The organism is Dyadobacter fermentans DSM 18053 (genome assembly GCF_000023125.1).
In the GTDB taxonomy this organism is placed as follows: Bacteria; Bacteroidota; Bacteroidia; order Cytophagales; family Spirosomataceae; genus Dyadobacter; species Dyadobacter fermentans.
Map to the genome: position 1 here is coordinate 692059 of NC_013037.1, position 230686 is coordinate 922744.

Sequence of the window (230686 nt, forward strand, 5' to 3'; positions counted from 1 at the left end):
CAAAAACCGCGAAGTACCAGGTCTGGTACCAGAAGGGTTTCACAACGAAAGGCATGCTCAGCAGGCTGACATTATCCCGCCCGAAACCCGCTTTTTTGCGCACTTGAAGCACATATTTGCCATGTTCGAGGCGGTTGAGGATGATTGTCAGGTTACTGTTCAGTTCGTACCATTCGTGGTCAAGGCCTTTGATATTGTATTCCAGAAACTGATTTTCGGGCAGTCCGAAATAGGGCGACGCCAGCATGACCCCGATCCGGTTGAAAGACGGCGCGAGTTCCAGGCTGGTGCTGAATGGCTGCTCTTTGCCGTCGACGGTGAATTTGTCGATCAGGATGCGGGAATTGGGCAAAATGTCGGTGACACTGTCGGGATGAGCCTGTACCAGGCCGTCCATTGAGGGGAACGAAAACCGGCCGTCGGGCAGGACAATGGACGACGGATAGCAGCCGCCATTGAACTCGTTGTTCGCAAAGCCATTGCTTTTATCGTAATAATAGTAAAACACATGGCGGGTTTTCTGGTCGAGGTAATCGTAAAGGTCCTGGGTTTTACATTTAAAAAGTCCGTGGTTTGTGCTCATCCACATAAAGCCCTTTTTGTCTTCCAGAAAAGTGTGCACCACGAGCAGATAGCCGTTCCTATCGAGCGGCAATGCGGTGGCCTTCCCGTTCCGGATGGCATAGAAGCCCTGTCCGTAAGTGCCAGCCCACAGCGTGCCTTCCGGGTCGGAGTGGAATGCCCGCACCTCCCTGCCTTCGAGGCCCGCAACCTCTTTGAAGCTGTTTTTCCGTACATCCAGCAAATACACACCACGGCCATCGGCCGTCCAGAACTGCGAATTGTTGACAGGCATGAACGTCTTCACATCCTTTTCGAGACTCAGCCAGCGAATGGAATCGCTCTCGATTCGCCCGAATTTGCCCGACATGGCATTGAGCCAGATCGTTCCGTCGGGTGTTTGGGTGATGTGCGCAATCTCGCGATCGGCATGAAACCGGCGGATGGGTTTCAAATCGGACGTTCGTTGCTCTAAACTTTTGTAGCCCCGGTTCATCCATACATTCCCGTCCCGGTCGATCAGCGTCCCGCTCCGTGGGATAAGTGGAAACGGCTCACCGGTCATTTGCCCACCTTTTCCGACAGCTCCATGCTCCGTGAGGATGACATTTCCCGCAAATACGCGTTGGCTGTAAAAGTTGTTGCCCGTGCCCGGTATACGAACCGTTTTGAACTGCTTCTTCCTGAAAATATACAAGCCGCCCGTTTTGGTACCCAGCAAATGCACGCCCGATTCGGGAATATGGAGATAGCTATCCAGCCCGCCCAGGTCTGCGGTTTTCAGCACTGGCTTGCAAATCAGCGCGTCACCTGCGGCCGGTCCGAGCTGGTAAAACGTATTGGAATTGTGCAGAAACAGCCGCTCGCCCTGCTGGTAAAAATGGGTAGCCCCGCGGAGTGCATAGCCGCCAGGCAATTGCGGCGAAACAACCTGCTCCCGGCCCGACATATCGACACTTGCCAGTTGCTGCTGTTTGTTGAAATAATAAACTTTCTTATTCAAAAATCCGGCGTGCTCGAAAGACAGCGGCGTGCCATGATCGTAGGTTTTGAAGAATACGACCCTTTTCCGGTAAATGCCGATCAGCGCGGCGTCGCCGATTCTTAGAAACCCGTCGCCGCGCGCGCCTACCTGATGATAAATCACCTGTGACGCATACTGGTTGAAAAGTGAATCTACGCGCTGGCGGTCCTGTGGATGGAGATTGGCGAATACATCGAACTGGTCTGTACGGGAGCGCAGGATCACGGCCCGGTTCCGAACGTGCTGGTTGAGGACGAATGGCTGGTTGTTTTCGTCAAAAGAGAATACTTTGAAGCCCGTATCCTTGAAATAAATGGTGCTGTCGCCGGTGAGGCCAAGCTCGATAATGCGGTTCGAAGCAAGCTGCGGCACATTGCTGAGGTTGTACGTCACAAAGCGCGTGCCGTCGAAGCGCACCACGCCACCCTGTGTCGACATCCATATAAAGCCGTTTTTATCACGTTGAAGCTGCATCACGCTGTTCTGCGGCAGTCCGTTGTCGCTGGTATAATGCTGCTCCGTGAAGTCGGAAATTTCCTGGCCAGATGCTTGTGAAGCGGCCGCAAGAAGGGTGAGAAGGATGGCGATCCTTACAATATTCATAGCCGGGTTAAGAAAAGGTTTCGTCCCCGGACGACGGCGAGGCGTCCGAATCAAGGATACAATAATAGCTTAGTTTTGTAATAATTCTATGCGATGTAAAAACATTTCTAGGCGAAGCAGATGACTGCCGCTCCGTTAAGATAAAACGGACGCGTTTTAAGAGTAGTTGCGCGCCATGCTCGTCTTCCGGGTGTTGAACAGGTTTTTGGCGTTGGCATTATAAATATGAAGCATTCAGGACATTCCTTTTTTCTCTTTTTGATACTTACTTTTTGCGGCAGCACATTTTCTAACGGGCAGCCGCTGGACGCAGCGAGCCTTTCGTCGGTGCCCCGGGTGGCGGACGTGGGTGCTGCCAGGCTCCCGGCCGCTATTGCTCCGGTGAAGGCGCCATTCCCGATGCCCGCGTTTGCAAAGCCCGTTTTTCCCAAACTTACCATTCGCATTACCGATAAAGGCGCCCGCGCGGGTGCAATGGCGACAAAGGCGATCCAGTCGGCCATCGACGAGGTGAGTAAAAAGAAGGGCGGGACCGTGATAGTGCCCGCCGGGACCTGGAGAACCGGGCGAATCAGCCTGAAAAGCAATGTGAACCTGCATATCAGCGAAGGTGCCGAGCTGCGTTTCAGTCCTGAAATCGAGGATTACCTGCCGGCCGTGTTCACCCGGAACGAGGGCGTGGAACTGATGTCACTCGGCGCCTTGATATATGCGAACGGCCAGGAGAACATCGCCGTGACGGGCAAAGGGAAGCTGGTTGGCCCGCCCGACGGACCGGTGAGACAGCGTTATATGAATGTGAACGTGATCGAGAAAGTGGTGCCGGCCGACAAGCCCGTGAGCGAGCGGGTGTACGAAGGCAAAGACGGCGGCTTTATATTCCCGCCGATGTTTATTTCGCCCATTAATTGTAAGAAGGTTTATATCGAAGGCATTACGCTACATAATACGCCATTCTGGAACGTGGTGCCCGTTTACTGCGACAACGTGATTATCAGGGGCATTACCGTGCAATCTGTGGGTATTCCGCGTGGCGACGGCATCGATATCGAATCGTCGAGAAATGTCCTGATCGAATACTGCACGCTCAGCAGCGGCGACGACTGCTTCACGATCAAGGCGGGCAGGGGCGAGGACGGCATTCGGGTGAACAAGCCCACCGAGAATGTCGTGATCCGGCATTGCCTTGCGCGCGAGGGCCACGGAGGCATTACCTGCGGCAGCGAAACCGCCGGGATGATCCGCAACGTGTACGTGCGCGACTGCGTGTTCGACGATACCGATACCGGGCTGCGTTTCAAAACGCGGCGTTCGCGTGCGGGCGGCGGCGAAAACATCGTGTACGAAAACATCCGCATGAATCTCCGCGGCGACGCCGTGAAGTTCGATATGCTGGGAAGCCGGCAATATGTGGGCGAGCTCGCCGACCGCCTGCCGCCCCGCCCCGTGAATGACCTCACACCGGCCTACCGCAACATCACAGCCCGCAACATTGTCGTGGACAAAGCGCGCACATTCATCGACATTACCGGCATTCCCGAATCGCCGGCCGCCAACCTGCTGATCGAAAACGCCATCGTCAATGCCCGCACGGCATTCAAGGCGAGTGATGCAGAGCGGGTAACCGTTCGCGGTGCGACGCTCACCGTCACGGACACGCTCCTGCGTGCGCTGGATGTTCGGAATGTGCTGTTTGAAAAAGTGGAATTCAATACGCCGGGAAAAAAGCTGGCGATTGCGGTAGAAGGTGAAAATTCAAGTAATGTCCGGTTTGTGGATTGCACACCGGCGAAACCAGAAGGGCTCGACTAAGCCGCTCAGGTACATAGCGTTGGGGAGTATTCGCCACGGAATCGTTCGCGGTTGCGGCGCGCGCCGGAAGCCCGTTCTGCGCCGCCGGTCAATCCTGAAATTCGAGCAACGCCTTCAACGCCTTGAAACAGGCATAAGCGAGGTAGATCGGCACCAGCACTGGCAGAAAAACAGCCATTTTCAGGATATCGTCGTTTGTAAAATTTTTCATAGGAGACCTTATTGAATACAACTTATTCTACAAATAGATAAAAGTTGTACCACGAATATAAGGCAAGGAAATTTATCATCCGGCAAAAAAATAGCTGCTCCTTGTTAAGTGAGCAGCTATTCCAATATCCTTCGAAATTTTTACTTATTCCACCAAAGCGGCGTCGTAATATCGTCGTTGCCCTGGGCTTTTACGGCGTTCTGGTAATTGGCCAGGTTTACGCTCTGCTCTTTCGGCGGGTAGTACAAGCGCTCAGGGACGCCTTCGCCGAACAGCGGCTGGAACTTGTAGTCGGTCGTTTTGCCGTCCACGGTGCGGCTCCAAACGGTGTCGCCGGGCTTCACAAGGAAAGTCGGGTAGCCGGTGCGGCGGATCTCCGCCCAGGCTTCATCGCCCTGCGTGTATAGCGCCAGGTATTTCTGGTTCAGTACATTGGCTTTGTCGGCTTTGGGCAATGCGGCCAGGTAGGTAGTAATGTCGGCCTGGGCCACTCCCCATTTTTGCAATGAGGCGGTTACGCCATTAATGTATTCCTGCTGGTCCCAGTTTTTGTATTCCGAAATCAGGAACGCCACTTCGGCATATTCTTGCAAAACCTCCCCAAAGTTGGCGGCATTCACCGCTGTGCCCGGAAGGCTCACGTCGGTGGCGGTGAGCAAGCCGGCGGCTGCCACGGGCAATCCGTAGGGCTGGCCTACATAGTTACCGGCCGCATTTTTGGTGGCATAAATCGGCAGACGGGGGTCTTGCACTTTTACAGTTCCCAATTCTCCTTTCAACACATTGATAATCACATGCGAAACGGCGAAATCCTTGCGGTTGGCCGTCACCGTGGCGCGGTACAGCGGCGCCTCGTTCGGGGCCAGCAGCTGGTATTTAAACACCGCATTGTCCGCATTGGAAGTGAAAACGCCTTTGGTCAATGCGTCCTCGAAATGCGTGTTCGACTCGGCCGGCAGCTGTTTGCGGATGCGCGTCGCGATACGGAGGCGGAGCGAGTTGGCGAACTTAGCCCAGAGCTCGTTTTTGCCCTTATAAATTACATCGTAGTTGCCGAAAGTGGTGGCGCTTTTGTACTTGATCAGCGTGTCACCGGCAGCTTTCAGTTCATTGAGGATGTCGAGATAGATCTTCTGCTGACTTGCATAGGCCGGGCTCAGATTTTCCGGTTCTTGCTGTAATGCCTGGAACTCGGGGTCCTGGTTGCCGTACGACTGGTAAGGAATGTTCCCGAAAACGTCGGTCAGGTTCTGAAACGTGTAGGCTTTCAGAATGCGGGCGATCGCGATCTGGTTCGCATTGGTACCGGCCGTTCCGGCAGTAGCGATGTTCCTGGTCGCCGGGTCGGTATTGAGCTTGATGATCTCGTTCAGGTTGTTCAACGCCTTGTAAGCATTGCTCCAATACGTATCCGAATAAGAGCGCGGAATGTCGTAGCGTGATTGGTCGCTGTAAATATTCTGGCTGTAATACTGCGAAAAGAGCTGCGAGCCGCGCAGGGAGCTGTTTTCGTTGCGGATGTTGTCCATTACCTGCTTTTCGGCGGAGAGCAGGATGGTGGTCGTCGTTACATTGTCAGGACGGTTCGGGTCCTTGTTGATTTCCTCGAAATGACTGTCGGAGCAGGAGGCGAGCAATGCGCCGATGCCGAGGGCCAGAATGCTTTTGGGATATATGGACTTTTGCATGATATTCAATATTAATGTCTGCTTAGAACTTCACGTTTACATTCAGGCCGTAGGTCGCAGGAACCGGAATGTTACCGCCTTCGATACCCTGGATGTTGCCGCCGCTGTTGGCGAATTCGGGGTCGATGTATTTGCTGGCGGTGTAAATATTGGCCAGGTTACGTCCGTATACCCCGAAATAAACCTGCTTCACGGCCTTGCTGTTCAGCGCCAGGTTGTACCCGAATGTGATTTCACGCAGTTTCACGAACGTTGCGTCGAAGATCGTTTGCGGGGTAGGGCCGCTGTACTCGCCGCGGGCCCATGCCTGGGCGGTAATGCGCGTGTCGTTCGGAGTGGTGTTGGCCACCGAGTAAGTTCCGTCGGCATTGTAGGTAACGTTTCCTTTCACACCGTCGAGCACCACCCCGGTTTCGCGGATGTTGTTGGCGGCCGTTTTGTCCAGTACACCTGCGTACATCGCCACTTTGTAGGTTTGCGAGAAGAACTTGCCGCCTACGCGTCCGTCTACGAGGAAGCCCAGGTTGAAGTTTTTGTACGTGAAGTTGTTCTGGAAACCGAAGAGGTATTTCGGCAGCACGCTGCCCAGCGGGGTGAGCTGCTGCGAGCGCTCATAAGTTCCGTCGGCTTTGATCACCTTCTGTCCGTCGGCAGCATACACGAAGTCGTTGCCGAGGATTTGTCCGTAAGGCTGGCCTTCGCGTGCCACCAGGGTCACGAGGCTGTTGGCAAGCTGGAATGTGTTGATGCCCGGCGCGAGCTCGATCACCTTGTTGCGGTTTCTCGACCAATTGAGGCTCGAATTCCACTCAAATCCGTTGGAACGGACCGGCGTGCCGCTCAATGTCAGTTCAATACCCTTGTTATTAATCTTTCCTGCATTGATCACCTTCGAATCATATCCGAATGCCGACGATACCGGGATGTTGATGATCTGGTTGCGGCTCACGTTGTCATAATAGGTAATGTCGAGGCCCACGCGGTTTTTCAATGCCTGGATGTTCAACCCCGCTTCCCAGGAGCTGGTAATCTCCGGTTTGAGGAACTGGTTGTTCAGCTGCGCAGGCAGTTTGTAGGACGGCAGGCCGTCGAACGATTGGCTCGCTTCGTAGGCACGTTGCAGCTGGTAAGGGTCGGTGTCGTTACCCACCTGCGCCCAGCCGAGGCGTACTTTCGCAAAATCGAGCCAGCCGATGTCTTTCACGCCATTGAGTTCGCTGAGGATCAAACTCGTTGTTAGTGAAGGGTATGCGAATGAGTTGCGGTTCAATGGCAGGGTGGACGACCAGTCGTTACGCAGCGTACCATCGAGGAACAACAGGCTCTTCCAGCCCAGCGAGAAGCTACCAAAGATCGAGCTGATCTGCTTACGGTACGCATTCGAGTTCACAAGTACCGAGCTCGCATTCTTTAAGTTGTAATACTCCGGAATGATCAATCCGCCTTGGGTTACGGCGTCACTGATCCGGCGGCGCTGACTCATGATGTTACCACCCGCATTCACGTTCAAGGAAATGTCGCCCCAGCTCTTATTGGCTGATGCAAGCAATTCGTAGTTGAACTCGCTGAAATTGTTGTTATACTCCTGGTATTGCGATTGTGTCCGCGAATACACGGCAATGCGGTCCTGGTATTGGTATTGATAAACATCCGCATTCACTTTTCCGCTCACTTTCAGCCAGCTGTTCACATCGTAAACCACGCCTACGTTGCCGTAAAAGCGGTCGCGGTTCTCTTCGAGGTAGCTTTGGTACGCCGACCAGTACGGGTTATCGATGAACTTCGCCGCTTCACCCGCCGGGTTGTCCTGGTAGCCGCTGCGGTTCCAGAGGATCTGGCTGCCGTCGGCGCGCTTATAGTTTTTCAGCTTATCGTAATCCACCTGCACCTGTCCCCACTGGAATGCTTCGAGGATGATGTTCCGGTTGGTAGCACCCGTCCACGGCCGGCCGGTCGATTGGTTTTTGATATAATTAAAGTTGTTGTAAAACTTAAACTTGCCCGCCTGCGTCGAACCGGAAAAGTTGATCGAGTTACGTTTCAGGGATGAATTCGGGACCGTACCTTTTACATTTTTATTGGTAAATGAAATGCGGTAGGTCGAGTTGGCATTACCGCCGCTCACGGCCAGGCTGTTTGTATTCGCCACGCCTGTTTCAAAGAACGTGTGGACGTCGTTTTTAGGGTAAATCCACGGCTGCGGTTTCAGGTACTCCGCAGTATTTTCAGGATCGAGGTTATACCAATGCAATACCGGCGTACCGTCGAGCTTGGGCCCCCAGCTTTCATCCACTGCATATTCTACAATATTGTAATCGTTTCCGCCGATGTTGGCTTTCTGGAAAGTGCTCGAAAAGCCGCCTCCGTAGAGTTTCTGGCGTTTCGGCAGACGTACAATGTTCTCAAACTCCACGCCGGTATTCAGCGTCACGTTCACTTTGCTGTTTTCCTTGCCTTTTTTGGTGGTGATCAGGATCACGCCGTTGGCGGCACGGGTACCGTAAAGCGCCGCTGCGGATGGTCCTTTGAGCACCGAAATGTTCTCAATATCGTCCGGGTTAAGGTCCTGGATCATGTTACCCACGTCCTTGCCGCCGCTTCCCGCGCTCGTAGCCGCGCTGTTGAGGTCGGCATTGTCGATCGGCGTGCCGTCGATCACGTACAAAGGCTGGTTATTGCCCGAAATGGAGTTGATACCACGGAGGAGCACGCGCGACGATCCGCCCATGTTACCACCGGACGACACCACCTGCATACCCGCAACCCGGCCCGATAATGCGCTCAGCGCGTTGGTAGGGCGTGTTTGCAATGCTTCACCTTTTACTTCCTGCACGGCATAACCGAGCGCGCGCTTCTCGCGGGAAATGCCGAGGGCCGTTACCACCACTTCGTTCAGGATCTTGGCGTCTTGCTTCAAGGCCACATTGATTTTATCGCTGTTGCCTACTGCTATTTCCTGGTTGATGTAGCCAATGAAGGAAACCACCAGCACGGGCGATTCGCCGCTGACGTCCAGGCTGAAACCGCCGTTGGCGTCGGTGAGGGTGCCTGTGGAAGTCCCTTTAATGGTAACCGAGGCGCCGGGAAGTCCGCTCGCGTCGTTGGCGTCGGTAACCGTACCGGTAATGGTCCGCTGCTGTGCATGCACGAGCCCGGTCGCAAGTAAGGTCACCAGAATGAGGTACATAAATCTCGTTTTCATGAAATTGTATTTTGGTGAGGATTGAGTTGGATTGTTTTTGGAGGTTTTCTTTTGTTTATGAATTGATCGATGTGAAAATGGTTTCCTGTAAACTCGTTTTGTTGAAATTAAATTCCGCTAAACCCACTTAAAATGAACTTATTGTAAAGATTGTGTTAAAAAATATTTTGTAAATGTATTAAAATAAAATTAAGACTCTTATTATCTATCGGATTAATAGATTAAAAAGTTCAAAAAATCCAGAATAGGATTGTTCCAAGTTGAGCGGTTCCCTGTGTGTGAGCGGGTTGTGCTTGTCGGTCCGGTGTCATCGCGACTGACGGTTCGTGTCCGTGGGAGGGAAGCGAAAGGAGGGAGCGCGGCGGATTCTGCATTGGAGGCCAGTGGTAACATTAATTTAACAGAAAAGATCGGTTTTGCGATAGCCCGTTCGGTAAGTGGTAACGTATCCAGTACGTATCGAGCGAGTCACGCAGCATGTCGGTTCCAAGAGCTAAAATATTGATCGAAAAGCTGATCAGCAACCGCCTGTCGGCGGAGGAGCTGTCCGAACTGCTGGCCGGCGCCCACGACGAGGCCGTACAGCAGGCATATTCGGATGCGCTGGAAGTTTATTTCAATCAATTGTTGGCCGAAGAGTTCGATAAACGGCGAAAGCTGCTCGACTAGCCCGATACAGGAACTGTATTTAATCACCTACTCGCCTAATACTAATACTATGAGACCAAAAGCTACCCTGAAAATGGCGGCGCGATGTATGTTGGCCGCAATCTGTCTTTCCGGCCCGGATATATCCGCCCGGGCTGCCGGGCCGAACAACAGCCAGCTGCTCCCTGTGGCCGACAGGATTAAAGGAAAAGTAACTTCCGCCGTCGACGGAGCGCCGATCCCGGGCGTAAACGTGCTCGTGAAAGGCACGCAGCTGGGTACCACCACCGATGCCGACGGCGCTTACACGCTCGACGTGGATTCCAAAAACGCCGTGCTCGTATTTTCCTACATCGGCTTCAATACCGCTGAAATGACGGTAGGCGGCAAAAGCGTTGTGGATGTAGTGCTCGAAGAAAGCGTGGCAACCTTGCAGGAAGCGGTTGTGACCGCACTCGGTATCAAACGCGAAACGCGTTCGCTGGGTTATAATGTAGGCAAAGTGGAAGGCCGCGATGTGGCTAATGTCGCGAACGAAAACGTGCTTACCTCCCTCTCCGGTCGCGTATCGGGGGTTTCGATCAACCAAACGAGCGGCGTCGGCTCTTCCATCAGCATCGTGATCCGCGGTGCGGCTTCGCTGAAAAACAACCAGCCGCTGTTCGTCGTGGACGGTGTGCCGCTGGCCAACAGCCTTGCCAACGTGAGCGAAAAAGGAAGCGGCAACAAGGTCGATTACGGTAATGCGATTTCCGATATCAACCCGGACGACATCGAAAGTATGTCGGTCCTGAAAGGCCCTTCGGCGGCTGCATTGTACGGCTCGCGCGCGGGTAATGGCGTGATCCTGATCACGACCAAGTCGGGCAAGAAAGGTAAAGGCCTCGGGGTATCGTTCTCGACATCCAATGTTTTCGAAAAGCCTTACCGCTACCTCGATTTCCATTACAAATATGCGAACGGCGAGCGTCCGTTCCAGCTCGATGAGGCCTCGGCTTACTGGGGCGGTCTGCCGCTCGATGCAGGCAACAAGGCCGTGCAATGGAACTCGCCCCTCGATGCGAACGGGCAGCCTGTTGAGACGGAGTTGAAGTCGTATAAGAATAATATGAAGAACTTCCTGCAAACGGGGATCACTTCGACCAATAACCTGACTGTCTCAGGCTCAACCGACAAGGCTACTTACCGGGTTTCGTATAACAATATGAGTAACCGCGGTTTGATTCCCAATTCGGACCTGTACCGCAACTCGCTTAGCTCGGCGCTGACATTCGATATGTCGAAAAACGTGAAACTGAGCACCAACATCAACTTCGTTCGTTCGAACTCGAACAGCCGCCCGCAGACGTCGGAGCGCGACGGTAACCCGTTGCAGGCCGTTTACTACTCGCCGAGCTACGATGTGCGTGACCTGAAAGGCGTTTGGAAGCCGGGCTTGGAAGAAATCGAGCAGCTCACCGTGGCGCCCGGCGAAACAGATAACCCTTATTTTCTGGCCAAACACCTTACCAACGCCTACGTCCGCGACCGCCTGTACGGAAACCTGAAACTCGACTGGACCATCGCACCAGGTCTGACGGCATTCATCCGCTATTCGCATGATATGTACGATGAAGACCGCGAAACCAAAATTCCATGGAGCTACAAAAGCATGGCCAAAGGCGGTTATTACCTCGAAAACGTAGGCCGCAACGAAGGTAACGCCGACTTCCTCGTGACGAAAAGCATCAAAGCAGGGGCATTCGATATCAATATCTCCGGTGGTGGTAACATCATGAGACAAAAAGGCAACAGCTCCAACCTGGGCGGACGTGACCTTTCGGTGCCGGGTTTGTACAACATCTCCAACATCCCCGTTGCCAACCGCGTAGTGGGCAACGGCAGCTACAAAAAAGCGATTTACAGCTTGTACGCATTGGGTTCTTTTGGTTTCAAAAATCAGCTTTACCTCGATGTGACGGCCCGCAACGACTGGTCGAGTACCTTGCCGGAAGCGAACCGCTCGTATTTCTATCCATCGGCGTCGCTGAGCTGGCTGGCCAGTACTACATTCAATATGCCTACGAGTATCTCCCTCCTGAAATTCCGCGGAGGCTGGGCGCAGGTGGGTAACGACACCGACCCTTATCAGCTCTATCCCAACCTGGGAACCGGCAACTGGGGTAACCTCGTAACCGCCAACCTGGGCGAAACATTGCTTAACCCGACCCTGCTTCCTGAAATCGCAACTTCTACCGAAGGAGGTGTGGATCTGAATATGTTCAACAACCGCCTGCGTTTTGACCTGACTTATTACGACCGCACGAACACCAACCAGATTTTCAACGTGCCCATGGCGCCTTCCACCGGGTATGCGAGCAAGAACATCAATGCCGGTAAGCTCGTGAGCCGCGGCTGGGAAATAGGGATCGGGGGTACGCCTATCGACAACCGCAACGGCTGGACGTTGGATGTGAATGCGAATTTCAGCCGCAACCGTGTGACGGTGAAAGAGCTGGCCCCCAATTTCCCTTATTTCGAACAATGGAGTGAAAACGGCGCGGGTGCCTACACGTTTGTAGGCGAGCAGATCGGTAATATTTACAGCCGCGGATTCGCCACCGTAACCGACCCGAATTCTCCTTACTATCGCTGGCCGATTATCGCTTACGATGGCGAAACCGGTGATATGGACTGGCAGCAGCTCGGTGGCCGCGACAATAACGTGAAGGTAGGTAACTATAATCCCGACTTCATGGTAGGTGGCCAGGTGAACCTCTCTTACAAACGCTTCTCGCTCGGATTGAGCCTCGACTGGCGCCAGGGCGGTGAGTTCATGTCGTTCACTTACCGTTACGGCGAGTCGGACTGGAAATCGCAGCGCCAGCTGGATAACCTGATCCCGGGAAGCCTCTACTCGCCTGACGAGCTGGTGGCATTGCTGAAATCGGACCCTGAAAAATACATTATCCCTAAAAACGGCAACTTCCCACGCGTAGGCGGCCACACGGCGGCGACGGGCGGTTTCGGAGCCGATGGTGACGGTGCATTCATCCCGGGCGTTTGGGAAGATAAGGACGGAAACTACCACGAATGGCTGGGCGGCCCTGGAACCAAGTATCTGCCTATTACAGCTATGTATCCTTGGAGTTACAACCAGCAGGTTACTTTCGATGCGTCGTTCGTGAAGTTGCGCGAGATCACATTGACCTACAAAATTCCCGTGCTGTTCAACTCGGTGCGTAACGCGAGCCTGTCGGTCTATACCCGTAACATCATGCTCTGGAACGCGGCGAAAATCGGGATCGATCCTGAGCGTGCATTCTGGGCAGATCCGGGCAGAGGCGGTTTCCGCCAGGGTATCGAGCGTCAGAACGTGATGCCGTGGACCATTCCATTCGGATTCAAGCTCAACTTCGATTTCTGATCAACTTTTGCAAAATTCAAAGCGATGAAAATTTTAAAACATATTCCCAAAATCGTTTTCGTATTTGCCGTGCTGATAGCGTCGTCCTGTAAGGATAACCTCACGGAAATCAATGAAAACCCGAATGGCGTCGATCCCAACAGCGCCAATCCGAACCTGCTCCTGCCGACCGTTATGACCGGCGTGGGTAACCAGTACCTCAAACTCGGCTACGGCCGCATTGCAGGCGTGATCCAGCATACGCAGGAAGACGCGTGGAAGAACGGCTTCAACGATTACGACTGGACCGAGGAGGACGACGAATGGAAAGCATGGTACGGCTTCCTGCGTAACAACAACCTGCTTTACAACCGTTCCGTGGAAATGGGCTTTACATTCCACCAGGCTGTGGCGCTTACGATGAAGGCATTCATTTTCGGAACGATCACCGACCTCTGGGGCGACGCGCCATACACCAATGCGCTTAAAGGCGACGAGGGTGAATTGCTGCCCGTATTCGATAGCCAGGAGGTGATTTACAAAGGCATTATCGAAGACCTGAAACAGGCGTCGGCGCTCTTTGCCACCGCGGACGTTGCCACTTATGCGCCCGGTTATGATGTGTATTACAATGGCGACAAGCTGAAATGGCAGAAATTCACCAACTCACTGCTGCTGCGCTATTACATGCGGGTGTCGTCCAAGCTGCCCGACGTGGCGAAGGCGGGAATCGAGCAGATCTACACCTCGGGCATTTACCTGAAAGAAGCGTCCGACGACGCGGTGATGGAATACATCGGCGCTGCATCCGGCGACTCGTGGCCAACTGCCATCGCATTCGACGTGAGCCAGTCGAACTGGCGGAGAAGACGTCCGGCCGCTACGCTGCTGAACAACCTGGTAGCGAATAACGATCCGCGTCTGAAAGTATGGTTCCAGCCGGTGCACGTGCGCTGGGTATCCGACGCGACATTGAAAACGGGCGTGGACGAATTCATCCGCAAGGACGGTGTGATCCAGAACGGCGTGAAATCGCTGACGGAGCAGGAGCTGCGTGAGGAGATCGCGGCCGGGCACAAATTTACCCGCCATTTCAACCCGGCAATGTACAAGCCGGAACGTCCGGACCTTTTCAACGGACCACTGAACACCGGTGAATATGTAGGTATCCCCGCCGGGATGATCGACCCTACCTATTATAATGAGAACCCTACCACCGGCCAGCAAGTGCAGAACCAGCACGCATCGCAGCTGAGCTACGAGTACCAGGGTTCAAAAGGCGGCTTGCTGAAAGCACGTCTGGCATCCGCTGCCGAAACTTCCTTCATTCTGGCGGAAGCCGCCCAGAAAGGATGGGCAACGGGCGGCGCCGAGGTTAATTACAACAACGGCATTAAGCAATCGCTCCAAACCTGGGGTGTGGCTGACAAATATGATGCTTACGTGAAAACGGTTGCCTACAAAGGCACATTGGCGCAGATCATCGAGCAGAAATGGATCGCCAGCTGGACAGCTTCTACCGAAGCTTGGTTCGACTATCGCCGCACCGGTCTGCCTGTACTGGTGGCAGGCCAGGCGCCGGCTTCACGCGCGCTGCCGCTGCGTTTCATTTACAGCAATAACGAGCTGAACAACAATGGCGCTAATGTACGCGGTGCGATCGACAAGCTGGAAGAGACCAATTTCTCCGGTCCACGCAAGAAAAACAGCCAATGGTCGAAGCCGTGGCTGGTGCAGGGAACGGGCAAGCCGTGGTAGAATGAATTCCGGCCCCGGTAAAAAGGCTTTTGTCCCAGGTTTCCGGATGTTTGCCCCATGGTTAATCGGCTTTGCCACATACCATCGAATTAATTGTGGCGAATTGCCGGAGTTTAGCGTACTTGCCGGGGACAATGAATAATCCAGCACCCGTTTTTGAGAGCGGCCCTTTTCGGAGGGTCGCTTTCTTTTTTTTGTATAAAACTAAGAATTGTGCTCGCGGGATTATCTTCCGATGGGGCTTCGATATGCAGATGGGAGCAGGGACGGATCGCCATTATTCGACCTTCATTGTGGCGATATTTCGCCTGTTAAAAAGACCAATCTGAACCGATATTCCTGCCCATGACTGGTTCTGTCAACCGGATACTTCGCTACGCTTTTTGCAGGCAAAATTTCCCTTAAATGGCCCTGGAATACCGTCTGGTGCAGCTTATCGGTGAAGGTCGTTGTCAGTGGCCATTCTTAATAATTTTTAGCGCTTTACAAACTGTTTTTAATTGTAAAACAAATAGTTACAAATTGTTAGGAATTTATTGAAAACAGTTACTTTGGACGTTAGAAAGCGGATAATATCCTTTTTAACCTCCTCTATTTATGAACCTGTGGAAGTATCGCTGTGCCCTCGTAGTAATATTACTGGCATCGCAACCAAGTAAAGTTACGGCCCAAACAAACGGGTCTTACAACGTATATCTCAGAACTGGTACAGTCGTTCCGGAGCCCTCGTTAAAGCCCGGTCTGGACAAGACTATGTCCACTCCTTTTGCCCGAAAAAACGCAGGCGAGCAATTTGTAATAATCCAATTTTTCGGCATTCCGGACGAAGCGGCGATTTCATCATTGAAGAGCGCCGGCATCACCCTGCTCGACTACATTCCTGAAAACGCCTATACCGCCGTCGCTACAAGCGGGCTCGATGAGCTTGCCCTGCAAATGGCCGGTGCCCGGGCGGTACTCGAATTGCAGCCGGAACAGAAAATCCAGCCCGGGCTGCCGGAGGGTAACATCCCGGCCCACGCGCTGAAAGAGCACGGAAAGGTGGACGTCCGGATCAGCTATGTGAAAACGGCGTCGTACGACGACATTGTGAACGAGCTGGACGCCCGGCGCATCCAGCTGCTATCCGGCGATTTGCGTGATTACCAGGTCGTGGAAGCGCGGGTAGATGTGGGTGGGCTGCTCGCACTGGCTGCAATGCCCTGGGTGCAATATATCGAAGCAGTACCGCCGCCCCGCGACCTGCTGAACGACAAAAGCGAAGCCGCCACACGTGCGAATGTGCTGGCATCGGGCCTGCCCGGCCAACGCCAGCTGACCGGCGACGGAGTAGTGATCGGCATTGGCGACATTGGCAGCCTGCTGGACCATGCCGATGTCCGCAGCAAGCTCATCAATATGGACGACCAGGGCACCTACTGGCACGCTTTGCACGTGGCCGGCACCGCAGCCGGAGCGGGCATTATCAATGAAAAATACCGGGGATACGCGCCCGCGGCACGGCTGCTGATGCGCGCGACGTCCGACATTTGGCGACAAGCCCCCGCGCTCGTGACGAACTACGGGATGGTGGTGACCAACAACTCCTATGGCGGAAGCGTGTGCCAGGACTTTGGAGCCTATAATTCCGATTCTTACATCCTCGACCGGCAGGCATCGGAGCTTCCGCATTTGCAGCACGTGTTTGCGGCGGGGAACAGCGGCCAGGAGCCGCCGTGCGGCGGCCTGCCAGCCGGGTTCGGGACTGTGCTGGGAGGAAGTGCTTCTTCCAAAAGCGTTATCACTACGGGGCGGACCATTCCCAGCGGGGCCATTTCCAGCGCGTCAAGCCGCGGTCCGGTAAAGGACGGGCGCATCAAGCCGGAGATCATCGCGCCGGGCGGAAGTATTTTCTCAACCATGCCCGGAAATGCCTACCAGGCAGCGTCGGGTACCAGCATGGCAGCCCCGGCCGTGACCGGTGCGGCGGCATTGCTTTACCAGCGTTACAGGCAGTTGAACAACGGCGCCAATCCGAAGAATATGCTCGTGAAGGCGCTCCTCTGCAACGGCGCCACCGACAGAGGACTTGACGGCCCGGATTTTACCTTCGGGTTCGGAGTGATGAACCTGCTGCGTTCGGTTACGATGATGGAAAAAGGGCATTATTTCAATGGCACGGTGGCACATGAGGGGCTCAACGGGTTTGAAATTCAGGTTCCTTCCAATACGGCATTGGTCAAAATTATGCTCTATTGGAACGATCCGGCGCCTTCGATGCTCACGGGTGCCAAAGCGCTCGTCAACGACCTCGATTTGAAATTGGTCAGGTCTGGCGGGGATTTGCTGCCTTCGTTCCCCAGGAAAAGCAACCCGCAGGCAGCCGCGGTAGCTGGCGTGGACACGGTCAACAATGTGGAACAGATTGTCTTGAAAAGCCCGGCTGCGGGTACCTACGTCGTGAATGTGTCAGGGACGAAGGTGCCCAGCGGGCCGCAGGAGTTTTTTCTGGTGTACGACATTATCGAAAACTCGACGGTGCTCACGCACCCCGTCGGCGGCGAGCGCTTCACAAAAGGCGATGCGATAGACATTGGGTGGGATAGCTACGGAGCCGATGAAAGCACTTTTTCAGTGGCCTATTCGCTCAATGATGGTGCTTCGTGGACTAATCTCAGCACCGCCGTGCCGGCGGGGACAAATCAGCTCACCTGGAACATTCCCGACGCATCCACTGCCACCGCGAAGGTCCGCATTACGCAAAATAGCACCGGGATAGTGAAGGAAAGTGCCCCGTTCACCATTATGGGCGTGCCGGTGATCACGCTGTCGGCAAACCAATGCGAGAGCTATGCTGCCGTGCAATGGACGGCCGTGCCCGGTGCCACCGACTACGAGGTCATGCGGATGCAGGGCAGTGAAATGTGCCCTGTGGCGGTGACGAGCGCATTGACCTACGTGATGAGCGGCCTCTCGCGCGACTCTACCTATTATATTTCCGTGCGGGCGCGAAAAAACGGCACGCCGGGGCGCAGGGCCGTGGCGATCAGCCATCAACCGAACTTCGGGACGTGCCAGGGCATTATTTCCGATGGCGACCTGGCCGTGGATGCTATTTTGTCGCCCACGCGCTCGGGCAGGCTACACACTTCGACCAGCCTGAACGACCCCCAGATCGTAAAAGTAAGGCTCAGGAATCTGGACGATCAGCCGGTTGTTCAATCCTTCCAGGTCGGCTATGCGGTAGGGGCCGATGCGGCGGTGCATTGGGAAACGGTCCATTCGGATATCGATGCGAATGGCTCTTTGGATTACACCTTTACCCAGCCGGTAGATATGCGCAATGCGGGAAGCTATTCGCTCACGGTAACGGTGAAGCTCGAAGGAGACCAGGTTGCTTCCAATAATCAGAAGTCTTTGGTTATAAAACAATTGAACAATACGCCCATAAGCCTGCCATTCACCGATGACCTCGAATCGGCTGTGGCGCAGGAAGCGTCTGCCAATACCATGGGAGTGGGAGGGACAGACCGCTGTGATTTCTCGCAGGAGCTCAACCTCGGCCGCCTCCGGACTTCCACCGACCCCGTGCTCGCTTATTCCGGTTCCAAGGGATTGACGGTCGACGCAAACAGCCTCGGCAATACGCCCTATCCGACATTCCTGGACGCAACCTTCAATTTAGCCGCCTATCATGCCGACCGGGACGAAGTCCGCCTAGCATTCCGCTACCGGCATTACCAGCCGCCCGGCAAGGACTGGCCGCTGCGCATGTACGTGCGTGCCCAGGACACCGACGCCTGGATTCCGGCGCTGGAAAGCAGCCTCGTTCCGTATTTTACCCGTGACAGACAGTACATGCAGATCGTGGTCGATGTGAGCGACCTGCTCAGGCGGAACAACAAGGAATTTACGACCAGTTTTCAGGTAAGATGGGAGCAAAGTTTCAGGAATGCAGCTCAAACGGATGGCGCTACCATCGACGATATCCGTTTGTTCACAACGCGCAGCGACGTGGAAATGGTGAGGATCAATGCCTCCGAAACCCAATACTGCGGGAGCGACGGTTATCAGGAATTTACTTTTCTGGTCAAAAACAATGGCTCCGAGGATTGCTACGGTGTGCCTTTTGAAACATCTTTGAATGGTGAGGTGATTCACACAGGCCAGGTGCCGGTGGTGCGTGCGGGGCGTGATACGCTTTTTGCCTTCCATTTCGCGTCCGCCCGTTTGCTCGGCACCGATCAAACCGTAAAGTTTCAGCTCAAAAAACCGTATGATCAGAACACAGGCAACGATTTTGGCACAACACTTGCCAGAGCGGCCCGCGTGATTTCCAGCTTCCCTTATCTGGAAGATTTTGAAAACGGGCAGGGCGGCTGGTACACGACCGAAAGCAATCCGCTCTGGACATTCGGCACACCCGGCAATGCTAAATTGCAGCAGGCAGCCAGCGGCACGCAGGCCTGGACGACCAATCTGAGCACCCCGTTTTCGAAAGAAACCACTTCCTATCTCTACTCACCTTGCTTTGCGGTGACCGGCATGGCGCGGCCGGCGCTCAGTTTCAGCACTTCGCTCGATCTGTCGGCTTGCGCGGGCGGCGCGTGTGATGCGGCGTACATTGAATACAGCGTCAGCGGAAATACGTGGATGCGGCTGGGCGAAGTGAATAGCGGCACCAACTGGTACAATGCCCGGCATAGCAATGCGGATGTATGGAACGTGCAGGATTACACCCGGTGGCACGTGGCTACGGTTTCCATTCCCAACTATTTTCCCGGCGGCTATGTCCGTTTCCGCTTTGTGATCAAAGCCAAATCGGCTAGCGGCAGGGTGGGATTCGGGGTGGACGATATTCACATGTACGACGCGCAGTCGATGGTGTATTTCAATGCATTACCCGACAATTCCGCTGCTAATGCACAGGTGAGCGGCAATGAATGGGTGCCATTGAAGCTCCACAATTCACTGGTGGCGGCGATCAATCCCAACGGTCAATCGCTGGGGCAGGTGTCGGTGAAAAGTTATTTCGACCACGGAGCAATGCGGATCCGGAATGCGCAGTATTATCTGGGAAGAAGTTTTACGATCGATGCCGACGGTCCGGGGTTTTCGAAGCCGGTTAGCGTAAGGCTTTATATAACGGATGAAGAGACGGAAAGGCTTATCCAGTCGCCCAGAAAAGCCGGCATTTCGCAGCCTTCCTCCGCTTATGAACTTGCCATTACCCAGTATACGGGAAGCAATGAGGACGGCGATATTTCCAACAATGGCAATGCTACCTGGGCTTTTCACCCGGGTACGACTGTGCGTAAAGTACCATATGCGCAGGGCTATTACCTCGAATTTTCAGTGCGAACCTTCTCCGAATTCTGGTTTGCCAAAGAATTCATTGGTACGGGCACACCGTTGCCCGTGAAGCTCGCGGTATTTTCGGCCACGGCCGCCGAGCAGGCCACGCGCCTCGAATGGCTCACGGAATTGGAAGAGAACGCAAGCCATTTTGAAGTACAGCGAAGTGCCGACGCCCGCACATGGACTGCGCTTGCCGCCCGCATTCCCGCGCAAGGCGAGGGAGGGCACCGCTACGAGGCCACAGACCCATCGCCGCTGCCGGGCCTGAACTATTACCGGCTGAAAATGGTGGACCTTGACGAAAGTTATGCATTCAGTCAAATCGTTTCCGTGGATTTTGCCGCTGGTGATACGCAGGTGACCGTTTTTCCGAATCCGGTTTCCGGTAAACTGTTCGTCAGGGCGGGGAGAAAGCGATTGGCGAGCATGGAGGTGCACGCCGTTTCGGGAACGCGGCTGCTCGTGTCCAACTCGGACCAGCCGGTAGTGGATGTTTCGCATGTGGTACCCGGCATGCATTGGCTCACGGTCCATTATACCGATGGCTCCCGCAGCCATCACAAAATCGTGGTGGTGCATTGATGGAAATAGAAAAAATGTGACGATCGGTTACGTTCGATTCGGGTTATATGGCTTACTTGCAGAAAAAGACCATATCCTCCATGAAACGCCTTTTATCGCTGATCGTCGCATTATTTTCCGTTTTTTCCGTAGCTGCCCAGCAGATCAATACAGCCGATCTCGACCGGCTCCTGGATTCACTCACGGTCCACAATCAGTCGATGGCCAGCGTGGCGATGCTGCACAAGGGCGTGAAGATCTACGAGCGGGCCATTGGCTATGCCGTGATCGACAGTACGCAACAGGTGAAAGCGACCCCCGCGACCAAATACCGCATCGGTTCCATTACCAAGACTTTCACGGCTACGATGATCATGCAGCTGGTGGAGGAGCAGAAACTCACGCTGGACACCCGTTTGGACAAATATTTCCCTTCAATACCCGAAGCGTCGCAAATTACGATCGAGATGATGCTCCGGCATCGCAGCGGCATCCACAATTTTACCGACGACGCGGCATATTGGGAAACGATGACCCAACCGAAGACGAGAGCTCAGATGCTCGCCGCTTTTGAGAAAAGCAAATCCGATTTCACGCCCGGAACGACGGCCCAGTACAGCAATACCGGCTATGTTCTGCTTGGCTACGTGATTGAGGACATTACCCAGAAATCTTACGAGAAGAATTTGCAGGAACGCATTCTTTCACCTTTGGGCCTGAAAAACACGCGGTTCGGTGGCAAAATCGACCCGGCCGCCGGCGATGCGCATTCCTATACATTCTCAAAACAATGGGACAAGCGTGAGGAGACCAGCCTGACCCAGCCATTGGCGGCCGGTGCCATCGTATCAACCGCCGCGGATGTGGCGACGTTTTATGAAGGGCTGTTTTCAGGTAAGTTGGTATCAAAAGAAAGCCTCACTAAAATGACCACCCTGACGGACATGCAAGGGCTGGGCCTTGCGCGCACGCCTTTTTATCAGCGCATGGGCTACGGGCATTCGGGCGGTTTGGATGGTTTCCATTCCGTTGCCGCTTATTATCCCGCCGATAGCCTTTCCGCGGTGGTTCTTTCCAACGGCGTCGATTACGGGTCGAACGACATTCTCATTGCAACGCTAAGCACCTTTTACAAGGCGCCTGTCACCATCCCCGATTTCAGGGCGATGGATTTGAAACCGGAGGAGCTGGATGCCTATGTGGGCGAGTATGCAAGTCAGCAGATTCCTCAAAAAGTAACCATCTCGCGCGAAAACAGACGGTTGTTTATGCATGTTGCCGGTCAGCCCGCATTACGCCTCACACCGGTCAAAAAGGACGTTTTCAAATTCGATTCCGCCGCGCTTACCATCGAATTCCGGTCGAAGGATGGGGAATTTACGCTTACGCAGGGCGGCGCGGTGTACGTCTTCAAAAAGTAATTCAGGCCCGCACTGCATTAAAGAAGCCGACCCGGATTACCCGGGCCGGCCATTATCATAGGTGAATAATTAGCAGCTTATCAGACCAGGTCGAAACGGTCGAGGTTCATGACCTTGGTCCAGGCGGCAACGAAGTCCTTCGCGAACTTCGCACCGGAATCGGCGCTCGCGTAGATTTCGGCGATCGCCCGGAGCTCCGCGTGCGAGCCAAACACGAGGTCGGCGCGTGAGGCGGTCCATTTGGGCTGGCCGCTGGCGCGGTCGCTTCCGAGGTACGTTTCACGGTCATCGCCCATTGCTTTCCATGCTGTGTTCATATCCAGCAGGTTTACAAAGAAATCGTTCGTGAGCACGCCCGGGCGCTGTGTGAATACGCCGTGTTTCGATCCGTCGAAGTTGATATTCAAAACACGCAGGCCGCCGAGTAATACCGTCATTTCAGGTGCGCTGAGCGTCAGTAACTGCGCTTTGTCGATCAGCAGTTCCTCGGTGGATACTTTGAATTTCGTGCCGCGGTAGTTGCGGAAACCATCGGCGATCGGTTCGAGGTGGCCAACGGATTCCACGTCGGTTTGCTCCTGCGATGCGTCGGTCCGGCCGGGTGTGAACGGAACGGTGACGGCGTGCCCCGCGTCCTGAGCAGCCTTTTCCACAGCCGCACTGCCCGCCAGCACGATCAGGTCGGCGAGGGAGATTTTGCGTCCGCCCGTGGTTGCATTAAACTCCTGCTGAATGCTTTCCAGCGTGCGAAGTACTTTTTGCAGCTGTGCCGGATTGTTCACTTTCCAGTCCTTCTGAGGCGCCAGACGAATGCGGGCACCGTTTGCGCCGCCGCGCTTATCCGAACCACGGAATGTCGACGCCGAGGCCCATGCCGTTGCCACCAGCTCCGGCACGGTCAGTCCCGATGCAAGGATATTCGCTTTCAAGCCTGCAATATCGCTGTCAGTCACCAGGTCATGGTCCACAGCCGGAACGGGATCTTGCCAGATCAGCACTTCCTGAGGCACGTCCGCACCCAGGTAGCGGGCACGCGGGCCCATATCGCGGTGCGTCAGCTTGAACCACGCGCGGGCGAATGCGTCGGCGAATGCATCCGGGTTTTCCAGGAAATGCCGCGAGATTTTCTCATATGCAGGGTCGAAACGCAGCGAAAGGTCGGTGGTAAGCATGGTAGGACGGTGTTTTTTGCTGCCGTCGTACGCGTCGGGGATGATTTCACCTGCATCTTTGGCTACCCATTGATGCGCTCCGCCGGGGCTTTTAGTAAGCTCCCATTCGAATGCGAAGAGGTTTTCGAAAAAGTTGTTGCTCCATTGGGTGGGCGTCGTGGTCCAGGTCACTTCCAGGCCGCTGGTAATGGTGTGTGCGCCCTTCCCAGTCCCGAAGCTGTTGCTCCATCCCAGGCCCTGGTTTTCCAGGTCGGCACCTTCGGGTTCCGCACCAACATGGTCCGAAGACGCCGCTCCGTGCGTTTTACCGAAGCTATGGCCGCCGGCAATGAGCGCCACGGTTTCTTCGTCATTCATCGCCATCCGGCCGAACGTATCACGAATGTCTTTTGCGGCTGCGATCGGGTCGGGGTTGCCGTCTGGTCCTTCGGGATTTACATAAATAAGGCCCATGTGTGCCGCCGCGAGCGGTTCTTCCAGGTTGCGGGAATGCGTCGTTCCACCGGCATCTTCGTCGGAAACGAGCACGCCGGGTTCGGCAAGGCCCGGCTGGCCGTGGGCATAGCGGCGGTCGTTACCCAGCCAGGTGTTTTCAGAGCCCCAGTATACATCTTCGTCGGCTTCCCACACATCCGCGCGCCCGCCGGCAAACCCGAATGTCTTGAAACCCATCGATTCCAATGCGATGTTCCCGGCCAGGATCAGTAAGTCGGCCCAGGAGATTTTATTGCCATATTTTTGTTTGATAGGCCAAAGCAGGCGACGGGCCTTGTCGAGGCTCACGTTATCGGGCCAGCTGTTGAGCGGCGCAAACCGCTGCTGTCCCGAGCCACCGCCACCCCGGCCGTCGAACACGCGGTAAGTACCCGCGCTATGCCAGGCCATACGAATGAATAATGGCCCGTAATGTCCGAAATCTGCCGGCCACCAGTCCTGCGAATCCGTCATCAGGGCATGGAGGTCTGTTTTCACTGCTTCCAGATCGAGGCTTTTAAACGCTTCGGCGTAATTGAAATCTTCGCCCATCGGGCTGGATAGGGATGAATGCTGGCGCAGAATATTCAGTTTCAGCTGGTTGGGCCACCAGTCGCGGTTCCTGGTACCGCCGCCGCCTACATTGTGATTCATTGTCCCATTGTGAAAAGGGCACTTGCTGATGTCGTTTGATCCGTTTTCCATTATGATTAGTTCATGTTTAAACTACTTCGCTGCATCTGGTATTTGTGCAGCGGGATAAAGGTATAATACCGAATTTGATTGTCAAAATCAATTAATTCTATGATTCGATAACAAAAATCTATTTCGCCAATAACCCAGTGCGTTATCGTCGGTGTGGTGGTTGCACCAGGCTGCAAACAAACAAAACCCCGGGCGCTGCATGCACCGGGGTTTTTACATATTGCGTTTGCCGCGTCCTATTCGCTGGATGGAATCCGGCTGGTTTGCGTCGCCAGATTGCGGTAGTTGCCGGTTGTGCCGGTATGGTTTTTCGTATTTCTGGGCGCCGAGCCGCTGCCTTCCTTCACTACCGTGTCCGGCTCGGTGAGGTTTTTGCGGCGGGTGGCTATCGCTTCTTTGGAGAACAGCATGGACTTGTTGTCTTCGTTATCCGAATACCGTCCCACGTCATTCGCATTCTCATTGGTAGCGGCGCCGGGGCGGTTGCTGCCGTCGTTTTCATTGCTTTTCTGCGCAACCTGGTCGGTTGGGTTAGGCTTGCTGGTGCTGGTTTGCTGCGCCTGCTTGTTCTGGTCCTTCACCTCGTCGGCCTGCTGCTTCTCGTTTTTAGGTGAAGGTGTTTGCACGCCTTGGCCGCTGGCCTTGGTAGTCCGTTCTTTATTGGTCGAGCTCGTATTGGTTTGCGCGTAGGATGCTGTTGTTAGGCAGAGCATCGCCATCACTGCGGTGATCATGAGTTTTTTCATAACACTTCAATTATTCGTTGGTCCTGATAGCATTTTATGGTTAAAAACTATGCCAGCGATGCAGGAACAGGCATTCGCCGGGTGCCTCTCACGGGGTTTGACCAATGAATCGCGTTTTCGCCTTCATATCGGTCCGAAGGACGCTCTGCTGACGGAAAGTGCGCCGGTAGCTTTGGGCAATGGTGTCGAGTGCGGCGTTTCGCTGCCTGGTTTTTTTACCTAAAAAAGTGACGACTTTGGTCGGTTCGGTGATCGTTTCCCTCGTCTTCGTGTCTTTCCAGCGGCCGCTGGCGTCCCATTCGGTGTAACCTTCGGGGAAATAGGCGCTGATGACGCTGTCGCTGAATTGCTTCCATTGCTGCTCGCTCACAGTGCCGCCGTCGGGAATATTGCGGCCAAAATACAGATCGCTGCGCTGGTAGGAGGCACAGGATGTCAGGCAGAGGCAGGTCACTGCGGCCAGGCTAAGCAGTTGTTTCATCGGTCAGGTTGGTTTGGCAAAAGGAAGTGTTCGCATGCCTATGTAAACTTAATGGAAGTTACCATATATTTATCACCCCTTCCCTCAGTGCATTCATGAGAAATTGTTCACCAAAATCGAAATGATCATGCAAAAAGTAGTTCCACATTTATGGTTTGACAAGGAAGCCGGCGAAGCGGCGGAGTTCTACACCGCTATATTCCCCGAATCCAGCATTACCGGCGACAGCACGATGCCAGGCTCGCCGTCAGGCGACGGACGGATGCTCACTTTCGAGCTTTGGAACCAGAAGTTCTGGGCGGTTAACGCCGGGCCGCTGTTCAAAATCAACCCATCCATATGTTTATGGTGAATTTCGACCCGCTTTTCTTCGGTGCGTCGGACGATCCCGCTGCGGCCGCCCGCGAAAAGCTCGATGAAGTGTGGAACAAGCTGGTCGAAGGAGGCTCGGTGCTGATGCCGATTGATCAGTATCCATTTAGCCAGCGGTATGGATGGGTGATGGACAGGTTTAGTGTTTCCTGGCAGCTCATTCTCACCAATCCCGAAGGTGAACCCCGGCCGTCCATTCTGCCGTCGCTCATGTTTGTCGGCGATCAGTGCGGTAATGCGGAGGAAGCAATCCGCTTCTACTGCTCGGTCTTCCCGGATTCGCGGATCGGCGGCATACACCATTACCCCGAAACCCCCGGTCCCGACAAGGAGGGTACGGTCATGTTTGCCGATTTTCAATTGTCCGACTCATGGTTTGCCGCAATGGACAGCGCACAGGCGCATCAGTTTGGGTTTAATGAGGCAGTTTCCCTGCTGATCAACTGCGAGGATCAGGCCGAAATGGATTATTTTACCCAACAAATGTCGGCCGTTCCCGAGGCCGAGCAATGCGGGTGGATCAAGGACAAATTCGGCGTATCGTGGCAGATTTCGCCCATTGCATTGGAAGAAATGCTGATCCGCGGCTCGCGCGGGCAGATCGACCGCGTATCCCAGGCATTGTTTCCGATGAAGCGTATCGATCTGGCTGCTTTGGAAGAGGTTTTCAACTCAGCAAAGGCAGGGGATTGACATTCAGAAATGCCCCGCAGGCACTGGCATAGTTTTCGCCTTTTGAGAAAAAAAATTTAAATACGGTCAGCCATGTCCAGGTCAAAACACAGCTATTTTTATCGGAACAGTTTATCCATTGTTTTTATCACACTATTCCTTGTGGCGCTTGTAGCCCAGGCAGTTTTCGGGTGGCACCTGCACAACGACGAGCTCACCAAGCTGGGCGCCGCCGCCATTGGTTTCACGGAATACCTGTCGAGCGGGCACTTCTTTTCGGCCACATTCGAGAATTTTCAGAGTGAATTCCTGCAAATGGCTATGTATGTGATGCTTACCATCTCGCTCAGGCAGATCGGCTCGGCGGAATCCAAAGACCTGGAAAAGCCCGAGGTGGTGGACCGCGAGCCCGATCCGTCGAAGGAAGATGCGCCCGGCCCCGTCAAACGCGGCGGATGGCGGCTGACGCTTTACAAAAATTCCCTTTCACTCAGCTTCCTTATCCTGTTTCTCGTGAGCTGGGTAGGGCATCTCTACGGCAGTTTTATCGATCACAACGAGCAGCAGGTGCTGCAAGGCGAAGCCCCGCAAACCCTGGCCGCGTACCTGGGTGAACCGGATTTCTGGTTCGAAACTTTCCAGAACTGGCAGAGTGAGTTTTTGTCGGTGGCGTCAATCGTCATTCTCTCCATATTTCTGCGGCAGCAGGGGTCGCCGGAATCCAAGCCGGTGGACGCGGCGCATATGGAAACGGGCAAATAGGCGGCCGGTCCGGTCAGGGGAGAACCTGGCCGGACCGGTACCAGCTGTAACCGTAAGCTGGCAATTCTACCGCCAGACGTCCGTTAGCTGCATCGTAATCGCCCGTGCTGTTCCAGAGATTGTACCATTTGGTTTTCCCCACCGTCAAATCGGCCTTTCGCGGTGCATTGGTGAAGTTGTGCAGCACTAGCATCGACCTGCCTTCATAGTCATAACGGATCGCAAGGATATCTTTCGAGCCGGCGTCGACGATCGTAGAAGTGCCCAGCCCGATTTCCGGGCATGCTTTCCGCATTTTCATAATGGCCGCCACCCGGTGGAGCAGCGAAGTGCTGTCGCGCCACTGGCTTTCGGCATTAATGGTCCGGAAACCGTATTCACCCTCATTGATCACCGGGCGGAATGCCGTGTCGGCCGTGGTGAAACCTGCGTTTTTAGCGGCGCTCCATTGCATGGGCGTCCGTACCGAGAGGCGTTCTTTGAGCCGGAGATCGTCGCCCATCCCGATTTCTTCCCCGTAACGGATCACCGTTGCGCCGGGCAGTGAGAACAGCAGGCTGTAAGCCATTTCAAGCCGGCGGCGATCGTTGTTCATCATTGGGGCAAGGCGCCGGCGAATGCCGCGTTCGTACAATTGCATATTGGTGTCGGGGCCCATTGCGGCGTAAATGCGCTCGCGTTGGCGGTCGGTGAGCCGCCCGAGGTCTATTTCGTCATGATTTCGCAGGAAATAGGCCCATTGCGAGCTCTCGCTGATTTCGGAAGTGGCCTCCATCGCCGACCTGAACGGTGCCAGGTCGCCGGTAGCGAATGCATAAAACAAATGCTGGTTTGCAAAGAAATTGAACATCAGCTGGATACCCTCGCCGTTTTCGCCGAAATAGTTGACGCTTTCTTTAGGTTCCACATTCGCTTCGCCGAGTATGGCGGCATCGGCTTGACGCGACTGCGTGAACTGGCGGATGTCTTTCAGGAAATCGAAGTCGAGCTTAGGCTTTTCGGGGTTCGAATGCGGTACTTCGATAATGAATGGCACGGCGTCGAGCCGGAAGCCCGAAATGCCCTGATTGAGCCAGTACCCGATGATCCGCTGCGTCTCCTGCATCACTTCCGGGTTCATGAAATTGAGATCGGGCTGAAATTTGTAGAAACGATGATAGTAGTATTCGTTGCTGGCACTATCCAGCGTCCACACGCTTTTTTGAACACCCGGAAATACCATTCCCTTATCGGCATTGCGCGGCTTGGTGGGCGACCAAACGTACCAGTCGCGGTAGCGGGAGTTGCGTGCGCTGCGGGCGTTTTTGAACCACGGATGTTGGTCGGACGTGTGGTTGATCACCAGGTCCATGATGATCCGCATGCCCCGTTTTCGTGCCTGATGCATGAGCTCGGCGAAATCGCCGCTGGTGCCCAATTTGGGATCTACGCCGTAATAATCGGCCACGTCGTAGCCGTCGTCGGCGCCGGGCGACGGCTGGAACGGCGCGAGCCAGATCACGTCCACGCCCAGCATTTTGAGGTAATCGAGCTGCTGGATCACGCCATTGATATCGCCCCGGCCATCGCCGTCGCTGTCTTTGAATACCCCTATTTCGAGATTGTAGATAATGCTGTTTTTATACCAAAAATTCTCCTTGAACTTCCGTGGTGCCACTTTGTCCTGCGCACAGGCAAGCATAGGCACACACACGAGGAGCAGGAGGCGGATGAGCAATTTGTTCATAGTTTGAGATACATTAACATCGTGTTACATAAAGGCATTGACCTGCTCGTCGCCGCCGCAATTATCACAGGGAGTAACGCCCTCCGCAAGCTCCCGGCCGCAGCGATTGCAGACGATCACTTCCGTAGGGCGGCAAACCTGCTTCACAAATTCGGCGTCGATGCCGGGAATAATGCTCAGGCCGGAGCGGATTTCGGCATGGCGGATCAGGGTGAACGACCCGTCGGCCTCGAAATACAGCCGCTTTACCTCGCCCAAATGCCGGATTCCGTGGTTTCTGAGCTGTGAATAGGCTTTTTCACGGGTAATGCCGCTCACTTTCATTTTTTGTAAATCGAGTGTGCCGTCACTGACCAGTATCGACATATCGCCCTGCGTGACGGACTCGAACCGCTGGTTGCGTGAGGCGAAGTAGGCCAGCGTTTGCTGAACGGCCACCACCACCACGCCAATCATGACCGCCGCCAGAATGCCCCGGTCGGGAGCCTGCAACGGCACCCCGATCGCCGCCGCGAGCGATACCATCGCAAGCATTTCGTTCCGGCTCAGCTGCGACGCCATTCTTTTCCCCATAAGCCGCATGGACACCATGAGTACCAGGTAAATCACCGCGATCCGCAGCACCACCTCCCAATAAAACCCGCCCGGAACGTCGCCGATAAACATCCGCTGCCAGTCCCCGAAATGAATATCTTCCTTTTTCATGCGGCGTGGCTGGGTTGGTTGGAAATGGAAATGCTGGCCTGACCCCATTGCGTAGCGTTGCAAACGGGGCAATGCTGCTGCCGGTCTTGACTTTCAGGCACTTTTCCGCAGTTGGCGCAAACGAGCGTATTTTCCACGGATGTTTGTCCAAAACCGGAAATAGCCTCGTCGCCGGGTGGAAATAAGGGCAGGCCGGCACCTGCTTCGGGATGCCGGTAGATGGTGATCAGCCCGCAGGATTCCAGGTACACGCGGGCTACGTCGCCGAGATTATAGATTTGGTTGTTGCGCAGCGCCGAGAAAATCTGCTGGCGCGAGACCTTGGTACGGTGCATTTCTTCGAGCTGCATTACGCCGTTTTTGACGAGAACGCTTAGTTTCCCCTGCGTTGCCTGCTCGAAACGCTCACTTTTAAATTCGAAAAAATTAAGTCCGCGTTGGAACAGGAGCGCACACACGAGGATCATCCCGCACAGCAGGAGGCCGGTTTGCGGCATTTGCATACCCGGCGACACAATTGCCCCGAGGGTGATCATCACGGCCAGGTCCGAAATGGTGAGCTGGCCACCCATTCGCTTGCCCATCATCCGCACGATAATGAGAAGAATGGCGTACATGAGAATGGTCCTGAGGAGAATTTCAACTAAAAATACGACCGGCGTTTCCCCGAACAGAATGCGGTACCAGTCGCCGGGAACTATGTCTTCCTTTTTCATTCAGATGTGGGATAGGAGTGTAAACGGTTACAGATCAAGGATGAGAAACCCGGTACACCACGCCATTGGTATCATCCGAAAAGAGCAGTGAGCCATCGCTATGAACGGCCAGCCCCACCAGTCGCCCGAAATGCGCTTTGTTGTTGTTCACAATGAAGCCCGTTACGAAATCTTCGAAGCGCACCGGCTTTCCGTTTTCAAAATGCATCCGCACGATCTTATAGCCTACGGGCGAACTCCGGTTCCACGAGCCGCGCATCGCCACGAAGGCATCGTTGCGGTAATCCTCGGGAAACTGTGCGCCGGAGTAGAAGGTCATCGCCATCGGTGCCGAATGCGCCTGGTAGGTGAGCGACGGCAGCTTGGTTTTTTGGAGATATTGCTGGTAAGTGGTATCGCCTTTGGGACGGTCGCCCGGGTTGTATTTGCCCTCGCCGTAAATGTAAGGCCAGCCGTAGTCCGCTCCCTGGCTGATCTGGTTCAGCTCTTCTTTTTGCTCGTCGTCACCAAGCCAGTCGATCCCGTGGTCCATTCCCCAAAGCTCCTTCGTTTCGGGATGCCAGCCGAAGCCGATCGTGTTGCGCAGGCCTTTGGCGAAGATCTTGCGGTTTGAGCCGTCCTCTTCTGCGCGGAGCAATGTCGCATTTTCGGGATTGGATTCCGGGCATGCATTGCAGGTGCTACCCACGCTGATGTACATTTTCTGATCCGGCCCGAATGCCAGCGTGCGGTTGGGGTGCTGGCCGCCGTCGGGCAGGTCGCTGATGAGCATGCGTGGTTGGCCGAGCGTGCCATCCGGGTTGATATCCGCCACAAATACCTCTTTCACGGCAGCCATATACATTTTGCCATTGTAAATATGCAGGCCGTGCACCTGCTTGATATTTGCAACCGTCTTTTTGTCGTCGGCCATGCCGTCGCCGTCTGTGTCGGTGAGCATCATTACAATGCCTGCCTCGCGGTCCGACGCGTACACGTGGCCTTTTTCGCTCGTGGCAAGCATACGCGGTTTGCCGAGGCCTTCCGCGAATTTGTTCACTTGAAACCCGGCCGGGACTTTCAGCTGTCCCACGTTTTGGTCGGAGGCTGGTTGCAGGGCCGGATAAAAAACATATCCCTGGATTTGCGCCGAGGTCGCTTCTTTGTCTGTTTCTGGAATGAATGCGTCCCAGAAGTCGTCGTCATCGTCGCAGCTGACCGCCACGCCCGCCAGCAGCGCACATGCCATCACGGCCGAAGCCGGTTTTCGGAAATAAGAAGGTAGTTTCATGTTGATGATTTGCGTTTTTAGAAATTACTCCGACTGGCTTTCTGGTTCATACTCCCAATGCGCGATGTCGTCTTCCGGGAAGAAAAACTCCTCTTTCTTTGGTAATTCGGTCTCGGCGATCTCCTGAAAGCCTTGGTCCCTGCGGTAAATACCCCTGCGCCTGATGCCTTGCAGGTCGGTGAAAATGACGTGTGATTCGTCGTCGGGAAATGTGCCGTTGCTCATGGGATTTGTGGTTTAAATGTTTGTAATATTCCACAGGATGGCCGCCGCTTACGGGCGTTCATCTGCGGTATTTTCATTGAAATCGTCGTTGCGGTTTCGTTCCTTGCCGTGCTGGCCTGCGCCGCCTTTGATTTCATCGCGTTCGATAACCTCTTCCGCGCCTTCGGTGCCGTAGTCGTCCACTTCCCCTTCCTGAAAATTGTCGTTGGCATTTCGTCCGCTTTCCAGGGCCTTTTTTACAGCCTCATCCGGGGTTTTGTCCTCTTTGTTTTCCATGATTTCCTGATTTTTTGACGGGCGGGCTATACAAAATCCGTTCCCAGCCCCCAACCGGCCCATCGGCCCCGGCCAGGGCAGGGGTAGCCTGGTGTGCGGCCTACCCATTCGCGCATATCGGGAAGGGGCTTTAAGAAAAATTATCAGCAGCCGCCGGGGCAAAGCGTTTTGGCATGGTTTTAACATTTAACCCGCCTTTCATTTCAAGGCACCGGGCCGTCGGGACGCATTCCAGTCCATGCACAGCAGCTTGCTTACGGCGGCAGGTGTGGGTTTTATTTATTTCAAAAACAGGTTATTATGGAAAACATCCTTCAAAGAAGACGGTTTCTGCAACAGGCGGCACTGGCTGTTCCTGCACTCGGGCTGGTGAGCCTCGACGACGTGGCGGCTCCATATGCGCCGGAAAACGGGCAACCCTGGGCGCAGGATAAAAAGTTAGGAATCGCTTTGCTGGGATTGGGCAAATACAGCGAGGAGCAACTCGCACCGGCGCTGGAAAAAACGCAGCGGTGCAGGCTGGCGGGTATTATCACCGGAACACCCGAGAAGGTCGGGAAGTGGAAAGAACGGTACAAAATCCCCGACAAGAATATCTACAACTACCAGAACATGGATTCGATACGCGACAATCCCGACATCGACATTGTGTACGTGGTTACGCCCAATGCGCTGCACGCCGAGCACACGATCCGCGCCGCGAAAGCCGGTAAGCATGTGATCTGCGAAAAGCCGATGGCTACGAGCGTGGAGGACTGCGAAGCGATGATCGCCGCTTGTAAGAATGCCGGCAAAATGCTTTCCATTGGTTACCGGCTGCATTTCGAGCCGCACCACCAGACATTTATGCAGTTTGGAAAAAAGAAATTGTACGGCGACGTGCAAAAGATCGTGGCCGAGAACAGCCAGGAAATGGAAAAAGGCGTGTGGCGCCTGGACCGCGAGCGCTCAGGCGGCGGGCCGCTGATGGACCTCGGCATTTACTGCGTGCAGGGCGCCCTTTACTCGGCTGGCGCAAATCCCGTGAAAGTGGCAGCCAAAGAAGGCCCGAAAACCGACGTCGAAAAATTTGCCGAAGTCGAACAATCAATTGATTTCCAGCTGGAATTTCCCGGCGGCGCCGTGGCGAACTGCCGGACGGCCTACGTGGGCAGCGGCAACCGGCTGCGCGTGGAAGGGAAAAAAGGCTGGTACGAGCTCGAACCTGCCTACGAATACAAGGGCATTAAAGGTAAAACTTCCCAGGGGCCGATGGGTTTGGAGAATGTAAACCAGCAGGCACTTCAGATGGACGATTTTGCGAACTGTGTTCTCAACAACAAACCCACCCGCGTGCCGGGCGAAATGGGCCTCCGCGATGTGAAAATCCTGATGGCGATTTACGAAGCGGCCCGCACGGCCCAGCCCGTGACCCTGAAATGGTAACGGAATGCTTCATCCACCAAAATTCATGAAATCATGTATGTACCCATCATCGTCGCTGCGGTAGTGATTATCATTATCGCAGTCATGTACTACCGTAAAAAGGCCGAATAAAGGGCGTAGCGGTACAAATAGGGCGGGAATGGTCTGTTCCCGCCCTGTTATTTCCTTAGCCGGCCGGTATCGGCCTAAACGACAAACTCGAACGACGGACCGATCGTGTAGCCGTCTTTCCCTGGGAATGGCGTGGCGCAGAGTTTCTGAGCGGTCAGTTTCAGGTCGTACATCACGCCGATTGTATTGTTGAGCATTTCCGGGTGCCCGTTGAAAGTGTGATGGAGCCCTGCCAGCAGCGAATAGTAGCTCGCATTGAACTCGTTCATCTGCTTCAATTCCTCGCTGCCTGACGGCAGCATGGCGGTTTTCGTGTTCGGGAACAATGGGTACACGTCGTTCGGGTCAAACGGGATGGCCGGGCCGGTGTAGGAAACGCCATATTGGGCGCTTTCGTCCTTGACCAGCTCCCTACCGAGATACAATTCCTGAAACCGATAGTAATGCGCCGCTTCACCTTCTTCGTCCAGCGGCGACGATGAGGTCCCTTCGCCTTGCTCGATGATGATATTGATGGCGTCGTGGGCGTTTTGTTTGGTATAAATCGGGAAAAGCTCGTCGGCACCGAAAAATGGCGATGTTACCTGCCTGTTTTTGTCTCCGGGCAGTTCGTCGGGTGCGAGCTCGTCGATCTTGTGCTGAACGGCCAGGTAAAACTGCCCGATCGTGCTGAATGCAGGCATGGCCGCCAGGCTTAGCTTTTTGATGTCCAGCGGATGTTCCGGTTCTTCGATTTCCATAAAAACGTCCTTAACGAGCTGTACCGAGTATTTTTCCAATCCCACGATCAGTCCGTGGCCGATCCCCATCGGCAGCGGGCCGGGGTATTCGGGTACGAACCGGCTGTTGTCGATGGCCGGGCTGCCGCCGAGGGCATTCAGGATGTTGGCCGCAATGGTCATATGCAGCATTTCCTCGATCACGATCGAATGGATGATCTGCCGTTGCGCCTGGCTGGTGCCGGGTTTGAGGGAAAACATGGCCGTGAGGTAGGGTGGGATCGTGGAATGTTCCAGTTCGATGGCCCGTTGCACCAGCGGGTAAAGTTCCGACAACGAGTTGGCTGATAATGCCTTGTGGATGTATGTTGAATCTATTTTTAACATTACAGGGGAAATTTTAGCCTTGGATCAAAGATTTTCAAACAAATTCTCGGTAGCCGTGAAGCCTGTGAAAGAGCCGTTCTTGGCCTTTACCGCCTCGCGGTATCTGATCTGCCGTTCGGTTAATTCAGTCCCCGGCGATACCGGGTTTTCCGCGCGTGCAAGCCTTGCCTGGCTTTTCAAAACGGCTTTCGGGCCGGTGCGGGGATTTTTCAGCCAGTTCAGGATGGTTTTCCGCTTGGTGTCCGAAAGGTCGCGCGTGACGGGCATGTGCATCGTGTCGTTGATGTCGAGCGAGAATGCGAAAATGAGGATATTGCGTTTCTCCGCCAGCGCCGCGGGATCGGCCAGGTCGACCACATATTTGCTCATGATCGGGTATAAATTGCTGTACTGGATCATCATTTCCGAAATATCATCCCAAACCGGTTCGGCGATTTCTTCGAAATAGTCGCGCAGGTGCACGACCAGCTGTTCCGGGCCGAATGCCGGGTCAATTGTGTCGGATTGGTAGGTGAGGGTGTAAATCTGCCCGTCGATGTACACGCGGGGGCTGTGAATGGCGTTTCCGGTCAGCCGCATTTGCGCTTTGCCTTCCGCATTCGTTTGGAAGCTGCCATTGAAAGTGAGGCCCTCGGCGGGGTAATTGTTGCCGTACAGTTCCGAGATCGGATTTTGCGGTCCCACAGGCGTGTCGGGCGTCGGCGGATCGATGCTGATCGTCACGTTCGCATTCGGAAGCGGCTTGCCCCATTGATAGGCATAAAAGTCGACATCGACGGACTGCCCGTCGTCCAGGCGGAGTACAAAATTATCCGCCCTGGCCACGAGCCCGTCCACCGCCTCGCGCGCCAGGATGGCATATTGCCCGGGATTGGCGGCAGAGGGTGTGATAAGGATCAGCTGGTGGTTGCGCAGCGCGTCCACCGTTTCGTCGGACAGGTTTCCGAAACTCACGATCCCCCCCGTACGGAGCAGCCATTCGGGGTCCGATTGGTACGGTATCGCGCCGATTTCGATAAAATCACCGGGGGCGATGTACGACGTTGGCGTTTGAGCACTCGCGGCACCAGTCTGCGGGATTTTGCTCACAGCAAGGCGCAAATCCTGCTGAAAATTGATCGTACCCATTGAGTTGGCAACAGGAAAACTCGCGCCAAAATCAGCGGTAACCCTTTTTTGAGCTTCTTCAAATATAAAATTCGTCGTAGAAAAATACATCCCGCGGACATTGGGCGTCACGCTGATGCCATACATTCGGCGCGCCGCCGCGAATGTAACCGGCTCGTTTTCAAAGTACGGTCCGATCGAGCCGATGATGCGCCCCAGCGAAAACCTGCCGTCGTTGTGCGAATAATAATATCCGAACGGGTTCATATTGATAGCCAGCGTATTCCGCTGGGTCGTGGCACGCAGCGTGCGCAGGAATGCGGAATCGTCCGCGTGCGGGCCCCATTCGATATTCGTGATGGTGGAAGTCCAGGTGGCGCCCAGGGGCTGGCCGTTGCTTTTGCCGCCGTCGAGCTGGCGGCGCTGAATGTCTCGGAAGCTGGTCGTGTTGATATCGCCTTTGAAAAGCAGTTTTCCTTCGGCATTGCAGATCCTGAGCTGGACACACCAGAGCGCGGAGAACATTTGCGCGTCCGGGTCCAGGTCGACCATCTTGCCGGTAGGCCTGCCTTCCGCGCCCACAACCGCCTGGCCGATGATCATGTCGTCGGAAGGATTGTGCTGCATAGTGCCGTCGGGCAGGAAAATCTGCTGCACCGAGCAATTGCGGAAGTCGAAAACCGCGCCTCCCTCGGGGTTCCACCAGCCGTTGGTCGAGCCCTGGCCGGGTTCCTGGAAGTTGGGTTTGAAAGTGGCGTTGTTGTAATGTGCCGTGTCGTTGTTTACTGTGCTGACATCGGAGAGGAAGTCGCCCGTAAACACGAGCCGGGGGGCATGTAGGTAAGACATGGTGAAAATTGGTTGTTTGGGGAGAGAGAGTAACCAATTGGTTATTTTTTACTTACTAATTCTATATTCTTGTAGAATTAATTATTAAACGGTCGTAAGTGCTTTCAGTCAAAGCCAAAATGAATAGCGGACAGCCACTAGGAAGCTGCCGCGAAAACCATTTATTTCGCTTCGGCAAGTAACCTCTCTTCGATGTGATGGATAACTGGAAAGCAATTGCGTATCTTCTGGCGTTCGGGCAGGGGTTTGTCCTCTGTTTGTCGCTCATTGCACGCAGCTTCGGCGGGCGGCGCGCCGGCTTGTTCCTGGGGCTGATATTGCTCGTGCTGTGCCAGGAACTGCTGAATGCCTGGGGCATGCAGGTGCATTATCACAGCCGGCCCGACGCCATTCCGTTCTGGAATTGGCAAAGCTATCTCGTACTTCCGCTTGCCACCTGGTTTTTCATGCGGCTCACCACGGAGCCGGGCTACGTTTTTAAGCCGAAGTACGGCTCGTTTTTCCTGCCTGTGGCCGTGGAAATCGCCATTCGGTGTGCGTGGAGTTTTTACAGGAACACGCTGGGTGTGGAAATACCGTCGCTGCTCGACAATGCTCCGTGGTTTTTCGTGACCGAAATCCTGCCCATTATGGGAATGGTAGCGGTTTTGGGCATTTACGGTCGACGGTTATCCCGCATTCATTCCGGCTTAAAAACGCATGGCGGTGAACGGAGCGCCCGTACCTGGTTCCGCTTCTACGGCCTTTTCTCGTTCCTAAGCCTGCTCACAATTTTATGGATCGCCGGGGTGATTTTCGAATGGCCTGTATTTTCGGGTATAGAACTGTTGCTCGCCCTGTGCCTTTCAGGCCTCGGGTACATCGGCTACATTTCCCCTGACTTCTTCACGTTGCCCGCATTGCCCAAACCCAAACAACCCGAAAAGCCGGATTTCGCCCGGTTCGACGATCGGGCGGAGTTTCAGCGGCTGCGCGACGTCTTCCTGCGCGACCAGCTGCACACGCGTTCGGGCCTTACGCTGGACGAGGTGGCCGGGCACCTGCAACTACCGCCCCGCTACATTTCCTATCTGATCAACGCACATTCCAACACGAATTTCAATGGTTTCGTGAACGGTTTCAGGGTAGAAGAGGTGATACGCAAGCTGGCCGACCCCGGCGAGCAGCATAAAACAATCCTCGCGCTCGCATTCGAATCGGGGTTCAATTCCAAATCCACATTCAACCAGGTTTTTAAGCAGCATACGGGCAAGTCGCCGTCGGAGTTTATGCTGGTTCAAAAATGACGTGTACGGAGGCCGAAATGGCCGGAAGTAAGTCCGGAATCGTGATTCCGGACGTCCGGGAAAGTGTTCCGGGGCGACGGGTATGCGTTTCAGGGCTTGTTTTGGGATAAAATCATTAAACCTGTCCGTTGTATGTTCAAACCACTTTTGCTTCTGTTAGCCATTTGTTTCCCGCCATTAGTATCAATCGCAAACCCGTTCCATCGCCATGTACATGTCGCCTTTGCAGATTCCACTGATGGTCAGTTTGTGGTAAAGGTTAATGCCAATATAGAGTTGCTGGGGTTCGTCTATTTTCTGGGCTACGAGGGCGCGCAATCGGAAACGCCTTCCTATCCCGACAAAGACCGCAAACGCTACGCGTACGGGCTTAGCCTTTACCAGCAGTACAAATCTTTTGCAGGCAGTCAAAACCTGGCCGTCGCCATCGGCTTCGCGCAGGACATCTGGCTCGATTACTTCATTAACCTGCTCATCCAGCTGGAAGATTTCCCGAATGCGAAGCTGACCGAAGACATCGATCCGGCCTACTACCTGCGTTTTTCACCAAAAGGAGATCTGGAAGAGGCGAAAAAGAATGCTGCGGCGTTCATCCGCGCGATGAACGGCCTGTACACGGAAGTAGATTTCAGTTTCTATTTATCCAAAAGCAAAACCCTGTACGCCAATGCACTCGCCCAGGTGCAGGCCGGGCTGCCGGACAAGCGCATCCTGCCCGCCATGGAGGGCTTTTACCAGGGGCATTTCGATAGCTACAATCTCATTCCCAGCCTCACGATACCGGCCGGAATGGGTTTCGGAGCAAAGTATCAGAAGGCAAACCGGCACCACGCATTCCACGTTTTCGGCACATTCGCCATCCAGCAATGGACCGATCCCGCCCGGCTCGACATGGGTTTTGCCGACAAAAAGCATTTGCTCGAACTGAGCACCCACGAATTCGGGCATTCATTTGCCAATCCTGCCGTAGACCGCCTGCCCGAAACCCTCATTCAGGAAACCCAGCCGCTTTTTGAGCCGATCAAAGAGGCCATGAGCCCGCAGGGGTACCCCGTTTGGAAAACCTGCCTTTACGAACATTTCGTGCGCGCCGGCGAGGTGGTCATCGCCCGCAAAATGGGCAACCCGGAAGACGCCAAACGTCTCCGGGATCACTACGTTTTCAACCGGAAATTCATTTACCTCGACACGCTGGTCACTGTACTCGACCAGTACAGCGCATCCGGCAACGGCACTTACCAGCAAGCAGTTACCAACGCCATGCTGCGGCTGAGGGGGCAGGTAACCAGGTAGAATGGCAAGGCCGCTATTCCGCTAACCTGATATTCTTAATCTTCACCGGCAGCCACACCTGCATCGGCCCGCGGCCGCGGTTCGCCCAGGTGTAGTAGGGAATAGCGGTCACCGTTTGCGGTTCCGTGCGGATGTTCAGGCCGTCGGGTGCTGCTTTTACGACTTGCAGGCCAGCCTGAATAGCCACAATCGGCTCGTCGAGCAGGTTGCTTTTCTGAATGGTGTACGCAGCGTTTGCAGGCACGAGCAGGTTCCATACCTCGCCGGCATTGTCGGCGCCTTCCACGCAGTACACAATGGGCCCGCGCTGGATGGCAATGCGGCCTTCGTCCGCCTTCACTTCGGCGCGGGCTTTCACCTGCCGCACGTCCATCGGCAGCCGCACCTCGATTTCGTCGCCGTTCTGCCAGGTCCGGTCGATTACGGCGTAGCCTTTGTCGCTCTGATAGTTAACCGATTTGCCATTAAGCAACACTTCAACACGGCCGTTGCCAGCGGCCGCGAAATTGTACAGGCCGCCGGGAACGGGCGTGCCGGCAGCCCAGCCCGGAATGCGGACATTCAATGCATATTTCACCTTCTGCGGCGGTGTTACCTTAATTCTGATGCTGCCATTCCACGGGTAATCCGTGCTCATTTGCAGCGGCACTGCCGTTTTTCCGACCTGGAACGTGGTGTTGCTCCCCACGAAAAGGTTCACCCAGATCTTCCCATCAGCCTTGCCGTAAATGTAATCGCCCACGGACGCCACCAGCCGGGCAATGTTGGAAGGGCAGCAAGCCGTGCCGAACCATGCGCTGCGGGCATTGTTGCCGATAGAGGAAAGCGGGTTGCCGTAGAAAAAGCGGTCGCCGGTGAGGCTGAGGCCGTCGAGCGCACCATTGTACAAGCTGCGTTCGAGCACGTCAATGTACTTGGCGTCGCCGGTGAGCGCGTTCATGCGCTGGTTCCAGAATACCATCCCTACCGATGCGCATGTTTCGCTGTACGCGGCGCCATTGGGCAGGTCGTAGTCGTCGGTGAAGCCCTCGTTGTGGCCCGAAGAGCCTATTCCGCCCGTCAGGTACATATTCCGGTACACCACATCTTCCCACACGGCGGTCATGGCATTCATATAGCCAGGGTCGCCGGTTACCGATGCCACGTCGGCCGCGCCCGTGTACTGGTACATGGCGCGCACGGCATGGCCGGTGATTTCCTTTTGCTGCTTTACGGGCACGTCGTCCTGGCAGTATTTCGGGTCTTTCCATTCATCCCAGATTTTGCCCTTTCCATATCCGCGGCCGCGTTGTTCCAAAAACCAGTCGGCGAGTTTCAGGTAACGGTCCTCGTGCGTGAGGTGATACAGTTTCATCAGTGCCAGCTCTATTTCCTGGTGGCCCGATACCCACGGCCGGTTGGCCACGCGGAAAGTGGCGTCGATATGGTCGGCGAAGCGAATGGCCACGTCGAGCAGCTTGCGTTTGCCGGTCGTATTGTAATAGGCTACCGCGGCTTCCATCAAATGCCCTGCGCAGTAATCCTCGTGGCGCTCCATGTCGGTCCAGCGCTGTTGGAGGTCGGTGAGGGTGTAGTAGGTGTTCAAATAGCCGTCGGGGAGCTGGGCGGCGGCTATCTTGTCGATCCATTCGTCGGCTTTTCGTTCCAATGCGGCATCGGGCCGGTTTTTGAGCGAATAGGCCATGGCTTCGATGGCCTTGTACACGTCGCTGTCGTCGTAGTAAATGCCCTCGTGCTTCTCGCCCTGCTTGCGGGCTGCTTTTTCGAAGTTCCGGATGCGCCCCGATTTTTCTTCGGTTTGAATGATACACGCATTCAGCGTGGCCGTCGCCACCTTTTCCTGCTTGGGCTTCCAGAACTGATCGGTAATATTGACTTCCGAAAACCGGACAGGCTGAATGCGCTGGGCTCTGGCCTGAAATGGCGCAGCGTGCAGACTGCAGAGGACAGCCGAGGTCAGGTAAATTTTGGTGCTTAAATGCATTGAAATTTCAGTTAAAATCTTGAATCCTACTTTTTGCGGATAACCGGGAATTGCGAAATGCGCAGATTGGTGCAGCCATAGGGGATGAGCACGATGTCTTCTTCCTGGTCCGCCGTTTCGAGCTGATAAGTGAGGCTGTACGGCACCGGGCCGGCCATTTCGTTGTACAAGCCCCAGGATGGAATGCGGCGTGCTTTCGTTTTGATCTGCAACGGGGCATTCTCGGGGTTCCAGGGGTAATTACCGACCGGTTTCACTGTTTCCCATTTGTACTGCTCTTCCAGCTTGCTGTCCGGTGTGAGGATCAGCCCGTAGTTCCAGGGAGTGGTGGGCCGCACTTCGGTGTAGCTGGCGCCATAGTCGATCGGATCTTTGTCGTTTTTAACCAGTTTGGAAGTTTCGCCGATCTTCAACGCGTAGGTAAGCGGTCCGCGCTCGACCGATATTGAATTTTCCACCCACGTATTTTTGAAAATATGCATCGGCAGGCGCAATTCCACTATATCGCCCTTTTCCCATTCCCGCACCAGCTTCACGACCTGGTTCCCGTCAGCTTCGAGCCACGGTTTGCCGTTTACCCGGATCACCCCTTTTTTGCACCAGGCCGGAATCCGCAAATGAAACGGAAAAATGGCCTTGGCTGAGGGATTTACAGTGAATTTGATAGTTTCTTCAAACGGGTAGGAGGTTTCTTCTTTCACCGCTACCTGCACGCCGCCGGGCAGCTTAATCGTCGCTTCGCTGGCGGCGTAGGTTAATGCCGCAATGCCTTTGTCGGCGGTGGCGTACCACAGGTTCTGGACAAATTTCGGCCAGCCCTGGTGCATATTGGACGTGCAGCAAGGATAACCCGTGAGCAGGCCCATGCAAAGGTCGGTGCCGCCGTGGTTCACGTCGAAATTGCGCTGGTGGCGGGTCAGCATCACCTGGTTGGCCTGCTGGAAATATTGGCGGGTCATGTAATCGTCGGAAGCCTGCGTCGGCAAGGCATTGAACGCCACTTTTTCGAGCATATCGGCATAGGCCACATCACCGGTGATTTCGAGAATGCTTTCCAGCGAAAACATCATTTCCACGGCCGAGCAGAGCTCGGAGCCCTGCGTGGGATCGTTGCCGTGCAGGGCTTCGTCGCCGCCATACAGGCCGTGGGCCATGCCGTTGAACTTCCGGATATCGGCGAAGCCTTTCTTCGTCGCGTCGAGGTATTTCTGCTCCGGATGGTGCTGGAAATAGATCAGCGGGGCTTTCATGCCCTGCGCCAGGTTTACGCAATGGATGCTGCCGCGTGTCGAGAGCAGATCGGTTTGAAGGAATGCGTTCGTGTAATCGAAGGTTTGCCGGTGGATAACGTCACCCAGTTCGAGCAGGAATTTATCGCCGGTAATGTTATAGAGCCAGTACACGACCGCCAGGTTGTCGGCCCCGCGGTACCGCGCCCAAAACGTCCAGTTGTCGAGTGGCTTGGAAGGAAGTTCTTTAAGTTGATATTTAAAATAATCGGTCATCAGCGTGATCACGCGCTTGTCGCCGGTGGCTGAGTAGTACTGTTTCAATATTTTGAGCATCACCATTTTAGGCCACCAGTCGCGGCTGTTGTCACGCTGCACGCCCGGTTCGTGAGCATAATCTTTCGACGGCCCGAAATATCCATCGGCCTGCTGGCTGGCAATGGCCCATTCCACCCACGGTTTGGTTTTGGCGATCAGCTCCTTGTCGTCGAGGATGTAGGCGAGCGGGAGCAGTCCGTCGATCCAGTACGGGCCGCGTTCCCATTGGTCGCCATCGCCGCCGAGCCAGCCGTTCCGTTTACCCATCACGAGCGGGTACAGCTCGTCGAGCTTGCCGGTGGAGCCGTCCTTCTGGCGGACAAGCATTTCCCTGAGCCAGCCCTGCGGCTTAATCGCCCCCAGCGGCAGCTCCGCGTACGGGTTGGCGCGCAGCGGGGCACGGCTGCCGGTATAGGTGCCGTCGGTTTGGGCATTGGCTTGCAGGCAAAGGGCGAGGGAAAGGGAGCAAAGAAGCTTTTTCATGTGGTTTTAGTTTTAAATGCGCGCCGAGCGTTAAATGGTGATGGTGATTTTGCTTAAACCGGGCGCGGACGCCTTTTCCGTGCCGTCCACGAGAATGCGGAGCCCGGCGCCCTTGCCGTATTTCCGGCCCGTTTTGTCGTACACCACGGTAATGTTCCTGCCGTGGTAACGCACGCCGTCGAGGCAGAAGTAATCCCAGGTGTTATCAGGCAGTAATGGGTTGATCACGAGCCGGTTGCCAGCTTCGGGCCGTATGCCCACGAGCCCTGAAATCACGTGGTCGGCAAATGCCGAATGGTTGTAGTCCTTACCGCGCTCGCGGCCGCCCTTGGCTTTCGACCACGTGCCGTTTTCCATCGTGGCCAGTCGGGTGCGGGAAATCCAGTCGCCGGTGTAGGGGTTCAGGTTTTCATCGATCCAGGGGACGAGTTTTCCGTCCTCGCGGATGCGCTGGTGCGAGCGGCTGTATGTGGTGAGCAGCTTCCAAAAATCATTTTTTGTCATCGCATATTGCTCATAATTATTGAGCAGGTTGGCAAGGGCGGTTAAGGTAATGGTGGTTGAAAACGGCCAGCTGGGGCCGTTCCACTGGCATTCGTGGCCTTCGTAGGCAATGCGAAAGCCCGGGTGCCGCTGCTCGGTGGTGGTAGGACCATAGGGCGCCAGGAAGCCCTGCGGATGGTGCAGCTGCCCCCATGCAGCGGCGTGCCTCGTGTCGGGAATTGAAAAATACCATGGCGTGAAGCCATGCAGTTCGCGCACATCGGCGCGTTGGAGGGAAGGCAGGCCCCGGGGGATTACCTTGAAAAACCGGGCCTTGTCGTCCCACAGCCTGCTGATGATCCGGCTTTTGATCGTCGCGGCACGGCGGCTGAACTCCGTGGCCATGCCGGTGTTCCCGGCCAGTCCGGCAATGTCGGCAATGGCCTTTGCATTCCCGAACATATAACTGTTGATCGTGGCGCGGTAACCCTCGTCTTTCCGGCCGTAGGCGCCGGATACGGATATTTCCATTCCGTCGCGGTTGTCGGTTTGCCAGAACAGGCCGGTCGAGTCGAGGTGGGTTTTCTCCCATTCGCGGAAGTCGGCGACGAGGTCGGGCAGGAGATCGGTAAGGAACGCGTTGTCGGGGTGCACGAGCGTGTATGCGCGGATGGCGTCGGCCGCCCACGATGAATAAGCCCGCGGACTCGCGCCGCCCCGGAACCAGAACCGAGCGTATTGTTTCAAAAAAGTGGTATCCCGCAGCCAGCGACCTTCGTAAAAATGATGGCCAGCCGGACAGTTGATCGAGTTGTATTTGCCCGCCCAGGGAACATCCGGCAGGAATTCAGTAACAATGTACCCCGCCGGCGTCTGTTTGAGGTGTTTCCGGTAGGTCCACCAGCGGAAGTAGTAGGTTTGTTCGAGTTGCTTGTCGGGACATTCGAACAGCGGTATGTTTGCAGCCAAAAACTCCCAGGCTTTCGAATTGGGAATGAGTTGTTTATAAATCTCCTCATCCGAATCGTTGAATGCGGAAATGTAAGACTTGAAACGGTCGGGTTGCAGCACGGCATGCTGGGCCCGGCCCTCGGTACCGGGGAGTAGTATTATTCCAAAAAGAATGCAGGCTAGTCTGGTTACCATCATGATGTGCTATTTACCGGCGGCGGTGTTCCGCAGGTCTTTCGACGTGGCCAGGGCGATCACGCGGCCTTCACTGCCTACCGCATTGTAAAAATGGTAAACTACGCCGTTCCATTTGATCACCCACGGCTTGTGGGCATAGGTTTTATCGTAGGGCTCGCCGGGGGCGATGAGGTCCGTACCGGTCCAGTCGGTCCAGTTCACGAGGTCGTACGAGCAGGCGAACCGTTCGAATGCGCCCGGTTTCCAGAATGCCCCGAAATAGAACATCACGTACACATCTCCGATGCGTGCGATTTGGGCGTCGCCGCAAATACCCGTATTGCGCGTGACGAGCGGCTTTTGGCCGTGCCTTTTCCAGTGCAGCATATCATCCGATACGGCCATGGCAATGCTTTCGAACCCCTTGCCTTGCTGATCGCCTTGCTGGCCTTTCGCATTGTAGTACATCACAAACGGATGACCGGTATGGCGGGCTTTGTCGCGGATGACGAGGCTTTTGTAGATTGTCTGGTTGTCGTACCAGCACGCATCCGGGTCGATGGCCGAGAGGACGGGCTGGGGCAGGCGTTCCAGTTCGCCGGCCGCCGTGAGGTCGCCGGTCGTGGCCATGCCGATGCCCAGCCGGCCGGCTTCGTAGCCCTTCTCGGAGCCGCCGAGGTAGGATATCCAGTATTGGTCGCCAAACCGCTCGGGTTCGTAGCTGCCGCCCCATTCGGTGTCCACAAGCGCCACGTAGCCGGCTTTTTGCGTGGCGTCCCAGGTGTTGTCGGTGAACGACATGATCTTGCCCAGCGACGTCCATTGCAGCAGGTTTTCGCTTTTGGAAAGCCAGGTTTCATATCCCTTGCCATCGAAAATAATGTAGGTCATGTACCACACGCCGCCTTTGCGGAACACGGTAGGGCTGTCGACCATCCTGCCGCTTTCGGGCTGGGGGATCACCACGCCGTATTTGTACGGGGTTTTGACCTCCTCGAAAATGCCCTGCATCACCTGCTGCGGGACTTCCGTTCGGGCGGCGGAACGCTTGCCGCCCGTTTGAGCAAAACCAAAGCCCGCGAAAAGCATCAGCACACCGCCAATCAGCACTTGTCTCATATTAAGCTAGTTGTAGTCAGGGTTTTGTTGAAGTTTGGGGTTTGAATTGATGGCGATCTGCGGGATCGGGAACACAGCGCGGTAATCTCCGTTCGGCTTGTGCGACAGCCAGCTTTTGGTCGTATAAACGCCGAACCGGATCATATCCCGCCGGCGGAAGCCTTCCCAGGCAAACTCCCAGCCCAGCTCGTCGAGCATGCGGCCATACTGCACTGCAGCCGTATTGCCCGGGTCCACGACCTTGTAATTTTCGACATAACCATAACCGTACCCGCTGGTTTTGGCCAGATCCGCGCCGGATACCGTCGCCTTGGCGGGTTTGGCTGAAAAAGCCCGGGCCCGCACCTGCGACACCACCGTGGCGGCCTCATTGGCCTTGCCCGTGCGCAGCAGGCATTCGGCCTTCATCATCAGCACCTGGGCATAGCGGAAAAGCGGGAAGTCGTTGCCGAGGCTGCCTTGTGCGCCGGTTTTTACCTCAAACTTATTCATCCGGTAACCTTCGGCTTCGCCGGTGTAGAGGCCGTCGGGGAGCTCGTTGGTGAGTACCACGTTTTTACCGGCCTGGTCGTAGGAGCCCTTCAGCGGCGTTACGCCGTCCGCAGCAAACTGCGGTCCGGTCATCCAAGTCGCTTTCAGGCGCTGGTCGTCGGCATCGTAGGTATTGATAAACTGCGGAATGCCTTTCGCCGAGCCTGCGCCCCAGGGCGTTGCGAGCATATTGACCTTGTTTTTCAGCGAAGCATGCCACGAAAACATGTGCGCGCTGAATCCGCCCGCCAGGTTTTCTTCAAAAGGAATTGCAAACACGATCTCGGCCGAATTTTGGTTTTCGGTAACAAAAGGCGCCGGCAGACCGGTTTCTAACTGGTATTTGCCCGAAGCGATCACATCGTTGCATTGCGCAAGGCATTCTTCCCACCGGGTTTCGCCCGCGTAAATGCCGGCATTGAGGTACACATTCGCGAGCAGGGTTTTGGCTGCCCATTTGTTGAAACGCGCGTACGTCAGCGTGTTCCGCTCTTCACTCAGGTTAGGGATTGATTCCGTCAACTCCTTCACGATGAACTGGTATACTTCTTTCCTGCCCGTTTTTTCGAGCAGCTCGTCGGAGCGGTCGGTGATCAGCGGCACGTCGCCGAAATTGTCGCAAAGCATCCAGTAAAAGAATGCCCGCACGGCACGCATTTCGGAGATGAGCGATTCTTTCGTGGTGCCCGCCGGGATCGTGATCTTGTCGTTCGAAAGCTGGTCGATGAGCCGGTTGGCATTGATCACACCGGCATAAAACGTATTCCACATGCTGTTGATCTGCGGGTTTTCCGAATTCCACGTATGCAGGTGCATGCGCTTGTAAATCCCGCCGTCGTCCCAGCCGGATGCATTCGCCGGCATGACGATGCCATCCGCCGTGGATTCCTGCGCCATGTACCAATGCGTGTGCGAAATAAGCCCGCGCATGTTGGCATAGGCAATGCTGATCGCCTGGTAGGCATTGGAATAATTGTAAGTTTCCTCGGTCACCTCCGAATAGATCTTCTCGTCGAGGTCGTTATTGCAGCCGCTCGCCGCGATCATCAGCAGAAGGGCCGTTCCTATATATGGTTTCAATGGCTTCATTGTGCTTTTCTTTGAAATGATAAACCTGGGTTAGAAACTAGAATGTGAGCGATACGCCCGCTGTGAAGCTTGTGGTAGCCGGGTAGCGGTTCTTATCGTCGATGCCCGGCGCCAGTCCGGCGATCCCTACTTCGGGGTCGATGCCCTTGTAGCCGGTGATCGTGAACAGGTTGGCAACGGCCAGGTAAACGCGCGCATGTCTGAGGTACTTGTTTTTCAGGCGTACATTGTAGCCGGCGGTGATGTTGTCGATCTTCCAGTAATTGCCGTTTTCGATGTAGTAGCTCACGTAGTTCAGCGACTGGTCGTCGGCCAGCGGGCGTTTGCCGTAAATCGGGTCGTAGGCATTCGAGCGCAGGTTACCGCGGGTGAGCATCACCGGCGCGCTCCAGAACATTTCGGTCATGTTCAGGATCTGGAAGCCGAATGCGCCGCGCATGGTGATGTTCAGGTCAAAGTTTTTGTAATTCAATGTGTTGTTCCAGTTCAGATAGCGGCGGGGCAGTCCGTTACCGATAACCTGCTTATCGTCCGCCTGCTGCTGGGCAATGGGCTTCGGTTCGCCGTTTTTGCCCTCGATGATCCAATGGCCGGTTTCGTCGATGTCGATTGTTTTGAAGCCCCAGAAGTTACCCAGCGGCTGGCCTACCTGCACGCGGTGGGTGTTTTGCTGAATGGGCTCGCCGGTATTCCCAGTGTCGAAATAGCCGCTGGCTAATGCGAATTTGTCGTTGGATAGCGACAGGATCTTATTGGCATTGGTCGAAAAATTGACGGAGGTAGACCAGCGGAAAGCGGCGGTTTGCACCGGAATGGCATTCAGCTGGATTTCAATGCCTTTGTTTTCCATGGAAGCGGCATTCGCTGTGATGGTGCTGTACAAATAGGGCGGCGTGGGCACGGGGAAGTTGGCGATCAGGTCGCGGGTGGTGCGGCGGTAGAGGTCGATCGAGCCGGACAGGCGTTCGTTCAGGAAGCCGTAGTCGATACCTACGTTCACTTCCTCTTTGCGTTCCCAGCGCAGGTCGGGGTTGGCATTGTTCGATGGGTTGATCGCCTGCACCCACTGGCCGTTGATGAGCACATTGGTATTGAAATTGATTTTATTCAAAGAAATGTACGAGCTGCCGGGTTCAGTACCGGTTACGCCGTAACCTGCCCGGAGTTTGAGGTTCGAAATGGTGTTGGAACTTTCCAGAAATGCCTCCCTTTTCAGGTTCCAGCCCACCGAAAACGCCGGGAAGCTGCCCCATTTGTGATTCGCCCCGAAGCGCGACGAACCCTCGTGACGGATACTGGCCGAAAGCAGGTATTTATTCATAAAACTATAATTGACCCTGAAAAAATAGCTGATCAGCTTGTTCTCCGACTGCACCGACGACTCGGGCGCCTGGCCGCGGCGGAGCGCCAGACCGGCCCCGATGTTGTTGTACGAGAAATTATCGGTCGGGAAGTCCCAGTTCTGCATCCAGTATTCCTCGGTGTTGTAGCGGCGCCAGGTGTGACCGGCCAGGATCACGAAGTTGTGGTCGTGAATGGATTTATTGTAATTGGCAGTAAATTCAAACAGGTCGTCCTGGGAGCGGGTTGTGCCGCGCGAGGCAAAGCCGTTCCGGCCGCTGCGGCTGGTGGAGTAGTGACTTTTAGTTTCGTAGTACCCCCGGGTGCTGTTGAACATATCCCGTGCAAATAAGGCCTTGATTTCCAGTCCTTCCACGGGTGCGAGGGAGATTGTGCCGTAGGTCCGCAGGTTGTTGTTCCGGTTATGTCCTTCCGATTCCTCGATGAGCGCGAGCGGGTTCATGTAGTCGGTTTTATCGGTGCGTTCTATCCACTTCCCGTTTTCATCCTTCAAAGGTTCGGTGGGGTTGAAAGTGAGCGCATTGCGGTAAACGAGGCCGGAGTAGGAGCCGCCGTCGATCGAAAAGTATTTCTGCTGGTAGCCGCTCAGGTTGGCATTGATTTTCAATAATCCGTTAAACATCGAATGGTTTACCTCTATCCGCGGGAATACGGTTGTGTTGTCGGATTTTTTCATGATGCCGTTCAGGCGGCGGTACTCCATGCTCACGATGTAGTTGGTCGTGCGCGAGCCTCCGCGGAGGCTGATGTTGTGTACCTGCGAGAATGGCTTCTGGGTTACCTGACTGAGCCAGTCGGTGTTTTGCCCGTAGTCGATAGCACCCGGCTTACCTTGTGCCGCCAATGCGCGGTACTGGTTCACATCCATGAAATCCAGCTTGCGGGTTAGCCGCTGGGTGGTGAAATAGGAGTTTACTTCCAGCGTGGCCGGCGTTTCGCCTTTGACCTTCCGGGTGGTGATCAGGATTACGCCATTGGAACCGCGGGTGCCGTAAATGGCAGCGGCGGAGCCGTCTTTGAGCACGTCTATCGACTCAATATCCTCCGGGGCCACGGTGTTCAATGCGCCGGGCACGCCGTCTATCAGCACGAGCGGTTCCGCGCTGGCGTTGATCGTAGCACTGCCCCGGAGCGAGATCTGGGCAATGGCCGTAGGGTCGCCGCTGGGAGTGATCACGCTTAGGCCGGCCACTTTACCCCTGATCAGCTGTGCGGCATCCTGCACGGGGCCTTTTACAAAATCTTCGGCTTTCACACTCGCGATCGCGCTGGTGATCTGCTCGCGTTTTTGCGTTCCGTAACCCACCACCACCACTTCTTCCAGGCTTTTCAGGTCTGGGGCGAGGGCAATGTCGATCGTGGACCGCGTGCCTACCGTCGCCTCCTGGTTTTGGTAACCTACATAGGAGAATACCAGGATCACCTCCGTGCCGGGATTGTCGCTGACGGAAATGCTGTATTTGCCCTCGGCATCGGTGGTGCTGCCGCGGTTGGTACCTTTGATGAGCACGCTCACGCCGGGCAACAATTCACCGGCATCGCCTTTCACGACGCCGCTCACGGTCCTCTCAGCCGCCGCGGCGACGGCCTCCACAGCGGGAGTATGGTGTTGCGTGGTGGTGGTGAGGGTAACCTGCGTTGCGGGCGCGGCTTCGCTTTCGGCCGGTTGTTCGCCCTGCTGCGCGCCCGGCTTGGCGGCGTCGGCGGTGTTGAGGATGAGGTATGTTTGCTTGCTTATCTTTTTGTACCGTAGTCCCGAGGGCGAAAGCATGCTGTTCAGCCGGGTCTCGATCGTCTGGCCGGATTGTGCCTGAGCCGGGGCGACGAAAATGCCTTCCAGCAGTTTTTCTTCAAACAGGATATCCACTTTGTATTGCTTTTTCACCTGCATCAATGCATCCCTGAGTGCGACGCGGCTTCCGGGGATCGTTGTGGGAGCTGTTGTGTTTTTCGGACGGTTCTGGGCCATCAGCTGGGCTTTCAGCGGTGCGCCGTCCAACAGGCATCCCACCATTAAGGTTACCAGAACTTTAACGTGTAATAGTTTCGTCATGATTATGAAAGATTAAGGAATTACTACTGACTCGAATCGAGGACAAAAGTTTCGGCACCATCGTCGCCGTTGGCGGGGGAGCGGGTGATGCGGGCATTGAGGACGTCGGAAAGGGCTTTGAGCACATTGGCCGGGTCGCTGGCATTGAATGTGCCGCCGATCGTGCGCCGGGCCAGCGCGGAATCGGCCACCACGACGTTCACGCCGAAATGCTCGCTGACCTGGTAGGCGATTTCAGAAACGGACGTGTTTTCGAACATAAACCGGCGCTGCTTCCAGGCCTGGTGCGCCGACAGGCTTTCGCTATGGCGCAAAGTGAGCTTTCCCTGGGTGGACATGGTGGCCACGTCGCCCGGCTTCATGAGCATAGGCCGGGCTTCCAGCTCGTGCAACGAGCGGAGCTGCACGCTTCCCTGGCTCAGCACCACTTTGGAGCCTCGTTTGCGGCTGTACACGATGAACTCGGTGCCTAATACCCTCACTTCCAGCTTGTCGGGCGTGCGGACGATAAACCGGCGGTGATCGGGCAGGTGCTTCACGGCAAATTCGGCCTCGCCTTCCAGCCGCACTTCGCGCGAGCCGCTTCCGAACCTGAAACGGGGGATGGTGAGCACGGAATTGGCATTGAGCGTAACCCTGCTGCTGTCCGGCAGCACCACCGTGCGTATTTCGCCGAACCCGGTTTCGTATTGTTTATAAAGCCAATAGTCCGACAGCAGGTAAGCGCCCAATATCAGCGCCACAGATGCCGCTGCGGCCCATTTGAACACCAAAAGGCGGTCCCGCAGCATAGTCCATTTCACCGGCCCGTTCGCTTGCGCGCTGCCGGATTCCTGAACGGTAAGCAATGAACGTTCGTAAGCCCGATCCACGTCCGGCGTGAATTGCGGGTTTTCGGTTTCCCATTCATCCAGCCATTGGAAATACAGCTCGCGGTTGGCGGGGTTTTCCAGCCATTCGCGGATCAGAATGTTCTGCATCCGGGTGGTTTTTCCTTCGAAGAAGTTCTGGATGACCTGTTTGGAGAGAAGTGATTTCTTCATACTTCGGAAAGTTCAGTGTGACATGTTGCGACGGCGCCCGTCAGATAAACAGGAGTAAAATCTGGCTGAGAGAAAGCAGTCCGTGGTCCTGCAAGGCTTTTCGGAGAATGGATAAGCCTTTGGTAATGTGGCCTTCCACGGTTTTCACCGAAATCCCGAGCTCTTCCGCGATCGCCGTGTTGCGTTTCCCTTCGAACCGGCTCATGAGAAACACCTTCTGGTTCTGAGGCGACAGCGACCGGATCACCTGCTCGATTTTCAGTACCAGCTCCTGGAATTGCAGCTCCTGCTGGGGCGAGCTTTCCGGCGCAGCCACGGGCAGGTCGCCCAGGTCGTCGGTGAGGGCCTCTTTGCCGAAATTGCGCCGCATATAATGAAAAGCCGCGTGCCTTACAGTCGTGAACAGATAGGAGCGGTACGAGGTGTTGACGGACGTGTGCAGCTGTTTGGACCAGAATTGGCTGAAAACTTCCACCACAATGTCCTCGGCAACATCCCGCGCATACACAAACCGGACCGCGTGGCTGCACAGCTGCTTATAGTAGCGCTTGAACAGCAGTTCGTAGCCCCGCGCGGGATCGCTTTCAAATGCCTGCCTGATAAACAACTCCGAATCGACAAATGCCGCAGGCAATTTCCTGACATCCGGGAAATCGGACGGGAAACCTGTGGGTTGGCTTGTACCAGTTTTACTTGCTGCGGAATGCTTCTGGTTCATACACATGATGTAAGTGAGTTATCCATAAGAGTATTTCCGCGTGCTCTTACCCTCGGCCGTTTTGTGAAGTTTTTGATGTTTTTTGTGATTTTCAAAAGTTAGGGTGCGTTTTCAGCCCCGATTCGGCCACTTAAACAAACCTTCAAATGGTATTTCCCAGAAAAATATCAGCGACGTGCATTTGGATATCAAAGAGCAAAATTTATCTTTGCAGCTAAGATATTTAGACAATAAGATAATATGAACCCCGAAGACGTTACCCGTGTAAGAAGACTCAGCCAGCGCTACGCATACGATTCCATTCAAATGCATGAAGCCATCGGCCGCAAAGCCGGGCTTTCGGGCACGGACCACAAATACCTGGGATTTCTGTTGCAAAAAGGGGAGATGACTGCGGGCGAACTGTCCACGCTCACGGGCCTGACGACCGGCGCCGTTACCGGCCTGATCGACCGTTTTGAGAAAAAAAACCTCGTGAAACGGCGGTTTGCGGAAGGTGACCGCCGCAAAGTGCTGGTGGCGCCCGAAACTGAAAACATTATGGCGCTTTTGGAACCGCTCTACCGCGAATTCCGGCGGCGGTCGGAGGAGCTCATTGCTTCGTTTTCAAAAGAGGAAGCGGCTGTTATCGAGGCCTATTTCCAGCAAGCCATTGACATCATGAACGACACAACCAACAAACTGAACAATCCATGAAAACGACAGCAGCGGACAACGCAGTAGTGACTTTGGCAACGATCGACCGCACACAGCAGGCGCTGGCGGGCGGTAAAGGCGCAAACCTCGCAGCGCTCGCACGGATCGACGGGATTCGTGTCCCGGATGGTTTCTGCATCACCACTCCGGCATTCGACCGGATCGTGCAGCAGGCGTCCATTGCCGCGCTGCTCGACGAACTGGCCAAGCTCGGAACGGGCGACGGTGCAGCCATTGCGCGCGTCAGTGCCGAAATCCGCGCCTGCATTGAAGCGACGGCCGTGCCCGCCGACATTTACGAGGCAATCGCCAGCCATGTACGGGCGCTGGGCGCGGGAGACGCCTGGGCAGTGCGGTCGAGTGCCACGGCGGAAGATTTGCCCGGGGCTTCGTTCGCGGGTCAGCAGGATAGTTATCTGAATGTCAGCGGTGTAAACTCCATTGTAAAACACGTAAGCAAATGCTGGGCATCGCTGTTTACGGAACGGGCGGTGACTTACAGGATCAGGAATGGCTTCGATCACCGGGCGGTGAGCCTCGCGGTGGTGGTACAGAAGATGGTTTTCCCGGAAGCGTCGGGCATTCTCTTTACCGCCGATCCCGTGACATCGCACCGCAAGGTAATTTCCATTGATGCCGGATTTGGTCTGGGCGAAGCGCTGGTATCGGGATTGGTGAATGCGGACCATTACCAGGTGCGCGGCGGGGAGGTGATTGATAAGAAAATAGGTTCTAAAAATCTGGCTGTATATACCGCAGCCACCGGCGGCACCGAGCACTGCGATGTCCCGCCCGGCCAGCAGGAGCAACAGGTGCTGACCGACGGGCAAATCCTGGAACTGGAACAGATCGGCCGTAGCATTGAGGCCCATTTCGGGCAACCGCAGGATATTGAATGGTGCTTGTCGGGAAATGAATTTTACATTGTCCAAAGCCGGCCGATCACCACGCTGTTTCCCGTTCCGGCGGTTGCTGATGCCGACAACCATATATATGTATCGGTAGGGCATCAGCAAATGATGACCGACGCCATGCGGCCGCTGGGGCTGTCGGTATGGCTGCTGAGTGCCGCCCGGCGCATGGAAACCGCCGGCGGCAGGCTGTTTGTGGACGTTACGCAGGATATTGCGTCGCCCGCCGGGAGGAATTTGCTGATCAATGTCCTCGGTAAATCCGACCCGCTGGTGAGGGATGCGATGACGACCATCCTGGAACGGGAAGAATTTGCTTCAAAATATAATCCCGAAACCTCACCGGCCGGGGATGGCAAGCCGCATTGGGATTACCAGGCGATTCAAGACTTTGATTCCGCGGTGGTGGCTGAGCTCATTCACCGCGCCGAAGCGTCGATAGCGGAACTGAAACGCGATATTGACGCATTGTCGGGCACGGAACTGATCGATTTCATTCTTGCGGACCTTGAAAAGGCCAAAGCGAGGGTGTCCGACCCGCAGAGTTTTCAGGTGATCATGACGGGTTTCAATGCCGCATCGTGGATTAACGAACAGATGGCCGCCTGGCTGGGGGAGAAGAATGTCGCCGACGCGCTATCACAGTCGGTGCCGCACAATGTTACTTCCGAAATGGGCCTGGCGCTGCTCGACGTGGCCGACGTGATCCGCCCATTCCCGGAGGTAATCGAATACCTGCAAAAGAACGCCGGCGACGATTTTTTGGAAAAAATGGCCACACTGAACGGCGGCACTCAGGCGCGCGAAGCGATCCAGCAGTTCCTCGACCGGTACGGAATGCGGTGCGCCGGAGAAATTGATATAACTCAAACACGCTGGGCGGAAAAGCCCGCGATCCTGATCCCGATGATCCTCGGTAATATCAAAAACCAGGAACCCGGCGCAGGCAAGCGGAAATTTGAGCAGGGCATGGAGCAGGCGAAGCGGAAAGAGGAAGAGCTGCTCGGCCGGCTGCGGCAACTGCCGGAGGGCGGGCAAAAGGTTGCCGAAACGAAGCGGATGATCGACCTGCTGCGCAACCTGGCGGGCTACCGGGAATATCCGAAATACAACATGGTGAGCCGGTATTTCGTGTACAAGCAGGCTTTGCTGCGGGAAGCGCAGCGGCTGGTGCAGGAACGGGTAATTGACCATGAAGAGGACATTTATTTCCTGGATTTTCACGAGATCCGGAATGTAATAGCCTCAAATAGAGTGGATTTTGGTCAGATTGCGGCGCGGAAGGATGCCTATGAGCTGTATCGCAAGCTGAGCCCGCCGCGCGTGATGACGTCCGAAGGCGAGATCATTACCGCGAAATACAATCGGAATAACCTCCCTGCGGATGCGCTCGCGGGCTTGCCTGTGTCTGCCGGCGTGGTGGAGGGGCGTGCGCGGGTGATCCTGAACCTGGAAGATGCGGACCTGGAAGAGGGCGATATACTGGTCACCAAATTCACCGACCCGAGCTGGACACCCCTGTTCGTGGCCGTGAAAGGCCTGGTTACCGAAGTGGGCGGCCTCATGACCCACGGGGCCGTGATCGCCCGCGAATATGGCCTGCCGGCAGTGGTAAGCGTCGAAAACGCCACCCGGCTGATCGCCGACGGGCAGCGAATCCGCGTGCACGGGACCGATGGCTACGTGGAATTTTGCTAGCGGCGGATCTTATTGCGCGATCCGCCCGGCCAGGGCCTGGTAACGCTCGTCGTTCAGCGCTCCCGAGAGCCAGTCGCGCACGATGTACCTGAAAAACAGCATCGGTGGTTCATGGTTTGCAATCGCCGACTCGAAATAGGCCACAGCCGCCTCCGTTTCACCGATCGAGCCATTTACAATGCCCATATCGTAGTTTGAAACCACGCTCGTTCGCGCGAGCGAGTCCATTTGGGTAAGTATGTCCCTGGCACTTTCCGTTTCGCCCGAAAGCCCGAAAAGCACACCGCAGGCGCTCAGCGTAATGCCGTTGTAATTCATTTCCAATGCGGTTTCCAGCGCTTCCTGGGCCGCCGGGTAGTCTTTGAGGGTGATCAGGTTGAGGCCGGTGATAAGATAGCCGCCCCAGAATGCAGGATCGAGGGAAACGAGTTTTCTGCCTTGGGCAACCGCCAGGTCGAACCGGGCTGACACCCAGTACACATAAGCCGCGTAAAAATTGTTGATCAATGAAAACGGTTCGAGCGTGAGCGACAGCGCCGCTTCCTGCTGCGCTTCGCCGGGACGATCGGTGAGGGCCAGGAACAAGGCATATTGCCCGTGCAGATCGGCGGTGTTCCAGTTTAGTTCAAGGGCCGTCCGGAAAGAGGCGGCCGCGCTTTTGAAATCCCATTCATACAGCATTTGCATGCGGGCCAGGGCGAGGTAGCTTTCGGCAATGCTAGCGTCGAGCGCGAGAGCCTGCCGGGTGGCTGCTTCCATCAGCGGAAGTGCCTTTGCAGCCGGTATGTGCCGGTAAAACCACATATTGAGGTAGCACGATGCGATGCCCGAATAAGCAATGGCATAGGAAGGATCGCTGGCCAACGCAGCCTGGAAATAGCCGATGGCCTTGTGGTACTCCTCGCTGCTGCCGAATTTGTTATGGTAAAAACGTGCCCGCAAATAGTGCTGGTAAGCCTCTTTATTGGAAGTATATCGTTTGAATGCCGCCGCAGGCTCTTCTCCGAGCAGCTCTATTTTCACAGCGCCGAGGATCGCCTGCGCGATTTCCTCCTGTACATCGAATATGTCTTCCAAATCCCTGTCATACCTCTCCGACCAGATTTCCGATCCGTCGGGCCGGACGAGCCGCGCCGTGATCACCAGTTGCTCCCCGGACGTTGCCAGGCTGCCTTCGAGGATATGGTCGGCGTGGAGCTGCGTGCTAATGGCTTGCAGGTCAGTATTTTGGTTTTTAAAAACAAAGGACGAGGTTCGCCCCGCTACCTGTAACCCGGGCACGCGGCTCAGCACATTGATGATTTCTTCGGTAACGCCGTCGCTGAAATACTCTTCCTCGGGATCGTTGCTGAGGTTGGTAAACGGGAGTACGGCAATGGATATTTGCGCGGCGCGGCCGTGGGGCTGATTTTCTTCGCTCATAACGGTAGTAATTGGACCGGCTAATGTAAAGGTTCGGTCTCACAAATGCTCAAAAATCTTGTGCAGGCGGTTTCTTCCTGATGCAAGGCCGCCGATCGGCCCTATTGCGTCAGCCTGGCGATCAGCGCTTTCCTGGTCGCGGGGTCGATGCCGAGTTGGTTGGCGATGAAGGGCTCCATGCCGCCGTAGGTCTTGTCGATCGCGTCGAATGTGGCGTTGATGAAGCGTTCGTCGACGGTGGTAAGCACTTCAATGGCTTCCCTATTCAGTTTGGGCTTGATCACGCGGCCGAGTTTGGCCTTGCCGAGCGTTTTTTCGGCCCGGTCGCGGCGATAGTAATTGGAAAGCATGTAGTCGTCGACGATCAGCTGCCTGTCCACATTGAGAACGGAAAGTATAATGGCCGAAATGATGCCTGTCCGGTCTTTGCCTGCGGAGCAATGGTACAGCACGGGCTGTTCGGAACGGAGTATCTGGTTCAGGATATCCTTTACTGCGGCGGCGTGCGCGGTTACGGCATCGGCGTAGAATCCGGCGGTCATGTCGATGGCCTGCTGCTCGGTTATCTGACCGTTGAGCACGCGCTTTTTCAGCCCGGCGATTTGTCCGGCATTGTCTTCCACCACGGGCGTGTGCAGGTAGCGGACACCCTCCGGAAGCTGGTCTTCCTTGCCTTCGATTTCATGATCGGTGCGCAAATCGAACACGGTAGTAATGCGCAGGTTGCTGAACCGGCCGTACTCGCTGGTTTTCAGTTTGGCCAAATTGTCGGACCGGTAGATCATTCCCTGGCGGACGGTTTTGCCATCCTTCGTTTGCAACCCGCCCAAATCCCTGAAATTGACGGTTTCTTCCAGCCCGATAAGCCGCCCGGCTATCGTGGCCGAATCGCCGCCGTGCGCCAGCAGATGGGCATATGCGGCACTTCCGTCATGCTCCTTCGGCACGCTCACACGGCAGGAAAACGCCACGCAGGCCAGCAAAAGGCACAACACCGGCCCCGAAGCGCGTAATGCGGGGGAATGGCCGGCGCGGTAATCTGTGTTTTTCATAAAATAGATACTGATAGGAAAGACCGGCGGGTGATCGTCTACACGGCGCCCGTTTGTAGTTACCAACAGTTTCCTCCCGCATTAGGTTTGGATAAATAGCACAAAAAACCGCCTCCGGTTTCCCGAAGACGGTTTTTTACACGCTAACCGAACAAAGCCGGGCATGGAAGGGGGGCGTAGTTTATGAATGCGGGCACCTCAGCACCAGCACCGACCGGTCGCGAACTTCGATCTCTGCCAATGCGGGCAGGTGATCGGTCTTTTCGCCCACCAGCCCTTCGTTCGTATCGATCACCACGCGCCAGCCCGCAGCGCATTCTTCCGCCGGCAGTTTGAATGTTACTGCATTTTCGGATGGATTGAAAATGATGTAAAAGTGGTCGTCCACAAGGCGCTGGCCGTCCATGTTCACGCAGCGGATTCCCAGGCCATTAAAGAACACCCCGAACGCGCCCGCATTGGCTTCGCCCCAGTTTTCGTCGGGGATCACATTGCCGTCGGGCATGAACCACATGATGTCGCGGATACCCGAGCCCTGGACCGGCATATCCTGAAACCAGCGCCGCCGTTGGAAAGAAGGGTGATCGTGACAGAAATGGATCAGTTTGCGGGTAAAATCTAGTTGCTCCTGGTCGGTATTTTCCCAATCCAGCCACGAGATTTCATTATCCTGACAATAGGCATTGTTGTTGCCCTGCTGTGTGCGGCCCCATTCGTCGCCAGCCACGATCATGGCCACACCCTGCGATAAAAACAGGCTTACCAGGAAGTTGCGTTGCTGCCGCGCCCGCAGTTCGTTAATGCCCGGGTCGTCCGTCGGGCCTTCCGCGCCGCAGTTCCACGAGCGGTTGGAATCGTCGCCGTCCGCATTGTCCTCGCCATTGGCCTCGTTGTGTTTTTCGTTGTAGCTCACCAGGTCGCGGAGCGTGAAGCCGTCGTGGGCGGTGATGAAGTTAATGCTGGCCGTCGGGCGGCGGTAGCTGTTGTGGTACAAGTCGGGGCTGCCGGTGAGTCGTTGGGCAAATGCCGTCATTTTAATTTGCTCCCCGCGCCAGAAATCCCGCATCTCGTCACGGTACAGCCCATTCCATTCGCCCCAGCCGACGGGGAACTTGCCCACCATATAGCCATCTTCATTGATATCCCACGGCTCGGCAATGAGTTTCACCTGCGAAATCACCGGGTCCTGGTGGATGATATTGAAGAACGAACTCAGGTTGTCGGTGTCGTGGAGCGTCCGGGCGAGGGCTGCTGCCAGGTCGAAACGGAAGCCGTCGACGTGCATTTGCGTGATCCAGTAGCGGAGGCTGTCCATGATCAATGCGAGCACGTTCGGAAGCCTCACATTCAATGTGTTACCAGTGCCTGTGTAGTCCATGTAGTAGCGCTTGTCCTCTTCGGTCAGCCGGTAGTAGGACGCATTGTCGAATCCTTTGAAAGACAGGGTAGGGCCCATGTGATTGCCTTCGGCGGTGTGGTTGTACACTACATCCAAAATCACCTCGATGCCCGCCTTGTGCAGTTCCTTCACCATTTGTTTAAACTCGCTGACCTGCTCCCCGGGCTCGTTGCAATGGCAATAGCGCGGGTCGGGCGCGAAGAAACCGAGCGTGTTGTAGCCCCAGTAATTAGTCAATCCCTTTTCTACCAGGTGCCGGTCGGCCACAAAATGATGCACCGGCAATAGTTCGATTGCCGTAATGCCCAGGTTTTTCAGGTATTCGATGGAAGCGGGGTGGGCCAGGCCGGCATAAGTGCCGCGGAGTTCTTCGGGGATCTGGTTATTCAGTTGGGAAAAACCCTTGACATGCGCTTCATAGATGATCGTCTGGTGGTAAGGACGGTCGAGGCGCTGGTCACCTTCCCAATCGAAAGCCTCATCCACGACCACCGACTTGGGCATGAACGGCGCGCTGTCGCGTTCATCAAAGCTGAGGTCCTCCTCCGGGTCGCCCACGCGGTAGGCGAAAAGCGAATCGTCCCAGTCGAGATTACCGCTCAATGCCTTCGCATAAGGGTCTACCAGCAGCTTTGCGGGATTGAACCGGTGGCCGTTGCCGGGCTCGTACGGGCCATACACGCGGTAGCCGTACAGTTGGCCGGGTTTGAGCCCGGGGATGTACACGTGCCACACGTGGTGGGTAACTTCTTCAATTTTTACTTTGGCATACTCTTCACCTTCTTCGCTGAACAGGCAGAGTTCGATCCCCTGTGCATTCTCCGAAAAAACGGCAAAGTTGATGCCCTCGCCGTCCCATTGTGCGCCGAGCGGGTAAGGTCTGCCGGGAAGTGCTTTCAGGTCAGGCTGCTCGGCAGGGTTTTCGATCTGGTTTTCAATATGTTGATCCATGTTGAGATTTTAGTGTGAACGCATTTTTTCTTCGGGTAAGCATAAGCTTTTTATCATCAATCGGATTCAGGGTATCTTGTGCCGGAACGTGGATTTGCATGCCTTCCACATCAATGGCCCCGGACAGGCGCGAAAGCCTTCCGGCCTGTATCGTGGGAAAATGGAAGTGGTTCAGCCGGCCGGGCGTCGACTGCTCGGAGATCGATCACCTGCTCGTCCGACGCGATCACCGAGTCGAGCGTCAGGCCCTGTGCCCGCAAATGGGTGTCGAGGGCGGTATCGATGCTAATGCTGGTGAGCAAATTCTGGTCGCCTTCCCCGCGCCGCGGGTCCACGTTGGTCTGGTGGATCAGTTCGCGGATGGTCGAAATCCCGTCGCCGAACACAGATGCCGGTGTACGTTTGGCCGCGGCTTTCAGCCCGGTGGCCTTTGCAAACTCGGCATGGCCATTTGCAGCCGTTCATAAAATCCGTCAATGCGGTGGGTAGGTAACTCTTCAAATTCGCCCAGGTCCAGCGTTGCGACCACTAATTTGTACTTGCGGGTTGACCAGACATTTGGTCCGCGCATACAGCGTATTTCTACTATTTCCATCGTGCGTTTGCTCTTGGAGCATTTTGTAAACCGCGTTTTTTGATTGAGCGGGTAAAAAGTCGGATCAGCATAATAATAATTGTACCAACAGCTGCCCGGTGCGGATTGCCGTGATGCCGGGCGTGTCGGGAAATTTGGGTTTTATCAATATGTATTTGAATGATAAGCAGTTAGTATGCGACGTATGGTTTAGGCTATTCCCCAAACCGCAGGTCAATTGAGGAAGTGTTTACACGGACTCACCGCCCGCAGCTGCCTTACGGACCTGGGTGGTACGGGCTGCCTTATCGCCGTGGACCGGCTGGGGAACACGGAAATGACCGCCAACTGCGCGACCATGCCGAGGGGATGGAAAAGCAATGATGGCCGGCAGGGCGCGGCCATCAGGATGTGAACAGGCAGCCGGTCATACCTCGCGCCCCGGATCGGCCACGTGGCCCGCAGACTGCTCGTGCGACGGATGCTTGGAGGTAAGCAACCCGGCAGAAACTTCGAAAAGCCCCATGATCAGCTGAGGCAGAAAAACCTCATCGGCAAAGCCGAACAGCCACGGCGATGAAGCCAGGAATGCCCCCGAAAATACGTCGATGGTTAAATGCACGCGCATAGGAATGCTGCGCACCATCCCACCTTCATAATCGGTAAAAAGCGACAGCAGCAGGGCGGTAAGGCCCACAATGATCATGATCCAGGTGGCGGGAACCGATTCCTTGAAACCGAAGATCCAGGGAGACGCCATGAAAAAGAAGCCGGCGAGATAGTCGATCCGTGCGTGAGTCCTTGTGTTGATGATTTTCATTTTGACTAAAAATTTGAGGTACAAGAAAATTTGCGCCGCCCCTTCAAAAGCTGTTCCAGCGCACGGACGCCAAAGCAACTGGTCGGGGAGCGCTGCTGGCACGATTATTAGAGATCGCCCGGCGCACGGCGGTGATTCCGCTCTGCAAGCTGTCCCATAACAGTCCTAAGGTGATTTGATGTTGGAGTTCGTTTCAGAAATGGACAGGCTCCGGGCACTACCCGGAGCCTGTTTTGTTTTAGCGCCAATCCTTCTTCCGTACCAGTTTGTATATATTTGGGCACTTAAACAGCATTTAGATTCAGATTTTTTATGAAGAGATTGTGTATTGTACTGTTCCTGTTGACATTATACCAAACTGTAAATGCCCAGCGTGCGGTCGTCCGCGGCGATTTCGCCGACCCGTCGGTGATCAAGGTGGGCGATACTTACTATTCCGCCGCAACCAGCTCCAACTGGGCGCCTGCATTCCCGCTGATGAAATCGAAGGACCTTCGGAACTGGGAACAGATCGGCGCCATTTTTCCCGACCTCACCACCTGGGCCGATTACTACTACTGGGCACCCGAACTGAATTACGATAATGGAAAGGTGTACGTGTATTACACTGCGCACAAAAAAGGCGGCAACCTGTGCGTCGGCGTTGCCAGTGCCGATCGGCCGGAAGGCCCTTACAAAGACCACGGCCCGCTGGTATGCGAGGCAGCAGGCTCTATCGACGGCTTCCCCATGCGCGACGAGCAGGGCAAGTTGCACCTGATCTGGAAGGAGGACGGCAACAGCATCGGAAAGCCGACGCCGATCTGGATACAGCCGATGAATGAAGAACGGACCGCGCTGACCGGCGAAAAAAAGGAGCTTTTCCGCAACGACGCGCCCTGGGAAGCTAATCTCGTGGAAGGTGTGGCTGTGGTGAAAAACAATGGCTATTTCTTCGCGATTTACGCGGCTGCGGGCTGCTGCGGACCTGGCTGCACCTATGCAACGGGCGTTGCACGCGCGAAAAACCTGCTGGGGCCGTGGGAGAAGTTTGCCAGCAACCCGATCCTCACCGCCGAGGGCGATTGGATGTGCCCCGGCCACGGAACCGCGGTAACGCACAATGGCAAAAATTACCTGATGTACCACGCCTACGACAAGGCATCCAACAAATACACAGGCCGGCAGGCGCTCATCCGGGGCTTCGAGTTCACGCCCGACAACTGGCTCCGCTTCACCAACGAATACATTACCCCCGCCGACACCCGCACCGCCTACACCGTCAGCGATCGTTTCGATAAGCCGGAACTGGACGTGCAATGGAGCTGGTCGGTGTTCAATAAACCATCCGTGCAGATCGGCAACGGCCAGTTAGGCATTAAGCTGAAAAACGAGCGGGAAGTATTTATCGCCCGGAAAATCGACAGCCCTGCGCACGAAACCACGGTGGAAATTATCCCAGCGCGAGCCGCCCTGGCCGGCGTAGGGCTCATCGGCGACGACCAAAACCTGATTTATGCTGCCGCCACGCAGGATAGCATCCAGGTTGCAATGCTCAAAAAGGGCGTCAGCAGCAGCCTGGGCAAGTTTCCCCTGGCGGCCAAAGGGAAGCGTGTGTTTTTGAAAATGCTGGTTAAAAACAATACTGCCATCAGTTTCCAGTACAGCCTGAACGGAAAGACATTTATTTCCCTGAACATCCCGGCTACGGATATCAGCTATCTCCCGCCATGGGACCGCGCCGTGCGTGCGGGCATCATTGCCAAAGGGCGGGCGGGAGATGAAGCAACAGTGGAAGGATTTGTATTTCAAAGCAAATAATCACTTGCCTTCCGTCACTTGCCGGATCACGCGCAGCCAGTTCAGACCAAGGATCTTTTTGATCCGCTGATCGCTGTAACCGAGTTTTTGCAGCGCGATGGTGATCTGCGGATAGTCGCTGATGTCTTTGATTTCGCGGGGCAGCTCGGGGCCGCCGTCCAGGTCGGAGCCGAGGGCGATATGATCCTCGCCGACCAATTTTACGCCGTAGTCGATCACGCGCGCGAGCTGGTCCACGTGCATCCAGTACTCATCGGGAATGGTCCCGTTGAATGTGAATGGCAGCTCGCGTGCAAATTCTTTATCCACATCCTCAATGCTTTGCGTGGTAACCTGCGAGCTCAGTATCCGCGGCGTTTTGGGCTGCGGATCGGGCTGGACCTTTACCGGATTGTTCGGCTTCTGCCACGCCCAGTATTTGGGGTTATTGAAAAGGCTGCCGAAATGGACGCCTATCACGCCTCCCTTGGCCGCAATGGCTTTGGCCGCTTCGTCGGAAATGCAGCGCGGGTGGTCCACAATGCTGTAAAAACCGCCGTGGCTGTATATGACCGGATGCCGGCTGGCCGCTACCGATTGCAAAATGGCGTCGTTGGAAGCGTGGGCCACATTAATCACCATTCCCAGCCGGTTCATTTCGCGGATCACCGCCTTGCCGTGCTCGTTGATACCGCCCCAGGTGTATACATCATTGCAGGCATCTATGAATGCATTGGTGGTACTGTGGGCGGTGAGCTGCATGGAGCGCAGGCCGAGCTTGTACAGTGCGCGCAGCAGGTCGAGGTCGCCGTGGAGGTCGTAGCCGCCTTCCAGATCGAGGAACGCCGCCATTTTGCCCTTTTTGTTAATCCTCTCAATGTCCGAAGCCGTAAGCGCGAGCTCGATCACCGCATTATTTTTCCTGATCTGGTCCAATGCGAGGTTGACGACGCGGAAGGTATTCTTTGTTTCAAATCTGCCCGGATAGTAATTCTCGGGCGTATACACCGAAAAAAACATCGCATCCAGGCCGCCCTCGCGCGCCCGGGGCAGGTCCACCGTCCCGTCCGGGTAGCGCTGGCCGATGTCGCTTTTCAGGATCAGTTCGCGGCTCATGACGTGCGTATGCCCGTCCATGACGAATGCATTGCGGTGCAACGCGGGCATGGGTTTGTCCGGTGCCGCCTTGTGGGCGTGATGTGGAATGAACGATTGTATGGGTAAAACACTTCCGGCTGCCGGAAGGATGGCCAAGCGCTTAATAACGTCTCTGCGTTTCATGATTTGATTGATTCACTAAATATTTGATTCTGATGCCGCTATTCGGCAAATCCGCGCATATAAGGGACATTGGGCGGTCGTTCTCCCTTGCTGAATTGCGGCCCGCGCGCGGAGCGGTAGGTCATGTTCATAAACGGCGTTTCAATGCGGCGCCCGACGGCCGAATATCGTCCGTTTTCCCAGTTGGATTCCATATTGTAGGCCACAATGCCCGTCGACAGCAGCAACCGCTCCGCCTCGAAAGGCTCTTTTCCGGTGACCATCATCTCGGTAATCCAATGCGGCTGGGAGTTGGAGGCGTGGTATTGTGCAAACGGGCCCGGCCAGCCGAGCATGGAAATCACCGTCGGTTTTTGCTGGCCTTCGATCTCGCCGGCGTAAGTCCAGCCGACACCCTGGGCTGAAAATACCGCCGCCTTAGTGCCGTCATTGTATTCTACGATGCAGACATTGGGCCTTTCGATCGCCTGGAAGTGCCCCGGTTTGAGATCAAAGCTAGTGCGTACCGATTCGAGCAGCCTCGCCGCCCAGGGATTGCTCTCCGTCCATTTCCAGGTTTCGGGCCCGCGGATGCATTGCACGGACCTGACGCCCGTTTCACCGCCTTTTCGGCGCTCGACGAAGGCTTGGAGTACGTCCACGCAATGGAAAAGTGCGCCCTCGTCGGAAGCGCCTCCCACGACGATCGATGTTTTGATGGGCGTTTCCGTATCGATCTCGATTTCGGGTTTGCGGAAATAGGTTGGTATGGAGGAGCCGCCGGTTAAAGCAAACCCGAGCTCGCGGGATTTATCGAACATCCATTTGGCTTCGTCCCAGTTGTAGGAAAGATGTTTGTCGTTGAAAACCGGCACGGAACGCTTGCTTTGTTCAAATACGCGCACTACCTGCTGGTAAAGCCACCAGCGCGGCAGCATCCATTGTCCTTTGAGGTTGGTAGGATATTCCCCATGTTCGCCTACGATCACTACGCCGTCCACCGCAAGCTCCTTGCCGCCCAGCGTCACAGCCTCGCCCACAGTTTTGAAAATCGGAATGTTCTTCGATTTGCATATTTTCTGGCCCAGGCCGCTTGTATCGAACTGATGAATGTAAACCGAGGCAACTTCCACGCGTGAGGGCATGTGTGCGCCTTGCCACCAGTAGCCGTCAAGCAGCTTGGTTACGATCCAGTCGGCATGCGACCGGGTGGCGCCCCAGTAGGTCACCAGGCAAGCAATGCGGGGCTTTTTGGGTGCGGGCGGCGGAACGGGGCCGGGCGCGAAGCCGGTCAATGCCGCCAAACCGGCCATGCCGGTCACCCCGATCATCTGGCGACGGGTCAGGGGAGAATCTTGGGAATTGGACATTACTAGTTCAGGATTGAAGGTGTTTAGGAATGATCTCGGACGAGCCGGAAGCGATATCAGGTTCATAAGGACGCAATGCGGGCGGGTTACTGATAAATGCCCCCTTTTATTGGCGCAAACACACCCCGTATAGTTATCTTCCGTTAGCGAGATTTGCATCGTAACAAAAACCAATACACTCATGAACAAGCAGATTCTCAACATCCTGGTACTCGCGGTAGCCTTATTCGCAGTATCCTGTCAGCAAAAACCCAAGGAAGAACAAAACGAGGCCTCCGGCGCAAAGGGTACAACCGCCGGCACTCCCGCCAAGCCGTCGCAAAGCGGCTATGCGGAGGTAAACGGTTTGAAAATGTATTACGAAGTTTATGGAAAGGGCAAGCCGATCGTGCTCGTCCATGGCTCGTTCATGAACATCCCGTCCAACTGGGCCCACATCATCCCGATGCTGGGCGACAGGCAGGTGATCGTCGCGGAAATGCAGGCGCATGGCCGCACCCGCGACATTGCCCGCCCGCTGAGCTATGAGGGCATGGCCGACGATGTTTCGGGCCTGCTCAAACACCTGCGCGTGGACAGTGCCGATATACTTGGTTACAGCATGGGCGGCGGCGTCGCTTTCCAGCTCGCCATTCGCCATCCCGAGCAGGTGCGCAGGCTTGTGATCCTTTCGGGGACCTATGCCCACGACGGCTGGTGGCCCGACGCCGAGGCTAGTTTCTCGACCATCACCGCGGATATGTTCAAAGGCACACCGATCCAGACGCAATTCGACAGCCTGGGCAACGATCCAGCCAAATTTCCCGATTTTATTAAAAAGGTGATTAGTATTGATTTGAAACCTTATGACTGGTCGAAAGACGCCAAAAACATTAAGGTACCGTTGTTCATGGCTATCGGCGATGCCGACGGCGTCCGGTATGAGCACGCACTGGAACTCTTTCGTGCCAAAGGCGGCGGAAAAATGGGTGAAATGCATGGGTTGCCCAAATCGCGGCTTGCTATTCTGCCCGGCACCACGCACATTGGCATGATACAGCGGACCGACTGGCTCGTGCCGATGGTCACCGATTTTCTGGATTCGGATCTCAATCCAACGCCGCCGATGATGTAATGTATGCGCCGGATGCGGTGACCCATTTCTTAAAACATTAGTCCATGCAACACGGACATGCCGCGGGCCGACGTTAGATACAACGCGGCCCGCGACTTTTACGGCTATATTACTTTTGAAACATTATGCAGATACTTCCAGCAGCCACCTACCTCGGCGATAGCCTTACCACCCGCCGGGCGAACGGAATCCTGACGAGCGTAACGAGCTATTCGGAAGTAAATCTTCCCAACGTATCGCTGCACGCGCATGAAAATGCCCACGTGACCACGCTGCTCGCGGGCGCTACCCTCGAAAAACGGCAACGCAGCGAATGTTACCGGCAGGCTGGGCAGGCGGTGTTTTTCCACGCCGGCGAACCGCATCAGAACAGCAACACACTGCCGGGCTCGCGCAATTTTAATATTGAGTTTACCACCGATTTTTTCCAAACCTATCACCTCGACCCGTCCGATATCGCCGGCGCTGTGAGCAATAACCCGCTCGCCGCACTGGTTTTTGTGAATGCCTACCGCGAGTCGTTGCATAACGATCCGATGGCCAACGATTCGGTTGCGATGGCCATTCTCAGCCTGCTCGATACGCGGACGAATGCCGGCAACCGTCCGCCCAAATGGGTCGGGCAGGTGACCGAGTTGCTTCATGACCGATGGAACGAGCAGGTGGGATTGGAGGAACTTTCAAAGGAAACCGGCGTGCATTCGGTAACCATCTCGAAGCACTTTCGGAGGTATTTCGCGTGTTCGCTGAGCGAATACATGCGAAAACTTAAAGTATTAAATGCGCTTAGCCTGATCAAAAACACGTCCAATCAGCTCACGCACATTGCCTACGAGGCCGGATTTGCCGATCAGTCGCATTTCACGAGGGTGTTTAAGGAGGTTACCGGCTTTTTACCCAAACAATACCGGAATGTGTAGCAGGCTAATCTGATACAATTTTTAGTGGTTGATATGCGGGAGCTTTGTCCTGTAAACTAAAATCAACCCAGCATGATATCAGCGATTCAGTCAGCCCGCCTCGGCCTGCGTACATTTCTTTTCCTTCTCGGCCTGCAATGCGCATTGGCCCAGGCGCCGTCAACCGGCGAAATCGACGTGGCCATTGCCAGTATGGCCCGAAGCATTGATACCGCCTATGTTTTCCCCGAAAAAGGGAAGCAGATAGCCGAGCATCTCACAGCGGAACACCGCCAGGGTAAGTTTTCCGGTGCCAAAAGCTGGAAGGAACTGGCCGATTCGGTTACGAAAAACCTGAAAGCATTCGCCCGCGACGGGCATTTGTATGTGGGCTACGACCCCAAGACCGTGGAGGCGCTGCAAAAACCTCCCGGCGCCGATAAGACAAATATGGAAGAAGGACACAACTCTTTTTTTGAAGGAAAAGATGTGGCGGCACGGAATTTCGGCTTTCAGGAGGTGAAAATATTGGAAGGGAATGTCGGGTATATCCGGATTTCGGAGATCAATATTTCGAGCGGGAGCCTGCCGGTGCTATTTGCCGCAATGCGTTTTGTAGCCAATACCCGCGCGCTGGTGATCGACCTGCAAAACAACGGGGGAGGCGGCAGCAATGTGGGCAATGTCATGGAGAGTTTTTTTCTTCCGAAAGAGACCCCTTTGCTGGATTTCAAAACGAGGAACGGCAGCAGCCAAATGGAAAAAACGGTGGCCTGGCTGCTCGAACCGCGGTATGAAAAGCCCCTGTTTGTGCTGGTAAACCGCGGCACGGCGTCGGCCGCCGAAGCCTTTGCATTTGCGCTGCAAAAGCATGGCCGGGCGAAGGTAGTCGGGCAGCAGTCGGCCGGCGGGGCGTTTATGAACTCGTGGTACCCGGTAAACCAGCACCTCTATATTTCCGTCTCAACAGGCGCGCCTACATGGCCGGGCACGAATCTCACCTGGGAAACAACCGGCGTCCAGCCCGACCACACCGTGCAGCAGGGCGGCGAACTGGCCGCCGTGGCGGAATTGCTGAGGTGAATGCTACTCAGGGTACTTTGGCATCGGTAACTGTCAGGATTCCCTGCATTACCCGCCAATGCCCCGGGAAGGAGCAGATGAACGGGTACTCGCCCGGCTCGGCGGGTGCTTTGAATTCCAGCCGGAAGCTCTTGCCCGCATTTACAAGCGGTGTCGCGAAGAGCACGTCGGGTGTGGCAGGTACGAAGTTTCGCTCGAAGCCGTCTTTTAAAGTCGCCATGGCGTCGGCTGCTTCGCCTACTTTTTCGGCAGTGCCTGGCTTCACGATCACGACATTATGGGGCATGAGATCGGGGTTTTCGAACACCAGCGTTACGGCCCTGCCAGCCGGGACGGTGAGCGCTTTTTTGTCAAAAGCCATTTTAGCCTCCACAGCCACGAGCCGGACCTCGATCGTTCCCATGCTTTCGAGAAGGGCCAGCACCTCCTTCCTGTTCTTCTCCGGCACGGCATTCAGCATGCCTTTCATCGTGGTGACGGCCTTTGCAAATGCCTTTGAATTTTGCACGGATGCCGGCACATCTTTCAACGACGCCACCAGTGCTTTGGCCGGCTGCGTTTTGGCTTCATTCTCTATCGTCATTTTCAGAAGCAAAGGATAGGCAATTTCCGGCGCGCGTGGCGCGAGTTGCCGTACTTGCCGGAAAAATGATGCTTTCAAGTCCGCATCGGGTAGCATTGAAATGCCGGTTAAGTAGGCGGCTGTTTTTCCTTCCGCAGTTTTTTCCAGCGATTGCACCGGCTGACGGGCGGAAATTAATGCGGCAAAACCGGTCGCTTGCATGATCAGGCTCGTGTCGGCGTGAACGAGCCGTGTCAGTTCAGCCTGGTTCTGCTTTAATTCCGATGGGCCCGAGGCGAGCAGGAGCTTGATCAGTTCCTGCTGGGCCGGGCTTTGCCGGTTGGGTTTTCTGCTTTGCTCTTCCTCACGAATGGCGGTCAGGAGCACATTAACCTTGCCGGTATGCTGCATTTTGGCGAGGCGGCTGAGGGCTTCCGTTTTTTTGGCGGCATCCGTGTCCGGTCGGGCGAGTAGGGCCGTGAGCACGTCCGCAGTTTGCGGAAAGGCGGCGAGCTCACCGGCATTGGCAAGTTTAAGCAGGTAGCGCCGGGCTTGTTTGGTATTGTTTCCAAAGGTCTGCCCCTTCTTCATTCCCGAGAGCCAGATCGGTTTCAGGAAACGGAAAGTTTCGTGCATGGCGTAATCCATGTAATAGTCGCCTGGATATTGGAAGATATCCGTAGCCGCGGCAACGGCCGCTTCCGAATTGAAAAAGCTAAGGGCTACCATCGCCTCAATGCGCACGCGGGGCGATTCGTCGTTCAGCCGGGCACGCATCAGTTCCAGTGCGCCGGGAACGCGGTCGCGCCAGTAGCGCAGCACTTTCGTGGCCGCCGCGCGCGCCTGCGGTTCTTTGGTATGGAGCAACGTTTTCAAAATGGCCGGCTCGGGCGCATTGAAATCCTGGTAGAGCCATAAGCCTTCGAGCAGATGATGCTCATATTGCGGATCGTTCTTGTCCAGCGCGGCTACCCATTTTTTCAGCTCCTGCAGTACTTCCGCATCCGGCTTTTCACGGATTTGCGCACGCGAGCGGTACCTGAAACGGTCCTCGTAAGCTTTGAGATTATCCAGCAGCTGCGGCACCGTTTGCCGCGATACGTCGACTACTTTCAGCGCCGGTTTGCCCTTGTAGGTAATGCGCCACACGCGGCCGTGCGATTTGTCGCGGGCAGGGTCGCGCGGCGGGTTTTCGCCGTGCGAGATCAGCGGATTGTACCAATCGACAATGTATAATCCACCATCGGGGCCGAACTCAATGTCGATCGGGCGGAAATTCGGGTCTTCCGATTGCAGGATCGCCTCCACTTCCTTGCTGCCGATGCCCGAGCCGTGCGGGATGATCCGGTGCTGCTTGGTACCCTGGAAGCCGATGTTGTTGTTGACGAGGAAATTGCCTTGTACATCATCCGGAAATTGCCTGCTCGAAACGATTTCGATACCTGCCGTGGGCCTGACGCGCGTTTCGGTGAACATGTCAATGCGCGGATGTTTGTCGGGATAGGTGACGTTGCCGGTCATGGGCGGGGCAAAATAGTTGGAGCCGTCGGACGCGTCGCCGATGAGGTGCATGCCCCATTTATCAAAAATACTTCCCCAGGGATTGTAATAAGGATACGAAATGTAATGCGTCAGCTTCGCCGTGCGCGGCTCGTAGCGGTACGTTGCGCCCGCATAGGAGCGAATGGGGCCGTAGGGCGTTTCTACCTGCGTGTTCAGAAACGTGCCCTCATTAAAATACAATGCACCATCCTGCCCGAAGGTGAATGCGTGTGTGGCGTGGTGGCTATCTTCCGAGCCGAAACCGGTTAGTACTACTTCCCGGACATCGGCTTTGCCGTCGCCGTCGGTGTCTTTCAAGAAGAGAATGTCCGGCTCCTGCGACACGTAAACGCCGCCGTCGCCAAATTCGAAACCCAGCGGGAGATAAAGGTCGTCGGCAAAAACGGTGTGTTTGTCGGCCTTACCGTCGGCGTCGGTGTCTTCCAGGATCACAATTTTGTCGTGCACCGGAATTCCGGGAAAGTACTGCGGGTAGGTAGGCATCGTCGCGACCCAGAGGCGTCCACGGGCGTCGAAGTTCATCGCAACGGGTTTTTCGATCGGGAAATCCTGCTCGGACGCGAACAGGTTGATCTGATAGCCCTCGGGTAATTTGAACCTATCGGTCGTGGCGGGCCACATTTTTTCGTGATGGGCGTGTGCGGCTGCTTTGGCTGATTCGCCTTGCCGGCCGGTCATCGGGACGTTGGGTGTGAGCGTGGGGTCCGCCGGTTTTCCACGCCGGTCCACGATGTCGATGGCCTTGGGAAATGCCGCGACGTCGTTGCTTTTGCCCATTTCCCAAATCACCGAGTCGAGCGAAGCCGTCATCTGGTTCAGCTTCCGGAGCTCTGGCGGGAATGCGATCACCCCGAAAGGCTCTCTTCGGCGGCCGTAAATGTATTCCCCATTCACCGCCCGCCAGCGGTAAGAGAAGTGGTCGTCTTTCATTTTCACAACCGACAGCAGCTTCCGGCTGTTGTCGCTGTTCCAATCGGGCATTTTTCCAAAACCCAGCGACTGCGCCATCCACCCGGCCGCCTCCTTGTAGCCTGCGTCCGTCAAATGAATGCCGTTGATGGTCAGCTTTTGTCCGCCTTTTTGCATTCTGTCGCGGGAAGGTGTGAACAAGTCTATGAAAGACAGCCCTTTCGCGGAGGCGGTTTTCTGCATTGTTTCGGTGTACAATTCCAGGTCCCTGTTGTGCTCCGCGGGGTTGGGAAAATGCCCGCCGAGCGCCTCATGTGCGATGGGCGACACCAGCACGAGGGTAGGGGCCGACATTCCGTTGTAGCGGTTGTTTTGCAGGTTTTGAATAAATGCTCGCAGGTCTTTTTCGAACTGCGGCAGGCCCGCAGCGCCTTTAAAGGCCTCATTCATCCCGAAACAGAGGAAGATAATGTCCGCCTGCTGATCGTACAGGTCCTGGTTGAGGCCTTCGAAATTCAGCGCGACGGGCATCACGATCCGCTCGCCTTCGTGCGTGAAGCCCTGGAATTTTACCTCTTTCTGCCCCTCGGTAAGCCGCTTCGTTTTTTCTCCAAAACCGGGGAAATTCAGCGGCCGTGGCTGCAAGCCCACTTCATCGCCGCTCCACCCCATATTCCGCAGGGTGAGCTCCCCGCCGGGGAAGTTCTTTTGAAGTAAGGTTTCGAAATAGCCGTAGTGACGCATCCGGTCGGCGAATGTGTTGCCCAGCAGGATGATGCGGTCGCCTTTTTTGGGGGCAAAGCCCGGGTTAGGCGCCTGTCCGCTGGAAGGGTTTATCCAAACGACCGACAACATGACGGCGAGGAAGATGTGCTGCAATGTGGACTTGTTCATTGGAGCTGCGATAAAGTCTTGGTTGCTCAACGAAGTCACCACGTGAAGATTTCTACTCGGAAGGCAACCATTTGCCGCAGCGGGGAGTCATGACATTAAAATCTGCAAATTATGAAGAAGATATTGCTATTTGTTTTCGCATTGATTGCATTCAGTCGATGCTCGGAAAATGATCCGGAGGCGATTGCGGAGCTCAGTCCGGTCGTAGGAAAATGGCGTTTGACGGCCTACGGCGCTGGCGATTCGCTGATCTTCGTTTCTACCGTTCAGTCCCAGGTAACAATCATCCGGCCCGATGGCATCATGGTCGACGAAGAAGGCGTGCAGGGCTGCTGCCCGCCCACCAGGTATTTGTTCAACGGCGTCGAGATCACGCCCAAGCCCGCGGCGCCGGTAAAGTCGGCCGATTGCAGCCTGGTGTTGTGCGCTCCATGCGGTGAAATGACAATTACCACCCCAATGTCCGACCCGGACGTAATGGTGATCGAATGCGACGGGCGGAGCATGTGGTATAAGCGCGAGCAATAGGGCCAGCTCATGCCGCCGCCGATCTGTTCGCGTTTGAACACGCGGCCGTTCGTTTCTGAACACGCAAAAAATATCAGAAACGCTAATACGGGTGATGGGAATGTGATTGGGCATTCGGCCTGCTATTTGCTGTGAAAGGCAATAGCGGAGCTCTTTCCGGCTGCCTATCCTACAACCCATCGCTCAAACCCGGTTGCTTATGATCAGAAATTACCTTCAAATCGCGTGGCGTAACCTTACCAAGAATACCGTTTTTTCGGCCATTAATCTGATTGGCCTTTCCATGGGGATGGCTACTGCCATTTTGCTTGGGTTATGGTTATGGGATGAGTTGTCTTTTAACCGGTACCACCAGCACTACGGCCGGCTCGCGCGCGTGATGCAGCATCAGACCGCGAACGGGCAAACGTTCACCAGCACCGCCACCCCGCTTCCGCTGCGGAATGCATTGGCGCATGATTTTGGGGGTGATTTCAGTCACATCGCATTGTCTTCGTGGACCGAAGACCATATCCTGGCCTACGGCGGCAACCAGTTCACCAGAAAGGGAAATTGTGTGGAGGCGCATTTCCCGGCGATGATGTCGCTGAAAATGCTCCGCGGGACGTCCAAAACCCTGGACGACCCGACGTCCGTTATACTTTCGGAATCGGTGGCGCGGGCGCTGTTCGGGGGCGCGGAGCCGATCAATAAGGTGATAAAGGTGGACAATAAGCACCATTTCAAGGTCACCGGGGTGTACGAAGACCTGCCTTACAGCACGGAGTTCCGTGACGTTTCATTTATGCTGCCATGGAATTTTTTCCTGGAAACCACCCCGTGGGTCAAGCGGTCGGAAACGAACTGGGGTAATAATTCCTTCCAACTATTCGCAGAAATCGCCCCTGGCGCCACTTTCGAAGGGCTTTCTGCCAAAATAGAAAACATCAAAGCGCGCCACGCGCCGGATGAGGCACGGCTCGATCCGAGGATCTTTTTGCACCCTATGAGCCGCTGGCACCTGCATTCGGAATGGGAAAATGGCGTGGCCGTTCGGGGGCGTATCCAGTTTGTATGGCTTTTTGGCATGATAGGCGCATTTGTGCTGCTGCTCGCTTGCATTAACTTCATGAACCTCTCCACGGCCCGTTCGGAGCGGAGGGCGAAGGAAGTGGGCGTGCGGAAGGCGGTCGGTTCGGGGCGCCGGCAGCTCATTGCCCAGTTTCTTCTGGAATCGGTATTAATGGCGGTGCTGGCGTGCATTTCGGCGCTGGTGCTGGCGAATCTGCTGCTGCCGGTCTTTAACAACATTGCCGACAAGCGCATTGCATTCCCGTGGTCGAGCGGTGTGAGCTGGGCGGTGGCGCTGGGTTTTACCTTGCTCACAGGACTTCTGGCAGGCAGCTATCCGGCATTGTTTTTGTCGAAATTCAATCCCGTAAAAGTACTCAAAGGAGCAGTCTATGGCGGAAAAGCGGCTGTTTTGCCGCGGCAAATACTGGTGGTGACGCAGTTCACTATTTCGATCACTTTCATCATCGGCACGCTGGTAGTGCTCCGGCAAATACAGCACGCCAAAGACCGGCCAACGGGTTTCCAGCGCGCAGGCCTTGTTTCGATTCCCCTCAACACCCACGAGCTTCGGAATAATTATGATGTGCTCAGGGAAGAATTGCTGCAAACAGGTGCCGTGTCCGACATTTCGGAAACATCTTCGCCCGTGGATGAGGTGTGGAGCAACGATGCAAGTTTCAGCTGGCCGGGTAAGGACCCGAATCTCGTAGGCGACTTTGGAACCGTCGGGATCACGCACGAATATGGGAAAACGGTAGGCTGGCGCTTCACGCAGGGGCGCGACTTTTCCCGCCGCTTTGCCACCGATTCCCTCGCGATCGTACTCAATGAAAGCGCTGCCGAATTTATAGGCATTAAAAAGCCCGTGGGTATGAATATCCAGTGGAATGGTGAGCATTACACTGTCGTAGGCGTGATCGCCGATGTGATCGCAGGATCGCCGTTTACGCCGGCGCGGCCAACGGTGTACGTGCTCAGGCAGGATTGGGCGGATTTTATTTACATAAAACTCAGCCCCGAAAAAAATCCCGGACAGATACTTTCCGCGATCGAACCCATTTTCCGGAAACACAGCCCCGGCAGCCCGTTTGAATACAAGTTCGCCGATGACGAGTACGACCGCAAGTTCCGGGCCGAAGAGCGGATCGGGCAGCTCGCGGGGATATTCACGACGCTGGCGATCCTGATCAGTTGCCTTGGCCTGTTCGGTTTGGTGTCTTTTCTGGCGGAGCAGCGGCGCAAGGAAATCGGTATCCGCAAAGTGCTCGGCGCGTCGGTGGCGAGCGTTTGGGCACTGCTTTCAAGGGATTTTGTCGTTCTGGTCGTGGTCGCTTCCTTGCTCGCGGTGCCTGTTTCCTACTATGTTTTAAGTGGCTGGCTCGAAAATTACGCTTATCGAACGGAGCTGTCGTGGTGGATTTTCGCTTTGGGTATCGTAAGTGCCCTTGTGATAACGCTCTGTACAGTGGGATTCCAGGCGATCAAGGTCGCATTACTGAATCCCGTTAAAACTTTACGCAGCGAATAGCGGCGGTCTTAAATCGCAATTCCTTCCTTTTCATATTCCGCCCGGATCGATTGGTACAGCAGGTCGTCTGTAATGATGGTCGTGTTTTGGTGCAGCGCCGTAAGGCAGGCCCTTTGCGTGACATTCATGATCGTCGAGCCGGTAAGGTCAAATTTTCGGGCAACTTCCGGCAGGTCTGCTTCCATTTGGATTTGTTTGGGAAATGCTTTTTGCCAAAGCAGCAATCGCTCGTCGGCGGTTGGTTTTGGGAAAAATACGATGGAGTTGAAACGCCTTAGAAATGCGTCGTCCATATTGCTTTTGAGATTGCTGGCCAGGATCACCACGCCGGGGTAAGTCTCGATGCGCTGCAACAGGAATGATACTTCCTGGTTGGCATATTTGTCGTGCGCGTCGCGGACGTTCGTACGCTTGCCAAAAACGGCATCCGCTTCGTCGAAAAAGAGAATCCAGTCCTTGTTTTGCGCTTTATCAAATATTTTAGACAGGTTTTTTTCCGTCTCTCCAATGTACTTCGAGATGATTTTCGACAGGTCGATTCGGAAAACATCCCGCTCTGCATACTTCCCGATCAGCGTCGCGGTGAGCGTTTTGCCCGTGCCCGGAGGGCCGTGGAAGAGCGCCCGGTAGCCCGGTTTGATTTTCTTCGCCATGCCCCATTCCTCCATCAGCGTGTGGTGGTGCCGGAGCCAGATTTCGATATCCCGGATCTGCCTTTTGGTGGATGGGCTTAGCACAAGGTCGTCCCATTCGCGTGCGGTACTGACGTACTCGGCGCCGAAATCGGTCGAAAACCGCGGCCTGGACACCTGGCCGGAGATCAGGTATTCAACGGTTTCCTCGTCCAGGATGAGTTTTCCGCTCATTTTCGGCTCGCCTTCTTTCATGTCCTCTACGCGCAGCATCCCGGATTTGGCCAGGTAGGCGTCGTTGCCGAGGAGCTGCTGGATGCGGAAGCGCTTGTCGAGGTCGTTGCCGGCCAGGATGAAAAGCGCCGTTTCGCCGGTAGGGATAATGCCGCGGTGGTTGGCGCCCTTCACGCCGCCAAACTCGACGAACTCGCCGCCTTCGGGAAAATACCGGCTGATGAGCGAGTTAAAAAAATGCGGCAGAAAGCTGGGGGCCAATGCAATGAGTACGATAATCACTTCTTCATTTTTGGGTGTGTAGTCCTTAAAAATCCCGCTGATCGCCGGCGAGGATTTGATGGCTTCCAGACTTGCTTTTTCATAAAAAAACAGCGCGTCGTCTGCCGAATAGTTTTTCAAACGGTTTTCAATCAGTTGTGTCAGAAAATCGCTGATAGCGACGTGGATACTTTTTGTAGCAACAGACATATCACAATTTTTTTTGCCAAATGACCTTGATATTCTTTTCAATATTGCTTTCCTCTTCGTCGCCGGTGTATTCGGTGAAAACAACTTCGATGGCGGGCGTCACGGACGAAACCTGGAAATAAGTAAACTGATCTACATGATCGCCGGACTTTTCGGTTTCGGTTTTACTTACACCGTATTTGGTCGTGAAATAGGATTTTAAACCGGAAATCAATTCTTCAAATGCTTCAAAGGAAATATTATCGTCGAGCTCGTTATCGTATTCCAGAAGCAGGTTTATTTCCGCAATTTTTTGGTCTGAATCATCGAAATAATAGACGTATTTATAGCTGAAAGATTTGTCATTCAATAACAAATGATAGCATTGGATGTTGTGCAACGGCGTATCGCTTTCATAACATTCGCTGCCCGCTTCGACTTTTTTTACATCGTCGATCCCGCTGTTGGAATCAAGTCCTTTAACGAGGCCGGAGCGGTCGTCTCCGAGGATATTTGTAATTAAGTCCGTGCTTTTCATTTCTGTTGCATTACGTGTGTTAATTCGTGCACCAGCAACTTTTTGCCTGCCGGCGTGGCCGGATTGTATTGCCCTGCGGCAAAATAGATATCGTTTCCATACGTAAATGCCAATGCGCCGAGCTCATCGGCCATTGCTGCCGATTCGGCATCGGTATGAATACGGACAGCGGAAAAATCCGAGCCCATTTTACTGCTCAATTCATGGTTCAAATCATTAGGCAGGGCAAATCCTTTGCCTTTGTTCGCAGCCAGTCTGGCTTCGAGGTCGGCGGATGCCTGCTTGCCGTCCGAATCTTTCTTACGAATAGTGCCATTTTCTTTCAGGCTTATTCGTTTGTTTTTCAGTTTTTCTTCATCTTTTTTATCCTTATCATCTTTTTTCTGAACCTGTTTTTCGTCATCCTTTTTGTCCTCCATTTTCTGAACCGCCTTTTCTTCTTCTTTCGAATCTTTCTTCTGTGCCTTTTCGTCTTCCAGTTTCTTATTCTGCTGCTGCATCTGGTCTTTCTTTTCGTCGTCTTTTTTTACGCCGCCTTCGCTTTCTTTTCGCTGAATGGATTTGGCAAAAAATGAATTTCCGTGATCAGCAGACTTTGCGGACGGTTCGATAAACGGTTTCTGATCCTTATTGGGATGCTGCGATTGTCTTGTGTAAATTTTCATGTCTTTCTGTTAAAAAGTTGAAAAATACGTATCCAGGTATTGCTTTGCTTTTGCTCCGTAAACCGGCGGGTTTTGCGTAACCAGGTTGCTCAGCTTCCGGTGCGATTCCTGAAAGCGCTTTTCGATATGATCGATCAATGCGTTGTAATAGGCGGCTTTGGGGTGTTCGGGGTTTAATTTGAGGCATTTGTCAATGAGCGCCCTGGCCCGCCCGGCCTGGTCGGTGGCGAGGTAAACCACCGCGAGGTCCGACATCGTGGTGAGGTCATTGGGATACATGATCAGAATCCTTTCCAATTCCTGGATCGCCAGCGGTTCGTTATGGGTCGATAAATAGTTCATGGCCAAATGGTACCGCGCCGATGAGTTTTCCGGCTCAATTCCTAAAACCTTTTTGAGAAATTGCTGCGACAAACCATAATTCTGCTGAATTAGATGGACGATACCGAGGCTCAGGTTAGCCCGTATATTTTCCTGATCCTGATACAAAACTTCCTGCAAATGATAAATCGCCTGCGAATGTTTGCCATCGGCGATGAGTGCAATTCCCAATTCGAGATGGTAATCCGGGGAGTGCGGATGAATGCGCAACGCTTGCTGCCAGGCATTTACAGCCGCAGAAGGGTCGTCGGAAATTGTCATCAGTTTGGCATAACTTTCCCAAACATTTGCAATGTCACGGGTGATATTTAATGCATTTTCAAATAAATCCCTGGCCCCGGAATAATCGCCGGACATCATTTTTAAATTTCCCAGATTAAGCCATGTATTATCATTTTCCGGGTCGAGTTCGAGCGATAAGCGATAGTGTTCCGAAGCCTGTTCGAAATCGCCTTGTTGCGCCAATGCAAAACCCAGGTTATTGTGGGCAGACGCATTGTCGGGCTCCGCGGCAATGGCCTGCCGATATTTGGCAATTGCTTCTTCTATTTGCCCGTTTAAAAAAAGGATAACGCCTTCATTGTTCAGGCTTTGGCTTAAATCAATTTCGTGATTTTCCATATTATTTTCAGAATAGTTCGTCTTTAAACCGGCCTACGATGGTGCTGATATCGAGATCGGGCTGGATGACTCTAATATCATCCGCGGAAATATTAAACGGCTCGCCTTCCTTGTATTTGACAGGGAATTCAAGCCCGAAACGCATTCCCGAACCGAATTCCTTTTGAGCGAGATTCTTTTTCCATTCTTTACGCAATTCGTAGAAATACAGGTCGAGTACTGCTTCGAGCACCAGGTTTACATCGAATTTCAAAACCGGCTCCACATACACCCGGCCCACCGCTTGCAGCGAAATGCCGTTTACAGGGTCCCAATTCACATCTACTTCCGCCTCCGCGGCACCTTTAATGCCCACCGCCGCGCCGAGCTCGATATTACCCGTTACCCGCGCGATGCCGATGCTCAGGCCAATGCCCGCGCGGCCGAAGATGCGGATGGTGGCGTCGGCAGGCACCACGAATTTGCCACGACCGTGCAGCGACAGGCTATCTTCCTGGCCCACCGTGTAGTTCACTTCCGCAAAAAGCTCTTCCAGCTTGCCCGGTCCGAAGCCCGCATTGAAGTCCACACCGCCGCCGATGGTCGCTACCAGCCCGATACTCCGCGGGCCGACCGGGATCGCCAGCAGCGGGATTTCGAGGGTAGGGAAATGGAAGAGGTTTTTATTAAAATCCTTCCTGTCGAACACATTTACTGCTCCGGGCAGCCCGATTTTTCCGGAAACGGAAAGCTCTCCGGTCGGCGAAAATTTCACGCCGGCGGTGGCTTGCAGCCAGGGGGTCAGCCGGAGCGTGAGTGAGCCTTCGCCGTAGATCGTCCACTTGTCGCCGGGTTTGCCGGACGGAACGCCATCGGGCCCTACCGCCCGGTTGGTCGCGCCCATTCTGACGTTGCCTTTCGCAATGCCTTTTTCGTAGGTTACCGAGCCTTCGACCGTCAGGGCGCCGTCGGCATAGTTGATAGAAATGGTAGAATCGATGCCCGGAATGTCCGGCACCGCCGTGCCCGATGCGGAGATCGCATAGGCGCCTTCCTTGGCCGTGACCGACGCCGACACTGAGCCGCTTTTGATGCGTGGAATGTCCTTGCTGAGCTCAAAACTGCCGCCGATCGTGAGCTCCTTGCCGTCGTAGCGGAGATTCATCGAGCCTTTGTCGAGGCCTTTGATGTCGAGTTCGGCATTGCCGTTCGCGGTCAGCACGCCTTCCGCGTAGTTCACCGTCGCGGTGGCTTTTTTAATGCCGGTAACCTTGTTTTTAGGGATTTCGATGGTTCCGGTTACTTCCAGTTTTTCGTCCCGGTACCGCACATCCACGCGCGCATTGTTGAACAGTTTAGGGTCAAACTCGAAGTGACCGTCAATGGCGACCTTGTTGTTGTAAAGCCCTCCCCGGACGCTGCCTTTGCCCACTTTATCAATCCCGAAATCGACCCCGCCTTCGAACGAATAACCGCCTGTGCCTACGCTCACCGTCAGGCTGCAATTGCTGACCTTGAAGGGAGAAGGCAGGCTGATTTCACCCGAATTGAATGTTTTTTCGAGCGAAACGCCTCTTCCGTCGAACACAATGTCGATCCCCGAGCCGGGTTTGAGGAACGGAAGCGTGGGGTTCACCTGTCCCCGCGCCATAAACCCCTGTTCGAGATCAAACTCCCCTTCGTTGAGTGTTATGGGGCTCATTCCTTTCAGTTCCATCCGCATGGAGCGGATCACGCTGCCGGAGTTGATGACGCCGCCGTAGCTCACCAACGGCGATTCGGTGATCGGGATGTTGGGAAACGTGACGGGTTGGATCAGGTTTTTTTCATCATTGTTTTTGAATGCCGTGATCAGCATCGAACCGCCCGCGCCGGGCGTGTAGGTAATGCTCGTGATCTCAAACTGCTTTCCGCGGCCGAGCGGCAGGTTCACCGTTTTGGTGGTGTCCGACGACGCCCAGGGGATCTTTTTGCTCGTCCCGCCGGAGGGCTTCGACAGCAGGAGAATATGCTTGATATCGCCTGCCTGGATGAAACCCTCGGCCGTAATTTGGTTCTTATTCAAAACCTTCAAACCCTGCAACTGCGACACTTTGTTCTGGATCTGGTCCAGTTCGTAGTTTTTGGAGGAATCGCCGACCGTCGGCAGGTTAGGGGAAAGCGTGCTCGCCTCGATCTCGTATTTTCCTCCCTTGCGGACGCTTTCCGCACTGTCGGGTGCTTTGGCGCCCAGTTTGGTTTTGGCGGCTGTGAGAATGCTGCCGATTTTGGCATTCAGCTCATTATTGATCTTCGCGCCGGAACTCCGGTTCGCGGAGGCGTCCATTAACCACAAGTTGTCGATGCTGTTGTCGCCGCCGAGTTGCAGTTCCAGGCGGTGGTCGACGTCGAACTGGGCGCCTTCTCCGCTTTGCGTCCACGCGGGTATGGTCAGCTGGTCGGCGATTTGCTCTTTGGTACCCGCGACAAAACTTTTGGTCCGCGTCGCTTTCAGATAGTAGATGTTGGCGCCGTTCTTGACGATATCGTTGGGCGCCTGCTCCGCTTGCAGTTTCTCATTGACTTTCGTCGCGAAATTGGACTTGTCCACGGCCTTGATCCAAATGTCCCGCTGGTTGACCCGCGCCGTCAAAGTCTTGGGAATAATGAGCGGAGCAGGCGTGTACCGGCTTTTAAATCGCGGAATTTGAAGTTGCGGGATTTTGACCTTGAAATCACGGGCGTTGATCAGCCCTTCATTGCCGTCGTAAATGTCCGGGTCGGAGCTTTTATCGCTTCCGCCGGACTGGTTCCCGGCCTTTTGTATTATCTTTTTCTGCACGCCTCCGCCCTGCTGCACGGTATGCGTGAGTTCGTGGGCGAGCAGTCTTTTGCCGTCGCGCGACCCGGGGTTGTATTTGTTTTCGTTAAAATAAATGTCGTTTCCGTGTGTGAACGCCTGCGCCTGCATGTTCCTGCTCATCTGCACGGCATTCGAGCCGGTGTGCAGGCGCACATCGCTGAAATCATGTCCGAAGCCCGATTCCATTTCCGACTTCACCGATTCGGGCATTGGAGATCCGCCGCCTTTGGAATTATTTAGTTGGTTTTCAAAACCCTGTGGGGCGGTATGCTCCTCTTCTTCGGTCCGTTTTCTGCGGACAATCGGTGTAATGCTTTCGGCGACGGGCTTTGCTTGCAGCTTTTGCTTGTCCTTCTGGCCCGGCTCGGCTTCTTTTTTCTGGACGATCTGTTCGGCCATTGCATCGGCTTCGCGTTCGTAAGGATCGTCGGGCTGGCCGATTTCCACTTTCGGTTGCAGGGGCGTGCCGCTGGGTGCAAAAAAACTGTCCTCACCTCTTTTGCTGAAAAAGGGGTGCTGGCTGCGCTGTACGAGCGAATGGGCCGATGATTTTTCTGCTGTTTTCAAGGTTTCAGGCCCATTCGACCCAGAGCGTTTTGGTCATGACCGGTAGTTTGATGATCGAATAAGTCCAGGGCAAATGCGCCAGGAGCAGATCATAGCCGGCCTGCTCCACTTGAAGGAGCCAGTCGCCGTCGTCGTGTACGGAAATTTTGCCGCCTCTTTGCAGAAAACTGTTTTGCAGCCCGGCGATGCTCGTATCCTTCAAAACATCCCAATAAAAAATGACCGCCTCCATGAGTTTGTCCGCCTCATTCCTGATCGCTTCGGGCAGTTCAACTTCCCGCAAAACCTCCGCTTCGAGGGGTATTCCGCAGAGAATCTTGTTGAGTACCAGCTCGTTTTCGGTGGTGCATTGCTGCCCGGTCGCGAGGTATTGAATGGCGTGCACCGCCAGGTCGGGGTCGGTCAGTTCGTCATTTTCGATCGCGCCGCAGGCTTTCAGGTATTCACTCAGAAACGGCGCCAGCAGTACGAGTCCGGCATTGCCGATATAAATGCCGTCGACCTCCGCGGCGTTGGCAGCCGCCTTTTGCGTTTGATCAGATGATGCCGGGACGTGATTAGTGATATGTTCTTTTAAAAATTCAAGATCCAGATTGGGAGCAGCATTGGAATACTGGCTGGACGCAGCCTCGATTGCGTTGATCACTTTCTCAGGCAGGGTATGCCCCGCAGCCGGCGTGCCCTTGGCGCGCGTTAAGCCGGCGATATTCGTGTCCGCGTAAATGTTTAATATTAAAGTATTTAAATCGATTTTCTGATCTGCTAATACCGCCTCGTGCAACCTGATCTTGACGGTTTCAGCTATTTCTTCCACCGTTTTCACCTGAAAAGTCATCAGGTTGATTTCCGAAAAAACCGCATGCAGAAACTGAAATGCAGCCGTATAGTTTGCATTGAAATACTGCAAAAAATCCACTTGAAACGGCGCAGAGAACTGGCGGATAAACCGGCGTTTGGCAGATTCCGGTTTGAATACACCCGCAAATATGCTTCTGGCATATTCCCGGTCCGCCGTGGCCAGGTACCGGGTAATGCGCTCTTCAATTTCACCCACCGACCGCACGCCCGACCACCAGGGGAAAACTCCGTGACCGAGAAAGTAGGCAAACAGCCGGATGTCAGGATGTTGCATACCTTCCGGGCTGCCGGAATTAATATGAAACTCCTGCGATTTTTCAGCCATTTGAATGCCCAGTTCCCTCACAATCGCGGTTTTCGCTGCTTCCAGGAATGCTTTTTCAAAATTGTTGCCCTGGATCGCACCGAGGTCAATCCTGATCTCCGCTATTTCGATCGTCGCATTGCCGGTATCGATCCTTTCGAACAATGCGTCGAGCAGCGCATTCATTTTCTCCTCGCAAAGCCGCGCCATCCGTTCCTGCCAGGCAAAGCCATCCTCATGCGCCGGCAGCTCCAATTCAATGATGTTTTTTTGAATGATATGCATAGCGCTAGGCGTTTGGTACAGTGGCTTCCACAATCACGAAGCATGCGCCCAGGACGAACACCAGCTTCACGTTTACGCTGTCCAGCCTGCTGCTGAATTTGCCGGATTTGCTGTTCGAGTACTCGGGCGTTTCGGTTTCGAAAATCCAAAGCACGAAATCGGGCTCAACTTCGCTTTCGACCTTGTAATGGAACTCATTTTCCGCCTTGTCGAACGATAGCCTGATCGATTCGGGTTTGATGGGTTCTTTGCAGAGCTCTTCTTCCTTATCGGCGCATTTGTCGAGTGCAAAACAGCCGAATTTTGCGCCTTCCACGGACCACAGGTCGTTCTTAATGTTCCACGATTTCTCGTTGTACATGGCGCTGGACGTAATGTTTACCCGGCGGCCTACCGAATATTGCCACACGAGCTCGATCGTGAAGTCGTGGCATATGTAATGTTCAATCGCCATCAGGTCGTTTGTCCGGTCAAACCCGAGGATAAAGTGGTTTTTGCCGCCGGTTTTCTCCCTGATTTTCGTGTTGATCGCTTTGAGCAATGATCGCACCGCACCGGCATAGGAGGTATCGTCGAACTGGGCGAAAATCGACTGGAACTCTTCCCTGAAATCGATATCGAAGGATGTTCCGTTTTCCCTGTCTACCACGGTAAGTTTGGCCACTTCCACGGATTTCTGCGTGATCATGGCGCCTTTCGCAGGTTTGTTGATCCACACCGGGTAGAAGCATCGCTCTGCAAGTCCATCGCACGGCAGATCGCAGCCGCAGGTATGCGCGGGAATCGTTACGCTGATTTCCTGACCGCCAGCATCTTTGATGCCTGCATTCTGTGTGCTTCCGGTGGTGAGGGTGACGGTGAGCGTGTTGCCTGTAACTGGCCCGGCGTCGCTGGTGTAAGGCGGCGTGCCGCCCGATATGGTGATGGTTACCGTGAAATTCTTGTTGTTTTCGTCGCATTTGGGCTCGGAGACGGTGGCGCTCAGCGGGTCGTTTTTGGGCGGCGTTACTACTTGCACGGGCGTGCAGTCGGTGCAGCAGCGGTAGGGCAGGAAGAAGTCGGCAAACACGGTGCCCGCCTCGATCCCCACATCCTCATTCTGATTGAAAATGCCGGCCAGTCTATCACCCAGCACTTTCACCAGTTCCTCGCGGATTCCCGCAGGCAATACGGAAATTTCACTGAGCATTTTTTCTGACAAACCCAGAACATTCGCGTCCCCGGAGGCGGTTTTAACAATTACTTCGTTCTCGGGAAGTGCTTCGGCGGTCGCATTTACGCGCGTGGGGCGTTCGGCAACGGCTTCCCTTATACCAATCGTATCTCTGGGCGAGTAGTAGGATTTGATATTGCCATGATAAACGATCACAAATGTGCCGCCTACCGGCACGCCCGCCTTGTGCTGAATGCCCGGGTTGTTGCGCGTGTAGTTGCTGAACAGGAAGTTAGAGCGCAGTTTTTCGAGCCGTCTTCTGTACACCGTGATCAGCCCGATCAGTATGCGAACTTTGCATTCCACGGAATCCGCGTCGGTGAAATCGAATGCGTCGACTACCCTCCGGATTTCCGCATATGCCTCGTTGGTGACCTGTGCAAGGTTAGCCGGGAAAAGGCCCACCAGCACATCGAACCGACGGTTGTCTTTCATTTCGCTGATCAGGCAGCGGAATTCGGTCCGCTGCACATCGTACAGCACTTCGAGATCGGCCGCATGGCATTCAAAATCAGCCATATCCATTTCGATTTGGAGCGGCTCGTTTCCCGTGCTGAGCGCCACCACATCAAACGGCAGTCGTTGCTGGCGGATGTACTGGTTCATCGCGGCCAACACTTCCTGGTAGGGCTTTCCGACAATGCCTTCGACCCGTAGAAAATTGTAAGGTTCCAGGTCGTATCCGAGGGGATTGAGTACAAAATCGTCGGCGGGATTTGCATACAAATCGGCGTGGTAAGACAGATTTTGTTTTTCTTTCCCCTGTTTTTTCAAATCATAGCGCCAGGTTTCGTAGAGCCTGGGCGTGCCGGCATTCACCTCGTAGTAGTAGGGAATCGCCTTTTGCGATAATGGCCAATCCCCCAGCTTGCTGGGCGTAATGCGGATATTGGCATCCAGTATCCGGCCTTTGATTTCCAGCCTGGCGGGCTGGGGGATTTTGTACCGTTCGATCAGCGCGAGCATCCGGGTGAAAAGCAGTTTCAATTCTTCCCCCGCTTTTTTCTGGTTGCCGATGATCGGAGAGGGGATGAAATACTGCCGGTACACGTCCCTGTTTTGCGTGGTGTCGACGGTGGCAGCGCCGAGGAACAGGTGGCGCGGGAACATCCGGCAATCGGGGTTGCATAATGCCAGCACTTCGAGCCCTTTCGCCTTGATTTCCTCATAATTATGGATCAGATCACTCACCAGGTCGTAAAAGTACTGGTATTCGTACGGCCGGAGGAATTTCACGGACAGGCCGTCGTACACGCCGGTCCAATTTTGGATAATGGTTTTGTCCAAACCGGTCAATATGGCTTCGTACACCTCGAAAAGCTTCACCAGGTTGGTGCGAAGCGTGTCTTCGATGAATGATTTGGTGAGGATTTTGCGGTAGGCGGCGATAATGTCGCCCGTGGTGACCGGATTGCTGTTCGGGACATCGAATCTTTTCAGCCGGATGGTCGGGAGCAGGATTTTAGCTTCTACAATCTGCTCAATATCCAGTTCCGATTGTATTCCTATCAGTTCCACCGCTTCTTTTTTGATGAGATCCGCATTCGCCTTCGTCACGAGGAACCGCCGGAATTGAACCGCTATTTCAGAGCCCTTATCGTCACAGGAATTAGGAGAGCAGTTTTTCAGCCCGTTTTTGGATAACTCAACATAAATCAAAACAACCTTATCAGCCAGAAACGCGGCGGTAAGCGCCGTGGAGCCGGCGGGCGTGCCTTCCACGAGTTCGAAGAGCTGGTTGTTGTCGGGGGAAAGTCCCTCTACCAGCTTGTGCATCTTGTTTTGCCCGGCCTGGTGCAGCTCGGTGTAGCAGTCGTCGCCGAGGAAAATATCCTTATTAGGCGGGTAAATCGAATAGTTGGCATATTCCACCTCCGGAACCGATACCAGATAACCTTCGGACGTGACCCCGACGCCCCGGGTGATCCGGATCGCGGCAGGCGCCACGGGTATCACATCCATCCCGCAGACAATGCCGATCCCGATCAGATTGGTACGGGTCATCCGGTTCTGCTCGTCGAGGTACTCGAAAAGGTTGTTGAGATCGTCTTTTTTCAAAACCTGGTTGGCTTCAAAAAACGGGTATGTCGATTCGTGAGGATACATGACTTTTGTGATTTTTTACCCTAAAACTGTTTGGTCTAATCGAACTGGATTGTCATCGTTGCCGTCTTCACAGTCGCGTAAAGTAGCCGGTGGATAGATGCTTTTGAGGCTGGCGAAAACACGCAGAAAATTGTCGTGTGCCGTGATCAGCCGGATGGCTACCGGCGTATAACAGGCTTTGATCAGCCGGATGCTGCGGTCGGGAAGCGTTTCGGTTTGGTCGCTGAATGCGATTGCATTTACTTTGAAATCCTGCGTAAATGCCGTTTTTACGGCTGCCGGGAGGTCAGGGGCAAATGCGATGGCGGTTTCCGGGTCGGCGAAAAGCGGACCGGCGGAAGTTTCAATCTGGCCGGCACTGATGAGGACGCCCGGATTGGCCTTCACCCAGCCGCGGATCAGGTCGCCCAGCCTTCCCATTTGCCCGGTAATGTACTCACAGGCATTGAGCTGGATCTTGTGCCGCAGCTCTTTCGGCACGTTCCGTGTTACGATGCCGAATGCTTCCGTGAAGGTCAGTTCCAGCAGTTCGGCGAGCCGTGTAATGCCTCCGCTGTCGATCCATGCTTTATTCGCCACCAGCCATTCGCACCAGTATTTTTCAAAACTATTGAACTGAAAACACGACTCTTTGCCTTTAAACCAATTAATAACCAGCGCTTTAACTTGTTCATAAAAGGCATCTTTCAACAAGCCTGTGCACAGGATTTCATCTTTTTTGATCGTCGCAGTGAACAGCGTTTCCTGTTCGGCATCGGTGATCGCCTCGAAATTCTTTTGGAAATAGCGTTCCGCAAATGCGTCATTGTATTGCAGGAGTATTTGCTCCGCGCATTTGCAAATGTCTTTTTTGAGGTCGCCGTCGGTGTCGGGCTCTTGCAGGTTGGCAGTGAGCGCGTCCGTTATCTGGCAGAGGATCGCGTCGTCCTCATCGCCGCGGCAGATTTCGTTGCCGATCCAGCAGATTTTGGGCAGGATGTGGGCCGGCGTTTCCAGGCGGATCATCCGTTCGGCATAGCGCCGGAGGTCCAGGTTCTGGAACATCGGCAGCCAGCCGGGCATCACGAATGTCATCCTGAATGAATACGGGTCTTCATCGCAGCACGACTCGCAATCGGGGCTGAGGCAAACGGGGAGGAGCGTTTGCCCGTACAGGCGCGGCCTGAGCAGGATATGCTCCACGAGAAAGAACCGCTCGGCTTGGAGAATGCCCGCCGCCCAGGTAATGAGTGCGTCCCGGGTGCCGGCCGGGTCGGCAAGATTTTCGGGGCTTTGGGCGATTACAACATTATCCTGATTTCGTAAAGTGAAAGCGTTGGCCGAAAGCGTGTATCGGGCGCTGTCGGTGATCGATACGATCAGTTCGTCGATTACCCTGCGCACCAGCGCGTCGGCTTCGAGCCGCGTTTTGGGCGTTTCGGTGATTTCGGAAAAGAGCAGGGGCACACTGCCGTCATTGAGCGTAAAAGCCGCCGCGTAGCCGTTTGCTTTTTTGGTGATGGCTATTTGAATGTAATTCCGGAGTGCTTCGAGGCCGGTGAGGTGCGCTATCCGCTTTTTAAGTCCTGCTACATTTTGTAACCCGCACACTTTCAGGTCGTCGCGGTAGTTGAATGCTTTCGCGCGGTTTTTACTGATATCCGGGTAATCTTTCAGGAAATGAATTTTGTCCCTGATCAATTTCTCTGCACCAAATTTTTGATTATCAATAGAATACATCAAAAGCGCATACTCATTGAACTGCTCCCCGAACCGCGCCAACAGGTGATCCAGAAATGTGTTTTTCCGGCGCAGCGCCAGGGACGGCGATTCGGTGAGTAATTGCAGGTTAGCGGGCTTATAATCCGGAAAATAAAGGTCTTCTATGTTTGCAATGTATTGGTTGTCAAGATATTCCGAGAAATATGTAGTCACCTGGGCTGATTCCCGGATGCTGAATAGCTGTTCAGTATGGTGCAGCTGTGCCAGGTAGTTGACCAGCAGTTGCTCGAAAAACATCAGGTACGCTTTGAGCTGCTTCGCCTGCGCCTTACGCAGGGGCGTGGCGTTCTCAGGAAGCCCTTCAAAGCCGATGCCATAGGTGAGCGGAAATGAATATTGTACGGGAAAATAGTCGTTGAATGCACGCGCTGTGCCGGTCGGAATCGGGAGGTCATTGTCCTGGGTAGTGAGTTTGACCTGTTCCTGAGCGCTCCGCAATTGTTGCAGGGTAGCCCACACTTCGTCGTCGTTGGCCGGCTGAAATGGCAGTTCGTTTTTAAAATACAAAAACTGCGACCGCTCGATGTACAGCCGGGGCTGGTGCTGTGCCGTAACCGGGTAAATCCACGCCTGGCTGGGCATGACGGCCATGCCTCTGGCGTCGTATCTGGTGATGAGGATGTTGCGGACGGCCGTAATGCCCTCGATATCCATCAGCAGGTTAATGATATCGGACGTGCGGATTTCCCGTTTCAAAGCCGACGCTTCCAGCTCGGCATCCTTGATAAACCCGTGCCGCATAGCCGGGCCATTGAAAATCTCCTCGGTCAGAACCCCGGCGTCAAGCAGTTCTTTGAGCGAATAGAACCGGATGGGCGGATTGAGGTATTGCTCAATGGTGAAGAGGATCTTCGCTTCTATTTGCTCTATATCGGCGTCAGGGCGGAGGTCAATGTCGGCACAGAATGCAAAGTCCTCCGTCGCTACTTCACCGATCCGGCAGAAGTCCTCCGTCAGGTTGCGGTGCTTGTGGAGTTTGGAAGTCTGGGTTTGAATTAAATGCTTTATAATCAGAATCTTGCTGCGATAGCCGGCAATCGTTTTGTCCTCGATTTCTGCAAGCAATGCATTCAGCTCCACTGCTTTCAATGCGCTGTTCTTTCCGTGGATCGTCAGCGGGACCTGGTTCAGGACGAGCGTTTCGGTGTTGGCAAATGTGATCTTGATATCGACGAAAAGCGGGTTGCGGAGTGCCTTTTGCAGGGTAGCGTTGGTTACCGGAAGAAAGTTGATATCTATCACTTTCAGTACTTCAACCGTGGCGATGTCCTCACTCTCATCGAGAAAGGTTTTGAAAATAACAGGCTGGTTATCAATCGACTGCCAGTCGGGAAAACGCAGTTCCAGCTTCACCGTAAACAGTTCGTCGGATTGGACGAATGAAAATTGGTTAAACAGCTTGCCGTCATTCAGGCTGCCGAACTGAATGGAGTCTTCAAATTCGAGCAGGACCTCGTACGTGCCTTTGGGAACTACCTTTTCGGTCGTTTCAGTGTACACGAGCTCCCCGGCCAGGCAATCCGCAAAGAGCGGCATCTCGCACGGGCAGTCCTTGCAAAGCAGCCACGCATTCTTAATGCCCGGCTCGTCGATCAGCAATTTGCGGTAATCATTCACCGTGACCGGATTAACGGTCAATATCTCATTAGCCGGGAAAAAGCCCTGTTCGTGACCGCCGTTTGCCAGCGCTCCGGCCACAAAATCCTTGATATCGAAGCCCGTCCGGTAGCCCAGGTCGGTGATGGCATAGCACATCAGTTCAAGGATTGTGATGCCGGGGTCGTGGATATTATAGTCCGTCCAGAGCTTGCTGCCGAGGGCTTCGATATATTCCATACCCTTTCTTCGCAGGAAAAAATAGTCCTCCGAGGGCAAAAGGGATGGATGTTTCTGTATTGGTTGCATGGCAATTGTTAAAACATGATGCTAATCGCAACCGCAATTTTCTGCGGCGGCAGTTTCCGGCACGTGCGGGATCGGGACGATAATGTGCTGCTCGGCAGGCACCGACACCAGGATCGCGATGGCCCTGGATGCGGTGATTTCCTCCTTGTCTGTCAGTGTATTACCGATTTTGTGATATAGAACAAAATCGGTCAGGTAATCCACATAGGCGCGCTCTTCGATAAAATTGATCAGCACGGACTTGCTGATTTGCCCGCCGAAACGAATCTCGGCGGCATTGCCGAACGCCCAGGGAGAAAGAAAACGGGTAATCTCCTGTTTGAGCTGTGTGGTGTAAAAAGCTTCGTCATACTGCGGGTAGAATTTGACATTGCATTGCACCTTCACTTCTTCAAAAACCGGGTTTTGAACATGGATTTTCGCAAAACAGGATTTGCGTTTGCTGATGAAGGCCTCAATCGATTCCAGGTCGGCCACATTGGTGTAGGGTTTCAGCGGGTCGATCGCATTGCGGGTGCGGAGGTCGGGGATCGGTACGATGGTCACGTGGCCTGCGGCCAGCTCGTTGTATATCCCGGTGCCCGAGTCGTTAGGTTCGTACCGGGTGTGATTGATCACCCTTACCTTGTAAATGTTCGAAAACTCTTCCAAAATCAGATGTTCATAATCCCATACGGTAATCGCCCGGTCCTTGTGCCGCAGCCGTTCGCTCACTCTTTTGTAGTAATCCGGGGCATTTTCACGCGTCCGCCCACCGAATGATGCATAGGGTTGTTCAATCTTTTTAATGCTGGCCTCGGGTTCAAGGAGCTTCGCAACGGTGCCCGCCGGAAGCGGTGCCGCCAGGAAATCGCCCGCATTGGTTTGGTCTTTGAAAGTAGCCGAGGCAGCTTGCGGCAGCACGGCGATGATCTTGCACACGGCCTCGCTCGCCTCATACACGCTCGCGCGAAGCCATACCTGGCCTTTCGGGAGCATGGTGTTGTCTGTGCCGGCGGATTTGGGAATGGTAAATGTGATGATCCCCGAGCGCGTTAGCTGCGAGGTGCTGTCCTGTACTTCCAGTTTTTGAAATGAAATCCAGCGATTATCGGCCAAATAGCTCCAATGCACATGATTGTCCGGCTTTTTGATTCTCGGATTGGCTCTGCCTTCATCCAATTGGAACAAAACGGCCACTTTCTGTCCGGGAACGGCCTCGCTCAATCCCATGTAAAATTCGCCCTCATGCGCTACAAAGCCGCTTTGTCCCTCGATCTCGAAATAGACATCGCCATTGTTGTAATGCCTGAAATAGGGCAAAAGGCGCACGTCGGTTTCATGGTCGGTCAGCGGGTCTTTCAGTGCCCGGTGCTGCTCCACGTCGCCGAACGGATACGCATGGAAAAACTGCAAAGACCGGTTCGTGAAACTGCTGCTGTCGATCAGGGCGATCTCCGTGCTGGCCGTGTAGCTCAGGGATATTTCGTCGATCACGGGCGTGTAGGGCGGGGTAGGGGCTACGGGCGATGCATACACGATGCCTTTGATCATCGTGATCGCACTTTCGGCGGTGGGTGTCGATGCGGGCAGTTCATAGGCCGCAATCACCGTTTTGATCGCGTTGGAATCGCTGTTTTCTTTCGCTTTGTCGATGAGGTAGTTGGTTAATGCCGCCTGGTAAGCGGTGTGTCCGAAACTGCCGTCGAGCCGGAACCGGTAGAAGCCGTTAGTGCTGTTGACATCGTACATGTTGTTGCCGCCGGCATCCGGCTTCGACACGTCGGCTGCGTCGACGGTCACCACGTTGGCAATCCCGTCGAGCAGGTTCGCTTCGGTGCCAATGTCCTGCCATACACCCAGTTGCAGTTTCTGGATCTTTGCCGGAGGGTTGGGGCTTACCGTCGCAGGGACATTCTGCCAGGCCAGTTTCGTGGAAACCTGTGCGCCCTTTTTCTGAAAAATCTCGCCCGAACCGATGATGAAATAGGCATCCTTCTCCGGCAGCGGGCCAAACGGCAGGAATGGTTTGGAAGGATCGAGAATGCCGAAAGGGTTTTGTACAAAAATATCCTTCACTTGCTTCGACCCGACGGTGAGCCTCACTTTCTGCACAATCGCATCCTTGAATGCCTTGTAAGGAAATGCTTGCAAAGAATGCTTCAACCTGAACCGGATCACCGGCGCGGTGGCCTGGAAGCTCCGCCCGTGCACTGCCGGATCGTAGGCGGTAATGGCCGGGAAGTCCGCGGGAATGGCATCGTTTCTGAAAATGAGCACATTGGAAGTAAAACTGGCCGTGATAGCAAGCTTTTGCCAGCCTTCGGCGGTTGTGACCTCCGCCTCCCAGCGATTGGCCGGGTTGGGCAGCGCATTGCCCGTGGTGATTTCGACAACAATGCTTCTTTCGCCCTCTTTCAGGTAAAGGTAATGCGAAGCGACGGCCAGCCCGATCTCTGCTTTGGGCATGGTAATGTCTTCGAGAACGCCATTCACGTATTTTTTGGACGCAAATGGATGCCATTGCTTTTCACCGGAGGTTAATTCGGCCCCCAACCCATCATCCGAGTTAGCCACCGGCGACGCATACACGCGCCCTTCCAGTATGTAAGGATTTATATCCAGCACCTCGTCCTGCGCCGTGCCGATGTACACCGAATGCAGGGCCGTGATTTTGGCCTTGTTGATCACCGTATCCTGATCGATCTCATACGCCACATCGTTCCCGAGCGAATCTTTTCCGGCATTCAGCAGCGTGCCCTTTTTGATTAAAGCACCTTCCACAAACCGCGCCGCTTCGAAGATCACATGCACCTGGTTCGGTCTGGGTTTGCGCTCAGGGATCTGTAAAATTTCTTTATAGTAAAGGTCCAGATGGCGTTTTGTAAGCGTGTTCGCATCTTTTCGTGCAAATTCCAGCAATTTCAGGAATGAAATAAAAAGGGCGGTATGCGGCTGATGGTCGTTGCGCTGGGTGAGCGTTTGTTGTAACTGAACGTTGGCGTCGGTGGTGATTTTGGAAAATGCGCGGAGAAACTGGTCGAAAATGGCCGTGAAAAAGTTATGGGTTACGGCAAAGTATAAACGTCTGGCGGTGGTGGTCGCTGCTGGCAGGTTGTAAATGGAATCGTCCGCGGCGATGGTGAGCTTGAAAACGTTCCAGTTCTGCACACCGTCCGTCCATAGCGGGCCGAAGGATCGGTTAAAAACAGTGGTCGCCATTTGCACCGGTGTGCCGAATAAGGTGAGGCCGGTCGCTTCCGTTTCGTCGGTGAGGCCGTTGGCAACCGCCGCCTGATGGTATGCAAACAGCTTTTGGAATGGCACAGCCAGCTTGCTCCTGATCAGGTTGCGGATCGAACCTTTGAGCAGAATATCGTCGGGAAGCGAGTGCTGCAAATGCTCGATCTGCCAGGCCACGCTGGTTACGAGGTTGAGCAGTGTGCCGAAGTTTTGTTTCAAAACCGCCTCGCTATCCGTGTTTTGGCGAATGCTTCCGAGTTTCTGATGGATAAGCGCATTGTATTCACTCATATCCTGCACCGCCGCCAAAGCCAGCATCACTGACACATCCTGACTGAAAAACGGCTGCCAGTTGTCATCCCCAAAATGCGCGTCGCCAACCCCGAAAAACTTCACAAGCCGGGCAAGTTGCTGCGTGAAAACCAGGTCGTCGGCCACGGTTTTCGCATCCACCGGCGCGGATTCAGGTTTAAGCGAAGTCAGGAACCGGCTGTTCTGGTCGGTGCCTTCTCTTTTTAAACCCAACGGATTGGTTATGTTTTCGCAGTTGCTCATCATGCGGGCTTATAACGAATTGTCGATTTCGGGCGGACTGATCAAAAAATTCAGGATTTCGGTTCCCTCCCGGTTGTAGAACGGGAACACGAAATTGTACCTCGAATTCGTGGTTTTTACGGTAAAATCCACCTGAATGCGCACCATTCCGGTGTTGTCCAATGCTTCCGTGATCGATACGGAGTCTGCCGTAATGCGCGGTTCGTACAGGAGAATGGCGGTTTCGATCTTGTCGATCATTAATGTTTTCAATGCGGTGTCCAGCGGCTCAAAAATCAGGTTTTCGAGGTTGCAGCCATAGCGGGGCTGCATGATGCGCTCGCCCTGCATGGTGGTCAGCAGAATGTGCAGGCTGCTGTAAATGTCGTCCACGCCTTCGAGCATACGCACGTTTTTGTGGATGGCATCGAAGGTCGGCGGGAATGCCCAGCCTGTTCCCAGGAAATTTGTGTCGGCGTTATCCATGCTGATGGCATCGTTAGTTAATCATGACGGTTCCTCCTTTAATGGTCGTTTGCCCGGCGCCGGTGGATAGCTCACCACCGCCGGCGCCCGCACTGAACTTCGCGGATGCTTTGGCATTGATATTTACTCCTTCCAACTGAATGTCTTTCGCGGCTTTCAGCCGGATGTCCTTCACGCTCTCGATCACGATGCCGTCCTTGTCCAGCACGATCTTGTTGCCGTTCTGGTCTTCGAACTGGATTTTCTGGTCCTCTTCGCTCACAATCAACTTGTTACCGGCGGGCGTGCTGATGTTGATAGTCTTCTTGTCGTCGTCGAACAGCATTTTCATTTGGCTCCTCGATACAAAACCTTTCTCGTGGTTATCGTCTTTGGCGGCAATGGGCGCCCTTTTGGCGCTGCTATGACACATTCCCAGGATGATCGCCTGGGTAGGGTCGTTGTCGAAAAAGCCGACCACCACTTCGTCGCCGATTTCCGGCCGGAAGAAAAAGCCCCTGTTGTCGCCGGCGTCGAGGCTGGCCATTCTAGCCCAAATGCCCTCGTCGTTCATGCTGATGAGCGGCATCCGGACTTTCACCCGGTGTTCGCCGTCGGGGTCGTTTTCCAGCTGCGTCACTACGCCGACCTGCAAGCCGCCGGGTCGCTCGGGCCTGGCCGCCAGGCGGTTCATCACATTCATCGATTCCGCCTGATAGCCGATCTGCACATCCGCTTCCCAATTTCCGTTGGCGATCTGATGCCGCACGGCCGATACGAATGCATTACCCTTGAACCGGTCACCCACGCCATTGATCCCGATCAGCTTACCCGGGCTAAGCTGCGCGATTCCCTGCATGCGAACGCGCCCGCGGATTTTGGATAACTGCGATTTGAGCAATTCAGCGCTGGCTTGTTTTTTGAGCTCGGTTTCAGTCAGTTTACCTCCATTCCGGAAGGTGAACGACGGCAGGTCAACGGTTTTGGCCAAATCCTGGAATGGGATATTCCCGTTCAGCCGTACATTCGGGTTTTGCGCTTCGGCCTCGGTGACGGTCTGCTCGGTAAAGTTCCAGGCTTGGTTTTTAACCGTTTTATATTGAAACCGGGCGTCTATTTCCGCATCCAGTTCCAGCACCGACGATCCGAATTGCACGGTTGCGACAGGCTCCTGGCCCAGATCGGGCGCTTTGATCGTCACTTTTCCATTGTCTACCGCGCAAAACAGCCCATTTACATCGGCCCGTTGCAGGATGAAATCCCAGTCGGTGGTCTGGTATTGCACGAGTTGCCGGTGCTTGAATGCGGTCGGCTGCACGTCCCTTTCCAACCCATTCCGGCGCAGCAGGTCTTCGAGCATTTCGCTGTCGGTTTGGTCGGTAAAATACTTGCTTTTGGGCTGGATCGTGGCCTTCACCGCCTTATCGCGGCATTCTACGATGAGGAAATTGCTGTTTTTGCGAATTTTAATGCTGTGCCTGATCACCAGCCCTTTAAAAATCGTCTCCTCATTGCTTCGGTAGCCGGCCTTGATTTCCAGGTTTTTCCCCGGAACCAGTTCATCCTTATCGCTGATCTCAAATGTTTCCTTTGCCGCCTCACCGTCAATGAGCGTAATCGTCGCCGAGGGAATCCGGTTGAGCTCCCGCATCACCACGATCGACACCACGTGGTACGTGCGTGACAGTTCCCGGCCTTCCGAAAGGATGGTAAATGTGCACACGTCGGGCGTGGCGGGCGTGGCTATCGTGCGGCTGTTGCTCATTTTGCGCCTTTGTCGATCGGTGGAAAGAATACTTTTTGCCCCACGGCCAGGCTCCGGAAATTGGTTAGCCCGTTGGCCCTGGCTACTTGCAGGTAGTAGCGCGGATCTTCGTAAATCTCGTAGGTCATCAAAGTGAGATGGTCGCTGGCTTTGACGAGCTTTTCGTGCGTCAGGTCGGGCGATTTGGCGTCTTCTTTTGCTACCCGGATGTTTTCTTCAATGCTTCCCTTGAAGCTGCATTTGCAAACCGCCCGGATCGGCGTGCCGTCGGGTTTGAAGAGTTTGAAATTGATATTCAGGGAAGTAAGCCGGCCTTTGAACAACGTCACGCCCCAGATCAGCTTGAAATGCCGCGGCTGGTGGATCGCGCCGTCGTAGTCGACCAGCATTTTCTTGAACTTTTTCAGGTCGTCCCAAATGTCCTCTTTCGCTTTGCCGTCGATGATGCCGGTGTTGTCGAACAGGAATTCGAAGGTAAATTCCTCCGGTTTGGTCATTTTGAACTTCTGCTGCGAACCGCTGGTGCCTTGTCCCTGCTTGTCGTTGTACTCAATTTTGTAATCGAGCTGGTAGGTTTCGGGGTTGATCGTCGCCGAATGCTCATCCACTTTGGAGCTGTCGCTCATAGCGGCATCCTTGTAGGCGATGATCTTCATTTTTTCGAGTTTACCGGACATCTCAATTGCGCATTAGGTTTGACAAAACAGCTCATGCAATACTTCCGACGGGCGTTCGGCCTACGGTTCAAGGCGGTTCCGGAGGATTTCCATCACCTGCTCCACGCATTCGGCCACGATGGCTTCCTTATCGTCGTCGTCGCCTCCCTGGGCCTGGGCCGCGGCGGGCGCAGTGGCCCTGCCGCCTTGCTCCGCGGGGGCATTCACGGCGACTTTGATATGTAATTCCCGGATGATCAGCGGCATTATTTCACGGTAAAATATTGGTAGCGAATCTCGATACTCTCGATCACCAGCGCGTTGGTCTCGGCATTGAAATCCGATACCGACCATTTCTTGGCCCACGCCCCGGCGATACTCCACGTTTTGAGCGGCTGATGCGCTTCATTCAGCAGCGTGACGACAATGTCCGCCAGCTCGAATTTCCGTTCGGCAAATGCCTTGCTGCACCATTTGTGAAAATCCGAATCCTCTGTGAGCAAGCCGCGTTTCAGCACCAGGTCGGGATATTTGGTACGCACCGGCAGCGTGTGCTCGAAGCGGTTCTCGCCGCCTTCCTTGTACGATTCGGTGTCGTATTCGACGCTGAGGCCGGCTACCGACTGAAACCGGCTGTCGTTGTCGTTCTGGCTGTTGGCCAGTTTTACGGCAAAATGAAACCCGGCCGGAGGATAGTAAGTCGCCATATTCGCGGATTATTTAACGAGGCTGAGCCCTTCGTGCGCGATTTCGATCGTTTCGATCGCTACTTCGTTGCCATCGGCTTTCAGGTCGCTGGCCTGCACCTTTGTAGGGAATGCCTGCAGTGCTTTCCAGGTAAAAACCGGCTTGTGGTTTTCGTTGAGGAGCTTAATGATAATGTCCCGCCGCACGGCGTTCCGAAGTTTGTCGGCCTCTTTCAGCCAGTCGTAAAAATCGGTTTTATTCTCAAACGTGCCCTTTTTCATGGTGATGTTGCTGTATTTCTGCAACCCCGGCATTTTGATTTTTGAAAACACCTGGCTCTGTCCTTCGCGGTATTCGATCACTTCGATCTGCTTGTCGAGGCCTGTTACTTCGGTAAAACCTATTTTGGTCCCGCCCCATTCTACTTCAAAATGGAACTTGGGAAGCGGATATTCTGCCATATGATGAATGATTTAATGTTGGATAAATGCGGTTCATGGAACCGGCCGGATGATTTTACGGATTTGCAATAGCCTATGATTCAGGCATTTTGTGCGAGAACCGAAGTATGATAAATTCCGCAGGACGCACCACGGCCATTCCGATTTCGACGATCAGCCGGCCTTCCAGAATGTCCAGGGCCGTCATGGTTTTGCCCAGGCCCACGGTCACATAAAACGCGTGTTCCGTAATCGCGCCCTGCAATGCACCCTGGCGCCAGAGTGTGGTAAGGAAGTTTTCGATCATAGCCTGCACCTTCACCCACGTGTTGGCATCATTGGGCTCGAACACGAATTGCTCGGTCGTTTTTTTACAGGATTCTTCCACCATATTGAAAAACCGCCGCACGCTCACGTAGCGCCATTCGTTGTCGTTCCCCGCCAGCGTGCGCGCGCCCCACACGAGCGTGCCTTTGCCCACAAATGAGCGGATCACGTTGATCGACTTGCCGGTGGATGGGTCGATATTGAGCGTGCCGTGCTGCTCGTCGGTAACTTTCACCGAAGGTCCCACCACATTGATCAGCGATTCATTCGCAGGTGATTTCCAAACGCCTCGTTTCTCATCCACCCGCGCATACACGCCCGCAATCGTACCCGATGGCGGCAGCAGGTAGTTTTCCGATTGCAGATAGCCGATCACGTTCCCGATCACCGGCACCCGTTTCATCACATCGTTTTCCTTGATCTTCTCGTAAGACGAAAGCAGGTTCCGGATTTTCGAAATGCCGTTGATCAGGACATTGAAAATATCATTCAAACCTTTGGCATTTGCATTTCCGTAAAACAGCCGGTTCAGGTTGACGACGGTTTGCGTGGTGGCCGGCGGCACCTGGTCGGTTAAGGTATAGGAAGTAGCGATCGCGACGTCGGCGGCGGAGCCTGTCAGCGCCGCTGCACCGGTGATGGCCGTCGGCAGATTGGTGGTGCCGTTTTTATAGTAATTCCACGTTGCACCGCCGATGTCGCCATTGGCGAGGGTAATCACAGCGCCCACTTTCGTATCGGTATTGAGCACGCGGGCGATGTTGATCAATGTTTCGAGGCTTGGTTTGAGCGCGTCGAGCACGGCAAAGAGCTCGTCGAGCGAATTCTGGTTGTCGGGAGCGGCGGGGAGGGGCAGGGTAATGCCGTCCGCGAGCTTATCGATAAACGGTTTCAGCACATCCTTGAACAGGAAGCCGAGCGCGAGCTTGAATTCATTCCGCGAGTCGTTCAGGTTGTTGGTGCTCACAGCAATATCGAATGCCTTTTTGCGCGTGGCGTACGTGTCTGCCAGCGTGCCCGCATCTAGCGATTCCAGGTACACGTTTTTGTCGATCAGGATGTTCAGCTCGCGGAAAACATTGAGCGTATTCGTGTCGGACGCAGGAATGTATTCCGATTCCCAGTTCAGCGGGAGCGTCAGCTTGGTGACCTTGTTCCTGATGTCCCTGAATTTGATAAACCGCGGCAAGTTCACCCGGATGTAAGGATAATAGGCAGCGCCAAATTGCACATTCGCCATGCCGATGGCCGTTTTGAATGCCGTGATCTCCGCCGGATCGTATTTCAGTGGATCGGCCATTTTTACGTCGGCAATCAAAAACCGGTCTTTAAACTGCTCGCATTGCACCAGGGCGGTGCTGTGCAGCGAACCGAGGTCGGTGGCGCTGAGCAGAACGCCGTCGGGAATGACGATGAGCGTGGGTTCGTCTTCCGCTTTGAGCACTTCCAGCGCGGCTTCCGCATCCGCTTTAAATGCGGCTGCGAAGCCGCCAGCGGTAATGTCGGGGTATTTGCCCAGACTTACGATGAAACATTTGCCGCCGCCATTCCGGAAGTACATTCTCAGACTGTCGTACAACAGCAGGCCGGTATTGATTTGTGCAGTTTTGATGGAATTGTCTACGTCCAGATCCACCGCTATGCCGACGAGCGGGGGCGCATCGCCAAACTTTTCGACGTAATCTACCAGTGATTCTATCAGTACGGGCTTCTGTTTGTAAGAAACTCCCTTAAAAACGTCGTTTTGAGTATAGCCAATGAATGCGGGAATTGCCGTTTCAACGGCGGCAATAGACGGCGGAAACTTCGGGACCTCGTCTATGTAAACGCCGGGTGTCCGCAGGTTTGATAAATTGAGCATAGCTATTGTCTATTTATAATTGAGAATGGCATTAATACGGGTGGTTAATCCTAATATCAAATGTTTTTTGTTGTACCTGTTTACTGGCATTTAAAACCCTGAAACTCGCAGGTGTTTGATTATTCACACTTATTTCAATCCGGCCAAAAGCTGCTGGAAATAACGACAATTCAGAAAAATTAAGAATTTCAAAAGAGCTGGAATTGTTGACCAATGAAGGCCGTTTATTAAGATTACTTGCATTTGCAAATTGAATGGTTTTATCAATTTGTTTCCAAAAATTAGCATTGGAAACAGGCTTATTACTATTACCAAGTTTATCCAAAGCCAGATAATGATTTCCTCCATCTTCCACGATCTCTCCGCCGGTGTATTTCTTTGCATTGTCGTAAGCAGGCGGAAGCTGGCAAAGGGATGCATTTGCATTTCCTTTTAATGCTGAAACTTCATTGCTAAATAAATAGTAACCTGCCTGGTTATCATCCATTCTCAGAATTGGAAGCGCTGAAAACGCAGAACTTTCACCGGAAAATGATAAATCAAACTTATAAATCGTTTGATCAATATTTTTCTCCGGTTTCTTATTGATTACTTTTACAAAAACTGCGAATCCGTCCGGCAATAATTTAAATATTAGTCCTTTACTTGCTAATAGCCGGGCGGTACTTGCACTGGGTACAACCGAAAGCCAATCGCTGACTTTGTATTTTTCCATTTGCGTATTCTTCTTTGAAGCGGGCAGGGAATCGAACGGATCAAACGTGACATTTCCGGCATTGCTTTTACCAATGTCCAGATAGTGATAATGCAGGATTCTCACCCTGAAAAGCACATCATATTTTGAACTGTTTGATTCCATTTTATTGAAAATAAGATACTTAATGATGATAGCGAAGTTCTCCTGTGACACTTCTGCGCAGAAGTGCCCGGTTAAAATCTCCCGATCTATGATGCCTTAGTTAGTGGGGTTGATGTACAGAAAATTGTGCTGGATGTCCTGAATAACACCGCCGCCTTCCGTCTTGCCGTCGTGTTTAAGTTCCACCATCCGAAGCATGTACAGCACCGAAGGATATTGTTTTCCGCCAAGCGTTCCCCACAAGTGGTTGAGCTCTTCGAAACTCGGGGAATATAAATCCATGATCAGTTTGAATTCGCTCATTCGGTCATATTCCGTCAGCGTTGCATCGAAAATCTCGGTGGTATTCAGGTTGGTGAAAATGTTTTTGAATTGAAAATACCGGATAATACGCGATAAGTATTTCAAAGCCTTGCCGTAATCATTAGCAGTGGCCGAGAAAAGCAGGAACAGGTTGGCGTTGATAGGCGGGTTAAAATATTCTGTCCGAAGTGTGGCATCATTGGCCCTTGAAAACGGCAGGTTTTTCAGTGTTTTTTCTTCTCTGAAATTAACTAATGTAACGATTACTTTATCACGGATCGCATTGTTATTCACGCCCGTCGGCGACTCGAACAACGCAATGTTCCCAAGCTTCACTTCATCATCCGGATGATTCGTACCGTCCACCGTGTTGAGGTGGTTATTCAATTCGTTGGTAATGATGGTCAGCGCGTGAAGTAGCATAACAGTTAATTTCTAATTTAGTAACTACCTGTCTAAAACTCGTATCCGCTCCCGAATGGGAAAAAGATAAATTTGTAAATGTTAAGTGATATAAATATATGCGGTTATGTGCTATCATCATAGATCTTTCTGCCGAAGTTATTTAGCGGTTATGGGCTACATTCCTGGTCCGTGGAGGCGGATTAACAGATCGACGGACCACCAGCGACAGCCTCCGTGGCATGTCCGGCGTCCGCTCGTTCCGAAGCCGGACGGCCGCCGAAGCGCAGGCCCGGCGAAACGAATTTGTAGGCTGCCGGGCTAGTAGAATTCCCCGGGAGGACGGTTTTAATCGAACATTCCGACCCGGAGATCCCGGCCGGACGAGTAACCCGCTGCGCCCGTGAACCCAAACGACACCGACATCTGGAAGGCATTTCGTAATGGCGATGAAGCTGCCTTCGAGCAGTTGCTCGTGCGTTATTACCGCGCCATGTTCGATTACGGCCTGCGTTTCCAGCCCGACGAGGAGCAGCTTCGCGACGATCTGCACGATCTCATGATTACGCTTTGGGAGCGAAGGGCGCATTTGAACGAAACAAGCAATCTTAAGTTCTATCTTTTCAAGGCGCTGCGCAACCAGATTCTCAAGGGAAAGCGCAGTCAGCGGCTTTTCGTGGATCACGAAGGCGTGGCCGAAGCCGAGCTGCATTCACCGGAAAGCCCGCTGCCCGATTTTGCGGAGGTGGAGGCCACGCAACGCCAAACCGCACAGATTCAGCAGGTTATTGCAAAACTTTCGCGGCGCCAGCAGGAAATCCTGCATTTGAAATTCTTCGAAGAGCTTTCCAATGAGCAAATCGCCGAGCTGCTGCAAATTTCACGAGCGGCCACGGCCAACCTGCTCTACACCGCCCTGCGCTCTTTCAAGGACATCTGGCGACGTAAGGCGCTGCTCGCCATTTCAATCCTATTGTGCTCATAATGAGCAGTAAATACAGGTTTTGAAAAATAATGCAAATTTTTTCATGATCTCCGCGCGGTTTTTCCACCTTATAGGAAAACTCGGCTGGAATATCTGTAATGGAAAAATATGCGACCTACACCCTGGAAGACTTTATGCTGGATGATGCATTCAGAAAATGGGTGAATGCAGGCGGCGTGCTGCGTGGGAGTGTGTGGGAACAAGTCGTTCACCTGTATCCCGAAAAAATAGAACTGATCGACGAGGCGGCCCTGCTGTTGCGGCAGCTCAAAAACCAGCCAACCGCCATTTCCGATGAGCAGGTTGTGCGCGACATCCGCGCCATCATGCATCGCGTCGAAGGCAAGGAAACGGTTGTGCGGCCGATGTGGCGGCGATGGACGGGTTACGCGGCGGCGGCTGTGCTGCTCGCCGGGCTCGGAACGTATCTGCTCACGGGCCAGACCGGTCGTGTGGGGGAAGAGATTTCGTATTTCAATGATAGTCAGGATTTAAAATACGTCAACTCGGGGCGGGATCAGAAAGAAGTAACGCTGCCCGATGGGAGTATGGTGCGGCTTTTACCGGGAAGTGAGGTCATTTACCGGTCACAACCGGCGGGGCGGGATGTGCAACTGGCCGGCGAAGCTTTTTTCCAGGTAAAGAGGGATACGCTGAGGCCATTCTCGGTATTTTCCGGCGGGCTTACCACGCGGGTTCTGGGAACGAGTTTCACGATCAAACCGGAAGGAAAAGACGTTTCGGTCACCGTCGCAACGGGTAAAGTGTCGGTTTCCAAAGCAGGAGAGGAGTCGTCGCCCTTGGTGCTGACGCCCAATCAGCGGGCCGTTTACCACAACGCCGACAAAAAGATTGTCAAAACCCTTGCCGAGGCACCGGTGGTCGTGAACAGGGAGCAGCTGCAAACCCGGCTCGTTTTTGATGAAGAACCGGCCGGTAACATTTTCCGCGCCTTGCAGAAAGCCTACAATATCCCGATCAGCTTCGATGAAGCCGCGCTGCGGAACTGCCAGGTCACGCTTCCATTCCGGGAAGAGCCGTTTTTTCAAAAACTGGATGTGCTATGCCGGACGATCGGGGCGAAGTATACCGTCGCAGGCGACGGCGTCAGGATCGAAAGTAACGGATGTGAATAATGCAATGCCCTCAAATACCAACACTTATCCCCTTTGCCTATGACAACATTGTAAACCCTTCTTTAATAAAAAATCCGGTGACGGTGGAGCGTCACCGGGTTGATTATCCCGCCATCGCGTTGCAGGCGAAACGGGATAGGTATGTTCCCTTTTCAAGAAACCCAAACAAAGTATGAAAAAAACAGATACCAATTATCATTACATTCATATACTAATGAAAGTAAGCCTTCCGGTAGTGTTGCTCTTCCTGGTTACGTGCATGAGTTACGCGCGTACGGGCTCCGCGCAGGAGTTGTTGACCCAAAAAGTGTCTTTTACCGCAGAAAACGAACCTTTGAAAAGCGTGATCGCACGTCTGGAAAAGATTTCCAACGCACGGTTCACCTACACCGCGTCGCTCGTGCGCAACAAGCGCGTGAGTGTGAAAAGCAGCGGTACCACCCTCGAAAACCTGCTGAACCAAATTTTCGAACCACTGCGTATATCATATAGCGTTTCCGGTGAATTCATCATCCTGGAAAAACTCGGCGCGGCTCCAACGGGCATGGAAGCGCCCCGGCCGCCTGCATTTCCGCAGGTAACCTCGCCGGCCGAAGCGCGAATAACGGGAAAAGTGACCGACGAGAAAGGCGAGGCATTGCCGGGCGTAAGCATTCTGATCAAAGGCACGCAGCAGGGCACCGCTACCCAGGCCGACGGGACTTACAGCCTTACCGTGCCTGATGAAAATGCAGTGCTGGTATTCTCCTACGTCGGTTTTCTGAGCCGCGAGGTCACCGTCGGGAGCGGATCGGTGCTGAATGTAACGCTGGCCGCCGACCAGAAAGCCCTGGACGAAGTGGTAGTGGTGGGTTATGGCGAACAATCCCGGAAAAAGCTCTCGACGGCCATCAGCAAAGTTTCCGCGAAGGAAATCAACCAGCTGCCGGTAGCCATGCCGGGCGATGCGCTGGCAGGTTTGGCGGCGGGCGTGCAGGTACAGGCAGGCGCGGGCGACGTTCCGGGCGCGGCACCCACGATACGGATCAGGGGCATCGGCTCGCTGGGCGCGTCGAGTCAGCCGTTGTATGTGATCGACGGCTATCCTTTGAATGCAGCCGAGTTTTCGAGGATCAATGTTTCGGATATCGAATCCATTGAAATACTTAAAGACGCGGCCTCCGCAGCCATTTACGGCTCCCGCGCGGCGAATGGGGTAGTGCTCGTGACGACCAAGCGCGGCAAAGATGGCAAGATCGATTTCAACTTCAACGCCTACACCGGCGTGCAGAACGTGGCACAGCGGATTGACGTGATGGACCGCGACGAATACCTGCAATATGCCAAGGATGCCCGCAATGCGGCCAAGCTGCCTTACCCCGACGCGTACAACTCGCCCGAACAACTCGCCAATACCGATTGGCAGGACGAGATTTTTCGCACGGCACCTATGTCCAAATGGGAGCTCAGCGTAAGAGGCGGCACTGATAAAGTACGTTTTTCGGTTTCAGGGAGCTATCTCACCCAAAAAGGCACCATGCGCGGCACCGACTACAAACTGATGACGCTGCGCGCGAACGTGGATGCCAACCTGAGCAAGTCGCTCAGCATCGGGGCCGATTTCGCGCCTACCTACTCCGTGCAGAACAACATGCCCACGCCGCGAGAGCCCGGGACCTGGGGATATAGCCCCATTTACGCGGCTATGCTCATGCCGCCCGTCGTGAGCGCCCGTCTTCCCAATGGCGATTACGGACAAAACAATGTGCTGCCGCACACGCAGTACGGATTTTCGGAAGTGGGCGTGTACAACCCGCTGTCGGTGCTGGAACAATATCAAATGCGCGACAGCCGGTTTGCCGTGCAAAACAACCTGTACGTGCAATGGGAAATCATGAAAGGGCTAAAATTCCGCAGCCAGGGCGGTGCATTGCTCGCCAATGCGGGTAACGAAACGTACCTGCCTTCGACGCTCGCTAATCCGGTAGCGCCTTTTGCCAACAATTCCAATCCGCTCCTGGCCGGGATCGCCGCCAGTTCCACCAACGGACGGGCCATCGACTGGGTTTGGGAAAATAACCTCACCTACGCCAACCGCTTCGGAACAGACCATAATGTGAATGCAATGCTCCTGTATTCCATGCAGAAATACACGACATCGACCACCGGCACCAGCGGCCGGGTAGGGACGTTCACCAACGACCTCGTGCGTAACCCGACGGCCTCGTCCAACCAGGCGGGCACGATCACCTACGGCGCCAATTCATTTTTGTCCTACGCTTTCAGGCTGAATTACGATTACAAAGACAAATACCTGTTTTCCGGCTCGGTGCGGACGGACGGATCTTCACGCTTCGGGCCCGACAACCGGTTTGGGGTATTCCAATCCTACTCCGTGGGCTGGCGGCTGTCGCAGGAGGAATTCATGCAGTCGCAAACCTTGTTTGATGAGTTGAAACTGCGTGTCAGCTACGGCGAAACGGGTAATGCGAACATCGGGGACTTTACCTGGATGAGCGGGATGACGCCCACCCATTACAGCTTCGGCGGACAGCGCATGGCGGGCGCAAGCCCACTCGGCTTCCTGAACCGCAACCTTACCTGGGAGAAAAACAAGCAAACCGACCTCGGCCTCGACGCATCGTTTTTGAATAACCGCATTCACCTCACGCTGGACTTGTACCGCAAAAACACCAAGGGAATGCTGTTTTCGAAAGAGCTGCCGGCACTCGTGGGGTACGCGACCTCGTTCCAGACCAATATCGGCGAAATTCAGAACAAGGGTTTGGAAATTGACCTGAACACGGAAAATCTGACCGGAAAGCTGAAATGGAACACCGGTTTCAACCTCAGCTTCAACACCACCAAAGTGCTGGACCTGGGCGGACGTTCTTCGCTGAACACCTACGTGGGCACGCCGGGCTGGCCGAATGTGTACAAAATCGAGGTTGGCCAGCCGCTTGGGCGCTTTTATGGCTTCCAGATCGACGGCGTGATCAAAAACGAGGCACAGCTCAACGGGCAGGCACAGTGGCCGGGCTCCGGCGTGGGCGACTACCAGATCAGGGATGTGAACGGCGACGGGCAGATCAACGAGGACGATCGCATGTACCTCGGGAATGGGTTGCCAAGAGTGATTTTCGGGTTGACCAACAACGTTTCGTACCGCAATTTCGACCTGAGCGTGATCGTGCAAGGGACAGCCGGTAACAGCATCATCAACGGCGCCAGCAGGCACACCGAGCTGTGGGCGGGGCGTTTCAACACGGTGAAGGAAATGGTAGGCAACTATTTCGATCCCGCTAATCCCGACCGCGACGTGAAATATGCCCGGGTAGGGCCGCGTGCAGGGTTTTCGGCAGCGGGTAACCTGCATTCGCATGCAGTTTACAACGGGTCTTTCGTGCGGGTGAGGAACGTAACGCTCGGCTACACGCTTCCGGCATCGCTGCAACGCAAGCTGTCCCTGAATGCGACACGCGTGTATTTGACGGGACAAAACCTGTTCACATTCACGAAATATCCCGGTTTTAACCCCGAACCGAGCCAGTTTGGCGACACTGCCTACCAGCCCGGCTCCGACCAGGCGACCTATCCGATCAACCGCAGTGTGATGGTGGGTTTAAATATTTCCTTCTAACCCTGATTTAGATATAACATGATGAATATTAGAAAAATAGCTTTGGGGGCCGGACTAATGTTGTCGCTGTTTTCCTGCTCCGACTTTATCGATATCGAATCGCCCACGGTGGTCAGGCAGGATTTGTATTTCAAAAGTCAGGCCGATTTTACAGCCGCGGTGAATGGCGCTTACAATGGACTGAGGGGCTACTACACCAGCTTTTACCAGGTTGCCGAAATCCCTTCCGACAATGCGCAGGCCAACGGCTACACGCTGGGCGAGGCGCCCATGGACCAGCTCACGTGGATTTCCTCTACGGCCGCGATCCAGAGCCGCTGGACGACTTCCTATTCGATTATCGCGCGCTGCAATGCCGTAGACGTCCGGATCGGGAATTTTGAAATGGACAATGCATTGAAACAGCAATACCTGGGCGAGGTGCGGTTTATCCGCGCGCTGATCTACTTTAATATGCTCCAGCTGTTCGGCGACGTGCCTTTGGTTACCCAGGAAATCACCTCGGAGGCGGAGGCTTACAGTTACGGCCGCACGCCGGTGAGCCAGGTATACGCGCAAATCATCACCGACCTGGAATCGGCCGCCACGCTATTGCCCGAAACCTACAATGCCGCGAACCTCGGAAGGGCTACCAAAGCCGCCGCGCAAAGCCTTTTGGGCAAAGTATATGTGACCAACAAGCAGTTCGAAAAAGCCGAGCCGCTGTTGCAACAGGTAGTGGATAGTGGAAAACACAAGCTGCTCGACAAGTATGCCGATGTTTTTGACATTAATAATAAGAACAATGCCGAAATGGTATTTGCGGTGCAATACCTGGGCGGGACGGGGTTTGCGGAAGGCAGCAACTTCTCCATTCTTTTCGCCCCGTTCGGTTCGGGAACGCAGGTGACGAGCGGCGGGCAGCCGCAGGGCGCCAATTCGGGTACGCTCGATCTGTTCAATGCATTTGAAGCGGGCGACCTGAGAAAGGCGGTTTCCATTGAACTATGGCCTTCGGCAGACTCCATGTATTACACCAAAAAATTCCTCGACAAGCCGGTGGCGTCCAACGAGGGGAAAAACGACTGGCCGGTGATGCGCTATTCGGACGTGCTGCTGCTGCTTTCCGAGTCGATGAACGAGAACGGGAAGCCCACGGTGGCGCTTCCGTACATCAACCAGGTGCGCACGCGGGCCGGATTGCCGGCGCTGACGCTGTCCGACCAAGCCTCGCTGCGCAATGCGATCGCGAAGGAGCGGCGTGTGGAACTTTGCTTCGAAGGCCACCGCTGGTTCGATTTGCTGCGTACCGGCACAATGGTTCAGACGATGGAAGCCTACAAGCAAAAATACCTCCGCTCCGGCGGCTATCTGGTCGAGAACTATGAGATTGCCCCTCACAAGGCATTGCTGCCCGTGCCATTCAGAGAGCTCAGCCTGAACCCCGCGCTCGGCCAAAACAATGGTTACTGATCACGATTGAATGAATTACGTCATGAACTTCAAACATTTGCTTTTTGCTGTCCTCATGCTGGCGTTCGTTTCCCGGGTTTCGGCCCGGGAAATCACCCCGAACGATTTCAAAGGTACCGACAGCCAGCGTATCCAAAAGGCGGTTCAGGCGGCCGGTAAGGCAGGGGGAGTCGTAAAAATCCCTGCCTTCAATGCCAATAAATCCAACATATGGAAGCTCGACGAGGCGATTCTCCTGCCGAGCAACATCACGGTGCTGCTGGAAAATTGTACCATCCAGCTTTCCGACTCGTGCCGCGATAATATGTTCCGCAGCGACAATGTGGGGGCTGGCATCCAGAACCCGGTTTGGAACAAAAACATCCATTTGATCGGCATCGGCCAGGTATTGCTCAAAGGCGCCGACAATCCCCGTGCTACCGGCGATGCAGCCCGGCAACTGAGCCTCGATCCCGACGCCGACAAGAAGAAGGGCAACTGGCGTATCAGCTACGGCACCGACGCCGCCCGGCCCGACCGCAAGCAAACCGGCGATTGGAGGAACATCATGATCCTGATTGCACAGGTGGATGGTTTTTCACTCAAAAACGTGCGGATCGAGAATTCGCACGCCTGGGCGGTGAGCTTTGAACGCACGCACAATGCCGAACTGAGCGATATTTACCTGCACAACCCGGAAGAAATCACCGTGAAAGGCAGGAAAGTGAGGGTATTTAACAAAGACGGCATTGATCTCCGGCAAGGCTGCAAGAACTTCCGGATCACCAACATTTCCGGTTTCACGGGCGATGATTTCATTGCACTTTCGAGCCTGGACGTGAAATCCGCGCTGATCGCCGAAAACGGCAGCCTGCAATCCACGATGGTGACCAAAAGCCGCTGGTATGGCCCGCAGGACGATACCGAGCAGATTTTCATCAGCAACATCACCTGCGAATCCATTTGCCGGGGCGTGGCGATCCGCGCCAGCGACAGCTCGGGCGTGCATCACGTGTATGTGAACGGCCTCGTGTCACGCGAGGCGGTAGGCGAGGGCGGGCGGCACAATGCGCTCCTTATTGGCGGCAAGGGCTACGGCGCGTTGTCGGAGCCGGGCAAGATTAACAATATTTATGCGATGAACATCATGTCCACCGGCCAGTCGGCAGTGATGGTGGAAGCACCCGTGCGCGATTGCCATTTCATGAATATCCTCTATTCCGGCCGCGACCAGCATGTGGTAAACTACGCATTCGACCGGCAGGCGATGCAAAACGTGACCGAGGAATCGCTGCGAAAGGTGAATTGACAATGCAGGTGCAATGCAGACCATTCTGGGAAATGGCCGTTCAAACGGTTTTCAGGTAGAGCGCTTCCAGTTCATTGGCGGAAATGGAAGCCGCGTCTATCACCGACTGCAACGTCCCTTCCTTCATAATGCCGATGCGGCTGGCCACTTCCTTGGCCCTGAAAATATCGTGCGTAGCCATCAGAATGGCCGTTCCCTGCGCCGCGAGTGTTTTGATGATCTCCGAAAACTCATTGGAGGCCTTCGGGTCCAGGCCGCTGGTAGGCTCATCGAGGAGCAGGATTTTCGCTTTTTTTGCCACGGCGATGGCGATTCCCACTTTCTGCCGCATTCCCTTAGAATACCCGGCCAGTTTCTGGTCGAATGCTTGTGATTGCAGTCCGGCGGTGGCCAGCAGGCCCCGCAGCTCGTTTTTGGAATAATCAAAACCGGCCAATGCAGAGAAATATTCCAGGTTTTCGATCCCCGTCAAATTTGGGTAAAGCATGACCGTTTCGGGAATATAGGCCAGGTATTGCTTGATTTCCTGCGGATGCTCGGCCACCGAAATGCCGTTGATGCGCGCCTCGCCGGAGGTCGGTTCGATGAAGCCCAGAAAGAGATTGATAGTCGTGGTTTTGCCCGCGCCGTTCTGGCCCAGCAGCGCAAATATCTCCCCTTCGCCGATGTTCAGGTTCAGGCTGTTCAGGGCGGTGTGCTGGCCGTATTTTTTAGTGAGGTTAATCGCTTCAAGCATTTTGTATGTCTTTGATCTGAATGAAATTTCTCTTGAAAAGCAGCAGCGAAGCCACCACTGAAAGCACGGCCCACACCGCAATGGCCATCGCTCCGCCGCCGATCGTCTCATTGACATAGGCATTGGGGCGGTAGGCAGGGTAGCCGGCCCAGTTGACATCCTCGGTGGGGGTGTTTTCAAAAATAAATGGATAGAAATACTCCCGGACCTGCCGGTGGTGCGCTTTCACCGATTCCAGGTAGCGGATATGGCTCGTGAGATCGGTGTTCGCCACCTTGTTGAGCGATTGCTGGGCGGCGATCACCGGGTTGAAGCCCGCAATGCGCTCGGACAGCGTTTGCCGCTGTTGCAGCTTCCCGAACAGCTTTTCGGACGAGTAGGCCGATTCCAGGTCCCCCGAAAATTGCATGGCATAATACCAGCCGGGCGAATACCGGTCGTCGGGAATCGGGTAGCGGCGGTACTGCGGATACACGGCGTAAAACTTCTCCATCGTGGGCTGCTTCGGCTCGTCCCATTTGGCATGGTAGCCCTCGCGCTGGCGGATCGCCGTTTCGGCCGCTTCCGGCACCGGCACCGAGCGGTTGACGGCAATGTTGGCCACGCCCGGAAACAGAATGCAAAGGAAAATCCATACGCAAACCAGCGTAGTGGCATTGAAAGCCGAGTTTTTACCCAGCGCAACCACCAGCACCGACAACGAGAACCAGAAGATCGCATACAGCAGCACAATCGCCAGCAACTGAAAAGTGGGAGCCGTGAGCGGCAATCCCAACGAAATCACCGCCAGGGCAAACAGCAGCAGCGTCGCGGCGAGGATCATGCCGAAGCGGACCAGCAGCTTCCCGCCGATAGCCGCGCCGATACTCCCGGTGGTGGTGCGCACAATCTTCCAAACGCCGTTTTCCTGCTCTTCCGACAGTGCATTATAAGTGAATGCGATGATCAGCAGCGGAAAAAGAAAGATGAATACAAACGCCGCATCCAGGTTACCCACAAGCAATGTAAGCGGGTTGGTCAGTTCCGAATCGTACAGCTGGCCTTCGATCGCCAGCATTTTCACTTTCAGGCTGAATGGGTTCACATCCCGCTGGCCGATGGAAAACCCGGCCCAGGGCGAAGCGGGGTTCGTTGTGTAAAAAAACGGGTAATAGGCCGTGGAGCCGGCCGGTTTGCCCGCGCCATGTTCGGCAATTTCCTGTAAATGCGCTTGCTGGACGGTCGGCACGGAGGCGATCGTTTGCTGCTGATGACCAATGACCTGGCTTCCGTGGTAAAATCCATAACACCCGAAAAGCAGCAGCGCAATGGCGCCGATCAGCACCGTACGGCCCAGCAGGAAGTTTTTTGCTTCGAGGAACAATACTTTTTGAGGGATTTTCATAGCTGGAATCGACGTTTGGAGGAAACATAGGCCAATGCGCCAAACCCGCCCGCGACCCACGCGAGCAATGCGGCCAGACTGTACGCGCCCGCGGCCAGGTTATAGGCCACCGACACGGGCCGGAACACGAAATCGGGCTGCTCCTGCCAGTTTTGGGCGCTTACTTTCTGCTTGTTATCGTCCTTGAATTTGATTTGGGTCAAATGGATTTCGTTCAGCGATTTCGTTTTCTCGAACCGGTATTGCTCGGTCTGTTTTTGAAATGCAGTAAATGTATCGAAGTCGGTGCCGGACAGGTTCATCGACAGGTTTCGTATGGATAAATAAGGGTCGGCGAAGCTCAGCAGCGACGATACCGCATTCTGGGACTGGTAAGTGCTGATGAGCCGGTCGAAATGTTGGTTGAAAATCGCTGAGGTGATGTTTTCACCCTCCTGCATCACCAACGCGCCGTAGTTTACGGGCAGCTGCGATATCGAATCCACGCCATATCGTTTCAGGGTTGCGGCTTTCAGGCTGGCGAAATGCGGATCGTCGGGATTATGGCTATCGCCTTCCTTGCTCACATCCGCAAGTATAGCCTGCTCGAATGCAATCTTATCGGGCGCCTCGTACAGGCTGCTGCCGAGCGTTTGGGCACTTTTTGGCAGTACAATGAAAAACAGCATCCACACAAGCACCAGCGTCATCAACGCATTCTTCCCGGATTTACTCACTGCCGACACACCCACAACCATCACCGTAATAACCAGAAAATAAAGCGCATACAGCCCAACTATCAGCGCTATACGCAATGCCGCATCCGCGCTGAAACCGCCCGAAGTAATCACCGTGCCCGCGACCAGGCTAAGCACGAGAAACGGAACGAATAGCACCCAGGTAACGGCCGTAAGGCCCGCCGTTTTGCCCAGCAGCACATCCAGGTACGACGCCCGCTGGCAAAGCAGGATTTTCAAAACCCCATTCTGTTTAAGCCCGGCGACGGTTTGAAAGCCGATAAAAATGATAAAAAGCGGCACAAGCAGCTGCATCACCATCGCCATGCTCAGCTCGCCGAAGCGCAGCATTCCGTTGGAAAAGCCGGCCTCGCTCATGTTCACGGTATTTTGGCGGTGCGCTTCAAGGAAAACGGAATTGCCCACATAGCTGTCGAGCCCGAAATCGAAAAAGCTGAGCGGCGATTTTTCGCGGAATACCATGTAACCATAATGTGCAACCCGGTGCGGGTGGCGGTTGGGCTGGTTCATCCATTGGTCGTGTACCTCCTGGTGGGCTGCCTGCTGCTGCCGGTTGAAATTGTGCACGTACTGCCAGCCGGTAAAAACGGCCAGCAACGACACGACCAGCAGCACGGCGAAAAGCGCCAGCGGTATTTTACTCCTGAAAACGGAGTGCCATTCCTGGCGGGCAATCGTTTTGATGAAACTGAAATGCATGGGTTCAATAATTGTCGCCTTCCGAACGGTTGGATGAGGAAGGTTAGTTTGTGCAATGATGTTGCAAATAAAAGACAATCTGCCAGAACTTGCAACGCTGTTGCATTAAAAGTGCCGGGTAGGGATAAATTGTGGTTATTATTTATAATTATTCTATTTAAAATCTTTTACTTTGCGGCGCTGCTATTTTCCCTCCGCTCATGACCAACCCTCCAACCATCCGAACCGATTTGCCGGAGCCGCCTTCGGAAATCATCAATGAAGTAGACGTCGAATGGCTTTACAAGCAGCACGGGCCGTTTTTGTTACGCATTTGCTTTTCGTTTTGTAAGGATGAAAGCCTGGCTGCGGATATGGTCCAGGAGATTTTTTGCGCGATCTGGGATCGCAGGATGACGCTCTCCGTAACCGGGCCCTGGGAAAACTACCTCTATCGCTGCGCCAAATTCCAGTTTTATAACCACCAGCGGAGCCTCACGCGGTTCAGGTCGGTGCAGGACGACGTGGCCGCCCGCGCCGAGCCTTGGGACGACAGCACCCGCCAGTACATTGAATACGCCGATCTGAAACAGAATGTCAACGAGCTGGTGGAACAGCTGCCCGACCAATGCCGCAAAGTTTACCGAATGAGCCGCCAGCAGGGGCTTAATGCCGCGGAGATTTCAAAAGAGCTGCTGCTTTCCGAAAAAACCGTCAAAAACCACCTCACCCGCGCGCTGGGCTTTCTCCGGCGTAACCTCGAAGGACTTTTTGCGCTGGCACTCCTCGCCGGATAATTTTTTTTCACCGGCATTGGGACCAAATGCAGTCCCGGGTTACTCATAGGTAAACCAACCCGAAAATGGACGAGGATTTACTGGATAAATATTTCGCCGGACAATGCACGCCCGAAGAAGCCAGCCAGGTAGAGCGCTGGCTCGATCGGCCCGCGCCGAACGAAAAACGGTTGCTGCGGCAGTCGTGGCGGGGCATTCATGCGCATATCCGCGCCGGAGCGATACGGCCGTTCGGACCGTGGACGAGCTACCTGGCCGCCGCGTCGGTGCTGCTATTAATGGTCGCCGGGGTGGTTTGGACAAGCATTCCACGGCATTTGGAACTCCGGAACACTTCCCGCACTTACGACGCATTCGACGCGCGCGGATTGCAGCTCCGGCTCCCGCCGCAGGCCACGGCGCGGGTGGACCTCGGCATGGTTTCCCACAGCGCCGATCTGGTGTTTTGCGGCGACGTCCGCATCCACAATGCATCCGGCAACGATGTGCGGATGAAGCTGAACCTGCAATGCGCCGAGGGCGATCCGGCCAACCATTCCACCGTGCTGACAGTCCGGAAAGACCGCCGATATGTGGCCTTCCGGTACCATTTCAAGTCGGACGAGGTCGTAGTGGTGGAGGAAGACCGGCTGTTCGACCTGCCGCTGCCCTTGCAGCAAAAGGCGCTTAAAGCATTGAAAATCTGATGAATATCATTTGTAAACGAGTTTTAATATTAAAAACCCTTGCGGTAACCATGCTGCTGTCATGCGAGCCGAAAAAAGCCAGCACAGCCGATGAGGCACGCTACATCATTGCCATAAGCCAGCCTTCAAAGAGCTATTACCCATTTCATGTCGTGGGCGATCTGGAAGCGGGGCAGGCCGAGATCAGCAATGCAAAGCAGATCGCGGATATGCCCAACAGCGTGTTCGTTACCGGCAAGGCAGGTTTTGTTTTACTTAATTCCAAAGAAAAGCTGATCAAATATTCGGTGGGCGGGGACAATGCGCTCATTCCGGAAGGAAATGTGCCCAACACCGGACTTCTGGGTGGGCCGATCTCCGCCTTTCTGGACGAAAGCCGCCTTTTGGTAAGTACCGCGCCCCGGCAGGTAAGTGACAGCCTTTTTGCTTACCAAATCGTCGATACCCAAAACATGACCGTCGAGCGGAGCGGGCAAATCCGGTTGCAGGTAAGCCCCGGCAGCATGGCCTCGCCGAGCATGTACATCGTGCGCGAAGGAAAAGTGCTGGTGCCGTACATCCACGCCGACGACCAAAACCACGCTTTTCCGAAAGCCAGCGTGGCGGTTTTCAATGCGGAAGACATGCGCCTGGAAAAGACGATCTCGACCGAAAAAACGGCCTGCCTCGGTTACAGCGTCGTATCCTCGCACGCCATTACGGAAAACGGAGATTTGTACCTTATATCGTCCAACAGCAATTACTGGGGAGCCAACGAGTCGCTGCCGTCGGGTATTGTGCGGATAAAAAGCGGTCAGACCGACTTCGACGAGACCTATTTTCTCAACCTCACAGCCCGGCTGAACGGCAACCACTCGGGCGGGATGATTTTCGCGGGAGGCAACAAGGTGATCGTGCAAGTATTTGAAAGCAAGCTCGTTAAATCTTACGGCGACTATCAGCAGGGCTTTGTGATCAGCTATTACGAGGCGGATTTGCAAACACAGGCGCTCAGGAAGCTCGATCTTCCGCTGAGCAAATACCCGCGGCGGGCATTGGAACGGCTGAAAAACGGGAAGGTGGCCATCGCCGTGAATGCCGAAAACGGGGAAAACGCATTCTACATCTACGACGGGCAAACGGGCGGGGTCAAAAAAGGCCTTGTGTACCGCGATGCCGAATACCTCAGCGGTGTGGCCGCATTCTGAACCAGCAGCTCATGACAAGTTCCGATATCGATTTATTGAAAGAAAAAACGTCCCGCCGCCGGGGCAAATCGCTGCTGCGGCGGGTGAATGAATGGCTGCATCTGTGGCTGGGGCTGGCGTCGGGGATCATCGTTTTCGTGGTATGCCTCACGGGCGCCATCTGGGTTTTTAATGAAGAAATCACCTGGCTGCTCGAACCGGCCATCCGCGCGGAAACCCGCGATGAACCAGTGCTGAAACCATCACAGATTCTGGCCATCGCCGACAGCGCATTCCCCGGAAAGCAGGCTTCCTATGCGTACCATCAGCAGGGTACAGCCATTCGCGTGGGAGTGGGGGAGCACATGCTGTTCCTCGATCCCTATACCGGCCGCGTGCAGGGTATGGACAGCCACGAAAAGGGCGAAACCGGCTTTTTTGAATGGCTTTTGCTCGGGCACCGCTATTTGTGGCTGCCACAGGAAATCGGGCGTCCGGTGGTGAATTACGGGACGCTGGTGTTTGTGGTGCTGCTGGTGACGGGGCTTATCTGGTGGTATCCCGCCAAATGGACTAAAGGTGCCAGAAAGAGAAGTTTCAATATCAAATGGAAAGCAGGCTGGAAGCGCCTCAATGTGGACCTGCATAATGTGCTGGGCTTTTACACCTTCCTCGTGCTGCTGGTGCTGGCCGTTACAGGAGTGGTTTTTGGCCTCGCGTGGTTCGGAAAAGGCTTGTACCGGCTCACCTCGGGCGGCCAGGAAGAGCCCGAATGGAAGCGCGTGACGTCGGATACCACACAGCACGGGAAATTTTACACCTATAATGAGGCCCTCGACCAGGTGTGGGCAGGAATGATCGCAAAGTATCCTTCCAAAGGCGGTTTTTATTACTCGTTCCCCGATTCCACGCAGGCGCATTCGACCATCAGCATGCGTACGTACCCCGCCGCGGGGCGTTTTTACGACGTTACCCGCCACACCTACGACCGGCACACGCTCCGCCGGCTGAAATTTTACGAGGTTTTTGATAAAAGTTTCGAAGCATCGTCGGCCGCCGCTAAAATACGGCGGATGAATTACGATATGCACATCGGCACCATTCTCGGATTGCCGGGCAAAATACTGGCATTCATCGCCTCGCTCATCGGTGCGTCGCTGCCCGTGACCGGCTTCCTCGTGTGGTGGAACCGGCGGGGATTCGGGAAAAAAATAGGGAGGTATGGAGCCGCTGCGATCGTTTTCTCGTTGTGCTGCGGCGGCCAGGCATCTGCCCAGCAGAAACGCGGCGATGCGGCCGCGGACACCAGCGCACGTGACCTGCGCGAGCTCACCGTTACCGGCAAAACAGAGGCCACCCAGGTGAAGGAGCTCGTGTTCGCGGTGGATGTGCTGGACCTGAAAGCAATGGCGGGGCGTAACCTGGAAATCAACCGGTTGCTGGATGCCATGCCGGGTGTGAGGGTGCGCGAAACGGGCGGAATGGGATCGGAATTCAGCTATGCCATTCATGGCTTGTCGGGCAAATCGGTCCGGTTTTTCGTGGACGGTGTGCCTATGGAGGCTTACGGGACCGGTTACAGCATTCAGAACTTCCCCGTCAATTCCCTCGAACGGATCGAGGTGTACAAAGGCGTCACGCCGATAGAGCTTAGCGGGGATGCCTTGGGTGGGTCGGTTAATCTCGTAACCCGCAAGGATTTGGGCAATTACCTGGATGTCTCATACAGCATCGGTTCGTTTCAAACCCACAAAGCGGAACTGTCGGGCAAATGGCGCCAGCAGAATGGCCTCACGCTGCAACTGGGCAGCTCCTACCGTTTTTCCGAAAATAATTACAAAGTATGGGGCCCGACGGTGGAAGTGGCCGACGAGTTCGGTAAGCCGGTTGCGGGGAGAAAATACCGGCGCTTCAACGACGATTTCAGGGCATTCAACATCAAGGCGGAGGTGGGCATTACCGGCAAGCCGTGGGCCGATGCCCTCATGCTGGGGCTGATCGGCTCGGATATGGACAAGGGCGTGCAAACAGGCCGCACGATGGCGTTCGTGTACGGCGGGGTGCGGTACGACGAGAAGCTGCTCGCGCCATCCATCCGCTATTCGAAAAAGAATGCGAACGGCCTCTCGGTGGACATTTATGGCGTGCTCAACCGCATGCAGGCGCAAACTACCGACACCAGCTCGCGGAAATACAACTGGGCACAGGCCGTGATAGGCCAGGTGGCCGGCGAACTGAATGGCATCCGGGCACAAAAATCGGCCTACCGGTTCAGGGACCGCAATGCGATGGTGATCGCCAATGCCTCTTACGCGCTTGGTGCGCACCATAAAATCGCGGCCAGCTACTCATTGAACAGCACACGCCGTACCGGCAACGACCCGCTCGCCACCGCCGAATGGACGATCCCGTTCCGGGAGCCGCAGGAATTGAGCAAATATGCGGCGGCGCTGTCGTACCAGACCGTGTTTTGGGACGACAAACTAACCAATGTGCTTTTTGTCAAAAACTTCGGCTACTCGGCCCGTACCAATGTGTACAACTACAACGGCGGCCAGCAAAAGGAGCTCATTCCTTACCTGTCGGAAAGCAGTCAATGGGGTGCGGGTGTAGGCTCAAAATACCAGGTGAATGCGGGGACGCTGGTGAAGCTCTCGTTTGAAAGCACCTCACGGATGCCTGACGGCGTGGAGCTTTTGGGTAACGGAAACACGATCCTGAATGCGCCCGGGCTGAAACCGGAGCGAAGCAGCAACGTCAACACGGGCATCTCGCAATCGTTCCGGAACGGGGATACCAGGTGGGGCTACGAACTCGGGCTTTTCTACCGGAACACCCGCGACCTGATCTGGCTCGGCGAGGGCGATCTTTACGGGACGGCCCGTTACGAGAATATCGACAAGCTGCGTAGCGCGGGCGCCGATCTCGCTGTTCGTTACGCGCGCCGGAAGTGGCTGGAAATCAATGCGGCCGTTACTTATCAGGATGTGCGGAACCGGCAGCGGTATACGGCTTCGGGAGCTAAAAACATTGTTTACAACGACCGGATGAAGAACCTGCCGTCGCTCATGGCCAACGGCGAGGTGCGGTTCCGGTATGCTTCCGCATTCGGCGGCAGCGGCGACCTGAGTTTCTACGTGGGCACCGACTACGTGCAAGGTTTTTTCCTCAGTTGGCCCAGCCTCGGCGACCGCTCCACCAAAAAACGCATTCCCACCCAATTCCTCCAAAATACGGGCATTACGTACAGTCTGATGCAAAACAGCCTGAACGTGAGCCTCGAATGCCGCAACCTGTTTGATCGCCAGGTGTACGACAACTACCTGCTTCAAAAGCCGGGGAGATTTATCAGCTTGAATATCAGATACTTTTTATTTAATCCATAATTCAATACAATGAAAACAACGCTAAGCAAATTGCGGCTCCTCATGGGCGTCGCCGGCCTGGGCCTTGCCTCTATGGGCCTGTTATCCTGCAACGATGACGACGAACCCGTAAAAGTGGCACCGGCCGCACAGCATTTCACCATTTCGGCCTGGGCGCAGGGCGACGACCAGTACATTGCCTCCGTTCCTTCGCTGCATGAGGGCAGCCTGTCGTTTATCGGAAAGGGCATTGAAGCGCAGGGATCGCGGTATTTGTGGCACAAGCAATATGTGTATCAGATGAATTTGCCCGAAAAGAAATTCATCCAGTATGAAATGAAAGCCGATGGCTCGATCGCCGAAAAATCTTACATCCTCACGGACGGCGTGGTGCCTAATTACTTCCAGTCGCTCAATGTGATCGACGACAATACCCTGCTCGTGCTGGGTGCGTTGGACGATAATAAAGGCCAGGCCGGCTGGGCGCGGATCAGCGTGAACGACTTCAAGGTGCTCGACAAAGGCACATTCGCCGTTCCCTACGATGCCGCAAAACCCGACGTGGCCTTTTACCTCGGCCGCGGGTTTGCCGATAATGGCAAATTCATCCTCGGCGGATATTTCTACGACGCGGCCACGCGGGCCTATGTGGTGGATGGCGTGAAAGCGCTCGTGTACGACTTCCCGACGATGGGGAACATGAAAGTGATCAGCACCAATGTCACCAACGGCAGCGTGGGCTACGACTACCTGCATTCGGTGGATAAGGACGAGGAAGGCAACCACTATTTTGTGGTGAGCGCCGGGAAATACTGGATGGGCAACGGCGGCAAGTCCGGTGTGGTAAGGATCAAAAAAGGCACAGCCGAATTTGACAAAGACTACTTTCTGGACGTGACCACTCCGGCCGGTGAGGAGGCATGTCTGATGGGCCTCAACTACGTGGGCAACGGCATCGCCTTCGGAACGGTGCAGTACGAAAGCAAAATGACTTCCGTGAGGGACCGCTACAAGGACATTGCGCAGGTGGTAAAGCTCAATCTGAACACCAAAGCAGTGACCGTGATGAACAGCCCGCTTAGTCCGGTAGGTATGGTGCGCTCACCCCTGGTTTACAATGGCAAGTACTACACAGGCATCAGTCCGGTGGATAAGGAGGCATTCATCTATGAATTCGATCCGGCGGGTAATGCCGATAGTTTCAAAAAAGGCATTTCGCTCGACGGCGGCGGTTACATTCAGGTGCAGCTCATTGCCCCGCACCCGACCAGGTAACGACCTTTCTGACATAACCGCCCGCAAAAAAGATGCGCGCGGCCACAGGCAGGGAATCCGGAAGCATTGCGTTTCCGGATTCCCTTTTTTTTGGAATGATTAAAAGGAAGAAGCGGCAACGGCCGCCTTACGCCCGGCGGATTGGAACATCACCCAGCTGCCCGATACCAATGCCAGCCCCGCAGCGGCGAGCGCTTCGGGCATGTAGCCTACGTAGAACCCGCAGATTGCGCTGATGCCCAGGATTGCGAGGCACATTTCGTTGGCGATAATGCCTGATGTGAAAATGACAATGCCTTTGCGGCTGAGCGGGTTGTCGGGAAGGACGTGGTGCTGGTAAAACCACCCTACCAGAAACAGCGAAATGATCCCGAGCAGCACCAGGTGCAGGTATGCGATCACTACCGGCCGCAGCCCGAATGCCAATGTGGCCACGGCGGGAATGGACGACGCGGTTTGGAGAACCAGCTTAATGCTCGCGGCGAGTATCACCGCGCCCAGCAACGCGCGCATTGCAGGGGAAAGCCCGGCAGTGATGTTTTTTCCCGATCGCCATAAGCCGGTCAGAAACAAAATCCATCCCCCCAACTGTACGAAGGCAAACAGCATCGTGAATGCATGCAGATAGTCGGGAAACGGCAGCCAATTGATCGAAAGCAGGTATGCGGGCACCACGCAGGCCGTCATTAGCCCGAAAACCGTCCCTGAACCCGGCAGGACGATATTTCTGCCGGCGAGCCAGTAGTGGAACAGCCCCATGCAAGCGAGGAAAAACCAGCCGTTGTATTGAAAATGCAGGTAAAAATAGACGGACGAAAGCCGCCATTCGATATCGCCGGGCCGTGCTGCCATTGTATAAGCGAGTACAAAAGTGCCCAATGCCGAAAACATGCCGCACAACATCGCGAAATGCAGGTATTTCCACCAAACCTGCTGTCGCTGCGCGCCGGTTACGTCCTTCCTGCATAATGCATAAAAAATAAAGCTGGCGAGGATGGATAGGGTGGAAAAAAAGATGGAAACGGCCGCATAACCCTGGATCATAAAGCTCACGAGCATGCCGTACGAGCAGAACAGGTTGAATGCGAGCAGCCGGCCGTACCGGGCCGGCAACGCTTGGCCAAATCCCCTGCCGGTAACCGCCTGCGCAATGCAAAGGAACAATGCCTGCGAAATCCACCCCGAAAATGCAAAGTGCGAATGCGCGTGAAGCGTAAATCCCTGATCGAGCCCGGGAATGGTGACGAGGATATTGAGCCGCATCAACAGCCCGAGGCAGGCAACGATCGTCAGATTGAGCAGGCATATTTTCGCCCAGACGCCGCCCTGGATACCCGTGAAGAGCCTGTTCATGATCCTGTTTTGTTTGGTCCGCAACAGCCGTTTTCCGAAGGTGAGGGGAGGAAAACCTTCCCTTTAACAATATTTACCCTGCCCTGATTTTCCAATGCCTTCGTAGCGCGGATCACCGTTTCGACGCGCATGCCGGTGAGGTTGGCGATCTGCTGCCTCGTTAAAAGCAGCTTGTTGCACACGCCGCATACCTTATTACTGTGCTCGTGCAGGTATTGGTAGAGCCGCTCCACCATTCTTTCCGGTGAATGCCCGGCCATTTCGCGCAGCAGGAAGAGTTTGAACCGCATACGCTGGGCCAGCAGCTTGTTGAATGCAAGACTGATCTCCGGATGCTCGCCCAGCATTGACGAAAATGCCGCCGAACCGAGCCGGAGGATCAAACAATCGGTGACCGCCACGGCTGTGCACGCGTAGCCCTGCTGATCAAACAGCGGAAGTTCGCCGAAGCATTCCCCGGCGGAAACGAGCTCCTGAAGAATTTCCCTGCCGTCGTCGTTGAAGTTGGACCACGCCACTTTTCCGTCCACCAGCTGATGGTAATACAGCCCGGTTTCCCCTTCGAGAAAGATCACCTCGCCGGCCGAGGCCTTCTTATATATAGCTCCATGCCGGATCAGCAAATCGATGTGGATCATCATGACGGTCCTGGTTTTTAGCCCAAACCTAGCGACACCGCCGCTAGCGATCACTGACGAAGACTATGCTGAAATCTGACATAAATCAGTATTTGTAATGAGCTGTTTTTGAGTTGATTATGCCTTTTATTGGCATAATTGTCCACGTTTTTGCCACATAAGGAGCGCTTCGTCCGGCTTTATGCGTGTACGCATAAAACAGCGCGAGCACGGGGCATACATTTGCCACAGACAGTTACAAAACGACCCCGGAAACTGTCTGAAACCGCCATTTTTCAACCAAACACCAGGAACATGAAAAAGACCCTAATGCTGATAGTCGCGGGAGTGATATTATATGCATGCGGCCAAAAGACCGGGCAAACCGGTGACAATGCAGAAACCCCTCAAAAGCCCGCCGTGACCGAGTACGACCCGCAGCGCGGAGAAGGCAAGTTTACCAACGTCGAGATTTCCGAACGGCTGGATGCTCAAATGGCTGCCAGCGGGAAGCAGATCTTCGACCTGAAATGTTCGAGCTGCCACAAACTCACCGATGAAAAGCTGGTAGGTCCCGGCTGGCAAGGCGTGAGTACCAAACATAAGCCCGAGTGGATCATGAACTTCATCACCAATCCCGATGCAATGATCGACAAAGACCCGCAATTGCAAGCCCAGCTCGAACTCTGTCTGGTAAGAATGCCCAATCAGAACCTGTCGGACGACGACGCCCGGCATATTCTCGAATTCATGCGCCAGAATGACGGCGTGCAGTAAACGCTTCCTTGTTTTTCAATAATCCCAATTTGTATGAAAACCATCCAGTATATCATAGGAGCGGCCTCGGTGGCCGTGGCACTGAGCGCCGCCCAGTCCTGTAAGCCCAAAAGTGCCGACACGGCGATCAGCGGTGACGCTGCTGCGAAAACCTACGTTGCGCCGGGCAAGTACGACGAGTTCTACAACTTCGTTTCCGGCGGTTTCAGCGGGCAGCTCTCCGTATATGGCATTCCGTCGGGCAGGCTGCTGCGGGTGATCCCGGTGTTTTCGATGGACCCCGAGAAAGGCTGGGGGTTCAGCGAGGAAACGAAGCCGATGCTCAATACCTCGCACGGAAATGTCCCCTGGGACGATCTGCACCACGTGCAGCTTTCGAAAACGAACGGGGAGAATGACGGCCGCTGGGTATTCGTGAACGGCAACAACACGCCCCGCCTGGCGCGGATCGACCTGAAAACGTTCCGCACCGCCGAAATCCTCGAACTGCCCAACAGCGGCGGTAACCACTCCTCGCCATTTATCACCGAAAACACGGAATATGTGGTGGCCGGAACGCGTTTCAGCGTGCCGATGGACGAGGTCGACGGCGACGTGCCTATTAATACTTATAAAAAGAATTTCAGGGGCACGCTCAGCTTTGTGAGTGTAAACCAGCAGGATGGCAACATGGACATCGCCTTCCAGATCGAGACGCCCGGTGTGAACTTCGACCTCAGCCGGTCGGGCAAGGGGCCGTCGCACGGATGGTTTTTCTTCTCGTGCTACAACACCGAGCAGGCCAATACGCTGCTGGAAGTGAATGCCTCGAAAAACGACAAGGACTTCATTATGGCCGTGAACTGGAAAAAGGCCGAAGAATACCTGAAAGCCGGAAAAGGCAGGAAAGTGAAGGTGAAATATGCGCATAATAAATACAGCGAAGAAAGCCATACCTCTACCTCCGAAATCAAAAACGAAGTGGTGGTGCTCAGTTCCAAAGAGTTGAAAGACCTGTGCTACTTCATTCCATGTCCCAAATCCCCGCACGGCATCGACATCGACCCGACGGGCGAGTACATGGTGAGCAGCGGCAAACTGGCCGCGCTGATCCCGGTATTCTCATTTTCCAAAATGATCAAGGCGATCGAAAGCAAATCCTTCGAGGGTGATTACAATGGTATTCCTGTGATCAAATATGAAGCGGCGCTGTATGGCGAGGTGCAAAAGCCGGGACTTGGGCCGCTGCATACCGAATTCGACGGGCGTGGTAATGCGATTACTACGATGTTCGTATCCTCCGAAATCGTGAAATGGAACATCAAGGACCTGAAAGTGATCGACCGTCAGCCGACATTCTATTCGCCCGGCCACCTGATGATCCCCGGCGGCGACTCGAAAAAGCCGGACGGTAAATATGTGATTTCCTACAACAAAATCACCAAAGACCGCTTCCTGCCAACCGGGCCGGAACTCGCCCAGAGCGCTCAGCTTTTCGACATTTCGGGTGATAAAATGCAGCTGATACTCGACTTCCCGACCATCGGCGAGCCGCATTATGCACAGGCGATCAGGGCCGAAAAGGTGAAGGACCAATCGTTGAAAACGTTCAAGCTGGAAGCCAACAAGCACCCTTATGCATCCAGAGGCGAAGGAGAAACGAAGATCGTTCGTGACAAAAACAAGGTGCACGTGTACATGACCGCCATACGCTCGCACCTCACGCCCGACAACATCGAAGGCGTGAAGATGGGCGACGAGGTGTACTTCCACGTCACCAATCTGGAACAGGACTGGGATGTGCCGCACGGCTTCGCTGTGAAAGGCGCCAGCAACGGCGAGCTGCTGGTAATGCCCGGCGAAACGCAGACGCTCAAATGGGTGCCGGACCGTGTGGGTATTTTCCCGATCTACTGCACCGACTTTTGCAGCGCATTGCACCAGGAAATGTCCGGCTACGTTCGCGTGTCTCCGGCGTCGAGCAAAGTTGCATTGGTAGGAAATACGGGCACTAACCTGCCTGCGGAATAGAACAGCTTTCCCATGAAAAAGTCTCAAATGCTGGCGGTGCACCGGATATTGCTGATCGTTTCGGGCGTTGCATTGCTGCTGGTCAATTACTTCCCGATATGGCGCATCGAACTCGATGCGCCCCAGTATCCCGAGGGCCTGGAACTGCTCATTTACAGCGACAAGCTGGCAGGTAACGTGGATATTATCAACGGTTTAAACCATTATATTGGCATGAAGACCCTGCATACCGAAGATTTCGCCGAATTCTCCGTGCTGCCCTCGCTCATCATCTTTTTCGCCCTGCTTTTTGTGGGTGCGGCGGTATGGGGCAAACGCGCCGGCGGTTACACGGCACTTGCTTTGTTTGCGCTGTTCGGCATTGCGGCCATGGTGGATTTCTGGAAATGGGAATACGATTACGGGCACAACCTGAGCCCGGATGCGGCGATCATCGTTCCGGGAATGTCGTACCAGCCGCCGCTGATCGGCTTCAGGCAACTGCTGAACTTCGGCGCGTACAGCATGCCCGCTGCCGGCGGGTGGATATTCATCTTCACCGGTGTGGTAGTGGCTGCCTGCATGGTGCGGGAATGGCTCGCCGCCCGGGATGCAAAGCGGGTGCTCGCCGGGGGCAGGCTGGCGGTGATGCTGCTGATCCTGCCGGCAGGTGCGCAATCGTGCGGACCGTCGGGAGCACAGCCCATCCAGCGCGGAACCGACGCCTGCGCGCATTGCAAAATGACGATCAGCGACCTGCGGTTTGGCTGTGAAATGATCTCAAAAAAAGGCCGGGCCTTCAAGTTCGACGATGTTAAATGCCTCGTATCGTTCGTCAGCGAAGGTGATTTTGCCAAAGCCGATGCCAAAGCCTTTTACCTGGCCGATTTCAAAACGGAAACGCTTTTCCCCGCCACAGAAATGTCGCTGATGCAAAGCGAGCAGCTCAGAAGCCCGATGGGCGGCAATTGTGCGGCCTTCAAAGATGCCGCGGCGCTTGTGGAAGCCCAAAAGCAATTCACCGGAACGGTGGTCGTGTGGGAAGAGCTGATCCGATAATCCAGCATGTTATGATAAATCACAGATTAACACGTGTGCTGATGTTCCTGCTGCTCTGGCAGTATGCATTGACGGACGTCGAAGCCAAAACTATTCGCGTTGGCCGGCATTATGATGTGAAAAGCATTAAACGGGCCGTCGCGATAGCGGGCGAGGGGGATACGGTTCTGGTGTATGGAGGCCTGTACCGGGAAGGTAATATATTGATTACTAAACCGCTGGTGCTGAAAGGCATCGGCGGGCCGGTGCTGGACGGCATGAAAAAGTTCGAAATCGTTTCCATCAAATCGCCCTATGTGGTGGTGGACGGCTTTCATGTGAAGGCTTCGGGGCAGTCGTCGATGCAGGACATTGCCGGGATCAAGGTTTACAACACACATCACGTAACAGTGAGAAACAATGTGCTGGAAGACAATTTCTTCGGCATTTATTTACAACAATCGAAGCACTGCGTGATCGAAAACAACCGCCTCACCGCATTCGGCAAAGCCGAGCATTTGATCGGTAACGGCATCCACAGCTGGAAAAGCGACAGTCTGGTGATCAACGGCAACCGGGTGCAGGGCCACCGCGATGGCGTTTACCTCGAATTTACGACCCATTCGGAGGTGAAAAACAATGTGAGTCATGCCAATCTCCGCTATGGATTGCACTTCATGTTTGCCCATAACAATACCTACACCTTCAACACTTTCAGCAGCAACGGTGCCGGGGTGGCGGTGATGTACACCCATCATGTGCACATGAAAAACAATGTTTTCAAAGACAACTGGGGCGATTCCGCTTACGGCATCCTGCTGAAAGAAATCGCCGACAGCGACATTGAGAACAATAGCTTTTTGGGAAACACCACGGGGATCTTTATGGAAGGCGCATCGCGTATCCGCATTAGCGGCAATGCATTCAGGGCCAATGGCTGGGCATTGAAAATCCAGGCCAGCTGCATGGACAACCGCGTGGAGGGCAACAATTTCATGGGTAATACCTTCGATGTAGCCACCAACAGCTCGCTGGTACTGAACACGTTCGACCGTAATTATTGGGACAAATATGAAGGTTACGACCTGGACAAAGACGGGGTAGGAGATGTGCCCTACCGCCCGGTGAGCCTGTATTCGATGATCGTCGAGCGCTTCCCGGCCGCCATGATCCTCTTCCGGAGTTTTATGGTGAGCCTGCTGGACCGCACCGAAAAGATGATCCCCGGCATGACACCCGAACAGCTGAAAGACACCCTTCCGGCGATGAAACCAGTGATTTTATGATAGCCGTACAAAACATATCCAAGCAGTTTGGCAAATTCAAAGTGCTCAACCACGTCTCCTTCGAATGCCGGCGCGGCGAATGCATTGCCCTCATCGGCCCGAATGGCAGCGGCAAAACGACGGTGATCAAATCCATGCTCGGGATGGTGATCCCCGACAGCGGCACCATCACTTTCGAAGGCCATGACATTGCACACGACTGGCGCTACCGCAACCGGATCGGCTACATGCCCCAGATAGGCCGCTATCCCGAAAACATGAGCATCGGGCAGGTGCTCGATATGATGCAGGACATCAGAAAGGTGCCCGAAAACCGCATCGATCACGATTTGTTCGAGGCATTTAAGATCAAATCGCTGCTTCACAAACGCATGGGGACGCTATCGGGCGGGACGCGGCAGAAGGTGAGCGCCTGCCTGGCCTTCATGTTCGGCGCGCAGGCATTGATCCTCGACGAACCCTCCGCCGGCCTCGACCCGCTATCGTCCGAAATACTGCGCGAGAAGATCCTCGCCGAGAAAGCGAAAAACAAGCTGGTGATCATCACCTCGCACATTTTGAGCGAACTCGACGAGCTGGTTACCGAAGCGATTTATATGCAGGACGGAAGCCTGCGGTTTCATAAAACCATGGATGAGCTGCAAAGCCAGACGGGCGAAAGCAAACTAGCCCGCGCCATCGCCGCGGCCATTCGCCAGTGCGACCGGGATGCGGCCGGTGTGGACGAAGGCCATTTTAAAACAGGCAGGTTATGAAAAAAATGATCAAATATATCATTGCCGACATTCTGCGCAGCCGGATCATGATCGCCTACACGATCGTGCTGCTCGCGATTTCGTTTTCGGTGTTCGCCATTGAGGACAATCCCGCGAAGGGAATACTCAGCCTGCTGAACATCATTCTGTTCATTGTGCCGCTGGTCAGCATTATTTTCTCAACCATTTACATTTATAACAGCAGCGAATTCATGGAGCTGCTCGTAAGTCAGCCGTTACCGCGCAAAACCATCTGGCTCAGTATGTTTGCCGGGCTGGCGATTTCGCTCAGCCTGTCCTTTGCGGTAGGGGCGGGCATGGCCATTCTAATTTATGCCGGATCGGCCACCGGGCTCATCATGATCGCTGCGGGGATATTGCTGTCGGTCATTTTTGTGGCCATTTCGCTGCAGGCCTCGGTCAAAATCCGGGATAAGGCCAGGGGCATCGGCGTGGCCATGATCCTCTGGCTGTATTTCGCAATGCTGTTCGACACGCTCGTGCTGTTCCTGCTGTTCCAATTTTCGGACTACCCGATTGAAAAGGGCATGGTGGCGCTCACCGCGCTCAACCCGGTGGACCTTAGCCGCGTGCTTATCCTGCTGCGCATTGATGTTTCGGCGATGATGGGTTATACCGGCGCCGTTTTCAGGCAGTTTTTCGGGAGCGAAAGCGGTATGCTCATTGCCCTGGCCGTCATGCTCGTTTGGATTGCCGTTCCGCTGGTTTTGTCCACCCACCGCTTCAAAAACAAGGATTTGTAATTCATCTCACTTTTTAAAACAATCATCTCATGGAAACCATACCGACTATAAATGTTACCACTATTGAACCGCGATTCAAACACGCCACGATTTTTCAGCATTTCGATGCGCTGCTGCCCGGCGGTTCATTCATCATCTTTAACGACCACGACCCGAAACCGCTGTACTACCAGCTGCTGGGCGAGCGCGGCGATATTTTTACCTGGAAATATTTGCAGGAAGGTCCGGAATACTGGCAGGTGAAAATCTCGAAAAAGGGCGCCGAAGCGGATAATGAGACTGTGGGGCAGCTGGCCTCGCAGGACATCCGCAAGGCCGACGCATTCCGCAAGCTCGGCATCGATTTCTGCTGTGGCGGAAAGCGGAAACTCAAAGACGCCCTGCGCGAAGCAGGCGTGACGCAGGAGCAATATGAGGAAACCCTCGCCGCCGCAGCCACGCTGCCCGTTTCGCAGCAGCCGTTGAACTTCGCTGCCTGGCAGCCCGGCTTTCTGATCGACTATATAATGAATGTGCATCACCAATATGTGCGCGACACCGGGCCGGTGATCGGAGGCCTTGCCGTGAAAGTGGCCAGCCGCCACGGCGACAAGCACCCCGAGTTGTTTGCACTCTCAGAGCAGGTGCAGCTGCTGCTTTCTGATCTGTACAATCATCTGGAAAAAGAAGAGGGCATTGTATTCCCTGCTATCAAACAATTCGCCCAGGCCAGCGACAAGGCGCAAATGCAGGACACCCCGGACCTGAATGTGGTGATCGGGCTGATGGAAGCCGAGCACGCCTCCGCTGGCGACGACCTGAAAAGGCTCAGAAAGATCAGCAACGAATACCAGCTGCCCCAGGGTGCCTGCAATTCGTACACCTATTTGTTCGAAAAGCTGAAAGAGTTTGAAAACGACCTTTTCAACCATATTCACCTGGAAAACAACATCCTGTTCCCAAAAGCATTGAAAATCAGCCGCCAGCTGGCCGGTGAGGCAGCGTAGCACTTTCGATCATAACATGATGGACTATCCACACAACAAGCAGGAGGGCCGGCCGCAATGGCTGGCTTCCATTGCGGCCGACAATATCCACGAAATCGACGTGCGACCGGTCATCAGCAGCGGCACCGATCCGCTGAAAATGATCATGGAAAAATTCAGGTCGCTGCACGATGGCGAGGTGCTTTGCATTGTCAACTCTTTCACGCCTTATCCGCTGATCAACCTGCTGGCGAACCAATCGCTCGCCTACACCGAAGATGCCCGCGCGGGCGAGATCCACACGTGGTTTTTGAAGCGCCCGCAAGCCCGGTCTGCTGCATCGCCGCCTGCCGGCCCGGGTGTACGCATGGATAGCGCCGAAACGTTTGCCGCTGCGGTGTCGGTCTTTTCGGAAGAGCAAATCAGGCGCATTGATGTCCGCGCATTAGCCGCGCCCGGTCCCATGCAGGCGATCCTGCGCGAGCTCGCATCGCTGCCGGCCGGGCAAGCGCTGTATGTGTATCACAAGAAAGTGCCGGTGTATTTGTTGGAGGAAATACAGGACCAGCATTATGCGGTCCACATCCTCGATCACGATCATGGCGACGTGCGGGTGCTGATTCATGCTAATGATCGTCCGGATGAGTGAAATAAATGTAAGCAAAGCGCCCCCGCTACGGGTAGTAGTGCCCTTCTATGCTACGGGCGCATTGTTCTTCCTGGTGCTGGCCGTGCTGATGTTCCTCTCGGCGAATGACCTCACGGGCCATTATTTCAGTCCGCACCTGCTGGCCATTGTGCACACGGCTGTTCTCGGCTGGGGCACGATGGTCATTTTCGGGGCGGCGTACGAGCTGCTACCTGTGTTGTGCGAAAACAATCTGTACAGCAATCGCCTGGCCGGCTGCTCGTACGTGTTGCTGCTGATCGGCCTTGCATTGCTGATACCGGCCTTCTGGTCGTTCAGCGCGGGCACGGGTATGATCGCCGGCGGTAGTTTCGTTCTGGCGGCCACGCTGTGTTACGTGCTGAATGTGCTGTTTACCTCCACCATCGACGATTCGCACGGGCTGCATCAGAAATTCCTCGTCACGTCGGCATTGTGGTTATTGGTGACCGTGACGCTCGGGCTCTGCCTGGCGATCAATCTGCGCTATCCGTTTATGACGCGCAACCATCTGGACATCATGAAGTTTCATGCGCATGCCGGCATCGGCGGCTGGTTTTTACAGCTCATAACGGGCGTGAGCATCAAGCTGGTGCCGATGTTCCTGGTAGCTAAAAACGCCAAAACGACCTGGCTGAACGCCGCGTGGATCTTGCAGAACGCCGGGCTCGCCCTTTTTCTGCTCGACGGCCACCTTACCGGCTCCGCCGACCGGGACTTGCTGTACGCGGGCATTACAGCGCTTGGAATTGCCGCCTGGCTTTGGTACATCAACGACGCCCGGCACAACCGGCTCAGGAAGCGGATCGACATTCCCATGAAACTTACATTATCCTCGTTCGTCTTCATAGTAGCAGCGATTTTACTCATTCCGGTAGCCCAAAGCAGCGTGCAGCCGAAATGGGTATTGATGTACGGAACTTTGCTGTTTCTGGGCTGCCTCACATCGCTCATCCTTGGCCAAACGTTCAAAACGCTGCCCTTCATCGTCTGGAACGAGATCAGCAGGCGCAGCAGGGTGATTTCGCTTCCCCGCGATTTGTATTCAGAAACCTTGTTGCGGTGCCAACAGTACCTCTATTATGCAGCCGTGGCGTCCCTGCTGGCCGGGATGCTGCTTGCCAGCACGACGACCGTTTCGATCGCACTCGTGCTGTGGGTGTTGTTAGCATTGATTTATGTCGCTAATGTGTTCAAAATTCTTTTTCATTTAACCAATACCCGACATGCAAACGACGCCTGAAACCGAAGCGGAAATATTGCAAGAAAGGGCTTTTCGCATACTGAAAACCGTTATCGACCCGGAGCTGTATGTCAATATCATCGACCTCGGGCTGGTGTATGAAGTCGTGTTCGCGCCCGGACTGGTGCAGGTGAAAATGACGCTCTCGACGCCGCATTGCCCGCTGGGCGAGGCGATCGTCGGCAGGGTGGACGAAGTGATGTCAGGAGAATTTCCGGACCGGGAAACGGTTGTGACGCTGGTGTGGGAGCCTGCCTGGACGCCGGAAATGATCACCGAGGCAGGCAAGCGGGCCTTGTGAATGTGCTAGCTGCGCGCGCCGGGCAGCCGGTAGGTCCACACGGCCTCGCGCGTATGGTTGACTACGTTTTCGGCCACGCTGCCCAGCATCAGGTGCGTGATGCCGGTGTAGCCGTGCGTGCCCATGGCGATCATCGAATCCGGGATGCGTTTTGAAAATTTGAGCACGCCTTTTTCTTCCGTGGGCGCATGAGTGACATGGGTGGAGTAGTCGGATAGCTGGTGCACTGCGGCATAGCTTTCCAGGATGTCCGTCAATGCTTTGTCCGATTCCTTTTCGTCGGGTGTTTTGACATACAATACATGCAGGCGGGCCCCGAAAAACGCCTGCAATGCCTTGATTTGCCGCATCAGATGCTGCTGTCCGGAATCGGCGGCGGTAGGGATAATGATGTTGCGGATGCTGCTCACCGTGAGCGCTTTATGTACCGTGATTACCGGCACGGGCGCGGTGCGGATCACTTTTTCGGTATTGGAGCCGACGAGCAGTTCGGCGAGGCCGCTGCTGCCTTTGGTGCCCATCACCACCAGGTCAGCCTCGGTTTCATGAATGACCCTGAGTATCGCCTGGTGCAGCAGCCCGCGCTCGACCCGGAAGCCGGGGCGGATGTTTCCCTTCAACTGCTGCCTCACTTTCTCGAACCGGGCTGCCGCTTCGCGCCCCGGATCGGCACGCATGGCTGCCGTATTGTTTCCGTAGCCGTGCGAATCGAGGTTGGCTCCGAATACCGGCGCTACATTCAGCACGTATAAAGCCACTACCTGGCCGCCGCTGGCAGCGGCAATGTCGGCCGCAAAACCAAGCGCGTGCATGGCCAAGGCAGAAAAATCGAAGGGAACGAGGATATTTTTCATCAGCGGGATTCAGGGACGGTAAGCAATGCATGCAAGATACTCATAAAGAAGTAGACGAATGGTGACCTGTGGCCGGTCGGAAACTGACTTTCCTCATATATGCCGGGCATGACAATGGCTATCAGGCATCACTTTTGCCTGAATGGGTCGAAAACCAACGATCATACCATGAAGAGCGAAAAACAGAAAATGCTCGACGGCGAGCTTTACGTAGCCCTGGATCCGGAATTGACCGCCGAACGCACGCGGACAAGGCTTTTGTTGCTGGAATTGAACAATGGCCGGGAAGACGAGCCGGAAAAACGGGCGGCGATATTGCAGCAACTCATTCCCAATGCCGGCAGCAGCCTGTGGCTGCAACCACCATTCTACTGCGACTATGGGTCGAATATCATCGTGGGCGACCAGGTTTTTTTCAATTTCAACTGCGTGGTGCTCGACGTTACATACGTCCGCATCGGAAGCAGGACGCTCTTCGGGCCGAATGTGCAAATCTACACCGCCACGCACCCGGTCGATCCCGTTACGAGGGCATCGGGCGTGGAATTCGCTAAACCGATCACGATCGGTGAGGACGTATGGATTGGGGGTAGTGCGATTATCAACCCCGGCGTGAGCATTGGTGACCGAACGATCATCGGCGCAGGCAGTGTGGTGACAAAAGACATTCCGGCCGATGTTTTCGCGGCCGGTAACCCTTGCCGGGTAATCCGTCAGTTGTCTTGATAATGGTACTGTTGTTCAAATCCCGTGCCTTCATCGAGGGTCACCGGCCAGCCGGCGGTGTTGTAGGTGAACTTCCGTTCCCATAGCACTTCTCCGCGTGAGTCGAGCGAGCGCACGACGTTGTTGGGGCAGGTGAACGGATTGGGCAAGCCGGAGGAATCGAGTTCGCGCAGCGGGTTGGGGTGGTTGTCGTATTCGAAGCGGGTAAGGCCCAGCGTGTCCGTTTCCGAGTTGCGCCTTTCGATGATGTTGCCCTTGCTGTCGAATGTGAGGTAAATATGCCAGGCCGGATGGCCCGATTCGCGGTTTACCTGCACGGTCGCCTTGTTGCCGTCGTAGGAATAAATCGCCGTCATGTATTTGCCGGTAACTTTGCTGATGCGGCCCTGCTTGTCGCGTTCAAACGAATAGTTGTGATATTCGAACGGCAGGTTCGGGTCACATAGTGCGCCGCTCCACGACGACAGCAGGCCGCGGTCGCCATGCCTGGTAAAATTAATCCTGCCATCATCATACCCGAAATCGACGACGGAGTAGGGCGATTCACAACCATTGAACCCCAGCAAACGCGCCACGCGCCCGTTGCCGTATTCCAGCCTTTGATAAAGCTGCCCCTTGGACGTTACCTTAAATAATGCCCCCGCCGGCACTTCGGGATCAACCTTTTTATGACAGGAGAAAAACAAACCAACAAGCAGAAGAGGCAGAAGCAGTTTCATAGCCATCAGATCAGATTTTCAAACATCGAAATAATACTAAGACCAACCGACCGCGTGTTTGGTTGCAGCGGCAGGGTGTAAAGTTGTGTGGAAAATTACTGAATCACAGCACTTCACCGCGGCGCCGGGTTAACGCACCAGTCGTCCGTTTAACACAATTTTGCTGCCGCTGGGGTGATACCCATTAAATTGAACCCCGATGGGCGCCGAAAATAATACCGGCACGTCGCCTAAACCCTCGAACCAACCTCTGCGCGCGAATATGGAAGTCAAAACGGAGTTCTTCAATTTCGGATTAATCGGGAAATTTTTCAGCAAAGCCGATTTGTCGGATTCGTACCAGGTGATTTGCGACCGGACCTGCCGCGATCTGGACCTGGAAGATGTCTTCCGCTTCATCGACCGCACGCGCTCTCGCCCCGGGCAGCAGTACCTGTATTATCTGATGCGCTGCATTCCGGCCACTACCGCGCGTGGAGCGAATGGAAGCCACGATTGCGGCATTTTCTCAAAACCCCTCGCTGAAAAAAGCCGTTTCCGGCGAGCTGACCAAGCTGCATGAGCCGGGCGCCTACCACATTTCCGCGCTGTTTCAGGGCGAACATATCGCGGCCCCCAAATGGCTGTGGCTTATTCAGCTGCTTTCGGTATCGGCGTTAGCTTCGCTGGTGCTTTCGGTGTTTATTCCGAAAATGCTGATTGCGCTGCTTTTGCTCTTTCCGATCAATATGGGCGTCCATTATTGGAACAAGAACAACATTTATCAATACAGCGCCTCTCTGCCGCAACTCGTGATCATGTACCAAATAGCCCGGCTGATGATGGCCAGGGATGGGCTGTCGGCAGGCAGTGACGTGCGTGATTCAGTACATTCCATTGCGGGCGTAATCCCACAAATGTCGGTCTTTCGCATCGAGGCCAGATTGCAGAGCGAAATTGGGCAATTGGTGGAATACCTCGTGGAGTTGATCAAAGCATTATTGCTGCTTGAACCCGTGGTGCTGTTTGCCACGCTCCGAAAACTCGAAACGCGGAAGCGCGACATTTATACTATTTTCAGGTTTGTAGGTGAAACGGACGCCGCGCTTTCGGTCCTCGAACTGCGCGAAAGCCTGCCGCATTACAGCCAGATGTCGGGAGTTTCCGACGGTAACGGACTGAGAACGAAGGCGCTTTATCACCCATTGCTTTTTAATGGCGTTTCCAATGACCTGGTGTTGAATGGGCGGTCGGCGCTGCTGACGGGCTCGAATATGTCGGGTAAAACGACTTTCATCAGAACGGTAGGCATCAGTGCGATCCTCGGGCAAACCCTCAACACCTGCTTCGCATCGGAATTTGCAATGCCGCGGATGCGTGTCAGCTCTTCCATCCGCATCTCCGACGATCTGCTCGACCAAAAGAGCTATTACATGGAAGAGGTTTTAGCCCTGAAACAGCTGGTTGAAGAAAGTGGCGGCGGAAAGCCGACGCTATTTTTGCTGGACGAAGTCTTAAAAGGCACCAACTCCATCGAAAGGATTGCGATCAGTACAGCCGTGCTAACCTATCTGGCCGGAAACGACAATCTGGTGTTCGTATCAACGCACGACCGCGAGCTGGCCGATTTGTTGTCTGAAAACTACGAGCAATACCATTTTACAGAAGTGATAGAAGACGAGGAGATTGTATTTGACTACAAAATAAAACCCGGCGTGCTCAACACCACCAACGCGATCCGGATCCTGACCATCAACCAATTCCCCGCGCACATTACCGAGGAGGCCACCAGGCTGTCTTCAAAACTGGCGTTGCGCTAACTGGCTTTGGTGATTGCCTTGAATAGCAGGTCCGTCAGGAAATTGGTGGCGAAAATGCGCTGGTCGGCGCCCTGGTTGTCGGTGAGCCGGGGCAGGAATGTGCTGAAAAATTGCTGGTAATGCGATGTTTCGATAAGCGTGCTGCTGAGCGAGCGCGGAAACTGGTATTCCGGGTTGTATTCCGAAATGACCTGCGCAATCCGCGTGCACAAGTCCTTGTAGGGTTTGAAAACTTCCGATTTGTTGATCTCCGTCACATCCTTCACCAGGTACACTTTACTGCTTTCACTGATGATGATCTGGTTCAGGTATTTCGTGTTATAGTCCATTGATCCCGCACTTTGGGGCAATTCATGGGTAAGAAGTGCAATAATTACGTGTAATTTTTGCGCAGGATCCGTAACGTTCTGCAACTTGAACATTACAAGGAATTCCATGTAGCTCCAGTACCAGTTCAGAATGTACAGCAGCAGCCGGTGTTTGTTTTCGAAATACCGGTAAACGGTCGCTTCGGTGGTGTTCACCTGGACGGCCAGTTTTTTAAAGGTAAAATGCTCGAAACCAAGTTCATAAATCAAATCAATAGCATTCTTGACAAGCTGCTTGCCCACCTCGCTGCTCTCCGGGTCTTTCAGGTAGACCTTCTCATTCAGATGAAAACTTACGTGAAATTCCATACACGATCAATTATTGCACTAAAATAGTAAAATGTGTGTCAGTAATAGTGAGTGTTCGCAAAGAAAAGTTTCTGTATATTATCAAATAGCAATACTATTGTTCCTGCTAGTGTTGTTATATTTGCAGTGAAACCCAAAAAACAACTATGGAAAAGGTGAACCCCTTCAAGCGGTTATGGGACTTGATATTGCTGGACAGGTCGGATATTTTGGCGGTGTACTTCTATGCAATGCTGAGCGGTCTCGTCAATTTGAGTCTGCCTCTGGGCATTCAGGCGATCATCGGTTTTGTGCTCGGCGCCTCCATGGTAACCTCCATTTATGTGCTGATTACCCTCGTCGTGGCCGGAGTTGTGGTGGTGGGGCTTATGCAGATCAACCAGATGAAAATCATCGAGAAGATCCAGCAGAAAATCTTCACCCGGTATGCATTCGAGTTCGCCGACAAGATCCCCCGCTTCGACCTCATCAAAACCGACAAATTTTACCTCCCCGAGAAAGTCAACCGCTTTTTTGACGTCCTCAATGTACAGAAGGGCTTATCGAAGCTCTTGCTCGAAGTACCCGCGGCCAGCATCCAGATCGTCTTCGGCCTCATGCTCCTCGCACTCTACCATCCCTTCTTCATTGTATTCGGCCTCACATTGATCGTCATCCTGACAGTCATCTTCCGGCTCACAGGTGCAAACGGTCTTAAAACTTCCCTTCAGGAGAGTGTCTACAAATACAAAACGGTGGCCTGGCTACAAGAAATGGCCAGGGTGATCAATCCCTTCAAGCTCAGTTACGACACGAATTTCAACCTCACGCGGACAGACGTCCATGTGAACAAATACCTCAACTCCCGCACGGAGCACTTTTCGGTGCTGCTGCTGCAATACAAAACGCTGGTATTCACCAAGGTAGCGATCACGACGGCTATGCTTGCGGGCGGCGCTTTCCTCTTGCTGCGCCAGCAGCTGAATATCGGGGAGTTTATTGCGGCGGAAATCATCGTCCTGGCGGTGATCAATGCGGTGGAGAAGCTGATTATCAACCTCGATACCGTTTACGATGTCGTGACCGGCCTCGAAAAGCTTTCTACCGTCACCGAAAACCTTTCGGAGCCGGAAGGCACGCTGTCGCTCGACGCGGCCGGCAAAGGCGTATCGATCGAAATGCAGAACTTTTCGTTCTCGTTTCCCGACAATCGGAGCGTATTCCACGGCATTAACCTGAAAATTCCCGCGGGTAGTCTGGTGGGTGTTTCAACGGTCGGCCGTTCGGGCAAATCCACCTTCCTGAAAATCCTTGCGGGGCATTATCAGCATTTTACCGGTTCCCTGCTGTTCAATAAAGTGCCGTTGTGCAATTACCGGCTGGGCGCGCTTCGGATGAGAATGGGATTGTACCTCAACCAGCGGGAGGTATTCACCGGCACGGTTTGGGACAATATCATCGACGGCAGGTGCCACATTACCTCCGACGAGATCATCGACCTGGCCGACGCGACCGGGCTTTCGGGGTTCCTCGATCAGCTGCCGGACGGTTTCCAAACCCAGGTTGCGCCCAATGGCAAGAACCTGCCGGGGCATTATATCAAACGCATTTCACTCCTGAGGGCATTGCTGAACAAACCCGGCCTGGTGTTGCTGGAAGATCCGTGGGACGGACTGGCAGGACATGAAAAGCAGAAATTGATGCAGTACCTGAAAAGCAGGCCCAACAATGCGACCATCATCGTGGCGGTGAACGATCCGGCCTTCCTGGAAGCATGCGATTACCAGATTTTGCTTAGCAATGGCACAGCAACATTAACCGAGAACATTGACAATGGATCAGGCGAACTATAAAATTCCACTCAAATCGTTCGACACGATTTACATGCGCGGGCAGGAAAGCAAAGTCCGCTACTGGTTCTACGGAATCATGATTATCCTCGTGCTGGGGCTTTTCCTGCCCTGGACGCAGAATATCAAGGCACCCGGGTCGCTCACGTCCCTGTATCAGGAGCAGCGCCCTCAGGACATCAATTCCCCGATTCCCGGCCGGATCGCCCGGTGGTTTGTGAAAGAAGGGGATTTTGTACAAAAAGGCGACACGATCGTGCAGATATCGGAGATCAAGGAAGACTACCTCGACCCGAAGCTCGTAAACCGGACGCAGCAACAGGTACAAGCCAAAAAGGACGCGATCGAATACTACAAAGGAAAAGCGGCCACCGCCACGTCGCAGATCCAGGCGTTGCAGGCTTCGCAAAAGCTGAAAATCCAGCAATTGAAAAACAAACTGGGCCAGCTGGAAAGCAAACTGGCCAGCGAACAGGCCGACCTGGAAGCGGCAAACAACGAGTTTAACCTCGCGAAAGACCAGTACGAGCGTCAGGAAAAAATGCAGCAGGAAGGGCTCGTGTCCAAAACGCAGCTGCAACAACGCAATACGGCATTCAGAAACGCCATGGCTAAGCGTGTGACGGCCGAAAACAAGGTCGCGCAGACGAAGCAGGAAATCCTCATCACGCAGATCGAACAGAACGGCGTGGAGCAGGAATATGCCGAGAAGATCAGCAAGACGGAAGGCGAGCGGCTTCAAAGCCTCAGCAACATTGCCTCCGGCGAGGGTGAGATGGCGAAACTGGAAAATCAGGTAACCAACTACACGATCCGTAACGGCATGTACATCATCACCGCACCGCAGGACGGGCAGATTGTCCAGGCCAGCAAGGCGGGTATCGGCGAAATCCTTAAAGACGGCGAGCGCATAACCGTGATCGTGCCTACCCGCACGCAATATGCGGTGGAAATGTACGTGCGCCCGGTGGACCTGCCGCTCATTAGTGTGGGCCAGAAAGTACGGTTTCTGTTTGATGGCTTCCCGGCCATTATATTCAGCGGCTGGCCCGAAAACAGTTACGGTACTTTTGGCGGAAAAGTGGTCGCATTTGAGCATACCATCAGTCCGAACGGACTTTTCAGGGTGCTTGTTGCGGAAGACGCTTCCGACCGTCCGTGGCCGCAGCAGCTGAAACTCGGCACCGGGGCGCAGGGGATCGCATTGCTCAAAGACGTGCCGGTATGGTACGAGCTTTGGCGGAATATCAATGGCTTCCCGCCAGACTATTATGTGTTGAAAGAACCCAAAGCAAAGGAGCAAAAGAAGTAATGCGTCCGCCTATGAAAACAATAGCAATTCAGCTGGGCTTGCTCCTCGTAACGGCGCTTTTCAATGTGTCTTTCGCCCAGGATTCGACCCGCACGCTAAGTGGCGAGCAGGTGTTGGAAATCGTGAGAAAATACCACCCGGTGGCCAGGCAGGCGCGCATTCATGTGGATAAGGCGCAGGCCGACCTCCTCATCGCCCGCGGCGGGTTCGATCCCGTGCTGGGCGCTTATGTAGCGCGCAAGCGGTTCGGCGGGGTTGATTACTACAACCGCACTTCTCCCGAGATTACCATCCCCACCTGGTACGGCATCGAAGTGCACACCGGTATCGACAACTACACAGGCGAGCGGCTGGACCCGACGATGTCCAAAGGGCAGTCGTCCTTCATCGGCGCGAGCATTCCGCTGGCAAAAGACCTTTTGATGGACAAGCGCCGCGCCTACCTGAAACAGGCCCGGATATTCACCTCCATGGCTGAAACGGAGCAGCAATTGTTTGTCAACGACCTGCTGATGGATGCGATGGATGCCTACTGGGGCTGGGTGAGCAGCTATAACCTGTACCAGGTAATGCGAACCGCGGTGGCGATCAATGTCGAAAGGCTGGACCTCGTGCGCAGGGCATTCAATAATGGTGAGCGCGCGGCCATCGATACCGTGGAAGCGCTGGCGCAATTGCAAAGCTTTCAGTACCAGGAAGCGCAGTACAGGATACAATTCACTAACGCCGGACTGACGCTCTCCGGCTTTCTCTGGACCGACTCCGGCTCGCCGTACAACCTGCCCGAAAACATCGTCCCGCCGACCGCCTGGGACGACCAGCGGCTACTCGCAACAATGGAGCTCGACCTGAATGCCCTGCTTACCATCGCGGAGAATTCACATCCCGCATTGCGCGTGTACGATTTCAAACTGCGGGCATTGGATATTGACAAAAAGCTGAAATTCCAGGAACTGCTGCCCAAAGCCGACTTTCGCTACAATCACCTCAGTAAGGGGTATAATGCGTTTTCCAATATCTCGGAATCGGCTTTTCTGGGGAATAACTACCAGTATGGTTTCAAATTCGAGATACCGCTGCGGCTTTCCGCGGGGCGGGGCGCATACAAAATGGCGGGGCTGAAAATCATGGAAACGCGCCTCGACCAGGTTCAGAAACAGCTGGACCTGCAATTGAAGATCAGGAAATACCACAATGAGTTTTCGGTCCTGAAAGAGCAGATAGGCCTCCAAACGCTCAATTATGGCAACTATCAAAGGCTGCTGGAAGCCGAACAAACGCTGTTTGGCAACGGGGAAAGCTCTTTGTTCCTCATCAATAGCCGCGAAAACAAAGTGCTCGAAGCGCAGCAAAAGCTCATTGAACTGAAAGCCAAATTCTTCAAAACGGCCTTCGCCGTACAATGGACGGCCGGTTTGCTCAACTAAGTTTATTCCTGCAAATGCTCCTTTCGAAAGGCGTCCATTTGCGCAGCCACATCCGCGCTTTTGGAGGGTAACGCCGCCAGGTATTTGTAGGCTTTTTTCGCCACAAATGCATTCTCCCGCGTAAGCAGCGCGGCCACTTCGCGACTGATTTCAGGATCAGCAATGCGGTGCTGCGCGAATAAATCAAGCACATTGTTAGTCAGTTCAGGGTTGTTTCCATTCAAAACGGGCATGAGGCCGGCCACGGCCTGTTCCGTGAGATGCGATGCCTGGGCAAATTTTCCGAGAATGAGTTTCCTGATCGCGTAGCTGCCTTGCGCAAGCTTACCGGCGAGCATCGCCTGCACCGTATCGGCATCGAGCTCCTGGCGGTCGAGGGCGTTGATCGCTCGTTCGGCGAGGTTGTATTGCCCGCCGTTAATGAGCGAAAACAGCCGGCCGCGAAGCTCCGGCGAAAGCCGCACATTGCCCCGGATGTGGTCCAGGGCCCAGATTTTGTCTGTTGCGTCGGGGCTGTCGAGCAGTTGTTCGATTAATGCCGGCGAGAGGGACCGGATGGTGAGGTCGCGCACTTCCTGCTGGCTTGCGCCGTACACCACATGCCACATTTTGTAGGTGGTATAAGCCGCGCCGGGCACCACATCGTCGAGAATGCTGGCGGCGGTGGCGGAAGTTACCGCGTCCACGTCGGCTTTTCCTCCCGCCTTTGGCTGCGCCCTCGGTGCCAGCTCGCCGTACGACAATACCGACAGCCGGGAAGATTCGTCAGCCAGGATCGCGTGCAGGCGCAGGTATTCCTTTCGTTTGAATGGCTTATGCCGCGCTTTGCTCAGGAATTCCCCTTTTTCCAGTTCTAAGCCCAGGTAACGGCCCGTTACATTCCAGTAGAGCGTGCATTTCAGCAGCCTGCATTTGTTGTCGAAACACACGCTCGTCCTTATTTTTTTGTAATAACGAAGCGGATAACCTTCTTTGGACCAAACCTGAAAAATGGTATCGGTAACAATGGAATCCTGCACGGCGGACGGGATGGCGACCACGTTCGCCTCGGTACCCGGAATGCTTGCGGGCTGGAAATAGCGGATCTGGGCGAGGCACGGCAATGAACCGTGCGCAATCGCCCACACCGCCACCATGCGCCGGATACTTTTTGGAATGTTAATGCCTGATATCCTCATCCATCAGCCTTTTTGACTACTTCCCGGCACAATGCCCCCATGCGATTCGATGAGCTTCCGCAGGTCGTCGAGGTTAACTTCCAAAGGCGACTTATTCTGCATATTGGCCAGCACCGCCGCCGCGCCGGCGGCCTGCCCCATGCCCATGCACGACGCCTGCACGCGCAGGGCCGAGTTGGCCAGGCGGTCGCTGCTCACGCACCGGCCCGCTACAAGGAAGTTCCGGCTGTTTTTGGGCACCAATGCCCGCAATGGGACAGTGGGCACCACGCCTTCTTTGAGATGGTCGGGCACCACGCCGTGTTCGTCGTGAACGTCGATGGGGTAGTAGGAGTAGGAAACCGCGTCGTCGAACACCTTGCCGGTGACGTAATCGGCTTTGGTGATCTGGTAATGCCCGTCGATGCGATAGGTTTCGCGCACGGCCGTTTCATTTTGCATGTCCACGAGCTTGATTTGCTCGCATCCCGGCAGTGTTCGGAGGAACCGCAGGGTTTGCAGCAGCGAGCTGCGGCCTTTCAGGTTCGCCACGGTGTGGGTTTCGGAGGTGGTGGAATCGGCGCCGAGGATGTGCTGGATATTATCGCCGCCGCTCCGCAGCAGGCCTACTATGTTGTTCCGGAAATCGGTTTTGACCAGGTTGCCTTTGTTGATCTCTTCCTGGTAACGCTCCTTGATCATTTTCAGGTCGAGCGACTGGAAATCATAGCCGCCGAGCTGAAACTGCAACGTACCCGGCTGGATCACCGCCTCGCGCAGCACATTAAAACCTGCAATGGAAGCCACATAGGCATTGCCCGTGCAGTCGATAAGCTGGTTGCAGATAATGCGCGTGCTGGTACCCTTCCCAATCGTATCGACAGCCCAGTTGCCTTTCTCGAATGCGGCGGCTACCGGCGTTTCGTAAAACCGGATCTTCACACCGGCTTCAATGCATTTTTCTTCGATGAGCAGGGCATAGAGCTGCCCGTTCAGCCGCACCTGGTGCTTGGGGTGCTGCCGGCCATGCGGGATCGAGAAATCGGGGAGGGTATCGTCGTTCAACGCTACGGCCTCCTGCACCATTTCCCAGCCGATGCCGCTGATCACCTGTTTTCCCCAGGCAAAAAAGATCCCCGGAAATGCCACGCCGCCGGTAGTGGTGGTGCCGCCGAGCTGGCTTCCGTTTTCAACCAATATTACCTTCCGGCCCGCCCTCCCGGCCTGAATGGCGGCCACGACACCCGCCGTGCCGCCGCCTACCACCAGGATGTCGGTCGTGATCGTTTGCTGCTTCACCGCGTAAGGCTTCGCCAGCACATCGCCCTTCGAGCGCGAAGGACTGAGCATTCCCAGAGAAAGTGCACCCAGGCCCGTCAATGCGGACCGTCTTTTCAATTTTTCCATTAGCAAATATCTTTTAATGCTCAATAGCCCGGATTTTGGTCTTTGGCTGGTTCGAGGCCTTTGTTATAATTCATTTCGGAGACCGGTATCGGCCAGAGGTAATGCTTTTCGGCGATCGTTTTGCCGGTTGCGGCGAGTACTGCTTCCGCGGCTTTGCCGGTCCGTTTCAGGTCGAGCCAGCGCTTTCCGCCCAACTGAAATTCGTAGCTGCGCTCCGTCAGCACGCGGTTCAGGAATGTGGCGGCGTTGAAATCGGTCAGTTTCAGGTCAATGGCCGAGGCTTCGGTGGACGGCTTTCCGTAGGCGCGCCTGCGCACGGTGTTGAGCGCTTCCAGGCCTGCGGCGTTGGGGCCGTTGCCTGCGCGGGACGATGCTTCGGCATAAATGAGCAGCACGTCGGAGTAGCCGTACACCGGGTCGTCGTTGCCGGCGCCGCTCTGGCTCACGGCCAGCTGGTCGGTGAATTTAGAGCTTACGAGCGTATTGGTGCCGAGGCCGAAGTTGATATTGTCCCAAAGCGCCTTGCGTACGTCGGCATTGTCCCAGGAGGTGTAATAATCGCTTTTTATATCGAGGTAAAGTACGTAAGCACCCCCGAAGTTGAACAATTTGGTGTCGGGGTGGTTGCTTACCCAGAGCATATAGTTGCCCTGGCCGACCTGGCGGGTGTATTTCAGGTGAAATATTTCCTCCGAAGTAGATACCAGCTCGGGCCCCCACACTTTTTGCTGAAAATCGGTTTTGGTCGTAACCGGTACGAGCGAGAATTTGGCGGAGGCCATTACCTCGGCGGCCTTGTCGCGGGCCTCGGCGAATTTGCCGAGCGTGAGGTAAACGTCCGCGAGCATGGTTTTCGCGGCCCAGCGCGTTGGCCTCCCTGCTACCGAAGGGTTGTCGGGTAAATCGGCCTCGGCGGTGAGCAGGTCGGCTACAATGAGGTTGTAAACCTCTTCGGCTGTGCTCTTTTTGAGGTCTATTTCATTCATATTCGCCTCGGTGCGCAGCGGCACGCCGCTCCAATTGCGCACGAGCTGGAAATAGTTAAATGCCCGCATGAACTTCGCCTCGGCCACATAGCGGCTCACGTCGGCGGCACTGATCGCGTTGCCCAGGGGCGCATTGCGGATCACCAGGTTGGCATTGCGGATACTCAGGTAAAATGCATTCCAAAGTCCGCCCACACGGTTGATATTCGCGTCGTCGAGGCCCTGGAACCCGTGCAGCGGCGCCCAGCTGCCCCGGCCGTTGGTGAAGTCCGACTGGCATTCGAGCGTTGTTTCGTACACGGAGTAGTTGTTGTTGCGCAGGGGCGTGAAAATGCCGTTCACTGCCGTTTCGACCTCGGCGGCGGTGTTGAAAAACGTTTCAACGGCCACCGAACGCGGCTCCTCTTTGAGCACGTCCTCGCACGACACAAGCACACTGCCCGAAAGTACCGCCAGGACGCAAAAGCCCGTTTGCGCCAATAGATGATATGTTTTTACTAAACTTTTCATAGTTGATAATGTCTGGATTGAAGCGAGAGAAATGAATCCGGCAGGCCATTAAAAACCGACCCGCAAACCGAATGTGACTGACTTGGCGATCGGGTAGCTGTAAAAGTCGATGCCCTGCTGGATGGAGTTACTGCCTCCGCGCGAGTTCACTTCGGGGTCCCACCAGGAGTATTTGGTGAGTGTGAGGATGTTTTGCGCACTTGCGTACAGCTGCGCATGACTGATCCATTTGACGCCCCATTTTTGCAGGGGGAAGTTGTAGGCCAGCTGGATGTTTTTCAGGCGCAGGTAGGAGCCGTCCTCGATGTAGCGGTTGGATACCCGCGCATTCACGCTGTTGCTGATCAGCGGATATTTGGCGTTGGTGTTGGAAGGCGTCCAGTGGTTCTGGTAAACCTCTTTCGGCATATTCAGGCCAAATCCGTAGTCGATGGTGCTGCTCATGCCGCTTGCATTGAACATATCATTGCCACTCACGCCCTGGATAAAAAACGTCAGGTCGAAGTTCTTGTAGGACATATTGGAGTTGATGCCGTAAATGAAATCCGGGTTAGGATTGCCGATGTAGGTTTTGTCCTTGATGGTAATACTTCCGTCGCCGTCGGTATCCTGGTACCTGATTTTTCCCTTCTCGTCGTACCCGTCTTCCATGTAGCCCCAAAACTGTCCGATGGGCCTTCCTTCGCGCAGGATGTTGGTCACGTCGTTGATCACCACCACGTTCACCGTGCCGCCGAGGATATCCTGTCCGTCATTGAGTTTCAAAACCTTGTTGCGGTTCAGCGAAATATTCGCATTCAAATCCCACTTGAATGCACCCGTGAGAATGCGGCCATCCAGCCCGAGTTCGAATCCCTTGTTTTGTACTTCTCCGATGTTACGGATTGTCGTGGTGTACCCGAGTGAAGCGGGCAGCGTGACGGTGTTGAGCAGGTCCCTCGTGTTTTTGACATAATAATCGACCGCAACAATGAGCCTGTTTTTGAATAAACCGAGGTCAATCCCAAAATCCTTTTGTTCGGTCGTTTCCCATTTCAGGTTGCCCGGCAGTTTCGTCCCGGGCGTGTAGGTGCTGTACAGCGCGTCGCCGAATGTGGTTTTTCCGGCATCGAGCTGGTTCAGCGTGGCGTACGCGCTGATTGCCTGGCTGCCGGTCAGCCCCCAGCTTGCGCGGGCTTTCAGATCGGAGATAACCGTGTTGTTTTTGAGAAAATCCTCATTGGAAACCCGCCAGGCGAGCGCGGCCGACGGGAAGTAGCCCCATTTATCACCCTCGCTGTATTTGGAGGAACCGTCGCGCCGCAAGCTGACGGTCGCCAGGTATTTGCTGTCGAATGCGTAGTTCAGCCTCGCCAGGTAGGAGAGGAGCACGGATTTGGAATAATCCGAGGTCGGAATGCCGGGCGTGGCCGCGGATCTGAGGTCGTAGGTTTCGGTGGTATTGCTCAAAAAGCCCACGCCGCTGGCCGACAGCGCGGTGGAGGTGAAGTCCTGGTAGGTGAACCCGGCTACGGCCGAAACGCTGTGCTTGTCGGCAATCGTCTTGTTATAGCTCACGGTGTTTTCACTCAGAAAGCTCGTAAACTGGCCGGTATTCACCGAAGCAGAGCCATTGGACCGGACAAACCGGGTAGTCGTATATCTATCCGTCCGGTCGTCGCGGTTCTCCAATCCACCGGCGATTTTAATAGTAATGTCCTCGATGGGCTTGAAGACCAGGGCAGCATTCAGGAGCGCCACGTTGGCCCTGGTCTTCTCATTTTGTTCGTTAATGAAGTTGATCGGGTTGATCAGGTCCGTGGCCACGAACGGGTAGGCGGTGGCGAGGATTCTGTAAATGCCGTCTTCATTGTAGGGCGTGAGCGACGGCGGCGCGCCGATGGCCGAGGAGATCATGGATGTGCCGCGGCCGCCGCCTTCGCTGTCCTTGCGCGCCGTAACGAGCCGGCTCAGCGTTCCCGAGAAGTTGACGCTGAACATCTTGCTGATCGTATGGTTGATATTCGCGCGGATGGAGTACCGGTTGTAATCGCTTCCTTTGATGATCCCATCCTGGTTGAAGGTGCTTCCCGACAAGGAAAAGTTGGTTTTATCGTTTCCCCCGCTCACACTGAGCGCTGTCGATTTCATGGCGGCCGTGCGGAAAATCAGGTCCTGCCAATCGTAGCCTGCGCCCATCGCGTCGATCTGCGCCTGCGTGAAATAGGGGTTCAGCTTGTCGTTCGCGGCTTGCTCGTTGTAAAAGGTTGCGTATTCGGTCGCATTCATCATGTCCAACCTTTTGCGCAGCTTTTGAATGCTGTAACTGGTCTCGAAATCGACGCGGGTTTTGCCTGCCTTGCCTTGTTTGGTTGTGATGAGCACCACGCCGTTGGCGCCGCGCGAGCCGTAAATGGCCGTGGCCGACGCGTCTTTCAGTATTTCCATACTTTCAATATCCGCATTGTTCAGGATCGTGGGGTTGCTGCCGTTGATCGGGAAGCCATCCACCACATACAGCGGCTCATTGCCCCCGTTCACCGAATTGGTCCCCCGGATGCGCACGCTCACACCGCTTCCCGGCGAGCCGTTGTTTTGCAATACCTGCACGCCTGCGGCACGTCCCGAAAGTGCCTGCAACACGTTGGTGGCCGGGTAGGCGTTCAGCTCCTTTGCTTTCACCTGCGACAGCGAGCCCGTCAGGTCGCTCTTTTTGACGGTGCCGTAGCCCACCACTACGACCTCTTCCAGGCTCCGGTTATCGGTCTGGAGCGTTACCGTGAGCGTCGCTTCCGGGCCGACGGTCACTTCTTTAGATACATAGCCTACAAAGCTGAATATGAGCACCGAACCCTTGTCCGGCACGTCTATCCGGAACGACCCATCCACATCGGACGTGGTGCCGCGCTGGGTGCCTTTCAGGATCACGCTCACGCCGGGCAGGCCTTCGCCCTTGTCGTCGGTCACCTTGCCGGTGATGCCCAGGTCGGCTTTCTGGTATTCGGCCGGGCCGCGTAGCAGCAGCGTTTCCAGCCGTTTTTCGGGTTGACTGGCCGGAAGTACAGCTTTCATTTCTGCATTCCCTGCATTGCTTTCCGGCCGGGTATCACGGCCTGTTTCGGGCTTCCGTTTGATGACGACCGTTTTGTCGATAATGCTGTAAGTGAGCGGCTGGCCTTTCATCACGGCATCCATCACTTCCACAATCGACCCCGAGCGGATGTCGACTGTCACCTTGTTGCCTTTTTTCACGACTTTGTTGTCGTAAAAGAACTGGTAGCCCGTTTGCTGTTGAATGTCGGCGAACACGGCCGCCAGCGGTTTGTTCCGTACCGCCATGCTGACTTTCTGCGAAAAGCTGGCTGCTGATACATGAAGGCATACCATCGTAAGTATTAAGGCCGTCAATTTCATCACCAATAATATTTTACGGAAATAACGCATACGTATACACGCAGTTTTCCCATGTACAAAAATTTGCATATTTTTGACCAGGTTTGGAATTGAGAAATGTTTTAGACAACAATGCAACCCACCTGAGCGCTCCTGGCGCAGGGAGGTTTGGGATTCCGGCCACCAGCCGTTTCAGGTCGCATCTGAAACGGCTTCTTTGTTTATGGAACCCAGCGGAGAGGGGGTTATTCCATTGGCATAAGGGTAGGGTTTAGGTGATTCAATGGTATTTTATTCGGTTACGATAATGGTTTTGCCTTCCACACGGAAATGCACATCGCCCATTTCGAGTATTTTCAACACTTTGGATAGCGGCGCACTTCGCGCGATCTGCCCTACAAACTCATGCTCTCCCGCAGGCGCGCGGTACACTACGTCCATGTCGTACCAGCGAGCGAGCTGCCGCATCAGTTCCGGCAGTCCCACGTTGTCGAACCGGAAGTAGCCGTCTTTCCAGGCCACCACCGCGCCGGCATTCACCGTTTTCACATCGAAGCCCTTTTTACCGTCCGTACGGGCCTTGCCGGCCGCCGCCAGTTCGGCTTGCTGGCCGGGGCGGAGGAGCACGCCGCCATTCGCATTGCCCGATTCGCGTACTTGAATGCTGCCTTCGAGCAATGTGGTTTTGATTATTCCTTCATCCTGGTAGCTGTTGATATTGAACCGCGTGCCCAACACTTCCACCATTTGCTTGCCTGCCAATACTTTAAAAGGCACTTTCCGCTGGCCCACCGTCATTTTGGCTACTTCAAAATACACTTCACCCATGATTTCGACCACCCGTTCGCGGCCGGTGAAAGCGGTAGGGAAGCGGACAGACGACTCGGCATTGAGCCATACTTTCGTCCCGTCGGGCAGCCTCACCTGAAACTGCCCGGCCTTCGGCGTGGTGATTGTGTTATAAGTCAATGCGGCGGCCGGGCCGGTGGTGCCGGAAGGTTTGTACATGATCTCGCCGGGGTTGGTTTTTACAATGCTCGTGTTGCCTTCTTTCGCGAGCTGGCCGTTTACAATGCTGTCCAGCACAATTTCGGCGCCGTCGGCCAGCGTGAGCACCGCTTTGCTTTCGCCAGGCGCAACGTCGGCAGGGGCGACGGCTTCGGCCACCGGAGCGGCATCCTCTTGGCCTGCGTAAAAGAAATAGGCACCCGCACCCAGGACGAGGATCACCGATGCCGCGGCGGCGATGCGGCGGTACAGGGGTATCGTGCTCCCCGGTTTTACCTCGGGTTTCGGGTGAACAGGCAATGCATTCCAGACCTCGTCCAAATGCGATTCGAGCGTTTCGGCGTCAATGGGCGTCGTTTCTGATCTGGCGAGGTCGAGGTACCAGCTTTCGAGAATGGATTTTTCTGTCGGCGTGAGCGTGCCGTCCTTGTACTTTTGGATTAACTCCCGGGCTTTCGACAGTTCCATGTCTGCTGATTTGGCTGGTTATGGTGTAATGACGGCCAACCGGGGCTTTGGTAGTAGAAGAATGTCAAAAAAAGTTGAAAAAATTAAAAAAAGAGGAAGCAGGCCATTGAAGTGAACACGGTATCGAGCTTCTCCCGAAGAATGTGGAGCGCATTATTGACCTGTTTTTTAACGGTTTTGTCCGAAATATGCAGCTGATCGGCGATCTCTTTGTAGGATAATTCTTCCTTGCGGCTCAGCTCAAATACTTCCCGCATTTTCGGGGGGAGCAATGCAATTTCCTGCTCGATCAGCTCCCGCAGCTCCTTCTCCTGCACCTGCTGGTCGGTTACGTACTCGCCTTGTTCGATGAATGCGGCCAATGAGGCGATGTATCTGGCCTCCACTTTGCGGTGCGCGATGATATCGAATACCCGGTTGCGCACGGAGGCGTACAGGTAGGCGCAGAGGTTCGTTTTGAGATCAATGGAAGTCCGCCGGGTCCAGAGCGTGGTGAAAAGCTCCTGCAAAACGTCTTTTCCTTCTTCATCATTGCCGAGAATGCGCCGCGCATGCAGGAACAGAACGCCTTTGTAGCGGCGGTACACTTCCGCAAATGCCAGCTCGTCACCCTCGGCGATGAGCGCCAGCAACGCTGAGTCGGTACATCCCTGATAATTGTCCATAATCGTTAAAAGACAAATATATAATAAAATAATTACATGGGATGCCCTCGCGTGCTACGGCGGCATAGTAAATTATCCGATCGGAATGGTGAGGGAGAACACGGTTCCCTTGCCGATTTCGGTGGTATATGCCAGTTCTCCCCCGAGCGCCCCGGCGTATTTTTTGGCGAGTATCAGGCCCAGGCCGCCAGAGCGCAGGCTTTGCATGGAATGGTCCTGCCAGCCTTCCATAATTTCCTTCTCAGCAATTTCGGAAAGGCCGGGGCCGGTGTCGCTCACGCTGAACTGGTGACAGTTGCCGTGGTATTCGTGCGTCAGGCGGACGCGGTCCGAAGCCTTGCAGGCGCGCACTGCATTGTTGATCAGGTTGCGGATCACGATGTTGAAGAGGTGCGGGTTGCCTTTGAGCGTGAGCGAGTCCGGTATTTCGGGCTCAAACAGAACGCCCTTTTCCCGGGCGATGTCCTGGTACACTTTCAGGGTGTCCTCAATCGCATCCAGCGGATTGAAAGATGTGCTGCGGTGCCGTATTCTGTCATTTGATTTAGTCATATCCAGCAGGTTCATCAGCAAATTCTGCGTGTTCACGACGGATTGCCGGAGCTCGGATTCCAGCATTTGCCGCTCGGCAGCGGTGAGCTCGAAACTCCCCAGGATATCAAGGTATTTTTTAACGGAAATGAGCGGCGTGTTGAAATCGTGGGATATCACGGCGATCAGCCTGGCTTTTTCATCATGCAGGACGTCGAGCAGCAGCGCCCGTTCTTCGGCATTGTCTTTCTCCTTCCGGTAATTGCTGATAATGTACCCGAGGCCGATCAATGATGTGATGACCGTGACGGCATAGGTGGAGGCGATGTCGATAAAATGCTCTTCCCGGCTCGCGTAGGAGGTGAGGACAAATGTCGGGTTGCGGTATTCGAGCAGGAGCAATGCGGCCACCGTGCCCAGGTTGATCACCGTGAGCGGCAGGTACGCCCGCGGGGACGCGATCACGAGCGAGCAGAAATAGACTAGCGTTAGCGATAGCAGCGTGGAGCCCGTAATGCCCGCACTCACGCGATAGCTCACGACAAAAAACAGGTGGAAAAGCACAGAATAAATGGCCGGCGACAGGGTGGTAAGTCCTTTCACGCGGGAGAGGTAATATAACAACAATTGCAGCGGGATGAGCGCGGCTGTGAGCCAGGCATAGGTGATCATTCCCATCGCCAGACTGAATATCAGCACATACCCCATCACTACCAGCGTGGCGACGCACATGAAATGAAAAATTCGGTTCTGTAAGGTAAATACCTCACTCGGACCTTGAAGCCGTTGCCAGAGGCTTGTTAAACTGGGAGGGATAATCTGGTTCAAAATGTGGCTGGGTTAAACATCCGCGATACCTGACCGGCACATCGCTAAGGATATGTAAAGTTACAACAGCCTGGGCAATTTCAAAGGTTTCGTATGGTGTAAACAGGGCATGCGAGTTACTTCGATGATTAAAGGCAGGCCGGGACGGTAGGGAAGGGCAGGCAATATTCTTTTATTAACTATTTTAGCAAATCCCTTTACTATCGGTTATTTATTTCTACATGATTTCCAGCAAACAAATAGCTTGTTTACTACTACTGCTATTATTTTTTTCTACACAAACCCATGCGCAACGCCGGGCGCAGCTCCGGCTGTTTCTGAAAAACAGGACGCTCACGCTCCCCGACAGCATTCCCGACCGGATTGTACCTGCCCAGGCGCGGCAGCATCAGGTAGGCCAGCAGCGTTCGCTGGTGATTGTCCAGTTTAACAAGATCCCCGACGAAGCCACCCGTTCGAGGTTGCTGGCCGAGGGGATCACTTTGCTCGATTATGTGCCCGATCATGCCTATACGGCGGTGGTTTCCGGGGCGCCGAGCGGAAAGGCCTTGAAACACCTGGGTGTGCGGGCGATCTATAAGCCCGGGCCGGAAGATATCGTGCAGCCTGCATTGCTCGCAGGGGCTGTACCCGCCCACGCCCGGAATGCCGCGGGGAAAATGGATGTAAGATTGAGTTTTGCCAAACCATTCCCAAACAACGACGTCGTCCGCGACCTGAACCAGGCGGGCTTCGAAGTGATTTACGATGGCTTGAAGGCTTACCAGGTCATCGACGTGCGGATTCCCGAGGACGGTGTGCGGCGGCTGGCAGCGTTTCCGTGGGTACAATACATTGTCCCGGTGGCCGAGCCATCGGCGATGCTGAACGACCGGAGCGTGGCCGGTACCAAAGCCAACGTGCTGGGCTCGGGCGCGCTGCTCGGCTACAAGCTGGCCGGTGAAGGCGTGGTGATAGGCCTCGGGGACGATTCCAACCCGATGCACCACCCGGATATCGGCAAGCGGGTGATCAGCTTCGTGCCGATGGCTAACGAGTGGCACGGCATTCATGTGGGCGGCACTGCCGCCGGTTCGGGATTGCTGAATGAAAAATACCGCGGGTATGCACCCAAAGCGAAAATCGTGGTGCGGCCGCGGGCGCGAATCTGGGAGGACCCCGCGTCGCTCATCCGCGACTATGGGATGGTGGTGACCAGCAATACCTACATCGGCTGGGGCGGTTGCACCATGATGGGCCTTTACGGCGACGGTTCGGCTGTGCTCGATGAGCAGGCGTTTCAGTTTCCGAATTTGCTGCATGTATTTGCCGCAGGCAACAGCGGAGCCGAGTCGAACTGCCAGGAGCTGGGGTTACCGGCCGGCCTGGGCACGGTGCTCGGCGATTATCAGTCCGCAAAAAACGTTCTTTCCGTCGGCAGAACGCTGGCTACCGGCATCATCGCCACGGCATCGTCCAAGGGGCCAACGGCCGACGGGCGCATCAAGCCCGAAATCATTGCCCCGGGCGGCTCCATTACGTCGGCTGTTCAGAACAATGGGTACCAGGCCGGGTCGGGCACGAGTATGGCCACGCCGGCCGTTACGGGCGGGGCGGCGCTGCTCGTTCAGCGGTACCGCCAGCTGCACCAGGAGCGCAATCCCGAGAATGCATTGGTGAAAGCCCTCCTCTGCAACGGGGCCAACGACCAGGGCTTGCCCGGGCCCGATTACAGCCACGGTTTCGGGATGATGAACCTGCTGCGCTCGGTGACGATGCTCGATAAAAATCAATATTTCAAAGGGCAACTGGCCCATACAGCCAGCAACACGCATCAGATCGTCGTGCCGGCCAATACCGCCAGGCTCAAAGTCATGCTGTATTGGAACGACCCGGCCCCTTCGCTGCTCAGCGGGGGCGCAACGCTGGTGAACAACCTGGATCTGACCATGACCAGGCCCGGCAACACGACCGCCCTTCCCAGCTTTCCATCCTTGTCGGCACCCACGGCCGCGGCAGTTGCCGGTATCGACTCGGTCAATAACATGGAGCAGATCGTGCTCGATGCCCCTGCGGCGGGTACCTACGTGGTGAACATCTCGGCTACGCGCATTCCCCAGGGCGTGCAGGAGTATTTCGTGGTGTATGATATCATTGAGCCTTCGTTAACGGTTACCTATCCGCTGGCTGGCGATAGGCTGACCAAGGGCGATGCGGTTAACATCTGCTGGGATTCGCACGGCGATGCGCTGAGTACATTCAACGTGGCGTATTCGCTGAATAACGGCAGTACCTGGACGACGATCAACGCCAACGTAGCCGCGGACCAGCGACACCTGGCCTGGACGGTGCCCGACGGCTCCACAAGCACGGCCAAAGTGAGGGTAATGCGCAATGGAACCGCATTGACGAGCACGAGCGGTTCATTTGCAGTGCTGGGTGTGCCGACGGTTACGCTGCAAAGTGTGCAATGTGAGGGATATATTGCCCTGCAATGGGCAGCGGTGAGCGGTGCCGCCGACTATGAAGTGATGCTGTCGACCGGAGATGAAATGAGGTCTGCCGGGATTACGACGGGTTTGAAATATACATTGGCATCCTTGTCCAAAGACTCCACCTACTACATTTCGGTGCGGGCGCGGAAGGACCAGGTGCCCGGCCGCCGGTCCGCCGCATTGATCCGGAAACCCGACAGCGGCACCTGTCAGGGTACGATTTCGGATAAGGACCTCAAAATGGAAGCCGTTGTGGCGCCATTGCCGAACGTGAGGCAACTCACGTCGGCAGCCTATTCGGCCGAGCAAGCCATTACGGTCCGCATTAAAAACCTGGACGATCAGCCGCAGTCGCAGCCATTCGAGGTGGGGTATTCGCTGGGCGGCGCCATGCATTGGGAGCAGGTGAACAGCCCAGTGCCGGCGGTTGGCACGATCGACTATACTTTTCAGCAGCGTGTGAACCTCGCTTCGGTGAGCGACGCCACTTTGCACGTGGCTGTGCGCCTGGCCGGCGATCCCGTTCCAGCCAATGACACGCTGTTGGTGAAACTCCGGCAGATTCCGAATCCCAAGGTGGTGTTGCCCTATTTGCAGGATGTCGAATCCGTTGCTGCATTCAATGGGCAGGCTTCTACATTCGGCATTCCGGGCGCGGAGCAGTTTGATTTTACTAACCTCACCGGCTTTGCACGGCTGCGGACCGTCGTACCGGGAGCGGCTTATTCGTCGCAGCGCGCATTTGTGCTCGACGGCCTGGTGGCGCTCACGACGTCTCCGGCGCGGAGCTACCTGGAAGGGACTTTCAACCTCTCGGATTACAACACGCAAAATGATGAGATATGGCTGAGTTTCAGGCATCCTCCTGGCTATTTCTACACCCGTGCCGATTACAACAGGCTATACATTCGCGGACGCAGCAGCGATCCGTGGATTTATGTCAATGTCTTGCAATACGGAGGTTACGGCGATGTGGATAAAGACTTCAAACTGACGCTGGTGGACGTGACCGGCTTGCTCCGCTCGAACGGGCAGCAGCTTTCCTCGGAGTTTCAGGCAAGGTGGGGAAACGAGGCCATGGCTTCATACCCGGCCGAAGGCACGGTCATCGACAATATCCGGCTATTCAAAACCACGAGTGATCTGGCTGTGACGAGCGTGGATGCCCCCTCCATTTCGTACTGTGAATACCTCAGCTCCCCGAACATTACGGCAAAGATCAAAAACAATGGGAGCGACGATTGCTACGCTGTGCCCATCAAGATGTCGATGGACGGAGAAGTGATTGAGCGCGGACTGGCGGTGGTGAAGAAGGACAGTGTGGTCGAGTATGGCTTTTATTACCCCATTGCCGCCTTTCAGCCGGGAAAACATGTGGTGAAAATCTGGTGCGAGAAGGCGATGGATGTGAACCGGACCAACGACACGATGCAAGTGGAGTTTTTCACCCATGCACCCGTTACCGTGGCGCCCTATTTCGAAAATTTCGAATCGGGAAATGGCGGCTGGTACACAAGCGGCACCAACTCCTCATGGCAGCTTGGAACGCCTGCCGGTACCGGAACCCCGGGCGCAGCCAGCGGCCAAAACGCCTGGAAAACGAACCTGAATGGCGCTTACAATAACAATGAAGAGTCGTATCTCTATTCGCCTTGTTTCCAGATCGATTATTCCAATAGCAATTTCCTGAGTTTCAGTGCTAAAATCGATATGGAGGATTGTAATGGCGATGCATGCGATATGTTTTACGTCGAATACAACGAGGGTTACGGCTGGAATCGCCTGGGTTCGACGATGAACTGGGTCAATTGGTACAACCACGAAAAAGACTGGCAAGGCTATTGGAGTGGAAAAGTAGCTGCCGAATGGCGGGTGTTTTCCGTGCAGCTGCCCTCCCGACCCTATCAGCGCCTCCGTTTCGTGTTCAAAAGCAATGGCTCCGGCAGCGGGCAAGGCGTTACAATCGACGATATTCATATTTACAATAATCTCATTTATAATATTCACGATGGTGCTTCCGTACCCTTCGAGCTTCCGCCGGACAGCCCGCCGGGCGATGGCTGGACCGATTACATTTATGAGAACCGCATCGTTGCATCCATCCATCCGCGCGGACAGGATATTTCGGGCATCCGTCTGAAATCTTTCAAACACGAGGGCCCTTTGCGTGTGAGCGAGGGCCAGCTGGTGCTCGACCGGAGCTTCGTCATCAGTTCGCCCACCAGTTTTGACACACCCGTAAGCGTGCGACTTTACCTGCCCGAGGCCGATATCGAAAGGCTGGTAACCGCGACCGACCGCCCCGACATTGCCAAACCGTCGTCTGTTTACGAGCTGGCGATCACGCAATATTCCGGGGATAAGCAGGACGGCGACCTGGCCAACAACGCGCGCGAAGGCTGGGAGTATTTCTCGCCGGAGAAGGTCACCAAAGTGCCGTTCGGGCGGGGCTATTACCTGGAATTTGAGACAAGAAGCTTCTCGGAATTCTGGCTGGCGAAGAGCTACATCGGGACCGGAACGCCACTGCCTGTGACACTGGCGGCCTTTACGGCCGAAAAACGCATAACCGAGCAAGGTGCGGCCGTGAACCTGCGATGGTCTACGGCCTCGGAAACGGATTTCAGCCATTTCGAAGTGCAGGTGGCGGCAGGTGCTGAGAATCTTAAAAAGGTATCATTCCAAACCCTCGGCACGATCGCCGGGCTTGGTACCGGTGGGGCCAGCCAGTATTCCTTTCTCGACGAGCCTGTGGCTGCTGGTGGGACGCGCTATTACCGCCTCAAAATGGTGGATTCGGATGGCAGCTTCATGTATTCGGCCGTCAAGGCGGTCACGTTTGATCAGGACCTGGAATGGAAAGTTTTTCCGAATCCGTCCAAAGGCGTTTTCAGGCTCGAACCGAAGGGCCGGATCACCGGACGCATTCAAATCGAAGTCATTGACCAGAATGGCAGGCTTTGCAGGAAACTGGCATATCGCGAAGCAATGCCGGCCCTCGAAGTGAAGCTAGACTCGCCCGACCTGGCCAATGGGCTGTACGTGATCAAGGTGATGTCAAACGAGGGAGAAAGTGTATTTAAAGTGATAAAAGAATGAATCTGATTGGCGTTCGTTCGTTCAGGACACCGCAGAAAACATAGATTATGGCTAATTTGTCGAATAACTTGTTAGTCCGGTTCCAACCTTACGGTAAGTTGTACGTGTCATGCATTCAAAGCTAAATCCTGATTACGATGAGAAAAATACTACGCCTCTTGCTCCTTTTGCCGCTTTGGGCCGGATGCCAGTCCGACGATTCGCGCGAATTCGGAATAGACCCCGATCACATTGCCTACGACGACGAGGCCCCGTTGCGGAAGAAGGCGTTTTGTGATGATGACCAATGCAAAGACCCGACTTACGAAGAGCGCTACTCCTACACATCCGGAGGCAAACTCCTTAAACTCGAAGTTTTTGCCAGAAATGCCTCGGGGAAAATGGAAATACAATCCTATACCGACTATGTGCTTGGTGCAAATGGGATGGTTGCCAGAAAGATACAATATGGCAAGCATGCGGCGGTAGCGGGGTGGGTGCCGTACTATGAAACGGAATTTACTTACCACAATGGACTCTTAACCCTTGAAAAGACCTATTTCAACCGGCGTGGAGAAGGGAAATTTTTCACAGGAGCCGTTGAGTACGATTACAGGGATGGCCAAAAGATTGGGCAGAAGTGGTTTGACGACCACAACAAGCTATCCCGGCGCGTGGAATATGGATATAACAATAAAGTCGTGAACCGGGAAACCTGGTATGATCCCGACAACAATGTGACCAGGATTTTTGACCACAAGTTTTCAGGCAACCGCCGGCAAATCGAAGAGTATCTCCCGAATTCGACGGAGCTGCTCGCGGTAATTCACAAGACTTATGACGAAAAAGGCAGGTTGGCCACGCAGGAAACCAAGGTTCACAATATGCTGCTGTGCGCAATGATGCCGGGATTGATCCGGTACAGTTATTAAGGTATAGTGCAGTAAAACGAATGCAAGTGTCTGATAACAAGCTGGTATTGTCTTTAACTGATTTCCCATGAAGAAGATTCTTTCCATACAAAACGCATTGATCGCGCTACCCTTGCTATTTGTTCTGGCATGTTCCGATGACGAAAAAAAGCCGGATTGCGGTTGTGACGGCGCCACGGCACTGGTCGTCCGCAATGCCAATGCGGCCTATGTCGGCAACGGCTATTTTTCGGTAGAACAAACCAACCAGGGAAATGAGAAGTACCGGATGGTCATTCAGGTATGCGGCGAACCGGATGCTTCCTGGGCCGTTTCCGCGGATTCAGTCCAACTCAACTACACCATCAGCGGGGATTTGAAAAAGAATTGCATGATGGACGGCATCCAGCCGATCACCGCTCAGCCCGGCCCTTTTCGGCTGAAAGAATTGACCAGGAAATGACGCGCGGATAAGCCGCCTGTTTTACATAAGATTTGACTAAAATATTCCGGTAATAATTAAATGTTGCCGGAATTTTCTAGTTTAACCGGAAGTTACATCTCAACGATTTCTCGCGTTATGAGTCCTTTCGGCATAAGGCGGCTACGCTCGGCTGTCTTTTTTCTCGGAATATGTTTGGCATGCTTGTTAAAACCCGCCGCGGCGCAGGATTATACCATCACCAAACTGAAACTCTTTCCCGACCGCGACGAAGTGCTGATCAAGGATGTGGCGACGGATAGTAAAGGCTTCATCTGGTTTCTGACCAACGGCGAGATTTACCGCTACGACGGCTACCGGTCGCTCGACGTGCTACGAACGATCGCGGACCAGGTCCCTACCGCCGATATGCCGCAACGAATCCTCATCGATCGCCGCGACAGGCTGTGGATGGCGGGCAATGCAAACCTCAGTTACCTCGATCTCAGGACGTGGAAGGTGCAGCCGGTATCGCCGGCCCTGTTGCCGCCGGTGGAGCACCGCGAGGTGTTTTCGATCACCGAGCTGTCGGACGGCACCATCGTTGTGGCTTATGAAAACGGGCATTTGCTGTTGGTGAAGGGAAATGAGTTTGTGCGTGTGGACGAACTGTTCGAACTTGGCCGGAAATCCAGCAATAAATTATCGCCCCGCGGCCTGACCATCTGGAAAGGTAAAATCTGGGTCGGGACGACCGGCGGCAGCCTGCTCTCCATCGACCCCGCGCGCGGCCATCGCACGCAAATCCGGAAATTGCCGGGCGAAGACAGTTACGTAAGGACATTGATAGGCTGCGCGGATACCCTGTTTGTAGATGTTCCGAAGCGTGTCAATATCCGTTTGGACGACGGTTTCGGGCTGCCAATGCGGCCGCAGGGTTTTGAACTGTCGGCCGATAAATACTTTGTGCTGAAAGAAGGAACCGACATGCATATTTACGCCGAGGACGACGCCTTGTACGTGATGGACGCGGCATTGCGCCTGCGCCAGAAGCTGCGAATCCCGACCAAACGGAAGTTCAGGACGGTAGCCGCGAAGATCTTCAACAGGGAAATTGTGCTCGGGACGGAGGAAGGGATATTTGTCGCTTATCCAAAAACGAAAGGGCTTTCCGAACTCGATATCGTCAATTCCGGCCCTAACAAGAGCACGCGGGGCATTCACGTTTACCCCGACGGTTCCATTTTTTATGGCACGTATAATGGCGCAGGATATGTAGAGCCGGGTGGAAAGGCATTTGTTTTTCCCGAATTGAAGCACGCCTACACCCTGCTGCCGATGAATGCCAACGAACTGCTGGTAGGCACCGAGGGCGGTTTCCTAAAAGTGTTTAACCGGCAGAAGCGGCGGATCGAACCGTTGCAATACAGTCTGTCGCCGGATGTCCGCGAAAAGTACGCCGCGCATTTGCCGATCTACGTCATGTGCCTGGCCGAAAGCAAGACCGATTTCCTGATCGGCGGGATGAACGGGCTTTGGCTGCTCAATAAAAAAAGCCGGCAGCTCCACCGCTACGAGCTCACCGGCGGCTCGCCCCACGCGCTCGATTTGCAGATCAGGCACATGCACCAGCTTTCCGAAGGGCATTTGCTGCTGAGCACGAACCTCGGCCTTTTTGAACTGAACCAGGGAATGCTGACAAAACAGTATCCTAAATCCGGCAATATGGGTGTGTACAAGGTCATTGTCGATGGCGACAAGCGCTGGATTGCCACGCAGGGTGCGGGCCTGGTCGCGATCGACAACAACGGCAGGGAAGCACAGTACGTCACCACGGAGAATGGATTGAGTAATAACCTCATTTACAGTCTCGAAAAGGTAGGCGACGTAATGGTCCTGGGCACCGCCGACGGGCTGAACCTCGTGAATGCGCAGCAGCGCGTACGCCGCATTGGAATGGCCGAAGGGCTTAGCCAGTCGGAATTGAACTCGGGCGCGTCCTTCGTGGACAAGGCGCGCCGGCGCGTATATGTGGGAGGGTTAATGGGTTATACTGTTTTGGACATGAACCGGGATTGGTTCGGGCAGCATGATCAGCTGGAAAGCTATGTGACGGAGATCCACACGTCCACCGGCAAAGCCGGGCAGAGAGCGCGGGACTACACATGGCCCTACCGCGGCGAGAAGCATCTTTCGCTCGATCACAACCAAAGTCTTACGGCATTGTATGTGGGAACACCCGGCAACTACCGCGCGAACAGCGAAGTAACTTATTCGCTCAATGCGAGTGATTGGGAACCGCTCGTGCGCGGCCAGTTCATTTCACTCATTGAGCCATCGCCGGGAGCTTACACAGTCCATTTGCGGACCCGCAGCCTCGGTTTGGAAAATAAACTGAACGAAGTGACGGTGATCAAGCAACCGCATTTTTCCCAAACGTGGTGGTTTCGCGCATTGCTGGCCTGCTGTGCCGTCGGGATTGTAATGCTTTGGTACCGGAGCCGGATTGCCAAAATCCGCCGCGAGCAGGACATCCGCAACCGCATTGCCGCAGATCTGCACGACGAAGTGGGGAGTTCGCTTACCCGTATATTTTTTCAGGCCAATGCCCTGGCCGGCGACCCGGAAAGGCAGCCGAGGCAGCTCGAACTGATCGCCGACACCAGTAAGCAGGCCCTGCTGACGATGAGCGACATGGTATGGTCCATCGACTCGCGGTTTGATACCATGAAAGACCTCGTTATCCGGATGAAGGATTATGTATACCGCCTCCGGGAGGAGCTTGATTTCAGTTACCGGTTCGAGGAAGGTGCGGAGGTAGAGTCGGGGAAGGTTTCACAGGCCGTCCGGCAAAACCTCTTCCTGATCTTTAAAGAGGCATTGATCAACGCCATCAAGTACAGCGACGGTTCGGAGATATACATTTCACTGCACGTTGATCCGGTGATCCGGCTTATTGTTTCCAACCGCTATCCCGGAAAGCCGGTTTTAATGAACGACCGGCAGGGCGGGCGCGGGCTCGAAAACATGGAACTGCGCGCCGGGAAGGTCGGGGGAAAGCTCGCGGTGACCGATTCTAATGGAGCATTTCGCATTGTTTTTGAAATACCACCCAAAAGAGGGATGTAAACTGAAAAAGCCGCACGCTAGATTTGTACGATGATACGACTGGGCATTATTGAAGACGACGATGAGATCAGGCACATGCTGGACCATTACCTGGGAGGCCAGCCGGGCATTTCGGTGCTGTTATCGGCTCCGTCGGTTGAGTCGTTTTTCGAGCAATGGAACGACCCGATTTTTCTGGACATTGTATTATCCGACATCGGCTTGCCGGGCGAGTCGGGCATTAAGGGCATATCGCGCATCAAACGGCGGGCGCCCAAATGCGGCGTGATGATGCTCACCGTTTACGACGACGCCAGCCGGATTTTCCAGGCATTGTGTAATGGTGCTACGGGCTATTTGCTCAAACAAACGCCTTTGCCGCAAATCAGGGAGGCGGTTACGTCCCTGTACGAAGGCGGCGCACCCATGTCGCCGGGCATCGCGCGGAAGGTGGTGGAGTATTTCAATCCTAAAAATGCCGGGCAATTGTCCGAAAACCTGACGCCCCGGGAGGCGCAGATCGTGCTGGCGATCGAGGAGGGGCTTACCAACAAGGAAGTGGCGGTGCGGATGGACATTTCGCTGGAAACCGTCAAGTACCACATCAAGAACATTTACGAAAAACTTCAGGTCAATAGCCGGCACGCGCTCATCAGCCGGAAATTCAGATAGCCCCCCCAAAAGAGGGATACCGTAGTAACCGCGAATTGATTCATTTTGCGATGCTATGGAAAAACTTCTACAAACTAGATCGATAGGCCGCGGTCGTTGGCCTAACGGTCGCCGCGTATTATGGGCTATGCTGCTGTGCTGGCAGGGAATGGCATTGTTTCACACCGCCGCATCCGGGCAGGGCATTTCACCCGGCGGCAATAACATTTTGTACGTCGACATTAATGTGAATACCTCGGCCGGCGGCTACACCGGAGCCGGTGATTCATGGGCCAATGCCGTCCCGCAACTGGCCGACGCTCTCCGCTGGGCCAGAACGGAATATGCCGGCGGCGACCACGGATGGAGCAGCGCCAATCCCCTCCGGATTTTTATTGCAAAAGGGAAGTATTTGCCTGCCTATCACATAGACGACCGGTATTACACCACCGACGGCGGCAGGAACAACGGCTTCGTGCTGGTACGCGACGTGCAGCTCTTCGGCGGTTTTGATCCTGCCGGCGGCATTGTGGAGCTCGATGATGCGCGTATCCTTCCGAATGCGGCGGCGCCCGGGCAAGGTACGGTATTGAGCGGTGACCTCAGCGGAAACGATAGTCCCGACCATTTCGACAATCATGCGGAAAATGTGCACCACGTGGTTGTGGCGGGAGGGATTGTAGGGTCGGGAAGTATCGATGGTGTTACGATTTCCGGCGGTAATGCCGACGAAAGTATGGAGGGGCCGCTAGCGGTAAGCGGTCAGTTTGTAACCTCGTCGGCCGGGGGCGGAATGTATTTGGTTAACGCATCGGCATTGGTGAAGAACAGCCTTTTTTACCGGAATACCGCATACATGAATGGGGGAGCGATGGTCTTTGGCTCGGCTTCGGAGCCTGTATTCACTGATTGTACATTCCAATCCAATGAGGCTGAGACCGGTGGCGGAGCGGGCAATTACAGCGCCGGCCCGAAGTTCAATGACTGTATTTTTTCCGGCAATACTTCAACTTCCTTTGGGGGAGGTGTCGCCAACGTTCAGGCCAACGCCGTGTTTACGGGTTGCCGGTTCGTGGACAACACGTCCGATGCAGGCGGAGGAATGTCGAACCAGGCAAGTAATCCGACGATCACCAATACGGATTTCATCGGAAACAAGGCCCGAAACGGCGGAGGCATGTTCAACGGTGACGGGCTGATCACCATAACCGGATGCTCGTTTTCGGGGAATTCGGCCGAGTCGGATGGCGGCGGTTTGGCGAACGGAGGAGGAGAGATTGTGTTCTCCCAATGCACGTTCGAGGGAAACAGGGGCGAGCAGCGGGGCGGTGCCATGCGAAACGATGGTGCCACCGTAACGATCCGAAACAGCCGCATTACCGGCAACACCTCGATCCAGGGCGGGGCGATCAGCAACGAAAGGCACCAATCCGTTTCGATGTTCAATACTATGATGTGGGGAAATACTGCGCTCATGGGTGGAGGGGTGGTCAGTGGGTTGGGAGGCCCTGTGCTCGTGGCTAATTGCACCATCTGGGGAAATGTGAGTACCGAATATCCTGCCGGGGCCCTTGTGGCCGTTCAGGTGCCGCTGAATGTGGTGAACTCAATTATCTGGGGAAATGAAGCGAATGGAAGCAGCACTACGCCCGAGGCATCCATCCAATTTATGGGGGATCAGTTGCCGGTCGTCATCAACAGCCTGGTGGCAAACTGGGGCGGCAGCGATAACTGGGACCCCATCAGGGGAGTTGATGGCGGTGGTAACATTGATATTGACCCTGGCTTCGCATCCCTTACTGCCACAGACGCAAATTTCCTGCATCTCACCCTTGCAAGTCCTGCCCGCAATACCGGAAGCAACAGCGCATACACCACGGTAGGGGGAAATCTCAGCAATGACCTCGATTTGGCGGGTAACCCGCGCTCGTTCGGCCCGGCGGTGGATATGGGGGCGTTTGAAAGCCAGCAGGCGGATGTGGTCGTTCAGGTGTTGTATGTCGATGCAGCGGGCGGAGACGATAGCAATAACGGCACTTCCTGGGGTACGGCATTCAAGACCTTATCTCACGCACTAACCCTCGCGAATGCGGATAACGATGTGGACACGATCCTCGTTGCAAAAGGGACTTATTATCCCACCGGCGCCGCTCCGGGTAGCAACCGCGCCGATGCCTTCCATATCGCTCGCGGCGGCATGAAGGTCCTCGGCGGATATGACGCCGGAACCGGCCAGCGCAATCTCGCCGCTAACCGCACCATATTGAGCGGGGCCATTGGCGACGCCGGCTCACCGGCCGACAACAGCTACCACGTGCTCGTGATCGCGGGTATTCCGGCGGATGCAGACAGCATTGAGGTCAACGGGTTTGTCATTTCGGACAGCTATGCCGATGGGGGGAGCAGCAGCAGTTTCAACGGCGTAAATGTGGCGCAGAACTACGGTGGAGGTATTTACAGTAAACAAAATGGTTTGGGTTTGAAACTCCGGTTCGCCAATCTCATCATCCGGAACAACTATGCAAACTATGGCGCGGGGATGTTCAACGACGAGCAATCGTCGCCCATGGTGGTCAACTGCCAGATCACCGGCAACGCCGCTGCCTACAATGGCGGCGGGATGCTGAACCGGAACGGATCTTCGCCCCAGGTCATCAACTGCACCATCGCCGGGAACGAGGCCGACGATGGCGCCGGGATCTTTAATAACACCAATGCTTCGCCGGGCATTCACAACAGCATTGTTTACGGCAACAGCTCGGGCATTAGCAGTTATAACAACAGCAACCCAACGCTCACATACAGCCTCGTGGAAGGCCAGCCGGTGGGCTCGGGCAACCTGGCGGGGACGGTTAACCCCGGCTTCACCGCCCCGGCAGGGTACGACGCCGCACCCACCAATGCAGGCGACTATCGCTTGCAGGCGTGCAGCCCGGCATTGAACAAAGGCAACAATTCCCTGTTCCCCGGATTGGCTGCCCACGACGCGAACGGAGACGTCCGCACGGCTCATTCGCTGATCGACCTCGGTGCATTCGAGCACCAGGGTGCATTGCCCACAGCCGCCGAAGCCCTGGCTAAAAACGGCGATCAGATTACCCGAATGGTCACGAGGGTCACGGATTTCTGGGCTAATGACGAAGCCTGCCGCCTGGTAGCCCGGCTCGAACCGACCGGCAATACGCCTCTCTCGGGCAGCGTGACGGGCCGCGTCGACGTGGACGCCGAAGTGGCATTCCACAACGGCTCGCCCTACGTCCAGCGGCATTACCTCTTCAACGGCCCCGCGGGCGGAACGGCCCGGATGACGCTCTACTTCACGCAAAACGAATTTGACCGTTTCAGCCAGACGCTTCCTTCCGGCCCGCTACCGGCTAATGCCGCCGACGAGGCCAACAAAGGCAATCTCCGCGTATTCCAGTATACAGGCACTACGGGGAGCAAGCCGGAAGATTTTGACGGTGCCCCGTCGGTCATCGACCCGGACGATGGCAACATCCGCTGGGACGAGGCGAAGCAGCGCTGGGAAGTCACGTTCCTCGTGAACGGTTTCAGCGGGTTCTTCATCGGGTCGGTGGCCAGCCCATTGCCTGTAAAAGTGGTATCGTTTGCCGGAAAAGCGGACGCGGAAAATGCCGTCACACTCGACTGGCGCGTGGCGGAGCAGGAAAATATCGACGCCTATCACATTCAGTTCAGCACCAATGGCCGTGATTTTCAGCACGCCGGAACGGTAGCAGCCATCGAAACCGCCGAAACGACCTACACTTTCCGGCATCAACCGCCGCTGAGCAGCGCGGTGCTCTACTATCGTCTGCTGATCTCGGAGGGGGACGGATCTCACAGTTACAGCAGGATCATTGACGTGAAATTGCCGGATCATCAATCCGCATTTATTTATCCTAACCCGGCTAGTGACGGTTTCCGAATCAAGAGGCGGGGAGCAGCCGGAGCCACAGCAAGCCTGGTGGACATGTTCGGCACCCGTTTGAAAACTTGGAAATTCCTGTCCGACGAGGATTACGTGGACATCCGATCGCTTCCAGCGGCGACTTACTTCATCGTCTTTGCCGATGGTACTTCGCTGAAACTCTTCAAGAATTAATCAGGTAAGTATTCAGGACAATTAAGGAAAGGCTTACACCAGCCTTTCCTTAATGGCCAGGCTCACAGCCTCCGTGGCGCTGTTTACGTACAATTTGTCGTAAATATTTCGGATGTGGTTGTTCACGGTATTGTAGGAAATGGTGCATTCCGCGGCAATGAGCTTGTAGCTGTATCCTTTTACCAAAAAGCCCAGAATCTGTTTTTCGCGTTCGGTAAGGTGATAATCCTTTTTCGCCTCGCTCTCGGCCGAAAAGTGCCGCAGTACCCTCGCGGCGATGCTGCCGGTCATGGGAGCGCCGCCGTCGAGCGCCTCCCGCAGGCTTTCAAGAAATCGTTCGGGGCTCGTTTTTTTGAGCAGATAACCGTTCGCGCCGGCCCTCAGACTGCCGAATATCCGGTCATCTTCTTCGAAATTGGTTTGGATGAGCACCGGCAATGCATCGAAATGCTTGCGGACGAGCCTAGTGGCTTCAATGCCGTCCAGGCCGGGCATATCAATGTCCATCAGCACCAGGTCCGGTTTCGAGGCGGTGATGTCGGCGACGAGGTTGCCGGCATTGGGAAATGTGCCGGCGCAAATAAAGTCGGCGGAGAGGTTCAGAAGCATGGCTACGCTGTTAAGCCTTTCCTGGTTGTCGTCGAAAACGATGATCCTAGATGTCATTCCGCAAAATTAGCGACTCGCCGGGGAGTATTACATAGCAAATATTTGTCATACCAATTTGACTAGAACATCAGCTTCACGACCGTACCCCGCATGCTTTCGGACGCGATCGTGAGCCGGCCGCCCATTTGTGTTGCGCGCTGCTGCATGTTCGCAAGCCCGTTACCCTTCTTCGCGGCCTGCGGGTCAAAACCTTGGCCATTATCGCGGATCACCATCGTTACTTTGCCGTTTTCGAGGCGGATATCGACATTCAAAGTGCTGCATTCGGCATATTTGGCTGCATTATTGATGGCTTCCTTGAAGATCAGGTAGAGGTTTTTGCGGGCCTGCATATCCAGCTTCCTGTTTTCCAGCCTGGGGTCGGTTTCGAAATGAAAAGTGATGCCTTTGGACTCGGCGAGCCCGCTGCCGAAATGGAACATGCGGGCAAACACATCCTGGATCTCGTCGCTCCCTGCTTTCACACTCCACACAATATCGCTGATCCCTTCCTGCACCTGCTGGGCATTTTCCTTGATTTTCCGCACCACCTGCTGATGTTCCGCCCGATCCATTTGCATGAGCAGCGCCTGGCTGTAAAAAGTAATGCTGCTCAGCGTGCTCCCGATCTCGTCGTGCATGTCGGCGCTGATCCCGTTGCGGATTTGCTGGATATGCAGCACCTGCCGGAGCCGGTAGCGGTAAAAAAGGTAGATCAGCAAGCTGATAGCCAGCGTGCTGAGGATAAAAAACCAGGGCGATTTATACCACGGCGCCACCACTCTCACCGGCGCCTGCCATTCCTGCGACCCCCAGTCGGCGCCGGCTGCCGACACCTGCACCCGCAGGTTATAGTTACCGGGCGGCAGGCTGTTCAGCAGCAGCTTGTTGCCATTTTCGAATATATGCCAGCCATCGTCGTCCCAGCCTTCGAGCCGGTACCGGAAGCGGTTCAGCGACGTGTTATGGTAATCCGGACTCATGAAAGCGAATGCAAACAGGCGGTCGTCGGGGTTAAACACGATTTCGTTGCCAGCAGGGTGGTTGGTAACCGTGTCCGTTTTGTTTCGCCCCGCATCGTATTTGGAATAGGAAATAAGCTCCAAGCCTGCCTCTTTTTTGGCGCTGATGTCCAGCTGCGCCGGGTCGAATGCGACAATGCCGTTCAGTCCCCCGAAATACAAGGTGCCGTCCTGGGCTTTGAGGTATGAGCCGTGGTTGAATTCAGTATGCGGCAGGCCGTCGGAAATGCCGTAGTTGTAGAACTTCTGCGTGCGGGTGTTGAACCGCGACAAACCTCTGTTCGTGCTCAGCCACAGGTTTCCGCGCTCGTCGGGCAGCGAAGCGTAAATGTTGTTGTCGGGCAGGCCGTCGTCGGTGGTGAAAAGCCGGGTTTTTTTGGAGGTGGTATCAATGTGGACCAATCCCTGCGTCGATGCGGCCCATAATGCATTGTTATACCACACGCTGTGAAATATCTGCAATGCGGGGAGCTTGATCCGGTCGGTCGGGCTTTGTCCGAAATGCTCGTGGATGGTCGCGTTCTTATTTAATATGTACAGGCCATTGGTGGTGCTCACGAGAATGCGGTCGTCCGCCCAAGGCATGAAGTGGTTCACGCGTTCATTTTTGATATACCGGCCTACCTTGTCATTGAACAGCACCGGTTTCATATTATGGATGTCAATCATCGCCATTCCGCCCCAGGTGCCCATCCAGAAGGTATGCGCATTCAGTTTGTAGAAGTAGGTAAATCCCCGGCCACTCACAAACGGGAATTCCACCGGGTAATATTCCTCCGTTTCCGGTTCGATTTTGAGAAACTGCGTGCCGTCGGTAATGGCATACACCTGGTCTTTGGCAAACAGCACCTTGTAGGGGATCACGTGGTCGCCCGGGATGGATTTGGGACGGTGCAGGATCATGTGCCTCGACCGGCCCTTCACCGGATCGATCTGGTGAAACATGTAGGCCATACTGTCGGCGTGGTAGCCGTAGGAGCACACCCAGATGCGCCCCGTGCTGTCCTCGGTAATGCCCCGGATGCTGCTGCCGATGTCGCCCGGCTTTTCCAGGGGCACACTGAGGTATTTGGTAAAGACTTCTTCGGTGAGCGTGATTTTGAAAAGGCCGTCCACACATGAAATCCAGAAACTGTCGTCGGCGCTCAGGATGGCTGTGAAGAAAAAGACATTAGCTCCCGATTTTTGTCCCAAACGGTCCGTTAATGCCGTAAAGTTTCCGGTTTTTTGGTTTAAAAAACCCACTTCTCCGTTCGCTTTGTACCAGGCGTGCCCCCTGGAATCCTCGTAAACAAAATCGGGAACAACAGCCGTGCCGGCATCCTGCAACGGCCCGAACATTTGTTTTGAACAGGAATATCGGCGAATGCGGTGCTGCGCGCTGCCCGGTTGTTTGTAATAAATGGTAAGCTCATCCGCGCCCGATTGCACCACGCTTGCGACCCGGTTCCGGGCGGATTGCGGCACGCCCGCGCACATATCCACGCGGCGGACCAGTTTGGCATCTTCGCTGATCACATCCAGGAAATTGCTGCCGTTATAAGCATACACCTGGTTCCGGCGATCACTGAAAAGCTTGGTAACCACATTCTTAGCTGCATTAGGCGGGCCTGCCGACGGTGTGTACAATGCAACCGGCACCGCATTCCGGTCGATCTTCACGAGCCGGCCTCCCGAAATGGCTACCCAGGCATTGGATTTCCGGTCGAAGAAAATGTCGAGGTTTTGCTTAGTACCAACTTCTTTGATGAGGCGGGAAGGATCGATCGTGCGGCAGGAAAAATCGACCGGGTGGATGATGCTGATACCATTATTGTGCGCTACCCAAATCTTGCCCCCGGCGCCGGTGCGCATCTGGTTGATCAGCGTGCGCCTGCCGATCGACCTGGTGAGAATGCCCGTAAAGTCCTGAAAAGTGTACCCGTCGTAACGCCAGAGGTCCTGGCCCGTGCCTACCCAAATAAAACCGCGCCCATCTTGCGCCAGGCTACGGATATTCCGGCTGGGCAAGCCCTGCTCTGGGCCCAGGAGCTGAATGTTAATGCGTGTTTTGGGTGTTTGGGCGTAGGATGAAACCGGATAGCTGAGGCAGCCAAGCAGCAGCAATCCTGCGCTGAGGAGGTGTGCCAATTGCCTGAAAGAGCTAAACGCTGAGAGTTGGAGCCGCATGCGGTGAAGACGTCATTTGAGGGGGACTTCAAATATATAGGGTAAGGGGATACGGTGAATAAAAACAGGTAACTATTTATTAACCGTCAGGCACAAGCTGATTTTACCCCTTAAGACGCTGCGTATAGCAAGAATTTGCTATTGTGCCTTGTAGCGGCGGCGGCTTCCTTTGCCAAACGTAATGCCCGCACCCGCACCGCTTCGGTCTGCCACTTCAAGATATCTGGTACTCAATGTCAAAAGCCCTTATAAGAGATGAAGAAATTTTACATTTCGAACTTCCATCCTTTCCACCTCATTCTGTTCCTGCTTCTGGCGGTTCAGCCGGCATTCGCCGCGCCGCAGCAAGCAAGTGAACCCGTATTCCGCAGTGCCGATGCGGTGAAGCTTGTCCAACCCAGGCCGCGAAGAAAGGCGCCCTCGGACAGCCTCTCGCCGCGGCTGATGCAAAAGGCCCTCGCCGCATCCCGGAAGCGGCATCCCGCCAAAAGTCCGGCCCAAATGCGGGCATTAAAAGCGAATGGGGCTGGCGCAAGAACATCGGCGACGGCGGACGTTCCCGCAATTTTGTACGTCAATATCAATAAAGACAGCGGTCCGCCCTACGATGGCACCAGCTGGGAAAATGCGTTCGAATACCTGGGTGACGCATTGAAATATGCCTACGAAAACGAAGGCGTGCAGCAGATTTGGGTCGCCAATGGCATTTATCACCCTACCTACGACCCCAATTACATCGACGAGCCGGGAGACGACTACCGCGACCAGACATTCACCCTGGTGCCCAATGTGATGCTGTACGGAGGTTTTAAAGGGACTGAACAATCCCTTGCCGAGCGCAAAATCAATACGGAGCATACCCAGGACTTCGGCTTGCCGGATGAAGACCTTTTTACCATCCTGGACGGTGGCGACTTTGCCTACCATACCGTGACGTCGGCAGGCGCTGTGGGCAGTGCCGGGCTCGATGGATTTGTGATTGCGGGCGGCTTGGCCGATGGCACGTCGGATGCGTCGGTGGGCGGTTTTGCCGTGCCCCGGAATGTGGGCGGCGGCATCGTCATCGCCAATTCCTCGCCTTCGCTAAGCAATCTCCAGATCATTTTTAACAAAGCGGAGAATGGCGGCGGGGTGTACCTGGCAGGCTCTTCTTCGGCATTGACCAATTTGCAGCTATCCGACAACCGGTCTACCAACGGCAGCGGCATTTACGCGGCGCAATCGGCTTCGGTGTTGACCAACTCGATCATCCACGACAATCGCGCGGATGCTGCGGGTGCCGTGTACCTGATCAACTCCTCCGACGTGCTCACCAATCTCACCATTGCCGAAAACCGGGGAGCAGGTGCCGGCGGCGTGCTGGTCGATGGCGGTGCTCCGAAAATACGTAACACCATTGTGAGTGAAAATACGCTTGGTTCGGATATCGACGTCGAGGTAGTGAACGGAGGCGTTCCCTCGTTCGCTTACAGCTTTGTGGCCGGAAGCGGCGGAAGCACTGCGTGGAATGCCGCATTTGGAACTGACCTGGGCGGAAACCTGGACGGCGAGTCGGGGATGTATAATCCGGGCGGCGGGCTTTTTGGCTTGTACCCGGGCGCTCCAACCACCAACGTGGGCAATAATCTGTATTTCCAGGCCGGTCAATCACCCGATTTATCGGGCATCACGGCCGATCTCCGGGGTACGCTGCGGATTATGAAAGAGACGATCGACATTGGTGCATTGGAAAGTCTGTACGGGGTCATCAGCTCCAATCTCACACCGAACGAGGACCGCGTGCTCTTTGTCAAAAAAGGCGGCAGCGGCCTGAAAAACGGCAGCAACTGGGACAATGCCGCAGCCGAACTGGCCGATGCCGTGTTTGCATCCAATATCATGGAAGTAAGGCAAATATGGGTTGCGGGCGGGATTTATCACCCGCTTTACCGGCCCGATGATTTGTCGAATGCCAATCCCAAAAGCCCGCACAATGCATTTCTGCTCTTGTTCAACACCGAATTATACGGCGGTTTCAAGGGAGATGAAACTTCGCTTGCGGCGCGCAATCTGGCGCTGACGGAAAATGCCAGCATTCTGAGCGGGGATTTTGACCAAAACGATAATTTCAGCTTTGCAGACCTGCGCGCCAACGGACTCAAAGCCGAGTTCAGTGAAAACGCCCGCCATGTGGTTTTTGGCGCACACATGTTCTCCCGGAGTGCTTTGGACGGCTTCACCATCGAGGGAGCGAATAACACATCCGCAGTTCCCGGTGAAATGCTTTTGATCGACGAAGCTTTTCTCCCTGCACACTATGGCGCGGGCATTTTCATCCACCGCACCGACGGCTCGGAAGTCGACTACCGTAACCTCATCATCCGCAACAACCTCGGCAGCCAGGGAGGCGGATTCACGGCGCACCAAAGTGAGTCATTGCTTGAAAACTCGCTCGTTTATCACAACTACGACAAAGGGTACGGCAGCGGCGTACTGGACGTAGATCCTCACCGCAGCCTGAAACTGAACAGTATCACAGTAGCACAAAACCTGTCGACCGGCGAAGGGCCTCTCGGCGGGGCGATTGGTTGTATCGGGGGCGATTACCTGGACATTCTGAACAGCATTATCACGGACAATATCTTGCTGGGCGATGACGATTCACGTCGTGCCAACGTCTCCACGGACGGGGCAGAGGCTTATTTTGCCAATTGCATCATCCAGGGAAGCGGCGGAAGTGCCAACTGGCAATGGAGCGATTTTAGCGACGACGGCGGCAACCTGGACGTTGACCCGCAGTTTACCGACATGAATGCTGGCAACTTTTCGCTGGCTGAATGCAGCCGGGCGATCGATGCCGGGGATGTCGAACATTACAGGAGCGAGGAGGAAATTTCTTTGACGGACATAGGTGGTAAAACGAGGATCTCTAACAACCGTATCGACATCGGTGCATTCGAGTTCCAGGGTGCACGCTCGCCGGAAGCGACTGCCCTGGCGGGGAATGCAGAAGTCAGCACCTTCACATTCGGCAGCGCGGGAGGTAACACCATGCACACCTTCACTGCTCAGGGCGATGTATGCGATTCGGACCTGCTTACATTGAACCCTGGTGACCTGAGCGGCCTTGTGAACGCCAAAGTGTGGGTGGATGCGCAGGTAAATTCCTATGCCGGTGCCGTGTATCTGCAAAGGCATTTCGACATTGAGCCGGCCGTAAATCCCGAAACGTCAACGGGCCGCGTGGTGCTCTATTTTACCCAGGCAGAGTTCGACGCGTTGAACCTCGAACTGACGCCACCGGAATATTTGCCCACCGGAGCACCGGACGGGGAATACCAACGAAAGGAAAACATCCGCATTTACCAGTTCCATGGCGTGAGCTCCGACGGCAGCGGTAGCCCGGCTTCTTACGGAAACACCCGCACCGTGATTGACCCGGACGAAAGCGACATTAATTGGAATGCAGCCCTCAACCGCTGGGAAGTGGCATTTACGGTCGACGGTTTCAGCGGATTTTTCGCGGGTACCGTCACGCAGAACCCGCTGCCTGTCCGAGTCGTGAGTTTCGAAGGGGAACTGTCCGACAATCGGCAGGTAAAGCTCGGCTGGAAGGTGGCGGAGCAGGAAAACATCCTCGTGTATGAGGTTGAATACAGCAAAAATGCCAAGGCATTTACCAAAATTGGCCAGGTAGCCGCGAATGCGCTCGCCAGCACGGACTATGCATTCACCGACACGCTCCGGCACACGGGCGAGCAGGCCTATTACCGGCTCAAAATCATTGAAGCAGACGGCAAAACGGCATATAGCAAATTAGTATCCGTGAAACTGCCGGCAAACGAGGGAATAGTCGCCTATCCGGTCCCCGCGAAAAACGAGTTCTGGATCGATTGGAAAGCGAGCGGTGCTACTTCCGCCGAGCTGATCGATGCGAATGGCCGGGTGGTGGGAAAAATCCGGAAGTTGTCCGCTTCTCAAAAAATAGACATTTCAGCATTTCCGGCAGGCACATTCTTCCTGCAAACCAACGGAAATAATGTTCGGAAAATAGTGAAATCCAATTAATACTTAACCTAATACGCAAACGCAAAAAATGAAAAAATCAGTACTGCTACTCAGCGCCGTAATCTTTTCGATGTTTATCAATGCCTGTACCGACCATTCGGAACCGATCCCTGAGCCTGAATCGCTTTCGTCGGAAACGTTCGTAAGCGGGTTGAAACACCCCATCGGACTCACGCACGACGACAAGGGGAATCTTTGGACAACCGAAGCCGGGGAAGACGTTGGCTTCAACGGCACGGTGTCGATGATTTCGCCCACCGGCGTGAAAACCACCTTTGTGACCGGTCTCGAGACGCTCATGCGCGAAGGGTCGATCGAGGGGCTTAGCCATTTGGAATACCACGACGGTAAACTGTACTTCCTGCACGGCTCTCACGGTATGCTTTACACAGCCGATGTATCCACATTCACATCGGGCCAGACGCCGGTTAAGCTGACGGATATCAAATCCGAAGATATTGGCTCGTTCGTAGACAGCCTTGGACTGACCGACCCTGTAAATTCGAACACCTATGACTTTACATTCGGACCAGAAGGCGATATGTACATTGTGGATGCCGGCAGCAATGCGGTGATCAAAAGGGACAAAACTACCGGCGATCTGAGCCTTTTCGCCCATTTCGACAATGTAGCGCCCGACGTGGAGGCCGTTCCGACCGGCATCGTTTTCGACGGTACCAAGTTCCTGGTAAGCACGCTCACTGGCTTCCCGTTCGCGCCGAATAGCGCCAAAATCTTCCAGGTGGACCTGTCGGGTAATGTGAATGTGTACAAATCGGACTTTACAACGCTCACAGGCGTTACGCTTTCTGTGAACAACAAACCGATTGTGATTCAGTACGGGGTGTTCGGGGCTATGGGATTTGAGGAGAAATCAGGTAAAGTGCTGGACGAAAACGGCCGCACGCTGTTCAGCGGCATCTCGCAGCCTACGGACATTGTTCGCGTAGGTGACAAAACCTTCTATCTGCTGAGCTACCTGGACGGAACCATCACCAGACTCAACTACTGATCAGACCTTTGAACCCGGGCATTCCGGGTTCAATTTTTTTAAAAGTGAACGAATCCTAACATCCTAATCCATTCAGTGAAAGCGCTTAAACTCATCGGTAAAATCCTTGCCGGCCTCCTCGTAATCATTGCCCTGGGCATTATCTATGTAAAAGCAGCCCTGCCCAACACCGGCCCGGCGCCCGACATCAAAATCGAACGCACCGTGGCCCGTGTGGAACGCGGCAAATACCTCGCCAATCATGTAACCGTTTGTATGGACTGCCACAGCACCCGCGACTGGTCGCTGTACGCTGGTCCGCTTACCGGCGCATTGGGCGGTGGAGGCGAGGAATTTACCCAGGAAATGGGCTTTCCCGGCAAGTTTTATGCACCCAATATCACACCTTACACACTCGCCAGTTGGACGGACGGAGAGGTTTTCCGGGCTGTCACGACCGGCGTCAACAAAAGCGGCAAAGCATTGTTTCCGGTGATGGGTTACCACCGGTTTGGCTTGCTGGATAAAGAGGATATTTATTCGGTGATCGCTTATATTCGCGGGTTGCCGCCCGTGCAGCAGGACATCCCGCAGTCGGAGCCGGACTTCCCGATCAATATCCTCATCAACACCATGCCTCAGGAAGCCTCCTTCACCACCCGGCCTGCGGAAACCGACCAGCTAGCTTATGGCAAATACCTCATCACCGCCGCCGGCTGCGTGGACTGCCACAGCAAAACCGACAAGGGCGCTGTAATCCCCGGCACCGAATTCGGTGGAGGAATGGAGTTCCGCAGTCCGAATGGCGTGGTGCGCTCGGCCAACATTACCATGCACAAGGAAACAGGCATCGGCAACTGGACGCAGGAGGCATTTTTAGGCCGTTTCAAAGCCTATACGGACAGCAGTTACGTTTCTCCGAAAATCGCTTCGGGCGAGCTCAACACGCCCATGCCGTGGGTCATGTATGCAGGTATGAAGGAAACCGACCTCTCCGCGATCTTTGCATATCTAAACACCATTAAGCCGATTGAAAACAGCGTGGTGAAGTTTGAAAAATAACCGGGCGGCGCCCGATTTCTTCCAATTCCTCCTACTTATTAACCTGCTGCGCCGACTGGCCGGTGTAGCGGTCGCCTACGATGGTGATTTTGTCCAGATCCGCTGTGAGCTGCGCGAGCTCTCCGGGTGCAAAGTCGTAATCCATCGCCCACAAGTTTTCCTGCAAATGTGCCAGCTTGGTCGTCCCGGGAATCGGGACGATCCCTATAATGCCCTGCGGGGCGTCGAAACGCTGCATCCGCTGGTAATGCTGCTGGATTTGTCCAAGGCCGAGGCAATGTCGGCCAAAGCCTTCAATTTCGGTCTTTATGCGGTGTACCTCAAAGAACTGAATTGTGGGGAGCTGAAATATGGCCGCAACCACTACGACTACCAGGAAGGAACGCTCGTATTCATCGCTCCCGGCCAGGTAATGGCCGTTCAGCCGGGCGTGAAGACGTATGAGCCGAAAGGGTGGGAGCTGCTCTTTCATCCCGAGCTGATCAAGGGCACGTCGCTTGGGAGGCACATTCATGAGTATTCTTTCTTTTCCTACGATGTCAACGAAGCATTTCACGCGGCTTTTCAAACAACGGGTCGGCTGCACGCCCAATGAATACCGGACGCTGAATTGAGCCGGCGGTTTCGACCAACTCCCGGATTTTTCGACGAACGGCAAATGCATCGCGTTGCCTGCGTTCGGGAGCCATTTGATGCGGCTTGTCGAAAATCGGGGAGGAATAAGGGAATTTTTGTTTGATTTATAATTGATTAGCGAGGTTTTTCAAAAGCAGCTTTCAACTGGTAAACATTCTACTGTGGCGACATTCAATCTGAAAATCAATGGAAAATCCAGGACGGTCGATGTGGACCCTGCCACGCCGATGCTCTGGGTACTACGCGACCATCTGGACCTCCCGGGGACCAAGTATGGTTGCGGGATCGCGCAATGCGGCGCTTGTACGATTCATTTGGAAGGCAATGCCGTCCGATCGTGCCAGCTGCCGGTATCATCGGTCGGGAAATCCGCGGTGACGACCATCGAAGGCTTATCCGAAAAGGCGGACCACCCGGTGCAGAAGGCCTGGCTCGAACACGACGTGGCCCAATGCGGCTACTGCCAGACAGGCCAGATCATGACCGCCGCGGCTTTGCTGAAACGGAATCCGAACCCGACCGACGAGGAGATCGAAGCGCAGATGAGCGGCAATATCTGCCGCTGCGGCACTTATGTTAAAATTAAGGAAGCCGTAAAATCGGCTGCGAAAAAGTAACGCTTCACCTGAACCTGCAACAAAAATTGACCATGAACGATGATAAAAACGCATTGAACCGGCGCTCGTTTCTGAAAGCGTCGCTGCTCTCGGGCGGGGGAATGATGCTGACGGTGAATTTTCTGTCGGCTTTCAAATCGGCCGGAAAGGTCGGCGCAGACCAGCCGGCGGATCAATGGACCGAGCTTACGGGCTATATCCAGATTACGCCGGACAACCGGATCAAGCTCATTTGTCCCAACCCCGAATTCGGCCAGAATGTGATGACTTCGCTGCCGATGATCGTGGCCGAAGAACTGGATGCCGACTGGAAGAATGTGACCGTTGAAATGGGTCCGCACGATAATGTGAAGCTTGGGCCGCAGTTTTCGGGAGGCAGCAATTCCGTGAGAATGTACTGGAAACCGCTGCGGGAAGCCGGTGCGGCGGCCCGCCAAATGCTGCGCGAGGCAGCGGCGCAAGCCTGGAACGTGCCGGTGGGAGAGGTGACCACCCGGGCCGGTATGCTTGCCCATTCCAGTGGGAAAACGGCCCCCTACGGCGCCATGGCCGCCAAAGCCGCCACGCGGCCGATCCCCAAAGAACTGACCCTTAAATCGCCGAAAGATTTCACGATCGTACGCCAATCCAAAAAGAATGTGGAAGGGCAAAAGCTGGTCACCGGAAAGCCGCTGTTCGGGCTGGATTACCGCGTGGAGGGTATGCTGATCGCGATGATCCACCACCCGCCCGCATTTGGTATGAAACTGAAATCCTTTGATTCCGCCGAGGCGCTGAAAATGCCGGGCATTAAAGATGTTTTCAGCCTCAAATTGTACGAGGAGGGATTTGAACAGGCTGGTTTCGATACGCGCACATTCAACGACCTGCTTGTGATTGTGGGCAAAACCACGTGGGAAGTGATGAATGCACGCAAAAAACTCGTTGCGCACTGGGAGCCGGCGGGCGAGACCAGGAATGTGCTCTCGGGAAGGAACGGGAAACGTGAAGTGACCGTGCCAGGCGCGCTGGAAAGCTCCGAAACCCAGCGGCAGCAAATGCTGGAATATGCCAAAAAGCCGGCCAAAGAACTGCGGCGTGACGGTGATCCCGAAACCGCTTTCAAAAGCGCGGCGCAGGTGATCGAACGAACCTACACCGCGCCGTTCCTCGCGCACAACTGCATGGAGCCGATGAATTATTTCGCCCATGTTACCGACGAGAAAGCGATCCTGGTGGGGCCGCTGCAATCGCCGGGATGGATAGAGCCGACCATCAGCAAGCTGCTGAACCTGCCTCCCGAAAAAATTGAAATACACATGACCCGCATGGGCGGAGGCTTCGGTCGGAGGGCCTACAATCATTATTTGTCCGAAGCGGCATTGATTTCCAGAAAAGTCAAAGCGCCGGTGAAGCTGATTTACACCCGCGAGGACGACATGACCTACGGCATTTACCGGCCCATGTACACGGCTACTTACCGCGCCGCGCTCGACGCCAACAAAAAGCTCATCGCTTTTCACGTTAAAGGCGGCGGTATCCCCGAGCATCCCATTCATCCCAACCGCTTCCCGGCGGGCGCGGTGGATAATTACCTGTCGGAGGGCTGGCAGATTGCCTCCAACGTAACCATCGGTGCATTCCGCGCGCCGGGCTCTAATTTCAATGCAGCAGCCGAGCAGTCTTTCCTGGATGAGCTGGCGGAGGCGATGGGCCAGGACCCGATCCAGTTCAGGCTGGATCTGCTGAAAAGGGCGAAGGAAAACCCGGTGGGACAGAACAACGACTACGACCCCGACCGCTATGCCGGCGTGCTGGAACTCGTTCGCGACAAGGCGGGGTGGGGCAAGTCCGGAAGCGAAAAATACAGCCGCGGTGTAGCCGCCTATTTCTGCCACAATTCCTACGCCGCGCACATCGTGGACATGGTCACGCGCGAGGGCCAGCCTTACGTCGAGCGGGTTTTCAGCGCGATGGACTGCGGGATCGTGGTAAATCCCGACGCCGCCACGAATATGGTGCAGGGCGCGGTGGTGGATGGCATCGGCAATGCGTTTTACGGTGCGCTCACCCACAAAGATGGCGCTCCCCAGCAAACCAATTTCGATAACTACCGGATCATCCGCCACAACGAGGCCCCGAAAAAAATCGAGGTGCATTTCGTGCAAAACGACAAGGACCCGACAGGCCTGGGCGAGCCGCCGTTCCCGCCGGTGTTTGGCGCGGTTGCCAATGCGCTCTACAAAAACAAGGGACGGAGGTTTTACAACCAACCATTCAAGCCCGAGCTCGATAAAGTCATTTAAAGACAAAAACATACAGCCCGCGAGTTTCTGCTCGCGGGCTGTTTTATATTACACCCTGGTCGGTGGCGCTTTGCAGCTGCTTGTCGAGCCTGGCTTTGTAAATGCGGCCTATCGGGATTTCTTCCTGGTTGATCCGGATGTAGTTGGCGCTGATCGCCTGGATGTGGTCGAGTGAGATGATGAACGACTTGTGAATGCGGATGAAGCGGTCGGGTGGGAGCTTTTCTTCCAGGTAGCTGATCCTCAGGTACGAAACGAGTGGCCCCGAGCGCGTGTGAAGGCGCACGTAGTCTTTCAGGCTTTCGATCCAGAGAATATCGTCGAGGTAGAGTTTCACCATTTCCTTATCCACTTTGAAATACTGGTATTCCCTTACCGGTGCGATGTTTTGAGGCACTTCCGGCTGCGCGGCGGGATTGGGCGAGAACCGATAGATTTTTCCCACCGATTGCAGAAATCTTTCAAACGAAATGGGTTTGACCAGGAAATCCAGCACATCGAACTCGTAGCTTTCCAGCGCATACTCGCGGAAGGCCGTTGTGAATATCACCTTCGGTCGATAGCCTAATGGCCTCAACAGGTCGAAACCGGTGAGCCGCGGCATTTGAATGTCGAGAAAAACGACATCGGCCTGTAATTGCTGCAACATTTGCAGGCCCTGCGTGGGACTGTTGCAAACGCCCACAAGTTCCAGATCGGGCAGCCTGCCGATATAATCCTGCATGAGCTCGGTGGCCAGCGGCTCGTCGTCGAGCACAAAACATCGGATCGCCATCAGTTGATATTGAATTTTAATACTGCTAAAAACTGCCCTTCTTCGGGCATCGTTACCAGCTCGTAGCTGTCTGCAAAAAGGATTTTCAGTCGCTTTTTCAGGTTGGTAAGCCCGAGCCCCGACTGAAACGGCACCGGCGCGTCATTCTGCACCGAATTTTCAACGGAAAAAATCAGCCGGTTATCGTTGATCGAAAGGTTGATCTGTATCCAGCAAGGCCCTTCCGTTTGCGCCGCGCCATGTTTGAACGCATTTTCGACAAACGGCAGCAGGAGCATCGGCGGCACCACAATGTGCGTTGTGCCCGGCAGGGCATTGAAATTCATCTGCATATCGAGCCGGTCGCCGTAGCGGAGCTGTTCGAGGGAAATGTAATCTTTGAGATAAGCGATTTCTTTCGATAGCGGTACCTTATCCCGGTGACTTTCATGCAGTTGATAGCTAAGTAACCCCGCAAGCCGCTGCAAGAGGTTGGGCATTTTGTCGGGCTGCTGAATGGAGACGGACGTGAGGTTATTTAATGTATTGAACAAAAAATGCGGCTGTACCTGGGATTGCAGCAACTGGTATTCGGCTGAAACCTTCTCGCGCCGGTAGGTTTCGCTCAGCTGCTGCTGGCGCAGCGCGTGGCGGACGAGATCTACCACCACAAACAGCCCGACGACCAGATGCAGCTGCATGGCCTCGGCCAGGATTTTGGGCGCATACCAGAAGGGCTTTTCCAAGGCATCCGGATAGTATACCGGGTAAATCCAGTGGTAACTGATGGCCCTGCGCAGCACACCGAAGACAAACAAACCTCCCACCAGCGAAGTCCAGAACGCCGCCATGCGGCCGTGTAGGAGGAAACGGCGCACGGTAACCAGTAAATGCCAGTACCCGGCCACGATCAGCAGCGGGATTTGCACGCTGATCTGGCAGAGGCCCTGCTGGAAATTGTCGAGGTATGCGCCGGTATTGAGCCACTCGAAGAGGAAGAAACATAGCCAGAAAAGGCCTTGTGCCCAGAGCTCTTTGGGTAGTTTGAAAGAAGAAACGCGGATCATTGACCAGGATTTAGATCTTCGAAAATTAAAAATAAGCATTCGATCATTCACACTCCCAATCTTTCGCCCAACGACATGATTTCCCTCCTGAACGGATTTGCGCACCGGTTGACATGCCGGAACGCGTTTTTCATGTTCTGCCGCGCCGTTTCCTGCCATGTGGGCGTGGGATGGCGTCGTACGTCTAAATTCGAAATTTGCTATCGAAATGTTCTGCTCATTTGCTTCCGGAATTTGATTCAGTTTAACCAACTCATCTGCAACATTATGCGCAACTTACTCCTTTCTACATTGCTCCTCCTGTTACTGCATTTCGGGCAGTATTTACAGGCACAATCTGCATCTCAGGGCTCTCTGGCTGACACGGAAAATGTTCCATCCTATGTGGCGAACGTTACGGTCAATTCCGAGGGCAAGATCCGGCTGGTTGTAGATAACCCCGAAAACCTGCGGTGCAAGATTACGATATTCGATGACCGGGATAAGGTGATCTATCAGGAATTTTCGAGCCAAAACAAGTATCGTAAGCTCATCGACATCTCTCCGGTGCCGGGCGACAGCGCCAAAGTGATTCTGACGATCGACGGAAAACGGTTTGTGTACCACATCAAAAAAACGGAATGGCGCCGGACCTACACGGTGGAACCCGTCATAGCCTTACGGTAGCAGATGCAACGGAATCCGTTTCGGTTGTGTCTGCATTCGAAACTTCTTTTTCATGCATTTACACCTGAATAAATACCTGATTTTACTTGCCGCTGTTACGAGTTGTACTTTTTGGGCCTGCGACGATTGCTCGGACATGGATAAGCGCGCAACGGCACCCATTACATTTTCAATCGTCGATAAAGCCGGAAACGACCTCATTGCCCCGCCGCAGTCCCGCTACTCGCTCGACTCGATCAGGGTTATCGACAACGATGGCAACCGCAATGTGGTGCTGACGCACGTTTACTTCCCGGGATTGAAATCATATGTATTTTACGCGGATTGCGACAAGAATGCGCAGGGGAAATCGTCGTTGAAACTGCTGCTCAACAGCCGCGATACCGACACGCTGGATGTTTGGTACGAGAAAGAACAAAATGCTTGTGCGAATATGTACAAATACACGCAATTCCAGCACAATGGCGAATCCATCGAGAAGTCGCCGCTGACCTCCGCGTTGCTGATCGTGAAAGCGAAATAGCGGCTTTGCCGGCGCGCTTCAGAGTGTGTTATCCGTTATTTAAAAAGCTGGTCATGTAGGCCAATATCGTGGGCGCCTGCATGACCACGCTGCGATGTCCCTGTGCAGGCAATATGGCCAGCTGCGATCTTGGGACAGTTCCAAAGTCGGCTGTTATGCCTCCGCCCAGCAATTGATACGTCTTCATCAGTTCGATTTTGTCCAACCCATCATTGTCGCCGGCGATGATGAGCGCGGGGGCCGTGATTTTCGCAACATTCGCATCACCCAGATCGAACGGCGTCGCGGCGGAAGCGAACATCAGGTTCAGGAAGCTCGTCCATTTGGTTTTGTCGGGCGCCACAGCTTCGTAAGCCTTTTGCATTGGGCTGTTTTCGAATAATTCGGGTTTCAATGCTTTGAATGCGTTGGTAACTTCGGGCAGCCAGCCGGTGCTTTTGTGCGTACAGGATATGAGCACCAGTTTTCGCAGCCGACCGGGGCTTTGGATAGCAAACTGGTAGGCCACCGCACCGCCAAAACTAAACCCGGCGACGTCCGCAATGTCGATTTTGAGGTGATCCATTACCCCTTCCACATCGCTTGCCAATGCGGCGTGCGATATTTTTCTGTCGGAAAACGGCGTGCGCCCGTGTCCTTGCAACTCCACTGCAATCACTTTTCTCGTTTTCGAGAGTTCGGGAAGCAAGTGGGCCCAGTTCATCTCAATCGTATAATAAGCGCCGTGGAGCAAAATGAGCGGGCTGCCTTCGCCATACACCTGATAGTACACGCTGCTGCCGTTAACGGGCGCATAGCCGGTTGCCGAAGGTGAAATGCTTTGTGCGGAGGATTGAGATGCTGTTGCCATTGTTGTTGCTGTTGGTGTTTAGGATTTCAGAATCGGTTTGCATTGTGGCATTGCCGTAATGCAAAGATGAAATTTAGCCCGGCATTTCATGGCGTGCAAATGCGACAAAATGGAGGGTAAATACCGCCAAAAGAAACCAGTCGCCCGATCGGAAAGCATTACAGCGAGGTGGGTGTCGCAGACAGGTTTTTGTGCTTGTCGCCCCATATTTCAAGGTGTTTGATAATGGGTTTCAGGTCATAGCCGATGGGAGTGAGTTCGTATTCCACACGAGGCGGGATTTCTGCGTAAACCGTCCGCGTAACGATATGGTTTTCCTCCAACTTCCGGAGCTGCAAGGTGAGCATTCGTTCGGTGATGCCGGGCATGAGTTTCTTCAATTGTCCAAACCTTAATTTGCCATTGATGAGCCAGGAAACAATGGCCAGCGACCATTGCCCGCCGATAATGTTGGCCGCATACACTTCCGAACATTCGTCGCTGAGTGCCCGCTTGTTCGCAAAATTGGTTGAGCTAACTTTCACTTTTGACATTACTTACATTTTTTATAGTACCCTACATTTGGTAGTTAATTTACCAAAACAGGGGTAATCAATCTAATTTTGCCCAAAATAAACGCATAGTTAGATGAAGACTTTGGTAATTGTGATCCATCCGGACATCAATCAATCGGCGATCAATAGGAGATGGGTGGAGGCTTTGAACGAATTTCCGGACAAGTTTACCGTCCACCAACTGTACGAGGCGTATCCCGACGAGAAGCTGGATATCGCGGCGGAACAGAGACTGATCGAGGAGCATGACAAGATCATTTTTCAATTCCCGTTCTACTGGTTCAACTGCCCGCCGCTTTTCAAAAAGTGGCTGGACGAAGTGATGACCTACGGCTGGGCGTATGGCAGCCGGAGCGGGTACAAGATGGGAGGGAAGAAGATTGCATTGGCCATTTCCCTGGGTATCGACGAGTGGGAATACAGCCCGTCGGCCAAATACAAATACACCATCGAAGAACTCATACGGCCTTTCGAGCTCAGTTTTGAATATGTGAAAGCCGATTACCGGCCCTTTTTTGCCTATTACGGAATCGAGCTCAACTCATCAGACGAATGGATCGACAAAAGCATTCCACAGTACCTGGATTTCCTGAATGCGTTTTAGGAAGACGAGGGTCAGAAAATTTCGTCCAGGCTAACCACCGTCGTGCCCCTGGCGGCATTTTTGGGCGCGTTGGCCAGTTTTTCAGCGAGAACGGCAGTGGGTAACGGGCGGAACTTCTTCGCCAGGCCGATGCCATTGAGAAACTTCAAAACTGCCGCGCTCAGCCGCTCGCCCAAACGGTCGGAATCTTTGCGGAGCAGCAGGCCGGGTTTATAGATAATCAGCCTGTCGAATGCCAGCGCCTCCATTCCTTCTTCCAGCTCACCCTTGATCCGGGAATAGAAGACATTGCTCCTGGGTGAGGCGCCGTAAGCCGACAACAGCACCATATCGCTCACCCCGTTCCGCCTCGCGATGCGCGCGAATTCCAGCGGGATTTCAAGGTCAATATGCTGCTGCTTGTCTTTGGAACCGGCCGCTTTCAGGGTCGTTCCGAGGCATGAAAACAATACATCACCGGTAATGTCGCCGGAAACCTGGTCTAATTTCTCAAAGTCGGTTTGCACTTCCGTTAACTTGGGATGCGTGACACCCATCGGGCGGCGCACGAAAGCCACTACCTCGCGGTAAGCGGGGTCTCGGAGGAGGATTTGCAATAAGTCTTTGCCAGTGGCGCCGGTAGCGCCGATGATGAGTGCTTTCATAATATTACTTGGCCAGTTGGAGGTCGGCGATGCTTTTGATCCGGTTGCGTTCGAGGAATGCGTCGATCGTTTCGAAATGCTCGATCACGCGCTTGTCTTTGAATTCAAACACTTTCTGGGACAAGCCCTGCAAGAAGTCGCGATCGTGGGAGACCAGCACCAGCGTTCCGTCAAAATTCCGGAGCGCTTCTTTCAGCACATCCTTCGACTTAAGGTCGAGGTGGTTGGTCGGCTCATCGAGGATCAGCAGGTTTACCGGTTCGAGGAGCAGCTTCACCATCGCAAGCCGCGTGCGCTCTCCGCCGGATAGCACGCTTACTTTTTTGTCGATCTCATCACCCTGGAACATAAAAGCGCCCAGGATATTTTTGATCTGCGTTCTCACATCTCCTTCCGCGACCTCGTCCACGGTTTGAAAGATCGTCAGGTTGGGGTCCAGCAACGATGCCTGGTTTTGTGCAAAATAGCCGACTTTCACATTATGTCCGAGCTGGCAGGTGCCGTCCACACCAATTTCGCCCATAATGGCCTTGATCATCGTGGATTTGCCTTCCCCGTTCCGGCCTACAAATGATACCTTTTCACCCCGCGAGATAGACATGCTGGCATTTTTGAACACCACATGGTCGCCGTAGGATTTGGACACGTCTTTCACGGTCACAGGATAATCGCCCGACCGCGGTGAAGGTGGAAAACGCAGTTTTAATGCGGAATTATCAATTTCATCAATCTCGATAATTTCCAATTTTTCCAGCATGCGCTCGCGGGAGGCCACCTGGTTGGTTTTGGAATAGGTACCGCGGAAGCGCTCGATGAACTGCATATTGTCGGCGATCAGTTTCTGCTGTTCCTGGTAGGCCTTGATCTGGTGTGCCCGGCGTTCCTCGCGCAGTTGCAGGTAATGCGAATAGTTGGCCTTGTAGTCGTAAATCCGCCCCATGGTCACTTCAATGGTGCGGTTGGTGATATTGTCAATGAACGCACGGTCGTGGGAAATGACCATTACGGCATTCGCTTTGTTCACCAGAAAGTCTTCGAGCCAGATCACCGACTCGATGTCGATGTGGTTGGTAGGCTCATCGAGCAGGATAAGGTCGGGCTTTTGCAGCAATATTTTGGCAAGTTCGATGCGCATGCGCCATCCGCCGCTGAATTCGTTGGTTTGCCGTTGGAAGTCTTCCGGCCTGAAACCCAGGCCTTTCAGGGCTTTTTCCACTTCCGCGTCGTAGTTGACTTCTTCCAGCTGGTAGTATTTTTCACCCAATTCGGTCACCTGTTCGATGATCGCCATGTACTCCTCGCTGTCGTAATCCGTGCGGGTTTCGAGCGCAAGGTTCAGCTTGTCCATTTCGGCCCGCATTTCAAAAACCTGTTTGAATGCCTTGGCGGCTTCTTCGAATACGGTGCAGTTATCTTCGGTGAGCAAATGCTGTGGCAAATAGGCGATCACGGCGTCCTTGGGGGCGCGCACGTGGCCGCGCGTCGCTTTCTGCTCGCCCGCGATGATCTTCATCATGGTAGACTTTCCGGCGCCGTTTTTACCCATCAGGGCCACTTTATCGGTAGGGTTGATCACGAACGAAACGTCGCTAAAAAGGGTAGAACCGCTGAATTCCACGGCCAAATTCTCAATTGTAATCATCTTCTCGGTGTTTGAAGCCGCAAAGCTACGATTATCGGATTGAAAGAAGGCGAAAAATGCTGCCGCAATCGAGAAATCTGACTTGTACCAGCAATAGAAAAATGGCGACTACATGATAACCCCTCGCATTAATGGCTGGAACTAATCAACCGTTTCACAACCGGCACAATTATCCGTTTTAATTTGGTAGTCAGCGGGGGCTCTTCCAGTTTCAGGAGATAATAGTCGGCGTCAATGATCGGCACAAAGTATTTCGGGTGCGTTATTTCGCCGAGCGGTTCGGTGGGTAGATTGGCGAATTTGCTTCGTGTGTCGGCGGTGTGGGTGGCGCGGGTATCAAACCCGATATTACTGATCAGATTTTTGTTTGGAACAATGCACAAGCTGTTATTCCAGAAGTTCATAAATACATACTGGAAGTCCCAGGTAACCAGCGCATTACTTTTGACGACATTGAGCGTTTTGATCAGCTGGTCCGTAACCGTTTTTTTCTTATAAATATACTTAAACAAGTCCTCCTGGATAAATCCGTCGAGCAGAAGGAGGTTCTCATCATAATTTTGCCAGACCCGTCGCCAGGAAGCCCATCCCCAGATGATCGTATACCGCGAAAAATAGTAGCTGGCGTCGCCGAACTTCTTATTCAGGCACAGATTTGCGCCGCCGATATGTGCTATCCGGGTATCATGCCGGTATTTTTCTAACAATGTATCGCAAAAGGTGAAGAACGACTCGTCGGGAAGGCAGTCGTCTTCCAGAATAATGCCCTCTTCCTCCTGTTCGAAGAACCATTTCACTGCGCCGCTCATCGCCACTTTGCAGCCAAGATTTTCGGGCCGGTAAAGTGTATGTACTTCGCATTCCCAATCGACTTGGATGACCTTCCGTGCTTCTTCACAAAGGGCTGCCTCGCCGTCGCGATCACGGCGCGGCCCATCGGCGGCAACGTATAGTTTGGGAGGCTTGCCCGCCCGGATTTTCTGAAACACCCGATACGCTGTATCAGGGCGATTAAATAGGGTGAAGAGGACGGGTGATTTGATCTGATACATTGTCGTCGCGAAGGGTTATCTGTTAGATTTGAAGATGAGACTGGCCAATGTTTTGCCAACAAGTACGTACCCTTTTGAAAACAGCGACTCGTATACTGCTGAATTATGCAGGTTTTGCAAATCCAGATCAAGGTCTTCTACAACAACCATGGATGGCCGGAACCTTTCCCAGTCATTGCTCTCCAAAACTTCAATATCCAGCCCTTCGACATCTACGGTCAGAAAATCAATATTCTGGCCGGTTGGAATATGTTCTTCAAGAACTTTTGAGAGCCTTCTGACCATCACATCCTTGGTGTCGATAATTTTGTATCTGGTATTCTCATTTCTTTCTTCTGAGAGTTCTTTAGAGAAGCTGTTCAGTGCCGGTTCATCAAACATGTAAAATGTGAGTGAGCCTTCTTCCCCCGCAATACCAAGTTCCAGGTTGATGTCGTTGGGGCGTACCCGATCGAACAGTTTTTTGACACCCGGTTTGGCGTCGATATTGATGCCACGCCATCCGCGGCGGTAAAATGAATAGGTATTTGAAAATCTGAATGGATGGTGTGCGCCAACATCGACAAAAAATCCCTTGTAATCATGATTGAAATAAGACATCAGGATCATGTCCTCGCCGTGTTGCGAGTAGGAATTCTTTTTTGAGAAATAATGGTGTAGATCTTTAAGTGACATTGGAATTTCGATTTAATTTAGAATTGTTAATGGGTTATGATTTAAATGAGAATATCATTTGAAAACTTCTTAACTGATATCGAAATAGTTTTTTGGTGCTCCTAAAAAGGAAATTGGAGAATATTGCCGATACATAATAAGATATGAGTGTGGCTATTGCTGCACCGACTGCGCCCATTTTTGGAATTAGTATTACGTTTAGCAGCACATTTAGCGTTAGCCCGATGAGCGTTTTGTAGACGTTATACTTTTGCAGGTTTTCAATAATCAGATACTGCCCGGATGCTACGCCAAGAAACATGGGAACGAGTGCCCAAATGTGGATGGCCAGAATGGAATAGGCAGGATAGTATTCCGGACCATAAAGTAGTTGTATTATTTGTTGGGAAAGAAGGCTTATAATGATCGCAGCACCGATTGATATACGGGTCATCCAACCGAAAAAAGTACATATCTTTTGAATGAATACCTCATCAGATTGTTCTTTTTTGATTTTTACAAGAACTGATAGGTAACTTCCGGAGATCGCCATCGGAATGAATACAAACATATCAGTAATCTTTGTAGTGGAACTGAATAATCCCAATTCAGTTTCGCCCGCAATATTGCCGATCATTAACTGATCGATCCGCATGTAAAGGATGACTGCCAGATTGGAAACAATAAATGGCCAGCCAGTGGATAATAGCTGCCGGGCTCTTTTCTTTCTGAATATCCAGTTAAATATATTCTGCTCCGACTGGTATTTAAAAATTAAAAATATGTAAGCAAAAAGGGTTTCTATTCCAATGGCCGCAGCAAACCAGAAGACTGATTTATGCGTAAGCAAACAATAAATCTTGATTGCAGCCCCGATAAAATAGCCGATGTTCTTGCAAACGACAGTGAGTTTACTTTTTAACCTTGACTGAAATTCCAGGTCAATGAGGTCAAACGGGCTGATTAAAAAGCTAGGAGACAGTAGTGCAAACAAATAGTAGTAATAATCAGGCGCATTTGTAAAGTAGAAATAGCAGAAAGTAGCCGCTATGCCAACGGGGATAAAGGCCAGTCTTGTAAAAAAGGCAGTGCCTAATATTTCATTCTTTTGCTCCGGCGAGGCCACGATCTCCTTGACGAGGAAGCCGTCCATGCCCAAATTTGCAATCGTAGTGATAATGCCGACGATCGCGGCAGTGTAGTTAATCTCTCCCCAATGTGCAGGTCCCAGATATCTCGCAACCCACACGCCGACGACCAGGCCTATCAGTAGCCTGCTCGCTTTGTCTAAGGCAAGCCAGGCAACGTTGAGCACTACGGGATTTTGAATTTTTGTCTTAATTTTTGCTACGGCCGTGTAGAACATTGACGAGGTTGCTTGCAGGCGATTATGGTAGTTACTTTGTGAGTTACCCAATTTTATATAGGATTTCAGAAATATACATAAATATAAGTTGGTATAAATACTGGATTAGCAAACGGTAGTGATTGCCAATCCAGAGGCGCTGAGCGATGCCGGAACGGCATTCGATCGCTTGACATATCAGAATGTAACGCTAGTTTTGAAGTATCATCCAAAACATTCCTGACCCCATGAGATTCTTGCTGATCTGTTCCATTTTGTTACTCTCCGCGACATTCGCTTCCGCACAGACAAAGGAGGAGATTTTCTTTGCCGACGTCACCATTGTTGTGGAAAACGGCATGTATTTCCTCACCGGGTCGAAGGGTGGCGGGAGCGGTCCGCAGGGTTTTGCCCTTCTCCAATCCAGGGACCTGAAAACGTGGGCGGTGCCCGCGAAAATGAAAGATTCGCTCGGCATGATCCTCACCAAAGGCGACCATACTTTCGGTACCAAGGGGTTTTGGGCGCCGCAGATATTCAAAGACCGGAACACGTATTACATGACTTATACCGCCGACGAACAAACCGTGCTGGCTGAGTCGAAGTCGCTGTTTGGGCCATACAGGCAAAAAGAGGTGGGGCCGATCGACGGGTCGGAAAAGAACATCGATTCGTACATTTTTAAAGATACCGATGGCAAATATTACCTCTATTGCGTGCGGTTCGACAAAGGGAATTACATCTATGCGGCCGAGTTTGACATGAAAACGGGAAAGATCAAGCCGCAGACGCTGAAAAGGTGTTTTGACCTCACCGAGCAATGGGAGGCAACCCCCAATTACAAGTCGGGGCCCATCATGGAAGGCCCCACGGTAATGAAGCTGAAAAACAAGTACTACCTGTTCTATTCCGCCAACCACTTCGAAAACATCGACTACGCCATTGGCTATGCGGTTGCCGATTCGCCTTACGGCCCTTGGGTAAAAAGTAAAAACAACCCGATCATCCATCGTTCCATTGTCGGCGAGAATGGTTCCGGGCACGGCGATCTGTTTGAGGGGTTGGACAAGCAGCTCTATTACGTATATCACATTCATCATTCGTCTGAAAAAGTTGGCCCGCGGAGGACACGCATTGTGCCGGTGGTGAAACAGTGGGATGAAAAAGCCGGGCAATACACTTTCCGTGTGAAAGGAAACGAAGTGATCGTGCCGGTGCTGGCGGAGAAATAACGCGTTACTTTTTGGTCAGCCGCAGCTGAATGCCCACCGTGGTAAGTCTTAGCCGCTCGGCGGTACTTGCGCCGAGCGGATATTTGACATACGGCTCCACTTCGACGGCCGTGTTCTGCCATTGATAACTGATCCCCAGCCCCAAATAAAGCGGACTGCCGACTACCCAGTCGCGTTTTTTGTCGTCTTCGGTGACCGAGCTTAACTCTTCGACGGTTTGCGTGGAAACGAGCACGGGCCCGCCTGCGGTTTCTGCAAAAGTTGCGATGGTCCGTTGGGTTTTGTAATGGTAATCGGCGGCCTGGCCTACGCTGGTTTGCAATGCAAGCCCGCCGGAAGCGGTAAAGCCTATCTTCTTGAAGGTCTTCAACTTGTATTGTACTTGCAAAGGGATTTCCAGGTTAACCCATCGGTAACGGACGCCCTGCAACTGGGCGGAACCCGCGGCGGCATTGAGCCGCGCCGGCTCCTGCACATTCAACGACTGCTTGCTGCCCGAAATGCCGGTTACCAGCGCGATTTTATCAGAAAAAGGCACGAGCAATGCGCCACCCAGTCCGTAGTTCAGTTCCATGTCGGTATGCGCTGCGCGGTTCGATTGCTGGGAAATGGTCACACCCCAGCGGATTGACCGATGAGGCGGCTGCGTTTCCCGCGTTTGGGATTCGGGTAGGGAAATGTAGGATTTGCCAAAACGGGCGATAGTGAAACTGAATGGCCGCGAAGCCAGCAAACCCGGATTGATATTCTCGGCCGACTGCTCGCGGTTCGCTTTCGGAAGCTGATCATTTGTCAATGCGAAATCTGTGATCTCAGCGCTGCCTGTGTCAGCAAGCGCAGCCCCTTTTTTAGAATGTCCTTTCCGCGATCCGTGTGATGCCTTTTTGGAATATTCTTTCCGCGATCCGAGCGATGCGTTTTCGGAATATTCTTTTGGTGTTCCGGGCGATTCTTGCGACTCGGCTGACAGTTGCGGAAATGGTAGTGGCACTGCATTGTCTGAAATGCCGGCGTGCGGCTTGCGAGGGTGCCAGGCATTCGTTTGGCCGCCATTCGTTTGCCCGCCCTTCTTTTCCTTATGCGTGACGATGGGCGTTGCGGGTATGAAACGGGCAAGCATGTCGCTTGTGAGCAGCGCCGATCCGAGGAGGACCGGCACGGCCGCGGCGCTGAGCCAGTACAGCACCGTCCGTCTGTTGCGGTTTTTGGCGGTCCGGAATTGCTCAAAGTCCTCCCACGCTTCCGGCTGATACGGCTCGGTGTGGTTGCGAAGCTGATCGAGCATTCGTTTGCCCAAAGGTTCCTGATCCGACATTTTAATGGCTCCCGTTTTGAATGGTGATCATTTTGCGCAGGCACGCTTTACTCTTTGCCAGGTATACCCGGGAAGATGACGTCGAAATGCCCAGCATTTTGCCGATTTCCTCGTGGCTGTAACCTTCCACTTCATACAGATTGAAAATCACCTTCCATACCGGCGGGAGTTTGTCGAGCAGCCGCAGGATTTCCTCCACCGACTGGCTGTCCACCGCATCGTCGGGCGTGGCGTAGCTTTCGTGGTGAGCGTCCAGGCCCGTCACGACGAAGTTTTTTCGCTCTTTTCTGAAATAATCAATGGCCGTACGGACGACCAGCGCCCGCATCCAGGATTTGAAGGAATGCAGGCCCGCCAGCTGCCGCGGCAACTGTTCGAAAATTTTGAGAAATGAATCATTCACGGCCTCCTGCGCAGTGGCATGGCTGGGAAGATACCGGATGCTTATCCCCATTGCCAAACCGAAAAAATGCCTGAAAACCCATTGCTGCGCTTTGGGGTCCCTTTCGGCGCAGCGCTCAATCCAATGTTTTTCATTTGATGTACAATCAGATAGCCATTCCACAATAAGCGATAGCGTTGCCCGCCACGCGGGTGCGCGGCGGGCAGGGATGATGTGATGGAAAAGGACGCGCTGTTACTTTGGATTGGAAGTGCTACCGTTGGGATCAACCGTCGTGTCCTGCTTCTTGGAACCATTGGAAACGTGCACGATCACCTCAGATGCGTTGGCCGACTTGCCAAACAGCTTTTGCAGGTCCACTTCGAGCGTGTAGTCATGCATGGCCGCATCCTGCGCGCCGTCGGGCGTGTTGTAGCCCACCACCAGCCGGGCCTGCATCGGGTAGGAGAGCATCAGCGAACCGTCCCAAACCACCTTGTAATTGTCGATGCCGTTACCGCCCCGGACATCGATCTTTAACAAATTGCCTTCGCGCGTTACTTTGGTGATTTCAAATGGTGTACCGTCGAAAGTCTCCCGCGTGGCCATCAGTTTCCGGTACTCATCGCCATTTGTCTGTACCAGCGGGCCGCCGTCCGGATCAGGGGAAATATTATTTTCCCGGTTACAGGAAAAAGAAACCGACAGCACGAGCAGGAAAAGGAATGCGACACACTTTGAAAGAGTTGTTTTCATTTTGCTAACAGATTAAGTTGTTTTTACCGAAGTCGTAAAACGGAATCGAAACGCTACTGGCCGGCGTAAAAAAGATTATTACTAAGAGAAAGTCAGAGCGGGGAAGGTTGGAGCGAATCCGGCCGAATTAGGGTATATTGCGGCAAAAGGTGTTTAACTATTTCTATTAAATAAATTTTATGAGTACAACTGAAAAGGGGGCTGCACCGGCGGTGCCGATTTCCAAAGCATTGGTGTCCAATGGATTTTTGTTCATTTCAGGTCAAATCGGCTCTGCCGGCGGACAGCTGGTAACGACTTCTTTCGAGGATGAGGTAAAGCAGGTATTTGCAAACATCGAAGCGATACTGCAAGAACACAATCTCACGTTCAGCCACATTGTGAGCGTGACCGTGTATCTGACGGACATGAGATATTTCGACCAGCTGAATGCTGTTTATCAAAATTATTTCACCGACCGCTTCCCCACCCGTACGTGCATTGCGGTGGCAGGTTTGCCCAAGCAAGCGCGGGTGGAACTGACCACAATGGCCAGTCTGGAACTGAAAGCAAGCTAAAAGGCACAGGCGAGCTCGCCAAGTGTTTTCAATTGCGATTCGGTTTGTTCACTCCAAATCAGCCCGTAGTTGAGCCGCATGCAGCTCTGATACTGGTTTTGCAAGGTAAATATCCGCCCCGGCGCGAAGCTGATGTTGCGGGCAAGGGCTTTCCGGTGAAGCACGGCGGTATCAATCTCACCGGGAAGCTCTACCCACAGCACGGAACCGCCCTGCGGCCGGCTGGCCCTGGTGCCTTCCGGGAAATAATCGGAAATGGCCCTGGAATAGCGGTTCATGTTTCCGTTCAGGATGTGCCTTAGTTGTTTGAGGTGCCGTTCGTAACGGCCTGTTTCCAGGAAACTGCCTATTGCTTCCTGCGTGATGGCGGTGCCGGAAATGTGGTGATAAAGCTTCATTCTCAATACATTTTCCCTGAAACGGCCCGGCGCCACCCATCCCACGCGGTAGCCGGGGGCGAGCGTCTTGGATACCGATCCGCACCAGAGCACGATCCCGCTTTCGTCGTAGCTTTTGCAGGATCTCGGCCGGGTAGGGCCGAAGTAGATGTCGGCGCTCACGTCGTTTTCGATCAGCGGTACATTGTATTGGCAGGATAATGCCACAGCTGCTTTTTTGTTTTCATCGGACATGCAGCTGCCCAGCGGGTTGCTGAAATTGCTCATCAGCAGGCTGGCTTTTGCGCTGCCGTTTTCCAGCGCCGCTTCGAATGCATTCAGATCCACGCCGGAGGCGGGGTGGGTGGGCAGTTCCAGCACTTTCAAGCCCAGCGCTTCGGCGAGTTGCAGCATCCCGAATGATACCGGACTTTCCATCGCCACTGTGTCGCCTCTTTCGGTGACGGCCATCAGGCAATAGGATAATGCATTCAGGCAGCCGCTGGTGGTGATCACGTCCTGGTGGCTCAGGCCCGGGCGCATGGGCAGCGCCCAGCGTGCTATCTGCCTGCGAAGCCGCTCGTTCCCTTCGACCTTGTCGTAGGCCACGCCGCTGCCATTCAGTTCGCGGGTCGCGAGCAGCAGCGCTTTGTTCAGCCTGGCAACAGGCAGCAGCGCGTTCGCAGGCGTCGCCAGTGCGAGACTTGCTCCTTCACCCAGATTATCGTACACCTGGCTCACCAGCAATTCGTTGAGCCCGAAACTGGCAATGGCAGACGGCCTGCTCAGTTCGGGAACGCGGGGAATCCGGGAGGCTGTATATTGCACATAATACCCGGATTGGGGCCGGGGTTCGATCAGCATTTTGCTTTCCAGGCGGTAGTAGGCGCTCAGCGCAGTATTCTGGCTCACGCCATACTGGTCGCACAGCATCCGTAGCGAAGGCAGCTTATCGCCGGTACGCAGGGTATTGTTCAGAATTTGCTGCTCAATCGCGTCGGCTATTGTAATGTATACAAACTCGTTTTTCTCAGACATATATCGCAAACTGCTATCCTCAAAAATAGCAGAATTGCATCTGCTATCGTAATGCTCCATTGCTCAATTTTGTCCCGATCATTTTTGTTCAGGATGGATTTGACCTCAAACCACATTTACATCATCGGAGCGGGCGCAATTGGAAAGGCGCTGGCTGTTTTTCTGCAACTGTCAGGCCGCAAAGTCACAATCCTCCGGGGAAGCATTCCGGAAGCCGAAACGCGTACGGAGCTTTTTAATGTACAAATGCCCGACGGCTCATGGCATGAAGCCGAAGTGACCGTTTCGACATGGCAAGCATTCCCACGCCTGAGCGGAACGCTCGTTTTGACCAACAAATCCTTTGGAAACGAGCAACTGGCTGTTGCTTTAAAAGATAAAACAGGGCATTCGCCCATCGTGTTGCTGCAAAACGGCCTTGGCGTCGAAAAGCCCTTTTTGAAGCACGGCTTTCCGGAAATGTACCGGTGCGTGCTGTTTGTGACGAGCCAGGTAGGCGAAGGTTCGGCAATAGCTTTCAAACCCGTCGCACCAAGCCCGATCGGCATTGAACGTGGCAGTCACGACGGGTTACAGCGCATTGTACGGCTTCTGGATACGCCGCATTTTGCATTCAAAAGCGAAGCCGATATTGCCGGCACGGTTTGGAAAAAGGCCATTATCAATTGCGTTTTCAACACCATCTGCCCGCTGCTGGATGCGGACAACGGCCTTTTTCACCGGAGTAGCGCCGCGCTCGCCATCGCTCGCCGGGTTATCTCCGAATGCGTGATGTTGGCCAACGCCCGGGGCATTGGGCTGGCGGCCGGGGATGTGGTGCAAAAGCTGCTGGAAATAAGCCGGTCGTCGGACGGGCAAATCATTTCCACGTTGCAGGATATCCGCGCCGGCCGGAGGACAGAGCTCGATACGCTGAATTTCGAAATGGTGCGCCAGGCGGAAGCGCTCGGTTTGAGCGAATTGACCCGTGAAACCGGATTGCTAGGCGAGCTCACGCGATTGAAGGAAGATATCAGTTTAAAAACCCACCCGGAAAACCATTTACCAACCGACATTTTACCATGAAAACCATGCTCATCACCGGCGCCAGCCGCGGAATAGGCGCTGCCATGGCCCGCCTCGCGGCCGAAAACGGCTTTGCAGTCATCGTCAATTACCTCCATCATGAATGCGCGGCAGCCCAGGTTGTGGCCGACATTGTTTCAAAAGGAGGCCAGGCGGCGGCGGTCCAGGCAGACATTTCGCGTGAAAACGATGTTCTGAGGCTGTTCGAAGAGGCGGACCGGCTGTTCGGCAACCTGCATGCGCTGGTGAACAATGCAGGTATTTTGGAACCGCAGATGCGGCTGGAACAAATGGACGCGGCGAGGCTCAACCGCATTTTCGCAGCCAATGTCACCGGGCAGTTCCTTTGCGCCCGCGAGGCGATCAAACGCATGTCGGTGAAGCATGGAGGACAGGGCGGAACGATCGTCAACGTATCGTCCATCGCCGCCCGCACCGGCGCTCCCGGCGAGTACATCGACTATGCGGCGTCCAAAGGTGCCCTGGACACCTTCACGCTGGGGCTTTCCAGGGAAGTGGCCGAAGAGGGTATCCGGGTGAATGCGGTCAGGCCGGCGTTTATTTACACCGATATCCATGCATCCGGCGGCGAGCCGGGCCGTGTGGACCGGATCAAGGACTCCATTCCGTTGAAACGCGGCGGTTTGGCCGCCGAAGTGGCCGAGGCGATCCTGTGGCTGTCAACGGAAAAATCGTCCTATTCGACGGGCATTTTTATTGATGTGACGGGCGGGAAGTAGCTCGCATTCAGGAGATATCGTAATCCTCCATCAGGAATTTTTGCAGACTTCTCAGGTTATCGAGCGCCGCGCCCACGGTATTATTGAAGTAAACATACACCGTTTTACCATCACCCAGCCATTCGGCAATGTACCCGGCAAATTCGTAGAGCAGGCCCTGGTCGTAGCTGCCCCGGTAATCGCCCCCGGGACCGTGGAAGCGCAGGTACACGTGACTTGCGTCCAGTTGCGCGTGCGGCGATATGCTGCCCGCTTTGTCGTGGTACACCAGCGCTGCATCATACTCGTTGAGCAACTCATAAAGAGGATCTTTGTACCAATCGGGACTTCTGAGCTCCACCGCTATCGGCCATCCGCTTGCATTAGCCTCCCGGATTGACGCCAGCAACGAATCCAGTTTGTTGAACAATGCAGGTTTTACCGAGGCCGGCAGCTGTACGAGGACGCATCCCTGGCGGCTGCCGGCCCCTTCGATCACATTAAAAAATTGCCGGATGTCGGTGCTATCGAATTCCAGCGCTTTGTTATGCGTGATTTGCTTCCACAATTTGAAAGTAAACCGAAAACTGTCCGGAACGGATTCACTCCACTGGGCGACCGTCGACGTCCGGGGCAGCTTGTAGAAAATAGAATTCACTTCAATTGAATTAAAAAGCGCCCCGCAAACCTGCATGCGGCTCAATCCTTCAAATTCAGGCGGGTACTCCTGGCGGTTCTTATAGGGCAGAACCAAGCCGCTGGTTCCCATAAATAGTCGTTTTGCTTCCATACTGGCGGTTTTGTGTTGCTCATTGGTCAAATTCCGTTCCACAGCCGCCGGCCGTTTCCATCCGCTGCTTGCCGTTATCAGAATTTTTTTCCAGGTTCATGTCTTATTCTGCCAAAACCGATTGTCATGTTCGTGAAAATGATTTTGAAACTAAAAATTTTGAAAAAATGGGAACGTTGAGCACATTCAATTTTTTGACTTTGAACGGATTTTACAAGGATGCGGCGAACGACGTCAGCTGGCACCGGCATGGCGGGGAGGAAAGTGGTTTCGCGTCCGACCAGATGGAAGGGCGTAAGTCGATACTCGTTTTTGGTCGCGTTACTTATGAGCAAATGGCCAGTTGGTGGTCGTCACCTGCGGCATTGGAAGCCATGCCCGACGTCACAAAAGGCATGAACGAATCCTCGAAAATCGTTTTCTCGACCACATTGGAATCGGCCGACTGGGAAAATACAACCCTCATTAAAGGCGACTTAATTGAGGAAATCAAAAATCTGAAAGCCGACCCGGACGTACAAATGACTATATTAGGCAGCGGCAGCCTCGTTGCGCAACTCGCCGAAGCAGGGCTGATCGATCATTACGGGATCATGATCGACCCCGTGGCGCTGGGCGATGGCAAGCCGCTGTTTTCCGGCATGAAAACCACGCTGGACCTGCAACTGGTGGATACCCGCACCTTCAAGAGCGGCGTGGTGCTGCTCAATTATGTACCCCTGAATGTTCATGCTTAACGGCTTTGAAATGGAAGAATATATCGTTTTCATGCGCCTCGACCTGCTTACCAAAGACGCCCAGCCGTCGCCCGAGCAAATGCAGGTGTATATGAAGCAGTACCAGGACTGGGTAGGAGGGATTGCTGCGCAGAATAAGTTTGCGGGAGGCAAGGGGCTTGCTACGGAGGGCCGGGTAGTGACGTTCAACGACGTGGTGACCGACGGGCCTTTTGTGGAGATCAAGGAATCCATTGCAGGTTTTATCATCATCAAAGCTGCGAGCCTGGATGAAGCTACCGAGCTCGCACGGGGCTGTCCGATATTGAAAGGAGAGGGCAACAGCGTGGAGGTGAGGAAAATCAGCGCGGTGCATCCGGTAGGTTAGCTTCCTCATGAACGACCTTATTCCGCACCTGTTCCGGACCGAATACCGCAAAATCGTATCGGTGTTGTGCCGCCGCTTCGGTTTCCAGGAGATCGAAGTGGCGGAGGACATTGCCAGCGATACTTTTCTGACAGCCTCGCAATCGTGGGGCATCGAGGGCGTTCCGCCCAATCCGGTGGGCTGGCTTTACCAGGTGGCGAAGAACAAGGCCAAAAACCACCTGCGCCGGAACACGATCTGGCAGGAAAAGATAGCGCCTGATATTCAGGATCATGCGCCCTTTTCGGGTGGTGCCGATATTGACCTTTCCGCTCAAAACATCATGGATAGTCAGCTGCAAATGATGTTTGCGATTTGCCACCCGGCTATTTCGGCCGAATCCCAGATCGCACTTTCACTCCGGATCCTGTGCGGCTTCGGGATCGACGAGATCGCCGACGCATTTCACACCAGCAAGGATACGATCAACAAACGGCTGCTACGCGCGAAGGAAAAATTGCGCGAGGCCGGCATCGGGATCGAAATGCCTGAGGCGGCGCAGGTGGAAGTAAGGCTGGAACCGGTACTGGCCACGATTTACCTGCTTTTTAACGAGGGATACTATTCGATGAGTAAAAATAAAGCATTGCGCCGCGACCTATGTCTGGAAGCGATGCGCCTCTGCACCATGTTGGTCGAAAATCCGCAAACCAATGAGCCACAGGTAAATGCCCTGCTTTCGTTAATGTGCTTTCACGCATCCCGCTTCGACGCCCGGCTGGATGATCATGGCGAGCTGGTGGTCATTGAAGCACAAAACACAGACCTCTGGAACACCGACCTGATCAGCAAAGGAGGCTATTTTCTCCGCAACTCGGCGCGGGGCCAGGCGCTATCCCGCTACCACTTGGAAGCGGCGATTGCCTACTGGCATACCGTTCAGGAAGACACCGCTGACAAGTGGGAGAATATCTTACAGTGTTATAATCAGCTTTTGCAGCTGCATTACACGCCCACAGCGGCCCTGAACCGCACTTATGCATTCTCCAAAGTACACGGCAAACCATCCGCTATCCGCGAGGCCGAAAAGCTGGATTTAAAAAATAACCACTTCTACGAGCTCCTCCTGGGCGAGCTGTACACCGGCATTGATACGCCAAAAGCGCAAGCGCATTTCCATAACGCGCTTGCGCTGGCGAAAAGCGAAGTGGAAAAGCAGGCGATCAGGAAGAAAATGGTGCCGGGGTAGGAGATGTGGGTATTCTCCGCTCAAACAAGATCTGAACAGGACAAGCGGCCGGATGAAACGGCCTGTATCGCGGATGAACGTGCGGCGTGAAGGCCAATGGACATGTACTTTTGTGACGTAAAACTGGAACACCGCGCAGGTGAGATGCGCGCGTGAAAGGCAGTACCAATGCCTTTTTTGTAATTCGTTGTGGTCGGCAATGGGCATATCAACATTCATAACTAAATATCAGCTGAAAACGGGCGTGCTGCTGGCGGCTGTGCTGCCCGGTGTTTTCGTGTTTTCGGTGTCCACGGGCAGGGAGGCATTGCTGCGTTTCGTGTTTTCATTTTGCTGCATCCTTGCTTTCTGGGTCATCAATTTCGGGTTGGTGGATTTCTCGTCACTTTGGACCAGCAGGAAGAGGCCCGGTCAACTGCTTTGGCGGGTTCTGCTTTCCACTTTGCTGGCGATCATCGTTTTTGTCGGCATTGGCCTCGCTGATGAGTCCGCATTGCTGCTTTCGCAGGTAAAGGGCGAGCTGATGCATTCTCCCAAAGCCTGGTTTTACCTGCTGTTGCGGATCAGCCTGCTCAATGGTCTGACGATTCTGATCAAATATTTTTATGACTTATCCGCTAAAAGCCGCCGCGTGGAATTGGAGCTCGAAACGCTTAAGCGCGAAAACCTGATCGCGCTGCATGAGTCGTTGAAACAGCAGCTTAACCCGCATTTTCTTTTCAATTCGCTCACTACGCTTAAATCGCTCGTGAAGCAGGATCAGACACAATCGCTGAAATTCATTGATGAACTTGCGTCGATTTACCGGTATATGCTCGTTTATAACGGGAGGGACGAGGTGACCCTGCATGATGAAATCCGGTTTCTTGAATCGTACGTCGGCCTGCTGCAAATCCGCTACGGCGATGCATTTGCAGTCCATATCCAGATTCCACCGTCGATCCTCGGCGCCACGCTCCCGCCCAATACGCTGCAAATTCTGATCGAAAATGTCGTCAAGCATAATGTATTTTCCCAAAAAAGGCCACTGATGGTGCGCATTTATGAAGAAGGTGGATTTCTGACCGTTGAGAACAACCTGCAATTCAAAAACGCGGAGGAAACATCGGGCGTGGGCCTGAGCAATATCAATGACCGGTTTCTGATTTTAAAAGGCAAGCGCATCCTTATCGGGAAAGATGAGAATTCGTTCAAAGTTTCGTTACCAATCGCCGATTGACTATGACCATTGTGATCATCGAAGACGAGGTGCATACCGCGTGGGATATTGAGAATTGTATCAAAATTTTTCGCCCTGACTATCAGGTTCTCGCCGTGCTGGACAGCATTGAAAGCAGTATAGAATGGTTCCACGGTAACCCGCATCCCGACCTGGTGATTTCGGATATTCAGCTTGGCGATGGGCTCGCGTTCGGTATATTTCAAAAAGTGGAGCTGACATGCCCGGTCATTTTCTGTACCGCTTATGACGAGTATGCCATTCAGGCTTTTCAAAGCAATGGCATCGATTATATCCTGAAACCGATTAACGAAACCTTGTTTGAGGCCAGCCTGCAAAAGCTGGAATCGATCGCGAAGCGATTTGCACCAAAATACAACAGGGAAATGCTGGAAATGCTGCTGACAAGTTTTCAATCCGAAGTCCGCAAGTATAAAACCAGCTTCCTGATCCATTTCCGAAACCAGCTTGTACCCATTGCCACCGACAGTATTCTGCTGTTCAAGGTCGATCACGACACCACCGGGATTTTCCTTCGGGACGGCCGCAAGTTTCAGCTTTCAAAGCCGCTCGACGCCATTGAGTCGCAGGTCGATCCCTGGCGGTTTTACCGCGCCAACAGGCAAACGCTGCTGGCATTTGAGGCCATCCAGCGCATTGAGCATTACGACGACCGCAAATTGCTGGTAAGGCTTGACGGCGTTGCCAGCGAGCCGGTAATTGTCAGCAAGGCCAAATCCGCATCCTTCCTCGCCTGGGTCGAAAACCGGTAAACCGCTCACCGTTCACTGCCCAAATCCCGCACGCTCACAACGAGGCCGGGCATAGCGCAAATGGTGGCCAATATGCTCGCAGACCATCCCATGCATAGGAGAACCAGGCTGGGCGAATGGCCCGATGAGGCAGCCAATCGCGGCCGCGAAATGACGCTGCCCTGGTGTTGTGAACGGTAGTTTTGTGGTTCACTCACAATGAGATAGCCACATGGATTTGAAAATGGGTACAATTCTCGCGGCGGTTACCGTGCTGGCCGTGGGATGCAAGATTCAGTACAAAACGGAGCAGATCAGCTACAAGGCGGCATCTGCGAATGTCAGCGAAGGAAAACGAATGACGATGCTCGCGTGCGGCTCGTGCCATTACAATTTCGAGACGAAAGATTTCAGCGGCAAAAAGCTTGAAGATTCTCCGAAATTTCTGGGGAAGATCTACGCGGCCAACATTACGCAGCACCCCGAGCACGGCGCAGGCAAGTACACGCCGGGAGAACTGGCATACCTGCTGCGGACGGGCATCGGCAGGACCGGGCGGCTGATGCCCTACATGCACCGGCCCAACATGGCCGATGAAGATCTGGATGCGATCATCGCCTATTTGAAATCGGACGATCGTGCGGTTAAGCCTTCGGAACGGAACCCGGGCGAAACGAAATACTCACCCATCGGCCGTTTGGGTTTGAGCTTCACCAAAGCAGGAAAGTACCAGGAGGCCCGCATTCAAAAGCCTGTGGAAGACCCGGTGCGGCTCGGGAAGTATCTGGTCGACAATCTGGCGTGTTTTCATTGTCATTCCAAAAGCTTCGCGTCGCTGGATGTGCACGAACCGGAACGATCGAAGGGATTTATGGGCGGCGGTAACAAGCTGCGCGATGCGGCGGGAAAGAAGATCAAAGCCCCAAACCTTACCCCACACGCCACCGGCATCCTGAACTGGACGGAATCCGAGTTCAGGCGCGCGGTGACGGAGGGGGTGTCGAAGGACAATTCGGTGGTCAGCTACCCGATGCCGCTGTTCGCCGAGCTAACGCAAGCGGAAACCTCGGCCATTTTCGCATACCTGAAAACACTCCCGCCCATCGACAACGCCGTAAAATAATGGCCCAATGGACGTCTTACCGGCCGCTCAGTCTCCGGATTTCGACTCCGTCGCTCCATTTGCCCATGAATGTCTGCTCGCGCGCGTCCGTGAAGGCGGTGGGGCAGCCTTTGTTGTTCCGGCTGCAATCGATCAGCGCGTCGGCCAGGCGCCAGTAACAGTAATAGTCGGTGGCGTCTACTTTTGTGGAAGCGGCCAGTTTGCCGTCTTTGCTGTCGAAATCCGGGTCGATACACGTTGGTTCGTTGTGCCCTGCGGTGATGGAATCGGCTCCGTAGCCGTCGGGGTAATGCATGAGCATAGCCTTGCTTGTAAGCGGTATGGCTTTTGATTCGGCATATACCTTTTTCATGAACACGCTGTCGACGACGGTATCTTCCTTTTCAATGATCATCAGCATTTTCAGGGATTCGGGCAGGGCGGCATACGATTTCTCCTGGCCCGACACGGCGGGACCCACGCCCGCGGCGGCCAGGAAAATGCCCTTGGGAGCAGGAATGCGCAGTTTGGCCGCATTAAGCGCCAGGTTCGCCGTCACCGCGCCGCCATAGGAATGCCCGATAATCACCAGCTTGTCGGTCTCCGGCCGGATGTCCAGCACGCCGCTTTGGAACAGCTCCAATGCGCGCCTGATACCGGCGGCCGCGTTGGGTGTGAATTCAGCCGGTTTGGTACGTGCCCCTTCCTGATAGCGCGGGTAGATCACGATATTACCCTGCCGTACCAAATGCTTGATCCAGGCGCCGTAGTTGGCCGGGTTCCAGCCTCCATAGCCGTGGTTGAACACCACCACCGGCGCAGAAGCAGGTGCGGGTGACGCCGGCAGGTAGAGCCAATAGCCTGTGGGGCCGTCGTCGTAGTTTTTTCGGATCACTTCGGCATGCCGGTAGTCGCTGCTCCCATAGCCGGTTGCAGCCTGGCCAGGCGCCTGGGCTTTGCCGGGGTCCAGGGTGGTATCGCGACAATGTATGGTGATCAGGGCAATCAGTAGCAAGAGCATGGTTTGTATGTTTTTCATATCATTTTATTTTTCTGACTTTAAACTCGTTGTGTCAATTAATTGGCTGGCCGGAATGCAAACAGCGTCCCGTCGAAGCCCGGCACGTATACATTACCTTCCGCTCCGATGGTCGTACCGACGGTGAAAAGCGTTTTGCCGGGGAATGGCACGCGGTCGAGCACTTCGCCGGTGCGGGTATCGACTACTACCAGGTCTTTGCGGGCTTTGGTGGGCGACCCGGCTACGGTGGCAAAGGCGAGGTGGCCGCCTGTTTGCATGGGCAGGCCGAGGTGGTTGAGGCTGTCGTTCTTCCACACCATGCGCGCTTCCGGACCGACGTCCTGAATGCACATCAGCGGCGCGGTGCCGCCTCCGGCAGGCATAATGAGCCCCTCGGGCGAGGTCGACTGGCTGCCGCCCGGCTCGTAACCGATGGCAAATGTCCAGATGTTCGCCCCCGTCGCCGCCTCGATCGCATGCAGGCCTCCCTCGTTATCGTTCACATAAATGCGGGAGCCATCCACTGAGATATCCGGACTGGAAGCGCTGCCGCCCGGCAGCGAAGTATTTTCCCACAAAGGTTTAAGGGAAGGACCCTTCTTTTCGGAATAGACCATCGCCCTTAGCCCGGCCTGCGCCGCGCCGGGCGCCCAGTAAGTGAAAAAGAACCGGCCTGTTTCCTGGTCCACGGCAAGAGTATTCGCGCAGGGACAATCGGCCGTGCCGCGCATACATGCCCGCGGATCAAAGTCCGGGTCCGGCGGCAATTCGGCGGAAAGCGGGTGCGGGTCGAGCATCATTGCCCCGTTCGTACGGTCGAGCACGTAAATGATCCCGATGTGGGTAATGAAGATCAGCCGCCCGGTATGCGTGAATTGTGCTGAGAGCGGGAAGCCTTTGATTTTCGTTTCCCAAAGCAGGTTGCCCGCCACGTCGAATGCGTGCATGGCTTCATTATCAGCTATGTAAAGGCGGCCCTGTTCGTCGACGAGCGCCGAGGATGCGACGGCGAATTGGTTCACTTCCTCACTGCACCAGATCGTTTTCCCGGTCTGCGGGTCGAGGGCGTACAGGTGACAGTCGCCCGCATTGGTGGTGAGGTAAACGTGGCCGTCCTTCCCGATGGTAGGACCAAGGTTAATCGTTCCATCGAACTTGCGCTGCCAGGCAAGCGCCACTTTCTTCGGTCCCTGAATAGGAGAGTAGTCGGAATTCCGGCTATCGGCATGGACGGCCGACCAGCCGGGCCCGTAGGCGCGATCCAGCTGTTCGGAACCGTCGGGCTCGCTGGTTTTGCAGCCTGCCAGCAGCAGGGCGGTCATAAGCAGAGCCCGGCGACCCGACGTTTTAAGACTTCCTGCGTTCTTTGATTTCATCTTTCACGGCTTGTTGTTGTTCCTTGAATTGCTCGAACTGCTCCTTGCTCAGCACCTGTTTCAGTTCGGCTTCCTTCTCTTTCTGGATTGTCCGGACTGCTTTCAGCTTCGAAATCCTGCTGCCGTTGGCTTGCATCAAGGGGTCCATTCGCTGGGCATACCGGAGGTTGATCCGGGCCACTTTTCCGGCCTGCGCCGAGTCGAGCCGGAGGCTGGTTGTCATGCGCTGCGTTTGTGCTGCCGCCCGTTCCTGGGCGGGCTTGTCCATGAGCGGGCGCTGCGCCATCAATGCATGGGAAAACAGCGTGAGGCCTAAGAGCGTGGCCATGAGCATTGGCTTCTTTTTCATAGTAAGATGAATATGAGTTTGGTATTCGAAGGGCGAAGCAATGCGCCGGGCTTTCATGCGGGAAATTTTTTCAATGAACGACCGGGGATTATCAATGAAATGGCGCGATGCGCCTGCGGGCGGGTGGACTTGCGCTGAAAATCCGTTCATGCCGGGAAAGCATACGTTCGTCGGAGGATTGCGGCCATTCGGCGGTCAGTTTTTCAGGTATTGCACTTTTGCGCTACCATTGCATGATCAAACACCGGAAATCCCATGAAAGAGAAGCAACCTGCCCGCCTGCTGGCGAATCCATACCTGTTCTGGGTTTGTTACTGGCTCGTATGGCTGGTGCTGCTATCGAATTTCCAGCCACTCGAAAAAGCGGTTTGGGTGGCATCGGCCAATGTGGCTGCGCAGGGCTTGGTCGCATTCGCCACTATCCGGTTTTTGGTGCCCCGGTTCTTGGAAAAAGGCAAATACCTGGCTTACGGGCTGCTGGTTGTGGTGTTGCTGCTGCTGGTTACGGTGGTTTATATGAGGCTGACGGAACCTGGCGTGCAGTTTCTGACCGTTAAGCGGGAAGTCCGCTACCCGAGGGCATTTCAGTTTGGAAGAATGTACTTTTTGCTATTTGTGATCCATATGACGAGCACGGCGTACAAATTTGCGGTCGACCGCTTTACGACCCTGCACCGGCAATCGGAATTGTTACGGAAACAACTGGAAATGGAACTGCAAGTGCTTAAAAACCAGGTTAATCCGCATTTTTTGTTTAACACCCTCAATAATGTGTACACACTGGCCTACCTCAAAGACGACAATGCAGCGCCGATGATCATGAAGCTTTCGGAATTGCTCCGGTATACTTTGTACGAATGCCAGGCCGACCGCGTGAAGCTCGGAAGAGAGGTCGCTTTTTTGCAGAATATCATCGCCATGCAGCAGTTGAAATCCGATATTTATCAAAAGCAGATCCAATTTAAAGTAACCGGCGTGCAGCCCGATCAGCTCATTGCGCCGCTGCTGCTTTTGGTATTTGTAGAAAACAGCTTCAAGTACGCCGATCTGGACACTAATCCCGACGGTTACATCGCTATTTCAATTAATGTGGACGCGGCTGGCACAATGCACTTTGAATGTGCGAATACTAAAAAGGAACGGATCAATGAGGAGAATACCAGCAGGGGAATCGGGCTCAGTAATGTGCGCAAGCGACTGGAACTGATTTATCCGGGAAACCATGAATTGCTGCTATCCGAACCGGACGACCGGTTTCTGGTGCGCCTAACCCTGTTTCGTTTATGACCATCAACTGTCTTATCGTGGATGACGAGCTGCTAGCCAGGCGGCTGCTGACCGATTATGTGGGGAAAATGCCGGAGTTAAATTTGGTCGGTACGTGCGCATCTGCTATGGAGGCGCAGGGTTATTTGCAAAAACAGCGGATCGATCTGCTGTTGCTGGACATTCAGATGCCCGATGTGACCGGCATTTCGCTGCTACGGTCGTTGCCGAACAAGCCGGTGACGATTCTGACGACAGCCTACGCCGAATATGCCTTGCAGGGCTACGAACTGTTCGTGCTCGATTACCTGCTGAAACCGATTTCGTTCGAACGGTTTTTTCAGGCCGCCAGCCGTGCGGTGGAATATATCGGATTGCTGGGCAAAAAGGCATTGCCCCGGTACGAGGAAGCGCGGCCGCCGCACGATGTTCCCCACGATTACATTTTTGTCAAATCCGATTATAAAATCCACAAAATTGCCCACCGCGACATGGATGTGATCGAGGCTTACGGTGAATATATCCTTATTTACAGCGGAGGGCAGAAAATCATGACTTTGGGGCAAATGGGTAAACTGGAACAAATGCTGCCCAAGCCCGGCTTCGTGCGCGTTCACCGGTCGTTCATCGTGAATTTCTCTAAAATCGACGCCATTCAGGGCGGAACCATTCATGTAGGCGGCAGGGAAGTTCCGCTGAGTAAAGGTTACCGCGATGCATTTATGCAGCTGGTGCAGCAAAGCCGGCTGTCCTAAGGTACGGCCGGACGTAATATTGACTTACCTAATATAAAGAGAAAACTGCGGCTATCAGGGCTTTTGAGAAAGTGGGGTTCGTTAAACATTTGTTAGCGATGCGGACCAGGGCGATCCTGTCTGTTTAACGAACCCCAACTCAAATCAATGAGAGCCTTTCAACGAAGCAAGGTCAATCACAAAACGGTATTTGACATCCCCTTTCAGTAATCGCTCATAGGCTTCATTGATCTGCCGGATATCGATCATTTCAATGTCTGCGACAATGTTATGCTGGCCGCAGAAGTCCAGCATTTCCTGCGTTTCGGCGATTCCGCCGATCATGGAGCCGGCAAAGCTTTTGCGTCCCATGATCACGCTGAATGCCGCCACGGGCAGCGGGTGCTCGGGCGCTCCCACGAGGGCCAGCGAGCCATCCACGCGCAGAAGGCGGAGGTATGCATTGATGTCGTGTTCGGCTGATACGGCGTCGAGTATAAAGTGCAGCTTGCCGCGGTAGGCGGCCATTTGATCGGCGTCTTTGGAAAGCACTACTTCATCTGCACCGAGGCGCTGGGCTTCGGCGAATTTGGATTCGGAAGTAGTAAATGCCACCACGTGTGCACCCATGGCTTTGGCAATTTTGATGCCCATGTGGCCCAGGCCGCCGATGCCGACTATACCTACTTTTTTGCCAGGGCCTACATTCCAGTGCCGGAGCGGAGAGTAGGTGGTAATGCCTGCGCAAAGCAGCGGCGCGGTGGCCGCGAGATCGAGGTTGTCGGGAATGCGCAGGACGTAGTTTTCATCCACCACAATGCGCTCCGAATAGCCACCGTAGGTTTGCGTGCCCAGGTATTTGTCCGGCGAGTCGTAGGTGCCGGTCATCCCGGGCTCGCAGTATTGCTCCAATCCTTCCTGGCAATACTGGCATTCGCGGCAAGAGTCTACGATGCAGCCGATACCGACGGTATCGCCGACCTTGAATTTCTGCACGTGGGCACCTACGCTCACCACCTTGCCTACGATTTCGTGGCCGGGAACGCACGGGAAAACAGTGCCATGCCACTCGTTCCGCGCCGTATGCAGGTCGGAATGGCAAACGCCGCAATACAGGATATCGATCTCCACGTCGTGCGCGGTCGGTTTTCTGCGGGCGATATTGAGCTGGTCCAGCGGAGCATCCGCCGCCTCGGTTCCAAATGCTTTGATTTCTGTTGTTTCTACCATGTTATTTTGGGATTATCAAATCAATTTTTCCTTTACAACTTTCGCAGGTACGCCTGCAACGACCGTGTTGGGCGCAACATCGCGACTCACTACGGCACCGGCTGCGACGACGGCATTTTCGCCTACCGTAACACCCGGCAAAATGGTCGCCCCGGCGCCGATCCATGCATTCCGTTTGATATGCACAGGTTTCAGGACCAATGCAAAACGGTCGGCCGGGTCGAGCGGGTGACTCTCGGAAGTGATATTCACCCGCGGGCCGATCAGCACATCGTCTTCGATGGTAATGCCGCCAATATCCAGAAACGAGCAGGCGTGGTTGATGAAAACATTTTTGCCCAGCTTCGTAAAATGGCCCAGATTGATGTAAAATGGGGGAAATATGGTGGTCGATGTGTCGATCTCGCTGCCGATGATCTCGCTGAGGCGTTCGCGTACTTGATCGGTGCCGGTCGCATTTGCATTCATTTGTGTGCATAGCCGGATCGTACGAGCCACGGCGTTGCCGAAGTCGTCATATCCGGCATCCTCCTTTCTGATTGTTTCTCCGGCGCGCATGCGGTCGAAGATGTCTTGGTTGTTTTGCATTCGTAAAAAGGGTGCGGTGTTAAATAGTAGCGGCGTCGATCACAAATCTGTACCGCGCTTTTTTGTCGAGCACTTTTGCCCACGCATCGTTCACTTCGGCGGCTTTGATGACCTCAATTTGCGGAAAAATTTTGTGATCCGCGCAGTAGGTGACCACTTCCTGCGTTTCGGGAATGCCGCCGATCAGCGACGCATTGAAATTAACCCGCGTGTTGGCCAGGCCGATATTGCTCAATGTGAGGTTAAATCCCACCGGCATTCCCACCTGGGTGTAAAAGCCGTTCACTTTTACAGTCGAGGCGTAGGCTGCCACATCGTACTGCACCGGAATTGTCGCGATTAGGTAATCGAGCTTGCCTTTGTAGGGTTTCAGCTTCGCCAGGTCGTCCTGGAATGTTGTTTCTCAGGATGCTTTTCCATGTATGTTTTATGGCTGATTGTTGTATTCTTTGTCAGTTACCGGCTGCTTCCATTGCACAATGCCCTTTTCGGTATTGGGCACAATGTAGAGCTGCTGCATGCTGGCGCCCGGGCTCGCACCGTGCCAGTGCAGCACACCGGGAGCGCATTTGACCACATCTCCTTTTTTGAGCGACTCCTTGGGACCGCCTTCAATCTGGTGATAGCCCCCGCCATCGGTAATGATCAGGATTTGCCCCGCCGGATGCGTGTGCCAGTTCGTGCGTGCGCCGGGTTCGAAGTAGACATTGCCTACGAGTGTCGTGAACGTGCTGTCGGCGGGGACCAGGCCGTAGTTCCAGGCTTTACCTGTGAAGTTTTGCGCCGGACCTTGCTCGCCTTTGGGGAAGATGCCCTTGCTCGCGTCGCGCGCCTGTTGTGCGGTGCTCGGGACTGCCGCTGTTGCCAGTAAGGCCACCAGCATTGCCCTGAATGCCCTGGAATGGAGATGAGTTATTTTTGTCATAGATTTTCATACTGATGATCTACGACAAAATTACCGGGTTAGGATACCTTGGAGTTAAAGACAATCAAACCGATCATTAAGAATTTCAAACCGCTTCGATCCGCAACGCGCGCGGGTTGGTGCCGGTGATCCGTTTGAAAAAATTGTTGAAATAGGTAGGGTATTCAAAACCCAGGGCGTAGGCGATCTCGGAAATGTTCCAGTCGGTGTGCTGCAAAAGCGCCTTCGCCTCGGTGATGATCCGCTCGGTAATGTGGGTAGTAGTGGGCTTGCCCGTCACCTGTTTGACGGCCCGGTTGAGGTAATTGACGTGCATATTCAGGCTCGCCGCATAGTCTTGTGCCGTCTTTAACTGCAACGGCCTTTCGGCACTCTCGATGGGAAATTGCCTTTCGAGCAGTTCCAGAAAAACGGAGGTAATGCGCCCGGCGGCATTCTTCTGCTGGTTATAATTCTCGGAGGGCTGCAACTTCAAAGCTTCGTGGATGATCAGGTTAATGTAGTTGCGCATCAAGTCGTCTTTAAACGAATAGTCGGCCTTTTGCTCCTCTATCATCCTTTGAAACAATGTATTAAGAAACTCCCGCTGTTGCTCCGAAATGTTCAGAATGGGCGTGCCCCCGATCCTGAACAGCGGCGAATGCTGCAAACTCTCGGTCCGTTCCGCCGCATTCAGGAATGCTTCGGAAAACAGGCAGGTGTAACCCACATAGCTGGTAGAAAGCGTTTCCCAGGAGTAGGGGATATGCGGATTGCCGAAAAACAGCACCGTACCTTCGGTTTCGAAGCTGCGGTCGGAATAATGGATTTTGCTCTTACCGGTCGTGAGGCAGATCTTGTAGAAATCCTTGCGGCTATACACGCGCGTTGCCGCGCCATCCTGCTCGATCTGGAATACGTTGAATCCCTTTAGTTTTAACTCGTTATTGAATTCGGATACCGGTCGCTGCTTTATATTTTCCATTTTGCAAAATTAAGAATTGCACGAGTTTTTGATGCTGGGGTTATGAAAATTGCATTGGGATTTTGGGTGACGTCAGGGCGTTTATGTTGGTTGCTCGGTCAGAAGGAGCATTCTGTTTCTAACAGAACCTTTATTATGTGCGTTGTCGGGCTTCGGCAGAGCCATCTGCTTCTAGCAAAACGTTTTTATGCTGGTTTCCTGGCTCCGGCGGAGCCTCCTGCTTCTAGCCGAAAACCAGTTACGCATGTTTCCGGTCGCGTCGGGGCCTCCTGTTTCTAGCTGCAAGCCAGTTACGCATGTTTCCGGCCCCAACGGGGCCTCCTGTTTCTGGCTAAAAATCAGTTACGCATGTCTCCGGCCCCAGCGGGGCCTCCTGTTTCTAGCGAAAGCTGAACTGCGCATGCTATCCGGCTCCGTCGGAGCCTCCTATTTCTAGCAAAAATGAATTACGCATGTTATCCGGCTCTGACGGAGTCCTAGTTGTGGACAATCAAGAGGGCCTCGCTGGGGCCGATGCATCGGCCCCGGTACGTATTTCTAAACAGGAGGCCCCGCTGGGGCCGATGCATTGAAGCGCAAGCGTGCAATTTCTACAAACAGGATGCCCCGCTGGGGCCGGTGCATTGGCGCAGGTTTATAATTCTATAAACAGGATGCCCCGCTGGGGCCGATGCATTGAAGCGCAAGCGTGCAATTTCTATAAACAGGATGCCCCGTTGGGGCCGGTGCATTGGCGCAGGTTTATAATTCTATAAACAGGATGCCCCGCTTAGTCCGGTGCATTGGCGCAGGTCTATAATTCTATAAACAGGATGCCCCTCTGGGGCGAATGGATTGGCACAGGTGTATAATGCCTATAAGCAGGATGCCCCGCTGGGGCCGGTGCATTGGCGCAGGTTTATAATTTTATAAACAGGATGCCCCTCTGGGGCCAATGCATTGGCACAGGTGTGTAATTTTTATAAACAGGAGGCCCCGCTGGGGCCGGTGCATCGGAGCGCAGGCGTGCAATTTCTATAAACAGGATGCCCCGCTGGGGCCGATGCATTGGCACAGGTGTGTAATTTTTATAAACAGGAGGCCCCGCTGGGGCCGGTGCATCGGAGCGCAGGCGTGCAATTTCTATAAACAGGATGCCCCGCTGGGGCCGTTGCATTGACACAGGCCTATAATTTCTATGAACAGGATGCCCCGCTGGGGCCGATGTATTGGCACCGGTATGTAATTTCTATAAATAGGATGCCCGGCCGGGCCGATGCATTGGCACAGGTATGTAATTTCTATAAACAAGATGCCTTGCAAAGACCAATGCATTGCAATTGGTATATATTTTTCTATAAATTCCATCATGAAAATTATCATCACAGGCACGACGGGTATGATTGGCGAGGGCGTTTTGATTGAATGCCTTCAACATCCGCAGATCACCCAGGTTTTGAGCGTCAGTCGCAAACCGTGCGGCGTGGAGCATCCCAAGCTGACTGAATATATCGTTCCCGACTTTTTAACCTTGCAACCCGATGATCCCAAACTGACGGGCTATGACGCGTGCTTCTTTTGCGCGGGCGTGAGCAGCGTCGGCATGAGTGAGGAGCAGTACGAGCGGCTCACGTATGACACGACGATCGCGTTTGCACGCGCTACCGGCCCTTCTCCGCAAATGTCGTTTGTGTATGTGAGCGGCGGCGGCACCGATAGCAGCGAGAAGGGCCGTATGCATTGGGCGCGGGTGAAGGGGAAAACGGAAAACGATCTGATGAAAATGCCTTTTAAGCAGGCATTTGGCTTTCGGATCGGTGTGGTGGAGCCTGCTGCGGGACAGAAAAAGGTGCTGCGTTATTACAAATATTTCTCCTGGCTTATCCCCTTACTCAAAGTGCTGCTTCCGCGGACCGTCAGCACGATGAGGCAGGTGGCGCACGCTATGATCAATGCTGCCCGGAACGGCTACCCTGAAAACGTCATTCAGGTGAAGGATATCGCCATTTTATCCAAACAGGATCCCATTTAGGTCATATAACACTGAAAGCAGGGCCGGAATCACGATTTTTGAATATCAAAACAAACAAGCCCCGGATTACTGATTCCGGGGCTTGTTTGTTTAATCCTGAGATTGCTTATTAACTGATTCTGATAGTGAGTCGTGCAGTTGATAAAGCATTAATAACCGGGATTTTGCGTAATCTTATCGCGGTTGATATCGATCTGGCTTTGCGGGATCGGAAAAACGAGGTTATTCTCGGTCAGCTCGTTCACGAGCCGGATCTGATCCTTTTTACTATTCAGCACCGGGATCGCGCGGCCGGTGCGGACCAGGTCGAACCAGCGGTGGCCTTCGAATGCCAGTTCCACACGTCTTTCCTGCTCGATGGCCAATCGGAATGCCTGCTGGGTGGCCGTGTTGGCGGCGGTTTTGTTCGGTAGCCCGGCGCGGGTGCGTACCAGGTTCAGATAGGTAAATGCTTCGCCGCTGGCCTGGTAAGCGGTTTCGTTCACTGCTTCGGCATACATTAATAATACATCGGCGTAGCGGATCAGCGGGATGTTGTTGCCATTGTCGTTTTTGGCAACGGGCACGTCGTGGTATTTTTTGATAAACCGGTCGGGAATGGTCTGGCCGGCTGCATTGACATAAGATGTTGCCACAGAAACGTCCTTGCGGAGGTCGCCGGTTTCGTAAGCGTTGACAATGTCCAGCGTCGGCTGGTTATTGCCATCGCCGCCAAATGCGATCACCGCATTACCCGAATTCTGAGGCGCAAAGGAGTTCGGCCACGAGTTTCCTTCGCCCGCGCCACCCGATTTGTACTGCACATCGAACACGGACTCCTTGTTGTTTTTGTTCGACACCCTGAAAACATCCGCGTAGGAAGGCAGCAATGCGTAAGTGCCCTGGTCGATCACCTCTTTCAGTTTGGCGGCTGCGGGTGCATATTTTTTCTGTGTCAGATACACTTTGCCCAGATATGCACGTGCGGCGCCCTTGGTGGCCCGGCCATTGTCGGCAGCGGGGTAGGAGACCGGCAGCACGGCTTCCGCTTCGGTCAGGTCTTTCTCTATCTGCGCGTAAACGTCGGCTTTCGGGGCACGGCCAAAGGTGTAACCTTCGTCGGGGTTAGCAACCGGTTTCAGTACCAGCGGAACATCGCCGAAAGTTTGTACCAATGTAAAATACACCACCGCACGCAAAAACTTCGTCTCGGCCATGTACCTGTTTTTCAACGTTTCGTCCATCGTCACACCGCCGATGCGTTCGAGAATGGTGTTGTAGCGGGCGATCGCATTATAGCCTTCGTTCCAGCGATTGGAAATGAACGGGTTGGTAGTACGAATGTAAAAACGGTCGAATTCGTCCTGGTCGGTCACCGAGCCGGAAGCAACCGCCACGGTATTATCCGAAGTGATTTCGCCGAAAACGTAGCTGTTTCCAGCCAATCCTCCCGCTTGCAAAGCCGCATATCCGCCATTGACCGCGTTTTTGAAGTCGTCGGCGGTTCGGTAAAAATTATCGCTCGTCGGCGTCGAAATGGGCCTGAGATCCAGGAACTCGTCGCTGCACGAGCCGAGCAGCACCGTGGCGGCGAGGAAAATGTATGATCTTGCTATTTTCATTGTGTTCAATGTTTTGAAAAAATGCCGATCGCTCGGACTATTAAATGCCGATCAGAATCCAATGTTGATACCCAGCGTGAAAGTTCTAGCCAAGGGATACGAACCATAATCCACCCCGGCGGCCAATGGTCCCGGAAGCGGTGTGCCGGTGGTGGCAATGGCGGCCGATTCATAGTTACTTACCTCGGGATTGTAATTGAGGTATTTGGTAAATGTGAAAAGGTTTTGTGCCGAAGCATAAATGCGCACCTGCTGCAACCTGGCTTTGCTGATCAACGCGGCGGGCAACTGGTAACCAAGGCTTACGTTCTGGATGCGCAGGTAGGAACCATCTTCCACCCAGCGCGTCGAAATCGCATTGTTGTTACCGGTTGTCCGTGCATTGGCGCGGGGCGTTACGCCGTCGCCGGGATTTTCGGGCGACCGCCATCTGTTCAGTACCGTGCTCAGCTGGTTGGCGTTTCCTTCCAGGTTTTCAAAAAAGCGGCGGCTCAGGTTCAGGATTTCACCGCCTTGCGAGCCCTGGATCGCTATGTTTAGGTCAAAACCCTTGTAGGTGAAGGTGTTGGTCATGCCGTAAATGAAGTCGGGCTGGTTGTTGCCGATGATCGTCCGGTCGTTGGCGTCGATCTTGCCGTCGCGGTTGATGTCCTCGTATTTCACATCTCCCGGCCGTGTTGTCGGGTCGTGCGGGTGGCTATCCACGTCGGCCTGGTCTTTGAATACCCCGATTTGTTTAAACCCGAAGAAGCTTCCGATCGGCGATCCGATTTGGGTAATGTTGGTTTCGCCCACGCCGCTCGCGCTGCGGATCGGGTCGCCTGTGGGCCCGAGTGCCAGTACTTTATTGCGGTTCAACGAAAGGTTCAGGCTGGTATTCCAGACGAACGCTTTGGTCAGGTTGCGGGTGTTCAATGCGAATTCCCAGCCTTTGTTTTCCATTTTACCAATATTCTTTACCGCTGTACCAAAGCCGGTTAGCGTAGGCACGTTCACGGATAGCAGCAGGTCTTTGGTGATGCGCCGGTAATAATCCACGATCAGGAATACACGGTTGCCGAACAATCCCACGTCGATACCGGCGTCTAGCTGCTGGCTGCGTTCCCAGCCCAGCTGCGGGTTGGCCAGCGACGATGGCGCCAATCCGTTCACCAGGTTATTGTTGAAGCTGTAATTGTCGGACCGCAGCGTGGCTACATAGGGATAGTTGTTTGTAAATGCATTATTTCCTGCCAAACCATAGCTCACACGCAGTTTCGCCTCCGAAATGGCCGAAATGCTTTTAACAAAATTCTCTTCACTGATCCGCCATCCGAGCGATCCCGCCGGGAATGTCCCCCACCGGTTTTCCGACCCGAAAATGGAAGAACCATCGCGGCGCACGGACACATTCACGAGGTATTTCCCTTTGTAATTATAGTTAGCCCTGGCAAAATAGGACGCAGAGGCATTTTCAAGTCGCTGGGAAACCGCCGTGGTGGTGCTTCCGCTCGCGCTTCCGTTCAAGGTTTCGACCACGTCGTTCGGGAAGGAGCTACCCGTTCCCTGGCTTTCCTGGAACTGGAACCTGGTCGATTCCATACCGATCAGTACGTCGAAATTATGCACATCGCGGAGTGACTTGCTGTAATTGAGGGTTTGGTTAAACAACCAGCTCAGGCCCTGGTCGGAGAATGCAGTACCTGTCGAGACGGACGGCGGCAAAATCTGGTTCAGAGGCATTCGCGACGTGCGGTAGGCATTGCGGCGGTTGCCAGTGAAATTGACGTTCCCGGTTACGCGGTAGGTGAAATCCTTGAAAAGTTTGAGTTCCGCGTAAGTATTTCCAAGAAGATTGGTCGTAATGTACTGGCTGTTGTACTCGGTAATGTTGGCTACGGGGTTGGTGATGCCGGGGTAGTTGTAAGGCGCTGCAAATGCGGTTTGTGACGTGTACGAACCATCCGCAGCATAAATCGGGATCATCGGCATTACCGACAGCGCCGAGTTGATCACCGCATTGTCGGCCCAGTGGCCCGCGTCGCGCACTTCCTGCTGGACGCGGTAAGTAGGGTTGATATTCAAACCTATTTTCAATGTCGGCAGCACATTCACTTCCACGTTGGCACGCATGGTGTACCGGTCCATTGCCGACCGCCGGATCACACCATCCTGCGTAAGGTAGCCGCCGCTGATGCTGTACCGGGCTTTGTCGCTGCCGCCGGAGGCCGAAAGCTGGTAGCTGCTCATTTTGCCCGTGCGGAATATTTCGTCCTGATAATCGGTATAAGGAAGCGCCGCTACCTTGGCAGGATCGTCGAAGTTGAACCAGTCGAACACTTCGCCCCGCGGGTAGCGGTAGCGCAGGTAGTCCGTCGGACGCGCGCTGTTCGGGTCGCTGATGTTGGCACCGGGCACATTGTCGAGGTATGCATTGTTGGAGGCATCTTTTCCGAACTCGGCGAACTGCTGCGAGTTGATCAGGTCGAGCTTTTTACTAACCTGCTGGAAACCGGTAAACATATCGAGGTTGACGCTGGGCTTGCCGCTTTTGCCTTGCTTGGTGGTGACGAGGATCACACCGTTCGAGCCTTTGGAACCGTAAATGGCCGTCGACGACGCGTCTTTCAGCACGTCCATACTTTCAATGTCGTTCGGGCTGAGGTTGGCGAAAATGCTGGCATTCACAATGTTACCGTCGATCACGATCAGCGGTGAGTTACCCGCGCTGATAGACCCGAATCCGCGTACCTTGATCGCGGGCGTCGCGCCGGGCGAGCCGCTGTTTTGCTGCACCACCACGCCCGGTATCTTTCCCTGCAATGCGGTTGCCACGTTCGATACCGGCATATCGCGGAGTTCGCTCATCGGTACCGACGAGATAGCGGCCGTTACATCGGCACGTTTCTGCGTACCATAACCCACTACCACCACTTCTTCCAATGCCTTGGTATCCGTTTGCAATGTGATCTCGACCACGCTTTCATTTTCGATGCTCTTCTCCTGGGGTACGTAACCGACAAAGCTGAAAATAAGCGTCGCCGGGCCGTCAGGAACCGCCAGTTCGTAAGTTCCGTCGATATTGGTGCTGGTCCCGCGCTGGGTGCCCTTCACGACCACGCTTACACCGGGAAGTCCTTCGCCCTTTTCATCCTTTACCACGCCGCGCACCGTGCGGTCGGCCCTGTTCGCGGCCGATTGTTCGCTCAGGCCTGCCGGCGACGGCTGGCCCCGCTCGGGCATTGCCGGGGTGGCCGGGGCCGGGCGGCTGTAAATCATGTATGACTTGTTTTCGAACTGCTCAAAAATCAGGTCGAGCGGCGCGAGGGCTTCCGTTAAGATCGTTTCCAGCTTTTCGGTTTTACGTTCCAGGATGGATGCGTCTACCGTTTTCTGGCTCATCAGCCTGTAATTGTAATTAAAGGCTACGCCATAGCGGCTTGATAAGCTTTTGAAAAACTGCGGCAAGGCTATCCGGGCAGGCTTGCCGGGCTGAGCGGGTGCTTCCTGAGCATACTTGTGCGCATGAGCGACTAACTGGGCGCGTGCGTAGGAATGCGTGAGCACCCCGGCACTAAAAATTAGCCAGCCACTACAAAACAGTAAGTTTTTCTTCATTGGAATACTAATTTTAGGGTTTCAAATAGTTAATGCCACCTGTTGCTTTTTACCTTGGCGGGGACAGAAGCGCAGGTGGATATTTTTATTCTATCACATAGGTTTGGCCGTCTTTCCGGGCTTTTACCTGATAGAGTTTTTCAATCATCTGGAAATAAGAATCAATGGAGTCGGTAGGGATGGTGCCGGCGAAGGTTTCATTCCGGAATGCCGGCGTGCATTGCACGGTAATGCCGTACGTGTCGCTGATCCAGTCGAATATTTCTCCTAACTGTTTGTTTTCCAGGTACATCGCGCCATCTTTCCAGCCGAGCCGGGGCTTCGCTTGTACGGCGGCCTTGGCCAACACCGGCTTCACACGGCTCCGGCTGATCATCTCATTGGGTTTCAGGACAATGTCCGGCGTTTGGCGCGATTGATCCACTACGCGTACCGCGCCCGAGCGGAGCACGACATTCACGTCGCCATGCCGGTTTACGACATTGAATACCGTACCGAGCACTTCCACGTTCAGCTCGTTAGCCATATGCACCACGAACTTGTTGTGATTGGCCGTGTGCCGCACCGAAAACTGGGCTTCTCCATCGAGCCACACCTGGCGGTTGCCCAGCGAATCGGGGGCGTAGCGTAAGGTGGAGTGGCCATTGAGCCAGACTACGGAACCCTCGGGCAGCACGATATGCTTTCGCTCGCCGTAGGCAGTCCGGTATTCCAGCGGTCCCGGACGGAACAACCACAGCCGCGCGGCGCCGACTATCAATAGAATACCCACCAGACTGGCGGCCATTACTACCCAGCGGTTCCGGCCAAACGACCTTACCGGGTGGAACGAGCCCGGTTCGTGCTGCTGAACCGTATGAATGATGTGCTGAAAGAGATCTTGCCCTTGTTCCGACCGCTGCGATTCGGATAGACCATCGTCGGCATCGGTGCCGAGCATTTGCTTCCAATGCATTTCCAGGAGTTCGCGTTCCTCGCGGGTGGCGGTGCCCTCGCGGTAGCGGCGGATCAGGTACTGCAGTTGCTTCTGGTGCATGTGATTGAGTTGGTTTATTGTATGACGGGCCACCGCAACTACTCCCTAAACCATCGTCAAGAAAAATCTTTGATTCGTTCTAAAAAAATTAAATCCAACGCGTATATGGTGGCATCACTAGGATAATACTTAATATTGTTAGACTTTTTTATAGAGATCTGTCTCCACCGTTCATGCAGTTTTCCGCTTCACCGCCAGACCACGACGAGTTACTTGCCGGCCTGAAATCCGGGAACGAGGCGGCGTTCAGGAAGATCTATGAAAAGTTCTGGTCGCCCCTGTACGCGGTCGCCTACAATCACCTTCGCGAGCGGATGGTGGCCGAAGAAATGGTCCAGGAGCTTTTTACCAAACTCTGGCTGAAACGGGACCAGCTGAATATCCACACATCGCTGCAAGCTTACCTGTACAAGGCGATCCGCCACCTCATTTACGATCATATCGACAAGCAGCAGGTGCGGCAGCGCGTGCACGAGGAAATGCTCAGCCAGGGCTCGGAGGCGAGTTATATGACCGAGGAAACGCTCGATTTTCAGGAACTGCAAGTCAGGCTGGCCCAGGCCGTGGATCAGCTGCCGCAACCGGCGCAGGCGGTTTTTAAAATGAGCCGGCAGGAATATTTGTCACCCAAAGAAATTGCGGGCCGCTTGAATGTTTCTTCCAAAGCCGTAGAATATCACCTGACCCGCGCATTGCGCATACTGCGGCTTCGGCTGAAAGATTTTGTTTTGTTTATTTCTCTTTGTCAAATGCTGGGGTAGCAAATGCAGCTCTTTTGATGAATAGCAAGTCTCAAAGACCACAGTAAGAACATTAAAGCGATGCACGATTTACTATTCGATTTTATATCAAAATACATTTCGCTGACAGAAGATGAAAAAAAGGCAGTCGTTTCGCTGGCTATATTTCGCTCAGTAAAAAAGGGAACAATTCTGCTTAGAGAAGGGGAGAAGTCTAACGATGGCTATTTTGTTCTGAAAGGCTGTATCCGAACCTACTATATCGTAGACGGTGAAGAAAAAACGACAGCATTCTACACCGAAATGGAAGCCTTGACGCCGCATTGCGTTATCAATAAAGCTCCTTCCGAATATTTTATTTCTTGCGTGAACGATTCGATTTTACTCGTTTCAAACCCGGATATGGAAACAGAAATATTCAGCAAGTTTCCGAAGTTTGAAAGCCTTTGCAGGATATTGGCAGAAGAATTATTAGCTAAACAGCAGATCAATTTTGACGAGTTTAAAACATCTTCTCCCGAGCAGCGATATCTGAATCTGTTGGAGAAAAGGCCGGACCTCGTTCAGCGCGTGCCGCAGCACCAGTTGGCCAGTTACCTCGGGATGAAGCCGCAATCGCTAAGCAGGCTACGGGCTAGGATTTTGGAGAAAAGCAAAGTATTGAGCGTCATTTCTTAACCAAAGTGAACGTTTTTTGGCTGGGGGCCAATCTAATTTTGCATATCATTCAACCACAAACGGATAGATATGCAAAAGAGAATTTTACGGCTCGCCCTGGTTTTGCTGATGGCAGGCACGCTGCAAGTGAAAGCCCAATATGCCAAAGAAGACAGCACTTACAGAAAGTGTTTTATTGGCAGCACCCTATTTATGATTGCCAATGTAGTGCCTGACAATAACCCGCCCCAAATGATTTATCTGAATTTGGGCTACCGCATTACCGGAAGGGATGTCGTTTCACTTGAATTCAAAACCTGGAAATATGGATGGCCTATCGGAATTCCGTATGGGAAATCTTTTGAAGCTGAAGGTGAAGGATTTCCTGGTTATATTCGCGAACACGGAGTTTCGCTTAATTACCAAAGATTTTTATGGAAAGGCCTTTTTGCTCAGGTTGACGTGATGCCTGCTTTTCAAAGTTTTGTCAATAAAGAAGGTAAGAAAATTGATAAAGGATTTCAGATATTTAATACTTATTCCATCGGTTATCACATTAAACTTTTCAAAGACCGGCTATTTTTTCAACCTTCCATTGCCATGACGCATCGTCCCTACCAATCCACCATGCCCGGTTCGTTTAAAGAGGTGGATGACAGATGGTCAAGGGTATTTTTCGGGCAGCCCGGGCTGCATTTTGGGTTCAATTTTTAAACTTGTATCGATGAGAGCCTTCATACTCAGTGTCGTCTTATTTGCAGTTTGCATTGGATGTGCGAAACAGCCGTCTTTACCATCAGACAGCAAATTCAACGTGACTGCCGTTTTAAATGACACAGCCTGGTTTGGAACCGGGAAAGTATTAAGGCTTATAGAGCAAGGGCAAAAAATTGAGAACGCAAAAAAGTTTACCCTGGTCGTGTTTACCGATATTGATTACCCAGGTATGGGAAATGGCCCTAATCCAAACACCGACAATGGATGCGTTGATCCTGAATGCACCAGGACTCAGGGATTGTTGATTTACAATGTCCCATTAAAAAAGGGTACTTATAAGATTAGTAAACTGGATAAGAAAAGTGAGCTGCCGAATGAGCATGCGAATTTCGCTTATATTGGAAATTCGGGCGGAATGCTCAATCGCTATATTTACACCGGATCAACTCCCGGAACGATCAAAATTACCAAAGTCAATAAAGCGCTGGGAACAGTGGAAGGCAGGTTCGATATTTCGTTCAGCCAGGATACTATCCTTGACTTATTACCGCTGCGAGGCAAAATGCGGACGACGGCGCATTTCAGGAACGGCCTCTTTCGTATTAAGATCACAGATGTTTTACTTAAATAGGTTAGGTGCCAATTTTGAATCTGCGAAAAGAGTTTACTTCAATATTCCATGCTGCCTCTTTTTGCCTTTTTCAGCATGCGTTGTAACTCCCAGCTTCGTGAGAATTTGATCTGTTAAGTCAGTTTGCATGTCAGCTGAAAATACCACCAGGGGTTTTGACTCGCCGGCATTGTAATCCGCATATTTTCTGGAAATGTACGTCACCTGAAATTCCTTTGCGCATGCTGCAATGGCGGCTTTCACCGCCTTTTCGATTTCGGGAAACTTGCTGGCGTATTTTGTGCGCAGGTCACGGTCTGCATTTGCCTGGAATTCCTGCATGGAAGTTTCAAGTGCTCCCAGTTCGGTTGCTTTATCTTTTAAAACAGGTTCAGGCGTTTGTTTGCCGAGTTGCTGATACGCTTGCATTTTCTGCTGATAAATGGCCAACTTCTCTTTTTGTACTGCCTGATATCTCGACGATGCGGTATCGATTTCGGCCATCAGTTTTTTGTACGACGGCAAATTCGCGTACACATATTCAAGGTCGACAGTGGCGAATTTGATGTTTTGGCATAGTGCATTGACAGACACCATCATCGATAATGCCAATAGAAAAAAGACGTTACGCATCATTTTTTAGGAAGTTTAATTTTCATATCGACGTGTTTCCCGGGCGGCGGGGCAACTGCGAAGCCGAAACGATGTAAATATGTTTTCGGGGGCGTGCTGTCATGAAGATTAATGGTGGACGGATCAAAAACCGCTTTGACGAGCTGGTTACCGATCGGTCCTGTTTTCGCCGGGGCATAAACGGACCTGTTACCCCAAAACCCCGGCGTTTTTTCCTTTACAGCAAGCGGTAAGGTGTCGACTGCGATGTTGAATGCGACATTCATCGTGTAGCGAACAGCCACCGGTTTGAAATTTTTCTGGGCCGGGCGCCATTTGGGCATGAGGCTTACGATTCGCAGGGCTTCATTATCCAGGTCTTTCCGCACACCTTTTTCGATCCTGGGATCGCTCACATTTCCAACGGTATCAATGAGGAATGATACGGAGACCTGCCCTTCAACACCGTCGAGGATGGCCTGCTTCGGATATTTTAGCGTCGTGGCTACGAAATTGCTCCTGTTCGGAAGTCCGGGCCAGCGGTCCAGCAGAATGCGCGCCGGTTCGCTGTTGGCAGGCATGCGTTTGGCTGCTTGCCTTTCTGCTTTCGTCAAAAGCGGCTTGGCATTACTTTTCAGGCGAATGTGGTATCTGGTGTTCGTTTTTCGGATTTTTTGCGTGTATTCCAGGAAATCGTCGTGAGTCACCGTCATGGTTGCGCCCCGCGGGATATTGTCGATCTCGAAACTGCCCGTGGTGGTAGTTACCGTGCTTTCATAAGTGCCGGAGAAGGTGATTGCAGCATTCGGCACGGGCAATCCTGATTCGTCGGTAACAATTCCCTTGACAGCTATTAAGCCAATGCCATTTTCGTTAACGATGGCATTTTCAATTCTCGTTCCGCTGTTCTTTTCTTCGGAAACATACTTTCTGGCAGCCATCAGGACGACGGCCAACGCGAGCACGGGTAGCAGCAGGAGGTATTTGCCTCTTAGCCAGGCGGCTGTCCTGTGCCGGTAGATCATGTGAATCCGCTTTTTAAGCAGGGACGCGTTGAAGAATTGATTGGTAACCGAAGTGGAAATGGCACTTTTTGCATAGCTAAGCAGAAATGCAGCATAATGATCCCTGTCGGCAGCCTGCTCGTCGGCCAGGAACTCATGGGTATCCTGCAACGCGCGCTTATAGAGCCAGAGCGCCGGATTAAACCAGAACAGCACCTTCAAGACCTCGATCAGCAAGATATCGAGCGTATGCCATTGCCGGATATGCACCATTTCATGGGCGAAAATGGGTTCGAAGTTTTGTTCGTAGTCCTCATTGGAAATGATCATCCATTTCAAAAACGAAAACGATCCGCTCCGGGCGTACTCGCGCTGACTGATTACCAAACGGTAAGCCTGCATGGGAACGGAAATCCCGCTCTGCACGATCCGATGCACTTGTACGATCGCTTTAATTAGCGCAACAGCCATCGAAACGGCCCCGGCACAATAGCAGGCGAGCAGTAAATATGCCGTATAATTGGTATCGGGGGTTACGTCCGCGGCTATCACCGGACCGCTTGCCGTTACCACCGCTGCCGCACTTTCAACAACGCTGACCGTTTCCTGCAATTCAACTGCCGGAATGATAAAGCTGACGATCAATGAAAAAAGCAAATAGGCGCGGTTGAGCATAAAGAAGGTATGCTTCCGGAAAAGCAGCCAATAGCACCCATAAAATACCATCCAGCAGATGTTGACTTTCAGCAGATAGGGAAGTGCTTCCATTTTCGGGAATGTTTAGCTTTTGCTTCTGTTTTTTTCGATAAATGCGGCCAAATCGTCCAGATCGCTCTTTTTTAGATTGTCGTCTTTCATGAAGAAGGAGACCAGATTGGACACGGAATTGTCGAAGTAATTTTCGACAAGCTGCTGGACTTCATATTTGCGGTATTCCTGCTCGCTGATGAGCGGGTAGAATTCGTGGGTGTTGCCGTAGGTGTTATGGGCCACGATGCCCTTCTTTTCCAGTATTCTCACGAATGTCGCGACCGTCGTATACGCAGGTTTCGGGTCATCCATTTGCGCGAGGATGTCTTTAATGAATGCTTTACCCAGTTGCCAGAGAATCTTCATGATTTCAGCTTCGGCCCGGGTGAGTGAACGGGGTTCCATATTTGATCAGGTATATGACGATGGTGCAATATGCTACTAAAAAATTAGTATACAAGCTAAGTATTTAGATTTTTTACTAAAAAGTTAGTAGGTGGGGATTTGGCCACGGCTTGCGGACTAAGGTGTTCTGGTGTGATCGTGTATTGGAAGTGTGGATATTTTGACCTGGCGCAATGTCATAAGCGCCAGGTGTGATGTATGATATTCTGGCTCAGTTCTAAACCGACGTTGCCATTTGCTCGCATACCCGGGCGCATTGCCGGCATGCTTCGGCGCATAGGCGGCAATGCTCCATTCCCATTTCTGCATGGCGCTCACATTCCTGCGCACATGCATGGCAAGCGTCGGCACATATGCGGCAGAAGTGCGCGCTGAACCGGCTTCCCAGGCTCATGACTTCGGCGGCGCTGCGACAAATGGCAGCGCATTCCAGGTCAAGCTGGATACATTTAACCAGATTTTCTGGATTACTTTCTTTCAGGCATTCGGTCGCACAATAGCTGCATGCCACAGCACAAGCCGCGCAAGCGTCGATACATTCTTCGAATTGTTGATTTGCCATAATACTTGCGGTTAATGGGTGAGTGATCGGATTATTCCAAGCTTCATATCGTGATCCTTCCGCCAGTCAATGAAGAAGTGGTTGCTGTTACAAAAACAGTTCCAATACCGTTCACATTAGAAATGAGGTAGGGTAGGCTGGCAGAAGGGAGGCTGCATGGAGCGCAGGCCCACATTACGCTGTTCCAGAGAATTTGCAAATTATCTGCCCCTCTCGATATCCAA

General features: G+C 54.2%; 176 protein-coding genes (2 of these 176 running past the window's edge). 79 read left to right on the forward strand and 97 right to left on the reverse strand.

The genetic code is table 11. The annotated features are described in order from the left end of the window. Window positions 1-2188, reverse strand: the 5' portion of a protein-coding gene (locus DFER_RS03020; protein WP_015810130.1) for a sensor histidine kinase. The gene continues 863 nt to the left of window position 1, outside the view; the window shows 2188 of its 3051 coding nt (coding positions 1-2188); the start codon lies at window positions 2186-2188; its stop codon lies off the left edge, out of view. A 225-nt stretch (window positions 2189-2413) separates the two neighbouring features. Here DFER_RS03020 and DFER_RS03025 point away from each other — a divergent pair, with 225 nt between their 5' ends. Beyond that, the gene (locus DFER_RS03025; protein ID WP_015810131.1) at window positions 2414-4000 is read left to right on the forward strand and encodes a glycoside hydrolase family 28 protein; all 1587 of its coding nucleotides are present in this window, start codon (window positions 2414-2416) and stop codon (window positions 3998-4000) included. Window positions 4001-4088: 88 nt separating this feature from the next. Here the strand turns inward: DFER_RS03025 and DFER_RS30670 are convergent, their stop codons facing one another. The 3 genes from DFER_RS30670 to DFER_RS03035 all read right to left on the reverse strand — a co-directional run bounded on the left by DFER_RS30670 (window position 4089) and on the right by DFER_RS03035 (window position 9101). Next, entirely contained in the window at window positions 4089-4211 is a 123-nt protein-coding gene (locus DFER_RS30670) for a hypothetical protein (protein ID WP_015810132.1), read from the reverse strand. A gap of 140 nt (window positions 4212-4351) precedes the next feature. Further along, window positions 4352-5899: a SusD/RagB family nutrient-binding outer membrane lipoprotein gene (locus tag DFER_RS03030; RefSeq protein WP_015810133.1), complete on the reverse strand. Its 1548-nt coding sequence runs from the start codon at window positions 5897-5899 to the stop codon at window positions 4352-4354. Window positions 5900-5921: 22 nt separating this feature from the next. Further along, window positions 5922-9101 carry a SusC/RagA family TonB-linked outer membrane protein gene (locus DFER_RS03035; protein ID WP_015810134.1) on the reverse strand — a complete coding sequence of 1060 codons (3180 nt, stop codon included), beginning with the start codon at window positions 9099-9101 and terminating at the stop codon, window positions 5922-5924. Between the two features lie 477 nt (window positions 9102-9578). Here DFER_RS03035 and DFER_RS03040 point away from each other — a divergent pair, with 477 nt between their 5' ends. The 5 genes from DFER_RS03040 to DFER_RS03060 all read left to right on the forward strand — a co-directional run bounded on the left by DFER_RS03040 (window position 9579) and on the right by DFER_RS03060 (window position 22211). Continuing rightward, window positions 9579-9770 (forward strand): hypothetical protein, encoded by a 192-nt coding sequence (locus tag DFER_RS03040; RefSeq protein ID WP_015810135.1) that lies wholly within the window; start codon window positions 9579-9581, stop codon window positions 9768-9770. A gap of 49 nt (window positions 9771-9819) precedes the next feature. Then, window positions 9820-13155 (forward strand): SusC/RagA family TonB-linked outer membrane protein, encoded by a 3336-nt coding sequence (locus DFER_RS03045; RefSeq protein WP_041734689.1) that lies wholly within the window; start codon window positions 9820-9822, stop codon window positions 13153-13155. 24 nt (window positions 13156-13179) lie between these two features. Next, window positions 13180-14892 (forward strand): SusD/RagB family nutrient-binding outer membrane lipoprotein, encoded by a 1713-nt coding sequence (locus DFER_RS03050; protein WP_015810137.1) that lies wholly within the window; start codon window positions 13180-13182, stop codon window positions 14890-14892. A gap of 753 nt (window positions 14893-15645) precedes the next feature. Then, on the forward strand, window positions 15646-20811 hold the full coding sequence (locus DFER_RS03055) for a S8 family peptidase (RefSeq protein WP_229206163.1): 5166 nt from the start codon (window positions 15646-15648) through the stop codon (window positions 20809-20811). Between the two features lie 80 nt (window positions 20812-20891). Next, the gene (locus tag DFER_RS03060) at window positions 20892-22211 is read left to right on the forward strand and encodes a serine hydrolase domain-containing protein (RefSeq protein WP_041735771.1); all 1320 of its coding nucleotides are present in this window, start codon (window positions 20892-20894) and stop codon (window positions 22209-22211) included. An 80-nt stretch (window positions 22212-22291) separates the two neighbouring features. On the opposite strand, the gene katG is transcribed toward DFER_RS03060, so the two are convergent. The 3 genes from katG to DFER_RS03075 form a co-directional block, all read right to left on the reverse strand. Further along, the gene (gene katG, locus DFER_RS03065; protein ID WP_015810140.1) at window positions 22292-24562 is read right to left on the reverse strand and encodes a catalase/peroxidase HPI; all 2271 of its coding nucleotides are present in this window, start codon (window positions 24560-24562) and stop codon (window positions 22292-22294) included. A gap of 236 nt (window positions 24563-24798) precedes the next feature. Then, window positions 24799-25308, reverse strand: coding sequence for a hypothetical protein (locus DFER_RS03070; RefSeq protein ID WP_015810141.1), 510 nt, complete (start codon window positions 25306-25308; stop codon window positions 24799-24801). Between the two features lie 88 nt (window positions 25309-25396). Further along, window positions 25397-25789, reverse strand: a complete 393-nt coding sequence (locus DFER_RS03075) for a DUF3574 domain-containing protein (RefSeq protein WP_015810142.1) — start codon at window positions 25787-25789, stop codon at window positions 25397-25399. 127 nt (window positions 25790-25916) lie between these two features. Between DFER_RS03075 and DFER_RS30315 the strand changes: the two genes are divergently transcribed. From DFER_RS30315 to DFER_RS03085, 3 genes are all read left to right on the forward strand, one after another. Further along, complete coding sequence (locus tag DFER_RS30315) at window positions 25917-26141, forward strand: VOC family protein (protein WP_222837300.1); 225 nt, start codon at window positions 25917-25919, stop codon at window positions 26139-26141. Continuing rightward, window positions 26135-26854 carry a VOC family protein gene (locus tag DFER_RS03080; RefSeq protein WP_222837301.1) on the forward strand — a complete coding sequence of 240 codons (720 nt, stop codon included), beginning with the start codon at window positions 26135-26137 and terminating at the stop codon, window positions 26852-26854. Before DFER_RS30315 ends, DFER_RS03080 begins: the two co-directional genes overlap by 7 nt. A 72-nt stretch (window positions 26855-26926) precedes the next feature. Beyond that, on the forward strand, window positions 26927-27595 hold the full coding sequence (locus DFER_RS03085; RefSeq protein WP_015810143.1) for a DUF6766 family protein: 669 nt from the start codon (window positions 26927-26929) through the stop codon (window positions 27593-27595). A 13-nt stretch (window positions 27596-27608) separates the two neighbouring features. On the opposite strand, the gene DFER_RS03090 is transcribed toward DFER_RS03085, so the two are convergent. The 6 genes from DFER_RS03090 to DFER_RS03115 are packed head-to-tail and all read right to left on the reverse strand — an operon-like array spanning window position 27609 to window position 32513. Further along, window positions 27609-29321, reverse strand: a complete 1713-nt coding sequence (locus tag DFER_RS03090; protein WP_015810144.1) for an alpha-amylase family protein — start codon at window positions 29319-29321, stop codon at window positions 27609-27611. 24 nt (window positions 29322-29345) lie between these two features. Further along, on the reverse strand, window positions 29346-30026 hold the full coding sequence (locus tag DFER_RS03095; RefSeq protein ID WP_015810145.1) for a DUF421 domain-containing protein: 681 nt from the start codon (window positions 30024-30026) through the stop codon (window positions 29346-29348). After that, a complete protein-coding gene (locus DFER_RS03100) occupies window positions 30023-30742 on the reverse strand; it encodes a DUF421 domain-containing protein (protein WP_015810146.1) in 720 nt (239 codons plus the stop codon). Before DFER_RS03100 ends, DFER_RS03095 begins: the two co-directional genes overlap by 4 nt. A 34-nt stretch (window positions 30743-30776) precedes the next feature. Then, a complete protein-coding gene (locus tag DFER_RS03105; protein WP_015810147.1) occupies window positions 30777-32012 on the reverse strand; it encodes a PQQ-dependent sugar dehydrogenase in 1236 nt (411 codons plus the stop codon). A gap of 24 nt (window positions 32013-32036) precedes the next feature. Next, window positions 32037-32237, reverse strand: a complete 201-nt coding sequence (locus DFER_RS03110) for a hypothetical protein (RefSeq protein ID WP_015810148.1) — start codon at window positions 32235-32237, stop codon at window positions 32037-32039. Between the two features lie 48 nt (window positions 32238-32285). Further along, a complete protein-coding gene (locus DFER_RS03115) occupies window positions 32286-32513 on the reverse strand; it encodes a hypothetical protein (protein WP_015810149.1) in 228 nt (75 codons plus the stop codon). Window positions 32514-32813: 300 nt separating this feature from the next. On the opposite strand from DFER_RS03115, the gene DFER_RS03120 reads away from it, so the two are divergent. After that, window positions 32814-33938, forward strand: a complete 1125-nt coding sequence (locus DFER_RS03120; protein WP_015810150.1) for a Gfo/Idh/MocA family protein — start codon at window positions 32814-32816, stop codon at window positions 33936-33938. A 185-nt stretch (window positions 33939-34123) separates the two neighbouring features. Here the strand turns inward: DFER_RS03120 and DFER_RS03125 are convergent, their stop codons facing one another. Beyond that, window positions 34124-35155 carry a ferritin-like domain-containing protein gene (locus DFER_RS03125; protein WP_015810151.1) on the reverse strand — a complete coding sequence of 344 codons (1032 nt, stop codon included), beginning with the start codon at window positions 35153-35155 and terminating at the stop codon, window positions 34124-34126. Between the two features lie 24 nt (window positions 35156-35179). Continuing rightward, window positions 35180-37111 (reverse strand): hypothetical protein, encoded by a 1932-nt coding sequence (locus DFER_RS03130; RefSeq protein ID WP_015810152.1) that lies wholly within the window; start codon window positions 37109-37111, stop codon window positions 35180-35182. Between the two features lie 197 nt (window positions 37112-37308). Here DFER_RS03130 and DFER_RS03135 point away from each other — a divergent pair, with 197 nt between their 5' ends. Next, window positions 37309-38397, forward strand: a complete 1089-nt coding sequence (locus DFER_RS03135; protein WP_015810153.1) for a helix-turn-helix domain-containing protein — start codon at window positions 37309-37311, stop codon at window positions 38395-38397. A gap of 249 nt (window positions 38398-38646) precedes the next feature. Further along, window positions 38647-39690, forward strand: coding sequence for a DUF4932 domain-containing protein (locus DFER_RS03140; RefSeq protein ID WP_041734691.1), 1044 nt, complete (start codon window positions 38647-38649; stop codon window positions 39688-39690). A 13-nt stretch (window positions 39691-39703) separates the two neighbouring features. Here DFER_RS03140 and DFER_RS03145 read toward each other — a convergent pair whose 3' ends face one another. From DFER_RS03145 to DFER_RS03180, 8 genes are read right to left on the reverse strand one after another with little or no spacing between them, the layout of a single operon-like run. Next, complete coding sequence (locus DFER_RS03145; protein WP_015810155.1) at window positions 39704-41674, reverse strand: glycoside hydrolase family 127 protein; 1971 nt, start codon at window positions 41672-41674, stop codon at window positions 39704-39706. A 26-nt stretch (window positions 41675-41700) separates the two neighbouring features. After that, window positions 41701-43704, reverse strand: a complete 2004-nt coding sequence (locus DFER_RS03150) for a beta-L-arabinofuranosidase domain-containing protein (RefSeq protein ID WP_015810156.1) — start codon at window positions 43702-43704, stop codon at window positions 41701-41703. Between the two features lie 30 nt (window positions 43705-43734). Beyond that, window positions 43735-45336: an MGH1-like glycoside hydrolase domain-containing protein gene (locus DFER_RS03155; RefSeq protein WP_015810157.1), complete on the reverse strand. Its 1602-nt coding sequence runs from the start codon at window positions 45334-45336 to the stop codon at window positions 43735-43737. A 6-nt stretch (window positions 45337-45342) separates the two neighbouring features. Continuing rightward, window positions 45343-46434, reverse strand: a complete 1092-nt coding sequence (locus DFER_RS03160) for a glycoside hydrolase family protein (RefSeq protein ID WP_015810158.1) — start codon at window positions 46432-46434, stop codon at window positions 45343-45345. 6 nt (window positions 46435-46440) lie between these two features. Further along, complete coding sequence (locus tag DFER_RS03165; protein WP_015810159.1) at window positions 46441-48054, reverse strand: RagB/SusD family nutrient uptake outer membrane protein; 1614 nt, start codon at window positions 48052-48054, stop codon at window positions 46441-46443. 37 nt (window positions 48055-48091) lie between these two features. After that, the gene (locus tag DFER_RS03170) at window positions 48092-51469 is read right to left on the reverse strand and encodes a SusC/RagA family TonB-linked outer membrane protein (protein ID WP_015810160.1); all 3378 of its coding nucleotides are present in this window, start codon (window positions 51467-51469) and stop codon (window positions 48092-48094) included. 23 nt (window positions 51470-51492) lie between these two features. Further along, entirely contained in the window at window positions 51493-52512 is a 1020-nt protein-coding gene (locus tag DFER_RS03175; protein WP_015810161.1) for a FecR family protein, read from the reverse strand. 40 nt (window positions 52513-52552) lie between these two features. Then, window positions 52553-53230: an RNA polymerase sigma-70 factor gene (locus tag DFER_RS03180; protein WP_041734694.1), complete on the reverse strand. Its 678-nt coding sequence runs from the start codon at window positions 53228-53230 to the stop codon at window positions 52553-52555. Window positions 53231-53470: 240 nt separating this feature from the next. Between DFER_RS03180 and DFER_RS03185 the strand changes: the two genes are divergently transcribed. Then, window positions 53471-53926 (forward strand): MarR family winged helix-turn-helix transcriptional regulator, encoded by a 456-nt coding sequence (locus DFER_RS03185; RefSeq protein WP_015810163.1) that lies wholly within the window; start codon window positions 53471-53473, stop codon window positions 53924-53926. Further along, window positions 53923-56535: a rifamycin-inactivating phosphotransferase gene (gene rph / locus DFER_RS03190; protein ID WP_015810164.1), complete on the forward strand. Its 2613-nt coding sequence runs from the start codon at window positions 53923-53925 to the stop codon at window positions 56533-56535. The genes DFER_RS03185 and rph overlap by 4 nt, the downstream gene beginning before the upstream one ends. A 9-nt stretch (window positions 56536-56544) precedes the next feature. On the opposite strand, the gene DFER_RS03195 is transcribed toward rph, so the two are convergent. From DFER_RS03195 to DFER_RS03210, 4 genes are all read right to left on the reverse strand, one after another. Continuing rightward, on the reverse strand, window positions 56545-57957 hold the full coding sequence (locus DFER_RS03195; RefSeq protein ID WP_015810165.1) for a FlgO family outer membrane protein: 1413 nt from the start codon (window positions 57955-57957) through the stop codon (window positions 56545-56547). A gap of 101 nt (window positions 57958-58058) precedes the next feature. Further along, window positions 58059-59009 carry a tyrosine-protein phosphatase gene (locus tag DFER_RS03200; RefSeq protein ID WP_015810166.1) on the reverse strand — a complete coding sequence of 317 codons (951 nt, stop codon included), beginning with the start codon at window positions 59007-59009 and terminating at the stop codon, window positions 58059-58061. Between the two features lie 181 nt (window positions 59010-59190). Then, window positions 59191-61359, reverse strand: a complete 2169-nt coding sequence (gene glgX, locus DFER_RS03205; protein WP_015810167.1) for a glycogen debranching protein GlgX — start codon at window positions 61357-61359, stop codon at window positions 59191-59193. 110 nt (window positions 61360-61469) lie between these two features. Beyond that, window positions 61470-61745, reverse strand: a complete 276-nt coding sequence (locus DFER_RS03210; protein WP_041734696.1) for a hypothetical protein — start codon at window positions 61743-61745, stop codon at window positions 61470-61472. A gap of 426 nt (window positions 61746-62171) precedes the next feature. Here DFER_RS03210 and DFER_RS30025 point away from each other — a divergent pair, with 426 nt between their 5' ends. Continuing rightward, window positions 62172-62348, forward strand: coding sequence for a hypothetical protein (locus tag DFER_RS30025; RefSeq protein ID WP_187293424.1), 177 nt, complete (start codon window positions 62172-62174; stop codon window positions 62346-62348). A gap of 12 nt (window positions 62349-62360) precedes the next feature. On the opposite strand, the gene DFER_RS03215 is transcribed toward DFER_RS30025, so the two are convergent. Next, window positions 62361-62753 (reverse strand): SPW repeat protein, encoded by a 393-nt coding sequence (locus DFER_RS03215; protein WP_015810168.1) that lies wholly within the window; start codon window positions 62751-62753, stop codon window positions 62361-62363. A 312-nt stretch (window positions 62754-63065) separates the two neighbouring features. On the opposite strand from DFER_RS03215, the gene DFER_RS03220 reads away from it, so the two are divergent. Further along, window positions 63066-64553, forward strand: coding sequence for a family 43 glycosylhydrolase (locus DFER_RS03220; protein ID WP_015810169.1), 1488 nt, complete (start codon window positions 63066-63068; stop codon window positions 64551-64553). Here the strand turns inward: DFER_RS03220 and DFER_RS03225 are convergent, their stop codons facing one another. Then, window positions 64554-65813, reverse strand: a complete 1260-nt coding sequence (locus DFER_RS03225) for a dipeptidase (RefSeq protein ID WP_015810170.1) — start codon at window positions 65811-65813, stop codon at window positions 64554-64556. A 38-nt stretch (window positions 65814-65851) separates the two neighbouring features. Then, on the reverse strand, window positions 65852-67162 hold the full coding sequence (locus DFER_RS03230; RefSeq protein WP_015810171.1) for a hypothetical protein: 1311 nt from the start codon (window positions 67160-67162) through the stop codon (window positions 65852-65854). Between the two features lie 181 nt (window positions 67163-67343). Here DFER_RS03230 and DFER_RS03235 point away from each other — a divergent pair, with 181 nt between their 5' ends. The 3 genes from DFER_RS03235 to DFER_RS03245 all read left to right on the forward strand — a co-directional run bounded on the left by DFER_RS03235 (window position 67344) and on the right by DFER_RS03245 (window position 70258). After that, window positions 67344-68276: an alpha/beta fold hydrolase gene (locus DFER_RS03235; protein WP_015810172.1), complete on the forward strand. Its 933-nt coding sequence runs from the start codon at window positions 67344-67346 to the stop codon at window positions 68274-68276. A 125-nt stretch (window positions 68277-68401) separates the two neighbouring features. After that, window positions 68402-69196: a helix-turn-helix domain-containing protein gene (locus DFER_RS03240; protein WP_015810173.1), complete on the forward strand. Its 795-nt coding sequence runs from the start codon at window positions 68402-68404 to the stop codon at window positions 69194-69196. A gap of 72 nt (window positions 69197-69268) precedes the next feature. After that, window positions 69269-70258 (forward strand): S41 family peptidase, encoded by a 990-nt coding sequence (locus DFER_RS03245; RefSeq protein WP_015810174.1) that lies wholly within the window; start codon window positions 69269-69271, stop codon window positions 70256-70258. A 7-nt stretch (window positions 70259-70265) separates the two neighbouring features. Here DFER_RS03245 and DFER_RS03250 read toward each other — a convergent pair whose 3' ends face one another. Next, complete coding sequence (locus DFER_RS03250; RefSeq protein ID WP_015810175.1) at window positions 70266-74186, reverse strand: PVC-type heme-binding CxxCH protein; 3921 nt, start codon at window positions 74184-74186, stop codon at window positions 70266-70268. 111 nt (window positions 74187-74297) lie between these two features. Here DFER_RS03250 and DFER_RS03255 point away from each other — a divergent pair, with 111 nt between their 5' ends. Beyond that, window positions 74298-74714 (forward strand): hypothetical protein, encoded by a 417-nt coding sequence (locus DFER_RS03255; protein ID WP_015810176.1) that lies wholly within the window; start codon window positions 74298-74300, stop codon window positions 74712-74714. Window positions 74715-74913: 199 nt separating this feature from the next. Continuing rightward, entirely contained in the window at window positions 74914-77295 is a 2382-nt protein-coding gene (locus tag DFER_RS03260; RefSeq protein WP_015810177.1) for an ABC transporter permease, read from the forward strand. A gap of 8 nt (window positions 77296-77303) precedes the next feature. Here the strand turns inward: DFER_RS03260 and DFER_RS03265 are convergent, their stop codons facing one another. The 18 genes from DFER_RS03265 to DFER_RS03350 form a co-directional block, all read right to left on the reverse strand. Further along, entirely contained in the window at window positions 77304-78632 is a 1329-nt protein-coding gene (locus tag DFER_RS03265; protein ID WP_015810178.1) for an ATP-binding protein, read from the reverse strand. Window position 78633: 1 nt separating this feature from the next. Continuing rightward, entirely contained in the window at window positions 78634-79149 is a 516-nt protein-coding gene (locus DFER_RS03270; RefSeq protein WP_015810179.1) for a hypothetical protein, read from the reverse strand. After that, the gene (locus tag DFER_RS03275) at window positions 79146-79814 is read right to left on the reverse strand and encodes an eCIS core domain-containing protein (protein WP_015810180.1); all 669 of its coding nucleotides are present in this window, start codon (window positions 79812-79814) and stop codon (window positions 79146-79148) included. The genes DFER_RS03270 and DFER_RS03275 overlap by 4 nt, the downstream gene beginning before the upstream one ends. A 9-nt stretch (window positions 79815-79823) precedes the next feature. Beyond that, window positions 79824-80816 carry a tetratricopeptide repeat protein gene (locus DFER_RS03280; RefSeq protein WP_015810181.1) on the reverse strand — a complete coding sequence of 331 codons (993 nt, stop codon included), beginning with the start codon at window positions 80814-80816 and terminating at the stop codon, window positions 79824-79826. Window positions 80817-80823: 7 nt separating this feature from the next. Beyond that, window positions 80824-84204, reverse strand: coding sequence for an eCIS core domain-containing protein (locus DFER_RS03285; protein WP_015810182.1), 3381 nt, complete (start codon window positions 84202-84204; stop codon window positions 80824-80826). 4 nt (window positions 84205-84208) lie between these two features. Continuing rightward, window positions 84209-85651, reverse strand: coding sequence for a contractile injection system tape measure protein (locus DFER_RS29035; RefSeq protein ID WP_015810183.1), 1443 nt, complete (start codon window positions 85649-85651; stop codon window positions 84209-84211). Between the two features lie 4 nt (window positions 85652-85655). Beyond that, entirely contained in the window at window positions 85656-88970 is a 3315-nt protein-coding gene (locus tag DFER_RS29040; protein ID WP_015810184.1) for a SprB repeat-containing protein, read from the reverse strand. 15 nt (window positions 88971-88985) lie between these two features. Continuing rightward, on the reverse strand, window positions 88986-92636 hold the full coding sequence (locus tag DFER_RS29045) for a baseplate wedge protein (protein ID WP_143828641.1): 3651 nt from the start codon (window positions 92634-92636) through the stop codon (window positions 88986-88988). Between the two features lie 21 nt (window positions 92637-92657). Next, a complete protein-coding gene (locus DFER_RS03305) occupies window positions 92658-96416 on the reverse strand; it encodes a baseplate J/gp47 family protein (protein WP_015810186.1) in 3759 nt (1252 codons plus the stop codon). 6 nt (window positions 96417-96422) lie between these two features. Continuing rightward, complete coding sequence (locus tag DFER_RS03310; RefSeq protein ID WP_015810187.1) at window positions 96423-96878, reverse strand: gp25 family contractile injection system sheath assembly initiator; 456 nt, start codon at window positions 96876-96878, stop codon at window positions 96423-96425. Window positions 96879-96891: 13 nt separating this feature from the next. Continuing rightward, window positions 96892-98622 (reverse strand): type VI secretion system tip protein VgrG, encoded by a 1731-nt coding sequence (gene vgrG, locus DFER_RS03315; RefSeq protein ID WP_015810188.1) that lies wholly within the window; start codon window positions 98620-98622, stop codon window positions 96892-96894. After that, on the reverse strand, window positions 98619-99278 hold the full coding sequence (locus tag DFER_RS03320; RefSeq protein ID WP_229206164.1) for a CIS tube protein: 660 nt from the start codon (window positions 99276-99278) through the stop codon (window positions 98619-98621). The genes vgrG and DFER_RS03320 overlap by 4 nt, the downstream gene beginning before the upstream one ends. An 81-nt stretch (window positions 99279-99359) precedes the next feature. After that, complete coding sequence (locus tag DFER_RS03325; protein WP_015810190.1) at window positions 99360-99545, reverse strand: DUF5908 family protein; 186 nt, start codon at window positions 99543-99545, stop codon at window positions 99360-99362. Beyond that, window positions 99545-99985, reverse strand: a complete 441-nt coding sequence (locus tag DFER_RS03330; protein WP_015810191.1) for a phage tail protein — start codon at window positions 99983-99985, stop codon at window positions 99545-99547. The genes DFER_RS03325 and DFER_RS03330 overlap by 1 nt, the downstream gene beginning before the upstream one ends. Window positions 99986-99994: 9 nt before the next feature. Then, on the reverse strand, window positions 99995-100426 hold the full coding sequence (locus DFER_RS03335; protein ID WP_015810192.1) for a phage tail protein: 432 nt from the start codon (window positions 100424-100426) through the stop codon (window positions 99995-99997). 73 nt (window positions 100427-100499) lie between these two features. After that, complete coding sequence (locus DFER_RS30320; protein ID WP_015810193.1) at window positions 100500-102593, reverse strand: phage tail sheath C-terminal domain-containing protein; 2094 nt, start codon at window positions 102591-102593, stop codon at window positions 100500-100502. A 31-nt stretch (window positions 102594-102624) separates the two neighbouring features. After that, a complete protein-coding gene (locus tag DFER_RS03345) occupies window positions 102625-103452 on the reverse strand; it encodes a hypothetical protein (protein ID WP_015810194.1) in 828 nt (275 codons plus the stop codon). A gap of 96 nt (window positions 103453-103548) precedes the next feature. Further along, window positions 103549-104178, reverse strand: coding sequence for a contractile injection system cap protein (locus DFER_RS03350; protein WP_015810195.1), 630 nt, complete (start codon window positions 104176-104178; stop codon window positions 103549-103551). Between the two features lie 382 nt (window positions 104179-104560). Here DFER_RS03350 and DFER_RS03355 point away from each other — a divergent pair, with 382 nt between their 5' ends. From DFER_RS03355 to DFER_RS03375, 5 genes are all read left to right on the forward strand, one after another. After that, window positions 104561-105142: an RNA polymerase sigma factor gene (locus DFER_RS03355; protein WP_015810196.1), complete on the forward strand. Its 582-nt coding sequence runs from the start codon at window positions 104561-104563 to the stop codon at window positions 105140-105142. Between the two features lie 98 nt (window positions 105143-105240). Continuing rightward, window positions 105241-106278 (forward strand): FecR family protein, encoded by a 1038-nt coding sequence (locus DFER_RS03360; protein WP_015810197.1) that lies wholly within the window; start codon window positions 105241-105243, stop codon window positions 106276-106278. A 172-nt stretch (window positions 106279-106450) separates the two neighbouring features. Further along, window positions 106451-109897, forward strand: coding sequence for a SusC/RagA family TonB-linked outer membrane protein (locus tag DFER_RS03365; protein WP_015810198.1), 3447 nt, complete (start codon window positions 106451-106453; stop codon window positions 109895-109897). An 18-nt stretch (window positions 109898-109915) separates the two neighbouring features. Continuing rightward, the gene (locus tag DFER_RS03370) at window positions 109916-111349 is read left to right on the forward strand and encodes a RagB/SusD family nutrient uptake outer membrane protein (RefSeq protein WP_015810199.1); all 1434 of its coding nucleotides are present in this window, start codon (window positions 109916-109918) and stop codon (window positions 111347-111349) included. A 22-nt stretch (window positions 111350-111371) separates the two neighbouring features. Next, window positions 111372-112637 (forward strand): glycosyl hydrolase family 28 protein, encoded by a 1266-nt coding sequence (locus DFER_RS03375; protein ID WP_187293425.1) that lies wholly within the window; start codon window positions 111372-111374, stop codon window positions 112635-112637. A 40-nt stretch (window positions 112638-112677) separates the two neighbouring features. Here the strand turns inward: DFER_RS03375 and DFER_RS03380 are convergent, their stop codons facing one another. From DFER_RS03380 to DFER_RS03390, 3 genes are read right to left on the reverse strand one after another with little or no spacing between them, the layout of a single operon-like run. After that, window positions 112678-113373 carry an ABC transporter ATP-binding protein gene (locus tag DFER_RS03380; RefSeq protein WP_015810201.1) on the reverse strand — a complete coding sequence of 232 codons (696 nt, stop codon included), beginning with the start codon at window positions 113371-113373 and terminating at the stop codon, window positions 112678-112680. Next, complete coding sequence (locus DFER_RS03385; RefSeq protein WP_015810202.1) at window positions 113366-114757, reverse strand: ABC transporter permease; 1392 nt, start codon at window positions 114755-114757, stop codon at window positions 113366-113368. The genes DFER_RS03380 and DFER_RS03385 overlap by 8 nt, the downstream gene beginning before the upstream one ends. Then, complete coding sequence (locus DFER_RS03390; RefSeq protein ID WP_015810203.1) at window positions 114754-116193, reverse strand: ABC transporter permease; 1440 nt, start codon at window positions 116191-116193, stop codon at window positions 114754-114756. The genes DFER_RS03385 and DFER_RS03390 overlap by 4 nt, the downstream gene beginning before the upstream one ends. Window positions 116194-116393: 200 nt before the next feature. Here DFER_RS03390 and DFER_RS03395 point away from each other — a divergent pair, with 200 nt between their 5' ends. The 5 genes from DFER_RS03395 to DFER_RS03415 all read left to right on the forward strand — a co-directional run bounded on the left by DFER_RS03395 (window position 116394) and on the right by DFER_RS03415 (window position 123461). Continuing rightward, a complete protein-coding gene (locus DFER_RS03395) occupies window positions 116394-116969 on the forward strand; it encodes an RNA polymerase sigma factor (protein ID WP_015810204.1) in 576 nt (191 codons plus the stop codon). A gap of 65 nt (window positions 116970-117034) precedes the next feature. Then, a complete protein-coding gene (locus DFER_RS03400) occupies window positions 117035-117655 on the forward strand; it encodes a hypothetical protein (RefSeq protein ID WP_015810205.1) in 621 nt (206 codons plus the stop codon). A gap of 50 nt (window positions 117656-117705) precedes the next feature. Next, on the forward strand, window positions 117706-118842 hold the full coding sequence (locus tag DFER_RS03405; RefSeq protein ID WP_015810206.1) for a DUF4374 domain-containing protein: 1137 nt from the start codon (window positions 117706-117708) through the stop codon (window positions 118840-118842). 11 nt (window positions 118843-118853) lie between these two features. After that, window positions 118854-122207 (forward strand): PepSY domain-containing protein, encoded by a 3354-nt coding sequence (locus DFER_RS29050; RefSeq protein ID WP_015810207.1) that lies wholly within the window; start codon window positions 118854-118856, stop codon window positions 122205-122207. A gap of 9 nt (window positions 122208-122216) precedes the next feature. Continuing rightward, a complete protein-coding gene (locus DFER_RS03415; RefSeq protein ID WP_015810208.1) occupies window positions 122217-123461 on the forward strand; it encodes a DUF4374 domain-containing protein in 1245 nt (414 codons plus the stop codon). A 99-nt stretch (window positions 123462-123560) separates the two neighbouring features. Here DFER_RS03415 and DFER_RS03420 read toward each other — a convergent pair whose 3' ends face one another. Then, the gene (locus DFER_RS03420) at window positions 123561-124814 is read right to left on the reverse strand and encodes a hypothetical protein (RefSeq protein ID WP_015810209.1); all 1254 of its coding nucleotides are present in this window, start codon (window positions 124812-124814) and stop codon (window positions 123561-123563) included. Beyond that, window positions 124811-125455 carry a Crp/Fnr family transcriptional regulator gene (locus tag DFER_RS03425; RefSeq protein WP_015810210.1) on the reverse strand — a complete coding sequence of 215 codons (645 nt, stop codon included), beginning with the start codon at window positions 125453-125455 and terminating at the stop codon, window positions 124811-124813. The genes DFER_RS03420 and DFER_RS03425 overlap by 4 nt, the downstream gene beginning before the upstream one ends. Window positions 125456-125746: 291 nt before the next feature. Here DFER_RS03425 and DFER_RS03430 point away from each other — a divergent pair, with 291 nt between their 5' ends. The 10 genes from DFER_RS03430 to DFER_RS03475 are packed head-to-tail and all read left to right on the forward strand — an operon-like array spanning window position 125747 to window position 135216. Continuing rightward, complete coding sequence (locus tag DFER_RS03430) at window positions 125747-126208, forward strand: c-type cytochrome (RefSeq protein ID WP_015810211.1); 462 nt, start codon at window positions 125747-125749, stop codon at window positions 126206-126208. A gap of 33 nt (window positions 126209-126241) precedes the next feature. Next, a complete protein-coding gene (nosZ, locus tag DFER_RS03435; protein WP_015810212.1) occupies window positions 126242-128218 on the forward strand; it encodes a Sec-dependent nitrous-oxide reductase in 1977 nt (658 codons plus the stop codon). 12 nt (window positions 128219-128230) lie between these two features. Further along, complete coding sequence (locus tag DFER_RS03440; RefSeq protein WP_015810213.1) at window positions 128231-129256, forward strand: nitrous oxide reductase accessory protein NosL; 1026 nt, start codon at window positions 128231-128233, stop codon at window positions 129254-129256. An 11-nt stretch (window positions 129257-129267) separates the two neighbouring features. Continuing rightward, on the forward strand, window positions 129268-130521 hold the full coding sequence (locus tag DFER_RS03445; RefSeq protein ID WP_015810214.1) for a nitrous oxide reductase family maturation protein NosD: 1254 nt from the start codon (window positions 129268-129270) through the stop codon (window positions 130519-130521). Continuing rightward, window positions 130518-131276 (forward strand): ABC transporter ATP-binding protein, encoded by a 759-nt coding sequence (locus DFER_RS03450; RefSeq protein WP_015810215.1) that lies wholly within the window; start codon window positions 130518-130520, stop codon window positions 131274-131276. The genes DFER_RS03445 and DFER_RS03450 overlap by 4 nt, the downstream gene beginning before the upstream one ends. Further along, a complete protein-coding gene (locus DFER_RS03455; protein WP_015810216.1) occupies window positions 131273-132040 on the forward strand; it encodes an ABC transporter permease in 768 nt (255 codons plus the stop codon). The genes DFER_RS03450 and DFER_RS03455 overlap by 4 nt, the downstream gene beginning before the upstream one ends. A gap of 29 nt (window positions 132041-132069) precedes the next feature. Next, window positions 132070-133026, forward strand: a complete 957-nt coding sequence (gene ric / locus DFER_RS03460) for an iron-sulfur cluster repair di-iron protein (protein ID WP_015810217.1) — start codon at window positions 132070-132072, stop codon at window positions 133024-133026. 16 nt (window positions 133027-133042) lie between these two features. Beyond that, on the forward strand, window positions 133043-133654 hold the full coding sequence (locus DFER_RS03465; protein WP_015810218.1) for a DUF2249 domain-containing protein: 612 nt from the start codon (window positions 133043-133045) through the stop codon (window positions 133652-133654). Continuing rightward, window positions 133647-134915, forward strand: a complete 1269-nt coding sequence (locus DFER_RS03470) for a hypothetical protein (RefSeq protein ID WP_143828642.1) — start codon at window positions 133647-133649, stop codon at window positions 134913-134915. Before DFER_RS03465 ends, DFER_RS03470 begins: the two co-directional genes overlap by 8 nt. Continuing rightward, complete coding sequence (locus DFER_RS03475) at window positions 134899-135216, forward strand: metal-sulfur cluster assembly factor (protein ID WP_015810220.1); 318 nt, start codon at window positions 134899-134901, stop codon at window positions 135214-135216. Before DFER_RS03470 ends, DFER_RS03475 begins: the two co-directional genes overlap by 17 nt. A gap of 5 nt (window positions 135217-135221) precedes the next feature. On the opposite strand, the gene DFER_RS03480 is transcribed toward DFER_RS03475, so the two are convergent. After that, window positions 135222-136070, reverse strand: a complete 849-nt coding sequence (locus DFER_RS03480; protein ID WP_015810221.1) for a universal stress protein — start codon at window positions 136068-136070, stop codon at window positions 135222-135224. Window positions 136071-136238: 168 nt separating this feature from the next. Between DFER_RS03480 and DFER_RS03485 the strand changes: the two genes are divergently transcribed. After that, entirely contained in the window at window positions 136239-136796 is a 558-nt protein-coding gene (locus DFER_RS03485) for a sugar O-acetyltransferase (RefSeq protein ID WP_015810222.1), read from the forward strand. On the opposite strand, the gene DFER_RS03490 is transcribed toward DFER_RS03485, so the two are convergent. Beyond that, window positions 136784-137515, reverse strand: a complete 732-nt coding sequence (locus DFER_RS03490; protein WP_041734705.1) for a hypothetical protein — start codon at window positions 137513-137515, stop codon at window positions 136784-136786. The two genes, DFER_RS03485 and DFER_RS03490, sit on opposite strands and share 13 nt — an antisense overlap. A 262-nt stretch (window positions 137516-137777) precedes the next feature. On the opposite strand from DFER_RS03490, the gene DFER_RS29810 reads away from it, so the two are divergent. Then, a complete protein-coding gene (locus DFER_RS29810) occupies window positions 137778-138077 on the forward strand; it encodes a hypothetical protein (protein WP_143828643.1) in 300 nt (99 codons plus the stop codon). Then, window positions 137998-139314 carry a MutS-related protein gene (locus tag DFER_RS03500; RefSeq protein WP_015810225.1) on the forward strand — a complete coding sequence of 439 codons (1317 nt, stop codon included), beginning with the start codon at window positions 137998-138000 and terminating at the stop codon, window positions 139312-139314. Before DFER_RS29810 ends, DFER_RS03500 begins: the two co-directional genes overlap by 80 nt. Here DFER_RS03500 and DFER_RS03505 read toward each other — a convergent pair. Further along, window positions 139311-139991, reverse strand: a complete 681-nt coding sequence (locus DFER_RS03505) for a TetR/AcrR family transcriptional regulator (RefSeq protein WP_015810226.1) — start codon at window positions 139989-139991, stop codon at window positions 139311-139313. The two genes, DFER_RS03500 and DFER_RS03505, sit on opposite strands and share 4 nt — an antisense overlap. Window positions 139992-140137: 146 nt before the next feature. On the opposite strand from DFER_RS03505, the gene DFER_RS03510 reads away from it, so the two are divergent. The 3 genes from DFER_RS03510 to DFER_RS03520 are packed head-to-tail and all read left to right on the forward strand — an operon-like array spanning window position 140138 to window position 144559. After that, a complete protein-coding gene (locus DFER_RS03510) occupies window positions 140138-141823 on the forward strand; it encodes a peptidase domain-containing ABC transporter (protein ID WP_015810227.1) in 1686 nt (561 codons plus the stop codon). Further along, window positions 141804-143132, forward strand: coding sequence for an HlyD family secretion protein (locus DFER_RS03515; RefSeq protein WP_015810228.1), 1329 nt, complete (start codon window positions 141804-141806; stop codon window positions 143130-143132). Before DFER_RS03510 ends, DFER_RS03515 begins: the two co-directional genes overlap by 20 nt. A gap of 11 nt (window positions 143133-143143) precedes the next feature. Then, window positions 143144-144559, forward strand: coding sequence for a TolC family protein (locus tag DFER_RS03520; RefSeq protein WP_041735811.1), 1416 nt, complete (start codon window positions 143144-143146; stop codon window positions 144557-144559). Window positions 144560-144561: 2 nt separating this feature from the next. Here the strand turns inward: DFER_RS03520 and DFER_RS03525 are convergent, their stop codons facing one another. From DFER_RS03525 to DFER_RS03555, 7 genes are all read right to left on the reverse strand, one after another. Continuing rightward, the gene (locus tag DFER_RS03525) at window positions 144562-145737 is read right to left on the reverse strand and encodes a hypothetical protein (protein WP_015810230.1); all 1176 of its coding nucleotides are present in this window, start codon (window positions 145735-145737) and stop codon (window positions 144562-144564) included. Window positions 145738-145740: 3 nt separating this feature from the next. Next, complete coding sequence (locus DFER_RS03530; RefSeq protein WP_015810231.1) at window positions 145741-147123, reverse strand: FAD-dependent oxidoreductase; 1383 nt, start codon at window positions 147121-147123, stop codon at window positions 145741-145743. 20 nt (window positions 147124-147143) lie between these two features. Then, window positions 147144-148619: a RagB/SusD family nutrient uptake outer membrane protein gene (locus tag DFER_RS03535; protein WP_015810232.1), complete on the reverse strand. Its 1476-nt coding sequence runs from the start codon at window positions 148617-148619 to the stop codon at window positions 147144-147146. 48 nt (window positions 148620-148667) lie between these two features. Next, window positions 148668-152012 (reverse strand): TonB-dependent receptor, encoded by a 3345-nt coding sequence (locus DFER_RS03540; protein WP_229206165.1) that lies wholly within the window; start codon window positions 152010-152012, stop codon window positions 148668-148670. Window positions 152013-152282: 270 nt separating this feature from the next. Continuing rightward, complete coding sequence (locus tag DFER_RS03545; protein WP_015810234.1) at window positions 152283-153467, reverse strand: FecR family protein; 1185 nt, start codon at window positions 153465-153467, stop codon at window positions 152283-152285. An 83-nt stretch (window positions 153468-153550) separates the two neighbouring features. Beyond that, window positions 153551-154132 (reverse strand): RNA polymerase sigma factor, encoded by a 582-nt coding sequence (locus tag DFER_RS03550; protein ID WP_015810235.1) that lies wholly within the window; start codon window positions 154130-154132, stop codon window positions 153551-153553. Between the two features lie 72 nt (window positions 154133-154204). Further along, the gene (locus DFER_RS03555; RefSeq protein WP_015810236.1) at window positions 154205-155395 is read right to left on the reverse strand and encodes a sensor histidine kinase; all 1191 of its coding nucleotides are present in this window, start codon (window positions 155393-155395) and stop codon (window positions 154205-154207) included. Window positions 155396-155712: 317 nt separating this feature from the next. Between DFER_RS03555 and DFER_RS03560 the strand changes: the two genes are divergently transcribed. From DFER_RS03560 to DFER_RS03585, 6 genes are all read left to right on the forward strand, one after another. Continuing rightward, window positions 155713-161064: a S8 family serine peptidase gene (locus DFER_RS03560; RefSeq protein ID WP_015810237.1), complete on the forward strand. Its 5352-nt coding sequence runs from the start codon at window positions 155713-155715 to the stop codon at window positions 161062-161064. Between the two features lie 137 nt (window positions 161065-161201). Beyond that, entirely contained in the window at window positions 161202-161975 is a 774-nt protein-coding gene (locus DFER_RS03565) for a hypothetical protein (protein ID WP_015810238.1), read from the forward strand. A 67-nt stretch (window positions 161976-162042) separates the two neighbouring features. Continuing rightward, entirely contained in the window at window positions 162043-162417 is a 375-nt protein-coding gene (locus DFER_RS03570) for a hypothetical protein (RefSeq protein ID WP_015810239.1), read from the forward strand. A gap of 183 nt (window positions 162418-162600) precedes the next feature. Next, window positions 162601-165504 carry a sensor histidine kinase gene (locus tag DFER_RS03575; RefSeq protein ID WP_041734710.1) on the forward strand — a complete coding sequence of 968 codons (2904 nt, stop codon included), beginning with the start codon at window positions 162601-162603 and terminating at the stop codon, window positions 165502-165504. Window positions 165505-165534: 30 nt separating this feature from the next. Next, window positions 165535-166155 carry a response regulator transcription factor gene (locus DFER_RS03580; RefSeq protein WP_015810241.1) on the forward strand — a complete coding sequence of 207 codons (621 nt, stop codon included), beginning with the start codon at window positions 165535-165537 and terminating at the stop codon, window positions 166153-166155. 55 nt (window positions 166156-166210) lie between these two features. Next, window positions 166211-170239: a choice-of-anchor Q domain-containing protein gene (locus DFER_RS03585; RefSeq protein WP_143828644.1), complete on the forward strand. Its 4029-nt coding sequence runs from the start codon at window positions 166211-166213 to the stop codon at window positions 170237-170239. Between the two features lie 33 nt (window positions 170240-170272). Here the strand turns inward: DFER_RS03585 and DFER_RS03590 are convergent, their stop codons facing one another. Continuing rightward, window positions 170273-170905: a response regulator gene (locus DFER_RS03590; protein WP_015810243.1), complete on the reverse strand. Its 633-nt coding sequence runs from the start codon at window positions 170903-170905 to the stop codon at window positions 170273-170275. Window positions 170906-170967: 62 nt separating this feature from the next. Then, on the reverse strand, window positions 170968-174078 hold the full coding sequence (locus DFER_RS03595) for a ligand-binding sensor domain-containing protein (protein WP_015810244.1): 3111 nt from the start codon (window positions 174076-174078) through the stop codon (window positions 170968-170970). A gap of 255 nt (window positions 174079-174333) precedes the next feature. Between DFER_RS03595 and DFER_RS03600 the strand changes: the two genes are divergently transcribed. The 3 genes from DFER_RS03600 (at window position 174334) to DFER_RS03610 (ending at window position 180178) form a co-directional block, all read left to right on the forward strand. After that, the gene (locus tag DFER_RS03600; protein ID WP_015810245.1) at window positions 174334-178125 is read left to right on the forward strand and encodes a choice-of-anchor Q domain-containing protein; all 3792 of its coding nucleotides are present in this window, start codon (window positions 174334-174336) and stop codon (window positions 178123-178125) included. Between the two features lie 28 nt (window positions 178126-178153). After that, window positions 178154-179137 (forward strand): ScyD/ScyE family protein, encoded by a 984-nt coding sequence (locus DFER_RS03605; RefSeq protein ID WP_015810246.1) that lies wholly within the window; start codon window positions 178154-178156, stop codon window positions 179135-179137. Window positions 179138-179212: 75 nt separating this feature from the next. Continuing rightward, complete coding sequence (locus DFER_RS03610) at window positions 179213-180178, forward strand: c-type cytochrome (RefSeq protein WP_015810247.1); 966 nt, start codon at window positions 179213-179215, stop codon at window positions 180176-180178. A gap of 31 nt (window positions 180179-180209) precedes the next feature. Here the strand turns inward: DFER_RS03610 and DFER_RS30825 are convergent, their stop codons facing one another. After that, window positions 180210-180650: a hypothetical protein gene (locus DFER_RS30825; RefSeq protein ID WP_222837303.1), complete on the reverse strand. Its 441-nt coding sequence runs from the start codon at window positions 180648-180650 to the stop codon at window positions 180210-180212. 64 nt (window positions 180651-180714) lie between these two features. Between DFER_RS30825 and DFER_RS30830 the strand changes: the two genes are divergently transcribed. The 3 genes from DFER_RS30830 to DFER_RS03625 all read left to right on the forward strand — a co-directional run bounded on the left by DFER_RS30830 (window position 180715) and on the right by DFER_RS03625 (window position 183716). Then, the gene (locus tag DFER_RS30830) at window positions 180715-180792 is read left to right on the forward strand and encodes an AraC family transcriptional regulator (protein ID WP_374754559.1); all 78 of its coding nucleotides are present in this window, start codon (window positions 180715-180717) and stop codon (window positions 180790-180792) included. 183 nt (window positions 180793-180975) lie between these two features. Beyond that, the gene (locus DFER_RS03620) at window positions 180976-181431 is read left to right on the forward strand and encodes a (2Fe-2S)-binding protein (RefSeq protein ID WP_015810249.1); all 456 of its coding nucleotides are present in this window, start codon (window positions 180976-180978) and stop codon (window positions 181429-181431) included. A 32-nt stretch (window positions 181432-181463) separates the two neighbouring features. Then, window positions 181464-183716 carry a xanthine dehydrogenase family protein molybdopterin-binding subunit gene (locus tag DFER_RS03625; RefSeq protein WP_015810250.1) on the forward strand — a complete coding sequence of 751 codons (2253 nt, stop codon included), beginning with the start codon at window positions 181464-181466 and terminating at the stop codon, window positions 183714-183716. A gap of 43 nt (window positions 183717-183759) precedes the next feature. Here the strand turns inward: DFER_RS03625 and DFER_RS03630 are convergent, their stop codons facing one another. Then, on the reverse strand, window positions 183760-184491 hold the full coding sequence (locus DFER_RS03630; RefSeq protein WP_015810251.1) for a LytR/AlgR family response regulator transcription factor: 732 nt from the start codon (window positions 184489-184491) through the stop codon (window positions 183760-183762). Then, window positions 184491-185537: a sensor histidine kinase gene (locus DFER_RS03635; RefSeq protein ID WP_015810252.1), complete on the reverse strand. Its 1047-nt coding sequence runs from the start codon at window positions 185535-185537 to the stop codon at window positions 184491-184493. Before DFER_RS03635 ends, DFER_RS03630 begins: the two co-directional genes overlap by 1 nt. Window positions 185538-185804: 267 nt before the next feature. Between DFER_RS03635 and DFER_RS03640 the strand changes: the two genes are divergently transcribed. Together DFER_RS03640 and DFER_RS03645 are read left to right on the forward strand one after the other, a co-directional pair. Continuing rightward, a complete protein-coding gene (locus tag DFER_RS03640; protein WP_143828645.1) occupies window positions 185805-186203 on the forward strand; it encodes a hypothetical protein in 399 nt (132 codons plus the stop codon). 52 nt (window positions 186204-186255) lie between these two features. Then, entirely contained in the window at window positions 186256-186726 is a 471-nt protein-coding gene (locus DFER_RS03645) for a hypothetical protein (RefSeq protein ID WP_015810254.1), read from the forward strand. Window positions 186727-186754: 28 nt separating this feature from the next. On the opposite strand, the gene DFER_RS03650 is transcribed toward DFER_RS03645, so the two are convergent. Then, a complete protein-coding gene (locus tag DFER_RS03650) occupies window positions 186755-187576 on the reverse strand; it encodes an alpha/beta fold hydrolase (RefSeq protein ID WP_015810255.1) in 822 nt (273 codons plus the stop codon). A gap of 158 nt (window positions 187577-187734) precedes the next feature. Then, on the reverse strand, window positions 187735-188109 hold the full coding sequence (locus DFER_RS03655) for a winged helix-turn-helix transcriptional regulator (protein WP_015810256.1): 375 nt from the start codon (window positions 188107-188109) through the stop codon (window positions 187735-187737). A gap of 94 nt (window positions 188110-188203) precedes the next feature. Here DFER_RS03655 and DFER_RS03660 point away from each other — a divergent pair, with 94 nt between their 5' ends. Then, entirely contained in the window at window positions 188204-188734 is a 531-nt protein-coding gene (locus DFER_RS03660; RefSeq protein WP_015810257.1) for an NAD(P)H-dependent oxidoreductase, read from the forward strand. An 11-nt stretch (window positions 188735-188745) separates the two neighbouring features. Here the strand turns inward: DFER_RS03660 and DFER_RS03665 are convergent, their stop codons facing one another. The 5 genes from DFER_RS03665 to DFER_RS03685 all read right to left on the reverse strand — a co-directional run bounded on the left by DFER_RS03665 (window position 188746) and on the right by DFER_RS03685 (window position 194143). Beyond that, window positions 188746-189378 (reverse strand): NAD(P)H-binding protein, encoded by a 633-nt coding sequence (locus DFER_RS03665; protein WP_015810258.1) that lies wholly within the window; start codon window positions 189376-189378, stop codon window positions 188746-188748. A gap of 4 nt (window positions 189379-189382) precedes the next feature. Next, on the reverse strand, window positions 189383-191020 hold the full coding sequence (locus DFER_RS03670; RefSeq protein WP_015810259.1) for an ABC-F family ATP-binding cassette domain-containing protein: 1638 nt from the start codon (window positions 191018-191020) through the stop codon (window positions 189383-189385). 128 nt (window positions 191021-191148) lie between these two features. Then, window positions 191149-192072 (reverse strand): hypothetical protein, encoded by a 924-nt coding sequence (locus tag DFER_RS03675; RefSeq protein WP_015810260.1) that lies wholly within the window; start codon window positions 192070-192072, stop codon window positions 191149-191151. Between the two features lie 15 nt (window positions 192073-192087). Continuing rightward, window positions 192088-192747 carry an FkbM family methyltransferase gene (locus DFER_RS03680; RefSeq protein ID WP_015810261.1) on the reverse strand — a complete coding sequence of 220 codons (660 nt, stop codon included), beginning with the start codon at window positions 192745-192747 and terminating at the stop codon, window positions 192088-192090. Window positions 192748-192781: 34 nt separating this feature from the next. Beyond that, a complete protein-coding gene (locus DFER_RS03685; protein ID WP_229206167.1) occupies window positions 192782-194143 on the reverse strand; it encodes a flippase in 1362 nt (453 codons plus the stop codon). Window positions 194144-194319: 176 nt separating this feature from the next. Here DFER_RS03685 and DFER_RS03690 point away from each other — a divergent pair, with 176 nt between their 5' ends. Next, the gene (locus tag DFER_RS03690) at window positions 194320-195303 is read left to right on the forward strand and encodes a glycoside hydrolase family 43 protein (protein WP_015810263.1); all 984 of its coding nucleotides are present in this window, start codon (window positions 194320-194322) and stop codon (window positions 195301-195303) included. Between the two features lie 4 nt (window positions 195304-195307). Here DFER_RS03690 and DFER_RS03695 read toward each other — a convergent pair whose 3' ends face one another. The 3 genes from DFER_RS03695 to DFER_RS03705 all read right to left on the reverse strand — a co-directional run bounded on the left by DFER_RS03695 (window position 195308) and on the right by DFER_RS03705 (window position 197756). Beyond that, the gene (locus tag DFER_RS03695) at window positions 195308-196618 is read right to left on the reverse strand and encodes a hypothetical protein (RefSeq protein ID WP_015810264.1); all 1311 of its coding nucleotides are present in this window, start codon (window positions 196616-196618) and stop codon (window positions 195308-195310) included. Between the two features lies 1 nt (window position 196619). Beyond that, window positions 196620-197072 carry an RNA polymerase sigma factor gene (locus DFER_RS03700; protein WP_083769038.1) on the reverse strand — a complete coding sequence of 151 codons (453 nt, stop codon included), beginning with the start codon at window positions 197070-197072 and terminating at the stop codon, window positions 196620-196622. Window positions 197073-197255: 183 nt separating this feature from the next. Beyond that, complete coding sequence (locus DFER_RS03705) at window positions 197256-197756, reverse strand: hypothetical protein (protein ID WP_015810266.1); 501 nt, start codon at window positions 197754-197756, stop codon at window positions 197256-197258. Between the two features lie 179 nt (window positions 197757-197935). Between DFER_RS03705 and DFER_RS03710 the strand changes: the two genes are divergently transcribed. After that, the gene (locus DFER_RS03710; protein WP_015810267.1) at window positions 197936-198313 is read left to right on the forward strand and encodes a RidA family protein; all 378 of its coding nucleotides are present in this window, start codon (window positions 197936-197938) and stop codon (window positions 198311-198313) included. Here DFER_RS03710 and DFER_RS03715 read toward each other — a convergent pair. Continuing rightward, complete coding sequence (locus tag DFER_RS03715) at window positions 198310-199728, reverse strand: aminotransferase-like domain-containing protein (protein WP_015810268.1); 1419 nt, start codon at window positions 199726-199728, stop codon at window positions 198310-198312. The genes DFER_RS03710 and DFER_RS03715 overlap by 4 nt on opposite strands. A gap of 93 nt (window positions 199729-199821) precedes the next feature. Between DFER_RS03715 and DFER_RS03720 the strand changes: the two genes are divergently transcribed. Together DFER_RS03720 and DFER_RS03725 are read left to right on the forward strand one after the other, a co-directional pair. Then, window positions 199822-200793 (forward strand): ketopantoate reductase family protein, encoded by a 972-nt coding sequence (locus DFER_RS03720; RefSeq protein WP_015810269.1) that lies wholly within the window; start codon window positions 199822-199824, stop codon window positions 200791-200793. Next, window positions 200790-201533: an SDR family oxidoreductase gene (locus DFER_RS03725; protein WP_015810270.1), complete on the forward strand. Its 744-nt coding sequence runs from the start codon at window positions 200790-200792 to the stop codon at window positions 201531-201533. The genes DFER_RS03720 and DFER_RS03725 overlap by 4 nt, the downstream gene beginning before the upstream one ends. A 7-nt stretch (window positions 201534-201540) precedes the next feature. Here the strand turns inward: DFER_RS03725 and DFER_RS03730 are convergent, their stop codons facing one another. After that, window positions 201541-202302, reverse strand: coding sequence for a DUF72 domain-containing protein (locus DFER_RS03730; protein WP_041734716.1), 762 nt, complete (start codon window positions 202300-202302; stop codon window positions 201541-201543). Window positions 202303-202469: 167 nt separating this feature from the next. Here DFER_RS03730 and DFER_RS03735 point away from each other — a divergent pair, with 167 nt between their 5' ends. The 6 genes from DFER_RS03735 to DFER_RS03760 all read left to right on the forward strand — a co-directional run bounded on the left by DFER_RS03735 (window position 202470) and on the right by DFER_RS03760 (window position 207728). Next, on the forward strand, window positions 202470-203039 hold the full coding sequence (locus DFER_RS03735) for a dihydrofolate reductase family protein (protein WP_015810272.1): 570 nt from the start codon (window positions 202470-202472) through the stop codon (window positions 203037-203039). A 10-nt stretch (window positions 203040-203049) separates the two neighbouring features. Then, window positions 203050-203406, forward strand: a complete 357-nt coding sequence (locus DFER_RS03740) for a YciI family protein (RefSeq protein ID WP_041735822.1) — start codon at window positions 203050-203052, stop codon at window positions 203404-203406. A 7-nt stretch (window positions 203407-203413) separates the two neighbouring features. Next, on the forward strand, window positions 203414-204634 hold the full coding sequence (locus DFER_RS03745) for an RNA polymerase sigma factor (RefSeq protein WP_015810274.1): 1221 nt from the start codon (window positions 203414-203416) through the stop codon (window positions 204632-204634). A 199-nt stretch (window positions 204635-204833) separates the two neighbouring features. Further along, window positions 204834-205853, forward strand: a complete 1020-nt coding sequence (locus tag DFER_RS03750; protein ID WP_015810275.1) for a sensor histidine kinase — start codon at window positions 204834-204836, stop codon at window positions 205851-205853. Between the two features lie 2 nt (window positions 205854-205855). Then, window positions 205856-206626, forward strand: a complete 771-nt coding sequence (locus tag DFER_RS03755) for a LytR/AlgR family response regulator transcription factor (protein ID WP_015810276.1) — start codon at window positions 205856-205858, stop codon at window positions 206624-206626. A gap of 223 nt (window positions 206627-206849) precedes the next feature. Beyond that, complete coding sequence (locus DFER_RS03760) at window positions 206850-207728, forward strand: c-type cytochrome (RefSeq protein ID WP_143828647.1); 879 nt, start codon at window positions 206850-206852, stop codon at window positions 207726-207728. A 16-nt stretch (window positions 207729-207744) separates the two neighbouring features. On the opposite strand, the gene DFER_RS03765 is transcribed toward DFER_RS03760, so the two are convergent. The 3 genes from DFER_RS03765 to DFER_RS03775 are packed head-to-tail and all read right to left on the reverse strand — an operon-like array spanning window position 207745 to window position 210453. Then, window positions 207745-208746, reverse strand: coding sequence for an alpha/beta fold hydrolase (locus DFER_RS03765; RefSeq protein WP_015810278.1), 1002 nt, complete (start codon window positions 208744-208746; stop codon window positions 207745-207747). 38 nt (window positions 208747-208784) lie between these two features. Beyond that, the gene (locus DFER_RS03770) at window positions 208785-210104 is read right to left on the reverse strand and encodes an outer membrane protein assembly factor BamB family protein (protein ID WP_083769039.1); all 1320 of its coding nucleotides are present in this window, start codon (window positions 210102-210104) and stop codon (window positions 208785-208787) included. Beyond that, window positions 210076-210453 carry a DUF4890 domain-containing protein gene (locus DFER_RS03775; RefSeq protein ID WP_143828648.1) on the reverse strand — a complete coding sequence of 126 codons (378 nt, stop codon included), beginning with the start codon at window positions 210451-210453 and terminating at the stop codon, window positions 210076-210078. Before DFER_RS03775 ends, DFER_RS03770 begins: the two co-directional genes overlap by 29 nt. Window positions 210454-210708: 255 nt before the next feature. Between DFER_RS03775 and DFER_RS03780 the strand changes: the two genes are divergently transcribed. Together DFER_RS03780 and DFER_RS03785 are read left to right on the forward strand one after the other, a co-directional pair. After that, window positions 210709-211740 carry a sensor histidine kinase gene (locus DFER_RS03780; RefSeq protein ID WP_015810281.1) on the forward strand — a complete coding sequence of 344 codons (1032 nt, stop codon included), beginning with the start codon at window positions 210709-210711 and terminating at the stop codon, window positions 211738-211740. Beyond that, window positions 211737-212474, forward strand: a complete 738-nt coding sequence (locus DFER_RS03785; protein ID WP_015810282.1) for a LytR/AlgR family response regulator transcription factor — start codon at window positions 211737-211739, stop codon at window positions 212472-212474. The genes DFER_RS03780 and DFER_RS03785 overlap by 4 nt, the downstream gene beginning before the upstream one ends. Window positions 212475-212618: 144 nt before the next feature. Here DFER_RS03785 and DFER_RS03790 read toward each other — a convergent pair whose 3' ends face one another. The 5 genes from DFER_RS03790 to DFER_RS03810 form a co-directional block, all read right to left on the reverse strand. Beyond that, window positions 212619-213683 (reverse strand): NAD(P)-dependent alcohol dehydrogenase, encoded by a 1065-nt coding sequence (locus tag DFER_RS03790; RefSeq protein ID WP_015810283.1) that lies wholly within the window; start codon window positions 213681-213683, stop codon window positions 212619-212621. Between the two features lie 15 nt (window positions 213684-213698). Next, on the reverse strand, window positions 213699-214271 hold the full coding sequence (locus DFER_RS03795) for a DapH/DapD/GlmU-related protein (RefSeq protein WP_015810284.1): 573 nt from the start codon (window positions 214269-214271) through the stop codon (window positions 213699-213701). A gap of 19 nt (window positions 214272-214290) precedes the next feature. Beyond that, on the reverse strand, window positions 214291-214596 hold the full coding sequence (locus DFER_RS03800; protein ID WP_050774605.1) for an MDR/zinc-dependent alcohol dehydrogenase-like family protein: 306 nt from the start codon (window positions 214594-214596) through the stop codon (window positions 214291-214293). Window positions 214597-214698: 102 nt separating this feature from the next. After that, window positions 214699-215196, reverse strand: coding sequence for a cupin domain-containing protein (locus tag DFER_RS03805; protein ID WP_229206168.1), 498 nt, complete (start codon window positions 215194-215196; stop codon window positions 214699-214701). Window positions 215197-215281: 85 nt separating this feature from the next. Then, entirely contained in the window at window positions 215282-216160 is an 879-nt protein-coding gene (locus DFER_RS03810; protein ID WP_015810286.1) for a helix-turn-helix domain-containing protein, read from the reverse strand. 1348 nt (window positions 216161-217508) lie between these two features. On the opposite strand from DFER_RS03810, the gene DFER_RS03815 reads away from it, so the two are divergent. Beyond that, window positions 217509-218171: a Rossmann-fold NAD(P)-binding domain-containing protein gene (locus tag DFER_RS03815; RefSeq protein ID WP_015810289.1), complete on the forward strand. Its 663-nt coding sequence runs from the start codon at window positions 217509-217511 to the stop codon at window positions 218169-218171. Between the two features lie 149 nt (window positions 218172-218320). On the opposite strand, the gene DFER_RS03820 is transcribed toward DFER_RS03815, so the two are convergent. The 3 genes from DFER_RS03820 to DFER_RS03830 all read right to left on the reverse strand — a co-directional run bounded on the left by DFER_RS03820 (window position 218321) and on the right by DFER_RS03830 (window position 224405). Then, window positions 218321-219772: a RagB/SusD family nutrient uptake outer membrane protein gene (locus tag DFER_RS03820; RefSeq protein ID WP_015810290.1), complete on the reverse strand. Its 1452-nt coding sequence runs from the start codon at window positions 219770-219772 to the stop codon at window positions 218321-218323. A 51-nt stretch (window positions 219773-219823) separates the two neighbouring features. Next, window positions 219824-223369 (reverse strand): SusC/RagA family TonB-linked outer membrane protein, encoded by a 3546-nt coding sequence (locus tag DFER_RS03825; protein ID WP_015810291.1) that lies wholly within the window; start codon window positions 223367-223369, stop codon window positions 219824-219826. 85 nt (window positions 223370-223454) lie between these two features. Further along, window positions 223455-224405, reverse strand: coding sequence for a FecR family protein (locus DFER_RS03830; protein WP_015810292.1), 951 nt, complete (start codon window positions 224403-224405; stop codon window positions 223455-223457). A gap of 173 nt (window positions 224406-224578) precedes the next feature. Between DFER_RS03830 and DFER_RS03835 the strand changes: the two genes are divergently transcribed. The 4 genes from DFER_RS03835 to DFER_RS03850 all read left to right on the forward strand — a co-directional run bounded on the left by DFER_RS03835 (window position 224579) and on the right by DFER_RS03850 (window position 227150). Then, entirely contained in the window at window positions 224579-225166 is a 588-nt protein-coding gene (locus tag DFER_RS03835; RefSeq protein ID WP_015810293.1) for an RNA polymerase sigma-70 factor, read from the forward strand. 60 nt (window positions 225167-225226) lie between these two features. Beyond that, a complete protein-coding gene (locus tag DFER_RS03840) occupies window positions 225227-225823 on the forward strand; it encodes a Crp/Fnr family transcriptional regulator (protein ID WP_015810294.1) in 597 nt (198 codons plus the stop codon). Window positions 225824-225892: 69 nt separating this feature from the next. Continuing rightward, entirely contained in the window at window positions 225893-226516 is a 624-nt protein-coding gene (locus tag DFER_RS03845) for a hypothetical protein (protein ID WP_015810295.1), read from the forward strand. Window positions 226517-226526: 10 nt separating this feature from the next. Beyond that, complete coding sequence (locus tag DFER_RS03850) at window positions 226527-227150, forward strand: hypothetical protein (protein WP_015810296.1); 624 nt, start codon at window positions 226527-226529, stop codon at window positions 227148-227150. A gap of 33 nt (window positions 227151-227183) precedes the next feature. On the opposite strand, the gene DFER_RS03855 is transcribed toward DFER_RS03850, so the two are convergent. The 5 genes from DFER_RS03855 to DFER_RS03875 all read right to left on the reverse strand — a co-directional run. Then, entirely contained in the window at window positions 227184-227633 is a 450-nt protein-coding gene (locus DFER_RS03855; RefSeq protein ID WP_229206169.1) for an OmpH family outer membrane protein, read from the reverse strand. A 128-nt stretch (window positions 227634-227761) separates the two neighbouring features. Then, complete coding sequence (locus DFER_RS29055; RefSeq protein ID WP_015810298.1) at window positions 227762-229513, reverse strand: M56 family metallopeptidase; 1752 nt, start codon at window positions 229511-229513, stop codon at window positions 227762-227764. A gap of 12 nt (window positions 229514-229525) precedes the next feature. Continuing rightward, window positions 229526-229900: a BlaI/MecI/CopY family transcriptional regulator gene (locus DFER_RS03865; protein WP_015810299.1), complete on the reverse strand. Its 375-nt coding sequence runs from the start codon at window positions 229898-229900 to the stop codon at window positions 229526-229528. Between the two features lie 217 nt (window positions 229901-230117). Next, window positions 230118-230462, reverse strand: a complete 345-nt coding sequence (locus DFER_RS30995; protein ID WP_015810300.1) for a four-helix bundle copper-binding protein — start codon at window positions 230460-230462, stop codon at window positions 230118-230120. Window positions 230463-230505: 43 nt separating this feature from the next. Further along, on the reverse strand, window positions 230506-230686 hold the end of the coding sequence (locus DFER_RS03875) for a hypothetical protein (RefSeq protein ID WP_015810301.1). It continues 425 nt past the right edge of the window; 181 of the gene's 606 nt are visible here — the last part of the coding sequence; its start codon lies off the right edge, out of view — the gene reads right to left on this strand; it ends in the stop codon at window positions 230506-230508.

Excerpts from the sequence above, each read along its gene's own strand:
- DFER_RS03350 (WP_015810195.1), bottom strand. The coding sequence starts at position 104,178 with ATGCTACTTCACGCGCTGACCATCATTACCAACGAATTGAATAACCAC.
- DFER_RS03720 (WP_015810269.1), top strand. The coding sequence starts at position 199,822 with ATGGATTTGACCTCAAACCACATTTACATCATCGGAGCGGGCGCAATT.
- DFER_RS03150 (WP_015810156.1), bottom strand. The coding sequence starts at position 43,704 with ATGAAAAAGCTTCTTTGCTCCCTTTCCCTCGCCCTTTGCCTGCAAGCC.
- DFER_RS03785 (WP_015810282.1), top strand. The coding sequence starts at position 211,737 with ATGACCATCAACTGTCTTATCGTGGATGACGAGCTGCTAGCCAGGCGG.
- DFER_RS03115 (WP_015810149.1), bottom strand. The coding sequence starts at position 32,513 with ATGGAAAACAAAGAGGACAAAACCCCGGATGAGGCTGTAAAAAAGGCC.
- DFER_RS03385 (WP_015810202.1), bottom strand. The coding sequence starts at position 114,757 with ATGAAAATCCCTCAAAAAGTATTGTTCCTCGAAGCAAAAAACTTCCTG.
- DFER_RS03330 (WP_015810191.1), bottom strand. The coding sequence starts at position 99,985 with ATGGCGACTTACTATCCTCCGGCCGGGTTTCATTTTGCCGTAAAACTG.
- DFER_RS03740 (WP_041735822.1), top strand. The coding sequence starts at position 203,050 with ATGGAAGAATATATCGTTTTCATGCGCCTCGACCTGCTTACCAAAGAC.
- DFER_RS29050 (WP_015810207.1), top strand. The coding sequence starts at position 118,854 with ATGACAAGTTCCGATATCGATTTATTGAAAGAAAAAACGTCCCGCCGC.
- DFER_RS03200 (WP_015810166.1), bottom strand. The coding sequence starts at position 59,009 with ATGAAAAACACAGATTACCGCGCCGGCCATTCCCCCGCATTACGCGCT.
- DFER_RS03640 (WP_143828645.1), top strand. The coding sequence starts at position 185,805 with ATGCGCAACTTACTCCTTTCTACATTGCTCCTCCTGTTACTGCATTTC.
- DFER_RS03595 (WP_015810244.1), bottom strand. The coding sequence starts at position 174,078 with ATGCGGCTCCAACTCTCAGCGTTTAGCTCTTTCAGGCAATTGGCACAC.
- DFER_RS03175 (WP_015810161.1), bottom strand. The coding sequence starts at position 52,512 with ATGAAGAAATCACTTCTCTCCAAACAGGTCATCCAGAACTTCTTCGAA.
- DFER_RS03105 (WP_015810147.1), bottom strand. The coding sequence starts at position 32,012 with ATGAAACTACCTTCTTATTTCCGAAAACCGGCTTCGGCCGTGATGGCA.
- DFER_RS29040 (WP_015810184.1), bottom strand. The coding sequence starts at position 88,970 with ATGTATCCTCACGAATCGACATACCCGTTTTTTGAAGCCAACCAGGTT.
- DFER_RS03420 (WP_015810209.1), bottom strand. The coding sequence starts at position 124,814 with ATGAACAGGCTCTTCACGGGTATCCAGGGCGGCGTCTGGGCGAAAATA.
- DFER_RS03655 (WP_015810256.1), bottom strand. The coding sequence starts at position 188,109 with ATGTCAAAAGTGAAAGTTAGCTCAACCAATTTTGCGAACAAGCGGGCA.
- DFER_RS30670 (WP_015810132.1), bottom strand. The coding sequence starts at position 4,211 with ATGAAAAATTTTACAAACGACGATATCCTGAAAATGGCTGTTTTTCTG.
- DFER_RS03040 (WP_015810135.1), top strand. The coding sequence starts at position 9,579 with ATGTCGGTTCCAAGAGCTAAAATATTGATCGAAAAGCTGATCAGCAAC.
- DFER_RS03130 (WP_015810152.1), bottom strand. The coding sequence starts at position 37,111 with ATGTCTTACCTACATGCCCCCCGGCTCGTGTTTACGGGCGACTTCCTC.
- DFER_RS29055 (WP_015810298.1), bottom strand. The coding sequence starts at position 229,513 with ATGGAAGCACTTCCCTATCTGCTGAAAGTCAACATCTGCTGGATGGTA.
- DFER_RS03325 (WP_015810190.1), bottom strand. The coding sequence starts at position 99,545 with ATGCCGCTGATCATCCGGGAATTACATATCAAAGTCGCCGTGAATGCC.
- DFER_RS03735 (WP_015810272.1), top strand. The coding sequence starts at position 202,470 with ATGGGAACGTTGAGCACATTCAATTTTTTGACTTTGAACGGATTTTAC.
- DFER_RS30825 (WP_222837303.1), bottom strand. The coding sequence starts at position 180,650 with ATGAAAGAGCAGCTCCCACCCTTTCGGCTCATACGTCTTCACGCCCGG.
- DFER_RS03840 (WP_015810294.1), top strand. The coding sequence starts at position 225,227 with ATGCACGATTTACTATTCGATTTTATATCAAAATACATTTCGCTGACA.
- DFER_RS03360 (WP_015810197.1), top strand. The coding sequence starts at position 105,241 with ATGGAAAAATATGCGACCTACACCCTGGAAGACTTTATGCTGGATGAT.
- DFER_RS03155 (WP_015810157.1), bottom strand. The coding sequence starts at position 45,336 with ATGATGGTAACCAGACTAGCCTGCATTCTTTTTGGAATAATACTACTC.
- DFER_RS03430 (WP_015810211.1), top strand. The coding sequence starts at position 125,747 with ATGAAAAAGACCCTAATGCTGATAGTCGCGGGAGTGATATTATATGCA.
- DFER_RS03630 (WP_015810251.1), bottom strand. The coding sequence starts at position 184,491 with ATGGCGATCCGATGTTTTGTGCTCGACGACGAGCCGCTGGCCACCGAG.
- DFER_RS03540 (WP_229206165.1), bottom strand. The coding sequence starts at position 152,012 with ATGAAATTGACGGCCTTAATACTTACGATGGTATGCCTTCATGTATCA.
- DFER_RS03485 (WP_015810222.1), top strand. The coding sequence starts at position 136,239 with ATGAAGAGCGAAAAACAGAAAATGCTCGACGGCGAGCTTTACGTAGCC.
- DFER_RS03865 (WP_015810299.1), bottom strand. The coding sequence starts at position 229,900 with ATGGAACCCCGTTCACTCACCCGGGCCGAAGCTGAAATCATGAAGATT.
- DFER_RS03635 (WP_015810252.1), bottom strand. The coding sequence starts at position 185,537 with ATGATCCGCGTTTCTTCTTTCAAACTACCCAAAGAGCTCTGGGCACAA.
- DFER_RS03215 (WP_015810168.1), bottom strand. The coding sequence starts at position 62,753 with ATGAAAATCATCAACACAAGGACTCACGCACGGATCGACTATCTCGCC.
- DFER_RS03320 (WP_229206164.1), bottom strand. The coding sequence starts at position 99,278 with ATGAAGATCATCGCCTACAAGGATGCCGCTATGAGCGACAGCTCCAAA.
- DFER_RS03030 (WP_015810133.1), bottom strand. The coding sequence starts at position 5,899 with ATGCAAAAGTCCATATATCCCAAAAGCATTCTGGCCCTCGGCATCGGC.
- DFER_RS29045 (WP_143828641.1), bottom strand. The coding sequence starts at position 92,636 with ATGCAACCAATACAGAAACATCCATCCCTTTTGCCCTCGGAGGACTAT.
- DFER_RS03165 (WP_015810159.1), bottom strand. The coding sequence starts at position 48,054 with ATGAAGCCATTGAAACCATATATAGGAACGGCCCTTCTGCTGATGATC.
- DFER_RS03465 (WP_015810218.1), top strand. The coding sequence starts at position 133,043 with ATGATGGACTATCCACACAACAAGCAGGAGGGCCGGCCGCAATGGCTG.
- DFER_RS03145 (WP_015810155.1), bottom strand. The coding sequence starts at position 41,674 with ATGCATTTAAGCACCAAAATTTACCTGACCTCGGCTGTCCTCTGCAGT.
- DFER_RS03100 (WP_015810146.1), bottom strand. The coding sequence starts at position 30,742 with ATGAAAAAGGAAGACATAGTTCCCGGCGACTGGTACCGCATTCTGTTC.
- DFER_RS03570 (WP_015810239.1), top strand. The coding sequence starts at position 162,043 with ATGAAGAAGATTCTTTCCATACAAAACGCATTGATCGCGCTACCCTTG.
- DFER_RS03335 (WP_015810192.1), bottom strand. The coding sequence starts at position 100,426 with ATGGCAGAATATCCGCTTCCCAAGTTCCATTTTGAAGTAGAATGGGGC.
- DFER_RS03470 (WP_143828642.1), top strand. The coding sequence starts at position 133,647 with ATGAGTGAAATAAATGTAAGCAAAGCGCCCCCGCTACGGGTAGTAGTG.
- DFER_RS03835 (WP_015810293.1), top strand. The coding sequence starts at position 224,579 with ATGCAGTTTTCCGCTTCACCGCCAGACCACGACGAGTTACTTGCCGGC.
- DFER_RS03310 (WP_015810187.1), bottom strand. The coding sequence starts at position 96,878 with ATGGATAACGCCGACACAAATTTCCTGGGAACAGGCTGGGCATTCCCG.
- DFER_RS30995 (WP_015810300.1), bottom strand. The coding sequence starts at position 230,462 with ATGGCAAATCAACAATTCGAAGAATGTATCGACGCTTGCGCGGCTTGT.
- DFER_RS03490 (WP_041734705.1), bottom strand. The coding sequence starts at position 137,515 with ATGAAACTGCTTCTGCCTCTTCTGCTTGTTGGTTTGTTTTTCTCCTGT.
- DFER_RS03520 (WP_041735811.1), top strand. The coding sequence starts at position 143,144 with ATGAAAACAATAGCAATTCAGCTGGGCTTGCTCCTCGTAACGGCGCTT.
- DFER_RS03095 (WP_015810145.1), bottom strand. The coding sequence starts at position 30,026 with ATGAAAAAGGAAGATATTCATTTCGGGGACTGGCAGCGGATGTTTATC.
- DFER_RS03125 (WP_015810151.1), bottom strand. The coding sequence starts at position 35,155 with ATGTTAAAAATAGATTCAACATACATCCACAAGGCATTATCAGCCAAC.
- DFER_RS03270 (WP_015810179.1), bottom strand. The coding sequence starts at position 79,149 with ATGAAAAGCACGGACTTAATTACAAATATCCTCGGAGACGACCGCTCC.
- DFER_RS03395 (WP_015810204.1), top strand. The coding sequence starts at position 116,394 with ATGACCAACCCTCCAACCATCCGAACCGATTTGCCGGAGCCGCCTTCG.
- DFER_RS03525 (WP_015810230.1), bottom strand. The coding sequence starts at position 145,737 with ATGAGGATATCAGGCATTAACATTCCAAAAAGTATCCGGCGCATGGTG.
- DFER_RS03080 (WP_222837301.1), top strand. The coding sequence starts at position 26,135 with ATGGTGAATTTCGACCCGCTTTTCTTCGGTGCGTCGGACGATCCCGCT.
- DFER_RS03560 (WP_015810237.1), top strand. The coding sequence starts at position 155,713 with ATGATTTCCAGCAAACAAATAGCTTGTTTACTACTACTGCTATTATTT.
- DFER_RS29035 (WP_015810183.1), bottom strand. The coding sequence starts at position 85,651 with ATGCATATCATTCAAAAAAACATCATTGAATTGGAGCTGCCGGCGCAT.
- DFER_RS03120 (WP_015810150.1), top strand. The coding sequence starts at position 32,814 with ATGGAAAACATCCTTCAAAGAAGACGGTTTCTGCAACAGGCGGCACTG.
- DFER_RS03265 (WP_015810178.1), bottom strand. The coding sequence starts at position 78,632 with ATGTCTGTTGCTACAAAAAGTATCCACGTCGCTATCAGCGATTTTCTG.
- DFER_RS03500 (WP_015810225.1), top strand. The coding sequence starts at position 137,998 with ATGGAAGCCACGATTGCGGCATTTTCTCAAAACCCCTCGCTGAAAAAA.
- DFER_RS03815 (WP_015810289.1), top strand. The coding sequence starts at position 217,509 with ATGAAAATTATCATCACAGGCACGACGGGTATGATTGGCGAGGGCGTT.
- DFER_RS03345 (WP_015810194.1), bottom strand. The coding sequence starts at position 103,452 with ATGGAATCAAACAGTTCAAAATATGATGTGCTTTTCAGGGTGAGAATC.
- DFER_RS03675 (WP_015810260.1), bottom strand. The coding sequence starts at position 192,072 with ATGTATCAGATCAAATCACCCGTCCTCTTCACCCTATTTAATCGCCCT.
- DFER_RS03475 (WP_015810220.1), top strand. The coding sequence starts at position 134,899 with ATGCAAACGACGCCTGAAACCGAAGCGGAAATATTGCAAGAAAGGGCT.
- DFER_RS03825 (WP_015810291.1), bottom strand. The coding sequence starts at position 223,369 with ATGAAGAAAAACTTACTGTTTTGTAGTGGCTGGCTAATTTTTAGTGCC.
- DFER_RS03240 (WP_015810173.1), top strand. The coding sequence starts at position 68,402 with ATGCAGATACTTCCAGCAGCCACCTACCTCGGCGATAGCCTTACCACC.
- DFER_RS03370 (WP_015810199.1), top strand. The coding sequence starts at position 109,916 with ATGATGAATATTAGAAAAATAGCTTTGGGGGCCGGACTAATGTTGTCG.
- DFER_RS03400 (WP_015810205.1), top strand. The coding sequence starts at position 117,035 with ATGGACGAGGATTTACTGGATAAATATTTCGCCGGACAATGCACGCCC.
- DFER_RS03510 (WP_015810227.1), top strand. The coding sequence starts at position 140,138 with ATGGAAAAGGTGAACCCCTTCAAGCGGTTATGGGACTTGATATTGCTG.
- DFER_RS03415 (WP_015810208.1), top strand. The coding sequence starts at position 122,217 with ATGAAAACAACGCTAAGCAAATTGCGGCTCCTCATGGGCGTCGCCGGC.
- DFER_RS03690 (WP_015810263.1), top strand. The coding sequence starts at position 194,320 with ATGAGATTCTTGCTGATCTGTTCCATTTTGTTACTCTCCGCGACATTC.
- DFER_RS03585 (WP_143828644.1), top strand. The coding sequence starts at position 166,211 with ATGGAAAAACTTCTACAAACTAGATCGATAGGCCGCGGTCGTTGGCCT.
- DFER_RS03770 (WP_083769039.1), bottom strand. The coding sequence starts at position 210,104 with ATGAAATCAAAGAACGCAGGAAGTCTTAAAACGTCGGGTCGCCGGGCT.
- DFER_RS03730 (WP_041734716.1), bottom strand. The coding sequence starts at position 202,302 with ATGGAAGCAAAACGACTATTTATGGGAACCAGCGGCTTGGTTCTGCCC.
- DFER_RS03790 (WP_015810283.1), bottom strand. The coding sequence starts at position 213,683 with ATGGTAGAAACAACAGAAATCAAAGCATTTGGAACCGAGGCGGCGGAT.
- DFER_RS03375 (WP_187293425.1), top strand. The coding sequence starts at position 111,372 with ATGAACTTCAAACATTTGCTTTTTGCTGTCCTCATGCTGGCGTTCGTT.
- DFER_RS03035 (WP_015810134.1), bottom strand. The coding sequence starts at position 9,101 with ATGAAAACGAGATTTATGTACCTCATTCTGGTGACCTTACTTGCGACC.
- DFER_RS03545 (WP_015810234.1), bottom strand. The coding sequence starts at position 153,467 with ATGGAACTGTCGAAAGCCCGGGAGTTAATCCAAAAGTACAAGGACGGC.
- DFER_RS03070 (WP_015810141.1), bottom strand. The coding sequence starts at position 25,308 with ATGAAAAAACTCATGATCACCGCAGTGATGGCGATGCTCTGCCTAACA.
- DFER_RS03245 (WP_015810174.1), top strand. The coding sequence starts at position 69,269 with ATGATATCAGCGATTCAGTCAGCCCGCCTCGGCCTGCGTACATTTCTT.
- DFER_RS03820 (WP_015810290.1), bottom strand. The coding sequence starts at position 219,772 with ATGAAAATAGCAAGATCATACATTTTCCTCGCCGCCACGGTGCTGCTC.
- DFER_RS03480 (WP_015810221.1), bottom strand. The coding sequence starts at position 136,070 with ATGAAAAATATCCTCGTTCCCTTCGATTTTTCTGCCTTGGCCATGCAC.
- DFER_RS03305 (WP_015810186.1), bottom strand. The coding sequence starts at position 96,416 with ATGATGAGCAACTGCGAAAACATAACCAATCCGTTGGGTTTAAAAAGA.
- DFER_RS03810 (WP_015810286.1), bottom strand. The coding sequence starts at position 216,160 with ATGGAAAATATAAAGCAGCGACCGGTATCCGAATTCAATAACGAGTTA.
- DFER_RS03225 (WP_015810170.1), bottom strand. The coding sequence starts at position 65,813 with ATGAAACGCAGAGACGTTATTAAGCGCTTGGCCATCCTTCCGGCAGCC.
- DFER_RS03515 (WP_015810228.1), top strand. The coding sequence starts at position 141,804 with ATGGATCAGGCGAACTATAAAATTCCACTCAAATCGTTCGACACGATT.
- DFER_RS03665 (WP_015810258.1), bottom strand. The coding sequence starts at position 189,378 with ATGAAAGCACTCATCATCGGCGCTACCGGCGCCACTGGCAAAGACTTA.
- DFER_RS03455 (WP_015810216.1), top strand. The coding sequence starts at position 131,273 with ATGAAAAAAATGATCAAATATATCATTGCCGACATTCTGCGCAGCCGG.
- DFER_RS03075 (WP_015810142.1), bottom strand. The coding sequence starts at position 25,789 with ATGAAACAACTGCTTAGCCTGGCCGCAGTGACCTGCCTCTGCCTGACA.
- vgrG (WP_015810188.1), bottom strand. The coding sequence starts at position 98,622 with ATGAGCAACAGCCGCACGATAGCCACGCCCGCCACGCCCGACGTGTGC.
- DFER_RS03705 (WP_015810266.1), bottom strand. The coding sequence starts at position 197,756 with ATGAAAACAACTCTTTCAAAGTGTGTCGCATTCCTTTTCCTGCTCGTG.
- DFER_RS03695 (WP_015810264.1), bottom strand. The coding sequence starts at position 196,618 with ATGTCGGATCAGGAACCTTTGGGCAAACGAATGCTCGATCAGCTTCGC.
- DFER_RS03750 (WP_015810275.1), top strand. The coding sequence starts at position 204,834 with ATGGGCATATCAACATTCATAACTAAATATCAGCTGAAAACGGGCGTG.
- DFER_RS03230 (WP_015810171.1), bottom strand. The coding sequence starts at position 67,162 with ATGTCCAATTCCCAAGATTCTCCCCTGACCCGTCGCCAGATGATCGGG.
- DFER_RS03050 (WP_015810137.1), top strand. The coding sequence starts at position 13,180 with ATGAAAATTTTAAAACATATTCCCAAAATCGTTTTCGTATTTGCCGTG.
- DFER_RS03365 (WP_015810198.1), top strand. The coding sequence starts at position 106,451 with ATGAAAAAAACAGATACCAATTATCATTACATTCATATACTAATGAAA.
- DFER_RS03745 (WP_015810274.1), top strand. The coding sequence starts at position 203,414 with ATGAACGACCTTATTCCGCACCTGTTCCGGACCGAATACCGCAAAATC.
- DFER_RS03780 (WP_015810281.1), top strand. The coding sequence starts at position 210,709 with ATGAAAGAGAAGCAACCTGCCCGCCTGCTGGCGAATCCATACCTGTTC.
- DFER_RS03670 (WP_015810259.1), bottom strand. The coding sequence starts at position 191,020 with ATGATTACAATTGAGAATTTGGCCGTGGAATTCAGCGGTTCTACCCTT.
- DFER_RS03755 (WP_015810276.1), top strand. The coding sequence starts at position 205,856 with ATGACCATTGTGATCATCGAAGACGAGGTGCATACCGCGTGGGATATT.
- DFER_RS03600 (WP_015810245.1), top strand. The coding sequence starts at position 174,334 with ATGAAGAAATTTTACATTTCGAACTTCCATCCTTTCCACCTCATTCTG.
- DFER_RS03275 (WP_015810180.1), bottom strand. The coding sequence starts at position 79,814 with ATGAAAATTTACACAAGACAATCGCAGCATCCCAATAAGGATCAGAAA.
- DFER_RS03380 (WP_015810201.1), bottom strand. The coding sequence starts at position 113,373 with ATGCTTGAAGCGATTAACCTCACTAAAAAATACGGCCAGCACACCGCC.
- DFER_RS03440 (WP_015810213.1), top strand. The coding sequence starts at position 128,231 with ATGAAAAAGTCTCAAATGCTGGCGGTGCACCGGATATTGCTGATCGTT.
- DFER_RS03445 (WP_015810214.1), top strand. The coding sequence starts at position 129,268 with ATGATAAATCACAGATTAACACGTGTGCTGATGTTCCTGCTGCTCTGG.
- DFER_RS03845 (WP_015810295.1), top strand. The coding sequence starts at position 225,893 with ATGCAAAAGAGAATTTTACGGCTCGCCCTGGTTTTGCTGATGGCAGGC.
- DFER_RS03760 (WP_143828647.1), top strand. The coding sequence starts at position 206,850 with ATGGGTACAATTCTCGCGGCGGTTACCGTGCTGGCCGTGGGATGCAAG.
- DFER_RS03505 (WP_015810226.1), bottom strand. The coding sequence starts at position 139,991 with ATGGAATTTCACGTAAGTTTTCATCTGAATGAGAAGGTCTACCTGAAA.
- DFER_RS03425 (WP_015810210.1), bottom strand. The coding sequence starts at position 125,455 with ATGATGATCCACATCGATTTGCTGATCCGGCATGGAGCTATATATAAG.
- nosZ (WP_015810212.1), top strand. The coding sequence starts at position 126,242 with ATGAAAACCATCCAGTATATCATAGGAGCGGCCTCGGTGGCCGTGGCA.
- DFER_RS03195 (WP_015810165.1), bottom strand. The coding sequence starts at position 57,957 with ATGAGCGAAGAAAATCAGCCCCACGGCCGCGCCGCGCAAATATCCATT.
- DFER_RS03170 (WP_015810160.1), bottom strand. The coding sequence starts at position 51,469 with ATGACGAAACTATTACACGTTAAAGTTCTGGTAACCTTAATGGTGGGA.
- DFER_RS03550 (WP_015810235.1), bottom strand. The coding sequence starts at position 154,132 with ATGGACAATTATCAGGGATGTACCGACTCAGCGTTGCTGGCGCTCATC.
- DFER_RS03700 (WP_083769038.1), bottom strand. The coding sequence starts at position 197,072 with ATGGGGATAAGCATCCGGTATCTTCCCAGCCATGCCACTGCGCAGGAG.
- DFER_RS30830 (WP_374754559.1), top strand. The coding sequence starts at position 180,715 with ATGTCAACGAAGCATTTCACGCGGCTTTTCAAACAACGGGTCGGCTGC.
- DFER_RS03390 (WP_015810203.1), bottom strand. The coding sequence starts at position 116,193 with ATGCATTTCAGTTTCATCAAAACGATTGCCCGCCAGGAATGGCACTCC.
- DFER_RS03055 (WP_229206163.1), top strand. The coding sequence starts at position 15,646 with ATGTCCACTCCTTTTGCCCGAAAAAACGCAGGCGAGCAATTTGTAATA.
- DFER_RS03830 (WP_015810292.1), bottom strand. The coding sequence starts at position 224,405 with ATGCACCAGAAGCAACTGCAGTACCTGATCCGCCGCTACCGCGAGGGC.
- DFER_RS03625 (WP_015810250.1), top strand. The coding sequence starts at position 181,464 with ATGAACGATGATAAAAACGCATTGAACCGGCGCTCGTTTCTGAAAGCG.
- DFER_RS30315 (WP_222837300.1), top strand. The coding sequence starts at position 25,917 with ATGCAAAAAGTAGTTCCACATTTATGGTTTGACAAGGAAGCCGGCGAA.
- DFER_RS29810 (WP_143828643.1), top strand. The coding sequence starts at position 137,778 with ATGGAAGTCAAAACGGAGTTCTTCAATTTCGGATTAATCGGGAAATTT.
- DFER_RS03090 (WP_015810144.1), bottom strand. The coding sequence starts at position 29,321 with ATGAACAAATTGCTCATCCGCCTCCTGCTCCTCGTGTGTGTGCCTATG.
- DFER_RS03775 (WP_143828648.1), bottom strand. The coding sequence starts at position 210,453 with ATGAAAAAGAAGCCAATGCTCATGGCCACGCTCTTAGGCCTCACGCTG.
- DFER_RS03580 (WP_015810241.1), top strand. The coding sequence starts at position 165,535 with ATGATACGACTGGGCATTATTGAAGACGACGATGAGATCAGGCACATG.
- DFER_RS03530 (WP_015810231.1), bottom strand. The coding sequence starts at position 147,123 with ATGGAAAAATTGAAAAGACGGTCCGCATTGACGGGCCTGGGTGCACTT.
- DFER_RS03250 (WP_015810175.1), bottom strand. The coding sequence starts at position 74,186 with ATGAACAAGTCCACATTGCAGCACATCTTCCTCGCCGTCATGTTGTCG.
- DFER_RS03060 (WP_041735771.1), top strand. The coding sequence starts at position 20,892 with ATGAAACGCCTTTTATCGCTGATCGTCGCATTATTTTCCGTTTTTTCC.
- DFER_RS03715 (WP_015810268.1), bottom strand. The coding sequence starts at position 199,728 with ATGTCTGAGAAAAACGAGTTTGTATACATTACAATAGCCGACGCGATT.
- DFER_RS03605 (WP_015810246.1), top strand. The coding sequence starts at position 178,154 with ATGAAAAAATCAGTACTGCTACTCAGCGCCGTAATCTTTTCGATGTTT.
- DFER_RS03160 (WP_015810158.1), bottom strand. The coding sequence starts at position 46,434 with ATGAGACAAGTGCTGATTGGCGGTGTGCTGATGCTTTTCGCGGGCTTT.
- ric (WP_015810217.1), top strand. The coding sequence starts at position 132,070 with ATGGAAACCATACCGACTATAAATGTTACCACTATTGAACCGCGATTC.
- DFER_RS03645 (WP_015810254.1), top strand. The coding sequence starts at position 186,256 with ATGCATTTACACCTGAATAAATACCTGATTTTACTTGCCGCTGTTACG.
- DFER_RS03085 (WP_015810143.1), top strand. The coding sequence starts at position 26,927 with ATGTCCAGGTCAAAACACAGCTATTTTTATCGGAACAGTTTATCCATT.
- glgX (WP_015810167.1), bottom strand. The coding sequence starts at position 61,359 with ATGGATCAACATATTGAAAACCAGATCGAAAACCCTGCCGAGCAGCCT.
- DFER_RS03795 (WP_015810284.1), bottom strand. The coding sequence starts at position 214,271 with ATGCAAAACAACCAAGACATCTTCGACCGCATGCGCGCCGGAGAAACA.
- katG (WP_015810140.1), bottom strand. The coding sequence starts at position 24,562 with ATGGAAAACGGATCAAACGACATCAGCAAGTGCCCTTTTCACAATGGG.
- DFER_RS03850 (WP_015810296.1), top strand. The coding sequence starts at position 226,527 with ATGAGAGCCTTCATACTCAGTGTCGTCTTATTTGCAGTTTGCATTGGA.
- DFER_RS03280 (WP_015810181.1), bottom strand. The coding sequence starts at position 80,816 with ATGGAAAATCACGAAATTGATTTAAGCCAAAGCCTGAACAATGAAGGC.
- DFER_RS03450 (WP_015810215.1), top strand. The coding sequence starts at position 130,518 with ATGATAGCCGTACAAAACATATCCAAGCAGTTTGGCAAATTCAAAGTG.
- DFER_RS03555 (WP_015810236.1), bottom strand. The coding sequence starts at position 155,395 with ATGTGCGTCGCCACGCTGGTAGTGATGGGGTATGTGCTGATATTCAGT.
- DFER_RS03710 (WP_015810267.1), top strand. The coding sequence starts at position 197,936 with ATGAGTACAACTGAAAAGGGGGCTGCACCGGCGGTGCCGATTTCCAAA.
- DFER_RS03110 (WP_015810148.1), bottom strand. The coding sequence starts at position 32,237 with ATGAGCAACGGCACATTTCCCGACGACGAATCACACGTCATTTTCACC.
- DFER_RS03660 (WP_015810257.1), top strand. The coding sequence starts at position 188,204 with ATGAAGACTTTGGTAATTGTGATCCATCCGGACATCAATCAATCGGCG.
- DFER_RS03565 (WP_015810238.1), top strand. The coding sequence starts at position 161,202 with ATGAGAAAAATACTACGCCTCTTGCTCCTTTTGCCGCTTTGGGCCGGA.
- DFER_RS03185 (WP_015810163.1), top strand. The coding sequence starts at position 53,471 with ATGAACCCCGAAGACGTTACCCGTGTAAGAAGACTCAGCCAGCGCTAC.
- DFER_RS03650 (WP_015810255.1), bottom strand. The coding sequence starts at position 187,576 with ATGGCAACAGCATCTCAATCCTCCGCACAAAGCATTTCACCTTCGGCA.
- DFER_RS03045 (WP_041734689.1), top strand. The coding sequence starts at position 9,820 with ATGAGACCAAAAGCTACCCTGAAAATGGCGGCGCGATGTATGTTGGCC.
- DFER_RS03805 (WP_229206168.1), bottom strand. The coding sequence starts at position 215,196 with ATGACAAAAATAACTCATCTCCATTCCAGGGCATTCAGGGCAATGCTG.
- DFER_RS03260 (WP_015810177.1), top strand. The coding sequence starts at position 74,914 with ATGATCAGAAATTACCTTCAAATCGCGTGGCGTAACCTTACCAAGAAT.
- DFER_RS03405 (WP_015810206.1), top strand. The coding sequence starts at position 117,706 with ATGCTGCTGTCATGCGAGCCGAAAAAAGCCAGCACAGCCGATGAGGCA.
- DFER_RS03535 (WP_015810232.1), bottom strand. The coding sequence starts at position 148,619 with ATGAAAAGTTTAGTAAAAACATATCATCTATTGGCGCAAACGGGCTTT.
- DFER_RS03180 (WP_041734694.1), bottom strand. The coding sequence starts at position 53,230 with ATGAACCAGAAGCATTCCGCAGCAAGTAAAACTGGTACAAGCCAACCC.
- DFER_RS03765 (WP_015810278.1), bottom strand. The coding sequence starts at position 208,746 with ATGAAAAACATACAAACCATGCTCTTGCTACTGATTGCCCTGATCACC.
- DFER_RS03725 (WP_015810270.1), top strand. The coding sequence starts at position 200,790 with ATGAAAACCATGCTCATCACCGGCGCCAGCCGCGGAATAGGCGCTGCC.
- DFER_RS03220 (WP_015810169.1), top strand. The coding sequence starts at position 63,066 with ATGAAGAGATTGTGTATTGTACTGTTCCTGTTGACATTATACCAAACT.
- rph (WP_015810164.1), top strand. The coding sequence starts at position 53,923 with ATGAAAACGACAGCAGCGGACAACGCAGTAGTGACTTTGGCAACGATC.
- DFER_RS03255 (WP_015810176.1), top strand. The coding sequence starts at position 74,298 with ATGAAGAAGATATTGCTATTTGTTTTCGCATTGATTGCATTCAGTCGA.
- DFER_RS03855 (WP_229206169.1), bottom strand. The coding sequence starts at position 227,633 with ATGGCCGAAATCGATACCGCATCGTCGAGATATCAGGCAGTACAAAAA.
- DFER_RS03680 (WP_015810261.1), bottom strand. The coding sequence starts at position 192,747 with ATGTCACTTAAAGATCTACACCATTATTTCTCAAAAAAGAATTCCTAC.
- DFER_RS03135 (WP_015810153.1), top strand. The coding sequence starts at position 37,309 with ATGGATAACTGGAAAGCAATTGCGTATCTTCTGGCGTTCGGGCAGGGG.
- DFER_RS03025 (WP_015810131.1), top strand. The coding sequence starts at position 2,414 with ATGAAGCATTCAGGACATTCCTTTTTTCTCTTTTTGATACTTACTTTT.
- DFER_RS03590 (WP_015810243.1), bottom strand. The coding sequence starts at position 170,905 with ATGACATCTAGGATCATCGTTTTCGACGACAACCAGGAAAGGCTTAAC.
- DFER_RS03235 (WP_015810172.1), top strand. The coding sequence starts at position 67,344 with ATGAACAAGCAGATTCTCAACATCCTGGTACTCGCGGTAGCCTTATTC.
- DFER_RS30320 (WP_015810193.1), bottom strand. The coding sequence starts at position 102,593 with ATGCTCAATTTATCAAACCTGCGGACACCCGGCGTTTACATAGACGAG.